This window comes from Prevotella sp. MA2016, from assembly GCF_000619825.1.
Taxonomy (GTDB): domain Bacteria; phylum Bacteroidota; class Bacteroidia; order Bacteroidales; family Bacteroidaceae; genus Prevotella.
In genome coordinates this window covers 115,344-346,029 of the sequence record NZ_JHUW01000006.1, presented here as the reverse complement: position 1 = coordinate 346,029, position 230,686 = coordinate 115,344, and the positions used below count along the sequence as shown (strand labels likewise).

Here is a 230,686-nt window from a genome sequence, read left to right as displayed (position 1 = left end):
TTAAACTTGAACTCGCCATCCAGATAATAGTAGCCGAGATACTTTCCATCGCCACTAGGACCATAGAGTGCGTGGGCTGTTCCCCAACCACTCTCGTTACCAATCTCATAGAAATACTCACCGAAATTCAGAGCATCATATTTCCATGTCTGGTCGAGCATATTGAACTGCACACGATAGAACTTAGCGCCATCCACATGTTCGATAAAGAGATTGCCACCAACATTGTCTGTAGCAAACTTACCCTCAGTATCGGATGCGGTGAGACACTTAGACCAGTCGCCACCGATACCAGACTTTGGTGTAACCTTGAACTCGATGTTCGCACCAGTAGCAGGAATGAGCACGGTGAATACAGGGTTCTCATATACATCACCACCGCCATTGGTCAGCTCGAGTGAGGTATTAGTGTTATCCCAATTATTTACTGAACCTGTGATATAGTAAGCCTCCTCAATCACTGGAGCGTTTGGTGTGGCTGTCAGAGTGGTGTTGGCAGTCTTCACAAACGAAGCACCATTCACATTAATGGCAGCAGCTACCAGAAGATTGGTAGTACGTGCTACAGGACGACGCCCCCAGAGGCTGTAAACAGCAGCCTCTAGTTCTTTCGTATCAGCAAAACCATCCAGGTCAACAGCAACTTCCTCTGTTGGTTCACCAGCCTCGTTGAGCAAATATACCTCATAAGCGCTGACGGTAGCCTCCTCAGGACCAGCAACAGATGCAGTAAACATCTGAACCTTGTCGGCTGAAACAGTTGCAAAGTCTATAGCACTTGCAGGAGAGGCATTCAAGCTTACGCTATAAGCCTCCTCAGGAGCGTTGCTAAATGGCTTGGCCCAGTCTTTATAATCATCGGTACAACTTGCCATCAGCAAGGCCATACCCATTAATGATAATATCTTTTTCATAATTCTACGTCGTTATTAAATTACTCGATAACTACATGATGTTTGCCCTCGTAAGAGAGATAGAGCTTGTAGGTGTGAGTACCGCCATCGCTATTCAGGTTTGCACCATCCTGCGTCAGTTCGGTCTCAGTACCACCCCAGTTGATACCCCAGTCGTGGTTTGCACGGAACTTATACTCGCCAGAAACCTCGCCTGTTGTTACCTCCCAGTAGCCGTCGGCATTCCATGTCATCTCTACATCGCCAGCCCAATCATTGAAGCCACCGATGATACTGATATTGGTGATAGGTGTAACACTATAGGTCATCTCGTTCAGATCGACTGTAATCAGATAGAATCCAGCATCAACGCCTGGCATATTAGGACCACCGCTAATATCAGCAATCTTGCCTTCGCCGTCGTTCTCCCAGTCACCATTCCAGTCACCCTCGTTTGGTTTGAACTTGAACTCACCATCGAGCCAGTAGAAGCCCTTATAGATACCATCCTGGTTAGGACTGCGCAAAGCATGAGCAGTGCCCCAGCCACTCTCGTTACCAATCTCATAGATGAACTCTGGGAATGAAGGAGCGATATCAGCTGTAGGAACAACTATGATATTAACTGTATTAGAATAGATCTTAGAAGCACCCTTGGTTATGGCCGAAGCGCGAACCGTGAGAGTGACGTCATCTGGGATATCAGCTTCCTTCTCCCAGTTACCCATAGCATTAACGGCTTTAGCCAGTTTAGCGGCATCGATAGAGCCATTGCCACCAGTAAAGCTTGCAGGCAGAATCACATAATTAGGAATGGTGCTACCACTCTCATCAGCCTCAGCCTCCTCAGTAGAAACGGTGAAACTACCATCGATAGATGCCTCCAGCTGAAACTCAGCCTCGACAGGGAATCCATAGTCGGGCGAAGACCATGTGAAAGGCAACTCTGTAGATGTAGCCAGGTTGACAGGCATGCTGGCATAAGCCGGTGTATTCAGCACAAATGTAGTAGGCTGACCCAGCGTTGGGTTGGAGTCGTTGTCATCGCTACAAGCGGTGAACAGGCCCACGCTGCAAAGCAGCAGCAGTGTTGACTTCAATATTGTTTTCATAATTATCAATTTTCTAATCGTTTCTTTAGTACGCTTGCCTAAGCAAGAATTATTCATTCTCAATTAATCAATAGCCAGGATTCTGAGTCAAATTTGGATTAGCTGTCAGATCCGTTGTTGGGATAGCAAAGATGTTTTTCGAAGCATCGAAGTTACGGCCATTAAAGGCACCGCCCTTCCATTGCCATACATAATCGCTACTACCACCGAACTTGCCGAAGCGAACGAGGTCCATACGGCGACGCCCCTCGAAGTAGAACTCACGGCACCACTCATCGCAAATCTCATTAAGTGAGTAGTTGGCCTTGGTCTCAGCATTGGCACGAGTGCGCAGTGCGTTGATAGCAGCTGCAGCCTCTGCATTTGTAGCACCACCATTCAGGCGAGCCTGTGCCTCAGCATAAGTCAGATAAGCCTCAGCAACGCGCATCAGGAAGAAATCGCCATCAGGGAACTGTCCACTCTTGGTAGATGCGCCTGTAGAAGTGAAATTGGTGAACTTAGCTACGGCATAACCACTCTTGAATGTGCTGACATCCTCATTATCCAATGTACGTCCATTGGTGTCGAAGATTGCACGATCATCGCCAGCAGCAGCTGCTACGTCAGCAGGACTAGCCTCTGGTGCGTCGTGGTTGGGGAAGAACTTCTCGATGAGCTGAGGACGAGCACGGTTACCGCCCCAAGCCTCTGTTGTTCCATTGCTATCAGACATATCAGCATCGTGAGTAGAAGCCAACAGGAACAGAGTTGTACCCCAAGAAGTGGTGCGAACACCATCCTGCAGAATGGGGAATACAGCCTCGTAAGCGGCATCTGTCTCACCATTGTCGCCCATAAACAACATCTGATAAGCACTCCACTCGTTAACACCCTTGGTGTTGAGCTTATAGCTTGAGTCCATCACCTTTTTTGCATAGTCGGCAGCCTTCTGCCACTGAGCAGTACCGGTATAAACCTCAGCGTTCAGGTACAAACGGGCCAATAGCAACCAAGCAGCAGCCTTGTCTACACGACCATATCCACTCTCCGATGATTTCTTGGCCTGGGCAGCATTCAAGCTACCTTCGATATCCAGAAGCTCACTCTCAACAAAGTTGAACACCTCCTGACGTGAGTACTGAACAGGTTTCTCTGAAGAGATGGCAGTTACGAAAGGTACATTGCCCCAACCATCCATCAGGTTAAAGTAGTTCAGTGCACGCACAAAACGTACTTCGGCGGTCATCGCTGCATTATAATCGCTGAACTTCTGCAGATACTGATTGCAAAATGAGATACCTGTGTACAAGCGATAGTAGTAGCCACGCAGCATAGGATGACTGGCATCATAAGTATTATAGCAGAAGTTGGCAATACCCTCATCACCCCATCCGCAGATAGCCTCATCGGTTGTCAGCTCCTGAGCATTCCACATCTGGCGCACATAACCTGATGTACCACCATCGATACCGTCAACGTCGCAATCGCCATTAGCACCGCCGTTTCCAGCTACAGCAATATTGGCATAGCACTTATTGAAAAGTGCCTCCGGCTGGATGTCTGTATTCAGGTTTGGATCGATAGGTGTAACGTCCAAGTCCTTTGTACAGGAGCTAAAGCCTACTGCAACGAGTAAGGCAGCCGCCGGAATGATATTTTTGATATATGTTTTCATTGTTACCTTATTTAATATGTTAGAAGTTCAGATTCAAACCAAGGATGAATGAGATAGGACGGGGGTAGAGATTATTATCGATACCGCCGAACACTTCTGGGTCGATGCCCTTATACTTCGTGATGGTGAATACATTCGAAGCAGTAGCATAAATACGACCGCTCACGCCCTTGTAGCTACCCATTGGGAACAGATCCTGGAAGCTGTAACCCAGTGTGATGTTATCGCACTTGAGGAATGAGCCGTTCTGTACCCAATGATCAGAAAGTTTAGCCTCCAGATCATAGGTCTGCCAGTTGTAATCGAGCGCTGCAACAGGACGGTTGCCAAAGAAGTTGTTACCGCTTGAGTAGAGCTCACCAGCACTCAGGTTCACATTACCCGACATCAGGTTATTGAATACATAGTTGCCAATGCTTGCACGGAGTGTAAAGCCGAAGTCGAAGTTCTTATACTCCAGACGAGAGCTCAGACCCATGGTAACAGGAGCCATTGGACTCTTATAATAGTACTTGTCAGACTCTGTAATCTGTCCGTCGCCATTGCGATCTACCACCTGACCCTCGATAGGCTTACCTGCCTTGTCATAAACCTGCTGGTAAACATAGAACGAGCTCATAGGGTGACCTACAGCGTGGGCCTGGGCAGTAACACCTGTACCACCGCCGATACCACCTGTTGGTACGAAATAACTCTTATCATCGCCACCAATCAGTTCGGTAATCTCATTGTGGTTGTAAGTCAGGTTATAGTCAACGGTCCAGTACCAATCCTTAGTCTGGATAGGTTTAGCACCGATAGTAACCTCGATACCTTTGTTCTCCATCGAACCGATGTTGGTCATCACAGTGTTCTTGAAGTTAGAACCTGCAGCCACGTTAGCGCTGTTCAGCAGGTCGGTGGTCTTACGATAGTAAGCATCCACGCTCAGAGTGAAGCGCTGGTTCAGGAATCCAAAGTCGAGACCTACGTTATAGGTATCAGTAGTCTCCCACTTCAATGTTGGGTCGTAAGCATCTGGACGAGCCAGTGTACCATCACCGCTGATATCGTAGTAGCTACCAACACCAGTATTCATGGCATAGATGGCGAAATAGTTATAGTCGCCGATACCATCCTGCTGTCCGGTCTTACCATAGCTGAGACGGAGCTTCAGGTCAGAGAGCCACTTAATATTCTTGAAGAATGTCTCCTCACTCATCTTATAAGCAAAAGCAGCTGATGGGAAGAGTGCCCAGTGATCCTGGAATCGTGAAGAACCATCATCACGCAGTGTAGCAGTGATATAGTAGCGATCCATCAGGATATAGTTCATACGTCCGAAGAAAGAAACCAGATAGTTTTCTGTCTTATAACGATAGGTTGACTCATCGTGCTTCTCACCAGGATGCTCGCTGTTGGTGCTTGGATAAAGTCCCCAATAGTTGTTACGCTGTGAGCGCCAGAAGTGCTGCCACTCGTAACCACCCATGATATCGAAGTGATGAATATTAGCAAAATCCTTATAGTACTGTGCATAGGCAGAGAGTGTGAGGTTACGCTTGGTAATCTTATCCCAACCATGTGAGCCGTAGTAGATAGCTGCTGGTGAAGCGCTATCAACATCAGTCCACTGCTTACCCTCTGAAATATCGGCGCCTAAAGTAAGGTGAAGGCGCAAATCCTCAAAACCATGAATTTTATAATCGGCCTCAGCATTACCAATAAACGAACGGCTGATGGCACGGTCGTCCTTCAGTTCCAGCAGCGCCACAGGGTTACTGGTGGCATTGCGGTTAGTGGTAACATCCCATGTTGGGTCGTTCAGCGAGCCACCAGGCATTGTCCACTCCCAGTAACCACCGAAGTTCTTATTGCCACCATGAACAGGCTTAGTGGGGTCGAAAGAAACAGCGGCACCAATGGCACCACCATCAGCATACTGCGACTTAGCCCACATGCCTTTAGCATTCAAGTTCAGCGTCAGGTGATCATCAAGCAGTGATGGGTTCAAGTTCAGTGCAGCGGTATAACGCTTGAAGTCAGAAGTCTTCAAGATACCCTGCTGATCGGTGTAGCCCAATGATACTCGATAAGGCAGATTCTTCACAGCACCAGCCACTGTCACATTGTGGTCGTGGCTCCAAGCGGTACGATAAATCTCCTTCTGCCAGTCGGTATTGGCAGTGCCAAGTTCAGCCAGGATCTTATCCTCACTCATGTGACCAGCATAAACCTTTTTCACCAGGTCGCGATACTGATTGCCATCCAGCACGTCAACAGTCTTCTTTTTTGCGCTCAGGGTTACACTACCTGAGTAAGAAACCTGAGGTGCGCTACCCTTGCGGCCCTTCTTAGTGGTGATGATGATAACACCATTAGAACCACGGCTACCATAAATGGCTGTTGCAGAAGCATCCTTCAGCACGTTGAAGCTCTCAATATCCTGTGGATTAACCATTGAGAGAGGGTTAGCAAGACCTTTCACGCCATTGTTGTCCATAGGAACACCATCGATAACAATAAGTGGGCTGTTTGATGCATTCAGAGAAGAACCTCCACGAATACGAATGGTAGAACCACCACCAGGGGTACCACCATCACTGGTTACATTGACACCAGCAATCTTACCTTGCATCATCTCCTGTGCATTAACAACCAGACCCTTATTTTTGGTATCTGGCTTCAAAGCTGTAACCGAACCTGTCAGGTCGCTCTTTTTCACTGCACCATAACCGATTACCACTACTTCATTCAGTACAGCAGCATCGTCCTGGAGCGTGATTACCAAAGTAGGAGCAGCCTTTACCGTCTGGCTCTGATAGCCAATATAGCTAACGGTAATGTTTGCACCCTGATTAGCCTTCAGAACGAAGTTACCGTCGAAATCAGTAACAGTGGCGACTTGAGTGCCGTCCACGCGTACTGTTGCGCCAATAATGGGTTCGCCTGTAGCATCTTTCACATGGCCTTTTACATCAATCTGAGCAAAGGCACTTACCGATAGGAACAGGGCCAAAATAAGGCCAAGCATCCTAAACGGAATTTGAATGTTTACCTGCTTCATCATTACATTAAATTAGAGTTAATTTGTTATTGTTATATCGTTTTAAGCTACTACTGAGCTTGAATTTACAGTTTCATCGGTGCAAAGATAAAGCAGTTTTCGATACGTTATTCGTTTTTATGTTTAAAAATGTTATTTTTGAAATGCAAACGTTTGCACATCAATTAACATTTGAGTAATTCACCAAAAAGTTGTATCTTTGCAGGCATGATGAGATACTACTTACTATTATTATTAGCAACTGTCACTACGATATGTTGTGGAGCTGACTTTAAGATTGAAGTCAGTCAAAAGCGTCAGACTATCCAGCATTTTGGTGCCTCTGATGCCTGGTCGATGCAGTTTATCGGTCAGTGGGAGAACCAAGCCGAGCAGGAAAAGATAGCAGATTGGCTCTTTTCACTCGAAAACGATGTGCAAGGTAAGCCCAAGGGAATCGGTCTGTCCATCTGGCGTTTCAACTTAGGTGCGGGCAGTGCCGAACAGGGCGAAGACTCACAGATACAGCCAGGCACCCGTACAGAGTGCTTCCTTACCAAGGATGGCACTTACGATTGGACAAAACAGGCAGGACAGCGCAAATTCCTGAAGATGGCCAAACAGCGAGGCGTACCTTATTTCCTGGCTTTTCTTAATTCAGCGCCCGTCTATTTCACCCAAAATGGTTTGGCCACCAACACTGGCCGTGGCGGCACGATCAACCTGAAGGACGACTGTTACGACGATTTTGCACGCTTTATGGCCACTGCTGTTAAGGGCATAGAGGCACACGATGGTATCCACTTCGATTATCTGTGCCCGGTTAACGAGCCTGATGGGCACTGGAACTGGCTGGGCCCCAAACAGGAAGGATCGCCTGCAACCAACCGCGAGATAGCCCGCCTCGTTCGCGAAACCAGTAAGGCATTCAAGAAGCAAAACCTGAGCACTCAGATTATTATGGATGAGTCGAGCGACCTGCGCTGTTTACTGGCTACCCACCAGACCAATTGGGAGCGTGGTTATCAGATACGTACATTCTTCTCAAAAGACAGTACCCAAACCTATTTGGGCAATCTGCCTAATGTACCACGCCAGATAGTGGGGCACAGTTATTGGACCAACACCCCTGTACCCTATATGCGAGAGATACGCGAACAACTGCGCGACACCATTGCCAAATACGGACTGAAGTTCTGGCAGACAGAACTTTGCATTATGGGCAACGACGAAGAGATAGGTGGTGGCGGTGGCTACGATTTTTCAATGAAGACGGCTCTTTACGTGGCTCGTGTGATACATCACGACCTGGTGTTTGCCGATGCCGAGAGCTGGTCTTGGTGGCGCTCTGTTGGCGAGGATTATAAAGACGGACTGATTCGTGTTTATACCGCCGACCACATGAAGAGCGGCTATGCTGTAGATTCGCGACTGATGTGGGCGCTTGGCAACTATAGCCGATTTGTTCGTCCAGGCGCTACCCGCTACGAGGTTAGCTCATCTACCAATTTCGATCCTTACGGCGTGATGTGCTCTGCTTATCGTAACAGCAATGGCCAGTGGGTAGCTGTTGTTATCAACTATAGCAACCAGACACAGGACTTCAGTCTGCGCCTGTCAAACCAGCAGTCTGTCGAGTGGCAGATGTATCGCACCTCGGATGTATCCGGCGAAACACTGAAACCCGTGGGCAAAACAACAGGGAAGCAATCATTGCCTCCCCGTAGTATCACCACTTTTGTGGCTGAATAATTTATTTATGTTTATTCTACAAATGCTTCCATGATGGCTGTAGGCGCGGCGTTACTGTTAAAGGCGCCGAGCTTATAGCCTCCTGGCAGGCATTGCGGTTCCCAATAGAACACGCCACGACAACGGCCATTAGTTGCGTTGCGTGCCTCACGAATAACACGAGTCAGTTGGCGGCGACCTTCCTCCATTTTTTCAGGATGCTGCTCATCTACCTCAAAACCTGTTTCTACTATCATCACGTCACAACCATATTTATCACTGCAATGACGGATATTTGACATACAGTCGGAAATAATACCATCGGGATTAAGCTCGGGATGATCCTGCATAGCCCAGTATGGATAGAGAGACATGCCTATCATATCAAACTTACCACCGTACTTCTTCACGATATCCAGATTATAATCGTAAAGACTCTGCAGATGGCCACGGTCCAGATGAACGATAACGATGGCATGTGGGAATACCTTCTTCACAGCATCGTAGCCAGCACGAATAAAGCCAGCATACTGTTTGGGATTCTGTTCAATCTGCCCCATGGGCCAGAGCAGACCATTTGCCGTTTCATTACCCACTTGCACCCATCGCGGTTCAATGCCATTTGCCTTGAGTAGCGACAGCACATCGATGGTATGTGTACGCACGTCTTTTTTCATCTGCTTGTAGCTGTGATTTTTCCATGCCTCAGGAATGGGCTGTTTGGCTGGGTCGGCCCACGAATCACTATAATGGAAGTCAACCATCAGGTCCAAACCGAGCGCTTTTGCACGTTTGGCCATAGCCAGTAATTCGTACTTATCATTCATACCGCCACGTGGGTTTACCCACACTCGCATGCGGATAGCCTTCATCTGGTAGTCGTTCTTCAGTAGCTCCAGACATTCGCGTTCTTTACCATCACGGTCGTGAAATTTCACGCCATGTTTTTCCTGACCAGTGAGAAATCCCACATCGGCACCTTTCACAAAATCATTCTGGGCATAAGCACCTTGCGAAAAAAGTGCCATTACCATCGATACAAGTAGTAGTTTCATCATTTTAGTTCATTTATCCTTTGCAAAAATACAACTTTCTATATAAAAAAACAAGGCTTTTCTACAAAAATAATTGTAATTTGTCGTTATTTTAAAAATATGTTGTAATTTTGCAGCCAGGAAAAAGAAGTATAACTTATGTGTGTTATCGTTAGAACTATTCTTATAGCTTTGCTGTTACTCTGCCAGACTGCAGTTTTGGCAACAAACCATATTAGTAATTCCAACGAGAAAGCCGACTCGGCACAGCTGGTTATTACTGGCGATGCTGCTTATAAATGGGTGGGCGAACATCTCGACTCACTGGCAACCGTTTATCTGATGAAGAGTGGTAACATTCTTGATCCCGACAATATACGCGAGGAATTGAAATGCATCGGATACAATGGACTGAACGTTACCGATTATATCATGGCCAGCCGACAGATAGACAGTCTGGTACTCGCCAGACTGATTGACCGTGCCGAAGCAGAAGGTAACAAGACCATCTTTTTTATGATGGGTTCAACAGCATCTGGAAAATCGACAGCTTTAAGAAATAATCCCCAACTGAAAGCTCTGGCTAATAGTGCCGGTTTAGTTTACGATGGCGCCTTCATCAGTATTCCATCGTTCGAATCGCGCCTCAAGATGGTGCAGGAGCGAGGCTTTAAAGCCAGCATCGTGTTTGTGCATAACGACCCTGAAACGGGGTTTACAAACATGATAAACCGCCTTATCAGGTCGAACCGCGCCATGAGTCACTATTATTACGTGTATTGTTACCCGCTATTCAAGGGGCGCATAGCCTATCTACAGAAAGAGCATCCCGAAATAACGCTCTATTGCTTAGACAACAGTCACAACAAAGGTGGCATACGCGTTAGCATCGAAGAAGCCTTGACATGGGATTACACCATAACTGAAGAGCAAAAACATCATCTGAACAACATTCTACAAGAGTTTATTGACTCTGGGAAGCTAACCCCTGCACAGATTAAGGCGCTGAAAGAATAATGGACGTGAAAACAAAAAGACATATGGCTTCGTGGTTGCTATTGGCAGTATTTGTGCCAATGGTACTGATCTCGTCGCTTCACGTTCATAGTAACACTACATTATTTGGAGATGAATGCAACGAGTGCATCCAGCACCATTGTCATGGTCATATCGCTCAACAGACGATGTCGGTCCATGAGTGTGTGCTATGCCAATTCTTAACATTGCCAATGCTTGTGGCAGCGTTTGTCGCCATTGTGTTATTTGATAAAACATGTAAAACCCAGATTGCCCATCATCAAAGTATTGTTTACATTGGTGTTTGTGGCATCACAACCCTTCGTGCACCTCCTGCTGTTTAAATTATATAAATAGGTACAATCTCATTTTTAATTTAAGCAGACATAATTAAGTATGATATCAATGTTACTGGCTGCCACGCTATGTGCTGTGGAGCCTGCAGACACGACCATCAAGCTTAGTAACGTCACCGTCACCGGACAGCAACGCCGCAACTATCAAATGCGGTCGTCGCAATCAGCCGTACTGGTAAGTCGCGAGTTTCTCCAACAGAACTTTGCCGGTAGTCTGATGCAGACACTAGAAGGCATTCCTGGTGTGAAGGCGATGGCCATTGGCTCTGGCCAGTCAAAGCCCGTCATTCGCGGGTTAGGATTCAACCGACTGGCAGTAGCTGTGGATGGAATCAAGCATGAAGGTCAGCAATGGGGCGACGATCATGGATTGGAGATAGACCAGTTTGCCATCGACCGTGCCGAGGTCATCAAGGGCCCGGCCGCACTACTCTATGGCAGCGATGCCATTGGAGGTGTGCTCAGTCTCTATACCAATCACATTCCAACAAAATCGTTTAGCGGTAGTGTTCAACTCTTCGGACGTACCAACAACGAGCAGTTGGGATTATCCGCTCGTATCGAAGGGCGCACTGGCAGATTCTTCTATCGTGCTAATGCCACATTCATCGACTATGCCGATTATAAGGTGCCCACTGATAGCATCCAATACTACTCTTATTGGATACATCTCAAAAACCAGCGGCTGCGTAACACCGCAGGAAAAGAGCATGACGGAAGTCTGACTCTGGGGTATGCCGGTTATAATTTTCACACCGACCTACACGTTTCCGACAGTTACTCAAAGAGCGGATTTTTTGCCAATGCCCATGGACTGGAAGTGCGCCTTTCGGATATAGATTATGATCGTTATCGTCGTGATATCGATCTGCCACACCAGTGGGTAAACCACCTAAAGGTGACCAGTCACTCTACATGGCGCACAGATGCTACTGATGTAGAACTGAGTCTGGCTTATCAGAATAATGTACGTGAGGAGGCTTCAGAACCAGTAAGTCATGGCTATATGCCCAAGCCAAGCGACTCACTTGAGCGACGTTTCAACAAGAATACCTACACGGCTGTCTTTATGCTGCGCCACGAACTCAATGCACACACGCTGCAGGGAGGCCTTAATTGCGAGTTACAACACAACACTCGCAATGGTTGGGGATTCATTATTCCTGATTTCGACGCAAACAGTGTTGGTGCTTATATCATGGATCGTATCACCCTTGATGAAGGGTTGATACTGAATGCAGGCTTGCGTTATGATCATGCCATGACACATATCCGAAGCTATTTCGACTGGTATCAGACTCCTGTTGACAATACACCTACATACAAACAGCGTTCGGCAGATCTGCATCGCCATTTCAATAGTTTCACTTGGTCGGCAGGTGTCAACTATTCCGCTGGGCAATGGCTGTTGAAGGCTAATATCGGCAAGAGTTTCCGGGTGCCTATTCCTAAGGAGTTGGGAGCTGATGGTATCAACTATCATATCTTCCGCTATGAAAAAGGAAATACCGGGCTAGACCCAGAAAAGTCATATCAGATAGACGCCACAGTCAATTGGAGTAATGATTATCTGGAAATACAAGCAGAGCCTTATCTGAACTATTTTCCTAATTACATCTATCTAAGCCCAACGGCTCAGTATGTAGAGGGACTACAGTTGTATCACTACACCCAAGCTCGCGTATTGCGCTATGGTGTAGAGGCCGAGCTGACTTGGCATATAGACAGTCACTGGGAACTGAATACTCAAGGCGAGTATCTGTATGCCCGCCAGAAGTCGGGCGATAAAAAAGGCTATACCCTTCCTTTCTCAACACCATGGTCGGTAGATATCAGAGGAAGCTACAACTTCGAGTATCATGGCAAGGGCTTTATTGGTCTGGATGCCCATATCGTAGGTCGCCAAAATGAGATTGTACCCCCCGAAAAGCCTACAGATGGCTATTGGACACTAAACCTCTCGGCAGGCAAATACTTCCCGCTGAAAGGAGCAACCCTTCATGTAGCGCTGCATGCAGACAATCTGCTTAACCATCGCTACTACGATCACACCAGCTATTATCGCCTGATAGACGTGCCAGAACCTGGACGCAATCTGTCAATAAAAGTAGGTGTGGAGTTTTAAATAATTTACAAATCACATTTCAAAATTGATCATAACAATGAAAACAAATAAATTTTATACAAACTTTGTAATCGCTCTTTTATGTGTATTCTCTCTTGGTTTCGTGGCTTGCGACGACGATGACGACCCAAAGGTAGAAGCTCCTGTCATTGAGATAGAAGAAGCCAATATCGAGGGGGATGAACTATGTGTTGAGGCCGACATTGTGGCCATGGGACGTACTGCCTCTATCACCATTAATATCTGCGATGCCACAGGCAATACCATCAAGGTGCCATACACTGTCACATCCAGCAAGTATATTGGTGTGCTCAATGTGGATGGATTCCATGTGCATGTACCCATCGAAGGCAAGGGTGTAGTAGTAGGCGACCAGTTGAAGCTTACCGTTTCTGATGCTCTAGGACAGACGACAACTGCCACAAAAAACATCACTGAAGAGGAAGACGAGGATGAGGAGCATGATCACGATTAAACAGATGAATATGAAAAAAAGTTTTTCCTCAATTATTATACTGCTGTGCGCACTTAGTGCGTGCAGCAGTTCAGATGCCGATGATGCAAGGGATATGAACCAGCCCATCATATCAGAGGAAGGGATTATTGCCAATCCCGTAGAGTGCCAGCAGTATCATCCTGGCGATGTCATTCCAGTCCAGTATGTGTTTACCGACGATGTGGAGTTAGGACAATATAATATAGAGATACACAACAACTTCGATCACCACACGCACTCTGGTTCAGCTGTCGATTGTGAACTTGACATGAAGAAAGAGGCAGGCGACAAGGCATGGATATTCAATCAAGACTTCACCATTCCTGCCGGGCAACGCACATATACTACACATATTGACATTCCTATACCTTCCGATGCTGAAACAGGCGACTATCATTTTATGATACGCCTTACCGACCGTGCCGGATGGCAACAGCTCAAAGCCATAGCTATCAAGATAAAGTAACACTTATCTAATCGCTCAAAGAGGTTAAGCTCACATTTCTATAAAAAAATCTCCACTACTCTTGGAAAAGACCTTTATACATAGGTAATTCAAGAGAGTGGAGTTTGTTTTACAAGATACTGCAGCTATAGCAGCAAGCCTCGTTATCAGAAGCGCGATATTTCTTCCCAGCAGAAGACAGCACCGTTACGGCGGGCAGGATCGGCACCAGTATAGTCCATAGAATAAGGACTGCCCGTGGTGGGGCTCTTACCAACATAGCGATGGGTACGCATAGACATAAGCATAAACTCATGGTTGAGATAGTCCTGCCAGAGGAAGACCTCGGCTTTCGATTCATCAGCAGTCAGGCGCACATCTCCCGAGATGCCATAGCCAGAACACCATACGTAGCGACCATCTTCGCACTGCAAAATAACCTTTCCCTGTCCTTTGTCGATGATACGGAAACACGTCTGCGGGCTCTGGTCGGTCTTTTCGGTATCATAAAGCAAACCATGCTTCTGGGCGATGGCAGGCTTGCCTGTAGCCAGATTGATGATGCGGAAAACTCTGTCATATGGGATATTCTGACTACGATTGGCCTGTGGCTCTTCGACCGTAAAGTTGTCGAACTCGGCATAACCACCCTGTCGGCCCTTATGATTAAAAGCAAAGAGGGCATGCCGTGAGCCTTGGAACGAGATGAGCTGATAGCTGAGAGGCATCTCACGGCCAAGCTGCTGATAAGTATTGCCATCGAACGAATATTCGTAATGTGCCTGATTGTTATCGTAATCGCCAACCATGCGCAGATAGAGCTTTTCGCCAGCGAAAACCACATCTATCGTATCGTTGATGGCTTGTTCGAAGCATCGGAGTGTAAGGGTGCTGCCATCTTTTACGATACCAATCCACGAGCAAGGCACGTTGATATTACCAAGACCTGCCACATCACCATCCTTCATGCCCTTGACAAAGAGCTCGACGGTGGCAATGGATGAAGGTCCGATAACGCGCTGTGTGAGCGAGTTGCGAGCCCACATCAGTTGTTCGGCAGGCATCGACTGCAGGCGCAGGCGGCCCTTTTTCAGACTCCACTTAGTACCATCGGGGTTGTGGTTCCACTGCCATACTCGCCCCAGCTTAGTGGCATTAAAATTCTCGCTACGCAGATATGGGGCATGTGCTTGTGTGTTGACACCTATATTAGGTTTGAACCAGGTGCGAGGAGCGCGACCCAGATTACCTTCAAGACCAATCATAGGCCAGCCATCTTTCCAGGTGATGGGCGAGAGGCAAACGGTGCGGCCGATACTATGAAAGTCCATCATCAACAGCGCCCACCACTGACCGCTCTGATCCTGCACTATTCCCCCCTGATGAATATTTGTACAAGCAGTAGCATCTTTATCTACCTGAGGAATGCCAAACTTGGTACCATCCTCGCCAATACGGTATTTTACACCATGAGGCACCTGTGTAAGAGGGGCTGCATGGTAGCCAAACGTTTCATCGGCAGTGATGGTAACGGTTTCATAAGGTCCCCAGATGCTTTTCGAACGACTGCAAAGGGTACGACCATTAGGCAGATAATCGGTAGATATGATATAATACATACCATTAATCTTATACACATGATGCCCCTCACCTATGGCATTACCTTCGGGTATAATCACACGGTCGGTGCCCTCAACAGGACCACTCATATCGGGTTTCAGTTCGGTACAATGCACCTCGCCGTACTTATGAATGGCATAAATCTTGCCATCATCGTCGAAGAGTACGGAGAGATCATAGATATTGCCTTGCATGTTATGATGCTTCCACGGGCCACGGATATCCTTTGAGGTATAGCACTGCAGTCCCTTGCCATTGATGTTGGTAAACACATAGAACTGACCGTTGGCATAGCGGATGGCTGGTGCCCATACCCCCTGACCGTAGATCTCCTGATGATTTTTCAGAGAGAAAGCATCGTCATCGAAGTCGAAACGATCAAAACAATATGATATATTTTCCCAATTCACCAAATCTTTAGAATGCAGGATTACCAGACCAGGCACCGTATGCATGGTGGTACCAGCCAAATAATAATCATCGCCTACACGCAGGATATCTGGGTCGGAGAATTCATCATAGAACAGTGGATTGGTAAATGTGCCATTACCATTATCAGCCGTCCACGACTGAGCAGAAATTGGAATGGTAGAATAATTAAAAGCGAGAAGCACATTTATCACTAACACCCAAACTCTTTTTCTAACTATATTTATTACATTCACATTGTAGCTCATGACTTCTCGCTTTACTCTTTCTTTTTACTGTTCATTACTTCAATTCTGGCCATCCGTCACTTGTCCAACAGATGGGACGCTGAATCAGGATGGAAGCACCCTGATGGGCTATGCTATAGCCGTGACAAATAAATACATCTTGCCCATTCATATGATAGGCAGCACAATGACCTGCAGCCTCAAACTGCTTCTTGTCGCCCTCAAGGAAGATATTGCCACCACCGTAACGCATATCTACACCATTACGATCCAAATAGGGACCATCAACCGTCTTACTGCGACCTACGGCTACGCGATAATTACTCTTACTGCCTTGGCAGCAGTAATCCCAAGATACAAAAAGGTAGTACCAACCATCATGCTTAAGGATGAAAGGTGCCTCGATAGCATTTGGACCAGCGTAGTCGGAAGTAGGGTTCTTGGGTGGATTGGGATTGATGGGCAGCGTATTCTTTGCAGCCTTGCTTTCCAGATTAAAACGACGTGCTATGGTTTGCGGTTTGCAACCTTTTGCAATATGCATCGTAGTGTCAAGACGCGCCAACTGTATGCCATCCCAGAAAGAGCCCCATACCATCCAAGGCTGATCGTTGTCGTCGATAACAAAGTTGGGATCGATAGCATTCCAATTATCACGCCCTTCACGCGAAGTAACGATGCAACCTTCATCATCCCACAGACCAAAGGCAAGCTTACGAGCAGAAAGCAAACCGATGGCCGACCCGTTCTTGCCGAATGTTGAACAGCTGTATGCCATCCACCACTTACCACGATACTGAATAATATCAGGAGCCCATACATGATGAGTAAAGCCAGGCACAGAGTCGTGTGTCCACTGAGGGATGACCGACATGACTGGTTCGGCATGAACCGTCCAGTTCTTTCTATCGACCGACGTCATATGCTGTATTCCCATGCCTGTAGCAAAGATATGATAAGTACTATCCTCGTATGCCATCACAGGGTCGTGCACCATGGGGGTGTCTGTTACAAAAGGAATATGTTGTCTAGGATGCTGCTGTCCGTAAACCATTAGAGAGGCATTCTGGAGCAACAGCATCATGAAGATGACAGTTTTTCTCATGATCTTATCTTTCTATGTATTTTTTTCCGTTTTGGATATAGATTCCTTTGCGTTTTGGAGTATAAATTCGATGACCATTCAAATCATAGAGCCGAGAATTGGAAGATGAATACTGCACGTTTTCACCAAATCTCACATCCTCAATACCTGTTGTAGCCTCAGTCTGATAGCCCCATACGGTGACGCCCGTTGTAGCAGCAACTGCTGTAAAGGCAGGAACTTTGGTGTCAGAGGGCTCCAACGTCTGCTCAATCAGCACACCATGATAGTAGGTGCCCGACACTTTGAGCGTGATATAAGAAGTTCCCTCCTCTATTTTCCATGTTCCTGTAGCGGAGCCCGAAATAGTGCCATCAGCATTGAATTCTACCTCAACAGGTTCTGCAGCCTGTTTCTTTGTATGATCCAACTTATAATTATGAATCAGCAATTTGTATTTACCTGCAATCTTATCATTAGCGATTTGCTGTGTGGTTGCTATATCGGCACTCTTCACCTGTTCGCCGGTATATTCGAATGGAGCTACAACCAACCAACCGTTCTTACTCTGGAACACCTGATGCACACGCACCTGATGAGTCTCACCCCAATTCTGAAAACGGGTATGATAAACCAGATAGGTACGACCGTCTTCGGCAGCAATAATCGAGTTATGTCCCTGAGAGCGCTCACCATAGTTATCTTTAGTCTGATTACCCCATGAGGTATAAGCGCCAAAGATATTCACGCCACGATTGTTATCGTTCTCTTTTGGACCGAAGTTCAACAGATAGGATGGGAATATAGCTGCGTTATCACGCGAATCAACATAAGGTCCATCTGGTTTTTCCGAACGGAACACGCGCATCTGGTAACCACCATTATTGTAATCTTTAGGATTACCACCAGCAGCCAGACCGCCATAGGTTACGAATAGATAGTAGTAGCCACCGATATACTCGATATAGCTAGCCTCACCAGAAACATAGAAGCCACCGGCAATCTTCTTACCAAAATAGGGATCAACGGTAACACCGTTGCCAGCTCCCGTCAGGGGATACTCTACGTCATAATCGCGCAACCCAGTCTGTTCGTCAAGTTCAAGCATCCAGATGCCACCACTCCACGAACCATACGACATCCATAGTTTTCCGTCCTCATCATAGAACACACAGGGGTCAATACAATTGGGATAGCGATCACCCCATTTATTCCCCACAGCATATCGACCGGGCAGAGAAGCCTGGGTGCCGATGACCAACTCCAGATCTGTGTCCTTATAGGCTGTACCGGTATGAAAACCGCTCATCACCACAGGAGCTTGATAACGATAAGGGCCTTGTATTTTATCGGCCGTCAGCAATATGATGCTCGAATACCAATTGTCACCATTGACACTCAGGTACATGCACCATTTCTTCATGGTATTATTCCATATCACATCAGGAGCCCACATGTTGCCATCAACAGTGTAGCCATTATTACCACGCTTCGACCAATTAAAAGCATTGAAGTTGAAGTCGTACTCAACTCCACCCTTTTTCATCTTAGTGACCTGTGGTGTGGTGAAAGCTACGCTATTAGCAGCATCGCCACTTGAAGCCGTAGCCCAAGGGGCAGTAAAACTAGTCCAACTCATCAGGTCGGTAGTCTTTGCAGCTGCACGATGTGATCCAAAAATGTAATACGTCTGGGACGCTGGCTCCCACACGATGCTTGGGTCGTGCACGCTGACACGTTTCAGCGTGTACGCCATAGCACCCATGGGAACCAGTGCAGACAGTAGTATATACAAATACTTCTTCATCAATCTAAATTATTCAAATACTAAGTGACATCCGTCAATAGTCATGCGCATTCTTACATTGTCGCCATCGGTAGGACTGATACCGAGGTAGTCCTGCTTATAGGTCACACCGTCGTTACCCACCATCACAATCTTGACATCCACAGAACCGCCATTGTTCTTAACAGATACTGTTACCAGTGCGTCGTCCATAGCTGAGAGCCAGCTAGCCCAATCGGTCTGACCACCACTTGGTGTGCATGCGCCATAGCTGTCGCCCCAACCATAGTTGTCGGCACGTACCACAGCATACTCTGAGTTATCCTCACGAGTCAGCACTACACAGAAGTTGTTCCAGTTGCTTGGACCATTGGTATAGTTGCGGAAGCGCTGTGAAACGGTCTTACCTACAGGCACATTGATATCGGCAGAATGAGCACCCCAGAAGGCTGATGAGTTATCCTCTTCACCAATCACAGTGTCAAACTCGATATGGCTGCCATCAACGGTGAAGTTGAAGTAGCAGTTGTTTGGATCAACGGTGTTGATGCCAGTGTAGCTCTGAGTATAGGTCTTACCATCATTGCCCACCATCACAGCCTTTATATCGGCAGTACCATCACCATTATTAGTAATGTAGGTGGTTACCTTGGCGCCATCCATTGCAGCAAGCCATGCAGCCCAGTCGGTCTGACCGCCACTTGGTGTGCAAGCAGCATAGCCATCGCCCCAACCATAGTTGTCGGCACGTACCACAGCATACTCCTTACTACCATCAGCGCTGCAGAGAACAATCACGAAGTTATTCCAGTTGCTTGCGCCAGAGGTATAGTTGGTGAAGGTAGAAACGAATGTCTCGCCTGGGTTCACCTTGATGTTATCAGAATGAGCACCCCAGAATGGTGTAGAGTTATCGGTAGCACCAATAGAAGTGTACATCTTATCTACAACCTCAAATTCTGCAGTAGCAATAACAGGTGAGGCAGCCTCGCCCTTATAGGTCTTAGCATAAGCAGCCACAAGCATCTTCTTACCCAGTGAGTTCATATCAGGAACAGCCTGGAAGGTGAGATCCTTGGCAGACACAGTAGCCGAAACCTCCTGCTCGAACTGAACAGTAGCAGTTACATTAGCAAAAGCTTCCTCGAGAGTTGTACCCTGAAGCACCTTTTTAGGCACACTATTCAGTTTCATTGACAGAGGCTGCTTATCCTCTCTAGAGGTAAATCCACCGATAGGCTCAACAGTAGAGCCGAGGAAACTGATGTAAGAACCCTCAGGCACCAGGAAGGCACGGATAGTAGTATTTGATGCATCTGCATTGAGGTTAGTCAGTGGAGAGGTCTGCTTATACTGTTTTGTTACCACACCATTGGTCATGGTGACAACCAGCCCACCAGCAGTGCGGTCAACAGTCAAGGTAACCTTACCACCCAGTTTGTCAACGCCTGTATCGGTATCGGTAGCAAACTCAAGGTCGCTCGATGCCAGACTGCGATCGATATAATCACCCCACTCAGAGTTTCCACTGGGCTGATAGTCGTAACGGATAGCTCCGTACTCCTTATAATTACCAGCACCACGATCCTCGTCATTGGTAAGAATCATTGCAAAGTTCTTATAGGTATTGGTGGCGTTAGGATTGATGCCGAGATTGAACTGAGCAATCCACTTCTCGCCTTCCTTGATCTGATAGTACTTAGAGAACTGAGCCCACCAGCCTGTAGAGTAATCGGTAGCACCAACGGTGTACACATCCTCTTCCATTCCTTCAATGACATCCTCGCCCTGATTCTTAGCCTTTTCCTGAGCGATAGAGTCAGCCTTCGACGAAAGCCAGTCAGGTGCATTGATGCTGAACAAATCACCACCTTCGCATCCAGTCAGCGTAAGCACGCTCAAGGCAGCCGAACAGATAACTGTTGCTAATTTATTGTATTTCATAATCTTACAATTCTAAAATTTAAATTACTATTTTAATATCAGCCCATTAGAGTTTTACAACGGGATGAACAGGTCCATAGAGCTTATCAGCATTGCTCTCGCTCTTGTTGGCAGAGTTACCATTCAGGTTGGGGTTATCGTTCAGTGTTCCCTGATAGATGGGGAAGAACTCGTGTCCCTGAATCCAGCTATCGTATGAGCTCTTCAGCTCAGGATCAGCACCTACCTCAGAATAGCTTACCTGCTCCTTCACTCTGGTCTTATCGTTGGTACGACGGAAGGTGCCATGCTCCTTAATCTGTTGCAGGCGGTCGTTGCTATAGAAGAAGCCCCAGCGAACAAGGTCGAAACCACGACCGAACTCACAACCGAACTCCTTTGGACGCTCAACGTTGGCAATCTGCTCAAACAGTTTATCGGCATTGCCTGCGAAATCAGCAAGTTTCAGACCTGCCAGACCAGCGCGGTTACGAACCTGGTTAATCCAGTCGATAGCCTGCTGGGTAGGTCCGTTCACCTCGTTCTCGCACTCAGCAGCACGCAGCAGTACATCAGAATAGCGCATCATACGCAGGTTGATACCACAGTGCAAACCTGTTACCACCTTATCATACATACCTGTACGCAGGTTGGTATTCTTGGCTATAGGCAGTCCGCCATTGTTGTTATTGGTTACAACAGGTGCATCGGCAGTCATAGGCACAGTATAGCAAACGTTTCCATACTCAAATCCGTCCCATTCAGGCTCGTAGGTACCGATGGTCCAGTAGAGGCGTGGATCGAGTGAACCACTGGTGGTCTTCTCGGCCTTAAAGAGCTGATAAAGCCATGGAGAGGCAGAGAGGTCGGCCCATCCACCCATATCGCCAGGTCCGAAGTTACTCTCAACAGCATGTCCCTGAGTAGCGTTAGGACTGGTGTTTACAGGAGTCCATTCGTCGTCGGTACCCTGTGAACCATAATCCAGATACTGTACTTCAAACAGGCTCTCGTCATTGTTCTCATAAGCAGAACCCTCACGGAAGTTATCACCATAGTTTGCCATCAGCTTATAGGTGCCATACTTACCACCGATGATATCCTTCAGCACAGCGAGTGCCTCATTATACTTATGACGCATCATCAGTGCACGGGCATAATAGCCGGCAGCAGCACCATTAGTGGCACGTCCTTTAGCCCACTGACCACCAGCATCGCGACTGGGCAGCAAGGTCATAGCCTCAGCAAAGTCCTTCTCTACCTGATCCCAAGCCTCATCATAGGTGCTGTTAGTACCATAGAGACCGTCGAGAGTAGAATAGGTATTATAATCGGTAATCAGAATTGGGTTCTGATAGTAACCAGTCAGGTTGTAGTATGCCAGACCACGCAGGAACAGCATCTGACCTTTGATGCGCTTCATTGTCTCAGAAAGTACTGAGTTATCTTCACCACAACGTGAGATGGTATAGTTACATACATTGATAGTATAATACCAGTCGCGCCATGACCACTGACCAATTTCATCAGTGAAAGGTGCATTCAAATCGTCGAACGGCATATACCATACCTGAGATGAATTCCACACCTCATCACCACGACAAACGTCGAGTGTGTAGCCCACACGGGCATAGGTTCCCTCCATACGGATGTGGTTATATGCAGCAATCACATTCTCCTCTAATGATTCGACATCATTGCCGAAAGTAGCTGTAGTTTGCTGGTTAGGGTTAGACACATCCAACTTACTGTCGCATGAAGCAAGTGTGCCAAGACCTACCAGAACAGCCAATGAAATTTTATGTAGTTTCATAATCTTCTAATTTTCAATTATTCGATATTTCAATTTTCTTCTTAGAAAGTGAAGTTCAAACCAGCCATGAAGCTTCTGGCAGTTGGATATGAGCAGTAGTTGTAACCTGGGGTGAAGGTACCACCGGCATAGTCAACATTATAGCCCTTGTAACCTGTGAAGGTGAAGAGGTTCTGAGCAGAAACATAAACACGAACACCTGTCACGTAGTTAGCGAACCACTTGTTAGGCAGATTGCATCCAAGTTCAACATTGGCAATCTTCCAGTAAGCCGCATTCTGAATCTGACGGCAGCTGAACAGATCGTTCCAAGCCAAAGTAGCGCTGTTTGAAAGATATGTACGAGGAATGTTAGAAACATAGGTACCACCATCCCACTGATTAGCCTTCAGGATGTCAACGCTCTTGTTGCCATAGCCGTAGCTTGAGTTCAGGGTGTTGTAGAGGTAATCGGTTACATGATAGCCAAGTGCGCCGAAGGTAGAGATACTCAGATCAAAGATCTTATACTCCAAATGTGCACTCAGACCAAAGTTAACCTTTGGCAGACCACTACCCAGAACAGTCTGGTCGTCAGCATTAATCTGGCCATCACCGTTTACATCGCGGTAGTAGCAATCACCAACGTGAGCACCTGGCTGATACTCCTCCAGACCTTGAGCCTGTGCAAGGGCATTCAGCTGATCGAGCTGCTCCTGAGTACGAATGATACCCTGATAGTCCCAACCATAGAACTTACCAACCTCTTTACCTACCTCAGTGATATAAGCACCAGTGATATATTTCTCTGTACCAAATCCCAGTGAAGTAACCTTATTCTTCAATGTGCTCAGGTTGGCACTGATCTCATGCTTCAAAGCGTGATCACGGTTACGATAGGTCAAAGAGAACTCGAAACCGCTGTTCTCCATCGAAGCAGCATTCATAGTTACAGTAGTATTGGCTACACCAGCACTGGCAGGAACGGGCACATTATAGAGCAGATCCTGCGACTTGTTCTTATACCACTCAGCAGTAAACTCAATGCGATTATTGAAGAAAGCCAGATCAAGACCAACGTTCATGGTCTTTCTCTTCTCCCAAGTCAGGTTCTCGTTAACGAAGGTTGAAACAGCCGAACCAGTGATAGGCTGGTTGCCGAAGCTATAGGTCATGTTGTTACGAGCCATGGTTGCCTCGATAGCATAGTCGCCTACAGCAGCCTCATAACCCAACTCACCATAGCTGGCGCGGAGCTTGAACATGTTTACGATGTCGCGATCGATGGGGAAGAACTTCTCCTTATCGAAACGCCAACCCAGAGATACAGATGTGAAAGTATCCCAGCGGATATCCTTTGACAGACGAGAACTACCGTCACGACGTACGATACCAGAAACGAGGTACTTACCATCGAAGTCGTAGTTCAAACGAGCCAGGTAAGAAGCCAATGTATGCTTGTACTCATAACTGTCGGCACTCCAAGAAGAAGCATTCTGCAACTGCAGGAAGTAAGGCTGAGACAGGTTGACACCTGTTGCAGACTGAGTCTGTGTATTCTCTTCCTGATAAGTCTGACCAACAACGAGGTTAGCATGATGCAAACCGATTGTTCCGTCATAAGTCAAAGTGTTCTCAATCAGGGCGTCAGTATATTTGCGATGAGCCTTGGTGAGACGTTCATTTTCCTTTGCAAGATATACACGGTTACTCTGAATCCATGCAGGAATCCAGGTCTTATCATTGCAAGATGTGGTGCTATAAGAAAGGTTAATCTTATAGGTGAGCTGATGATTCTTGCTCTTGATACCCAACATAGAAAGGAGGTCAACATCAGCCGAAGCTGTACCTACAAAGCGGTCAACGATGGTATTACGAGTAAGCATCTTGTTTATCAGCAATGGGTTCATGGCTGAAATATCACCATGCACAGTGTCGTAGTAAACACCATAGCCATAAGCATCGTACTTATAACCACTGGCAGAACCTACTACATCATCAAGCACCCATGTTGATGGGTCGTAAGCCTTGATGGTTGGCTGCATATTCAGCACACCACCCAGTACGTTACCCAGGTTACCATATAATCCCTGTACATACTCATTGGCATTCGAAACGGCCAGATTATCCTGATCGGAGTGAGAATAAACAAAACTAGTACGGAACTTCACGAACTTGGTGTCCATGGTGTTGTTAACGCGAGCGGTATAACGCTCAAAGTTAGGACCAGCACCCTCGAGAGTTCCTTTCTGATTATAGTAATCAAGACTTATATTATAGGTATTATTAGCACCACCGCCACTCAGGTTTACACTGTGGTTTTGACGGATACCTGTCTTGAAAGCTTCGTCAAGCCAGTCTGTATTGGTATTATCACGGAAGTGATAGTAACCATCGGCCCCCAGACTATAACCACCGGGAACAGGAATACCGGCATTTTCAGCAGCAACACCCAAATAACGGCTATACTGCTCGGCATTTGTCAGGTCGTAAACACCTTTCTGGATCTTATCTACACCGAAATAGCCCTTATAGTCAACCTTCAGTGGCTGTTCCTTCTTACCGCCCTTGGTGGTGATAATTACCACACCATTTGCAGCACGGCTACCATAGATAGCACCAGCAGATGCATCCTTCAGTACCTGGATGGTCTCAATATCATTAGGTGAGAAATCACGGATACTTGTTCCAACGGGTACACCATCAACTACATAAAGAGGTGCGGTGCTACCGAAACTACCGATACCACGAATACGAACAGTAGGATCTGCTCCTGGCTGACCGTCGGAGGTAATCTGTACACCAGCCACCTTACCTTCAAGCATCGAAGAAATGTTAGAGTGAGAAACACGCTTCAATTCATCAGCGTTGACAATAGATACAGATCCGGTCAGATCGGCCTTTTTCTGAACACCATAACCTACAACTACTACCTGCTCAAGCAGCATAGCGTCGCTTTCCATCTGAATCTGTTCAATGATTGCGCGTCCGCGCACAGCAATTTCACGATCTTTGTAACCCACGTAGCTCACCATAAGTGTAGCATTGGATGGAACATCAATCACGAACTTACCATCGAAGTCGGTAATGACACCTGTCTGTGCCCCCTTTAACTTCACAGTAGCACCAATGAGTGGTTCTCCCTCTTGGTCTACAACCTGGCCGCTAACCTTAATGGTTTGCTGTGCCACTAATGCCATGGCAGGTACCGGATAAGTCGAAAGACCGCCCAGCATTCCTAACGTCAGCATCGCAGAGAATAATACTTGTTTTCTCATTGTTAATTGTTTTAAGTTTAAATTTGATATTAGTTAATATATAGAAACTGCGGCAAAGATACGTTAATATAAGAAAGCATTGGTGGACAAAACAATTAATAAGGTGGACAAAACGATTTTTGTCCTCCATCACGCTAAAATTCTACTTCTTGAGATATGTCAAGGTCTGCTCTTGAGATAAATCAAGACCAAGAACTTGGATTCATGCCATACAATTTAGTAAAACAACGGGTAAAGTACTTCGGGTCATTAAAACCTACCGCGTAGGCAATCTCGGTAATGTTGCGATTGCCAGTCTTAGATGACAGCATCTCCTTAGCCATATTTAGGCGGTAGTTGCGAATAAACTGTCCAACAGGCAACCCAGCCTCGGCATTAAGATGCTTGCTGGCCACACTACGACTCATACCCAAAGCATCACAAAACTCTTGTACTCCGAACTCGGAATCCATATAATGAGTTTCCATAATCTCCATCACGCGTTCCATAAATGGACGTGTGCTCTTCATCACAACTTCGCGATCGGCCTCAACACTCTTGGTCACACTCTGTTTGTAACGCTGCTGATTATCGAGAATGTACTGAATACGGGTTTGCAGTTGTCGAGGGTCATCAGATTCTTCCAAGACCTTACGGATAGGATTATACAACTGTTCGGCCTCACGACGTTTCACAACAATCATCCACCTATTATATAAATATATTATCAGTACCACAAACATGACGCTTAACAACAAGCGGAACCACCAACTACGCCAGAAATAAGGTTTCACTACTACCTCAATAGAGATTGTATTTCCATCGCCCGCTGTCTGCACCGATTTATAATTCACTTCGAAAGTATAGTTACCTGCAGGCAATGCACTATAACGTACGGAATGTTCTCCTGGCTTCAATACCACCCAGTCATTATCAAATCCCTTCATACGATAGCTATATACGCCCTGCATCTCGTAGCCATAATCAAGAGCTGAGAAATCGATAGAGAAAGAGCGATGCCCCTCTTTCAGCCAAATGGTCTTAGCCACAGAGATATCCTCATTAAGATAGTCGCTACCAGCAATGGCATCTTGATTGTCCACCATCAGATGAGTGAATGTAAGATGACCATGGTAATGGGTGTCTGTATTATCTGAGAGCATCTCTATCAGTCCGGCCTCACTACCCAGACAGATAGTGCCAGATACATCTTTTACTGCGGAGTTCCAATAGAAATGCGGACTAATAAGTCCATCGTATTGAGAATAATTGGTAAAAGCCTGCAACTTAGAGTCATAGACCGACAATCCGTTCTGGGTGGTGATCCATAAGCGTCCATTTCGATCTTCAACGATTCCTTTTACACCGTTATATACCAAACCATCGGCTTGGGTCAGTACATCAAAATGCTCCTTTCCACCTTTATCCACCACACGCTTATATAAGCCATAGCCATTACTACCCAACCAAAGCGTACCATCACTTGCTTCGCAGAATGAGGATATCTTATCGACAATCTTCGACGTAGGATCAGACAACAGATGACGAATATTACGCGTCTTAAATTGACCATTCTTCTCTGATTTCAGATCTACAACCACTACTCCTTGCATACATCCCATCCACAGATGCCCATCGCGAGTTACGATGGAACCGATACAACCACGTATCAATTGACACTCCTCGAATGGTTCAATCAACTGTTTGGTCTTAAAACTGTAGAAGAACAATCCATCATTACTGCCCACCCACATGCCATTATTAATAGCATCATAGGCCATAGCACCAATATAATTAGTCAGTTGGGTTTGTTCTGGAGGTAATTCAAGTCTTACTATCGACTGAGGATGCTTCATGTCAATCCAACAAAGACCTCCACCCCACGTTCCAATCCATAAACGTCCGTAACGATCGGCAACCAGCGTCGATACACTATTATGAGGCAGTGCAGAGTTGGCCGTAGTATAATGACTAAAGGAGCGCTCGCCCTTGACACGACGGTTCAGGCCTCCTTCAACCGTTCCAACCCATAGTGTACCATCAGATGCTGCATACATGGCATTCACAGGATGGGGTGAGAGTGAACCTGGATCCTGTGTGTGCACACTATTCTGCAACATCAGTTGCCGTGGTACCAATCGAATGACGCCACCAGCTTCTGTTCCCACATATATCAGTTTACCGTCAACCAGCAGGCTGTGTACAAAATCATTCTTTAATGGCGGATCGCTAGCTTGAGTCCAGGCGGTAAAAGTATCACTATAATCATCATAGATATTCACACCACGCAACGACCCCACCAGTAGTGTATTATCAGGCATCAAAGCCATACTTGAAAGGAACTCATGCGAAAGATTGCCTATAGGGGCTCGCTCTAATCGCTGCAGATAGGGTTCATAACGGTAGATGCCATGATTAGTTGTAAACAAGATAGTATTTCCTCGTTTTAAGACATCAGTAATATAGAGGCCATGCAAAGGTTGAAGTATGGGAGAGATTTCTTCTCTTACCAACCTGCCATCTTTTTCTGCCATACGGTAGATGCCATAATCGATACCTACCCATGGTTTGCCATTACCATCTATATCACGGATACAAATCTCAGGAGTATTACCCCTATAATGATAGGAGGAAATACGCTTTACACTACCATCTTCGGCAAATTTAATGAGATTTACATGGGTAGTCGTAATAAGCCAAATGCTTCCATAGGAATCACAATAACACTTCACTCCAGATTGCGACAACAAGGAAGCGATGTCGGCCTTATCAGACTTAGGTAAGACAGGAAGCATCGTATGGAGGTCTATGATATCCGTACCTTCATCAAAGGTTACCCATAAACGCTTGAAACGGTCTTCAGCAATCGACTTACACGACAGACTCTTCAGACCAAGTGCCGGCGCCATCATGCCATAGCCATCATAACGAACCAATCCACCACCATAAGTAGCTATCCACAAAAATCCGTTTGAATCTGTAAATAATGAACTGACATTATTATGCGGCAAGCCATTCTCAAGATTGATATACGACAGATTATATCGCTCAGTCAATATGTTGCCACTGGCCCAAACGGTCAGTGACAACATACAAACAATTATAATCGTCGCTATTCTTCTCACTTCTTTGTTTTAATTCCGAAAACAGCAAATGTAGCTGCAACCAGCAGAACACCAGAGACAACCATCATATAGGCCTGGTTACTTCCAACAACCGACAGGATTGAACCGCCCAGCAAAGCAGCCACAATCTGAGGCACACAAATGGTGCCATTGAAGAGACCAAGATATGCACCCATATGACCATAACCCTGAAGGGCATTTGTAACCAAGGTGAATGGACAAGCCAACTGAGCAGCCCATGCGCAACCTATGAGCAGGAAAGGTACTATCTGCAGATACTGTCCGGGACAGAAAGGTATGAGCGCAAAACCCAATCCGCCTAATAACATGCTGACTGCATAGGCCACTTTGATACTCTTGAAACGTGGAATGAGCGCAGCCCACACTACCGAACCCATGGCCTGAATGGCGTAAAGCACACCCGTCCAGTTGCCTGCCACCTGGTAAGCCTCGCTAGCAGAGTCGGCCGTATTCCACACTGTTATCGACACAGCATCAACCACATAAGTCCACATATAGAGGAAAGCAGCCCAGCTGAAGAACTGCACAAGACCGATGCGCCAGAAGGCAGCAGGGGCATGCTTGAGCAATACAAACCAGTTGCCAGAATCTTCTTTTTGATCGGCTACAGGATTGTATTCTGCATACTCCTCAGGCGACCACTCTTTCACTTTCATGGTTGTATAAACAACGCATAAGATCAAGATTGCAGCTCCGACATAGAACGACCAAATGACGGTATCGGGCACTACGCCTTCGGGAGCCACATTCTTCAGACCTATCCAAGCAAATATAAATGGGAACAGGAAGCCTACCACACTACCAGCATTACACAGGAACGACTGGATAGAGTATGCCTTACCCTTTTGCTTTTCGTTTACCATATCGCCAACCATCATCTTAAATGGCTGCATGGCCATGTTGATGCTGGTATCAAGTAGCATCAGCATCAGCAGACCGAATATCATCACCATTGAGATACTGAGTCCTAACGAACCTGCATTAGGCAACAAACACATAACGGCAACAGCAGTTAAGGCACCGATAAACAGATAAGGTATACGCCTACCGAATCGGGTCCAAGTCTTGTCGCTCAACGTACCTACGATAGGCTGAACCAGGATACCCATCAATGGTGGTAATATCCAAAAGAAACTAAGTGAGTGAGGATCAGCTCCTAAGGTACGGAAGATACGCGAGATATTAGCACTCTGCAAAGCATATGCTATCTGAACACCAAAGAATCCGAAACTCAGATTCCACAAGTTCCAAAAAGACAAATCCGGTTTTTGTTTCATATCTTATAGCAATTTTAGTTATTCTCTATTTATTTGGTAGTTCCACGTACAACCAACCGCGTTCTAACCACCCGCTTTTCCACCTTGTCGAGTGGTAGCAAGCCCTCCACCTTGTCCATCAAGATGGTGGCAGCCTCTTCGCCCACCCGATGACCACGCTGTTCTACGGTAGTAAGCATCGGGTCGCAAGCCACAGCACGCTGACCATTGGTAAAACCACATATCTGAACATCGTCGGGAACCTTAAGACCTGCATGCTTCACGGTGTATAAGATGCCTATGGCGGTATCATCGTTCACTGCGAAATAGCCATCAGGCGGATTATCCATCGCCATCAATTTAGGCGTCAGTTCCTCGGCCGAAAAACGGTTATCACATACTTGCACAATACTCTCATCAATACTCAAGCCATGTTTCAGCAGTGCATCCTTATAACCATTATAACGGTTCTTTGATATTTCCAACTGCATCGGACTACCATAAAAAGCAATCCTTTTACAACCTGTTTCAATCAGATAAGACACAGCATTCATGGCACCCATATAGTCATCTACTACCACTCTGCTGGCATTCACACCTGTACAGATACGGTCATAGAAAACAATGGGGACACCTGCATCTATCAGTTTCTGATAGTGATCATAGTTTTGGGTATCCTTAGCTTGCGACACAATGACGCCACATACTTTGTAGCGACGGAAGGTCTCACAAATCTGTGCTTCACGCTCATATTGTTCTCCACTCAGTGCCACCATGATACGATACCCACGGGCAGCTGCTTTCTCCTCAATACCCGTAAGGATGGATGAGAAATAATAATGTGTAAACTCAGGAACAATCACGCCAATGATGCGCTGCGGCATGACGCGACTATGCCTGAGCGCTTCGCCAATAGCATTCGGATAGAAATTATGTTCATGTGCAAACTGCTGGATGGCCCTGCGCCGCTCTTCACTGATACGAGGCGAATCCTTTAATGCACGCGAGACAGTTGCCACGGAAATTCCAAACTCCCGTGCGATATCCTTCATTGTCATTGGTGCCTTTTCTTCCATCGGTTTCCAATTATTCTGAGTGCAAAGGTAATAAATCTTTGCGAAAGAACGAAGAAAAAATAGCGAAAATGTAGAAAAACTAGTACAGTAGCAGCAAACCAGCAAAAGCTGCGTAGCAAATCATACGGATAGGATTTATCTTCAGATAGCCAGTACCAAAGGCTGTGGCTATCAGTAGGGCGCAGCTGATAAAGAACTGCCATGGGTTCTCATAAGGGGTTGAAAAATTCTCCTTATTGCAAAGCAACAGGGTGGCAGCTGCCAACAATCCTACAACGGCAGGACGCAAACCAACGAATATTGACTGTACCAGATGGGTCTTCATATACTTCATAAACATCTTACTGATAAGGATCATCAGAATCAATGAAGGAAGCACCAAGGCAAAGGTGGCTGTAGCCGAACCCAGAATAGACATAAGATGCCCAAAACCGGCATTATGAATGGCTGTATAGCCACAATAGGTGGCAGAGTTGATGCCTATGGGACCTGGTGTCATCTGCGAGATGGCAACAATATCGGTAAACTCGGATGTAGAAAGCCAATGATTCGACTCTACCGTCTCGTGCTGGATGAGCGACAACATACCATACCCTCCTCCAAAACCGAAAAGACCTATCTTAAAGAATGTCACAAATAAGCTAAGAAATATCATCGCTGTATCTCTGTATCTCTGTGTTCTAATTTACCATAAACATAGCCACCCACTGCTGCTATTATTATAATATAAATAGGTGAAACACCAAGAGCCCAAATAGCAAGGGCACAAGCAATGGGGATCCAAATAGTGAACTTATTGAGTTTGGCTCGCTGCCCAAGTCGGAATGTCGGCACGGCAATCAATGCCACGACAGCAGGACGGATGCCACGGAAGATAGCAGCCACAACAGGATTATCCTTAAACTGACTAAAAAACATGGCTATCATCAGAATGATAAGGAACGAAGGCAGAGCTGTTCCAAGGGTGGTACAAATAGCTCCACGCGTCTTGCGCAACTTATAACCAATGAATGTGGCTATATTGATGGCAAAGACACCAGGACAGCTCTGGGCAATGGCAATCAGGTCGAGCATCTCGTCTTTCGACACCCACTTTTTCCTGTTGACCACTTCTTCCTCTATCAAAGGTATCATGGCATATCCACCCCCGAGGGTGAATATGCCAATCTTAAAGAATGTCTTGAATGATTCTAAATAGATATTCAATTCTTCAGCTTTTCAATACTTTAATTCTTCAACTTTTCTTCTACCCACTTACGTGCATTCACGAAGGCCTCAATCCATGGGGTCACCTCGTCATTGCGACGGTCGGCAGGATACCAGGCGTTCTGCCAAGGGAATACGGCACGCTCCAGGTGAGGCATCATGCACAGATGACGACCATCCTCAGAGCAGATACCTGCTACATTATAGTCAGAACCATTAGGATTAGCGGGATAGCCAGCATAGTTGTACTTAGCAATCACGTTGTATGCGCTTTCTGCCTCGGGCAACTGGAACTTACCCTCTCCGTGAGCTACCCACAGACCAAGTTTGTTACCACTCAGGCTACCAAACATCACACTGTTGTTCTGAGGAATGCTCAGACTGATGAACTCGCTCTCAAACTTATGCGAGTCGTTATGCAGCATCTTAGCACCCTTAGCACCTGTAAGACCGAGCTCAACCATCAGCTGGCAACCATTACAGATACCCAATGACAGAGTATCCTCTCGGGCATAGAACTTATCAAGTGCCTCCTTAGCCTTGGGGTTGAAGAGGAAGGCACCAGCCCAACCCTTAGCAGATCCCAGTACGTCGGAGTTAGAGAAGCCACCGCAGAACACAATCATGTTGATATCCTCCAGGGTCTCGCGACCAGAAATCAGGTCGGTCATCATCACGTCCTTCACATCGAAACCAGCCAGATACAGGCAGTAAGCCATCTCACGCTCACCATTAGTACCCTTCTCACGGATGATAGCAGCCTTGACACCAGTCTTTTCACGACGATCTGCCGAGATTCCATACTGAGCAAGCTTACCTGTGAAGCCCTTATTAAACTGCATCTCGATAGGCTGATTCTTATAATTCTCGAAGCGTTCCTTGGCCTTACCATTGAAGCTCTGCTTGCGGTCGAGGAGATAAGAGGTCTTATACCAAGTGTCGCGCAGGGCGTTGATATCGAAAGTCAACTCCTCATCGCCAGCCTTCACCTCGATGGTGCAGCTATCTTCTACAGGATAACCAATCTTAGCAAAGCCTACACCCTGTTCCTCCATGAAGTCTTTGAACTCCTGCTTGTGCTCGTCGCTCACCTCGATGACTACACCTGGGTTCTCAGCGAAGAGAGCCTTTACTACATCACCATTCTTGCAGATGTCGTGCAGGTTGATATGCAGACCGCCCTTCTGGTTGGCGAAGCACATCTCGAGCAGAGTGGTGATAAGACCACCAGCAGAGATATCGTGACCAGCCATAATCCAGCCCTTCTCAATCATCTGCTGTACAGCCATGAAGGCATCAGCAAAGTACTCGGGATTCTTCACTGTTGGCACATCGTCGCCCACCTTACCTAAGCTCTGAGCAAAGGCAGAACCACCAAGACGCTGCTCGTCGAAGGAGAAGTCGATATGATAGAGTGATGCATTCTTATCGTTAACCAATACAGGACTTACCACCTTCTTGATATCGCTCACCTCACCACCAGCAGATACGATGACGGTTCCTGGAGAGATAATCTTTTCACCATTAGGATACTGCTGACTCAAAGACAGAGAGTCCTTACCTGTAGGCACGTTGATATGCAGGTCGCAGCAGAAATCAGAGAGTGCCTTCACACCAGCATAGAGACGGGCGTCCTCACCCTCCTGCGAGCGGCAAGGCCACATCCAGTTGGCAGAGAGGCTCAGCGAATCCATTCCGTCGGCCAGCGGCGCCCAAACGATGTTTGTCAGAGCCTCAGCAACAGACAGAACAGAACCTGCAGCAGGATTAGCCAGACCAGCCTGAGGCGCATGACCAAGAGCAGTTGCGATACCCTTCTTGCCACGATAGTCGAGGGCTACTACACCACAGTCACTCAATGGCAACTGTATCTCACCCTGACACTGCTGACGAGCAATCTTACCTGTTACAGAACGGTCTACCTTATTGGTCAACCAGTCCTTACAAGCCACAGCCTCCAACTGCAGTACACGGTCGAGGTATTCATTAATCTTATCCTGGCTGTAGGTTACGTCAGCATAGTGACGTTCTACAGTATTATCTTTCATAATGGTCTTTGGTGAGTGACCAAACATCTGAGCCACATCCAAATCGAAAGGCTTCACACCGTCGCCCTGCTTGAACGAGAAGTGGGCATCGCCAGTGGTTTCACCTACTACATACAGTGGAGCACGCTCGCGCTCAGCAATTTTACGCACATGCTCGATATGCTTCTCGTCGATGAGCAAGCCCATACGCTCCTGACTCTCGTTAGCGATAATCTCCTTTGAGCTCAAAGTCTTGTCGCCAATAGGCAACTTGGTCATATCAATCTCACCTCCGCACTCCTCAACGAGCTCTGACAAGCAGTTCAGGTGTCCGGCAGAACCATGGTCATGGATAGAGACAACTGGGTTCACATCTTCCTCACAGAGGGCACGCACCAGATTGTAGGCACGCTTCTGCATCTCAGGGTTGGCACGCTGAACAGCGTTCAACTCGATGCCATTGCTATAGCGACCAGTATCTACTGATGATACAGAACCACCACCAAGACCGATACGGTAGTTATCACCACCAACAACTACTACCTTGTTACCCTTCTGAGGTTCCTTCTTCAAGCAGTCGCGCTTGGTGCCATAACCAACACCACCAGCTAGCATGATTACCTTATCGTAAGCATACTTCTCCTTACCCTCCTGATGCTCGAATGTCAGTACAGAACCACAAATCAGTGGCTGACCGAACTTGTTACCAAAGTCTGAAGCGCCATTCGAAGCCTTGGTCAGGATTTGCTGTGGGGTCTGGTACAACCACTGACGTACGGGCAGGATATCCTCCCAATCACGTGCAACTCCCTCATCATCATGCAGACGGGGATAAGCAGTCATATAAACAGCGGTACCTGCGATAGGCCATGAACCTACGCCACCACCCATACGGTCGCGGATCTCACCACCAGTACCTGTAGCAGCACCATTGAATGGTTCAACTGTTGTTGGGAAGTTATGAGTCTCTGCCTTCAGCGAGATAACACTCTCAATATCCTTCACCTGGAAATAGTCGCTGGTGCTCTGGTCGGCAGGAGCAAACTGCTCTACCACAGGTCCCTGTGCAAAAGCAACATTATCCTTGTAGGCAGAAAGAATCTTATTAGGATTCTCCTGTGTAGTCTTCTTAATCATTGCGAAGAGACTTGACTCCATCTCCTTGCCATCGATGATAAAGGTACCACCGAAAATCTTATGACGGCAATGCTCTGAGTTGATCTGAGCGAAACCGAAAATCTCAGAGTCGGTCAGGGGACGTCCGTTCTTCTTCTCCAGTCCGTGCAGATATTCAATCTCCTCAGGGCTGAGAGCCAGACCTTCCTGCTCATTATATTCTTCCAGATTGTCCACATACTTAATTGGCTCAGGCTTGATGTTGATAGTGAAGATATCCTGGTTCAAGCCATCATACATACGCTGCAACATCTCATCGTGCTCAGCATCCTTAGAGTCAACGGCAAAATATTCCTCTATACGAGAAATGCCGCTGAGGCCCATATTCTGTGTAATCTCAACGGCATTTGTCGACCATGGTGTCACCATCTCGCGGCGCGGACCAACATAATAGCCCTGCAGCTGCTGTGCGTCTAATAGCGTAGCGCCACCATAGAGCCAGTTTAATTCCTTGATTTCCTGTTCACTCAGCGCGTGATCAACCTCAGTGGCGATCACCGTCTTCTGTGGGGTCTGAAAGAAGCTTATCATACCTTACTTATTTTATATATATTAAAATTTGCGTGCAAAGGTACTACTTTTTCCTTAAACACGCAAATTATAACACTAAAACATTTCCAACTTGTTTACTTCTTTTTCTTTGTCTTATCCTTAACCGATGTCTTGGCTACTGGCTGAGCAGATTTATCTGCATAGGGAATCTGATTCATCAGCACCCAAGCCGACTCATATACATAGTTCTTCAGATTGGCAGGGAAATCAGCTGAGCTATTCAGGAACTTCCTAACCTCAGTCTTAGCTTCAGCACTCTTATGGGGAGCTATCAGCGTTTGAGTCCAGCGGCTGGGGAAGGCCAAGCTGGTGGTCTTCTGAATCTTAGGCAGCGCCTTCAATCCTTCTACAATATACACATTACTCTGTGGCTCAAACACATCAGAGTTCAGCAAGCGCAAGGTGCTCAGCACCCACTCCTCATTCTGACGGTTCTCTGACTTCAGCAAGCTCTTGAACACCTCTACACGGGCATCAGCATTAGGATTTGTAGCGCGACTCACGAAGTCGAACTCCTGGCGCAATTCATCTGTAGTCAGACGAGCACGCTCCTTGTCGAGAATCTGCTGGCGACGATCTGGACGAGTAATAGCCAAACGATAGGCAATCTCCATATAATCGTGCTCATCAAGTACCGACTCATTATGGCGATCCAAGATAGTCTGCAACTTATCCAACACCTCAGGCGAGATGGCACTGGTACCCAACTTACGCAATACCAACTGGCGACAATCCTTTGTCTTGTTCTCACCAAGCAGGTCCATAATAACCAGTTCTAGTGTATAGCGCTGACGCATGGTCAGGTCGGAAGCTATCTTATGCATTTGGTTAATGGCTGTCTCCATAATGAGTGGATTCTTCTCACGGCCCAGGAAGCGGAACAACTCACCGAAATGCGATGGTGCCAATTTGCCCTGCAGATAGTTATCGTGAATCAGATTGAGCAAGGTATAGCGATTCAGATCGTTGCGCGTTGTAATAAGTCGCATAGGCAGAATCTTCACATACTTATCATCAAGTGTAAAACGTCCATAGCCACGTCCATCCTGGTTAGGTATAATATATCCAGGAGCGCTACCACCTTTTACTTTGAAGGTCATCGTGGGCTGTTGCATATCCACTTTAATAGTCTGAGCCTGTCCCAAGGTGCTTATCACCTTCACCTCAAACTTCTGGCGCCAGCACAGACCGCGACCATAAGGGTCACTCTGCGAAACAACCACATTACCATCTCTGTAAGAGGTTGTAATAACAGGCATTCCCTTCTGCTTTACCCACACCTCGCAGAACTGACGAACTCCAGCGCCAGGCACTTGTTTATCGAGTGTCTCCACAATCTCATTCCAACTGATATGTCCCAGGAAGCGATCCTTCAAGCACTGCTGCAGTCCATTCTGCATAGCCTGTGCACCCATTTCATCCTCAAGCATACGCATCATGGCAGGCGCCTTGCAATAGTTGATATGGTCGTACATCCAAACAGGGTTATGTGGATCATCCAAATCCTGAGCAATAGGGTGCGAACCCTCTGTGCGATCTAGCGCCATCGCATTGTGCAGATAAGTGTTCATGAAATTAATTTCAAACTCATCCTTCTTATACTGACTACGGGTAATCTTAGATGCCATGAAGTTTGCCAAAACCTCCTTGGCCCAAGGCTCGTCGATAGCCACAATATTACCAAACCAAATATGAGCTGTTTCGTGGGCAATCAACTCTGTACGCTTCAGCAAATCTTCCTTCGATGGTTTCTTGCCAAGGAATACAGACTTCTCGTTAAGTGCCACAGCACCACGACGCTCCAAACCACCCAACTGGAAACTTGGCAAGATATAGACTACGCCCTCCTTCTGATAAGGATTTGCGATGCCAGTATAGCCTTCCATCCACTTCATGGCCTTCGACACCTCAGCGAACACCTGATCAATCTGAGCCACCTTAAGAGGATCGGTCTCTGTATAATAAATATGCAAGGTACGACCATCAATAGTTGATGACTTCTCATTGAATTTACCAACAGCGAACACATAGTTCGACAGTGTTGTCTTCTCTGCCATCTCCAAGGCAATTGTTTTCCATCCTGCTGGTGCATTGATAGTTGTCTGGAACTGAGCACGCAGTCCATCCACATCAAAACAAGGGAAGAGTGCACGCGCCTCATCAGCCTGCACCTGTGTGTAAACCACGCTACCACTACGCACCAGGGCTTTATCCTGACTGGTGAAATCAATCACCACCTTGTTGGTACCAGGTTTAAACATCTTACCAGGAATGATAATCTGCCCGTTCTGCACCTTTGCAGCAGCCTTCTTAGGCTTTCCCTTATTGGCCTTATACACCATCACGTCGCCAGGGATGCCCTGGAAATCGAGCACCACATCCTGTTTAGTCCTGGTGTCAAAAGTGATGGTAGCCTTACCTGTCACCTTTGTCTGTGGATTCTCTGAGATATTAAACGTCAGCTGATAGAGCACAGCGCTGATATTGCCCTTACGACTATCCGTCTGGGCGTTTGCGCTAAGCACGAAAATGCCTAACGCCATCAAAAATAAGTACTTAAGTAATTTCATTTTTAGCTTTCTATTTATTTTGACTGCAAAAATAATGAATTATCTGCAGAAACTCGTCACATTGGCCATATTTTTTTGTCGGATGGACAAAAAAGGTGCAATCGCTTCCCTGTGACAGGATGAACGAATGCTATCGACTCTGCCTGCAGATAGAGTCTGTCGGCCTTATGTCCATATAGTTCATCACCAACAATCGGGCTATTCAGACCTTCTTGATGCGCACAATGCATTCTGAGTTGATGTGTACGCCCCGTATGGGGATAGAGTGCCAACAAATATCTTGTACGCCCATCCTTCGTGTCGGAAGCCTGAACACGATACTCCGTGATGGCCCGTTTGCCATGTTGATGGTCCACTATCTGATAAGGACGGTTCAGCGGATCACTACTTAATGGCAGGTCGATAATACCATGCTCGGCATGCATCTCACCTTCAACAACAGCCAGATACTTTTTCTTAATGGTTCGACAGATAAACTGTTCTTGCAGATGGTGATAGGCATCGGGGGTTTTGGCCACCAGCATGATACCCGATGTAAGCAAGTCGAGACGATGCGGCAGCATAGCATGCGGCCAGCGCTCTTTGGCCCAGGTTGACACGGAATAATCATCAGCCTTGCCCGGCACACTCAGCATTCCTGATGGTTTATAGACAGCCGCAATAGCCTCATCTTCATATATAATCTCTATGCCCTGATGCAAAAAGCCTGTCTGCTCTGGATCGTCATCAACCTTCAGCCCTTGCAGCATCCATGTTAAAACAGGCTTGCACTTGCCTCTGCAGGCTGGATAGAACTCACCATGATGCCTAATCGCACTCTGTGGCGAAGGCCCCCACCAGAATTCTGCCATGCAAACAGGCTTCAAGTGATTTTGATAAGCATACTGCAGGAGTTTTGGGGCACAACAATCACCTGTGCCACCAGGAGGTAAGGGGAATCGTTTCTGTATTTTAGGACTTTGGTGATAGTCGTGCCATATCTCTACCAGATCCTTCTCTTCACCATTGGCATTCAGCATCCTATAGTGTTGAAACAACCATAACTGCAGTTGTTGCGACATCTCGCGGTTCTGGTGTTGGGTGTCAGGTGTTGGATGGTGGTTAATGGCCGATATCTCACGCTCTTTCTGTTTGAAATATCCATCAGGCTGTTGGGCATCAAACACGGGTGGCACAAAATACTCCCAATCATTGCGCCCTTCAAGCAGTCCTGAATAGGCTGCCAGGAAGCCAAGTCCGTCAGATGTCTCTACCACAAGCACACCAAACATCTTCCCTTCTGCAGGTTGAATCCTTTCGATTTCTTTCTTCACTTCCTCGCAGGCCAACAGGCACAACGGATGAGGTTCGTAGCAGAAAGGCCAGGTAAACCGCTCTGGTTTCACTATATCGGTATGCAGCGAATGAATCCTCATAGTAAGTCGAGGCATTTTTCTACTGGGATACCACGATTCTTGTCATCGGTATCTTTATAGCGATCGATCATGCGGAACACCGTATCCATCGCTGTACGGGTACTGATTTTCAGGCTCTCACCATTCAGCAGATGACCAATCAGCACTGCCGAGAAGATATCGCCTGTGCCATGAAACAAACCAGGAATCTCATGATACTCCATGTGGAAATAGCTATCATCGAAGTGGTTGTAGCCCACAACAGCATTACGCCCATCCACCTTACAACTGGTTATCAGCGCCGACTTCGTGCCAATCTTTCGCAATTCATCAAGCAGGTCGCCAGCCTCTTCCCAGGTGATGCCCTCCATCTTTATGGGCGTGTTGGTCAGATAGCAAGCCTCAGTATAGTTTGGAAAAGTAAGATGTGCCACCGACACCATCTCACGCATCAGTTCAACCTGATGTTCAGTCATACCATTATACAAACGACCGCCATCGCCAAGGATAGGATCCACAAAAACCGACGTACCCTGTTCGCCTTGCTCCCTACAATAACTGGCCACCAACTTCGCCTGTTCGTCGCTGAACATCAAACCAGTACAAATAGCATCAAATCCAAATCCGAGATCTTTCCACACAGGCAGTGTACCACGAATATAATCGGTAGTATCCTGGATGTTGAATTTACCATAATCAAGTGTATTTGACACAAGGGCTGTAGGCAAGCTATACGTAGGAATGCCTAAGTATGAGAGGATAGGCAACATGGCACCCATGCCAACCTTTCCATAACCCACCACGTCGTTAATAAGCAATATCTGTTTCATTTCGGCTACAAAGGTACGAAGAAAATAATAATAAAGAATTAAGATTTAAGAAAAAATGCGTATTTTTGCAACCGAATTATGGAAAAACGACTGGATTCGCCTATATTGGCACTACAGAAACAGCGTCAGCTGCTCCAGATGGAGTACGACGCAGAGAAAGAGGAGTTCCGTCAGCAGACAGAACAGATGGGTCTGCAACGGAAGATAAAACGTGGCGACGTATGGTTTCCACTTACCTTGGGAAAAAGTTATTATAACTCGCTGAACCAGCGCGTCTTAGAAGTATCACGAGATACCGACGAAGATATAGAGCACAACTTCGAATATAGCAAACCCATTGTCTTCTTCAGCATTGATGGCGAGGGCAAGATACGCTATTTCAAGATGAGCGCCAGCGTAGGTTACGTGGATGGCAACAGGATGGTTGTCATCGTGCCCGACAATGGGCAGATTATTGATGTGCAGAGCGCTCAGAATGTAGGCGTGCAACTCTTCTTCGACGAGACCAGCTACAAGATGATGTTTGATGCGCTCGACAGAGTGATCAGCGCCAAGGGTCGACTGGGCTATCTGCGCGACCTGTTTTATAACAGGCAGGCAGCAGAGACCTATCACTTTTCGCCACTCCATTTCTCCTATCTGAACGCTGCACAGGAAGAGGCTGTCAACAAGGTGCTGCGCGCCAAGGACGTGGCCATCGTTCACGGACCTCCAGGCACAGGCAAGACCACCACACTGGTAGAAGCCATCTATGAGACGCTAATGCGCGAGAGCCAAGTATTGGTTTGTGCACAGAGTAATATGGCTGTAGACTGGATATCGGAAAAGCTGGTGGATCGTGGTGTGAACGTACTGAGAATAGGCAATCCCTCACGCGTCAACGATAAGATGCTATCGTTTACCTACGAGCGCCGCTTCGAGGCACATCCCGACTACGAGATGCTATGGGCCCTGCGCAAGGCCATACGCGAGGTGAGAGCCAACCGCAAAAAAGGCGATACCAAATTTCACCAAAAGGTGGAGCGACTCAAGGAACGCGCCACCGAACTGGAAGTGCGCATCAAAAATGATTTGTTTAGCGAGGCACGTGTCATCGCCTGTACACTGGTGGGCTCTGCCAACAAATTGCTGGATGGCCAGAAGTTCACCACCCTATTCATCGACGAGGCAGCTCAGGCCCTCGAAGCAGCCTGCTGGATTCCTATGCGCCGCGTGTCGAGAGTGATTCTGGCTGGAGACCATTGCCAGTTGCCGCCAACCGTGAAATGCTACGAAGCCATGAAGGCCGGACTGGGCAAGACACTCATGGAGCGCATTGTAGAAAACAAGCCCGAGGTGGTAACCCTCCTGAAGATGCAATACCGCATGAACGAAGAGATTATGCGCTTCTCGAGCGACTGGTTTTACAACAATCAGGTAGAGAGTGCCCCTGATGTAAAGTTCCGCAGCATTCTCGACCTCGATGTACCCATCTCGTGGATAGACACCTCACAGTTCGACTTCCCCGAAGATAGCGGTATCACATTCAAAGAAGAGTTTGTGGGCGAGAACTTTGGTCGCATCAACAAGGCCGAAGCCCAACTCACCATGCTGGCCCTGGAACAGTATTTCGAGAAGATAGGAAAGGAACGTATCCTCCAGGAGCGCATCGACGTGGGCGTCATCTCACCCTATCGCGCCCAGGTGCAGTATCTGCGCCAGCAAATCAAGAAACGTGAATTCTTCAAGCCCTATCGCGGACTGATAAGCGTCAATACCGTTGATGGATTCCAAGGACAGGAACGCGACATCATCATGATTTCGCTGGTACGCGCCAACGACTCGGGAGAGATTGGCTTCTTGCGCGATTTGCGCCGCATGAATGTAGCCATCACCCGTGCCAGAATGAAATTGATCATCCTTGGCGATGCCTCTACACTAACGCGTCATCCCTTCTACAAGAAACTCTACGATTATATTGAAGCATTATAAAAAATCTTAATAAATGTTTGCGCGTTTCGTTTTTTTATAGTACTTTTGCACCTATGATAAAAATAAAACGAGTTGAGACAAAGCGTGAACTCAAGCAGTTCGTACAGTTCTATTACGACCTGTACAGAGCCTGCGAAAGTGCCGTTCCCTATCTCTATTCCGATGAGATAGCCACGCTTCGCCGCGACAAGAATCCTTCGTTCGAATGTTGCGAGGCCGAATACTTCCTTGCCTATAAAGATGGCGAGGTAGTAGGACGTGTAGCAGCCATCATCAACCATCGCGCCAATGAGCGCTGGGGATGTCATCAGGTTCGCTTCGGATGGTTCGATTTTATCGACGACCCAGAGGTGAGTGCAGCGCTCCTTAAAGCTGTCGAAGACTGGGGAAAAGCCAAGAGCATGACAGAGATCGCAGGTCCATTGGGCTTTATCGATACCGATCGTGAGGGCATGCTCATCGATGGTTTCGACCAGTTGGCCACGATGTATATCAACTACAACTACCCATACTACCCACAGCATATGGAGCAGATAGGCGGGTTCATAAAGGACAACGACTATATAGAGTGCAAGATAAAAGTGCCCGAGGAAGTACCTACCAAATTTGCCAAGATAACAGATATGGTGCGCCAGCGCTATGGTCTGCGGGTGCATAAGTTCAGCCGCAAGGAGTTGGTGAGCGATGGCTGGGGCCGCGAAGTGTTCCATCTGCTCAACGCCACCTATAAGGATCTGTATGGATTCTCAGAACTCTCTCAGAAACAGATAGATAAACTTGTAAATGATTATATCAAGATAGCCGACCTGAATCTTGTCACCGGTATTATGGATGGCGACAAGATGGTAGGTTTCGGCGTCACCTTCCCCTCGTTCTCACGCACACTTCAGCGCACACGCGATGGTCGTTTTCTCCCCTTTGGTTGGTGGGAGTTGCTCAAGACATTGAAATGGCACAACACAGACACTGTTGATCTGTTATTAATAGGTGTGCTGCCAGAGTATCGCAGCAAAGGAGCCAACGCGCTTATTTTCGATGATTTGATTCGTCAGTTCCAGCGTTACGGCTTCCAGTGGGCAGAGACAGGTCCACAGATGGAGACCAACGAGGGTGTACTCTCACAGTGGCAGTATCTTGATGCCACTATTCATCGCCGTCATCGTTGCTATCGTAAAAAATTGTGATTATGGAAATAACTCTTGAGTTTGTTTTGCGTATCTTCGTAGCAGCACTACTTGGAGGTGCCATCGGTTTAGAACGTGAGTATCGCGCCAAGGAGGCCGGTCTGCGCACCCACTTCCTGGTAGCATTAGGATCGGCACTGTTCATGGTGGTATCAGCCTACGGTTTCGAAGGCGCCATGCTCACTCCTGAGCACCGTTGGGATGTATCGCGAGTAGCGAGTCAAGTAGTTTCCGGCATCGGTTTCATTGGTGCTGGCACCATCATCTTCCGTAAGAGCGAAAATGTGGTCAGCGGCCTCACCACTGCAGCCGGTCTGTGGGTAACAGCCGCCATCGGTCTGGCCTGTGGAGGCGGCATGTATATCCTTGCCATCGCCTCAACCATTCTCGTCCTTGTAGGCCTAGAAGCTTTCAACTTCATCCTCCGCCGCATCGACAAGCACAAAAATAAAAAACTGTAATCCGTTCACCCCACGTTCTGGCGCATTTACATTCTGGGACAAGCCGAGCGGCAAATACGACAGAACGGGAGAAATGGAATGTTCCCACATTGGGAATGAATTGTTCCCTCATTGGGAATAAAATGTTTCCTAAATAGGGAACATTTTCAGTTGTTAGTAAGAATGTGATTTTTTCTATCCCTCCCTCATCTCTCAATGGTCTCTCATGTGGTTGCATGAGGGATGAGGGAGGGATGAGGGAGAGATTAGGGAGGGATTCTGAGCATCTCTCATAGTCTAAAACCCCTTTAAGCACTAGTGTTTTGAGAGATTTCTTGAGAGATGGGGAGATTTACTTAAAAATCTTCTGAGCGAACATGGTGAGGTAGATACGCCAGTTGCGCCAGATGTGACCACCGTCGGTCTCTACATACTCATAGTTATAACCCTTGGTGTCCCAGTAGTTGCGCAGATCGACTGTGCTCTGATAGAGGAAGTCGGTCTTACCCATACCCATCCAGTAGAGTTTTGGCTTGCTGCCAAAGAGTTTGGCACTCTGCTGTGCAAAGTTAGGATCATTCTTAATCTGCTCTGCGAAAGAACCATTGAAACCACCATTACCCAAGTGCAAGCCGGCAGAGAACAGTCCGTAATAGTCGAACTTGTTAGGATAGAGCAGACTTACGTGGAAGGTATGACCACCGCCCATCGACAGACCACACACGGCACGACCGGCACGGGTCTTGATGGTGCGATAGTTGGCATCCACATAGTTCACGATATCCATAAAGCTCTCTGGGATTGAGGCTACTGCAGGGGCTGTAGGACCAGTACCGCTATCACGGAACCCTGGTGAATACATGCCGAACGACCACTCGCCAGGAGCTGCCTGACAGTTGGGATTACCGTTTGGCATCACCACAATCATAGGCTTGGCCTTGCCTGTGGCAATCAGGTTATCAAGAATCTGTGCTGCACGACCCAGCTCGCTCCAGGCATTCTCATCGCCGCCTGCGCCATGAAGCAGATAGAGCACTGGATACTTACCACCCTTGTCGTAGCCGGCTGGGGTATAGACAGTCATGCGGCGCTGCATCTTAAGCGTAGGACTGTTATACCACACCTTACTCAGGTTGCCATGAGGCACCTCGTTCACCTTATACAAATCTCCCTTATCTCCTTTTTGGTCGCTAACAATAAAGATGTTGGTGAACGACACGATATCACGATTCACGTAGATATTCGCAGGGTCTTTCACACCACTCATACCATCGATATTGAAGGTATAGCTATACATCTCTGGAGCCAACTTATCAGTAGTGTAACTCCATACGCCATTCTTTCCTTCCTTCAGTTCGGCCACACCAGGGGCATCATAGCTGCCGAATCCTGGCACATCCACTTTCTGTGTTGGCAGGAAATCGCCTGTTACCTCAACCTTTACTGCCTTGGGGGCAAAGAGATTGAAAGTGACGGTTCCGTCCTGATTAACGACGGGTGATTGAACATTGGCACTCTGGAAGAGTTTCTCCTGTGCCTGAACGCCAACACAGCATGCTGCTGCCAGCGCAAAAGTCATGATAGTTTTCTTCATACAATTGTTATATTACCTTTTTAACAAGTTAAGTTTCACGTTTGGTTTCATCACGTTGTTTACCTTCTTAGTCCAAGCCTTGACTTTAGCAGTCGCCTTAGCCTCTACATCACTGGCAGATGAACAGATCAGGAAGCTGTAAGTACCTGCATCTGTTTTCCAGGCAGAAGCTTTCTCATTAAAGGATGCCAGGTCTTCGGTCTTCACTGTCATCACTACCGTCTCTGTCTCACCTGGCTGCAACAGGCGTGTCTTGGCATAGTTGCGGAGTTCTTTTTCAGGCTTATTGAGCTTCTTACTGTTAGGAGCAGCCACAAAGAGTTCCACAACATTGCGACCTGCCACCTTACCTGTATTCTTCACGTCAACCTTCACGGTATATACGCCATTGGCCTCGCTCACACTCATGTTCTCATAAGCAAAGGTAGTGTAGCTCAGGCCGAATCCAAAGGGATAAGCCACAGGTTTGCCAAAGCTGTCGAAGTAGCGATAACCCACATAGATATCCTCTTCATAGTTGGTATAGTCGATATTGGCCTGGGGTTCACGCTTCTTGGCATCATCCTTGTTGCGCCCCCACATAAACATCGAACCCATCGTCTTATCATCCACACTAGCAGGGAAGTTCTTATCAGCATAGGCATCACCATACTTCACCTGAAAGGTCATAGGCAGTTTACCGCTGGGGTTCACCTTACCACAAAGCACATCTGCAACAGAGAAACCACTCTCCTGACCACCCTGCCAGGTGCAAACCAGTGCATCAATCTGATTCTGCCATGAAGCCACATCGATAGGACTGCAGATATCAAGCAACACAACAACCTGCTTTCCTTTGGCATGATAAGCCTCGCTGACAGCCTTAATCAGCTGTTTCTCACCTTCTTTCAGATAAAAGTCGCTCTCGCTACGATCGGCAGCCTCGCCACTCTTTCTACCCAGTGAGATGATGGCCACATCGCTACCCTCGATAGCTGCATTGAGTTCATCAGCAGTAAACTGCTTCTCATCAGCGCGTGCTGGTGGCATCAGCGAAAAGGCTGGACGGCCATTAGGGAAGAGGCGCTTCTCCTCATCAGCCAGATGCTTGGTATAGAGACTGATGAGAGGTTTATAAACCTCATAACCGGCCGAACGCATACCCTCGACAAGCGACACTGTGTAGCGACCAAGACTTGTGCCACCAAAACCAGAACCACCAGAAATCCAATCATAGCTGGTGCAGCCGAAGAGTGCCACACGCTTACCAGCAAGAGGCAGAACGCCACTATTCTTCAGCAGCACAATACCATCGGCTCCAACCTGGCGCACCACCTGGGCATGAGCCTTCAGGTTGGGCTCACTATTGGCCTGATAGCCTTTAAAGTTATGTGTTTTCACCACATATTCTAATATACGCCTCACATTAGCGTCGAGCACCTCCATAGGCAGCTTACCACTCTTGGCGGCATCGAAGATAGCCTGATACTGACGGTCCTGACCCGGCTGCAGCATATCGTTGCCAGCCATCATGGCTGCCACAGCATCATCACCAGCATTCCAGTCGCTCACAAACATACCTTTCCAGCCCCACTCATCGCGAACGATGGTGGTGAGCAGTTCACGATTCTGCACAGCATACGGGCCGTTCAATTTATTATAAGAGGTCATGATAGTCCAGGGATCGCTCTCCTTCACCATAATCTCAAAAGCTTTCAGATAAATCTCGCGCAGTGCACGCTGAGATACCTGCGATATATTATTATTTCGGTTGGTCTCCTGATTGTTGGCCACAAAATGCTTAGGGCACGCAGCTGTTCCTTCGCTCTGCACGCCACGCACATAGCCAGCAGCGATGGTGCCCGAAAGATAAGGATCCTCTGAATAATACTCATGGTTACGACCACACAGTGGGTTGCGAATCAGGTTCATGGCAGGCGAGAGAATCCAGTCGAGTCCAAACTCACGCACCTCATTACCGATGCCCTGTCCCACCTTGAAGGCAGCCTCACGATCCCACGTGGATGCCAGTGTCATAGAAGCCACAAAGTCGGTGGGATAATACTCACGATGATCCCATGGGCGCTTAGCGCTCATGCGCAACCCCTGCTGAGAGTCAGCGCAATAGGTTTCAGGAACACCCAAGCGACTGATGGAGAACGTGCTACCAGCAGTACCAGGAAACTTAGCCTCATCGTTGAAGTGCATACCTCGGCCCAGTACCATATGGCACTTTTCTTCGAGTGTCATCGCCTTCACCACCTCATCGATAGTTTCAGCCTTTAACTGCTGAGCAGTAGCATTAAGACTGTGACCACCCATGGCGGCCACAGCCATCACAACCAAACCAATGTTACGAACTGAAATTTTCATTATTATTATTTTTTAGTTATTATGATTCTGGTTTCTGCGTGCAAAGATACACACACTTTCTTAAAGCTTCGTTCCAGTTTATTCGTTTTATTGTCGCCGTTGTTCAAAAAGAACTAACCGTTTTCCAATTCGTTCAAAACTTATCCAATCTGTTCATTTCTTACCGTCCTTGCCATGCACACTCTTCACCTTCATACCCAGCTTACTAGGCATGATAGCATTGAGCGTTACACCCACAAGGGCAGAGAGAGCCAAACCAGAGAAATGGATAGGACCAACACTCACATTATCGTCGGCACCATACTTCACACCAATGGCAATCACCAAAATCAAGGCAGCCACAAACACGTTGCGCGAAGAATTGAAATCAACACTATCCTCAATGAGATTGCGCACACCCACAGCCGAGATCATACCATAGAGAATCAAGCTCACACCACCAATAGTGGCTGTAGGCATCAAACCTATCAAGCAAGCGAACTTCGGACAGAACGATAGCAGGATGGCAAAGACGGCCGCCAGACGGATGACAGCAGGATCGAACACCTTAGTAAGATTCAATACACCTGTATTTTCGCCATAAGTGGTATTGGCGGGAGCACCAAAGAGCGACGCAATTGCTGTTGCCAATCCATCGCCCATCAGCGTGCGGTGCAAACCAGGCTCCTTCAGAAAGTCCTTACCCACTGTGGATGAGATGGCACACATATCGCCGATATGCTCCATGATGGTAGCAATGGAAATAGGCATGATGGCAATGATGGTGGAAACGAGGAAGGTAACATCCAGATCATCCATTACAGCCAATGCCGTCTGCTCTCTACTGAAAGGCATTCCAATCCAGGCAGCATCATCTAGCGAAGAGAAATCCACCTGACCTGTCACAGCTGCAAAGGTGTAACTTATGAGCACACCCAGCAAAATAGGGATAATCTTGATGATACCCTTGCCATATACGCTCGAAATAATCACCGTAGCCAAAGCTAGGATGGCCAGTATCCAGTTGGTGGTGCAGTTCTGTATAGCGCTACCCGACAGCACCAGACCAATGGCAATAATCATAGGACCTGTAACTAGAGGCGGAAAGAAATGCAGAACTCTGTTAACACCAAAAGTCTTGATAAGAGCTGCCATCACGAAATAGCACAAGCCGGCAAAAAGTACACCAATACAAGCATAGTCGAGCGCCAACGTCTCAGTCATACCTTGCTCTACACCCAGTGTTTTAACGGTCATATAGCCGCCCAGGAATGCAAACGAAGAACCAAGGAATGCTGGCACCTGCAACTTATTAACAAAATGAAACACCAAGGTGCCTATGCCTGCAAATAACAGGGTTGACGATACAGAAAGTCCTGTAAGGACTGGCACCAAAATGGTAGCGCCAAACATGGCAAATAAATGTTGAGCACCTAAAATTACATACTTGGGCATGCCCAATTTTCTAGCATCAGTGATGCCTTCTTTTGCAGTAATATCCATCTTATTATTTGAAAAAATTTTTGCAAAGATATAAAAAAGGCACTAAATCACCCCACAAAAAAACATAATAATTGCAAAAGTTTTTGGCAATTACGGATAAAGTCCGTAAATTTGTAGCCGAAAGTAATCTATTATGCACAAAATTAACTAATATTTAGAGTGATGAAAAAATACTTAATGAAAGGATTTGCAGCTCTGACCACGGGGCTTGCCATGATATCCTGCACACAGGAAATTAACTACGAAGTGCAAGAGCAGCAGGCATCAATAGACAATGCCCAGCAAACTCTTGGTTTCTATATCCCTGCCAATCAAGACTGGGTAATGACATCTACTGCCAATGCCACATTCAGCGTCAAGGGTATTGATGATACCAGCGACACCGTTTATGTATTCTCTAACAATCCAATAGCAGATGGTTATGGTGAGGTTCTTGCTAGTGCACCGCTGACAGGTGCCTCTACAAGTATCAGCAACTTCCGCATTCCTCAGCATCTGAAGATGGTGTATGTAGGTTTGAAGGAGAGCGATGGCAACATGGTATACAAATATGTGGATGTGGAAGACGGGCAGATTACTGCCAGCTACGACTTTAGTGCCACACCAGCCGAAGCACGCACCCGTGCGAACGCCGTAATAAATGGTGACCCATTCACCTTTGAAAACACCAGTACTTATTACAAATCAACATTGGCCGACGTGCCGAGTAACGCCAGAGACATCAACGCCACTTCAGACTGGGACTGTCTTCAGTCCGGCAAGTTGTTTGCAATAAGAGATATACGTTCCGACTTGAACCTCTGGTCGGGATCTGTTGACATCTATATTTATGGAAACGTCACTCTGCCATCCTCAGCTTACATAGCCTCGGCAAACATTTATGTTCTGTCGGGTTCTACATTAACCATGAACAAACAGGCCAATAATGTTTGTAGGGTTTTTGTAGCACCAAATGCTACGCTGAACTATAATCTCTCAGCATTAGAGACCAATGGCGGTTCTGGCCATTCTGCCATCTATAACAGAGGTACCGTTCATCTGCCCGCCAATTTCCAGGCAAACAACGATGCCATCGTCTATAACGAAGGTAGCGTTACTGGAGGATATATCACCAGTGCACCTGGTTCAAACAATCCTTCATTCTTCTACAACTTCGGTACGCTTGAGCTCTCTGGCGACCTCCAGTTGAACTCTTGCGCCAACTTCTATAATGAAGGAACTGTCACTGTAGGTGGCATCACACAGTGCACACAGGGTAACGCACAAGTATGGTGGATCAACAAAGGTCACTACACCACCCGACGCTTTGGCATTATGGCAGGGAACGGCACATTCTATAATTATTGTCAGCTCTTTATACAGGAAGATGCTTCGCTGCACGATGGTCAGTTAAACCTGATGCCTAACGGTTATATGGAGGCTGCAACAGCCGAGTTTGGCAACTTCCAGATCAACATGCATGGCAATACCGGTATGAACATCAAAGGTAATAACCATTGGATAGCCCAGAGCGATAGCTACTATCAAGGTTTTAAGGCCTATGCCGATAACAACTATGTTCGTCTAGGCGGCACAACCTATGTTGACCAGCATCATAACACCCTGGTGGCAGAAGGCAAACTCTATATCGGTTTCAACAATCTGTATGCGCCCAATAGCGACAATCCATACGACGGACCTTATATCGATTTGCGCGAGAACGTAAAGAAAGTGCAGTTCAGCAAGCTCAATCCCACTTACAGTGCTACCGATTGTGGCGCTAATTGGGGTGGAAGCACACCTCCCATCTCTGAGACACCTACCGAGAATCAGACCTGGACTTATGCCTTTGAAGATAATAAGACCCGCTGCGACTTCGACCTGAACGACGTTGTGATTCAGGTGAAGCAAAACAGCAGCAATGCCAATAAACTTGATGTGACCCTAGTGGCAGCCGGTTGTGAATACGACAACTATGTTTACCTGGGCGACCAGCGCATCACCTGGGCAATTGGTGCTGAAGTGCACGCAGCCTTTGGCACTGTCAGCAGAATTATGGTGAACACAGGTCGAGGCATGGACGCTACGCCTGTAACTACCACTATCGACAAACCAGCGAACTTCGACTTTCAGAATGCAGACTTCAAGATTCGTCCATTCAAATTCGGCGCCAATCCTGATGATTTGACTCAGTCGGTAGTCAGTGATTATATCGGTATCGTGAAAGAAGGCAACCCCAGCGGATTGCCTCAGGCACCTCTGGGAATAGCTATTCCAGCTAAGTGGAAGTGGCCCAAAGAGCGCACCAACGTTACTAATGCATACGAAGGATTTGCCGCATGGGGCACCTCAACAGATCTGAGTCTGAAGGCCAATGCGGGTGGATGGTATCAGTATCCTTCATCAGGACTGATATACGGAAACTAATTTTTTCAAACTCTATTAATATTAGAAAATGTGAAAAGGAGGGGTGTTTACGTGATGTAAATGCCCCTCCGTTTATGTGCAATAACCTTGCAGGTTAGAATGTTAATGCCGTATTTGGATAGAGATACCAATCAAGATAATTGTTATGATCCTCGGCCCACTCGCCAAAAGAATGGCCAATGGTAGTGTAAGCGCCAAACATCGCGACCACGCCGGTATCTGTTTTCTTTCGATACCCTATCTCAGTACCCTCGAGCGGATATTTAAAGTTGGCATCGGGCACCATCAGCGCCCAAGGCAAATCTTTGAACGAGGGAACAAAATACTTGTGCAATACCTGTGCCGACTTAAACTGCTCGGTGTGAGTCTCCCACGTGCCCGCATTATAATCGGTAAGGATAAAGGGATCTAGTGTCTCGTGTGTAAAGTTGTCTAGGGTCACATCATCCTTAAAAGTAATCACGTAGTTAATGGTGCGTGTAGAGCGCAATTGGGCATTATCGCCACTCTCAGTAGTTACATTATACTTCTTGCGCTGGAAGAGTCCGTAGTCGGCACTTGGATTAAAGGCCATCGCCCAATGCGCATCACAAAACAGATTGAGCACCGCCTCATGATTGTTTCCCTCAATCAGCAGGTCGGTTTCTTTATGGAAATATAGAATCTGCTTGTTGATACCATCATTAAACGACATGCCCGTAGTGGTGCTAACGGTATCAATATCCTGGAATCTGTATCCCACCAAACGAATACAGCCAGCAATCTGCTTCACCGCACCCACTGCAGCAATAGTTACACCAACAGTTATCTGATTCTTAGCTGTGCGCTGCTGAGATATGCGTAGCACCACATCATTATAATCATAATCTCCTGGCTCAGGATAATTTTCCTCGAAGAGATAAGTATATGTTTGAGGCTTGATCGACGACACTGCTCGGCCTGTGGCAACCTCGGAAAAATCAACCATAGCCTGCGACGATGGGACGGAAGCCACTGTAAGGTTCTCAGCGCCATCCACCAGTGCCACATAAAGCATTGACACCTGATAAGGCACATTCAGCGAGAGCGAACCCACTTGCCCGGCCGACACATAGATGCTGTTCATTAACTCGGCATTACGATCGACAAGCGGATTGGCCGAATAAACCTGCAGCTGCTTATAGTTGCCTGCCGCGGGCACCTGATAACGCAGCACCTTAGTCTGCGACAACATCCACATGTGCTGCTGATCCACACTATCCACCGAAGAGTAATAATGGATGAGGTCTCCATGCCGTTTTTCGTCGTACACATTTTTATCACAAGAGGCTGCAACTATCAGCGTGAGCGCTCCTGCTATCATCTTAACAATCAGACTTTTGCGCATAACACATTACTTTTTGCGGCCAAAATTACAAAATAATCTGATAAATAACGCATTTTTTTTAAACATTTACAGAATTTAACTGCGTTAATGATAGGAAAGAATAAAAAAAATCGTAACTTTGCAGCCGAAAATCTGTATGATACACGTAACAATATATTAAAGTCGTTAATAATGAAAAAGTATTTGATAGCAGGAGCGCTGGCTTTTATCTGCAATGCATTCTTGAGCAGTTGCAGTGAGGATATGGGGGGCGATTTCACCTCTATAGAAGAAGCTAAAAAAGTGCAGTTTGCCCAGAATTTCGAAAAGTTTTATGGCAAGATAGCCCCCACACAAGATTGGGGATTTGACGATGCTCAGGCAGCTATGGCCAGATCGAGAGCCCAGACCCGTGGCATAGGGGACAACTCAAGTGGTACATGCATCAAGCCTGATATGCCCAACTACCCAAGTGCAACGGCACCTGCCGCCATCACGACCGCAGAACGCGACTACGTGAGAAACTGGTTTGAGACTCACCCTGGATTCACCAGCGGTTTGGATATCAGCAACTTCTATGTGCAGCATGTATGGGGACTGGCCAGCAAGTCGTATAAGGTGTGGTATAACCACTACGATCAGAACTACATGACCAATCATCTTGGCGCCGCTTCCAATTATTATCGCGATGATTATTTTGACAATGGCACTATCGACTACCTGAGTGTGGGCGATGGTACCAACTATACCCATCTGAATGACTTTAACTCGAACAGCGCTGGCACAAAATGGGGAACCATATATATGGAGAACAGCTCAGCTCTGAGCTTTAAGTACCATTGCACCTGGAGCAACCAGGAGTTCACCTACTTTAAGTGTGCTGAAATTGACGTACCAGGCGTGGGCAAAGGCTACTATGTGGGCATGTGCATGTATGGCGAAAAGAGCGACAATGGTGATCGCAAGATTAACAAGGATCAGAAAGACCTGCAATATGCCGACGACTGGATTATCAAGGTGATTCCTGCTAACGGTAGCACCATCGTGAACAAAAAGACCACCAAGGTGTATAAGAAAAAACGCGTATTAGTGCACAAATGGGTATTCTGTGAAGATCTTGGCAGCGCAGCAACCAAGAGGGATTACGACTATAACGATCTGGTGTTTGACGCTAAGATTATCGAAGAATATAAGGTGCTGAGAGATGCCAATGGCAATGAGACAGCTTATACCAACGACGCAAGCCATTCCTATTATGCCGAAGTAACTCCTCTGGCCGCTGGCGGCGAGCTTACCATCAAATTCGACAAGATAGGCAGTACCATACATGGTATGTTTGCTAGCGGTGTTGCCGACAATATTCTCATCAACACCTGTCATGAAAATCTGCCTATTGCAACACCTCATCGGGAGCGACTGATCGGCAAAACCGAAAAGTACACTTTCTCTTCGGAGGCCAGCGCAAGGATCAACAACATCGAGATTCTTGTCAGAACCCAAACGGTTGCTTATGCTCTTGTGGCTTATAGGGGCGAAGCACCCCATAAAATTTGCGTACCGGTAGGCACACGCTGGGCTTACGAGCGCACCGACATTAAGGATGCCTACACAGGATTCGACACATATGTAGCTGGTGGCGCACAGCCATGGGCCACAACAGGTGTAGATGAAAACCTCTACCCACTAGCTGGTACTGCCTACGATATGCGTACCGATAAGACCGGCACTACTTCTTACGAAGAAATCAGTAGTTCTTCTACAACAGAATATAGCTACACCCTTGTTGATGCAGCTCACGAGAAGACGGTATGGACTGGCAATCGCGACTTTATCGGTTGGGATGGTCAATATGCACTATTGATTGATGCCAGCAAGTTTACTGCCAGCAACAATGCCATCGGCAACGGAACTATCATCCGTTTCTATGTAGTGGCCAATGGCAACTATGCCCTGAAGGCTGCTTATGGCAACACCTGGGATGCTGCCAACTATAGCGACAACAGATGGTCGGACGGTGTGTATTACGGTTCGTCAAGAGTACAGTGTGTTGAATTGAAATTGAACACCACCAACGCTGCCAACTTTAGAACTAATGGCATGCGCCTTTGGGGTACAAACATGAAACTCCTTGCCGTGACCTACGACAATAGTCAGAAGGTGGCAGATGCTACTCCAAGCCAGTCTGTCACAATCTGGAGCGGTCAGCAAGCCCTTGGATGGAATCTGGATGTCACCATAGGCAAGGACAACTTCAGTCAAGCTTCAAGCACCAGTAAGATTAAATTTACAGGTTATGCTACTGACGGATGGACACAGATACATATCCATAAGAAGCTCAACCAATGGCAGACAGAAGAATTGGCTTCTGTATGGGCTTCTAATTCTAACGACTGGCCTGGTACATGCGAGTTCACCATTGGCGACTATCTGAATATCATCAAGAGTAATGATATCTGCATTATCGGTGGCAATCTAACGCTGACCAAGGTAGAGCTCATCCCGTAAAAGATAATTAAATCGAAACGAACAAAATAAGACTTTAATACATTGTTTCTTGGAGGGGCGTCTGCGTGAGCAGGCGCCTTTCTGCTTTTTATTAAGAAAAATGCTTGTTATTATCAGAAAAATAGTGTATCTTTGCACGCTGTTATGGTACTCAATTGGATTTGGATAGGATTCTTTATCATCGCATTTGTGATTGCTGTGATAAAGCTTGTGTTCTGGGGCGACTTTGATGTGTTCCCAGCCATGATGGACTCAACGTTTTCTTCATCGAAAACTGCTTTCGAGATATCGTTAGGCCTCACAGGCGTATTGTCGCTCTGGCTTGGCATCATGAAGATAGGCGAGAAGGGCGGCGTAGTAAACGTGCTGGCCAAGTTGCTGAGCCCCATTTTTACCAAACTGTTTCCTGACATCCCCAAGGGGCATCCTGTGACAGGTTCGATTTTCATGAACATCGCTGCCAATATGCTAGGGCTTGACAATGCTGCCACCCCACTCGGACTGAAAGCGATGGAGCAGTTGCAGGACCTGAACCAGAAGAAGGATACCGCCAGCAATCCGATGATCATGTTTCTGGTGCTGAACACCAGTGGACTGACGCTCATACCGATTTCCATCCTGGTGTATCGTGCCCAGATGGGTGCTGAACAACCCACAGATATTTTTATTCCTATCCTGCTGGCCACATTCTTCTCTACGCTGGCAGGCATCATCATCACCAGCTTTTTCCAAAAAATCAATCTGCTCAACCGCACCATGCTGCTCACTCTTGGCGGCGCAGCCCTGGTAGTAGCCACAGTTATCTGGGGCTTCGGGCAGATGGACTCGATACTGATGAACAAAGTGAGCACCAGCGCGGCAAACATCATGCTGATGCTGATTATCATCGCCTTTATACTGGCAGGCATCCGCAAAAAGATAAATGTCTATGATGCCTTCATCGAAGGTGCCAAAGAGGGTTTTACCACTGCCGTGCGCATCATCCCCTATCTGATAGCTATCCTGGTGGGCATTGGCGTGTTCCGCGCCTCGGGTGCAATGGATATGCTGATTGATGGTGTGAAATATGGCGTAGAGGCCTGTGGCGGTAATACCGATTTCGTAGGTGCGCTGCCTACCGCCCTGATGAAACCGCTCTCGGGCAGTGGTGCTCGCGGCATGATGGTCGACGCCATGACAACCTATGGTGCCGACTCGTTTGTGGGCCGTTTGAGCTGTATCTTCCAAGGCTCAACTGACACCACTTTCTATATCCTCGCAGTTTATTTTGGTAGCGTGGGCATTGTGAAAACCCGCCACGCTGTGGCTTGCGGTCTGCTTGCCGACTTGGCTGGCATCATCGCTGCCATCGCAATAGCATACTTATTCTTTGCATAGAGTTGAAGAATTGAAAAGTTGAAGTTATGGCAAATCTGAAATCATTAGCAAAAGATACGGCTATATATGGCCTTTCGAGCATTGTGGGTAGATTCCTGAACTACCTGATGGTGCCGCTTTACACTTACACCCTGAAGAGTTGTGCCGATTATGGCATCTACAATGATATCTATGCCCAGACAGCACTGCTGATGGTGCTGCTGACGTTTGGCATGGAGACCACCTTCTTCCGCTTTATGAACAAGGAAGAGGGCGACAAGATGCGTGTGTATAGCACGGCACTGATGATGGTTGGCGGCGTGTGCCTGACGTTTGCTGCATTGGTACTGCTGTTTATCACCCCTCTCGCCAACGCGCTCGACTATCCCAACCACAAGTGGTACGTAGGAATGATGTTTGTAACCGTGGCGCAAGATGCCTTCCAGGCCATCCCATTTGCCTACCTGCGCTACAAGCACCGCCCCATCAAGTTTGCGTCGCTCAAGCTGCTGTTTATCTTCATGAGCGTTACGCTCAACCTGGTAGCTTACTGGCTGATGCCAAAGATCGACCCTTCTTGGCAGATACACATCGGCTACGCCTTTGCCATCAACCTGACATGTACTACCATCATATCGTTCTGCCTCGTCAGCGAGTTGGTAGGCTTTAAATGGCAGTTCGACACCCAGAAATGCAAGCAGATGCTTAGCTACTCGTGGCCACTGCTGGTACTGGGTATTGCAGGCATACTGAACCAGGTGGCCGGACAGATTCTGCTGCCACGTATCCTCGACTCTGCCGAAGGTCGCCATCAGTTAGGCATCTATGGCGCCTGCATTAAGATAGCAATGATCATGGCCCTGATTACCCAGGCTTTCCGTTTTGCCTACGAACCCATCGTATTCGGTTCGGCCAAGGACAAGAACAGCAAGGAGCTCTACGCCAAGTCGATGAAGTTCTTCGTGATATTCACATTACTGGCATTCCTGTGCGTGATGGGCTATATCGACATTTTCAAATATCTGGTAGGCGATAAGTTCCGCGAGGGCTTGGGCATCGTGCCGATTGTCATGATGGCCGAGATATTTATGGGCGTTTACTTCAACCTGTCGTTCTGGTATAAGCTCATCGACAAGACCATTTATGGTGCCTGGTTCTCGCTGGCTGGCTGCGCCGTACTGTTTGCCGTCAACGTTATCTTTATCCCACAGATAGGTTATTGGGCCTGCGCTTGGGGCGGACTGGCCGGCTACGGCACAGCAATGGTACTGAGCTATATCGTTGGTCAGAAACAGAACCCCATCCCCTATCCCATCAAAGATATAGCCCTCTATATGGTGTTAGCAGGAACTCTGTTCTGCCTGATGCAGGCTAGCAAGGGATGGCACACGATAGTATCGCTGAGCTTCAACACACTGCTCATCGTGCTGTTTGTGGCATTTATCATCCGCAGAGACATGCCACTTTCGAGTCTGCCTGTGATTGGAAAGAAATTCAGAAGAAACTAGATAAATGTATTTTATGAAAAAACTGTTTTTTACTTTACTTGCTGCATGCGCTCTTACCTCGGCAAAGGCCGACGAAGGCATGTGGACACTTTACAACCTGCCCAATGCTGTGTATGAGACCATGAAGCAGGAGAATTTTGAGTTGCCTTACAGTGCGCTGTACTATGGCGAAGATGCCGTTAAGAACTGCGTCGTTAACTTTGGCGGTTTCTGCTCGGGCGTAGTCGTATCACCCGACGGACTGGTGTTTACCAACCACCACTGCGGTTTCGAGGCCATCCGCTCGCACTCTACCGTTGAGCACGACTATATGCTGAACGGCTTTGTGGCCAACTCATTCGAGGAGGAGCTGCCCAACGAGCGCCTGTTTGTTAGTTTTATGATTGAGCAGAAGGACGTAACGGCCTATCTCGACTCACTGGGTCTTAACAGCCTGGCACAAAGCAAGCGCGCCGAGTTTGTAGATTCTGTTGAGAACGCTATGAGCAAGGCCATCCGCCAGCAGGATTCTACCCTGCGTGTAGAGCTGAAGCCTTTCTACGAGGGCAACCGTTATTTCCTTACCACCTATCGCGACTTCAACGATGTGCGCCTGGTGTTCGCCCTGCCCAAGTCGATGGGTAAGTTTGGCGGCGAAACCGACAACTGGATGTGGCCTCGACAGACTTGCGACTTCTCGGTATTCCGCATCTATGTAGATCCCAAGACTGGCGGTCCTGCCAAGTACTCTAAGGACAACGTACCTTACCATCCCAAGAAGTGGGCACCTGTATCACTGCAGGGCTATGTGCCAGGTTCATTCTCTATGACCATCGGCTATCCTGGTTCTACCAACCGCTATCTGTCGAGCTATGGTATCCGCGAGCGCCGCGATGCCGAAAACGAGCCACGCTATAAGACCCGCGAGATCAAGCAGGACATCATGATCCGTCACATGCGTGCCGACGAGGCTGTGCGTATCAAGTACGACTCAAAATACGCCCAGAGCTCTAACTACTGGAAGAACTCTATCGGTATGAACAAGTGTATCGACTCTATTGGTCTGATTAAGCAGAAGGCTGAGTTCGAGCAGAAGATTCGCCAGTGGCAGGATTCAACAGGATTCCTGAAGGGTAAGCTGGACTTTGAACTGCTGGAGCGCCTGTATGCCAAGCAGTTCAAGGCTATCAAGGCACTGACCTACTTCAACGAGACCTTCGGCGGACGCAGTGCCGACGAGCTTACACGTCGTGCTTATCGCGCCCAGAATGGTGCAATCGTAAAAGGCGATGAGAATAAGCCCAAGAGCCAGTACATCGAGTTTGCTGATAACAGCAACGAGTGGGACGAGGCTACCGATAAGGAGATTCAGGCAGCAGCCATGAAGTTCTATCGCAGTCAGGTCGAAGCGGAGTACCTGCCCGACTTCTATCAGGTGGTGGACCGCGACTTTGGCGGCGACTATCAGAAGTATATCAACTATCTGTTCAAAAAGTCGCAGCTGATGAAGAACGGCAAGAAGATTTATATTAATAAGAATAGTTTCCGTAAGGATCCTGGTGTAGCCTTTGGCGAGAGCCTTAACAACACGCTGCATACTATCGTCGGCGAGGCTACCGAGGTTTACGATTCTATTGCAGTACAGGAGCGCTACCTCTGTGCAGCCAAGTTGCGCATGGAGGAGGATATGCCCAACTACTCTGACGCCAACTTCACCATGCGCCTTTCTTACGGTCAGGTAGGCGAGTACCTGCTGGCTGGCAAGCCATCAGGCTACTACACCACTGCCGAGAGTATTGTAGAGAAGATGAAGCAGGGCGAACAGGGTGTTATCGACTACGAAGCCGAGCCTATCATGAAAGAGCTGCTCTCTAAGAGCGACTTTGGCAAATATACCGATAAAACCACAGGCAAGATGCACCTGTGCTTCCTGTCGAACAACGACATCACTGGCGGAAACTCCGGTTCGCCCATGTTCAACGGCAAGGGCGAGCTCATCGGTCTGGCCTTTGATGGCAACTGGGACAGCCTTTCAAGCGACATCTTCTTCGATAAGCAGCTGGCCCGCTGCATCGGCGTTGATATCCGCTACGTGCTCTACATGATGGAGACTTGGGGCAAGGCCGACCGCCTCATCAAAGAGATCGACGCTAAATAAAGCCAATTCAAATAAAACAAAAAAGCCTCGCTACAATGTTAGCGAGGTTTTTTGTAACAATAATGCTGAAACATACTCTGCACCATGTCATCAAAAGATTGGGTATGCATCATCAGTACGCCTAGCGGAGTAATGCAGTACGCCTACCAAAGTAATGCAGTACGCCCTAGGGCGCACTCCTGTACGGCTTAGATGTACTGACAGCTCGTTGTAGTTTAACGATTTTAGTTGACTACTTATATATTACCCTCCCGTTTTTTGCTTAAAACCCGCTGTTTATGAGAGTTTCAGCACGGGAGACTACCTGTTTTCACCCTCCCGTTTAGGCTCCCGTATAGCCTCCCGTTCCTATCCCAAAATAACACAGTTAGACAATATTTCTGCACGCTGAATACGGGAGGGTACACGGGAGAGCAGACGGGAGGGTAAACAGTCTTACCCTCCCGTATCACAACCCGCATAAATACGGGGATTTTGCATAAAGACGGGAGGGTGAAGGATTATTTCTTCTTTTTGCGGGGTTTACGCATGGCCCAGCCTTCTTCACTGAAGTCGGGCTCCTTGCCTTTCAGCTCGCGTGGGGCCTTGCCCATCAGCTCGCGCCAGTTGTCTTTCTTCTGACGCTTGGGCTTGCCGCCGCCTTTGCCTTCGGTAGGTTTACCGCCCTCATCGGCATCGTTACAGCGCACCGTCTTGCCTTTGTGGCGGATGCCTGTGAGCTGAATCATCACCTTCTTGGCATCTTTCTCGGGCACCTCGAAATAAGAGATGCTGTCGAGCAGGTCGATATGGCCCACTTCCTGACGTCCGCCCACAAAGCGATTCAGTGTCTGCATCAGCTCGCCCGGATAGAAACCATCACGCTTACCCAGATTGATAAACAGGCGGCGATAGCCCTTCTGGGCCTTGTTCTGCAGTTTCTGCTTGTCGGTTTGGGGCTTCTTGCCCTTCTTCTCCGGCACCACAGCCTCTATCTCAGGTGCCTCGGCATAGTAGGCCAGGAACTTACCAAACTCGCGTGACACAATCTTCTTGATGAGCTCCTCCTTGTCGATATACTCGAAATAGCGGTTGATGTCCTGCATGAAAGGAGCAATCTCTTCATCATCTACATCAGTCTTCACAATCTGGTCCATCACCTTGTAGAGCTGCTTCTTACAGATCTCCTCGGCTGATGGAATCTCTGCCTTGACAAACTCCTTGCAGATAATCTTTTCAATATTGCGGATTTTGAACTTCTCACGACTGTGAACGATAGATATAGAAGTACCCTTTTTGCCGGCACGACCTGTACGGCCTGAGCGGTGGGTGTAGCTCTCGATATCATCGGGCAGTCCGAAGTTGATGACGTGGGTGAGATCATCCACATCCAGTCCGCGGGCAGCCACGTCGGTTGCCACCAGCAACTGTGTGAGGTGGTTGCGGAACTTCTGCATCGTGAGGTCGCGCTGCTGCTGACTGAGGTCGCCATGCAGCGACTCGGCATTATAGCCATCCTTAATCAGCTTGTCGGCCACCTCCTGTGTTTCAATCTTGGTGCGACAGAAGATGATAGCGAATATGCGTGGATAAAAGTCCACGATGCGCTTCAGTGCCAGATACTTATCCTTGGCGTTAACCATGTAATAGATGTGGTTTACGCTCTCGGCACCCTCGTTGCGGCTGCCTACCACAATCTCCTTGTAATCATGCAGATACTTCTTGGCCACACGCTCTACCTCCTTACTCATGGTGGCTGAGAACATCAGTGTGTGATGCTTGTCGGAGAGTGACTCAAAAATCTCGTTGATACTGTCTGAGAAGCCCATGTTAAGCATCTCATCGGCCTCGTCGAGCACGATGTTCGTTACCTGCTCAAGATGGGCAAAACCGCGATGCATCAGATCTACCAGTCGGCCCGGGGTGGCCACGATGATCTCCACACCTTTCTTCAAGGCTCTCATCTGTGGCTCGATGGCAGCACCGCCATACACGGCTTCGACGTGCACACCATCCAAGTATTTAGCAAAGTCGCGCAGGTCGTCGGCTATCTGCAAGCAGAGCTCACGCGTTGGCGAGAGCACCAATGCCTGTGTATAGCGTTTCGACGTGTCGATACGCTCCAGCAAGGGGATGCCAAAAGCGGCAGTCTTGCCAGTGCCGGTCTGAGCCAGTGCTATCACATCATTTTCATTGCCCAGCAGATATGGTATCACTGCCTCCTGCACGGGCATGGGGTTTACAAAACCTAACTCTTCGATAGCCTTACGTATCGACTCGCATACTCCTAATTCTTCAAATGTCTTCATTCAATAATTTATCTTACTACTTCTGTAAATTCCGGCTTGCCACCTTTCTCTACAGTCACGTAGATAGTCGATGTAGCCTCTTTGCCGTTCATACCGCGACTTGTTACGCTAAACTTATAGTCAGTGCCATCAGCGGTATCACGCTTACCCACTGTTTGTGGGGTACCTAAGGGAAACTGGTAGTTTGAGCAGGCTGCATCGAACAGCGCCTTTTCAGCATCATTTACAGGCTTCTGTTCAGAATACTCACCCAATTTCTCTACACTACCTTTCTTATATCCATTTTCTATCAAAAATCTATTCAACTCCTTACTGGCCTTCTGCACTCGGGCTGCACGCACGCCATAGCCCTGCTTAATCTTAGCCTTGGGCAGCGCCTTCTTCAGGTCGGCAGTCGAAGTGTTCAGGCCGCCACTACCAAAGGTGCAGAAAGGCACGATGGTCTTGCCTGCAAAATCCTGCTCTTTCAGCAGTGTGGCTATAGGCAGAGCATAGGTGCCGCCCCAGATGGGATAACCCAGGAAAATCACGTCGTAATCCTGAATCTTCTTTTTCAAGGGTTTGATGGCGGGCAGAGTGCCGTTCTGTCGCTCCTGATTGCTACGTTGGACAGTGGCTCCGAAATCGCCCGTATAAGGCTCTACGGCTTCTACTGCCTCTACATCGGCTGCCAGCTGCTTCTGCAGCTCCTCAGCTACGGCTTTGGTTGACCCGCTCTCCGAATAGAAGAGCACCAGTTTCTTCTGTGCAAACATTGTTGCAACGCATGTCATCATTGACATCAAGATAAATAGTTTTTTCATAAGTTGTTATGTCTAAGAAAATTTAATCCCTTTTCTGCTGCAAAGATACTATTTTTTTTTGTAATTTTGCAAACAATATGAAGATATGTGTTTTTTGTTCTGCGAATGAGCAGATTGACCCTGAATTCTTTACGCTGACGGAAGAATTGGGCAAGTGGGCTGGTGAAAACGGTCACAACATCGTGTATGGCGGTGTGAACCAAGGTTTGATGGAGTGCATAGCCAAGACGGCCAGAGGTACTGGCAGCATGACCATCGGTGTGGTACCCATGATGGTAGAGAAGAGTGGACGCAGAAGTGATTATGTGGATGTGGAGATTCCTTGCGACAACCTGAGCGACCGCAAGCAGTTGATGATGGACCAGAGCGACGTTTTTATCGCCCTGCCTGGCGGCATCGGCACGCTCGATGAGATATTCACTGTGGCAGCATCGGCTACCATCGGCTATCATCAAAAGCTTGTAATCCTGTATAACATGAAGGGATTCTGGAATGGGCTGATAAGCCTACTCAACGACCTGCAGGCCAAAGGGATGATTCGTGGCGACTGGCATCACTACATCAAAACGGCTGACTCCTTGGAAGAAATCAGCCGCTTGATTTAATTTCTTATGATAACAAGCTGTCGGCCAGTTGCTCAAGTAAGGCCTCGTCGGCAGCCTTCATACGAGAGCGGATAGTAACCATCGGCTCAACAATCTCACAGTCCTTCAATCCCTCTATCATCGAGCGCATCACCTTGCCTGCCGTTGGTGCCCAACTGCCATTCTCGATGATGCCGAAGCGGCGCTTCTGATAGTTCTTGATCTGCAGGTGATACAGGAAATCGTGCATCACAGGGAACACACCTGCATCATAGCTCGACGCAGCTACGACGACGGTAGGATAACGGAAAGCATCCTCGATGACCTCGGCCATATCGTCGCGACTCAGATCGCTCACCACGACCTTTGGTGCACCCTTCTTGCGTAGTATCTCACCCAGACGCTCGGCAACAGCAGCTGTTCCACCATGAATGCTGGCATAAGCTATCAGGATACCTTCGCTCTCGGGCTCATATTTACTCCATGTGTCGTATAGCTTGATGGCAGCAGCCAACTGCTCACCTTCAAGCACAGGGCCGTGCAGCGGACAGATGGCCTGAACGTCGAGTGAGGCCAACTTCTTCATCACCAGCTGTACCTGCGAACCATATTTACCGCAGATATTAAAATAGTAACGACGCGCCTCGCAGGCCCAATCGTCAGTATCATTAACCAATGCTCCAAACTTACCGAATCCATCGGCAGAGAAAACAACCTTATCCAAGCTGTCGTAACTCATGATGACCTCAGGCCAGTGTATCATCGGAGCCCCTATGAAATGGAGTTCATGAGAACCCAACAAGAGCGTATCACCCTCCTTGACAGTCAGCACTCGACCTTCGAAATTAAAGCCATCGAAGAAATTAGGCAGCATCTTAGCTGCTTGTGCACTACATACAAGCTGCAAAGCGGGATAGGACTCTAGCATCCAACCGATGAGCGCCGAGTGATCAGGCTCCATATGGTGAACCACCAGGTAATCAGGCTGTCGCCCATTAAGTGCCGCCACCAAGTTAGCTTTCCACTCTTCTCCCTTGCGTCGATCGGCAGTATCCATGACTGCAATCTTCTCGTCGTCAATGAGATAAGAATTATAACTCATGCCCTCGGGCACCACATACTGACTCTCAAACAGATCAATGTCAAGATCGTCAACACCGATGTACTTAATGCTTTCGCTCATCATATCTTAAATTTTTAATTATTCTCGTCCAAGTTCTTCAGTGCCACTTCCAGCTCATGCTGCTTCTTAGTAGCAAAGTCTTGATCCACACTGTTGCTGATGCTGCTACACACATTGGCAGCAAACTGCAGACCCTCGCCGATGACGGCATCCCACACATCAACATACACGCCAGCATCCAGCATCTCACGCGTGACACCATATTTCAATAGCCCATACACAAAGCCTGCATTGAAATTATCGCCAGCACCAATAGTGCTTACGGTTTGAGTGTCGGCCACTGGATATTGCTTAGCCAAACCACCCTGAGCCCTAAACTCAATAGGCTCACCACCCTGAGTATAGATAAAGTTCTTGCAATAGAAGTCAATCTGCGACCGATACACACTCTCAGCCCCTCGCTTGTTATACATCACCTCAAAATCATCAGCACTACCACGAATGATGTCGGCCAACTCAAAATTCTCCAAAATATTGGCCGTCACCTTCACCAAGTCGTTGCGATGTGAGGCACGATAGTTCACGTCATAGTAGAGAATAGCTCCCTGCTCGTGAGCATACTGGAGGAATGCCAGCATCTGAGGACGTATCACAGGATTGATGGCATAAAACGAACCAAACATCACCACATCGTTAGCCTTAATATCAGGCGTATTAAATTCTAAGCGATCGTGCGGATGGTCTTTATAAAAGATATACTCTGCATCATTGTTCTCATTCAGGAAGGCCAATGATACTGGCGATTTTGCTTCAGGATACACACTGATGTTAGAGGCATCTACATGATTCTCCTCCAAGAAACTGATAATGTTACGACCTACACGATCGTTGCCCGTCTCACTGATAAAGGTAGTATTAAGTCCGGCGCGCCCCAGCGAGATGAGCCCGTTGAACATAGATCCTCCAGGCACAGCTCCAATGGGCTGATTGTCTCTGAAGATGATATCTAATATGGTTTCTCCTATTCCTATTACTTTTCTCATGTGTTTTGGATTTATCGCTGCAAATATACGAAAAAGAATTGTAACAACGGCACAATGGCACAAAAAAAATCGGCACTGCTTGCGCAATGCCGATCCAAATATATTGCTTACTATTAGTCAGCAACGAGTGTGAAGCGCTGGAAGGCACAGATCTTAAGATCCTTGTCCTGCTTAGCGAGCCACTGAGCAACAGTAGCCTTGTCGCCATCACCGAACTGGAACTCCTGGTCAACCAGGCAGTTCTCCTTCTTGAACTTCTCAACGCGGCCCTTAGCGATACCCTCAATCATAGGCATCTTCAGGTTAGCCTCGCCCTCAACCTTAGCCTCAGCGATGATCTTACGAGCCTCATCAGCCTGCTCCTGTGTGAGCCAGCCCTTAGACATGTTGCTCTCGATGTGATCCTCAGAATCAACGAGGTTGGGGTTCAAACCAGCCTTCTTGAGCTTCATATCAACGAACTTCTGAACCTGCTCGAGCTTAGACTTCTCAACAGCGGTCTTGTACTCCTCGTCGAGAATCTTTGGATCGATGCTCTGAGCGTCGAGAGCTACTGGCTTCATAGCAGCAACCTGCATAGCTACCAGGTGACCCTGCTCAGCAGCTGGCTTGTTGGTCTGTACCATAGTGCACAGGGTGTTCTTACCCATGTGGTTGTAAACCTCAATGTTCTCACCCTCCAGAGTCAGGTAACCATCGAGCTCCATCTTCTCACCAGTGATACCAGAGCGCTGTGTTACAGCGTCCTGAACCTTCTGACCGTCGGCCAGAGTGAGTTCCTTAACAGCCTCAATGTCCTTAGCCTTTGCAGCGATGGCAGCGTCGAGGATGCTCTGAGTAAGAGCAATGAAATCGGCACCGTTAGCTACGAAGTCGGTCTCGCACTTCAAAGCGATCATAGCAGCGAAGCCATCAACGCTCTTAACGAGTACACAACCATTAGAAGTCTCACGGTCGCTACGCTTTGCAGCAATAGCGAGGCCACGCTCACGAAGAAGCTCCTTGGCCTTGTCGAAGTCGCCCTCAGCCTCGGTCAGAGCTTTCTTTACGTCAGCCAGACCAGCGCCAGTCATTGCGCGAAGCTTCTTGATATCATCAATTGAAATAGCCATATTTTAATTCTTCAATTTTTAAATTCTTCAATTCTTATATTACTCAGCAGCAGCCTCTGCCTTTGGCTCAGCGTCCTTGCGAGCCTTGCGTGGAGCACGCTTTGGCTTTGCCTCTTCGCCCTCAGCCTGAGCATCAGCAGCCTTCTCGTCGGCCTTCTCTACCTTACGCTCCTCGATACCCTCGGCGATAGCGGTGCAGCAGGCATTCAGGATAGCCTCTACAGAATCCTTAGCATCGTCGTTAGCAGGGATAACGAAGTCAATATTGTTAGGATCAGAGTTAGTATCAACAATACCGAATACGGGGATACCCAGACGGTTAGCCTCACGAACGGCAATGTTCTCCTTCATTACATCAACAACGAAGAGTGCGCTTGGCAGACGGGTCAGATCAGCGATTGAACCAAGGTTCTTCTCCAGCTTAGCACGCTGACGAGTGATCTGCAGCAGCTCGCGCTTAGAGAGGTTTGAATAGGTTCCATCCTGCATCAGACGGTCGATGTTCGCCATTTTCTTAACGGCCTTACGGATTGTGGGGAAGTTGGTAAGCATACCACCTGGCCAACGCTCAATAACGTATGGCATGTTGATGCTTGTAGCCTTCTCTGCAATCACTTCCTTTGTCTGTTTTTTAGTAGCGACGAACAGGATTTTCTTGCCACTCTTGGCAATCTGCTTCAGGGCCTCAGCGGCCTCGTCAACCTTTGCTACTGTCTTATGCAGGTCGATGATGTGAATACCGTTACGCTCTGTGTAGATGTAAGGAGCCATAGCGGGGTTCCACTTACGCTTCAGGTGACCGAAATGACAGCCAGCCTGCAGCAACTGATCAAAATTTGTTCTTGACATTTTCTTAATGCTTTTAAATTGTTTACTTTCTTTTTAATTCTTTTGTCCAGAATCAGCCCGATGGTAGTCCAAAGGAATCCAGCGGGTTTAGATACTAAACTATCGCTTGGTTGTTCAGCGGGATTAACGCTTACTGAACTGGAAGCGACGACGTGCCTTTGGACGACCTGGCTTCTTACGCTCAACCTCACGGCTATCACGTGTCATGAAACCAGCTACCTTCAGCTTCTTCTTATCCTCTTCGTTGATCTTCACCAAAGCACGAGCAATTGCGAGACGCAGAGCCTGGCTCTGACCAGTGAAACCACCTCCGTCGAGGTTTGCCTTGATATCATACTTCTCAGCTACTTCGAGCAGGTTCAGTGGCTGCTTAACCACGTACTGCAGAATGGCTGATGGGAAATATACCTCTAAATCCTTCTTGTTGATCGTAATCTTACCAGTACCCTCTGTTACGTACACACGGGCTACAGAGCTCTTACGACGACCTATTGCGTTAATTACTTCCATCTTTCCTTATTATTTATACTGGTTAATATCAATAGTCTTTGGCTGCTGAGCGGCATGTGGATGCTCGGTACCCTCATAGATGAAGAGGTTGTTCAGCAGGCTGCGGCCCAGAGGACCCTTTGGCAGCATACCCTTAACGGCATGACGCAGCATCTTGTCAACACCACCGTTCTTCTTGCGAAGCTCAGCAGGAGTATTGAAGCGCTGACCACCAGGATAACCTGTGTAGCGGGTATAAACCTTATCGGTCTCTTTCTTACCAGTGAAAACTACCTTATCGGCGTTGATAAGGATTACATTGTCACCACAGTCAACGTGTGGAGTGAAAGTTGGCTTGTACTTTCCGCGGATCAGCTTAGCTACCTTTGAAGCGAGACGACCAACAACCTGGTCTGTGGCATCGATTACCACCCACTCCTTCTTTGCTGTTTCCTTGTTTACAGAAAGTGTCTTGTAACTCAAAGTGTTCATTTTTAAATTTACTACTAAAAAACAGTTTAACTTATTATATATAATATGTACGCGCATAAACCCACTCCCAGGGTCTAACTCCCGGTTGTCAGTCTAACGTCGCACCCGCTGGGATAATTCCCTAACGGAGATCATTGAAACGCTGATTCACGAACCGCCATGCCCGGCCAAAGACACCGCTATTCACACAACATTTCACGGGGATTCTAAGTTTCTCCCCTAAATCGGTGTGCAAAGGTACTAACTATTTTTATTATATAATGTACGCGCAAAAGAAAAAAGCGTCAAATTTAGACAAATTTAACGCTTTTCTGTATTTTTAAGATTTCTTTCTTAGAAATCCATGTTATCTAACGAGTCGCTGAAATCCTTTGGCTGCTCCTCTTTTGGAGCCTCAGTCTGCTGCTGCTCAGGACGTGGGCGGCGCTCACCATGACGCTCACCGTTGCGACGATCGCCACGGTCGGGACGACGGTCACGACGCTCGCCATTACGCTCTGGGCGCTCACGACGCTCACCACGGGCAGGACGCTCAACATAATCGGCAGGCTTCTCAATCAGTACACGATGAGAGAGTTTGTACTTACCTGTCTTAGGATCAATCTCCAGGAGCTTAACCTGAATGTGGTCACCCTCCTTGATACCTGCCTCTTCAACAGTCTCAAGACGCTTCCAGTCAATCTCTGAGATGTGGAGCAGACCATCCTTACCAGGCATAATCTCAACGAAACATCCGTAAGGCATGATAGAACGAACCACACCGTCGTAAACCTCGCCTACCTCAGGAATAGCTACGATAGCCTTAATCTTACCGATTGCAGCATCGATGCTCTCCTTGTTTGGAGCAGATACCTGAACCTTACCTACACCGTCAACCTCGTCGATAGTGATAGTTGCACCAGTATCCTCCTGCATCTGCTGGATAATCTTACCACCAGGGCCAATCACAGCACCGATGAACTCCTTAGGAATCTCCATCTGAACGATACGAGGAACCTGTGGCTTCATCTCAGCACGTGGCTCGGCGATAGTATCGGTGAGGCACTTCAGGATGTGCTCACGACCAGCCTTTGCCTGCATCAGAGCCTTCTCAAGAATCTCGAAGCTCAGACCGTCGCACTTGATATCCATCTGAGTAGCGGTCAGACCATCCTTTGTACCAGTGGTCTTGAAGTCCATATCACCCAAGTGGTCCTCGTCACCGAGGATATCGCTCAATACAGCATACTTATCTTCACCGGGATTCTTAATCAGTCCCATAGCAATACCCGAAACAGGCTTCTTCATAGGAACACCAGCGTCCATCAGGGCAAGTGTACCAGCACATACGGTAGCCATTGAAGAGGAACCGTTAGACTCGAGAATCTGACTTACCAAACGAACGGTGTAAGGGAAGTCCTCAGGAATCTGGCCCTTCAGTCCACGCCATGCCAGGTGACCATGACCAATCTCACGACGACCAACGCCGCGCTGCGCCTTGGCCTCACCAGTACAGAATGGAGGGAAGTTATAGTGAAGCAGGAAGCGCTGATAGCTCTTGTCGAGCACATCGTCAACCATCTTCTCATCGAGCTTAGTACCCAGAGTACAGGTAGAAAGCGACTGTGTTTCACCACGAGTAAAGATTGAGCTTCCGTGAGGCATTGGCAGAGGTGAAACCTCGCACCAGATAGGACGGATCTCATCAGTCTTACGACCATCGAGACGGATACCCTCATCGAGGATGCAACGGCGCATAGCGTCGCGCTCAACGTCGTGATAGTAACGATCCATCATGGCATACTTCTCCCCGAGCTCATCCTCAGTCAGGTCGGCATGCTCAGCAGCATACTTCTCCTTGAAATCAGCAAGAATCTTCTCGAAGGCATCAGCACGATCCTGCTTTGGCAGAGCCTGTTTGGTAACGTCGTAAGCGGGCTGATACAACTCCTTGTTCATACGCTCACGCAGTTCCTCATCGTTCACCTCGTGGTCGTACTCACGCTTAACATCCTTACCGAGTTCCTTTGAGAGTTCGGTCTGAAGCTCACACATTGGCTTGATAGCAGCCATAGCAGCTTTCAGGGCGCCGATCATATCCTGTTCTGACACCTCCTTCATTTCTCCCTCTACCATCATAATGTTCTCAGCCGAGGCACCAACCATGATGTCCATATCGGCATCCTTCATCTGCTCGAAGGTAGGATCGATAACATACTCACCGTTGATACGGGCTACACGAACCTCACTGATAGGGCACTCGAATGGGATATCCGAGCAAGCCAAAGCAGCTGAAGCAGCAAAACCTGCCAGAGCGTCAGGCTGATCAACACCATCGGCTGAAAGCAGCATTACATTCACAAATACCTCAGCGTGATAGTTCGAAGGGAAGAGTGGACGAAGAACACGGTCCACCAGTCGTGATGTCAGGATTTCGTTGTCGCTGGCTTTGCCTTCGCGCTTGGTAAATCCACCGGGGAAACGTCCGGCAGCACTGTACTGTTCACGATAATCTACCTGCAAAGGCATAAAATCTGTTCCGGGAACTGCATCTTTTGCGGCACAAACAGTGGCGAGCAATACGGTGTTGTTCATACGCAGAACAACAGAGCCGTCAGTCTGTTTTGCCACTTTCCCGGTTTCAATGGTGATGGTACGTCCATCAGCCAATTGAAGGGTTTTTGTAATTACGTTCATCTTGTTTAAAAACATCTAATATATAAAAAACAGCCGCAAAGATACACATAATTATATTAATAAACGAGAAAACTCATTATTTTTTTTAATTTTTCACTATTCAATAATCATTATTCATTAAAAAAACGTATCTTTGCACCCGCAAAACGAAATTCTAATTATAAATATGAAACATATCAGCAAAGCAGCAGCCGTAGCTCTGGCTGCATTATCCGTTGCCTCATGCAACAAGAATCAGTTCACTGTAGAAGGACAGATTGCCGGCGCTAAGGACTCTGTGCTCTACTTTGAGAATGTGAGCCTGGAGGGTATCAACATACTCGACTCTGTAAAACTTAGCGACAATGGTGAATTTTCGTTCAGTCAGGAAGCTAAGACTGCCCCCGACTTCTATCGCTTGCGCATCGCTGACCAGATTATCAACGTGAGCATCGACTCTACCGAAACCGTCCAGGTTAAAGGTCAATATCCCGGTATGGCATCCAACTACACTGTCAGTGGTTCTGAAAACTGCGAAAAGATTCGCGAGCTGGCACTCAAGCAGATCGACTTGCAAGCTAAAGCCATCGCCTTACAAAACAACACAGAGTTAGGAATTATAAAGGCAAACGACAGCATACAAACGCTGATTAATCTATATAAAGAAGAGGTTAAGCGCGACTATATCTACAAGGAGCCTTACAAAGCATACGCTTATTTCGCACTGTTCCAGGCTATTGGCAACTACCTCATCTTCAATCCTCGCAACAACAAGGACGACATCAAGGCCTTTGCAGCTGTTGCCACCAGTTGGGATACCTACTACCCTCATGCTGAGCGCGGACAGAACCTGCACAACATCGCCATCGAGGGTATGAAAAACCAGCGCATCGTAGCTGCTCAGAATACCGACATCCAGATTGAAGCAAGTAAAGTGCAAGAGGCAGGCGTGCTCGACATTGCCCTGCTCGACAACAAAGGCAACGAGCGTCACCTCACCGACCTGAAGGGTCAGGTGGTACTGCTCGACTTCCACGTCTTCGCACTCAAGGATTCTCCTGCACGCATCATTCAACTGCGCGAATTGTATAATAAATATCACGCTCAGGGACTGGAGATCTATCAGGTTAGCCTCGACAGCGACGAGCACTTCTGGAAGCAACAGACAGCCGCCCTGCCTTGGATTAGCGTTCGCGACGAAGACGGTGCTGGTTCACAGCGTCTAGCGCTTTATAATATCCAGGCTGTGCCCGACTTCTTTGTTATCGACCGCGGTAATAACCTGGTTAAGCGAGCTGCTCAGATAGCAGATCTCGAAGCTGAAATCAAGAAACTTTTGTAAAGATAAAAAACCCTTCCAGATTTGGAAGGGTTTTTCTTTTAGTACTTTCGTTTTGGATTCTTGGGGAACCAACCTTTTTCTACACGTTTCTTCTGAGAGAAGAGCTCGCCAATGCCCCACAAGGCCGAAGCGCCGAACACACCTACAACCGAAGAAAGAATGGCATTCTCAATAAACAGAGCCCCTATCATACAACCCAATCCTATAACTAGATACAACACCCAAGGGCGCGTACCCCAATAATATTCTGTCTTAATCACAATAGGATGCCAAATACCTATAGTGAGAAACGTACTGATAGCTATAATTATACCTGTGAAATACATAAACTTACTGTCAATCAATTAAAAACTCTGCAGCCAACCTTTCAACTCAAAAATCATCTGATAATGATAGGCGAAGGTCTCGCGATAGCCCCAGCCATGGCCGCCAGTGGGATAAATATGAATCGAGGCCGGCACGTCGTGCTTATACAGCTGCTGATAATAATTAAAGCCATTAGCTGCAGGCACGGCCTTATCATCGTCGCTCAAAGCCAGGAAGGCACGAGGGGTAGTACGATTCACCTGAAGGTCATTACTAAACTCCATTTCCAATTTCTTATACTCTTTCAGTGCTTTTTTGTCTTCTGGAGCCTTACCCAGAAAATTATCATGCGACCCCTTATGTGTAAATCCAAGATCCATCGTAATGACGGGATAGAAAAGGATCTGGAAGTTAGGAGCGGCATCACCAGTAGCGTGAGTAGCGATAGTGGAAGCCAGATGACCACCTGCCGAGAAGCCCATAATACCCACATCATCAGGATTGATATGCCATTCTGCCGCACGACTGCGCACCATTCTGATAGCAGCCTGAGCATCAGAGATAGGCACCAAACGGTCGCCATGAGGCATACGATACTTGAGCACTATCAGTGCGATGCCCTGCGAATTAAAGAAAGTAGCCCACTGATGCCCCTCATGATCCATAGCCAGATGACTATAACCACCACCAGGACAACACACCACAGCACGACCAGTAGCCTTCTTAGCATCTGGCAGATAGGCCGTCAGTTCAGCCCTGTCAGCCGTGTCAGCACTCGCCACTTCCGGTCCGTTTGGCCAGAGTGGTATTGTTATTCCTTTCTGAGCAAAAGCAGAAATTGAAAGAACCAACGACATCATCGTTAATATTGTTTTTATACACTTCATCGAACTATTTTTTAAAATTTGGCGCAAAGGTAATAAAAAAATCCTATGGATTAGGTAGTTTTTACGGATTTTTATTATCTTTGCAGGCAGTAACTCGAAACTTTACAATAAATTATGAAGAAAATCCTAACTATTACGACTCTCGCGTTGTTGGCATTCTGTGCACAGGCAAAAGTGAAGCTGCCCAACCTGATTGGTGACAACATGATACTTCAACAGCAAACCGACGCACGCCTTTGGGGATGGGCAAAAGCCGGACAGATGGTAAAAGTAACCACTTCGTGGAGCAACGAGACAGTCACTGCCAAAGCCAACAAAAACGGCGAATGGCAGGTAAAGGTTAAGACACCCAAAGCCAGCTACACGCCACTATCCATCACGTTCGACGATGGCGACAAACTCACCATCAGCAACGTACTGGCAGGCGAGGTTTGGGTTTGCGCCGGACAGTCGAATATGGAGATGCCCGTAAAAGGTTTCTGGATGTGTCCAGTCAAGGATTATAACCAGGTGGTGATTGATGCCAAAAACCACCAGGGAGTACGAAGTGTAAAGATACCTAGCGTGATGTCAGCCCGCCCCCTGAACGATGCTCAATGTAAGTGGCGCATATGCTCTCCCAACACTGTTGGCGACTTCTCAGCAACAGGCTATTTCTTTGCCCGCACCATACATCAAGCACTCGACATCCCCATCGGGCTCATCGAGGCCAACAAAGGCGGTTCGCGCGTTGAGAGCTGGCTTACCAAAGAGAATCTTGAGAAATACACCAACGACCCAACCGACTCTGTCGAGATATGCAAAAAGTGGGCGCAGTACGATTATCATCGCTCACTATTATGGGGCAATGGTACATTCAATCCAATCCTGAACTTCACCATCAAGGGCATCCTGTATTACCAGGGTTGTTCGAACGTTGGCGATCCTGGCGACCAATATTCTCAACGTTTAAAGCTGTTAGTAGATCAGTGGCGCAGTCAGTTCGGACTTGGCGAAATACCCTTCTATTTCGTTCAGATAGCACCATATCGCTATGATGACGACAACAATGCCATCAGCGGTGCACTGCTGCGCGAACAGCAGTTCAAGGCCCAGCAAATCATCCCCAACAGTTCCCTGGTATGCATCAACGACCTGGTATATTCCTACGAATACACCCAGATTCATCCCGCTCAAAAACAACAAGTGGGCGAGCGATTGGCTTATACAGCCCTGAATCGCGACTACGGTTTTGAAGGCATCCTCTACAAGAGTTCTAATTACAAGGACATGAATATCAAGGGCGACGCCATCTATATCCATCTTGACAACAATTATCATACCGATGCTCCTTTCGAGGACATCCAGGGATTTGAGATAGCCGGCGAGGACAAGATTTTCCACCCAGCCCAAGCCCAACACTTCTGGCAACCTGGCGGCGGTTACTGGGACGAAGCTATTAAGGTATCATCTCCACAAGTAAAAAAACCTGTAGCCGTGCGCTATTGTTTTAAAAATTTCCAGATAGGCAACGTTAAGAACGGTGCTAATCTGCCATTATTCCCATTCAGAACTGACAACTGGTAAAGCTTATGACAGAACACCCATTAGAAGTATTTCATTTCTGCCCCAAATGCGGCAGTCCTGATTTTGAGATACACAACGCACTGAGTCGCCATTGCGCCAATTGCGGATTCACATTCTATCAAAACCCACGGGCATCAACAGCAGCCTTTATCCTGAACGAAAAAGGAGAACTCTTAGTTGCACGCCGAGGAAAGGAGCCAGCAAAGGGTACGCTTGACCTGCCTGGTGGATTTGTGGACAACGACGAAAATGCTGAACAGGGCATGGTAAGGGAAATCAAGGAAGAAACAGGACTCGACATCAATCCCAATGCCATTGAATATCTGTTCTCTATTCCCAACGTGTATCACTACTCGGGCATGGATATACGCACGCTTGACTTCTTCTTCCTATGCCACACAACAAACGACGCCGTTGTGAAGGCCAACGATGATGCTGCCGAACTGCAGTGGCTTCCGCTACGCGAAGTATATGTAGAGCGCTTCGGACTACGCTCCATCCGTCAGGCAGTGCACCGCTTCTTGGAAAAGAATTGTTAATAAATTAAAAAAACCTCTATATAAATAAGGTGAAAGAAAGTTTTTTGCTTACTTTTGCAGCCCAAAAGAAATATAACGCGACAGAATATGCAAAAGAACTTAGTGATAGTGGAGTCGCCCGCAAAGGCAAAGACTATTGAGAAATTCCTGGGAAAGGACTACAAGGTCATGTCGAGCTACGGACACATCCGTGATTTGAAGAAAAGAGAAATAAGCATCGACGAGAAGACATTGGAGCCAGAATATGAGATACCCGAAGAAAAGGTCAGCCTGGTTGACGACCTGAAAGCAAAGGCCAGCAAAGCTGAAACCGTTTGGTTGGCATCCGATGAGGACCGCGAGGGAGAAGCCATCTCATGGCACCTTTGCGAAGTATTAGGTTTGGACGAACAGAAGACTAACCGTATCGTATTCCACGAGATTACTGAGCCAGCCATTCTTGATGCCATTGAGCACCCACGACATATCAATATGGACCTGGTTAATGCACAGCAAGCCCGCCGTGTGCTCGACCGTCTGGTTGGTTTTAAACTTTCGCCAGTACTTTGGCGCAAAGTAAAGCCAGCACTCTCTGCAGGTCGTGTACAGAGTGTTGCTGTCAGACTTATTGTAGAACGTGAGCGCGAAATTCAGAACTTTAAGAGTGAGCCCTATTATAGTGTCAGCGGCGTGTTTGCCGTTGCCAACCCCGATGGTTCTGCATCTGAGGTAAAGGCACAGCTTAACAAGCGTTTCAGCACAGAAGATGAGGTTATGGAATTCTTAGAGAAGTGCAAGACGGCCACTTTCACAGCCGATACCATCACTAAGAAACCCACCAAGCGCACACCTGCGCCTCCATTCACAACTTCTACTTTACAACAAGAAGCAGCCCGCAAGCTTGGCTTTACAGTAAGTCAGACCATGATGGTAGCCCAGCACTTGTATGAAAGCGGACGTATCACCTATATGCGTACTGACTCTGTAAACCTGTCACAGCTTTGTTTGAATGCCAGCAAAAGCGAAATCACCAACTTATACGGCGAGAACTATAGCAAACTCCGCAAATATCACACCAATTCAAAGGGAGCTCAGGAGGCTCACGAGGCTATCCGTCCGTCATACATGAACATGACCGAGATTGAAGGCAGTGCCCAAGAGCGCAAGCTGTACGATCTCATATGGAAACGAACCATAGCAAGCCAGATGGCCGATGCAGAAATCGAGAAAACCACTATCACCATCAAGAGCGAAGCTATCGACGAAGTATTCACAGCTCAAGGCGAAGTTGTAAAGTTCGACGGATTCCTGAAGATATATCGCGAATCGGTAGACGACGATGAGACAGGGGAAGACTACAGTCATTCACTGCCAGTCATCAAGAAAGGACAGGAGCTTACACGTCGCGAGATTCTCACCACCGAGCGCTTTAGTGCCGGACCTCAGCGTTATACCGAGGCAAGCCTGGTACATAAGATGGAGGAACTTGGAATTGGTCGTCCATCAACCTATGCACCAACCATCTCAACTATCCAACAGCGCGAATATGTGATGAAAGGTGATAAGAAAGGCGAAGAGCGTTTCTACTCTATCTATCAACTGAAGGGTAAGCAGATCACACAGAAGACCCGTAAAGAGATGATTGGTTCAGAACGAGGCAAACTTATACCTACCGATATAGGAACCGTGGTTAACGACTTCCTAATGGAGAACTTCAGTGAAATTATGGACTATAACTTCACTGCCAAGGTTGAGCAGGACTTTGATAAAATTGCCGAAGGCGATGAAAAGTGGAAGGACATGATGAAACAGTTCTACAAGGACTTTGAGCCAACGGTAGAAGAAACCATGAACAGTCGCCAGAAGTTCAAGGCTGGTGAGCGCGAATTGGGCCAAGATCCCAAGACAGGTCGCCCCGTATTTGTTAAGATTGGTCGATTCGGACCTGTAGTACAGATAGGTTCGTCAGAAGATAAGGACAAGCCCCAGTTCGCCCAGCTGCCTAAGGAACTGAGCATGGAGACCATCACGATGGAAGAAGCCATGGAGCTGTTTAAGTTGCCACGCGACCTAGGCGAGTTCGAAGGAAGTCCTGTCAGTGTTGGCGCAGGCCGCTTCGGTCCATATGTCAAGCACGAAAAGATGTTTGCATCGCTGCCCAAAGATGCCGATCCCATGGCAATCACACTTAATGAGGCCATCGCACTCATTCAGGAGAAACGCCGTCAGGAAGCCGCCAAACACATGAAGTTCTTCCTTGAAGATCCGAAGTTGGAAATCATGAACGGTATCTATGGCCCTTACCTGACCTATGATGGTAATAACTACCGTCTGCCCAAGAACCTGCATGAGACAGCAAAAGAACTCACCTATGATGAGTGCATGAAGATTATTGAGCAAGCGAAGAGCGAGGACGGCAACAAGAAAACAGCCAAGAAAGGTTCCCAAAAAGGCGCCGCTCGCAAGACAACAGCAAAGCGTACCACAAAAAAAGTTGAAGAGTAGGCATGAAGCGCATTATCCTGATAGGCTACATGGGAGCCGGGAAAACCACTATCGGTAAGGCTCTTTCAAAGGAGCTCGGTGCTACTTTCTACGACCTCGACTGGTATATAGAAAGTCGTATGCGCAAAACAGTGGCACAGATATTTGCCGAACGTGGCGAAGAGGGATTTCGAAAGATGGAGCACAACATGCTGCACGAAGTGGCAGAGTTTGAGAATGTCATCATCAGCTGTGGCGGCGGCACGCCATGCTTCTTTGACAATATGGACTATCTTAATCAGCAGGGACTGACAGTTTATCTGAAGGCCGATCCTGAGGTCCTGTACAACCATCTGCTAATGGGAAAAGTTGAGCGCCCGCTTATCAAAGGCAAAAGTCCAGAAGAGCTGATAGCTTTCATACGCCAGCAACTTGAAAAGCGAGATCCATTCTACAACAAAGCCAAATATACGCTCGATGTGAGTCTGATGGACAACTACGAGAAAATCAAGATTAGTGTAGATAAAATTAAAGAATTATTAGATTTATAATATATTTATATCCGTTTAGAAAATGAAGAAATGGACGATTGAGGACTCGAAGGAGCTTTACAACATCAATGGTTGGGGCACTTCTTATTTTGGTATCAACGACAAGGGCGATGTTTACGTTACTCCATGCAAGAACAATACACAGATTGACTTGCGTGAAGTGATGGACGAACTGGCCTTACGCGATGTTACGCCCCCAGTACTGCTGCGTTTTCCAGATATTCTTGATAACCGTATCGAGAAAACGTGGAGTTGCTTTAAGAAGGCCTCAGAAGAATATGACTACAAAGGTGAAAACTATGTAGTCTATCCTATCAAAGTGAACCAGATGCAGCCTGTTGTAGAGGAGATCATCTCACATGGACGCAAGTTCAATCTCGGTCTGGAAGCTGGTTCCAAGCCCGAACTGCATGCCGTTATTGCTATGCAGTGCCAGAGCGACTCAATCATCATATGTAATGGTTACAAAGACCAGAGCTATATTGAACTGGCCCTGCTGGCACAGAAAATGGGCAAGCAGATATTCATCGTGGTAGAGAAGATGAACGAGCTTGAGATCATTGCTCGCGAAGCTAAGAAAATGAATATCCGCCCCAACATCGGTATCCGTATCAAACTGGCTTCAAGCGGTTCTGGCAAATGGGAAGAGAGCGGAGGCGATGCCAGTAAGTTTGGACTGACAAGCGCTGAGCTTCTGGAAGCTCTTGACTTCCTGGAAAAGAAGGATCTGCGCGACTGCCTGCGCCTGATACACTTCCACATTGGTAGTCAGATTACTAAGATCCGTCGCATTCAAACAGCACTGCGTGAGGCCTCTCAGTTCTATATTCAGCTCCACAAAATGGGATACAATGTTGACTTTGTGGACTGTGGTGGCGGATTGGGTGTTGACTACGACGGCACCCGCTCACCATCAAGCGAGAGCTCGGTCAACTACTCTATTCAAGAGTATGTCAACGACTGTATATATACCTTCGTAGAGGCTGCCAACAAGAACGATCTTCCCCACCCCAACATCATCACCGAGAGTGGTCGTTCATTAGCAGCTCACCACTCAATACTGGTCATCGACGTGTTGGAGACAGCCTCATTGCCCGAGATGCCCGAAGAGTTCGAGCCCGACGAGAACAGTCACCAGCTGGTAAAAGACCTCTATGAGATCTGGGATAATCTGAGTCCACGCAACGTACTGGAAGACTGGCATGATGCAGAGCAAATCCGCGAAGAGGTACTCGATCTTTTCTCGCATGGTATCGTTGACTTGAAGACACGTGCCGAAGTAGAGGCCATGTATTGGAGTGTATGCCACGAGATACATGCACTAGCCAAGAGTTTGAAGCACATTCCTGAGGAATTGATGAAGATTGACAAGCTACTGGCCGATAAGTATTTCTGCAACTTCTCGCTATTCCAAAGCCTCAGCGACTCATGGGCTATCGACCAGGTGTTCCCCATCATGCCTATTCAGCGTTTGGACGAGCGCCCAACACGCAATGCCACAATACAGGATATCACCTGCGATAGCGATGGTAAGATAACTAATTTCACTACCAATCGCCACAATACCCACTCACTGCCTGTACATACACTCAAGAAGAACGAGCCTTACTATCTAGGCGTGTTCCTTGTAGGTGCATACCAGGAGATCCTAGGCGACATGCACAACTTGTTTGGCGACACCAATGCCGTTCATATCTCTGAGAAAGACGGCAGCTACCATATCGACCAGATCATCGATGGTGAGACCGTAGAAGAGGTACTTGAATATGTTCAATACAACCCCAAGAAACTGGTTCGCCAACTGGAAGTATGGGTAGCCAAGAGCGTAAAGCAAGGAAAGATCAGTCTCGATGAAGGAAAGGAATTCCTGTCGAACTACCGATCCGGACTATATGGCTATACCTATCTAGAATAAATAAAAAACGTAAACAGGAACGACTATGAAGAAACTTAATCTTTGGCTATTGTCAGCCACCTTATTCTGCAGCATGCTGTTCACAGCGTGTACCAATTATGATGCACCTATAGTTACCCCTACTCCAGAACATCAGCGTACTGAGGCCGCTCAAGCACTGATAGATATATGTAACAACAATGCCGAGATTAAGTCACTTCTTGAGCATGCGATAGCCCAAGCGGCCGAGATAAATCCTGACCGCCGCTACAACCCGGCACAGACGCTCAGCGAGTTCTATGATTTCATTGACTGGAATGTACGTCAGTTGCCTTGGGATGTGATGATTCATCAAGCTCCCAGCGACTATGGCCGTTCACTCTACGGACGAACCGACCAAGGAATAGGCTATTTCTGGTTCATCGTCGATCAACCGCTCGACGAACTGCGAGACCGGGGATACTTCTACCCAACAGTAGAGTTCATAGAGCCTTTTGCCTCATGGCTATCAACCTACAGCAACTGCTGGGCCGAGTTCCTAGACACCGAAGCCAGTTGGAACGACACCTATTATAATATGGTGAAAAACGACCCCGAATGGGGTTTAACAGAAGGATGGTATGGCGAAGGAAACCTGTGGCGCACCTACAACGAGTTCTTTTCTCGCAAGTTGGCTTCGCCCGACATGCGCCCCATTGCAGATGCAGATGTGATAGCACCTGCTGACTCATGGCCCAAGCAGACATGGAAGATTGACGACAACAATCAGCTGCTTTACCCACAGGACTTGCAGATAAAGACAGCTAAGATATCAGATATAGCCCAGCTTATTGGCAACGACTCGCAATATAAAGACTCCTTTGCCGGGGGCACACTCACCCATACCTTCCTTGATGTAAACTGCTATCACCGCTACCACGCACCTGTGGATGGTGTGCTTAAAGAGTTACGCAAGATACCTGGTGTATCGGCAGGCGGCGGCTATACACTCTGGGATAACGACGAGAAACTTTACTATTATGTAAACGATCTCGGCTTCCAAATGGTTGAGACACGTGCCTGCGCCATCATCGAAACAGAGAAATATGGCTTGGTGGCCATGCTACCGGTAGGTATGTCACAAATATGTAGCGTCAACTGGATTCCATCCCTCCATGTGGGGCAGCAACTCAAACGTGGCGACGAGATGGGCTTCTTCCAGTTTGGTGGTTCAGATATCGTCATGATATTCCAAAAGGGCATCGATGTGAGTATCATGCATGATGGCGATTTGATACTGATGGGCCAAGCCTATGCAAACCTAAAACGCAACGAATAAAACTATAATACAACTGCTCATGAAACAAGCAATAGCCAATATCTTCAAACTCCTGAACCAAACGGTGACGATGCGCACAACAGCCATTGTGCTCGCAGTAGTTACTGTCATCATGCTCACTGCAGGCATCTGGCAAATGACCTATGTACGTGGCATGGTAGTAGAAGAGGTGAATCGTCAGGCCGGACGTTCAATGGAAAGTGCCATCAAAGTCATCAACAATCGATTATCTAACGTCGAGACAGCCCTGAATACCGCTGCCTCCTATGCCGACATGTTTGCGCCGCATGAGACACTATGCAACACACTAATGCAGCACCTTATTGAGGCAAACAGCGACATTGCTGCTGTGACGTTGCTCTACGAAGAAAACTACTTCGAGAACCACGGACGCTATTTTGCGCCAACCATTTATCGCACCCCCGAAAACACCTTCGAAGAAGACGAGATTGGCGGTCCGGAAAATGATTTCTGCTATCTGGAGACAGATAGTAACTGGATTTACACAAACAAACTTGATACAGGCTACTGGTGCCTACCGTATATTGACTCCATGTCAACCAAGCGTGCCATGGTCACTTACTCCATGCCGCTCCACGATAAGACTGGCCACACCTATGCTGTGCTATGCGCTGACGTGTCGCTCGACTGGGTTCAGAACCTATGCGAGCAAGCCAAACCTTACTCTTATTCAAGTGTCTTTGTAGTAGGCCGCGACTCACAGTATGTGTGTCACCCCGACCAAGACTGGATACAATCAATAAACGTAATAGAACAAGCGCACCAACAGCACGATTCCACATATCTCGACATGACCAGAAATATGCTGACGTGGCAACGAGGCACAGATACTGTCGATATGTCGGGCTTGCTACAGAATGATACTACTCAGTATGATTTCTCCAGTTCCATCGTTTATTACGCCCCTGTCCCCCGAGTGCAATGGTCGGTGTGCTTCACCCTGCCAGAGTATAAGATTCTGGAACAGCCTAACCAATTGCGAGCCTACATGCTCCTTCTTCTAGCCGTTTTGCTGGCAGCTATCACTGGTGCCCTGTTCTATATCATGCGCTGGCAACTTAAACCGCTTGCTCTCTTGTCAGACAAAGCATACGAGATATCTCAAGGTAACTTTGATGTAGCCCTACCCGAGTTTACCTCACACGACGAGATAAGCCGACTACGCGACGCATTCGATGATATGCAGCAATCACTGTCTAAATACATAGAAGAGCTGAAAACCACCACCGCTTCGAAGGCTTCTATCGAGAGTGAATTGCGCGTAGCCAGCGATATCCAGATGTCTATGCTACCCAAGATCTTCCCGCCTTATCCAGATCGTAACGATATCGACATCTATGGCGAGCTGACACCTGCCAAATCGGTTGGTGGCGACTTGTTCGACTTCTATATCCGCGACGAGAAACTGTTCTTCTGTATCGGCGACGTAAGTGGCAAGGGTGTTCCTGCCTCGTTGGTAATGGCAGTAACACGTGCTCAGTTCCGCACCGTTTCGGCCCACGAGGCTGCACCAGACCGCATTATCACCACCATCAACGATGCTATGGCAGAAGGCAACGACTCCAACATGTTTGTAACACTACTAGTAGGTGTGCTCGACCTTCCTACAGGTCGCTTACGCTATAGCAATGCTGGACACGATTCACCACTGCTCGTAAGATTTGAAGAGATTATTCAGGTTGGCGAATTGCCTTGCGATTCAAACATCCCTGTTGGTGTTATGCCTGGATGGAAATTCAGTGCGCAAGAAACGGTGATTAAACCACACACCACTATTTTCCTCTATACCGACGGACTGACCGAAGCAGAAGATTCTCATCACAAACAATTTGGCATGGACCGCATTATGAAACAGATACGTAGCATTCAGGGTAAGGGTGGTTGTGCCCCCCACGCCATCATCGACCAAATGAAACAGGCAGTTCACTCTTTTGTTGGCGATGCTGAACAGAGCGACGACCTCACCTTGCTGGCAGTACAATACAGCAAGCAACAGCTTGACATACGCTACCAGAACCATATCACCCTACCCAACGATGTGCAGACCATACCACAGCTTAACGGCTTCGTTGACGAGGTGTGCGAGGCTGCCGGCTACGATATGAGTACCACGATGAAACTGAACCTGGCCATCGAGGAGGCTGTAGTCAACGTCATGAACTATGCCTACCCCACTGGTGTAACAGGTAATGTAGATATTGATGCCCAGATGAACGACGAGCGCTTAAAGTTCGTCATCAGCGATAGCGGCACACCTTTTGACCCAACAGCCAAAGCCGAGGTTGATACCACCTTAACGGCTGAGGAACGAGGGATTGGCGGACTGGGAATACACCTTATCCGTCAGATTATGGATACCATTAACTATGAGCGCGTGGACGGCAAGAACGTACTCACGCTCCGTAAAAAACTCACTAAATAATTATTAATTATGAAAACAACATTTAAAGAAGAAGAGAAGAACTACGTAATGTACTTCGAAGGCCGTCTTGACACAGCAGCATCGGCCGAGGTAGAAAAGAGTATGGCCCCACTCTATGAGTGTGATGGTCACGACATTATCCTTGACTGTTCTGCACTTGAGTATATCTCATCTAGTGGACTGCGCCTGTTCCTTGCCCTCTTAAAGGCAGCTAAGCCAAAGGGTAGTCATGTTTTCCTGCGCGGCTTGAACGAGGACCTGCGCCAAGTTTTTGCCATGACAGGCTTCATTAACCTCTTTGAGTTTAAATAATGCGACTGTCGCCCCATTGCGAAGCATTGCTGCAGGACTTCAGAGACCTGCAGCCACAATTGCTACAGCTCGACAAACAGGTTTTCGAGTTGCTGCAGAATACGCTGTCACATCAGGGTATCGAACTTAACAGCATAGAGCACCGCGTAAAAACCGAGGCTTCATTTGCTGGTAAGTTAGAGCGCAAAGGTGAGAAATACCACACACTAAACGACATCACCGATTTGGTTGGCTTGCGCATCGTAACCTTCTATACCGATGATGTTGATAAGGTAGCAGCCATCGTGAGTCAGTTGTTCAATGTCGACTGGGGTAACTCTGTCGATAAGCGAAAACTGCACGAGCTTACCAGTTTTGGATATAACTCACTGCACTACATTTGCACGCTGAAAGAGGGAAGTATCCCGTTCGAGATACAGATACGCACCGCACTGCAACACACGTGGTCAGCCATCGAGCACGACATTGGTTACAAAGGAGCAGTCAAACTACCCCCACAGTTCCGTCGTCAGTTCAGTCGCCTGGCTGGTATGCTCGAGCTTGCTGATGACGAGTTCAGTCGCCTGCGTACCACCATGACCGAGTATAGGCGTCAAGTACAAGCTCTGGTCAAGTCGGGTAATCTGGGCGAGGTATCACTTTCTACCGACTCTTTCAGAAGCTATCTTGAGTTGCGACCATTCGATAGACTCAACCAGCGCATAGCTGCCGTTAATCAGGCAGAACTGTTCCCAGCCTCACTCATGCCATTCCTGCCGGTGCTTGAGCATTTCGGAATGGAGTCGCTAGGACAGGTGCAGGCGATGGTTGACGAACTGAGCGATACAGCTTATCAGCTGGCACTGTCACAACTGGCTGTAACCGATCTTGACATCCTGTCTGAAACAGTCGGTCTGCAGAACCTCTGTGTGGTGTACGCCCTGAAGAACGGTGGCAGTCGCGAGGATGTGAAACTGATTTACGACACCCTTTACGGTGCCAATGAAAGTAACACGCTGCTGGCCGATGCCATGACAAAGCAATATTCAGCTATTGGCCAGTAGTAGTTTTGATACAAATGATATATAAATGAAACAGAAACTAACAATCGTAAAAGTAGGTGGCGCTGTGGTAGAAGATGAGACGCAGTTAACCCAACTACTCAAGGACTTCAGTGCCATCGAAGGCAAGAAAGTGCTCATCCATGGTGGTGGGCGCCGTGCAACACAGGTGGCAGCCAGTTTGGGCATAGAATCAAAGATGGTGGGCGGTCGCCGCATCACCGATGCCGATATGCTCAGCGTGGTTACCATGGTTTATGGTGGACTGGTCAACAAGAGTCTGGTGGCCCGCCTTCAGGCCAATGGCGTAAATGCCTTAGGCCTGACAGGCGCCGATATCAATGTCATCAGGAGCCACAAACGCCCCATCAAAGATGGCATAGATTTTGGCTTTGTAGGCGACGTGGATAAAGCCGACGGGCAGATGCTTAGCCATCTTATCGAGAGTGGTATCACCCCTGTGATGGCACCCCTGACCCACGATGGAGAAGGCCACATCCTTAACACCAATGCCGACACCATCGCCAGCGAAACAGCCAAAGCCTTGGCCCCATTCTACGATGTAACACTCATCTATAGTTTTGAGAAAAAAGGTGTGCTGAGAAATCCCGATGATGACAATTCGGTCATTCCCACCATCACCCGTGCCGACTTTGAGCACTATAAGGCCGATGGCACCATCAGTGGCGGCATGCTGCCAAAGATAGAAAATGCGCTGAATGCCATCGATGCTGGTGTGAGCAGGGTCATCATTACCCTGGCCACAGCCATCGACGGACAGAGTGGTACACAGATATTTTGAGGTACACAGAAAAAAAAGAGAAAAATATTGTTTTACTTGTAACTTTTGCCCCAGGCTAATCGTCATATAATAAGAGAGGATGAAAAAGATAAGTTTTAAAAACGACATCTTACCGCTGAAGAACGAGCTCTACAGGCTTGCCCTCCGCATCACCCTCAACCCTGCAGAGGCAGAGGATGTAGTACAAGACACAATGATCAAGGTGTGGAATCGCCGAGAAACATGGGATGAAATCGAATCGATAGAAGCCTTTTGTCTCACTATCTGCCGCAATCTGGCACTCGACAGAATGCGAAAGTTAGAAAACCAGAATCAGAGTCTGGAAGAAGGTCACCACGAAAAGCCCGACCAAAGCTACGCCTCCAACCCTGAGGAACAGGCCATGCAGCGCGATCGTATCGAGCTGATACGCCAGTTGATTAGTGAGTTGCCAGAGAAACAACGCAGTGCCATGCAGTTGCGCGAGTTCGAAGGTAAGAGTTATAAAGAAATAGCGTCGATTATGGCTATCAGCGAAGAGCAGGTAAAGGTAAACATCTTCCGAGCTCGCCAGGCCATCCGACAAAAATATATTGAAACCGAGAAATATGGATTATAAGTACATCGAACAGTTACTGGAGCGCTACTGGCAGTGTGAGACCACACTGCAGGAGGAGTCCATTTTGCGCACCTTCTTTAGTCAGGAGGATGTTCCAGCCAGTCTCAAGCAGTACAAGGCACTGTTTGAGCTACAGCAGGAGAAGCCCGAGCTGGGCGATGACTTTGATGCCCGTATGCTCGCAATGATAGGCGAGGAAGAGCAGCCTAAGGCCAAGGTGGTAAGCATCACCCAGCGCCTCATGCCACTGTTCCGTGCTGCAGCTGTGGTGGCCATCATTCTTACTTTGGGTAACGCCGCACAGGCCCCTTGGGACCGCGGATGGGACGATCCAAAGGAGGCGTATGCCAAGTTCCACCAGCAGCACCAGGCCGACTCCGTTAACAGCCTTGGCACCATGCAGGCCGAGAACATGACCGATACTCTGAAGATGAGTGCCACGGAGCAGTCCGCGCTGTTTGAATAAGATTTTTTTCTATGCTTTCTTTATAAATAAAACAAGTAAAACAATTAAGATGGAGAAGCTGTGAAGCTTCGTACATTTCTCTCAAATTTTCAGGAAATACTAACGCTGAAGTAAAGGCTGCCTCCGAACGCATCGGGAGCAGCCTTCTTCAATATCTATTGGTTTTAAATCTATTTCTTCATGCGTAAATTCAGCTGATAGAGTGCGGGTAGCAGCATCAGCAACGAGAACCCCACAGCCAGCAGCACACGCTCCTCACCTACCAACTGAGCCAGCGTAGTATCGGCAGTGCCGTAGGCAGCCTTCGAGAGGTTGAATACAGCATAAGCTATCGAATTGTTCACCCAATGCAGCACCACCCCGGGTACGATACTATCGGTTCGGTAGTACATCCACCCTAACAACAATCCAACAAGAAAAGCATGAGGCATCTGTGCCGGATTAAAGTGCGACAAGGCAAATAAGCCTGCCGATATGGCGATGGCCAACCAGTGGTTGCTGCTCCACTTGAGCAGACTGCGCAGTATGGCACCGCGAAACACCATCTCTTCAACCAGCGGCGCCAGCAGCCCCACTACCACATAGCCCAGCCTACTACCCATCATCTCTTCCACACCCTCGCCCATCAGGTTAGGCAGGTCAGGCATGTGTTCCTGCAACCATACAGATGGCACAATCAGCCCGATGGCTGCCATCACACACCAGAATAGCACAGCCCATGGACGAGTGCGAACCCAGTGACGACTCACCACAGTCCACTTAGTAGCCAGGAACAATACCATAGCCAGCACATTAAAGGTTGATAGTGTGATGATCATTGCTGTGGTACTCATCACGCCATCGTGCTTCAGCACCATGGTCCACATCAATTGTGCCACTGTAGATACAAACACCTGCAGAGCAGCAAATATCACAGTATATGCCAATGCCTTTCTCATTTTCTTTTATTATTTCTGGATTTTAAACAAATTTCTTACATACGCTCTGTCAGCCTCTAACTGCGCTATCAGCTGTTCTGGCGAGGCAAAGCGCTGTTCACTGCGCACACGATCCACAAAGCCAATTGTAAGCGTACGACCATACAGATCGCCGCTAAAGTCTAGGATGTTCACTTCAAGCGTTTGGCGCTGTCCATTAAACGTGGGGCGACAGCCAATATTCATCATGGCCGGCATACGCTGCCCGCCCTCTATGCAGACCCATACGGCATAAACACCAGCCAACGGCAGAAGCTTGTCGCTATTCTCCGGCTCTATATTTGCAGTGGGATAGCCTAACCCTGTACCTATATGTTCTCCACTCACCACACGGCCCCTCAACTGATAGGCACGCGTCAGTAGGCGTCTGGCATCCCCTACACGCCCTTCATCAGCCATCAAACGCCTGATGAGCGATGAACTCACCGCATCACTAAAGCCCTCGATATCTTTCTCTGTAGCTTGTCGCACAACCATGCCCAACTCACGCCCGAAGCCTACATAATCGTCAAAGCTCTCACTACGACCACGACCAAAACGGTTGTCATAGCCAATGCGCAGCACTTTCACACCTAAACGCTGTTGCAGCACTTGGACCATAAACTCACGAGCTGTCAGACTAGCCATCTCTTGCGTAAAGGGCAGCACCACTAGATAGTCAACCCCCAGGCCCTCTATCAACTGGCACTTTTCGTCGAGCGAAGTAAGCAACTGTGGTTGGAAATCGGGCACAAACAACAGCTGCGGCAACCTGTCGAAGGTTATCACCATCGACTTGTAGCCCCGCTGCTGTGCATCGGCCATCATCTGCTTAATCACAAACTGATGACCAGCATGCACCCCGTCAAACACGCCAATCGTAGCAGCGCACTCGGGCATATCTATTGCCTGCGTCAAATCATTTATTATTTCCATTTTGGTCTGCAAAGATACTCAAAAATCCGCAAATCGCCCCTTCCGATAAGTCATTTTTAGTTATTTTCTCTTAATAATTTGGATAATTAAAGAATTTACCGTACCTTTGCACACGCTTTTCAGAAGCAAAAGCATTGGACTTGTAGCTCAGTTGGTTAGAGCAACAGACTCATAATCTGGAGGTCCTTGGTTCAAGCCCAAGCTGGTCCACACTAATAATCAAGCACTTACGAGTTTCTCGCAAGTGCTTTTTCTTTTTAGGTGACCTTCAGGTGACCTTTTAGCCCCAAAAGTGAGACATAGATACATTCTGAAATCAACAGTTATCTCAAGAGTATTCTTGAAAAGGAAAAGGTTACCAAAAAATGCATATAAATATAGTCGTTTACATCTTTTCAATATTAAATAATGTGTAAAATGCGCCCTATAAACCCTATTTTTCAGAAAAACTTCGTATATTTGTCCCATTATTAAGAATAAATGAAATCCTCAATATGTGTTATGCTTATTAGCTTACGAAAGAAAAAGGATGAGATAGAAGTAATTCTTGATGATTTTGCCAAAAAACAATGGCAAAAGACGAGGGCATATCTGATTAGTCGATATTCTTTGTCAGAGGATGAATGTGCTGACGTATTCCAAGATTCTTTAGTCATTTTGTGGAAAAATTATAAAGAAAACAAAGTGAACCTCGACAGTACAGGCATGTCAAGTTCAACTTACTTCATGACAATCTGTCGTAATAAGACCATGGAGCTATTAAGATCCAAGAGTAGATATGTGACGACTCCATATGAGATAAATCCAAATAGGGATCACCATGATTACCAAGAAGATCAGGTTGAAAGGATTCTTTCTTTGGAAGATGCCCATGAGAATATTCAAAAGGAGAAAGAAGCTCTAGTAAGGGATATTGTTAAAAACTTACCTTCACCTTGTAACGAACTTTTATGGGGCTACTATGGCGATGGTCACTCAATGAAGATGCTTGCAGAAATGTTTAACTATGCGAGCGAGAATGCTGTTAAGGTTACGAAACACCGCTGCTGTGAGAAATTCCGTATAAGGTATAGCGAAATGAGCAAATCATTATTCTAAAACAGAGTCGTTATGAATGGAAAAGAGAATATAATCCAAGAAAAAGATTTGGTAAATGACGAGCGAATAAGTCGTTTTATGCAAGGGCTTATGGAGGCTGATGAAGAAGATGCTTTCCAGATAGAACTGAAGAATAATGAGGAACTGCGTAATCAGGCCATAGCCCAAGCAAGACTTGTAAAGGGGATGAAGCAAGTTGACGAAGAACTGAAAGAAATGTTCCAACGAACTGATGAGCAAACGATACGAAATATAGCCAACCGGGTAACTGCCAGAAAGAATCGCTCAACTAGATGGCTTGCTATTGCTGCATCAGTGGTGTTTATTGTATTTGTCGGTTTCAAATCCTACGACTATTACGATACAACAAACTTGGGAAAAGAATATGCTAATGCATTTCCAACTTCATCTATTGTAAGAGGAGAATTAAACACCGATGTAGAATCAGAGCTGAAGGCTCTCTTCGATAATGTAGCACAAAACAGAGATTTGGATAATACCACTTCTCGGCTCAAAACGTTATGGGAGCTGTCAAAACAGGAGTCCTACAATGATTATACAGATTATTCTCCGTATATTGGGTGGAATCTTGCTATAGGCTATTTGGAGAACTATGAGAAAGCCAAGGCCAAAGAAATCCTGAAGGAAATGAAACAAGTATATCCTGAAGGAACGGCTCTTGGTGATAAGATAAGAGAGGTCTTAAATAGATAATGAGAGGCAATAATGGCTCATAATTAACATTTTCTATGATATACAAGAACCTATACATAATTGGTAATGGTTTTGACCTGCATCATGACATTCGTTGTGGTTTTGAGGATTTCATGAAATGGGTGAAGAAAAACGATGCAGGTCTTTTCTTTAAATTAACTCAGGTTTATAATAGTGCCTGGGAATATAATTGGTGGAGAGATTTTGAGAATAGCCTAGCCCAATTAAACATTAGCTATTATGCCAACAAAAAAGGGAACTTATATGACCCTGAATATATTAAAGAAGGTTCGATAGAAGAAAAAACAGAGTTTACCTCTCGGAAAGTTATGGAAGAATTTGACAGTATTAAAGATTCTTTGAGACATGACTTTCAGAAATGGTTGTCAGAGGCGTATGAGAAGAGACCCCAAGAAAAAAAGATACTATTTCCAAGCGAAGGTAGCATATTCCTCACTTTTAACTATACCAAGACTCTTGAGGACATCTACGAGATAGATGCCAAGCGTGTTTATCATATCCATGGCGTAATTGATGACAAGGATTCAATGGTAGTTGGTCACGGATTAGGAGAAGAAGAGTTGAATGATATGCTTAAATGTCACGAACCACGAATAGGTGAAGTCTGGAATAAGAAGCTAAATATGCTGACTAGGATTCAGTTAGTTACACCAAAACATAAAGATCTGGCAACTTTGAGCTCGTTAGAATCTATAGTGTCTTTGAAGAAAGATGTAGAGGGGTGTATAGAAAAGAATCAACAATTCTTTAATGATATCCTTGATGTCGAAAGGATATATGTGTATGGATTCTCGTTTTCATCCATAGATATGCCTTATTTAGAGAAAATTATTAGGCGAACAAAGCCAGAAACACATTGGGTGATTTCATGGTATTCGCAAGATGATAGAAGGCGATTAATGGATTTCGTCATAAGATATGATATACAAAACATTACAATGATTAATGGGATTAAATATCTTGATATACACGTATGAAAATAAACAAGATACTCATATTGGTCATTATTCTTCTGAATAATTGTTGTATTGTTCGGGCTCAGTCTTTTGAAAAAGATTGGCAGTGGTTAAAATTTACAGAAGCGTCTGTTGGCATTGCTAGTACTGTATATGAAAACACTTTGCTCAATCTTGTTGCTAATAACCTGAAAGATTCTTTAATGGTTTCATATTATGACAGTATCGCTACTCGGCTAAACACAATCATTCCACAAATAGAAAACAAATATGGAGTAACATCTATGCAATACAGGAACCTAATTGATGCTTGCAGTGTCGTTTTAACTGAGAGTGCACATAATCATGTTAGAATAAAGAAACGTAAGCATCTCATTAGTTTCCTTAAATCTCTGGAAATGCACTATCATCAAGCTGAAACAAACGAATATATATTTACTGTTGGACTTTCTGATGTATACAGTTATTTAGGCGATTTTAATAAAGCAATATATTGGGGACAAAAGCGTTTTGATTTTGCCAAGAAATCAAATAACTCAAATGAATTAGCCGGAGCATATTGTGTCCTGGCAGAATTGTATATAACGCATCATAAAAACAATGACTTTTTAGCTTTTTTTGACAAACTAATTAGTGATACAGAAATTTCACATCAAGACAAGAGGACTATAATTAACTATTTCTTAAATACCAATTACGAGATTCTTTCCGATAGGAACAAGTCTGATATCGCAAAATGTATAATAGAATTTGAGGATAATAGATTCTTGGACATACAGACACTATGTCATGAAGCGTCAAAACATCAAGACTACTTTATTTTTGACATCATTGAAAACTCTAAAAGATTTTCCAACTTCAGCATTGAGGATATATTTGATTATTACAAATGGAATTCCACAGGTTTCTCCATCTATAATAATCCTCAACGTTGTGTTGATTACTTGATTAAAGCAATATCCTTTGCCCAAAGCAATAATCGAGATGACTTGAATTGGCATTTTCATGGAAGTAAATCGACCCTCAAAACCCATAATTGGTTGTGGGTTGCCTACTACTATGAACACGAATTATTTGATAAAACAAACGCTTTGTTATTCTATGATAAAAACATTGAAGCAACAAAAAATTATTATGGAGAGAAATCTGCTGTCTATTACAAAGAATTGATAGAGCAAGCTAATCGCTATGATTTATGGCGTAATGACATAGAAAGAGTCGCATATTATGATAGTCTTGCTGTACAGGTTTCTCAAAATGCATTCGGAATAGACTCTGAGGAATATGTTAATTCATTATCGGGATATTTATTTAGCTTGCGTAGGCAAAATAAATATCACAAGGCACTTTCTTTATGTAATGACTATTTCTCGGCTACAGATTCTACAAATGTTTTTTCACACAAGATATACAATCAAGCAGCAATGTGTTATAAATCGTTGGGCATGAATGAACCTGCAGTAATTTCCTTTATAAAGGCTATTGATAAGGCAGATGATAGGAATACGAAATCATTATATGCCGTTAATTTATCATCTCTTTTGGTTGATGAAAATAATGAAAAAGTCGCATTGGATTTTCTTGATAAATATGAACCAAAAACAGACAACCCAATCGATCATTATACGTTTTTAAACACAAAAGCTAATATTCTTGCTAATATAGACCGTAATAAAGCATATAAGACTTTCTGCGAGGCTGAACAATATGAGACTTCAAAAAATGTTCAACTTTTGGTTAATCGACAAATAACCCATTATATGAATAAGGCAAAAGTCGCTCCAGATTTACATCTTAGGTTTTCCGCACTTCAACAAGCCTTAAAAATATTTGATAATAATAACACTTCAGACAGCATAATGTATGCTCACATTATAGCGGATATAGCCGATTACTATAATTCGGTGATGGATGTTGAACAGGCAGCTCTATTATATAAACATGCTTCTGATGTATATATTCGAAATAGCAAAGACATTAGTATAGATTTTCTAGATTTCTGCGATAGAACTGTAATGTTTGGGTTATCTCATGGATATGACCCTCAATTAGTTTATGCTGCCGAGCAATCCTTGGCTATGAGAAAACAAATGCAGGGAGAAATGAATAACACATATATTTATCGAAGATTTCAATTATTAGATACATATAGCAGATTTGGATATGATGTCAAGGCAGATAGTTTAGCAGAAGTAATAAAATCAACAAAATTGCCCCAAGAGTGCGAACATGAAAGAGATTATTATCTGGGACTGTACGAGCAGTATTCTAGAAAAGATTTAAAGAAAGCTGCTGCTTATTATGAAAGTTATTTGTCTTCCTCAGATTTTTCTATTGCAGGGACACGCATATATGGAGACCTTATGGATATATATAAGGAATTAGGTGAATATGACAAATTTGATATTACGGAAGATAAATATATATCTATATGGTACCAAGATGTTGAATCAAAATGGTATCATATAACAGACCAGGAAAGGGTGAATTTTTTGCAACTTCTCAAAGGTTGGCAGATAAGTTTGGCCCAATATGCCTGTACACCAAAATCTATAGAGAATGCAGTGAATGCTTCTCTTTTCTGCAAAGGTCGCTTAACACAAACAACAAAAGCAATTAATGACGAACTATCGCGTTTAGGGAAAAACATTCTTGTTTCAGAGACATCTCAGTCTCATGGAATAAACACCGAAGAAGGAAGTGAACCTGCAATTAGTGTCTCTGATCATATTATAAGTAGCCCGGATTCTATTAGCCGTAGTATCGTATATAATGATTTATCAACAAAAAGATTAAAAAATATTGTCAATAGTAACATAACATACGTAAAGAAGAAACTTTTAAAAGGTGATGTCGCTATAGACTTTATCAATGTTGACACTACAACTATTTACGCTTATATTATCAAAAAGGATAAACCTATAGAACTCAAACGAATTACTTTTGCAGATGGGGTTAAAACATTATCTCATGAATCTTTAGAAAAAGTTTCGTCAAATATTAAGGGGGCAAAAAGAGTTTTCTTTTCTCCTTCTGAAACGATGTCTATTACTCCAATAGAGTCTTTTTTTAGAAGTAGTTTTCCAAATATAGAGGTTCATCGCGTTCTAAACTTAAGCAACATTCGCAAAGAAAATAGAATTAACATTAAGAATGTCGTAGCAATAGGAAATCCACGATTCAATGATAAATCAACAACAGAAACTTCACAAAGCAGAGGTACTGTCTGGCAACCTTTACCAGGAACAAAGATTGAAATAGACTCTATTTCTGATATGTTCAAACGAAACAATATTAAAATACAAGCATATACGGAAAACAATGCCACTGAGTCTGTAATCAAGGATTTCAGTAGGAAAAATATTGATATTATACACATTGCAACACACGGATTCTTTAATTCTGATAACTATGAATCAGGTCTTTTGTTTACTGGTGCAAACAGAGGACTTAATGGTGACACATTGGACAATATGGATGATGGAATCCTGACATGTGATGAAATAGAGAACCTACATTTCCCAAATCTAAAACTCGTTGTGTTATCGGCTTGCGATACAGGTTTAGGTAAAACCAATATAGATGGCGTTTGGGGGCTTCAACGAGCATTTCGGATTGCAGGTGCAAAAAATATGATTGTAAGTCTAAAGAAAGTGGACGATGAGCTAACGCAATCATTCATGATTAATTTCTACAAGAATCTTACAATCGGAAAGTCCATCTATGACTCGTTTGGGGAAGCTATGGATAATGCTGATGAAGATACTCGTAATTCATTTATCTTAATAGAATGAAACAGTTATGAAGAGAATACTATTTATCGTGACAATATCAATATTTACACAACTGGTTATGGCTCAAAACAAACGAGCCTTACTAGTTGGTATTTCCGACTATCAATGTGTCAATAAATATGGCGGATGGAATAATATTCATGGCAAAAACGACATTGACATGTTGTGTCCTACCCTTAAAAAATGGGGTGCATCTGTATCATGCTTGTATGACAAAGGAGCTACTAAGACAGGGATTGATAAAGCCTTGAAAGTGTTGATATCTCAATGTAAAACTGGCGACATTGTTTATCTACACTTTTCCACTCATGGACAACCATTCGAGGACGAAAGTGGTGATGAGGATGACGGTTGGGACGAATCTATTGTGCCTGTGGACGCACCGATTGAATATACCAAGGGAAAATACGAGGGAGAGAACCACTTGATAGACGACGAGCTGCATGAGTACTGCACAAGAATTAGAAAGGTAATCGGTACAAAAGGAATGCTATATGTCGTAATAGATGCATGCCATGCAGGAAAGGCTTCCATGGGAATTGAAGATGATGTAATTCGAGGCACGAAAGCTGGTTTTACACGTAGTGGCAAATATTATCGTCCTCAAAAGTTAGAGAAAGGCAATTACTATAACATACCTTCCTCACCATCACTTGGAAAAGTAGTTTTTATAGAGGCTTGTAGATCTCATCAGGTCAACAAAGAAATAGTAGAAGGTGGTAAGCACTTTGGTGCTTTATCCTATTATATAAACCGAGTTCTATCTAATCATGAGCTGTCTAAAGACAGCAAATGGATAGGGACGGTGAAAGAAATGATGGAAAAAGATCCTCGATTAATAAATCAAAACTTGGTTATGGAATATAGCAAATAAAAAAAGAGAAAAAGTTTAATTTGATGCTCTTTTTTCTATCGTTTGTTAACCTTTTACTGCTATTTGTCATAGAGATATAGAAACAAATAGCAATTATCGTAAAAAACAATAGAAGTTATGAAGAGTATTTATCTTACCCCATTTGTGTTCAGAGCAACACGTTATGAAGAGTACAAAGATGGTATTTGTATTGGCCATCAGAATGTAGATATTCAAATCATCTCTAAAGTGATTAATAATTGTGCCATGTTCCACTTGGAAGGGAATATGCCCATGAATATGAAACGGAATTTTGGGCTACCAGTGTTTGGTGTTGAACGTGGTGACATTCTTGAAGATCGTATTATGTATGGTCGCCTTCCTGATAACTTTAGTTGGCAAGACCCTACAGATCCGCTTGTCTGTGAAATCTTTGCTAACAAAACATGTATTCGATTTGCCATGCTCAGTCCATTGAGGATTATTGAGCTTACTGGCTATTTCGAGTTGATAGGTGAATAACTCACTCTCAATTACAATAACTTTCCATAAGTATGTAAATCATACGGCGCTAGAAAGATGGTCTGTTGAGAAACACGCCATCTTTTTTTTCGAAAATGAATACGATGAGTTGTTAACCTTTCCATTATTTCTGTCATAAAGGGTAGAAACAAGCATTAATAACAATTTAAATATTCATAGTTATGGAAACAAAGACTCGTTACACAATGGTAAACAAGAGAGGTGAGGAAATCTATCATTCTAACAGCTTCTTAGGTTTTATTGGATCAACAATCTTGGCACAAGTATTAGGAGTGATTATGTTCCTTCTTTTTGTAGCCATCATCAGTGGCATTGCTTCAATATTTAATTAGCGAAAATGGATAATTCTATAGTATCATTCACTGATAATTCACCTAGGAAATGCGAAAATCGTGCATACTAGCATTAGTTCATCTTGGACTTCTTGGAATTCTCATATATTACGAGATGTGGACATGGTTGATAATAGTAATACTTATTGGAGGTGTTATTTACTTCCTATTGCTTTTTGCCATCCTCTTAGAATTAGGATTCCGTTCGAAATACCCGTTTGATTTTCTCGTACATACCAGGTGGATTAACCGATATTTTGAGAATAAAGGATTTGAATTGGTTAAACATAACACTTACAATACGGATTTCCCTGAATCAATATACAGAAGAAATGATGTCAATGTAATAGTAAGACTAAACGCCCCAATCACGGAGCACAAACCACTAACGATTACAGTGATAGCATCTGGCAAACAGAAGAAAGTATGGACTTTCCCTGCCAATAAGGATGAAAAGGTGTTTGAGAGTTTTGAGTTGTTTTTACAATCAAATTAAAAAATTCATCTATACTGTTAACCTTTTGCTTTTATATGTCATTAAGGGTAGAAACAAACATTAATAACAATTTAAATTTTGATTTATGGAGACTATATTTTTCTTAGTTATTGCAGTATCATTAGCATACGCAGTTGGTTGCTGGGGTAGAACTCGCAAAATTGGTTTTGGACTGGCTTTTGTCCTTTCACTGGTTAATTTGCTTGTAGGCATTATAGCCGTAGCATGTTCAAAGAAGCTAGAAGATAACAAATAAATAGAAGAAAAGAATTATGAGAACAGCAGGTTGGGTATTTATCGTAATTGGCGCACTGGCTTTCTTAGGTGCTGCATCAAAAGGTAATAGCGTATTTGGTCCACTTTTTTGGATAGGAATCGGTGGAGTATTACTTTATTTAAAGAGAGAACGTGAAGAAAACAAAGAAAATAGTTCCGGTTCAGTTCCTTCGGTAAAGAAGGAATCTATAAAACCAATAGAAAAAGAAATGAGCATGGTTACAGAACCATTAGAGAAAACAACATCCGTTACTTTTGAGCAAAAAGAAGCGGCTCTCTGTTTAATAGCATTCTTCGCTGGTTATAATGACGACCTGACAACTGATGGAGCAGCTTACATGGTTTCATATCAATCAGCCATCTGGTTCGGAATTGGCAATTATAAAGAAACTCTTACAGCTGCCTTACCTAAATATCAAGACGCAGACAAGCTAATAGACACCGTTTTGACCATCAAAGATACAAAATCAAGAGAGTTCATCCTCCTCACTTGCTATGATCTCACCAAGATGTCTGGCAAAGCGGAAGCTTATGAATTCTTATATAACATTGCAAATGATATGGGTTATAATAAGGAAAAGTTTCAAAAATTGATTGACCAATACTCGGATAGGCCATCAATAAACTAACAATTACAATAGAACACTTGTAGCCATAATATAAAGGTAATATTCATAGTTGTAAGATGGGATGGACTGTTGTGAAACACTCCATCCGCTTTTTTGTTAAATTTTGCAAACATCGAACGACATACTGTAACTTTTGGACTTGTTCTGTCATAAAGGGTAGAAACAAAAAAAATAATATGGAAAGTTTAAACATTCAAATCGACAAGAACAACGTTGAACAGCAGAAGGCGTTCGACTTGGTAGCAAATACTAACACTTGCCTTTTTATCACAGGTAAGGCCGGTACTGGTAAGACAACGTTCATCAAGCGCATACAGGCTGAGATCAGCAAGAATTTTTTAGTTCTTGCCCCCACTGGGATAGCTGCTATAGCTGTTGGTGGCCAGACGATGCACTCATTCTTTGGATTTCCTTTCCAGACGATGGGACCACATACAAAATTAGAAGTTCTTCCTGAGAAAAAGATGCTTCTAAGGGAAATAGACACAATCATTGTAGACGAAGCATCTATGGTCAGAAGCGATATGGTTGACGGCATGGACAGATACCTCAGAATGGCATTTGAAACCAATATGGCTTTTGGTGGAAAGCAGGTAGTGTTTGTAGGCGATCTGTTCCAACTTCCTCCAGTAGTGAAGCAGGGATCAGCGGATGCAGAAATGCTTCGCGACCTGTATGGGCCAGGACTCCCTTTTTTCTACAAGGCTTTCGTTCTGAAGAGAATGAACTTGCCAAAGATCGAGTTCCAAAAGGTTTATCGCCAAAGCGATGAGGATTTTCTAACGATTCTCAACAAAATGCGGAATGGTGAGGTAAAATCAGAAGATCTCGCTTTGCTTAATAAGCACGTAGGAACAGAGGAGAATAATGAAGATTTCTCTGTAACCCTTACCTCATTTAACTATATGGCAGAGAAGATAAATGAGCAGAAACTTAATGAGATTGAGGAAGAAGAGTTCCTGTATCGAGCAGAAATAAAGGATGAATTCAAGAATAATGATGCTCCTGTTCCAGAAATACTCAGATTAAAGGTTGGTGCACAAGTCATTTTCTGTCGTAACAATCCAAATTCTGGTTACATGAATGGAACGATTGCAAAGGTCTCAGCCTTGGAAGAGAATAAGATTCTTGTCAGACTTGAAAACGGTGGTGAGATTGAGGTGCATAAGGTAAGTTGGGAGAATGTCGAGAGCCAGTACAATCGCGACACTCGCAAGATGGAATCTACCATTATAGGCTCTTTCACTCAATATCCTATCAAGTTGGCTTGGGCTATCACTATTCACAAGTCACAGGGTATGACGTTCGACCGCATGCATTTTGATCTGTCAAGAGGTACATTCCAAGCAGGACAGGCTTATGTGGCCATCAGCCGTATGCGCTCATTAGAGGGTTTAACATTGAGTCATCCAATCATGCCACATCATATCATGCAGAATCCTGAAGTTCGTGCATTTGCCAATTCCTTCAATGATGCAGTCATGATTGACGATGAAATAGAGATCGGCAAAATGGTATATAAACATCTGGCCAAGAAAGAATATGATTTGGCTGCAAAGGTTTGTTTAGACTTGGTTGTTGCAAAATCAAAACGAAATGACCTGAGAAATGCAGCATTAATTGCCAAGAAAATGTTCGACATAATGCTTGACGACAAGAATTTGATGGGACGTACAAAGAAGGTGAAACTCCTTAAAGATTGCAGTATGACATGTAATTTTCTTAATGCAGTTTTCTGTCTGTATGGTAATCGTTATGAAGAGGCTATAGGTTATGCAGATATGGTACTGAGTAGAAAAAATTGTTTGGAGGCGATGTTTGTCAAGGAACGTGCATTGTATGAATTATGTAGATACGACGAGGCTTTTGATATGAACTATCAGATTATCAACACCTCTAAGGAGGCTGAGGAGAAGAAAGCCATTGATAAGAAATTGCTCCTTTTTGAGGCAAGGGTTAATGCTCAGATAGGAAATCCCAATATTTCAATTTGCAAACAACTGATTAATATCTGTCCAGAGTGTATTGATGCTTATTGTCTTCTGAGAAAGGATGCAATAAGGAATGGAAAATCCATCGAAGTGTCTGAGGATGAAGAAAATGCAAGCCTCATGCTATCATTCAATGACTCTAATGTTTCTGACGATGATTTCAGAAAGACACTTATGAAGGCAGATCTTTCTGGCAAGGAATGCTTAAAACTTAGGAGAAGGATTAATAAAATTACTATTTAAATTGTTTGGATCATGAGAAAAAAGATTTTTGTTGTTCTGTTGTTAGTAGTGGTTTTGATCACTAGTGTTGGATGTAATCATGAATCTAATCCAAAAGCTTATCAATTGGATTATTACATGGATACAATTCAAGGTCATGTAATTATTTCTGCAGTCTGTGTGAAAAGTGATGGGAATGGAATAAGCGTAAGTTCTGTCAACGTTGGTACTACGAGGCAATCTAAAGAAAAGGGATATTATGGAGAAGAAACAGAGTTTTAAAATATTCGTAGTAATTGTAATCTTTGCAACAGTGATAGTATCATTATACAATGTTCAAGGGGGGCCTAGTCATAGTAAAACTCGAGCAGAACTATCAGAAAAGGAAAACATTCCATCTTTATTTGGAATATCTATGCAAGGAGTAGATCAAGATGAGATTATTAAGAATATGGTAGAAAAAACTGAAGAATTTGATTATTTCGGCAATGAAAGAGAAGGGATAAAGCGAGTGTTGTTTTGTGGTGTTCCTTGTGGTCTAAATATTCAATTTGAGCAGAAAAATGGGACAACTGTTATTACACACGTCGTGCTTTTTACTTCGCTTCAGGACAAAGCAACTTTTGACAATCTCAAAAGCTCTATTTCTAAGAAATACGGTAATCCTGATTTAGAAGAATATGAGGAAGGAACTGAGGTAATCGACGGTAGATATTACGGAAAGTGCAGATGGAATAATGGAGAAATAATGCTACGTAATACACATCGTGATGAAGGTGGGTTTCTCGTTTTTTTATATCCAGTCACCAATATGGGACATTCGTCCCGAAAAACTGTAACCACTAAATCTGACAGCTGTATCAAGACTAAATTTACATGGGAAGATAGCCATGGTAATCTATTTCCTGTCTATATGACTAGCAAAGGCTCATGCTTTGTTATAAGAACTTCAAAAAACGGTGAGAACTATAGAGCTTATCTTGGGAAAGAAGTGTCTGAGCAAATTTGTAGGGAATTGGAACAAAAAATGACTCAAGCTAATGACAGCTTCTTATTTAATGAAGTAACGTTAGATGATAATCGCACATATTACAATGATGTGGATTTTGACAACAATGTAGAAAAGATTGAGAGAAAAGATAATGGTGAGATCTTGGTATATAAAGCAGACAACAAAGGGAAGTGTGTTATAGACGTGTCATCCGATATACCTTATTGTTGGATAAGAATTAATCTTTGTTGTCCAGCTCATAAAGCATATACGACCATCAATTACAAGATGCAGACTATTTATGTAGAAGCTCATTATGGTTGTAATGATTGCCAGATTAATCAATACAAAAAAATAGGAGATACTTGGAGAGAGGTTTTGCCAGTAAAACCTCTCTCATTAATAAATCAAGATCTATTTCCAAAGGAACCCTTTTACTGGGATGAATATAAATGGTGCTGGCGGATACGATAAATTATTAGGGATATTATTATTTGTGGAGAACACATTTCGTTCATAACCTAATGTGTTATTAATAACAACAGATCCACTCACGTTTTTCCTATACCCCCAAAACATGACTTTATTAATAATCAGAGCCCGACCTGCAGATGCAAGCCGGGACTTCTTTGGGATTGTATGTAGAATGGCTATGCCATGAAGTGCTTGATATGACGAGCTGATGTAACCTTGGCATCATAGATGACAGTTACTTCGCGAGTACGAGGATTCCACTTGGTGTCCATAACGCCCTTCATGTGCTCAACCTTAGCAACTACTTTCCTGTGTGAATCGTGACGGCTCACCATAAAGGTACAGGTCTTCACGTCAGGACGATAGGCATGCTTCTTATAAGCATCGAAGTGAGAGGTTCTATTATTCATCTTGTCAAAGTGCGAAACCTTCTTGTCGTTAGTAACTACCACAACGGTTGTATTCTTGCCGTGATTTGTATGTTTCTTATTACCGGCCATTGCTGGCATTGCGGTTGTGATAGCCATCATCATCATGGCTGCGATCACCTTATTCATTGTCTTCATAATCTTGTCTCCTATTCTTTAAATGGTTCGACATTTGTTTCTTGTTTACGGTGCAAAGTTAGTGTAATTTGGTGAGGTTTGAAAGAGAAATATCCTATTCAGCAAAGACGGATTCCCTAAAATGTTGTGGGGATTTTCCCTATGAAACCCATATCACTTGTTGATTAGTACCTTACCACTTTTGCCATCAGTAGCCTCGGTATTCAGTACGGATTCCGTGAAATCTTCCTTTCCGACTCAACTTTAATATACCACTATTTACAGGAAGATTACTAATCTGGCTATCTATGATAGCCTCGTTTGTGACTGCCAAGAACCATTGTCTTTGCTGCCTGATGGCATCTGCGGGCAAAGGCCAAATCGTCCTCATCATCCTTCTTCCTTGGCAATTCATTGCCACATCCTCCTCCACCGCAGGATTGAGAGATAGTTGTAGCAGCATCAACACAGCCAAAGAATAGACAGGCTGTAGTAGCAGCAACCTCTGCGGCTCTCTCCGCCACCCCTTCAGCCAGATTCAAGCCCATCTTCACCAGATAGTTTATGGCAGACTCGGCTCCTATCTGATAGACTTCGGCCTTGGTTCCAACAGCAATGTCGCGTATCGCATCAACAGCTTTCAACATCCATCCTGCATTGGTCAGCCGCTCCTTGGGCTTGTCGCCGAGTGCCTTCCTCACTATTTCTTTCTCCCTATCATTCATGACGTATTTGTCGAGTCGGGGATTGATGATGACTTGAACAGCATTCCAGAGCCCTGGCCAGATAGTTTCCTGTACGTTGGATATGTTGTCGTAGTTGGCGGCTTTCTCTTTAGCTTTCTCGTAGGAATCTATGGTAATGCCCCGTTTGGCCATCTCATCGTATTGGTGTATCTTCTTGATGGCTATGGCATTCTGGCGCATTTCCTGCTTGACGATAGCGCGACTTCTGCGTGTCAACTCGTCTTTGTGAACGGAAGCAAAACAGCGGAGGATAGTCTGCATGTCGGTCATCACGGACTTGATGTCTGCGTCACGCTTCTTTTTGACTTCTTTAGGATCATCGAAGAAACCTATCTTCCGGGCTTTGATTTTGTCTATCTCCTCAAAAGCAGCGGTGATGACATCCATGATGGTGACATTAAGTTTGCCATTAGCTTTCAAGTTATCGATAATGGCTCCTTTGGTCTCTGGGTTATAAGCGAACACCATTTTGTCGAAACTCACCATGTCGGCCACTTCCTTGGGGTCGCCGACAGCATTAACCAGCTCTTCGACTCTTTGTTCCAAAACAGTTTTCTCCTTTTGAACCTTGTCCTTCTCTGCTCTGGCATCACTCAGATCTATGCGGGCAGTTTCCACCTGTGTGACTATCTTGGCCACCTGCTTACGTCCTTCTCGAATGTCGTCTTCGACCAGGGATTGTATACGTCCAGCCTGCTGGAGCTTATCTTGAATTATGGCATACTCCTTAGTGGCAGATTCTGCTTTTTGTTCTGCTTCGTCAGCCTTTCTTAATGCCTCCAACCTCTCCTGCTCCAGCTTTCTCTTACTCTTCTTGCGATGTTCTTTGCGCTCTTCTGGTGTCATCAGCGATGTATCTTCACCTCGTGCCAATCCCCATTTACTGTTGACTTCCTCGTAGAGCATGGTATGCCAATGTTTATATGATGTGTACGCCTGATACTTGGTCTTGCCAAAATAATGGGCATAGCTGACCATAGGAACCTTCTTCTTCACAGCAGGCTTATAAAAGCGTTTCTCTTCCTCGGTCAAACGCTCGTACTGACGGGTTATGATATGCTTGGGGCGCTCCTTGCCGTCTGGCTCAATATCAGGATCGAGGTCATAGCCACCAGTCCTGCCTTGAGGCTTCCGCTCAGCTACAGGAACCACCAAGGCATGGAAATGTGGGGTAGTCTCGTCCAAATGACATTCAAGTCCGAGTACGTTCTCTTCACCAAATTTACGACAGAGGAACTTATAATACTCCAGTGCCAAGGTTTCGATTTGCTTGTAACCCGGATGATTTGGATCGTCTGCCAACGTGACGGAACTATTGTCCTCGCGCCAGTCAAAATCCATCGGTTTGCCGAAAGCAATCTCCGTCATGCGGTCATGGTCACCGTTGAGCACAAAATCAACACAAGTGTTTGGCTGGTTAGGTGCATCGGGCGACCACGGCTTGAACTTTAATTCTTTCAGCCGTTCGTCGTATCTCTCTTTCAATGACTTTTTCTGCGTACCGAGAGGGATGATAGTGGGACGGGCATAGATAGGCTTACCTTTTTTCTTGCCAATCTTCTTTCCTCTTTTAACCTCAAAATTGAGATGACTTCTTGACCAGTCATACCGATTCCCCGGTTCTCTGTTCTTGGCATCGTATGTCTCCTTAGTCCATCCACGTCGCTCATTTTCCCGGCCTTGCGCTGTGACAAAGGACGGAGAAGCGGAGATATTGAGCGACTGGTATTGTTTCTCACATATTTGCATTGCCTTATTCTTTTCGTTAATTATATGGGGGTCTTGGGGGCGCAGTCCCTGAGCGGTGGTCCAGGAGAGGGTCACTCCTGGTCGGGTTCCAAGGGCAGACAGCCTTTGGCATATTGGGGTAAAATGGCAGAATTGTCATTATTACCCCTAATATGTTGTGGACTATTATTGTAGTCCACCCTGCGGCACGCCCGTCTTGTTCCATTCCTTGTCGCGCAGATAGATGAACAGGTAAGAGCGAGATGCGAGGTCACCTTGCAATCGCTGTGCATGAGCGAATGCAGCAGTTCGTTCGTCTGCCGTCAATTGCTTCCAAGAATCGAATGCCTGCGCCTCGTTGTTACCCGTCTTGGCATAAACTTGCTTCAGGCGTTCAAAAGACGAGGTGGGGTCATTGGCGTTGAAATCGCTATCACTCCTGTCCTTCCTTTCGTTCGCTGATGAAGGAGATGGGTCGTCGATTGTCTTCTTTGAGACATTGGCAGGCCGAGCGGTTGACTTGGCTGTCCTGCACTTTGCACTCTCGCTGCACTTACGGCTCTTCACCTCAGCTGCCATTCGCAGGGAATCAAGATCCTGAGCAATCAAATCGAAGTATGTCTCCAGACGGAGGTCATCCATCGCTGGGCGTGTGCCATCGGTAGCGTATGCTACGACAGCCTTTACCAACTTACCTACTTCACTGTTGTTCATTCGTGAACATGCCACAATGAGCACGTTCGATAAAAACGGAATACGTTCAGTTGTCTTCATAACTTTAATAAATTAAGGGTTACACATATTTTTCATCACACATTATATTTCATCTTCTCGTTGTCAGAACACACCCAATACAATTTCTTTCTCTACCTCAGCAATCATCTCATCGGTAACGCCATGAGATAACTTATAGAGATTATTCTGTCGTGGATCTTCACCTTTCTCTATCCATCCTCGAACAGTTAGTTTGAGAGCATCAAGACCGCAGGGCTGTTTGTCATCAGTCTGAGGTTTCTGCATGGTGTAGCCATACTTAGCCACTTGACTTCCCCACCATTCTTTGAACTTCTTGCTGTACTGTATGATGATGTCCTCTGGATCGAACTCTCGGAACGTGTCCTTGAATTCAGGATAGTTTGCGAAGTAACAGAGCAGTTTGACAGGCGTACATTCAGCACCATTGCGACCGAGGAATATTGCAGCAACATTCGTACAGACATCCTTCCCGAGTTCTTTGCCACTCCTTTCCACCATCAAGTAATATCCCAAGAAATGCTTCAAGAAAAGAGCCATATCTGCATCCTTGGTATTATAGATCAGATTAAGACGGTTTAATGTTGGAACGGCAGTATTCACAGCCTTATCAACATGCTCCAGTGCATATCTCCAAGAATCTGGACCGAAGGCCTTATAGACCTTATCCAGACTCGGAAACCTCTGCAAGAACAACTGCTCATTCGCCGTTAGCAGAGCTAAGGGTACGCTGTTCGAGCTCTTCGACGAAGTTTCTTGCTTCGGCCCGGTTATCAGTGCGTCCACATTCCTTGTTACGTTTATCTGTTCCATTGTCCTTCTTAATTAAATTCTGAGTATCTTGTGTCCATTTACGAGCTGTAGCCTGCCAATCAGTCATAGGACTATTACCTACCATCCAATTCTTGGATTCATAATAGTCAAGGAAACGCTGAGGGAGTCCTATCTTCAATTCGTATCCTTCGGGTATCACGCATGTAGCCATATAAGACTCGACATCAGCAACCGTCGGGACGACCTTCTCTCTCTCGGTTTGTATGACGTCTTTATCTTTAGTATTATATAGCGTCTGGCCATCCGTCCGCTTTACCGTCAAGTTATCCGTCCATTCCAAAAGGGTATATTGGGGCGGCATATGGCGTGAGCGACCATCAGTGAACTTGATGAGACCAACATCAGCTAACTGCTTCCTGGCTGTAGTCAATGCCGTTTTGCACACATGCAACTTGTCGCAGATTACAACCGTAGAACAAGGGAACGGCATCTTCCAATTCCGCCTGTTACACTCGTTGAGGAGGTAAGCATAGAGTGCTATTGCTGTTGAGGAGAACATGTATTCCTCGTGAACACTCCAAAACCGATTTAGATAACCTATATATGTCATTTCTTACTCGGTTTATATTCTGCCAGCTTACCAGACTTTATCAGGTCATTGACCTCCTGCTTAGAGTAGAGATTCTTACGTCCAACCTTTTGGCTGCGAAGAAGCCCAGACTTCTCTATTCGCCATAGAGTTGGATAAGAGATGTGTAACTCACCGCAGACTTCGCTGCGATCATAGTAGCCCTCTTCAACAGGGCTATCCTCAAAGTTGCCGATGTTCTTCTCTGCGAGGCACCGGCTGACAGTCCGATAGATGATGTCTTCGAACTGCTGTTCATTAAGTACAACGATGTTCTCCATAATCCTAATATTTTTATTTATTTCTTGAAATTTTTTGCAAATTTCGGTGTTTTTTTTGATATTGAAACGAAGGAGTATGTGGATTTGGATATTTGTGTAAACGGACTGAATATCAATATAATACAAAAAATCCACACCCTTTTGAGGTGTGGAAAAAGTGTGGTGTGGAGTGTGGATTTTTACTTTTTGAAGGTTAGGGACGGGAATGCTTTCCTGAAATTATCACTTGGTGGTCGTTGTGTTATATATTTCTCTGTAACATTGATGTTCTCACAGACTGCTTTTAGCCATCCCTCATCATAATAAGCTTTTAGTTGAGCAATGGTATATCGGATATTAACTTTCTTACCGTTTAGATAAAGAGGAGAGAAATATGCGTGAGTGACATATTGGATAAATAGATTCTCATCGGCATTGGTAACGACTTTGCTTTCTCGAAGGAAACTATATAAACACTGTAAATCTGGGCCATCATCCCTTATCGATTGATAGCTGGGCATTGTCGAGAAATCAATTTTTGGTGCTGGATTTGGAGCTGCTTTTTCTTCTGGAGTATTGTTCTCAACGTCTATTGGAGCCTTAGCCTTGTCTTTCGGGCTGTCTTTCGTAGAAAGGGTTGTTTCTCTTTCAGCAATATAGAACAGAATTCCCTCATACCGACCGAGGCTTATAGTGTATTTACGGAATTTGTCCTTGTTCCAAATACCACTATTCAAGTCCTCTACTGGCTTAAACTTACTTGCTAGGATCAAGTAATCGTGGTGTTCAAGAGGGTGTTTCAAGTCATTCCTTCGACAGCCATTGTACATGCTAGTAAAGCCATTGACATACCAACGGCTTATTTGGGACTTGTACAGATTGGCTTCATTTTTTGTCACCTCCCTGAATTTGAGCTCTGCGTTTTGCAGTAGTTCCAGTATATCTGCCCTGACCATAGCTTGTACATGCGGCTTCTTATACTCAGAGACAAAGAGAGAATAACCCTCTACTTTCATTGAGCTGAAATCCTTATAGTCGCCCTTGACAATAGGTTTCACCCACTCATGGAGAAAATCATATGCTTCCATATCACTTACATCCTCTTCTGTTAAATGGTTACATACCCCTGCTTACTTACTGCCTTTTCGCTATTACTTACTGCCAAATCTGTGTTACTCCCTGCTTCCGAGGCAGTAAGTGGACGGCTTATACGTACTGTAAACTGGCGTCCTTCCTTGCTATGATTACGGGCGCCCACTTTTACCTCTATAAAACCCATCATAACTACTTCTCTTTCAATTCGTTTTCAATATCCTCGATAGAGGGGAGAGAACTCTTGAAATTCTCTGGGAATACCTTAGACAGTTCATATTCTGATATACCCAAAGGCTGGTTATAACCTTCAAGGGCATAACGTGCCATCACTTCATTCTTACTCTTGCAAATAAGCAACCCAATGGTATCATTGTCGCCTTCGCGTTTTAGAATGTGGTTAGCAAAGGAAACATATCCACTAAGTTGTCCGAGGAAAGATGGTTCAAATTTTTGGGTCTTGATCTCCGCAATGACGTAACTATGGATATGAGTGTTATAAAACAGCATATCGCAGAAGAACTCTTCGCCACCCACAACCATTCGATATTCTCTTCCCATAAAGGCAAAGCCGTTTCCCAATTCGAGCAATAGCTTTTGTACATTGGTCATCAACGCATCTTTCAACTCTGTCTCATCGTATTTCCCACGAAGCTGAGTATAATCGAATAAATACGGGTCACGTGTGAGTTCTTGAGCAAGGTCACTTAATGGGGCAGGCAGTGCCGACTGAAAATTGGTAACAGCTTTTCCTTCACGTTCATACAGCATTGTATCGATGACATTGTCAAGAACGGCACGGCTCCATCCATTTTCAACGGTCTTATGTACATAGAATATAGCTTTTTCTGGAGCTTTCAGGAATTTATCTATAAGCAACTTATGATGCCCCCATGGGGTAGAGAAAATATCGTGACACGCTTTTGCCATGATGCCATCTTCAACATTCTGAACTATAGCATGTTTAGAATTACCCTCAACTTGGGGGTAATTTTCAGAATCAACCGTTTGAGCGAATTTGCCCCCAAGTTGGGGGTGAAAGTCAAAAGCATTGGAATACAGCAAATAGAATCTTTTGATATAGCCAAGATTGGTAGGCGAGAATCCTTTCACATCAGGGAACTCATCCTTCAGATCGAGACTTAGGTTCTTGAAGAATCCTGACCCATATTTGTTCTCCATGTCACGCTCCACTATATCCTTGCCCAATGACCAGTAAAACTTCAACATTTCACTGTTCACCTTCACTGCCGCCTTAACCTGACTTTGACGGAAACGCAGGCTGAGAGACTTTACCCACTCTGCATACTCACTGTTTATATGTATCAACTTGCTCATGTCTATACTAATTTACTGCAAAATTACTGCTTTTCTATTAAAATGAGTCAACAAGCCCGACATTTTTACATTGGCCTTGTCACTTAATTGACTTGGATAAGGCATCCAAAATCTTTCTCCGCTCTGTCTCGCTTAGGCCTTGAAGCTGTTCCAATAGCATTGCACTACTGCTCTTTCCTCCGTTTTCATTGAGAAGGTAGGCATTGTATTCCAGCATCTTCTCCAATGGGTATGTTCCTATATAGTTTGAGGTGATGTCCCCACTACTGCTGTGTCCCATACTGTCACTTATATATTTATAAGGTACGCGACCAGAGTTATTCAGGTTCGTGGCAAAGCTGTGTCGCGCCCATGTAGGTGTAGGCAGTTGTTCCAGACCAAGAAGTTTGGCAACAATCTCCATGTGCTTTCGGATGTATTTGTTGTAACGCTGGATGACCCATATCTCTTTATCGGGAGTAATGCCTTGGCTCATAATGGGGAATACACGTTGTCCCTGTTTGGGTTCGTTGGCATACTTGTCGAGTATCTTCTTGATTTCAGGCGTAACGGGGAAGATAACCTCACTGGCATCCTCATTGCGCTCTCTCGTCTTGTGACGAAGGAATCGTAACTGTTTTCCATGAGTGGCAAAGTACCATCCGTCATATTCCAGGCGCAAAGTATCAGCCAGGTTCTGCCCATCTCCGAGGTACATAAAGAGGAAAAGACCAAGGTCACGAAAAAGAGCATGTTTCGCCTTTGGAGGATATAGTTCTTTGCCGTTCTCATCCTTTGCCTCGTTTTTCTCCCAGAAGTCATAGAGTTGACTCATCGTAGTCACATCGAGGAATTCATGCTTGCGACTCGTTTTCTTGTTATACCCAGAGTCCTTGAACATATCCTTGGTGCTGCCATTGATCAGATTCCTGCTGATGGCAATGTTGACGATGGTGCGGAACGTGCGCAGCACGATACCAATATAGGTCACGCTCAGTTCGTCTTTCTTCATCGTTTCTGTCCACTTCTGTATGAACGAACTGTCTATGTCGCTAAATTCAACGTGCTCACCATTGTCTTTGATGAACCTGTTTCTCACGTCTTTACCTACTCTTGCGGTACCGGCCTTACCACTATCCACTTTCTCCTGAAGGTATTCATCCCATATCTGATAAATACTCGTCGTGTCATCCTTCTTCCCTTGATAGCGGTCTTGAAGCCGTTTGATAGAGAAATTACCTTCGCTGATAAGCTGATTAGTCAAGTCTTTTATTTTCTCCATCAACGCTTTCAGTTCATTCCGTTCTGCCAGTTGGATTCTTCGTCCTGTTTTCTCATATTCGCAGAGTTGAATCCACTCTTCCATCGAGTATTTCTCGCCAAGTCTGAGAAAAGCCTTCTTGCCCTCATAGGCAATCCTGACAGCAACAGGCAGCGGCTGACTATAATCGCCAGCCTTGCGTATATCAAGGATCAATGAACCAAAAACACTTCCATTCGAGGATGTGAATTTCGCCAAACATTTCTCGCCTCGGCTACCCTTAGATGGGCTGTTTGAAGCTGAATTTTGGCTTTGTTTTGCCTTATTTTTCTCTGATTCCATACCATTACACCTTAAAAATCCCTTATTTTATCGGGCTCGCAGACTATAGTCGGTTGTCAATTCGGGTGACCTTCAGGTGACCTTTTCGCCCGAAAACTGCTGCAAATTTACGAAATTCTTGGAAACAGGCAAAAAGATTAACGCATTTATTTTCAGCGCTTTAACATTATTTGTAATTTCATGAAATAAGTCAAGAACCGACTCATAATCTGGAGGTCCCTGGTTCAAGCCCAGGCTGGTCCACGATAGTCTCAAGAGCAATCTTGAGGCTTTTTTTATGCTATAGCCTCTGTTTATTAGGGTTTCCGAAGATTGATAGAAAGAGAATCTCACAAAATTCGACTTCCTGTAGGTTCTAAGAAAACTGATAATTAAGCGCATTTTTTAACCAAAGTCACCTCTTGTTAACCTATTGTTGACCTGAGGTTGACCTCAAAACTTAATTATTATGCTTACAATTAGAGTAGAAGTAGAAAAAGGGAAAGTGCGTAATGACGGAACGTACAATGTGAGAATCAGGTTTACCAAAGACCGTGTTGTAAAGCGAATCTCCTCAGACCTATTCGCCACAAAAGAAGACCTTACTGCTGATTACAAACTGAAAGAGGAATCTATAATTAAACATGAAGCAGACCGTCTTATTCTACATTACAGATTGTTATTTACTACTATGCACCTTGATTCTGGTAATTATGGTGTGAACGAAATCGTAAATCGCTTACTTAATAAGGACGAGGCAGAAAAGCCAATCGATTTTATAGCATTCAGCAGAAATTGGATTGCTGAAACCACCATAAAAGGTAAGGACAACTATAATACAGCACTAAAATCGTTTATCCGATTCCTCGGTAAGGAAGAATTAAACATCAAAAATATATCTATTGAACTGCTTGAACAATATCGAGACTATTTACTAAAAGAGCGTAATAAACGGGTAAAAGCATTGGAAGCAGAAGGGAAACGAGTACCTTCCAACCGATGCTTATCGCTATATCTTATGAGTATCAAGCATCTATACGGTGAAGCACAGAAGTACTACAACAAGCCCGATAAAGGACTTATACGCATTCCTCATTCCCCATTTGAATTTTTCAGGATTCCTAAACAAGAAGCAACTCGAAAGCGAGCTATCCAGCCTCAACATATTAAAGACATCTGGAATTTTCCATATCAGAATATCTACAAAGGAGCAAAGCACACTTGCCGTCCAGACCTCGCTAAGGATTGCTTTATTCTTTCGTTCTGCTTAATGGGCATTAATTCCGCTGACCTTTATAATGCTACAGAGTTGAGAGGCAATCGGCTTGTTTATAATCGTACCAAGACCAAAGACCGCAGGCTTGACAAGGCTAAGATGGAGGTTGTTGTACCCGACATGGTTCTTCCGATTATAGAGAAGTACCAAGATACAAGTGGTGGGCGTCTTTTCAGATTCTACAAGGAATATAGAGACCACAAGGCTTTTAATAAGGCTATCAACAAGGGGCTAAAAGAGATAGGCAAGCAACTAAACATTGAAGATCTAGAGTTTTATGCAGCCCGCCACTCATGGGCTACTATCGCTCTCAATAAGTGCGGAATCGATAAGTACACAGTTCATGCAGCCCTCAACCATGTGGATGAGTCCATGCGAGTTACTGACATCTACATTGAACGAGACTTCGTGAACGAAAATAAGGCTAATGCTAAGGTGGTTAAGTACGTTTTTGGCTAATAATTGCAAATATCTCCTGCTTACTCTTGTGTAGGTGGGAGATTTTTTATACTTTAGCCGCAAAAAACTGTGATAAGATGATAGAACTGCTACCAATACACTTATATGAACGGGATTACTATGAGGGTGAGCCTTTACTAGATTATGTGAAGGAGGTTGCTGACGAATTCTGGTCAGAGATATACCCAGCTCGATTTGCAGAACGACTTCTCAATCATAACATCTCAAATTACAAATTAGATGAATACTTAGATGCAGCAACAGAAAAACGGCACTTTAAACATACATCTTTCTCGAAATTATACAATAATGAGATTAATAACTCTAGCAGCCCAGAGAGAGGAACTGCTAATTCTGGCGAAATAGCTTCAACACTTAAAGCATACGGCCTAGACATTTCAAAATTCTGGTATCTATGTCTAATGATTAAAGACTGTGTAGAGGGGCAAACAAAAAAGGGGTGTTTAGTTGTGAATGCTACTCATAGGAGCATAATCAAAGAACTTATATCACAATTAGACCAGTTAAAGCCAGATGATTACCCAATTCCCTCACTTAAACCAAAGGATATAGAGATGGAGTTATGTTTGAAAATCAAGATAAAAGGCAGAAAGAATGCTCATAATGTAACAATAACCAGAAACAGCTATACCCTTTTGGTAATACAAGAGGCATTACAATCTTTCTTAAAGATTAACTCAAAAAGAACTTTCAAACTGGATAGTCCTGCCACCAATCTAAAACAATTTGAGTTTCTAAAAGAGGATCTAAGTCAACCTGTTAAAATTGCCCTGTTCTATCACTATCTGATATGGTTCTTGAATAGGCAAAAGGTAAACAAGGACTATATCAACAACAGCATATACTCTGTTTCAACAAGTAAAAACCTTCTTGTTACGAGAATGGCATATTATACTGGGCTAACTGATAACAGGAATTTCCTTCAAAAAGACGCTTATTACCTACGTACATATATCAGTGGTTATGAAGATAATAAGGTTAATACCCTCAATGCTTATTATGATATGACGGATGAATTCCAATTTCTCTTGGAAATGATAAAAAAAACATAGATACCATTCCCATTTGAAATTACGCTCTTTAAAGAGCTGTTTTAGAATTTCCTGATTTTCAGTCACTTGGAGATATTTTTAAATAATATCCCCTATGATGGTTTTGGATACTAACTATATAACATTTAAGTAAAATGTCGTACTTTTGCCGAGCAATCAGCAATCGAAGTGAGTGATCATAGCTGAGAAAACTGAGAGCACTAATCGCTGGCCAGCATTAATTTTGATTATTAATCGTTTAAAGTAACACATTATGACTGAAATTTATAACAATAGTGTTGTAGAATTATCGGAGGTGAATAATACTCCAAGTGTTGAATACTTTAATGGTGTGCAACAGGACGCACCAACTAAAGCCCAGCTTCCTATTACAGTGAAGGCTATGATAAATGGAGAGCTCACAGAGATCATCCCTGCCTTCACCGATTATAATATGGAGCAGCCTAAACAGAAGGCAACAGGCGAGCATGGAGACCCCTCTAAAAGGCTGGCTGTCAAATTTCATTTTGCCAGCCCCAAACCGTTCTGGGACGAGCAAGATGAGAATAAGCGAATCCATTTATTCGATAGAAATCATAACTATATTGAGCCGAACACGGACAATGTTTATGTGGTCTGCGACACTGCTGATACATATTGGCGTGTGTTAGTGGATGATGTCCTTGAAGACGTAGAAATCCATGATTTTGAATCTGTAGAAGACTACGCTCAGGCAACAAGTAACACAATGCTCTATAGCCGTTGTCTGAACAAGGTTGAGGAAATGGGCTATGCAGCCCTTGCAACAGGAGACGAGGCTGCGAAAGCCGTCTTTGAGTTTGCTAAGAAGAACGAGGTGCCAGTGAGCACAGCCAAGTTGTACCTTGATATTGAATACAAGCCTGTTACTGTTAAGGTAATGATGCTTGGAAAGAAGCCCCCCGTAACTCTTATGCTTGGTCGTAGCCAGGAAGAGGCACAAGAGCTTTTCGACCACAACAAACTTACGTTTAATAAAGGTGGTGCAAAAAGCCGCTATGCAATTAGCGCGGAAAATTCCCTGATAAAGAAAGGCAAATACACATTTGAAGAAATAATCACATGCTTAACCATGATTCCTTCTTCAGAAATAACTTTGACCCAACTTGCCAAATGTGGGGAGAAAAAGGAGTGCATACAAGAGACGCTTAGCGGATGGCTTATCGAGTACAGACGGGAGAATATGAAGGTAGTGGCATAGCTCACCCAAAGCCCATGTGACAGGTGGGCTTAAATTTTCATTAATTCATGGGCGGTGGATTTTTACATCGTCAGGCTTCATAGTCCGATTTTTGCAGGAATCCACCACCATATTTATAATAATAAAAAGTAAGAATTATGAACATTATTAAAGTAATTCTCCTCAAAGGGGAATGGTTACTTGACGCTTTGAAGCGAATGGGACACTACATGATTCCCTCCAACGTTATTCTAAATAAGACGCTCACAGGATTGGGGGCTACTCATAGCGAGATACATAGCAAACGTAACTCCATCATTATTGAGCCCAATGTACCCGTTATCTTGGGTAAACTGAATGAAAACGACAATCTGGAAGCCGTGTACCAGAAGTGTGAGCCTTATAACATCAAGAAGTACCTCCAGATGGATATACCTTTCAAAAAGATAATGACCACTCCTGAGAGCTTCAAGAAGATACGTAAGGCGGCAGAGGAACTTGGAGTTAATATCTACGATGAATACTTCTGCCTGTTTGACGAGTGCGAGAAACTGACACAGGATTCAGATTACAGACCAGCGATTTCACAACCCATCTACGATTTCTTCATGTTCAAGAACAAGGCATTTGTCTCTGCGACACCACTTGAAATGTCCCATCCAATGTTTAAACAACAGGGCTTTCAGAAAATAATAATCGCTCCTGAATATGACTATAAAAAGGACATGGAGCTGATAGTTACCAACAGTTACTACAAGAGACTGAGCATTGTCCTTGACAACCTCAGAGACAGCAAGCACATCTGCATATTTTACAACGTGACGAATGGCATTTTGGATATTATTGAGAGGCTCAATATTACTCAGTACAAGATTTTCTGTTCCGAGGAAAGCGTGAAGAAATTGAAGAGCAGGGGAATTACGGAAGCATACAGTCAAATTGACTACCCGTTAGCCAAGTACAACTTCTTTACTTGCAGATTCTACTCGGCTTTAGATATACGCATCAGTAAGTACAAGCCCGACATCATTATGCTTACAGACCTCCATACAGCACTATGGACGATGATAGACCCTTTTACAGAGGCGATACAAATACAAGGCCGCTTCCGCAAGCGTGGTGACGATGATGTTACGTACAACTCCCTGACACATATTACTAATGTCAATCCTGAGATCCCTGTACTCAGCAGGGAGGAAGTGAACAGAATGGTTGAACAGTCTGCGGCAAATTACAATATGCTAAAAGAGTGCCGAGACACACAAGCAAACAACTTGAAGCGTAGGGCTATCAGCGATGATATGAAGAACATGAGATACCAAGACCTGATAGACGAGCGCGAGGAAGTCAATTGCTTTGCCGTTGACAATCTTCACAATGAGCAGAGAGTACGCTCCTACTACACATCTGGTGAAGCCATATATCAGGCATATCTATCTACAGGATTTTTCAACGTTACATATACTAATGTTACAGAGTGTGTAGGTGAAGATGATGTAGATAATGTGTTGGGCGAGAAAACAGAAATCGGGCAACGTAAGAAACTGGTTGAACTGTTGGTGCGAATAGATGATTGGTACAATGCAGGAAAGATAACCCACGATGAAAAAACGTTGGCAAGGGAACAACTTAGTACCACACCACAAGGCGAGTTTACAATCTCTGCCTATGATAAGATAGGCAAGGATGCTATAGCGTCTGCTGAGTTCAAACGCCCGTTAATTGCAAGAAAAGTGAATGAGTACGACAAGGCGATGGCTAACAAACAGAGATTCCATCCAGAAGTCCTTGAGGCTATCTGCGCCGAGTTCCCGATGGGTGAATACATACCAAAGGAGGAAATAAAGCAGAGGCTAAAATTGATTCTTCAGGAGAATGGGATACAGTACAAGGTAACACAAGATACCATCAAGGATTACTATGATGTGACTGTCTCCAACTCCAGAGAAAAGCCATCGTTCAGTCTTAACAGCTTTAAGTTCGAGTAGGTGGATTTTTGGAACGTGGGCATATAGAGCGAGATTTTTCAGATTTTACACCTACTGTTGAATATTTGCATTATGCCCTAACTCCTGAGCCTGTTCACTCCTTGTGAGTGTTCGGGCTTACTTTCGTGTGCGATAATGGTACACCACCCAACACCCCCTATTACATTTATCCTGCTATTTACCAGATTTCGCTTTTTTAGGTCATTTATAGTACCAACTCCATACAAATACCTTTTCTACATATACTAATGTTATGCATCCATTTTATGTGCAATAGCCAGCATAGGCGGAATTAAAAATCTCATTTCTTAAAAATGGAGAGTGTCTTAACTGTAGGTGCACAACCCCGAAAGTCCCCCGCTCATATTTGAATAAAAAAGAATGCTTTTATAAAAATAGCAAACTTATAAACGATTATAAAATCGTAGTAATTATTTATTAACTTCTAAATTCAATTCATTATGAACGGATTAGTTTTAATGCCTACGGTGGCTGAAAACCGTACAAGTTTCTTTGCTGATGCAGAGGTCGTTGAGCCAATCGCTGAAACGGTTGAAGTTCCAAATCACTTTATTGAAGCCAATACGGTAGAAGTGACAGTAGAACACCTTGCTAACGATTGTGTTACACCTGTGTTTGCTAAGGACAACGAACTGACGATTAACCACGTTAGTTTTATTCACACTGTTGAGGATGCAGCGAAAGATTTCTTTCGTGGTGAAGTAGTGAATAATGCACAAGTGAGAGCGTCCCATATTATCAAAGGTCGTGTTCCGTCTGCCATTCACAAGCCTGCAAACCAACTCTTAGAAACAGACAAAACCATTTACTATGAGCGTTGCGCATTCTCTATTGATGTGCCTACGATTTACCAAGACATTAACGGTAATCGTCTCTACTTATCTATTGTGGGAGTAAGAGCCTACAATCAGCAGAATCTCTACAGCAAGAAAGTCCCTGAGTTGTTCCGTGTTGCAATAGGCTTTAAGAACTTGGTTTGTTGCAATATGTGTGTGTTCACTGATGGCTACAAAGGAGAACTGAGAGCAAGCAGCACAAGAGAACTCTACCGTCAAGTGCTTGAACTGTTCCAGAACTTCAACCCTGCCAAGCAGATTCATTTGATGCAGCAACTCTGCAACAGTTCGCTGACGGAACATCAATTTTGCCAGATTATTGGCAGAATGAGGCTTTATCAGTCTTTACCTACAAGACTACAGAGGGAGATACCACAACTTTTGATAACTGATACCCAGATTAACAATGTTGCTAAGTCTTACATCACTGATGAGAACTTTAGCAGTTATGGTACAGACATCAATATGTGGAAATTTTACAATCTGCTGACAGGTGCAAACAAGTCTTCTTATATAGATATGTTCTTAGACCGTTCTGTTAATGCTACAGAGATTGCATTAGGAATCAATGCAGCACTACACGGAGAAGAGCGTTACAAATGGTTCATTGATTAACTAACTTGGGGAATATCTCAGAAATAAGGTGTTCCCCTAAATTTTTACGATTATGCAAACAATGAGTTTTAAATGGTGTTCCAAAGGTTGCTTTATTGAAGCAATAGAGGTTTTCTTAAATCCGTACTTCTACCTTATTAATAATAAAAGCCCCAATTATAGTGGTTGGGAAACTCACAAGATTCAGTATGGGCTTAAAATCATATATGTGACGTTAAGAGCCAAAGAAGTGGATTATGACAAACAACTGATAGAAACAGTTAAGCAACCTTGGTACGCTTACAATTCTGTAAAATATGAGGTTAAGCCAAATTCATACGGAATAGAAGAAATTTGGTTTATTAAAGACAAAGGTTGGTTCGTAGTAGGTGAAGAACTTACACTTTGGAGAGTTTATAGCTAAAACTATGTTCAAATAAAGAGTGTGTTCAAATTAATCTATAATGGTTGGTTTGAATGCACTCTTAATGTGTTTACTTAATACTTTGATTAAAATGAATGCAGTTATTTACGCACGTGTTTCTTCTATCGGTGATAGGCAGAACACTGACCGTCAGATTTCTGACCTCTTAGATTATGTAAAATATCAGAATCTGGAGATTTCCAAGATTTTTGAGGAACATATATCTGGAGCAAAGAAGAACGTAGAGAGACCTATTTTAATGCAAGCAATAGACTATTGCAAGCAGAATGGTGTTTCTATCCTCTTAGTAAGTGAACTTAGCAGATTGGGGAGAAATGCGTTTGAAGTCTTGGCTACAGTTAAAGACCTCATTGATAATGGCATTAACCTCTATATGCAGAAAGAACAGTTAACGCTACTTGATGCAGATGGTAAGCCTACAATGTTTGCACCTATAATGATAGCAACACTTTCTACCTGTGCACAGTTGGAGCGTGAAAACATTAAGTTCCGATTAAATAGCGGCCGTAAACTCTACATTGATAGAGGTGGTAAACTTGGTCGTAAGGTAGGAAGCGTTAAGACTATTGAACAGAAGAAAGAGGAACACCACGACATTATTAGCTATCTGAAACGTGGCTATTCCATCCGAAATGTTGCCAAGCTAACAGGAAAAGGAATAAGTACAGTACAACGAATAAAAGCGGATTTCAATCTCTAAAGTAATAATTTGGTAGGGCATCAGAAATGGTGTTCTACCTTATCTTTTTAAGTAGATTTCCCGTTTTGTAAGGCTTAAACATTAAAAAATTTACAAAATTTAAGCATAATTCTTGGCTATATGAAATAATATGCTTACTTTTACAACGAGTTTCAAGTACACCTGTTTGCAGATGTGCGTTTTAACGGCTCAACTTAGTAAGACTATTAACCGCTGTCATCTTGGGATTAGTTGGCATGAATATTAATAATTAAATAAAACAGAGTTATGAAAACAATTAGATTATTTGGATTAATTATGCTCACAGCCTTGGTGTTTTCTAGCTGTAGTAAGAGTGATGATGACAGGCAACCCAAAAATAGAAAATGGGTCTTTACGTTGGATGGAAAGTCAGCTCATGCAGGTGATACAATTCATGTTTTGCATACTGATTTTGCTAAAACTATTAAGTGGCAAGATGAAAATGACCCAATTAACCCCGACAATCCTGATTCCAATCAGTATGACACATACATGGAGATTTATTCTGGTGGTGCAACATACATTCAAGATTCATGGTTTTTATTAAGTTTCTTTTCTTACCCAAGTTTAAGTAGATTTATCCTTCATGATTATAGTTCCGAACCAAGTAGAGACTATGATATATATGTTGATGTTCAACCCATTGATTTAGTTGGTAAGATTGATATAAAAGGAACAATTCCGGGATATTATGACAACGTATATCACAATAATAAATATATAGAAGGTCCCTTTCTTATATTCTATATTGATGAAGAATTAAGGAAGATCTTTATTACAAATGAACCAGCAGGTACGTCAATTAGTGGTACAAGTATGGTGCACGATGTAGCAAAAAGTTTTTTTAGAATCAAAGCTTTTGGTAGCAATAGAGAGACATGTTATCCAAGCTACAGTGATTGGGGATGGTTTACGGAAATGAAAACTGTTGGCAATCATGGCGAATCAAATGGAGAGTGTTTTTATGGAAAGATAACCACCAGCAATGTAAACTATTGGTTTGTTAAATTTGATTATGGTGATTACTCCTATGAGGTACGCAAATATAAGAACTCAAACACCTGCCTATGGAATGGCGAATGGGATAAATAGAATATAACATATAGTTACGCTTATGAAAACATTTAAATTAATTGGAGTTGCACTTCTAACAGTGCTTATGTGTGTTGGTTTCTCTTCTTGTAGTAAGAGCGATGATGACAATGGTGGTTCTTCCTCTAATCCCCTTGTAGGCACATGGGAGTTATCGGATGAAGATGGATATTACTCCACAGTGGAGCTTAAAGCTGATGGCAGCTATTGCCAAATTGAATATCATAGAACAACAGATAATATACAGAGGATTGATAAAGGAACATATAAAATTCTTTCTGTAAATGGTAATACATATGAGGTTTCAATATATATTAAAGAAAGGCAGAAAAGTAGTGGAGAAATCGTAACTGTCAATAAAGAACAAACAGGGTTCCTCACTCTCTCTAACAATAACAATACAATGACTTCAGAAAACGGAAATATTTGGAAAAGGAAAAAGTAACTTTTTGAGATTAGGTAATATTGAAGCATCAACATACTTAATCATCAAATAGTTATAAAGGACAATTATAATGAGGGTAGTACATCGTTGCTACCCTTTATTTATGCTCATAGTTCAATTTCGATTAGTTATTCACATGTCGTTATTAATTGCTTGGGTTATACAGAAAAATAGCATATACTTGTTTAGAGATTGATTCAAAGTGACTTCGCGGGTGCGCACCGCTTTTTTACTTGAATCGATCAATTTTCAGATAAGTTACGTTGAATCAATTAAATTTTGAAATTATGACTAACACTACTATCAAGGGTAAAGCACCCTACTTAAGCTCTCTAATTGGCTTTAAAAACGAAAATTCAAGAGGTTATGCCAACCTAAAATTTACAAACGGAAAAGTAACGCAGCTATCACATTGACGTGGTGGTTGCGTTTTTTTTATAAACAACAAATCACGGACTTGTAGCTCAGTTGGTTAGAGGCATGGAAGCCATAGGCTTTCGTGCCCTTGGCAACAGACTTTTTAAGATTGTCTCTTATTCCCAATTATTACACATTATTATATATAGAGCATTTGCAAATACCACATAATGAAGAAAATGAGATAATTTTTATCGATTGACTTATTTTTCTCTCAAATTATTCTTATTTATCGGGAAAATGCATTAACTTTGCCAGCAAAATAACGGACTGGTTGAGCTATAGTTGATACCAGACCATCAGAGAGTTTTATAACATGCTGAAAATCAGTGCTCTGAGAGCCTATAAGGCAGAGACTCATAATCTGGAGGTCCCTGGTTCAAGCCCAGGCTGGTCCACATAGAAAAAGAAAGCACTTACGATATGTTCGCAAGTGCTTTCTTCTTTTTTTATTTCTTCTGCTCTTGTTCGGCGAGTTTTGCCAAGTAGTACTCGCGAACGTCCTGCCACTTGTAGTAGGGCCATGTGTCGGTTTTAAGCGGCATGTGGGCCTCACGCTCGTTAAACAGTACCTTTACTAAGATGTCACCAGTCTTGCCTTTTTTGGGGCGATAGAAGATAAACTGCACGTTAGTGCCAGTAGGGATGAGGTAGTAGGTGCGGAACGAGTTTTCGAGCTCGTCGAGGTTATCAACCTGCACTGCCGATCCATCGAGATCCAACATACACAGCAATGGCAGTACCACGGTATCATGGCCAAAACGCAGCGATACCTGTGTTTGGGTTACCGTATCGGCTGTTTCGATGATATTCTTCAGCAGGTTTTTCTGGTTCCAAGGCATGCGGCCACCTGTTTGTGGTGCATTGCTATAAAGCAGATACCAGTAGAGGTTGTTGCTACGCCACAAGTCACGCAGTTCCTCTGGAGTAAAGAGATCCAGCAGCCATGTATCGCCGTCATGACTTTGCATGTTCAGCGCCACATCAGCGATCTTGCTCATCAGCGAACCGGTTGTTACATTCAGATATACCCAGTGCTGGTCGTTAAACAGCTGCTGCATCAGGCGTTCAGGATGCTTCAAACTGTCGCTCATGGCCTGTTGCTTCTGCATGGCACGCATCACATTCATCTGCGGCATACCCATGCCACGTTCCTGACGTGAGGGCGAGTAGTTCATGTAGTGCATATCCGCCTTGCTGGCATCGTTAAAGATACGCGCCGATGGATTAGCCGCCTGCAGTTCCTCACACTCGGCCATCATAGAGATAATGGCGCGAATAGAAGTGGTAGACACCGAATGGATAGGCAGATTAGGCGTTTTAAATATCTCAGGGAAGTTCTGTACCATGCGCTTAGCGATGCCATGGTGCTGACGCTGACCGGTAGCTGTCAGGTCGCCCAGTCGGTCTTTAGTCGTCTTCTGCATCGAGTCGAGCTTTGCCAGCACCTTATCGCCCAGTGGTGTCAGCTTACCAGCATACTTAGCCTTACGCAAGGTTTGTACAGGCATGGCATAATCATTTTCTTCGAGCAGGTAGCGGGCACCATGACGACCATAGTGTGACAGATAGTAAGGCTCGTAGCCCTTTGGAGCAGGAGTGAGAGCTGTGCGTAGCAGATGATCATAGTCGGTCATATTACCTGCAGCCAAGAATTTGTCGGCAGCAATCTCTTCAAGTGCTGTCTTACCAGAAAAACGTGCGATTTGTGCCTGAGCAGTCATCGCGCTTGCCATCATCAGGCAAACAAAAATTCTTTTCATATTTGTAGTAATATAGGTTGATAATAAATCAGCTGCAAATATACATTTTTTTGAGATTACTTGCAAGTTTTTCAGCAAAAAGATACACATTTCATTTCACAAATCCTTCTACATCCTCTTCAACTATTGCTGGGCGGAAATCATCGTCTGCCAACAATAATTGAACGTTTTTAAACGTGATATCACGGACATGCCGCAGATAAAATCCCCATGCCGGCAACTCACCGAACATGGTGAACTCAGGATACTTCCCTATTTGCTCGGGCACATCATTCTTGCGCCAAAGCGGTATATAAGCCATACCTTTCGTAGCACGACCAGGACAGGTGATATTGATATTCTGTAGTGTGATATGCTCGATACAGTTGCCTGGGATGCCACAGATACTGCTGGGGAATGGGTTATGGAAGAAATCCACCTCTGGTCCACGCAGATCATAAGCCTCATCCGGACGTCCAAAAGGCACCTGACATGTCAAATCACGAATGACTACATTCCTGAGCGAGCCTTTACGGTCGCCAGCCCGTTGTCCCAATCGCATAAAAATTGGATTACCAGTATTATGAGCCTCTACACGTTCCACCAGCACGCTATCTATCTGGGCTCCATCAACACTCTCGATGGCAATAGCCGAACGGAAGGTGTCGCTCACCTTGATATCATGCGCATATACCTTGCGGAAGCCACCCCACGAGGCCGTACCAAACTTAACGGCTGATGCGCTGCTTCGGATATCACATCGGGCTATCTCAATATCATAACACTCGCTGTCAGCATGATAGGATTTCAGGCATACCCCATCATCGGCCGAGTTGATATGGCAGTCAGCCACTAACACATGCTGACAGTCAGTCAAGTCGATGCCATCGTTGTTCCAATAGGCCCGATTCTCAATATCCAAATGCTGCAGTTGTACCTGTTGGCAGAGATGAAGCGATAATCCCCAGTTAGCACTACTACGCAGTTTAACACCCTCTACCGTCACATTCTTACATCCGTAAAGGAAGAAGAGCTTGGGGCGAGCCGTCTCGCTAGGGCGCTGGCGTCGCTGATTGTAGTTGGGGTCTATGCGTTCGCCTGTGTGGTGCAAGCTATCGATATTGAGCGCTAGTTGTAAGCCTTGACCATCAATAGTACCACTGCCCGTGATACTTATATGGTCAGCCCCATCAGCCATGATGAGCGCCATAGCAGCATTATCATTCCTGTTATCGCTACTATGAGCGATACAGATGGACTGATAGTCATAGGGATTGGTACTCCCCAACAAGGTTGCCCCTTCCTCAAGATGCAGTTCCACCCCCGAGCGCAACATCAGTCCGCCAGTAAGATAGGATCCTTTGGTGAATACCAGCCGTCCACCACCTTTCTTAGCTATGGCATCGATAGCTTGTTGCAGCTGCTGTGTGCAGACTGTTTTTCCATCAGCAGGAATACTCATTCCCGCTGTTGTCAACTGCTTTTGCCCCCATGCCGGCATTGCTGTTCCTATCGAGAGCAAAACCATCACTATGATAAAGCAAGTACGTATCATGCCTGCAAAGATACAATATTTAATTTACAATATTGGTAAATTAGTACTTTTTATTATCTGCAACAAACAAATACCGGGCAGTTACCATTGCGGTAGCTGCCCAGTATTATTAATGGGGTTATTATCTACAAGAGATTAGTAACCAGGATTCTGCTTCCAGTTGGTGTTCACATTAAGAGTACCCTGTGGAATTGGGAAAATACGGCACTCCTTGTCGAAGCGAGCTGTTGGGAAGCCCTTGCGGTGGAATCCGTATTCATCCTCGAAGTGACCAAAACGAATCATGTCGTTACGACGCCAGTTCTCATCGAACAGCTCACGACCACGCTCTGCATAGATATCCTCCAGTGTAGGATCGCCAGCTACTGTAGGCGCATTAACATAAGAGCGAATCTCATTCATCAAGCTCTGAGCAGTCTGACCATTGGTAGCTGAAGCACCACGCTTGATAGCCTCTGCCTTAGTAAGCAGGATATCAGCATAGCGGAAGATAGGCAGGTCGTTACTCTGGTTACGGCCATTGATAAAGTCCTCACGAATTACAAAGTACTTCACTGACTTGTAACCCTGACTCCAACCCTTTACATCCTTACCAGTGTTTAGGATAGCGCAGTCAGCAGGATACAATGATGGATTCTTGATACCATCCTCGTACTCAATGTAATGAGCACCACCCTCAGCATCAGTGTACTTCAAACGGATGGTCTTGTCAAGTACAATCTCATCACCTTTATAGGTATAAGGAGTAGATGTCTTGGCATATGTTGTACCATCATACATATAAATTTTGCCTGCGAGAATATTCTCCTGACGATCGTCTGTATCCAGTGCCATCAGTACATCAGCAAACTCTGGTGAGATAGAGAAGTTACCACCTGTTGAGTTACCGATATCACTACCGAAGTAACCAGGACCACCATTACCATCGTTACGTCCCTGGCGCCAGATACGTGGACGGCAATACTGGAATCCCTGAGCAGTGATAGCATCGAAGGTCATAGCATAGATAAAGTCCTTGATCTGGTAGCCATTGTTAGGCCAGAACTTCGAACGATAGCCTGATGCGCCCTCAGAGAGGCTGAACTGCTTGCTGTTGATAATATCATCACAAAGTGCAACCACATCATTCAGATGCTCATTACTATAGCTGGCAGCATCATAAGCTGTCACGCTGCTGGCAGTATATACAGGCCAGTTGATATACAGTTTAGCCAAGAGAGCCTCAGCAGCATAGCGAGTTGGTTTACCATAAGTGCTGACATCAACATTTGTAGGCAGGATATCGATGATAGCCTTCAACTCGCTTTCAATCCAGCGGGCCACATCTGCACGTGGTGAGCGGTCTATCTGCTCGCCATCAGCAGCCAAGTGGTCGAGAATAGGGGTGTCGCCATAGCTATCCATCAAAATCCAAGAATAGAAAGCACGCATATAACGAGCCTGAGCCGTAGCATCATTTTCCTCGCCACCCATGTTCAGGATAACGCGATTAGCCTTCGTGATACCAGCAGCTACTTCATCATACCATCCTGTTGATGCGCTACTTGGATCGAAATTGTGCAGAGAGCACTGGGCATAGATACCACCATCGGCATAGTCACCATCAAAACTGATACCAACCCACTCATCAGAACTGAGTGCCTGAGCCTCCATATAGCGACGTCCCAACGTGCCACGCAGATGGAAATAGACATCAGCCATCTGAGCCTCAACGGCAGCCTCGCTGTTGGGATATTCTGTAAACTGAGCCTCAGGCTTAACGTCCAAGTCAGTACAGCTAGCAGTCAAAGCCATCAGGCCTGCTGCGAAAAAAAGTTTTATATTAGTTTTCATATCTTATACTTGTTTTAGAAGTTAATCTTAGCACCAATGATGAAAGAACGAGTGTGAGGATAAGTGCTCTCACGATAGTCGATACCAGGTGTCAAACCACCAAGGCTAACCTCAGGATCGATGCCATCATAACCTGTAATGGTAAATACATTGTTGCAGGTAGCATAGAGCTGAACACTCTTCAGCCAATCACCCAACTTATCGAAAGTGTAACCCAATGTCAGGGTTGACAAACGCAGATAGCTACCATTCTCCAGATAGTTATCGCCTGGGATATGAGCATTGGCATCAGCCTGCCATTTCTTGTTGTTAACAACCTCTGCCAGAACATTCTTACCACCAGCTAAGTGTCCCTGATAGCTATAATGAGCCTTAGTGGCATTCAGAATCTTGTTGCCCAATACACCCTGGAAGAAGGCTGTCAGGCTCCAGTTCTTATAGTTCAGTGTATTGTTCCAACCATATACAATCTTTGGCTGGGCTGAACCACACTTAAACTTATCCTCGTAACCAGGATTAGATGTTACCCAGTTGCCATTGGCGTCCTGATAAGTATCGGCCTGAACATTGCCCTCTCCATCCTTGTGCTTATCCAGATTGCCTACCAAGAATACGCTGTTACCATTTGTATCATAGCCAGCATGCTTATAGGTCCAGAAAGTACCAAGAGGCTCACCTTCCATAATACGCTGTGTATCAGCATTAGCAGAAACACCACCGATGTTAGGATTACCCTGATCTACATAATCTACACTATAAGTAGAGTTTGACAGCTTATCAACTGTATTCTTATTGTGCGACAGGTTCAGAGTGGTGCTCCATGTAAAGTCCTTGGTCTTAACAGGTGTAGCGTTCAGAGTGAACTCAATACCGCGGTTGGTAATATCACCTACGTTAGCACGAATCCAACTCAATGGATATACACTTGTAGAAACGGCATAGCTCCAAATCAGATCACTAGTCTTCTTGTTGTAGTACTCAACACTACCATTGATGCGTCCACCCAGGAATGCGAAGTCAACACCAACGTTCAGCATGGCTGTACGCTCCCACTTCAGGTCGGGATTTGGGTTGTTCTGAGCCTCGATACCATACATGGTGTATTTGGTTCCGTCAGGAAGAACATAATCGAAAGAGTTGGTGTTCAAACCATATGTTGCGATAGCATCATAAGCGCCAAAGCCCATGGCATTACCACTGACACCATAACCTACACGAAGCTTCAACTGATCGAATACGTTCTGATTCTTCATGAAGCTCTCCTCTGTGATATTCCAAGCAGCAGATACTGATGGGAAAGTTCCCCAGTGATGATCCTTACCAAATACAGAAGAACCATCACGACGTACGGTAGCCTGCAACATATAGCGGCTGTTGAACGAGTAGTTCACACGACCATAGAATGAGATGTTGCGGATCTTTGTACGTGAAGAGCCCTGTACATCGGTAATACCATTGATATTGTTGGCATAGCGCAGATTCCAGAAACCAGTTACGTCATTGTAGAAGTTGTTGACTGTTACACCGAAGCCATCGTTACCAACGCGCTCCTCCCAAGAGTAACCAGCCATCAAACCCAGCTTGTGTACCTTTGCAATGGTAACATCGTAGTTGCCATAGGTTTCAAAAGTCTGGTTATGACGCATATAGGTGTCACGATGTGCACGTCCGTTATAACCCTTATCCATCTGTGTCTCGTGTGTCTGATACCAGCTATAGGTATTCTGACCGCTATCATATGAATAGTTAGCATGCCATACCAAGCCGTCGATCACCTTCAAAGAGGCTTTAGCAATATACTGCAGGCGCTTCCACTCATTGCGGTTGCTGTCCTCATATATCATTGACATCGGGTTGTAGTTGGCAGAACCAATATAGCTCTCATACCAAGAACCGTCGGCATTGCGAACAGGGTTGGTAGGAGAATAGTAGTTCATTGCATCGAGCACACTCTTACCTGCGTCCATTCCGCTAACACCAGAGAGGGGCACACCATTGTGACGCCCCTGCATGGCATTCAGACCAACAGACAGCTCCAAGCGATCCTTCAGAATCTTGGTGGTCAGCAAAGTACGTGCGTTAACACGATTCATCTCTGTACCACGAACAACACCCTGACGACTCATGTAGTTGATAGAGCCCATATACTTAGTCTTGGCGTTACCACCAGAGATGCTTACATTGTGATTGTGGCTGAAACCAGTACGCAGCACTTCCTTCTGCCAGTCGGTGTCGCCACCGCCATCCTGCTCAGGACCAATCAGACCAGAAGAGCGCAACTGAGAAGCAGATGCCATATCGAGGGTCTTAGAAACCTTATCAAAGGCTACATAAGCATTATAGCTTACGTTGGTCTTGCCCTCCTGTCCACTCTTGGTGGTGATGATAATCACACCATTAGCAGCCTTAGAACCATAGATAGCTGTAGCAGAAGCATCACGGAGCACGTCGATGCTCTCGATGTCATCAGGTGCTACCATTGAGATGTCAACACCAGGGATACCGTCGATCACATAGTAAGGCGACATTGCCTCACCAGTACGCAGTGATGAAGCACCACGCAAGGTGATAGAAGCGCCACCATTAGGATCACCATTGGTAGTAACAGTCAGACCTGCAACCTTACCCTGCAGCATCTGTCCTGGATCTGTGAATACACCCTTGTTCAAATCTTCTGACTTCACGGTGGTGATAGACGAGGTAACGTCCTTGCGGCGCATGGTACCATAACCTACTACTACAACTTCGTTCAGTACCTTGTTATCCTCTTCGAGAGTTACCTTCATGCCGTTGGCGGCAGCCAGAGTCTTAGAGGTGTAGCCTACGTAAGAGAATGTAAGCTTGGCACCCTGCTTCACTGTGAGTGTAAAGTCACCATTGAAGTCGGTCACTACACCATTGTTGGTACCTGTCTCCAGAACGCTTACGCCAATCAGTGGCTCACCAGTAGCGTCCAGTACAGTTCCCGACACCTTGTTCTGTGCCAGCATCACTGTACTGCACAACAGAAAGAACACGAAGAACATGGTCTTCTGCATTCCTTGCTTGAGATTTAGGATCTTTTGCATAATCATTAATTAAAGTTAGTACAAATAAAATATAAGTTTTCTTGTTTATTTCTTATTCTATCACCACGGTGGCGTTCTCTGTTATCAAAGGCACCTTCATGGATTGCATGGCTTTCAGGTCGGCCTTGATAAAGCCTTCGCCTTTACATGGACGTTTGTCCATGGACAGTTGAGAGTTGAAAGTTGAGAGTTGAGAGTTCTCGCCTTGCGAGCGACCATAGGTTGAGCGGAGAGTTACGCGTACATTATTAAAATAGATGTCGCGCACTTTGCCGGGAACGTCACCACCTACAAAGCAGCCGTTCTGGCTGGTGGCGGTGATGTTATTGAAGTAGATGCGGCTCACCTCGCCACAACGGCCCTCTATCTGCCCCTTGGGGAATCGCCAGTTGGCATCCTTATGATTGCCGTTGGCACGTGGATAGCTGGTCACATAGATAGGCTCGGCCTTGCCCCACCACACATCGCTCCACAAGCGGCAATCCAATTGGATATTCGAAAATACCACATCAGTCACGGTGCCCTCGTCGCGATTCTGGATGCCCAGACCACGGTTAGAGCCGGTGATGATGCAGTTGTCGAACACCACGTTATAGATAGAGTCCATATTCTCGCTACCAATCTTGATAGCACACGAGCGGCTCGACATCACACAGTTGGTAACCGTAATATCGTGGCACGAGCCATACTGCTTAAACTCTCGACGGTTCTTCAAACAAATGCAGTCGTCGCCACTGGTGATATGGCAGTTGGCGATACGCACATGCTTAGAGTGGTCGATATCAATGCCATCGCCATTGCGGATTTTCAAGTTGTTCAGCAAATTGATGCCATCAATCACAGCCTCATCGCAACCGATGAGATGCACAGTCCAGTAGGCCCCCTCCTTGATGGTGACATCACGGATGGTGAGATGCTTCACATCAGTCAGCGTGAGCACATGCGGGCGCGGGTCGAAGGTCTGATCCTTCAGCGGCTTCAACTCGTAGCTATCACTCAGCTCGGCACCCATAAAGGCGATGCCATTGCCATGGATGGTACCCTTACCACAGATGCTGATGTTCTCGGCATGCTCGGCCCAAAGCCACAGCATACCCTCGCCGCGGTTTGCGCCAAAAGCACTCTGCTTATAAATACTCTCGTCAGGATTAGCCTTCAGCGTGGCTGTAGCCTCCAGATAAAGTTCTACATTGCTCTTAAGCTGGATAGGACCAGCCAGGAAAGTATGATTACGTGGCAACAGCACACGCCCACCACCTTCAGCCGAACACTTATCAATGGCACGCTGAATGGCCTGGGCATCGTTTGCAATGCCATTACCTATAGCTCCTGCTGCCGTCACATCGTAAACTGTCTGTGCCGCTGCTGACATCACTGTCATCCAAAGCAGAATTACCTGCAAAAATGTTTTTTTCGTCATTTATTTCTTAGTAGTAACGAATAATTCCGAATGCAAAGATAGCATATTTTCCGAATAAAACAAAAAAATTATAAAAAAATCGTTATCTTTGCACCCAAATAAAGACAAACTCCAATTTAAAGTCGACAATATGACAGACATTTGCTGCATCGGACATATCACCCGCGATAGAATTATTATGCAAAACCCACCTGTTACGACACACTGTGCAGGCGGTTCGGCTTACTATATGGCATGGGCCGTCCAGGCTTTGCCCCACGATATTGATTTCCACATGATCACATCGGTGAGCCGCGAGGTGATGCCCGAGGTTGAAAAATTACGCCAGGCTAGCATGAGAGTGACGGCCTATGAGAGCGATTCAAACGTGTTTTTTGAGAACAAGTATGGTATCAACATGGACAACCGCACGCAGCGTGTGTTGGCCAAGTCGGCTCCGTTTACACTTAACGAGCTGAAAGATGAGCAGGCACGCGTATTCCATCTCGGTACGCTGCTGGCCGACGACTTTGCACCTGAGATTGTAGAGTATCTGGACACCAAAGGCGATGTAAGCATCGATGTGCAGGGCTACCTGCGCAAGGTGGTAGGCGAAGAGGTGCATGCTTGCGAATGGACAGACAAGCTGCGCCTGCTGAAGCATACTGCCATCCTGAAGGTAAACGAATGGGAATGCCAGACGCTCACCAACATGACCAATCCCTACGAGGCTGCCCAGCAGATCAACGACTGGGGTGTGCGCGAGGTGATCATCACCCTAGGTGGTGGCGGCTCAGTCATCTACGCCGAGGGACAGTTCTACGAGACGCCTGCCTACCCACCTGCCAAGCTGGTTGATGCCACAGGCTGCGGCGACACCTATAGTGCTGGCTATCTGTATGCCCGCGCCAAAGGTATGAGCTATGTAGAGAGCGGACAGTTTGCAGCTGCTATGTGTACTCTGAAATTAGAGCACACAGGACCATTCGCCCATACCATAGATGATGTTTACCAAATCATCCGCAATAATCAATAACAACTATAACAAATGATGTACCTATTTAACAACCATTCACGAGGCCTGCTACTAACCGCGCTGCTATCATTGGCAGCTGGCAGTAGCTACGCCCAAGACAGGCTGTATGCCGATGAGTTTCCCTTAGGGGATGTGACCCTGCTGGACGGACCACTGAAGCATGCCCGCGACCTGAACATCCAGACACTGCTGAAGTACGACAACGACCGTCTGTTGGCACCTTACCTGAAAGAGGCCGGACTAACCCCCAAAGGCAAGTCGTACCCCAACTGGGACGGACTTGACGGACACGTGGGCGGACACTATCTGACTGCGATGGCCATCAATGCGGCCACAGGCAGCAAAGAGTGCCGCGAGCGTATGGAGTACTGGATTAGCGAGCTGCAGGCCTGTGCCGATGCCAACGCCAAGAACCACCCCGAATGGGGCCGTGGCTATGTGGGCGGTGTGCCTGGCAGCGATCGTATCTGGAGCAACTTCAAGAAAGGCAACTTCGGCCCCTATTATGGCGCATGGGTTCCTTTCTATAATCTACATAAGATGTATGCTGGTCTGCGCGATGCGTGGGTTTACTGCGGCAACGAGCAGGCCAAACAGCTCTTTCTGGGCTTCTGCGACTGGGCCATCGACCTGACAGCCCATCTCACCGATGCTCAGATGGAGCGCGCGCTGGATACCGAGCATGGTGGCATGAACGAGGTGCTGGCCGATGCCTACGCCATCACTGGCGAGCAGAAATATCTGGATGTGGCCCGCCGATTCTCGCATCGCCGCCTGCTGAACCCGCTGATGCAGCGCCGCGACGTGCTCGACAACATGCATGCCAACACCCAGGTGCCCAAGGTGATAGGCTTTGAGCGTATAGCCGAGCTGAGTGGCGACGAGGCTTACCACACCGCTGGTGCCTACTTCTGGGATATCGTAACAGGCGAGCGCACACTAGCTTTTGGTGGCAACAGCCGTCGCGAGCACTTCCCCAGTCGCGAGGCCTGTCAGGACTTTGTGCAGGATATCGACGGACCAGAAAGTTGCAACACCAACAACATGCTGAAGCTGACCGAGGATCTGCATCGCCGCAACCCCGAAGCCCGCTATGCCGACTTCTTCGAGCTGGCCACATTTAATCATATCCTCTCTACCCAGCATCCTGAGCACGGCGGCTATGTGTATTTCACTTCAGCACGTCCACGCCACTACCGCAACTACTCGGCCCCCAACGAGGCCATGTGGTGCTGCGTAGGCACAGGCATGGAGAATCATGGCAAGTACGGACAGTTTGTCTATACCCATCATGACAACGCCCTCTACGTGAATCTTTTTGTAGCCTCTGAGCTCAACTGGCAGGCTAAGGGCATCAAACTGCGCCAGGAAACCAACTTCCCCTATAGCGAGAACAGCCGTATCACCATCACGCAATCACCCAACACCAAACAGCCAGCACCCATCATGGTGCGCTACCCAGGCTGGGTAAAGCCAGGCCTGTTCAGCGTTAAGGTGAATGGCAAGCCCGTGAGCATCGTCACAGGTCCGTCGAGCTATGTCGCCATCGATCGCCAGTGGAAGAAGGGCGACGTGATAGATATCCAGTTCCCCATGTACAACAGTGTGAAGTATCTGCCCAATATGCCACAGTACATCGCCCTGATGCACGGCCCCATCATGCTGGCCATGAAGACAGGCACAGAGGATTTGGCACACCTGATAGCCGACGACAGCCGATTCGGACAGTTGGCCACAGGCAAAAAACTGCCTATCGACCAGGCCCCTATCCTGGTTAACAAAGATGTGGAGAGCATCGCCAACCTGCTGCAACCCATAGCAGGGAAGCCCCTTCATTTCAGCTTCCGCCAGGACGGTTCATTGTCAACTATCAACTGTCAGCTGTCAACAATGGAGCTGATGCCTTTCTTCGAGCTGCACGATGCCCGTTACATGATGTACTGGCTGGCACTGAGCCAGGATAGCTACAAGGACTATCTGGCCAACCTGGCCAAGCAGGAGCAGGAGCGCCAGGCACTCGAGGCCCGCACCACCGATAAAGTGCAGCCAGGCGAGCAACAGCCTGAGAGCGACCACTTTATGGAAACCGACAATTCGACTGTAGGCAATACCAATGATGTATTCTTCCGCGATGCTCGCGATGGCCACTACTTCAGCTACCTGATGCAGACAGGCGGCCAGACCGACCTGAGCCTGCGCCTGAAATACTGGGGTGTAGGCGATTGGAAGAACCCCGAGTTCGACATCTATGTGGACGATGCGCTCATGACGTCAGTCAACCTCACCGGCAAATATCGCACCTCGCAGTTCAAGTTCGAGGAGTATCCCATCCCCGCCCAGCTGCTCAAGGGCAAGAAGCAGGTGCGCATTAAGTTCGTGGCCAAACCTCGCAAGCAGGTTGGCGAGATTTACGAAGTGAGACTAATTAGTAACAATCAACAATAACAACTATGTACTACAAACGTTCTATTCTCTGCGCTGCGCTTGCAGCAGCCACCATGGGTCTTAACGCCCAGAAACCAGTGAAAGCCCCTGCTGGCGGCAAGGCCATCAGCGACGAGCTCATTGGCATCTTCTTCGAAGACATCAACAATTCTGCCGATGGCGGTCTCTATGCCGAGCTCATCCAGAACGGTGCCTTCGAGTTCTCGCCCGTTGAGCGCGACGGATGGGGCCCTGGCACCGCCTGGCGCATCACCCGTCCTGGTCACTCTACCGGCTATATCCAGCCACGCATGGACAACCCCGTTCATGCCAACAACGCAACCTATATGCGCCTGCACTGCGAGCGTGCCAACCAGTATTACGATTACACAGGTTGGACTGGCTTCGGCATTCAGAACGACGGTTTCGACGGCATCTCAGTTAAGGCAGGCGAGAAGTACGACTTCTCAGCCTTTATGCGCAATGTAAAAGGCGATGCCAAGCAGGTACGCGTGGTACTGATTGAGCCTGTAAAGGGCTGGCCACCAAAGGATCCCAAACTGCTGGCCGAAACAACCTTCGACGTAAGCAACGGCGACTGGAAGAAGTTCGAGGCTGTGCTTACACCTAATGCCGACTGCAAGCAGGCTGCCCTACAGATTCTGGTACTTACCAAGGGTGATATGGATATCGATGTGGTATCACTTATGCCCGAAGATACATATAAGGGCCACGGCCTGCGTAAGGATCTGGCTCAGGCCCTGGCCGATCTGAAGCCTAAGTTCATGCGCTTCCCTGGCGGATGTGTGGTTCACGGTGGTGGCGACGGATTCTGGAACACTTATCGCTGGAAGACCACTATCGGTCCTAAGGAAACACGCCGCCAGCTCAAAAACACCTGGGGCTATCACCAGAGTGTAGGTCTGGGATATTTCGAGTACTTCCAGTTCTGCGAGGATCTGGGTATGGAGCCCCTACCCATCCTGCCTGCCGGCGTCAGCTGTCAAGGCGCCAACGGTGGTTGGGGCATGAAAGGCCAAGCTCAAGATGTAGTTCCCATGAGCGAGATGGACGAGTGGGTTGACGAGTGCATCGACCTGATTGAGTGGGCCAACGGCGATCCCGCCACCAACAAATGGGCCAAGATGCGTGCCGAGGCAGGTCATCCCAAGCCCTTCAACCTCAAATACTTAGGTATTGGTAACGAGGAGCGCATCTCGCCCGAGTTCTGCGAGCGCTTCAAGTATATCTACGAGCGTGTTACCAAGGCGCATCCCGAGATTGTGATTGTGGGCACAGCCGGTCCCGGCTCGCATGCCGATAACGGCGACTATCAGAACGGTTGGAAGCTGGCCGAGGAACTCAATATGCCTATCCTCGACGAGCACTACTACGAGCCCAACACCTACTTCCTGAACAAGCGCCAGTACGACAGCTATCCCCGCGACCGCAAGACCAAGGTCTATCTGGGCGAGTATGCCGCTAAGGACAAGAAACTCATCGACGCCCTGGCCGAAGGTCTGTATCTGTTGCACGTAGAGCGCAATGGTGATGTAGTAGCCATGACATCTTACGCTCCCCTGTTTGCCCGCAAGAACGGCACCCAGTGGAATCCCGACCTCATCTACTACGACAACGAGCGCCCATTCCTCACCTGCAGCTACTATGTTCAGCAGCTGTTCGGCCAGTCGAGCGGCAACTACTACTATGGCGACTGCGTGAAGTTTGAGGGCGATGCTGCCGATGCCATCCAGCCTATGGAGGGTGTGCACTATGGTCAGAGCGTGATTCTCAACACCAAAACCCGCCAGCTGTTCGTGAAACTGATTAACGCCAGTGCCGATGCCAAGAAGGCCAACATCAACCTGAGCCGCTTTGGCATCAAGAAGCTGGCCACCAAGACCACCCTCGCAGGTCAGCCCAACGACGAGAACAACTTCGATGCCCAGCCCATCGCTCCTAAGAAAGAGCAGATCAAGGCTCAGAAGAAGTTCACCCTCGACCTGGCCCCCTACTCAATGGTGATGCTGCAGTACCAGCTGTAACATCAGCTAAACATACAAAAAAAGGTGCAACTCAACACGAGCTGCACCTTTTTTGTTTTTATCTGTTCAGGCGTTTTTGTCCAAAAGTGGGGTAAAAAGTATAGATTTGGACAAAAACGCTTGTTTCATCCAAATCTTTTTTTTATTTTTGCATCCGATTTAAATATAAACCAAACAGATTAACTAATATGAATAATAAGAGTAAAAATTGTCCTTATTGCGGTTCTGTACACGTGCGTCAGAACCCAAAGAAAATGATTAGCGATAAAAAAAAGTTTATCCTCTTTAATGGGATATATTTCCCTTTATTGATTTTCTTATTCTGTAAAGATGGAAGGACAGAAGAACTTTCCTCTGTCATTCCTGCAGGAATAATAGGAGAATCGGTGGGTATATTGATACTTTACTTACTAAAAAAGAAAACATTTTTTTGTGATGATTGTAAGTCGGAATTCAAATAGATGTACAAACAAAGGCTTGCTCAAGGAATTTTGAGCAAGCCTTCTTTTATGCTACTCTGTGTAGAACTTCAATATACGCTGACGTATCATCAACTCGTATTTGGCTTGCACGGCATCCTGGCGGGCCTCCAGATGTTTCTGACGGGCCTGCAACAAATCAAACACACTACTGCGCCCTGCATCGTAGCGCTCCTGCTCATAACTTAAACTTACAGCTGCTGCATCAACAGCCTTCTGTGCCGAAGCTTGTTTTTGACGTGCCACATGGGCATTAGTCTGAGCCGTCTGTATCTCTTTACTCAGATTCAGGCGTGCCTCTTCTAGCGCCAAACTCTGATTCATCACATCCATCTTAGCGGAACGGATATTGTTGCGCGTTTGGAAACGATTAAAGATGGGCACTTTCAGGTGTAAACCTATCACTTCGTTCATATTCTTATCCAAGAACTGCTTATTCCAACTGCCCCAACGCATGTCGCGATGAAAGAAATTCACGTAGAAGGTACGCAAACCGCCTTGCAGATAGAGTGTTGGATAATAATCCGAACGAGCCACGTTCACCTGGGCCTTGCTCGCTTCTATCTGTGCCTTAGCAGCCATGATAGATGGCCAACTCTCAGCCACCTTTTCATAGTTTACAACTGGTGTTTCACCTTCCTCATTGATATCAGCAATATCAAAGCCTTCAGCTGTGGGCAGGTTGAGTAGCTGTGCCAAGGTGGTCAATTCCAGGGTGTACTGACCATTGGCATTGGTCAGACTATACTCATCGTTGGCAGCCTGGGCCTCCATATCTTTCAGTTCGCTCATAGGGCGTTTGCCCTCATCAACGAGCACCCGCGCACGGTTTACCATCTCGCAACTTAGCTCCACTTGCGCACGAGCCTCATCAGCCATACTCCGATAATACAAACATTGCAAATACTGAACAGCTATCTGGATACCTATATCCTTGCGGGCTTTCTCTAAGTTGGCCACGGCAGCATCAAGACTAAACCGATTGGCCGTTACTTTATTCTTAACCTTCATGCCATCAAAGATATTCATCGTAGCCGTTACACTGCCTGTTGTGTATGACAGATCATTGTTAGAACCCGCAACACTACCATCCATCGAACCGGTTGTAGAGTTGTAGTTTCCAAAACTGAACTGTTCGCCCAACTGTGCATCAACCTCTGGCAGCCACTCGTTACGACTTGTATTGAGCGCTAATTCGCGTTGCTGTATCTGCAGAGCTCGCCTACGGATATCAATATTATGCGATGTGGCATACTCAATGCACTGGTCGAGCGTCCACTGCTGGGCACTCACCGAGGCTGCACATGCCAGCATAGCCGTCAGCAACATCGCTTTCATATAGTTTGCTTTCATTGCCATTACTGTTTGGTTATTATTCATCTGCAAGGTGTAACTATTTCTGGATGCCACGCAAGCGGTCATCCTTGCTCACACCCGACTTCACAACCACATATATGCCATCTGAGATGCCCAGCTCTACAGGAATACGCTCCCACTGCTGGTTCTCAACATCGGTTTCGGATGAAGTCAAACGAAACACAAATGGTTTGTTGTCTTCAAACTCCACGCAGGTCTCGTCGATAGACAAAGCCTGTTTGTCTTCACTCAGTATAATACTAGCATTGACACTATAACCCGAGCGTATCTCAACTCCCTGCGGGATAGTGGCTGTAGCTTTAAGCTCAAATACCTTGGCACCATTCTGTAATGTTCCCTCTGGAGCTATATAGTCGAGCACGGCAGGAATCTTCACTTCCTGCATAGAGCCTGGCGTAAGTGTCACCTCCATGCCGGTATGCAGCTTAGCCACCTCGGTTTCATCTATATTTCCACGGAAAATAACATCTTTCATATCAGCCACCGTAGCAATGGTAGTGCCCTGCGAGAATGCCGACGAGCCACTGACAGAGGTGCCAACCTTTACAGGCACATTGAGCACGATACCATTCATGGTGGAACGCACCTCTGTGGTGTTCACACTGCCTGCACGGACACTTGAGCCCTTTGTGATGACCTCGACCTGGGCGCGAGCAGCCGAAAGCTTATCCTTGGCAGCAGCCAACTTATTTTGGAATTGCTCGTTCTCCTCCTTACTCACCACCCCTTTCTCGAACAATCGCTGTGTGCGATCGGCCTCACGCTGTATCTCATCAAGCGAGATGCGTGCAGCCTCAACATCACTCTGAGCCATCGTGAGCTGACTCATATCGGGGATTACGCGGATGACAGCCACCAGGTCGCCAGCCTTTATCTGCTGACCAGGCTGAACATGCAACGACGATACAACACCCGTAATCTGCGGTTTCAGTTCCACTTGCGTACGAGCCTCCAAGGCACCCGTAGCAATGGTTCGCTGCTGGATGTCGCGCTGTTCGGGCGTTACAAGTTCATAAACTACCGGAGCCGGTTGTGACTGTTTCCAGAGGAAATAGAAGGTGTAGATGACAAACAGTCCTACGAGGACCCATCCACCAGTTTTTAGAATTCTTTTCATCATATCCGTATTGTTTTTATTTATTCTTTTCTACTCTTCGCGTAATGCCTCAATAGCCTTAATGGCCATGGCACGCTTGGCTGGTACGAAACCTGCAAACAGGCCTCCGATAATCAGGATTATCAGAGCTGCTATAGCTGGTATAAAAGGTACATGAGGATTGGTAAAGAATCCACCATCGCTCATAGACGCAGCCGTCATGCGGTTGACGGCATACAGTCCCCACACGCCTGCTATAATACCAACAATGCCAGCAGCCAGCGTCAGTACCAGGCTCTCACACATAATCTGCTTGATGATAGTCCATGGCTCAGCCCCTAAGGCACGACGTACGCCTATCTCCTGCGTGCGCTCCTTCACGGTAATCATCATAATGTTTGAGATGCCGATAAGACCTGCCAACAGCGTTCCCAAGCCCACCAGCCATACCAAGGCATTAAGACCGCCAATCATGATGTCAAATTGATTGAGCTGACTTTTCAGGTCGTTTGACATCAATGCGACATCATCATCAGGATGAATCTGATGGCGCTGACGAATAATATCATCAATAGGTTTGTAGTAGCTGCCAGAATCATATTTGTCATCAAGCACAAGAAACAGTCTGTCCGCTTTTCCTACAACGTTGAACACATGCTGTGCTGTGGAAATGGGGAGAAATACAGACTTGGACTCATGCGGACCAAGGTTCACCATATCGTTAGTTTTCTTAGTAACACCAATTACATCGTAAGAGGTGCCTGCTATATTGATGCTTTGCCCTATAGGGGAGTCGTCATTTGGGAAAAGTGTCTTGGCAACTTCAATTCCGATGACGCACACTTTTCGCCGCTCGTCGCAATCAAATTCGTTGATATATCTACCGGTAACGATTCGCTGTGGCGACATAACAGACAAGAATGGTGACACTCCTGCAACTGTCAGTTCATCTGTTGCACTTCTCGAAGAAACAATCAGTGTACTATTTGCTGCTGGTAAATATTTTACATAGATAGCCTGCTTGATGGATCCAGGGTATTTAGCCTGTATGGCTTCTACATCCTTAAAATCAATACTCCACGAGCGGCCACGTTCAAAGCCGTTATAGGCCATTGTGGTCACATCAGTGGAGTAGGCGGCAGAGTTTGCAGGCATCTGCTTCAGCTGTCCAACGATGCCCTCTTGGAAGCCCATACCTGCCCCAATGAGAAACATCAGCATCAACAGTCCCCAGAATATACCAAAAGCAGTCATCAGCGAACGCCACTTCTGTTGCCGTATCGTTTGCAGTACCTCCTGCCAGAAATCTTTATCTATCATAATATATCTATCTTTTGAATATTCTCATTTACGACATCAGCGCCTCTACCAGTTTGATACGAACCGCACGTCTGGCCGGCACATAGCCTGCCACTAATCCCGCCAGCACCATGATGAAGTTACAACCTATTATGGGCCAGAAGTCAACTGTTGGATTCTGGAACATGGGAATGGCTGTCCCCAAAGCCGTATCCAGCAACTGAGTGAGTCCGACACCAAGCATCAACCCAATGTAACCAAAGATCAGAGTGATGATAACCGACTCTAATAGCACCATCGTAATAATATGCTCATTACTGGCTCCCATTGCCTTACGAACACCCAACTCGCGTGTGCGTTCCTTAATGGTAATGAGCATAATATTGCTAACGCCTACGATACCTGCAATAAGAGTGGCGATGCCAATAATCCAAACGAAAATGCCAATTCCTGCTATCATTTTTTTTGTGCTGAGAATCTGTTCGTAAGAGTTGCTCACCACTACGCCCTTATGGTCCTTGGGGCTACATCCCAAACGCGCAGCCAGCAAATCGTGCAGTTCACGTTCCAGATGCTCGTTATGCTCAACAGACTCCAGATTCTCTACCACCAGATTGATACCATCGATGGTGCCATCAGGTCGATAAGCAGTCAACATGGTTGATAATGGGATATATGCAGCCAAAGACATGTCGGAATTAAGACTACTATTACATACCCCCACAACCACAAAAGCGAAATCGCCAATGGTGATAAGCTGTCCAACAGGACTCTTATCCTGAAACAACTGGCGCGCCAAGCGATCATTAATAATACACGACTTGGAAAGTTCATCCATATCGCGTTGGTTAAAATCCCTACCAGCCTTCAGTTTACGATAATCTACACTCAGGTAGTGCGCATTACAGCCTGTGACGGGCAGCTTAACATGATTCTTACCGACACTCACTTCCAGAGATTGGGTTGCCATTGGATACACCTGCAGAATATGCTGTATATGGCTCTGCTCGATGGCTTCAGCATCAGCCATGTTCAGTTTCAGCTGTCGCCCTTTCTCCATACCCTGCCATGCCATGATCGTCTTTCCTGCATTAATCCTGACTATTTGGTTGATATCCAGATGGAAGGTTTTATAGAGGCCGCGCTGAAAACCACCAGATGAGCCCAACAGTACCACCAGGATAAACATACCCCAGGCGATAGAGAAACCCGTCAACGCGATACGCAGTCGGTTGCTCCTCATGGCAGTCAGCACTTCATCAAATAATTCTCCCATATCTTATGTTCTGCTATATTCATCTTTAAAAATCACACCATCTCTGAAGAAGATACGACGATCCGTCTGGTCGGCAATCTCCTGTTCATGGGTCACGATAATAACCGTCTGACCCTGTTCGCGATTCACCGCCCTCAGCATGTCCATCACCTCTTGCGTGGTTTTACTGTCCAGTGCACCCGTAGGTTCATCTGCTAGGATAATCTTGGGGTGCGATATCAGGGCACGGGCAATTGCCACACGCTGACGCTGACCACCCGACAGCTGCATAGGCAGATGATGCCAGTGTTCAGCCAGTCCCACCTTATCCAGATATTCCATGGCCAACCGATTACGCTCCTCGCGCCCAACACCTCTATAATAAAGAGGAAGGGCCACATTCTCCATGGCGTTCTTGAAGTTAATGAGGTTAAACGACTGGAAGATAAAACCAATCAGTTGGTTTCGCAGTCGGGCCTGGTCACGCTCACTTTGCCCACCTATTACATGACCTGCCAAGGAATACTCGCCCTCATCATAGTCATCAAGGATACCCATAATGTTAAGCATCGTGCTCTTTCCTGAGCCCGATGGGCCCATGATACTGACCAGTTCTCCCTCAGAGATATGGAGATCCACCCCCTTCAACACGTGAAGGGGTTGGACTCCCGGATACGTCTTATGTATGCCTTTTAAGTCTATCATAATTCATCTATTTACATTACTGATGATTCTTGAGATAGTTGTCAATCCACTCTACGTACTTCTGTACATAGGGTTTCTCGAGCATCGACATGTGATGGGCATCTATGTTGTATATTTCCATGCCGGGATAATACTGACGCCAAAATGCCGCATTGTCCATACTTCGTTCAGAAATAACTTCATTCCATGCTTCCTTGAACTGAGGTACTGTCTCATAAATCTCAGTCAAGATGGGCGAATCGGGCTCAACTTGAAAAGCTCTGAACAATACCACATCGCCATCATACAATGGTGGAACACCTTGACGTCCCAACTTGTCATACATGTGCATTGCCTTGGCATAAGATCTTATAGCATTGCCATATTTGTCGATGAGCTCCTGTGGCAGCATTTTCATCAGCGCCTCCTCGTCAAAGTGTAACGGGTCAACACGCCAGAATACATCAAGCATCAGCATTGGAACTTGCTCACCAGTATCCTCAGCCCATCTGATTGCCAAACGGTAGGCTATCTCGCCGCCAAAGCAGTGACCTGTAAAAGCACTTACCCTCACACCGTCAGGAAGTGTAAAGCCCAACAAGGCATAATACATCTCGACAACCTCATTAATGTCATCGTCCTGGAAAATGTAATCGTAATGTTCAGCAATTGGCTCGTATACCAAGACAGAATAGTGCTGCGACAGCAACTCTACATACGATTCCATGTCCTTGTATGGTGTAGCACCACAAACCAGCACAACCACAGGCTTATCTTCCTGGTAAGGCTTTGCCCATGACAGCATGGCAATATTATGCTGCAGCGTAGCCCTGATGCTCTTTCGTTTCATCAGGTCATCAAGTTTGATGTTGATATTCCTCTTGGTAGCCATCATCACCAGTTTTATAGCCAAAAGAGATGTCAATCCAAGCTTTGTCAAGTCATCTGTGACACCAAATTGATCTGTCTTCAACAAATCCTTAGCTATATCAAACATGATCTGCTCCTTTTCCGTTTCAGGAGCAACATTTTCTGTTTGCAGCGTAACGGACGGAATGGGTAGTGCCCTGCGATTCACCTTTCCATTTGGAGTCAGTGGCAACTTCTCCATCTGAGTGTAGGCGGTTGGTACCATATAGTCAGTCAGTTTATTTGCCAAGAACTCCTTCAGACTATCCGTGTCAATCTGTACGTCTGATGTAAAGTAGCAGCAGATGTGTTGTGCACCGCATACCTCCTTGACGTCAACAGATGTTGTCTTAATCTGAGGATATTTCAAAACACATGCCTCTATCTCGCCCATTTCGATGCGCAGACCACGCAGCTTCACCTGTCCGTCAATACGGCCAATGAAGTCGATATTGCCGTCAGGACTCCATCTCACCAAATCGCCTGTTCGATAAGCCTTCTGACCCATGAACGTGATGAACTTCTCGGCAGTCTGGTCAGGTCGGTTCAAATATCCACGACCCACACCGGCACCAGCAACAATCAATTCACCAACAGCACCTTGGGGAACAATGTTTAAGTTGGGGTCAACCACATACAATTGGTAGCCTGCCAACGGACGCCCAATGTAGGATGAATTGTAGTCCTGCTCTATATTATAGAATGTCGAGTAGAGCGTACACTCTGTTGGGCCGTAGCCATTATAGAAACGGAAAGGCGGTTTCTTCAGCGGCTGCAATTTCTCACCACCTACTGACAGCAGGCGCAGCGAGTGGTTCTCGATAGTGGTGGCAAACATATATCCCACCTGGGTAGTCATAAACGCCAGATTCAAGTGTTCACACTCCATATACTCGTTCATGCCCATCAAGTCCATACGCATGTCGCTAGGGATGATATAGACACTTCCGCCTACCGACGTTACAGGATAGATATCCATCATGTGCGCATCAAATCCGAAGTTAGCATAAGCCACAGCGCGGTCTTCGGCCGTCACATCGAATGCTTTCACATACCAGTGACAGAAATTGACAATGTTACGGTGCTCCAGTACCACCCCCTTCGGGGTTCCCGTAGAGCCTGATGTGTAGAGGATGACGAACATATTCTCGGGCTGTGCCTTCAATTTAGCGTTCAGCTTTCCGTTGACCTCGTCAAGATGCTCAAAGATGTCGCTGGTAATCACCTGTCCATTGTAGTCAGGCATTGCCTCGGCCACTCTATTGCCTTCTGACAGAATCAGCTTCACGCCAGCATCTTTGCACATGAACGAGAGACGTTCTGCAGGGAAGTGGAAGTCGAGCGGCATATAGGCAGCTCCAGCCTTCATGATAGCCATAGGATAGAGAAGCATCAACTCGCTGCGATCTATCATCACACCTACTGCCATTTCGGGCTGTACTTGGTATTGCTTCTGCAGCAGTACGGCCAGACGGTCGGTGATGCTGTCAACCTCGCGATAAGTGAGACGCTTGTTCTGGAATACGATACACGTATTGTCGGGCGTCTTAATGGCCTGCTGTGTAAACAGATCTACTAAGGTCTGTGTGGTGTCGTAGGTCAGTGTCTCGCCCAGTCCGAGCTTAGCCAGAGCGACACGGTCCTGATCGGTCAATGGTGGCAGAGTGCTAACATCTGTATCAGGCTTTTCTGCCATATTCAGCAGCATCTGTCGCATCACGTTCATTACCTGCTCTATTTCACCCTTACGGTACTTTACAGGGTCGAACTCCAAGTTAACAGTCAGCTCCTTATCTCCATCGGCATAGGCCGTCAACGTCAAGTCGTTGATAGACTCCTCCTTAGAGTAGACCATCTTAGTATGGAATGGCGTAGAAGCATTGTTCAAATCAACCTCTGAATCGTAGTTCTCGAAGGCTACAATAGACTGGAACAGGTCTGCCCCCAAGTCTGACTGCTGCTGAATGACTGACAGCGGACAGAAATCCCACTCATTACTCTCGGCAGCCTGCTGCTGTAGTGCCTGCAATGCCTGGATTACGGTGATTCCCTTAGGTGTTCTGACACGTACCGGAACAGAGTTGATGAAGAGTCCTACAACGTCCTCTACTCCCTCTGAAGCATTGTTACGTCCGGAAACTACCTTTACGAACACCACGTCGTCCTGGCGGTTGTAAATCTGAAGAACCAATCCCCATGCCAGTTCCACGAGTGTATTCATGGTAGCCTGTACATTGGTGGTCAAGGCCTTCAGGGCCGTCATCTCGGCTCCGCTGATAGTTATGCGGCAGACATTGTCTGTGGTGCGTTCCTGTTCGGGAACGATGCCGGTAGAAGGTATTACAGCCTTCGTTGTATAACCGTCCAAGAGGTTTCTCCAATAGCTGAGTCCCTTGTCGGTGTCTTTTCTTAACAGTTCTCTGATGAACTTCTCGTAGCGTCCTGTCGGGTACTGCCCAATAGGTTTCATATTGCCCTGAACAGCATCTGTCAGGTTGGCAATCAGGTCGCTCATGTAGAGTCCGATACACCATCCATCAACAATAATATGGTGTACTGCAAGCAGAATCTCACACGTGGTCTCTGAAGTCTTAACACAGATAATACGGAATAGAGGTTGGTCTTCCATAGAGAAGCCTCTCTGCTGCTCTGCCTTGTACAAGGCAACCATAGCGCTCTCCTTGTTAGGTTCATCAGAGATGTCTCTCATCTCCAGACCCAGCGGTCTGTCTACAATAGCCTGTCTATACAGTTCTACATCGCGGTAGATGAGACTGGTTCTCAGTACTTCGTGCTTAGCTCCCAGCTGATCGAGGGTATAACGCATCTGTTCCTCCGTAGGCAGGATGTCGAGTGCGAATCTTGATACCAGACGATAAGCCAGCGAGTTGGGCTCCAGCATGAACTTCAATGCCATACCCTCCTGCATTGGGCTGAGCGGATAGATACGCTGCAGTGGAGTACCCATGTCGATGAAGTGGCGGTATACGCCCTGGAACTCCTCATCAGTCCATTCATATTCGCCAAGGTCGGTAGCAGTAACCTCAACATCAGTCATTTCTGAAGTATGGGCAGTAATTTCACGCAGCGACTCCATCATGCCGTTAAGCAGCTGAGCGGCCTGTTTCTGAGTGAACAGTGCTGTGTTGTATGTCAGAGTGGCCTCCAACTTTCCGTCGATTACCGAGCTGTTGATAGAGATATCGGGACCGAAGACATTCTGCGGTGCGAAGTCGTCGCCTGCCGATATTTCCGTCATGGCCGTAAAGAGGGCTCCGTCACTACTATCCTGTGCACTCATCTCGCCTAGGTAGTTGAATCCAATCAAAGCACACTGTCCGGTTGAGTATGTAGTCTCGTCAGACAGATAACGTAAGATATTGTAGCCAACACCCTTATTCGGAATACGGTGCATGGTCTCCTTGGTCTGACGCAGGCAACTTCTCAGGTCTCCGTCAAGATGCTCAAGCACAACGGGGTAAACAGATGTGAACCAACCCACAGTACGATCGGTGAGCAACTGGGCATTGCCAATATACTCTCGACCATGGCCCTCGAACTGTACCGATACGGCATCATTGCCTGTGAGCTTGTAGTAGCTTCTGCCCAAAGCAGTCATCAGCAAGTCGTTGATATCGGCATGATAAGGATTGCCTGCTGTGGTAGTGATACTATGTGTGGTCTGAGCATCGAGCGAGCCATTGACTTGCTGCATGCTGCGGCTACTGTCCTTTGCCTGACTGGAAGGAAGACTCTGCAGTTTTTCCTGAACGCTATCCCAGTATGGTTTCTCCAGACTGAGCTCATGACTATCGGCATATGCATGCAGTGTCTCGGCATACTCTCTGAACGAGTGTGTCTTAGTAGGAAGTACAATAGCTGCTCCTTCGGATGCCTGTGCATAGGCTGTATTCAAATCCTCCAACAATACACGCCATGACACACCATCAACAACAAGGTGGTGGCAAACCATCAGTATGGCGTCATAGTCGGGCGTATTGAACAAAACGACCTTGAACAACGGTCCGCTCGTCAGACTGATAGAAGCCTGACGGTTTCGGCATTCTCGTTCGATGTTCTTCACATAGTCGGTATCCTGTGTGTAGTCAAGCTGCTCCCAGCCATAGAGGTTGGGCTCATCGGTGTTTCTGACATACAACTGCCCATTACGGACAATCGCACGCAGCATATCATGATGCTCTACAAGTGCTTCAACCGTCTTCTGTAATGCCTCTGCCTGCACACGCTGTGTGGCCTTGATGAACATGGTCTGATTGAAATGCTGTGGCTTAGGCAGCCCCAGGTCGAAGAAGAAACTTGTAATAGCTGTCTGTGGAACTTCACCCGACCATGCCTCCTGATTGACCTCAACCATTCCCTGTGAACCAGCAGCAGCAATCTCTCTGACAGTCTTCAGTTTCATGATATCGGCCACCTGAAGGGTGATACCCTCTGCACGCAGACGGCTCACCAGGCGAATACTCTTGATAGAGTCGCCACCCCAGGCAAAGAAGCTGTCGAGGGCTCCCACATTCTGCTTCAGGCCAAGCACTTCCTGCATAGCCTGGGCAACAATACGTTCTGCCCCCGTCTGTGGCTCCACATATTCAGCGGCGCTACGGATGACAGGCTGTGGCAGTGCACGACGATTCACCTTACCATTAGGTGTCATAGGCATCTCGTCGAGTTGCATGTAGGTGTCGGGCACCATGTATTCTGTAAGCGACTCTGACAGGCGTTCACGGATGGCGTCGACATCCATAGTCTGTTCTGCAGTAAAGTAGAGAACCAAGTGTTTAGAGCCATTGGCCTCACGAACCTCGGCAGCTACAGCCTTGATGCCTTCGATAAGCGATGCCTGATTCTCGATCTCACCCAGCTCGATACGGAAGCCGCGCAGCTTAACCTGATTGTCAATACGACCCAGGAACTCCAGCTCACCCTGTTCGTTCCAACGAGCAAGGTCGCCAGTGTGGTACACCTTCATTCCGAAAGGAGCAACGGAGAACTTCTCCTTGGTCAGGTCTTCACGCTGCCAATAGCCATTTGCCATCTGGGCACCGCACAGGCACAACTCACCGGCACAACCTAATGGCAAGAGATTGCCGAAGGTGTCGCAGATGAACGACCAGCTGTTTGGTACCGGGCGACCAATAGGAATATTCTCATCCTTGTCTTGATCGACTACGTGGAATGACGAACATACAGAGAACTCTGTAGGACCATATCCGTTGATGACCTTGATAGGTGTCTTGGGGAATGGAAGCATCTTCTCACCACCCATCATGATGAATTTGACAGGCAGATCAGAGAACTGTCCAAGCAATGTCATACCCAAAGCAGTACTCAGTGTCAGACCGGTAATACGCTGCTCTTTGAGGTAGTTGTAGATACCATCCATATCTTTGCGGAGTTCCTCAGCAAGAATGTGTACACATCCACCGGCTGCCAATGGACACAGCAGGTCGTCGAGCGATGCGTCGAACGAGAAGCTAGGATGCTCTGCATGACGGCTCTCGGGTGTAATGCCTATCTTGGCAATACGCCATGCGAGGTATGCACGGAGAGCACGGTGTGGCAACATGACACCCTTGGGCTTACCAGTAGAACCAGAGGTGTAAATCATATATGCCAGTCTGTCGGGATGAGTGAGGTTGATAGTCTTTTCTGACGGTTCAATACGCTCATCCATGAAGATGACCTGATTTGCCTTGAAATCACCTTCCTGCTGCTTGGCCTCATACAGTTCGCGAGTAGTTATCAATACTTTAGCACGACTGTCTTCCAGCATATAAAGCAGGCGGTCTATAGGATACTCATTATCCATCGGGATATAGGCAGCACCGGCCTTCATGATACTCAGAAGCGCTACGACGAACTCTTTCTGTCGAGGAAGCATGATGCCAACAAAAGTATCGGGATGAACACCATTTTCAATCAGTTTTGCTGCCAAGGTGTTCGACTGTTTGTCGAGTTCGTCATAGGTGATCTTGCTGAATTTGTCGACCACGGCAATAGCCTCTGGATGGCTTGCAGCGAACGAACAAACCATATCGACAAATGTCTGGCTCTGATCATAGTCGAGCGGTTCGCCCTGCGACATACTGATGATACCTGCCTGATCCTTTTTGTCGGTCAGCGAGATGGCCTTGATCTGGTTGTCTCCGCTCAGAGCCTCTTGTATAAAGGTCTGGAGAGCTTTCACCAGAATCTGCATATCGGCTTGTGAATAGAGATGCGTGTCATACTCCAGTTCAATATGATATGTTCCTTCGCCACTCTCAGTAACCATGAAGGCGATAGGCATCTTAGCCGTGTCAAGATCCAGCGGCATGCTCTCTTCATGCTGCTTCACTACAGGTGTATTTAAGCCACCCTGGAACACAAACATTATTTCTGAACGGAACTTATAGCGTTCGGCAATCCTGGTGAACGGATAGATGTCGTTACCAATAGACGTCATGACTTGCTTGTTCATGCTTGCCAGTGCATCGGCAAATGTCTGGTTGCCATCGAGTCGTGAAACTACAGGTAATGTCTTAACAAACATACCCATAATAGTATGCATACGAGTGTCACTACGACCGTTGCTGATAGTAGTGATGGCGATACGCTCCTCACGAGTGAATCGGTGGAGCACCTGCATCAACGAAGTAAGGAAGAAGCTGTTGGCCGTAGCCGAATTCTTTCTGCAATAGTCGTCGATGACTCGCTTGTCAACATCAGCCTCTACATAGGCATTGTTGACACCCTCTGCACCGTCGAGCTCGCTGGAGTGTGGATATGAAATCATCTCCACATCCTCTAGCAAGCCGTCGAAGTACTTCTCTATCTCATTGAAGGTTGCCGACTCCATCAGTTCCTTCTCATCGAGTGCACGCTCAAAAGCGGAGTACTCCTCACGTTGCAAGGTCTCTCCATGTAAGGCCTTCTCCAGCTCGGCATGCAGCACAAAGTCGGATGCACCGTCGAATACAAGGTGATGGATATCCTGGAAATACCAGACGCTGGTAGGTGTCTTGTACACCTCCATGCGGTAGAGCCTATCATTGAAGAGGTTGAATGGACGAACACGACTGCGGAAGAATTTCGCTGTCGGTTCTTCGTTAAGCTCTGTCAATTCAACTACAACAGGCTCATCGTCTAACCTCAGCTGCACAATGTCGTCGCCCTTCATGGCAAGTCGTGTCTTAAGATAAGGATGAGCCTCAACTATCTTGATGAGTGCTTCGTGCAACTGCTCAGCATCGACACCGTCCATCTTAGTAACAGAAGGAAGGTTGTACTGTGTGGTATCGCGGTTGAGCTCCCAGTCAATATATACACCACGCTGGTTCTCAGTGATAGGATAGTAGTCCTGCTTGTCATAGGTTTTGATTTCTTCCTTCAGACCAGCACCAGTCAGTGCAGCCATCTCGCGGATAGTTGGATGCAACAGTATTTCCTTGACAGGAATGTAGAACTGTGTCTTCTGCTTGATGACTGCCGACATGCGCATAGCCGTCAGTGATGTCATACCGGCAGTGATGAGATTGGTGGTAACACCGATGTGTTCGCCTCCCAACAGTTCCTCGGCAATGGCGAGCATCTCGGCTTCAGCGTCAGTCTCTGCCTCAACAATCTCTCCGGCCTCGATGGCAGGAGCCGGCAACTTTTTGCGGTCGATTTTTCCGTTTGGTGTCATCGGCATCGCATCAAGTCGCATGTAGACAGAAGGAATCATATATTCAGCAAGTGTCTTACCGAGGAATGCACTTAAATCCTGCTCGTCGATCTCGTGTGTTGACGTGTAGTAGAGACATAATGTCTTTCCTCCATAGACTACTGCTATAGTCTGAAGGATGCCCTCGTAGTTGCTGGCACGGTTCTCAATGCCTCCCAACTCGATACGGAATCCGTTCAGTTTCACCTGATTGTCGTTACGTCCGACATACTCCAGATTGCCTTCCTCGTTATAGCGGGCCAGATCGCCGGTGTGATACATCTTGCCTTCGGCGAACGGACAATCCACGAACTTCTCTGCTGTCATTTCTTCCAGTTTCCAGTAGCCATAGGTCATCTGGCGTCCTGCAAGACACAATTCGCCAGTAAATCCTTGTGGCAACAGTCGTCCGTATGGGTCAACGATGAGTGACATCGTATTAGGTACAGGTTTGCCAATTGGAATGTCCTCGATACTCTTGGTCTGATCTACGACGTAATATGACGAGATGTCGGTAAACTCTGTAGGTCCATATACGTTGATGACATCATAACCGGTCTTCGGGAACGGTTTCAGCTTTTCGCCACCAACGAAGAGATATTCGATAGGCAGCTGGTATTGCTGCATCATTGCCATGGCTAACTGCGTGGTGAACTCCAGTCCCTTGATATGGTGTTTGCACAGATAGTTGTACATGCTCTCCATATCCTTTCTCATCTCGGAAGAGAAGATATGCAACTCGCCACCTGCTGTCAGGATTGGATATAAGTCGTTGACAGAGGCATCGAAACTGAAGCTTACGAAGATGGCAGTCTTGTCTCCGGGTTTCAGATTAACAAGGTCTTTCACCCAGGTAATAAGGTTCATCAGTCCGCGATGTGCCACCTTTACGCCCTTAGGACGTCCGGTAGAGCCAGAAGTGTAAATCATATAGGCTCTGCTGTCAGGAGTGGCCAGACTCTTGAATGGACCTGCAGGTTTCACGTCTTTCACCACCTCTTCAGTCAGCAACACTTTGGCTTCGCTGTTCTCAATCATGTAGCTGATGCGGTCTTCGGGATAATCCACATCGATAGGCACGTAGGCAGCTCCAGCCTTCTGGGCGGCCAGTACGGCAACCAGGAACTCTTTAACGCGATCCATCTTGATAGCTACAAAATCGTCGGGCTTCACTCCCTGACTTACTAACCAGTGAGCCAGACTATCTGACTTCTCATCGAGTTCACGATAAGTAAGCTGGCTTGTAGAATCGACAACAGCCACCTGGTCGGGACGGGCTTTTGCCTGCTGCTGGAACAAGTCAACCCAAGTTGCCGTAGTGTCATAATCAAGTGTCTTTCCTGTAGATATGCTGAGTACCTTTTCCTTGTCCTGACTGTTTAACAGCGGGATATCCTTCAGCGAAGGTGCAGATGGTGCCAGTTCGGCCATGTTTGTCATTACGGCTGCCAACTGCTCCATATCCTTCTTGGAATACAAAGCAGTATCATACTGTAGTTCAAGCACATAACCGCCCTTCTCTGGCATTACCTGAATATCGAGTGGCAGTTTGGTCTGGTTAAGCAGCAGGCGCATCTTCTCCTCCTGCTCATCATCCTCGCTGACATCTCTGGGTTGGTAAACATACATGATTTCCGGGCGCAGTCCGTAAAGCTCTACCATCTTGGTGAATGGATAGAAGTCTCTTGACTGTGTCTCAAGCAATTGATCTTGTATCTGTTTAACCACACCGACAACGTTCTTCTGGCTGTCGGCACTCGAACTTACGACAGGAATGGTCTTGACGAACATACCCATGATGTTCATCATTCTTACGTCGGAACGTCCGTTGTTAATGGTCGTGATGATGATGTCGTCCTCACGTGTCACTGTATGCAAAACATGCATTGTTATGGCCAGGAAGTAACTGTTAAGAGTCAATCCGTTCTGCTGACAGAAGGATTCGATGTCGTCACCTGTGAAATGTACAGACAGTACGCCTGGGTCATCACCATCCTTTTTAATGGAATGAGGATAAACAACAGTGCTGGCATCGCCCATCAAGTCTCGGAAGTAATGTTCGGCCTCGGCATACTTCTCCGACTTCATCTGTTTGAACTCATCCAGGGCGAAATCAAAGGCTGTATATGTCTCGATTTCAATGTTTTCACCCTCATAAGCTTTCTGGATGTCGTTAAGGAATATCAATGAAGAAGCACCATCATAGATACTATGGTGGATATCCATGAACAGATACACCTTATTATTATATGTATAGATCTCCAGTCTGTAAAGCTGGTCATTATAAAGATCGAACGGACGAACACGGTTCTGGAAGAAGTCTCTGTCGGGCTCCTCTGTCAATGACTCCATAAGTATATTGACAGGCTCCTCGTCACGACGAATCTGCATCACGTCGCCGTCATGCTGTACGAAGTGAGTCTTAAGATAGGAGTGCGCATTGACAACCTTCTCCAGGGCATCACGCAACTTCGCGGCATCTGCATCCTTCATTACCACCACGTCAGGAACATTATACTGTGTGGTGTCGCGGTTCATTTCCCAATCGAAGAATACGCCGCGCTGGTTCTCGGTAATGGGATAATAGTAGTGTTTGCCTTCCGACCAGAACTGGCTGTCATCTGAAGAAGTAGTCAGTCCCTCCTCTTCACGCTTGGCATCGATAAGGGCTGCCATCTGGTGAATGGTAGGATTCTGCATCACTTCCTTCACTGTAACCTGTACGCCGAATGTGTTGAAAGCACCCACGGTGAATCGCATGGCAGTAAGTGAGGTAAGTCCCATCGAAATCAGGTTGCTGGTAATGCCGAACTTATCATGCTTGAGCATCTCGGCAGCAAGGTTGAAGAGTTCTTTCTCTGTCTTAGTGACAGGTGCTACCAGCTCTTCTGCCTGAGCACTCGGCTTGGGCAGTGCCTTGGTGTTAACCTTACCATTGGGGGTAAGCGGCATCTGGTCAAGCTGCATGTAGGCTGTTGGCACCATATAGTCAGTAAGCTGCTCGGCAAGGTAGTCACGCAGTGCATCACTGTCTATCTGACGGTCAGCGGTATAGTAAGCACAGAGATGCTGCACACCACCAATCTCCTTAACCTGAACACACTGCATCTGCACACCTTCGTACTTGCTGATGAGGGTTTCTATCTCACCCAGTTCAATACGGAAGCCACGTAACTTCACCTGATTGTCGATACGTCCCATGTACTCTATCTGGCCCTCGATATTGTATTTCACAAGGTCTCCAGTATGGTACATCTTTCCGTCCATAAACGGACAGTCAACAAACTTCTCTGCAGTAAGGTCTTCACGCTTCCAGTAGCCACAGGCAATCTGCGGACCAGCCATGCACAACTCACCGGGAACACCCTGCGGAACGAGCTGTCCCATCGGGTCGGTGACAAATGCAGAGAGGTTATAGAGCGGTCGGCCAATAGGAATATTCTTATAGTCACGTCCGTGCTCAGTCTCATAGAACGTAGCATCGACGGTAAACTCCGTAGGACCATAGGTATTGATAAGACGGCATTTACAGTCGGGGTTGTCGGCCATCTTCTCACCACCAACAACAAGGTAGTCGACGGGCAGGTCGGGGAACTGCTGCAACAGCATCAGACCCAATTGGGTGGTATAGCAACCACCGGTTATCTTGTTTTTGATGATAAAGTCATAGAGCATGACCAGATCCTTACGTGCCTCCTTAGGTACGGTATAAAGTGTACCACCGACGGTGAGCACGGGATAGAGATCCTCAATAGAGGCATCGAACGAGAATGACGAGTGGCAACAGATGCGACTCTGGGCAGTGTGACCCCATTCCTTGGCTATGAATTGCACAAAGTTGGCCTTAGCCTTATGAGGTATCATCACACCCTTGGGCCTACCAGTAGAACCACTGGTGTAAATCATATATGCAAGGCCATCAGGAGTGGCAAAGTTTACATCCTCTGTCTTCGCAGGAGCTGAGGCCAAGAAATCATCGATGAAGAATGTGTTCTTGCTATTGAATTCGTCTTCAGCATTCTTCTCATTGAAGATGGCATGACTGGTAATGAGTACCTGACTCTCACTATCCTCCAGCATATAGAGCAGGCGGTCGTTGGGATAGTCGTAATCCAATGGCACGTATGCCCCACCCGCCTTTTCAATACCAATAGCAGCCACGAGGAATGCCTTCTCGTAGCCTAACATGATGCTGACAAAAGGAGATTTGGCTCCTGCAGCACCCACTCCCAACTCGCGTAGTTTGAGTGCTAACGCACTAGAAAGATTGTCGAGCTGACCATAAGTGAATGTTCCCTGTTCATCAACCACCGCAGGTGCATCTGGTATCTCTTTGGCACACTGCATAAACAGACTTACAAATGTGCCATCAGGATCACATGGCATGGTTTTACCTTTCGACATCTGCAACAGAGTATCGTAGGTTTCTGGGCGCACGATACGACAGTTTGCCAATTCGTTTCCTGCTGCCGTGCAACTGTCCTCAGCCATTGCTTTGAAAGCATTGCCCAGCGTCAGCATATCATTGCGGTTATAGAGTGTGGCATCATATTCTATACGACCTATATAGCCAATACCATCATCGGCACGCAGCATCGTGATGGACAATGGCGTCTTGGCCATGTCCCAGTCAAGACCATAGATTTCTTCACTCCGATGCTCACCCAAACTCACTTCAGTTTGCAAATCAACAAAATAGTTATACAATATCTCTGCTTTCAGGCCATGGCGCTCCACCAATTTTGTAAATGGATAGAAATCATTGCGAATAGTATCTTGCATCTGTTGGGTCAGTTCACGGACCACCTCGACCATCTGTCCCTTAAACTTATTGCATACTGTAGGTAATGTCTTTACAAGTACACCAAAGAAGTTATCGAGTAATAATTCGCTACGACCATTGCTGATAAAGTAGATAAGGGTATTCTCCTCTCGTGTGATACGGTGCAACACCTGATGGAATACCGCCAGGAAATAGCTGCTCGTAGGTAATGCTTGGCGCTGACAGAATGCTTCTATGTCGGCTGCAGCAATATACACGTCAACCACACCCTGCCTACGTTCACCATCACTCTGTGTTGAGTGAGGATAAACCGTGGCATCAATACCGCCCACCAAACGGTCAAAATAATCCTCTGCCTCCTGTTTGCGCTCCGACAGCATCAGTGCTTCCTCGTCCAATGCACGATCATAGGCAGTATAAGTCTCAACCGCAAGCTTTTCGCCTCGGTAGGCCTTCTCCAACTCATGTGCAATGACGTAGTTACTGCTACCATCACTTATAATATGGTGCAAATCGAGCAGCATGAATACATGATCGGCATAAGTATATATATTGAAACGGAACAAAGGTTCGTTCATAAGATCGAACGGACGTACACGACTTTGGAACCACTCGCGGTTAGGCATGTGATTAAGTTGTTCAATTCCAACATTTACAGGTGCTTCATCGTTACGTACCTGAACAACATCGTCACCCAGTAATGCCAAACGTGTCTTAATATAAGGATGGGCATTGGCCACATCAACCAGGGCTGTCTTTAAGCGCTCCACGTCAACTCCTCTGAAGTGCAACAGAATAGGTATATTGTACTGCAGAGCATCCGGGTTCATCATCCAGTCCACATACATGCCTCGCTGACTCTCGCTCATAGGGTAGAACTCACGTTTCTCATACGCTTTTAGCTGAATGGTATTCTGAGAGTTCTCAGCAAGAGTAGCCAACTCGCGCACCGTCGGATGCTGCATAATATCCTTCATCAGCAACTGGATGTCTAGTTTTTTCTTGATAGTAGCAGCCAGGCGCATGGCAGCCAGCGACGATAATCCTAAGGCAATCAGGTCGTTGGTAACGCCAAATCCTTCCAATTGCAGCAATTCTGCAACCAAGCTAAAGATGATCTTCTCCATCTCTGTTTCTGGCGCAATCACCTCATCCAGTTTTAGTGATGGTGTAGGCAGTGCCTTACGATTTGTTTTACCATTTGGCGTCAGCGGTATTGCATCAATCTGAATATACACCGAAGGTACCATATATTCTGTCAGACTTGACGCGATGAATGCCTTGAGCGCATCTTCGTCAATAGGGTTATCGCTCACATAATACAGACATAAATGCTGAGCTGTTCCTATCTCTTTCACGTCGGCCACAGCCTGGCGGATACCTTCAAACTTAACAGCAAGACCTTCTACCTCACCCAACTCGATGCGGAAGCCACGCAACTTCACCTGACCATCATTACGGCCCAGTATCTCCACATCTCCGTCTGGTTCCCAACGTGCAAGGTCGCCCGAACGATAAACTCTGAGACCTTGGTATTCTACAAAGCGTTCGGCTGTCATCTCGGGCAGGTTGTTATAGCCACGAGCCACACCAGGTCCACCAATCAGCAGTTCGCCAGTAAAGCCCACAGGCAATTGGTTTCCATAACTATCTATAATAAATTCCTCATAGTTCAGCAATGGGTGTCCAACAGTTACCTTACGTGCATGCGTCAGGTCGGCTATATTCGACGAAACGGTAATCTCCGTAGGTCCATAGGTATTAAATATATGAACACCCATAGACTGTAGAGATGTCAGCAGTTGCATGGGGAATTTCTCACCACCTGCCCATACAGCCTTACAATGCGATAGTGCCTCACAGAAAGCAGGCAGCTCCATATAACTCAATATTCGCGAACAGGTGCCATTGATAGCTTCGGCAGAAGTGCGTCTCATCAAGTCGGCTAACAATTGTGCATCCATTACCTCCTGCTCATCGGCCAGCACCGAGGTGATACCATTGAACAACGAACCAGCAAACTCCTTGAGCGACATATCGAACGATAGTGTTGTGATAGACACAAAGGTCTTCACGCCTAATTCCATCAGTCCGTGGATATGTACATTGGCTGGGTGATCGTATAGATAGTTCGTGATACCCACATGGCGCAGCATTACACCCTTTGGACGACCAGTAGAACCTGATGTATAAATAAGATAAGCCAAATCATCAGGATTAACCTCCACTTGTGGGTTCTGTTCATCACCTGGTTGTGGCTGACTCTCTGAACCATAAATATCATCAATGAGGATAACTTTCTCAGAAGGATAATCGGCTGCATGCCCCTTGGTTGTTATGATATAGGGAGCTTCAGAGTCGCTAACAATCAGATTGATACGATCGGCAGGATAGGCAGGGTCGCATGGAATATAGGCGGCACCTGTCTTGCTGACGCCAAACATACTCACGATAACAGCACTAGTGCGAGGTAGCAATAACACCACGCGATCTGCACGCTTCACACCCTTGCGTATCAGGGCATGAGCCACCTTGTTAGCCTCGGTGTTCAGCTCTGCAAAGGTAAGGGTACGATCTTTTGCAATGAGTGCCTGACGATCTGGATACAATACAGCATTCTTCTCAATAGGCTCATAAAACAGATGATATGGTACTTCAGCCTTGGCTGTAAAGCGGAAGTTCTCTACACGAAGGCGCTCCTCATCGTCGAGCATACTCAGGTTCTTCAGTATGGCCTCGGGCCGAGCCATCATGTTTTCGACGGTGGACTTGATAGCTTTTGCCATGCGCTGCAGGTCTTCACTACTATTAAGGGCATCACTTGAACTCAGTCGGATGTCGTACTTCCCGTTGCGCAAATAAATGATACACGTCAGGTCGGATGTTGATTTGCCTCGGTCTATCTGATGGGCAAAAGCTTTCTCTCCATCCAATTCGATATATTCTTGGATTTTGAACCCTTGGAATCCAAACTCTACGCCACCACTCATTTTCAAATCGCGACAGAAATGACTGAAAGGATAGCTTCCGTATCGAATGGTAGCCATTAAGTCACGACGAAAACTCTTGATAAAGTCGATGACCTTTTGTTGACGATCAATGACGGTAAGCACAGGCGATGACTTGACAAACATACCATAGGCATCAATCAAACGCTTATCCATGCGACCATGATTGATGGTACGATATGTCACTTCGTCATCCCTGCTGGCCTCTGCCAAAACATAACTAAAAGCTGCCATGTACAGTAAATTCGCAGCCGTACCATTCTCCTGGCACCATACATCTACCTTTTCGCTGTCCATATAGGCATCAAAGTGGATAGAGTTGCCCAATGGATTAGCAGCACTACGCGAAATCGAAGTAAATTCACGACCAGCAAACAAATCCTGATAATAAGCCTTAGCTCGCTCGTAGGCATCAGAATTCATCGTAGCCTGTTCATCTTCGGCATATTCATATAATCCGTAGGCAATCTCCTTCAGTTGCTCTCCACCATAGGCGGCAGGCATATCCTTTAATGTCAGATTGGGTGCCAGCGTCATACCATCAGCTATAACATGATGAACTTCAAACAACACTACGTGATGTTCCGGTGTCTCTATAAACTCAATACGAAATAGTGGTTCGCCGCTTAACAGGTCATAAGGGCGTACGAAACCATCAGACATATAAGTTTGCAATTCGTCTTCGCTCATCGCATTTCTTGCAATGCTTACAAGCATGTCATCGGCAGCATACTGTCTGGGAAGCCCATCCTCATCAAGTATAAAACGAGTCCGTAACACACGGCGACTGGCCACAAGACGATTAAATGCTTTCTCTAACTTGTCAAAAGATATTTTTTTTGAAAATGCCACATAAAGAGGCAAATTGTAACGGGTGATAGAAGGATCAGCCATCCATTCCATAAAAACACCCAGCTGCGATTGTAATAGGGGATAGGTTTTCATACTACTATTATTTTTTCATTCTATTTTCCAAGACATAAATGTCATATTCTGACCATACATATACTGATAATCTAAATCTGGGCAGAGGCCATTCAGGATTTTCAGGCCATTTTTCCGTTTGTTCTCATCAAAATGAACGGGATCGAAAGCCCTACCGTCATCTTTGACAGAAACTATCATTTTCCCGTCGTGCGAATGGATGTGCACATCGATGTAGTGAGACAGGCTGTTTCGGCCAGCATGGTAAATGATATTGAGCAATATCTCTTCTGTACAGAGGGTAATATCATTAGCCATTTTCTTTTCTATTTTACACTGGTCCAAATAGTTATGAATCACCTGCAGCGATTCTGCTACACGCTCTTTCGTGGCGCCGATGGATATGTTAAGCGCCTCTTTCTCTTCGGCAGTGGCTATAGGAACCAATGAGAGATGCGTGACGTTCTTCTTTTTCATTCGCACTACCTCAGTAATCAGAAGGGCCATAATGATGGCCATAATACCGGTAAAGGGGAAAGAATACCAGATGGCGTCATTGCCCGCAATCTCCGGCCATATCAACAAACTTGGTATAAGGATTAAAGGAAAAGAGGATACTACAACTACCGTAAGTATCAAGTAGCCCTGCATCTGATAAATATTAGCCAGCGTGAGTGCCAACAGAATAAAGGGGAGCATGGGGGCGAAGATGCGCAATACACGGTTGGTGTAAAGGGTCAGTTCCGGCGTATTGGAGCCAAACAACGTTCCGATAAGTTCGGGGAAAAGCTCGATAATGCAAACTATCACTATCAAACTACAGAAAACCATGACAAGAGCTCTCTTGACAAGTATTCTAAGACCAATATAGTCTTGCTGTCCTCTGAGAAAACCGCCTATGGCTAGTGTTGTTGAGCCGATACCGCTGGAGAACATCATTCCGATGGTTAACAAGTTGATACATATTGATAAGGTAAACATACCATCGGCCCCTTGTTTGTCCTGAATAATGTTGTTCATCAGCAGGAACATCACCGTCAATACCAGGTTGCCGATGATGAGTGGCGTACCCTCAAGGGTGTTCTCACCCAGACTCTTAAAGTCCGACTTTGAGAAGGGATTGATACGGAAGGAGCACTGCTTGCCATAGAGATAGCGAGAAAGGAAACAAATATTAAAGAGTGCTGATAGGATTGTGGCATAAGCTGATCCTGCAATACCAAGATGGAATACGCCTACTAACAGCAAATCAAATGTAACATTCACAAAAGCCGCCATCACAATAGAGCGCGTCACCAGCTCAGGATGCCCATCAATAGAAACCGACTGATCGACAAGGGTTGATGTCATCGTGACAACAGCACAAGTCATCATCACCATCATGTAACTATCAAAATAAGGACGGAGACGCTCTTCATGACAGATCATGTCTGATATCTGTCCTTGGAATAGCCAGCCCAGAACAGCTATTAGCCCGCCAACAAACATAATGGAAAGCAAGGCAGTTGAAAGAAGATGCTCTACCCGACTTTTATCACGTTCACCCAATGCCCGTGCAGCAACAATCGTTGCACTAACGCCAAACAGGGTGCTGAACGAAGTTATCAGCAACGAAACGGGCATAAAAAGATTGACAGCCGACAGGGCATCTGGGGCTACCAGATGACTCACAATGATGCCATCCACAGTCGTATTAACCTGAGTTACGGCCATAGTGAGGATACTAGCCAAAAGGAAATTCTTCATTGCCTTGGCTATTAGATATGGATTGCGGTTAAATAGAGTTACATTCGTTCCTTCTGTAGTCATAATTATTGGTATATGTTGCAAATATAGATATAATTTATCTATCAAATAACAGAGACTTTGAATGTTTTCATTTTTTTAACACATAGTATTAGAATATTTTAAAAAATAAATTGTCTCTTGGACTTTTCAACTAATATCTTTATATTTGCAGCATAAATAAAACTATAAGTACTACATCGAAATGCAATTTAAAACACTTAGTATCATCAAACAGCTGGAATCCGTCATGCGTGAGCATTGGGATCACGAGGCATTAACAGACTGGGGAAATAACGCGACATACAAATATGGCGACATCGCTGTACGAGTATGCTATATGCACATGCTCTTCAAATCGCTGGGCATCAAACCTGGCGACAAAGTGGCCATCTGCGACAAGAACAGCAGCAACTGGGCCATTGCCATGCTGGCCGTTCTCACATATCGCGCCGTGGCCGTGCCTCTGCTGCCCGACTACAGCAAGATGCAGCTGAAGATGCTCTGCGAGCACTGTGATGCCAAGTTTATGATAGCTCACCACCGACTGGCCAACCTGTGGCCAGATGGCGACTGCCCTATGTATATGCTCGATGTGGAAGACTTGCTGGCTATGACACCATCGGCCCTTACCGACCAAGTGGAGGAAAAGGCATTCGCCATGTTTGCAGAGCACTACCCCAAAGGCTATAAAAAAGAACATCTGCACTACGAAGCCGAACAGCCCGACGACCTGATGATACTGAGCTACACCAGTGGCTCTACAGGCAACCCTAAAGGCGTGATGCTGCCATGGCGCTCGTTACAATCTAACATGGAGTTCGCATTCGGTGCACTTCCAAACGATGGAAGTATGAACATGTTCCTGATTCTACCTATGGCACACATGTTCGGATTTGCCTTCGACTTTTTATATGGCATCCTGACAGGCTCACATCTACATATCCTCACCAAGGTTCCTGCCCCGAAGATCCTGCTCAAAGCCTTCGAAGAAGTAAAACCCGACATTTTCCTTTGTGTGCCTTTGGTCATGGAGAAAATCATCAACAACCGTGTGCTGCCTTTACTGAGGACACGAAAGATGGAGATACTGATGAAGGTGCCCGGTGTGCGACAGCTGATATGCAGAAAGATTCGCAAACAATTATATCAGGCATTAGGCGGGAGAGCCTACGAGGTTATCATGGGCGGAGCAGCTCTGAGCAAGGAGGTAGAGAAAGTGCTGCACATGATTAAGTTCCCCTACACCATTGGCTATGGCATGACAGAATGCGGGCCTATCATCACCTTCTCCGACTGGAAAGAGCATCGTCCGGGCTCATGCGGAAAGGCTGCTGTAAACATGGAGGTAAAGATTCTGAGCGACGACCCGCAGAATGAGCCTGGCGAGATAGTGGCCAAAGGTGCCAACAAGATGTTGGGATATTATAAGAACCCAGAAGCCACTGAAGAAACTATCGACACAGAAGGCTGGCTACACACGGGCGACCTAGGTGTGATGGATAAAGACGGCTTTATCTATATCCGCGGGCGCAAGAAGAATATGCTGCTAGGCTCCAATGGCCAGAATGTATATCCTGAGGAAGCTGAGGATCAGGTGGTATCCTACTCTGTCTTCGACGAGTGCGTGGTGGTGAAGCGCGAAGACAAACTGGTGGGTCTGGTATATGCCTCAGACAACACACTCCAAACTTTGGGTTTACGACGCGAGGAACTTGACCTTGACAGCATCTGCAAGGAGGTAAACCAACACCTGCCCAACTACTGCCAGTTAGCCAAGCTTGAGCAGAGAGACCAAGAGTTTGAAAAAACGCCTAAGAAATCTATCCGGCGCTTCTTATATAAATAAGGTGAAACAATCTTATTAGAGGTATATTATATTCCCAATGGTGGGAACGCAATGTTCCCAAGCAGGGAACAACGCGTTCCCTTGGTAGGGAGTAAATATGCCCTGACTGTTTTTTTGCAGCAGTTTCAAAAAAATGTCTCCATCTCTCAACAAATCTTCTGAAACCCGCATAAACACAGGGGTTTCGAGAGATGAGGGCTTTTTTAGAAATTCTAATATTTGAAGCTGCTGCCGCCTACGAACTCACGCATGATGCTGGTGGGGGGAATCTCCTTATCGCTGATGGGGATAAAATAGTAGAGAAACTTCAGCAGGCGATGAGCCTCGGCATATTCAGGACAGTTCTTGGGCACAGACGAGAGGATGAGCTCGGCATGGGTACGCAAAACGGCAAACTCGATATTGAGCGCCGAGTTGAACATCACATCGGCTGTTTCCTGGAAGGGGGCTATCCATAAATCCTCAGCCTCGCACACGCTCTTCCATTGGTTGATGGTTTCACGGGCAGAGAAAGCACCTTTATTATAATCGCGGATGATGCGGCGCAACAGGCGGTTGTCTTGCGTTGGAATCCAGTTGTGGTCGTCGAGCGAGATACTGGTAAGGGCAGAGATATAGATCTTATACTTGGCCGAATCGGGAATCTGCTTGGTGAGCAGAGGGTTCAGGGCATGGATGCCCTCAATGATGAGCACACTATCATTGTTGAGTTTAAACTTCTTGCCATTCCACTCGCGCTTACCAGTCACGAAGTTATACTCGGGCACCTCTACCACCTCGCCCTTCATCAGGCGCTCCAGATGGTCGCCCAGCAACTTGTAATCTACTGTCTCGATATTATCAAAGTCGTACTGGCCGTTAGGCAGTTTGGGGGTATCGACACGGTTCACGAAGTAATCGTCGGTAGAGAAAGAGTAAGGACGCAAGCCACAGGCCAGCAGCTGCACAGAGAGGCGCTTACAGAACGTGGACTTACCTGAGCTTGACGGGCCTGTGATGAGCACCAGACGGATGGGGTGCTCAGGGTCGTGGAAACGGCGATCTATCTCCTCGGCTATCTTGACTATCTTCTTTTCCTGCAGGGCCTCGCTCACCTGTATCAGCTCTGAGGCATGACCACGCAGGATGGCCTTGTTCACATCGCCTGCATTAGAGAGGCGCATGATCACATCCCAGCGCACCTTCTCGGCAAACACCTCGAACGTGCGGGGCATATCCACCTTGGGTGCCAGCTGTGTAGGGTTGCTCTTATCGGGCACACGCAACAACAGTCCGTCGTGATAGCGCTCCAGTCCCCACACCTTGAGATAGCCAGCCGAGGGCACCAGTGGGCCATAATAATAATCCACGGTATCACCCAGGGTGTAATAATCGGTATATATCTGTCCGCTGGTCTCAATCAACTTCACCTTGTCGGCAAAGCCACGCTCACTAAACACACGCACAGCCTCGTCGGTAGTGGCCTCGGTACGGCGGAAAGGCAGATCGAGATCAACAATCTCCTTCATACGCTGACAAATCTTGGTTATATCCTCATCGGCAAGCGGTTCGCCATTTTTCTTTTTGAAGTTGCAGTAGTAACCTTTGGAGATGGGGTGCTCTATGAAGAGCTTACTGCCTGGAAACACGTCGCTGGTGGCCTTGTAGAGCACAAAACACAGCGAACGTACATACACACGGAAGCCCGAACCATGAGTGGCATCGAGAAACTCTACATCGCGATTCTGATACAAACGGAACTTCAGTCCCTGCGAGGCATTATTCACCTTGGCAGAAACTACGGGATATTTTAAGTTGAGATCGGCGGCAAATGCCTGATAGACATCTACCAGCGAAGTTCCTTCGGGAAAACTCTTAGTGACATTGTTGTTCTTGCAGCGTATGTGTAACATGATATGATTATTTTTTCAGACTTACCTTATCTATTGCTATTTTTTCATTGCCAATACCCTCGATAGCCAATCTGGCCTTTTCACATGAGGCACAGGCTGCCAACTGGGCACTGTAGTGCTGCCACTGGTTGCCTTGAGCCAGGATGGTGGCTTCGGCCAATGACTTGCCGCTCTCATCCACCAATCGGATGATAAGCTGCTTGCTGCCTGTGGTACGCTCCTCCTCGCGAAGAGCGGGAATAAGACGCAGGCTGACAGAGAAATCGTAGTTTGCACCCTCAGTTATACTGATGCCATCAAAACCCTCATTATAGATAGTGTCGGAAGCTATGACGGCATAGTTGGGATTATCCTGACTGATAGGATCAACATGCACCACTACTACTGGCTTGGCAGCATCCCAAGCTGTGGTGGCCTGAGTGCCACGCTCCACACGAGCGTTAAGCTCGAAATCACCATTACGCACCAATTCCTCTTGCTGAGCCTGGACGGACTGAGCGCACAGCGCTAGCATGGATATCACACAATAATATTTCAAATTCTTCATATCGGATATAATAAAAAAACTATTTCACACGCAGACAAAGCAGGGTAAAGTCGTCGTTTGGCTCTGCACCGTCGCGATGGCGCTCCACCTCGTTCTTCAAGGCTTTTACCACCTGACGGGGCGTCAGCTCGCTGGAACGTTTGATCATAGCCAACAAGCTGTCGTCGCCAAACTGCTCTTGCTGAAGATTCTCTGCCTCGTTCAGACCATCGCTATAAACAAACAACAGTTTATTGCGGATGTCATCAATGGATTCGCCAGTATAGGTCAGTCCCTCCCATAATCCGATAGGCGCATTGGGCTCCATCTCCAGGAAATGACTCTCACTGCCATTGCCCAGCACGGGGGGATTATGGCCGGCATTACAGAAATCTAGTCGGCCTGTGGGCAGATGAACCATGCCAATAAACATGGTGATAAACATGCCGTCTTCGTTATGTTCGGTCAACTCTGCATTCAGTTCGGTTGCTATCTTGGCTGGCGTGTAGTGGCGCTTCACCATGGCTCGGAACAAACGGATCACCTGCGCCATGAAGAGGGCGGCAGGCACTCCCTTGCCCGATACATCGCCCACACAGAAGCACAGGTTGTCGCCAATGATGAGATAATCATACAGGTCGCCACCCACCTCTTTGGCTGCTGTCATCGAGGCATAGAGTTCAAAGGCGTCATGCTGTGGAAACTCGCTGGGCACCATCGACATCTGGATATGGCGCGCGATGCGCAGTTCGCTCTCGATGCGCTCCTTGGCGGATGTGGTCTCCTCCAACTGACTATAGGCTTCCTTCAACTCCTCATGCGCTTTCGACAACTTGATGGTTGACTTCTGCTTGTAGAGCATATAAGCCACAAAGAAACCTGTGATAAGGAAGAGTGTGATGATAGCGGCAATCTGGCGCTCACGCAGTATCGAAGCCTCTTGCGCGGCTATCTGTGTCTCCTTCTGCTGCGTGTCGTAGATGGTGGCCAGCTCGGCTGCATCGTCAACTCTGGAACGGTCGATGGCTGCGCTGAGCGAGTCGCAGATATAGGTGCTGATGGCATAAACAGAGTCTTTGCGCCCTGCCATCAGGTTGGCCTCGTATTTCTTCAGGAAGTAGGTCTGGATGTTGTCAAACGAGAACTCCATGTGGTAGAGGTTCACCAGTTCGTCGAGACGTTGGAAACAATCGGCGGCCTCTTGCCATCGGCGGGCTTTGATGAAATATTCGCCGGCATCGAACACGCCTTCTGGACTCTTACTGAACTTCGTGTTCTTAAACTCGTTGTAGGCAGTAAGCGACTCCTGCTGGCGCCCCAGGTTGGCCAGCGCTGTGGCACGATAGATATTGACACGGGCGCGCTGCTTGTCGAGATAGGTCTCGTCATCGCCAAAGGCACCTTCGTATTGGTTCACCAGCTCGCTATAACGCTCACACCAATACAACCCCTCGTCATACAGATGGGTGGCATTGCTTGAGTAAGCCATGTTAACAACGCCGGCAATGGCGCCCTTGTACGACTCCTCGGTAGGCGAAGCATTGATATGATCGATATGTTTGGAGAAAGCACGCCTGAAGGATTTCTTAGTGGCATCCTCCATACGGGGGAAGCGCGCCTGACCACAGCCGATGAAAACTAACAGATTAATATAGTCGGTAGTAGTGTCGCAACCCAGCTCTTCCAGCTTTTCGGCTGCAGCAATAGCTTCTTTCAGCGAGCCATCGTAGTCGCCTTTCAGATTGAGCAGATTAGCCAGGCGACTGGCCGTCTTGGCGTAATATCCCACCTGGTGAGGGTCGCTGACATCCTTCAACTCGCCTTCTGCTTTCTTCCAATAAAACTCAGCAGCACGCTTCTTGCCTTCACGATCGCTGGCATAGCCACGCCAGTAGTAGGCCTCAATGCTCGATAGTTCGCCTGTCTTCTCCAAACTATCGGCTAGAGAGAATAACAACGGATAGTCCTTCTGCTTGTAAGCATCAAGGACTAATCCGTCGGCTGTATCTTTTGCTAATCCTGTTTCTTCCCGTTCTCCGCATGCTAACAAGAGTACGACAACCAGTGAGAAACAAGCTAGTAGTTTCCACGTACTTTGGCCCATTCTACTGCCCGATTATTAATTCTTGTGGGCAAAGATACGGAAAAAGATTGGAATTTGCAAGTTATTACTTCAAAATATTACGTAAACACAATGCTTTTATCCGCGAGCCTCAATCTCCTTATTGATCTCGTCGAGGCGCTCATCTGTAAGTGGATACTTATAAATAAGGCATCCCACAACAATCAAAAGGGCGGCTGGGATAATACATGTGAACCACAGAATGGCATTCTGAGCGGTAGTTGAATACTCGGCCAGATGGGTGTAATAAGCATTTACTGGTGCGCTGATAAACGAAGCCAGGAATACCGTTACAAAGATGCTGAGCACCAACTGCAAGCACTTGTTGGCCTTAAACTCGGCAAACATCTCGCCATAGCTAACGGGCTTCTCGGGTGTGGTGGCGATGCGCTCCTTACAACCTGTGAAGCAATAAAGCAGCAGCACAAAACCTACGATGGCAAACACACAAGTGACTGTGAACCAAGCGAAAGGATCAGTAGGCAGTGCCGACTCCTCGCTGGCCAGGTCGAAACCAATCATACCCATCACCAGTGGTGTAATCCAACCAGCAATAGAGAAACCAGCCTTGAAGGCTACACCTGCCAGCGCATTCACGGTTGCTGCAGGACGGTTGCCTGTACGATACTCTGCCTCTGTGATAACCTCGGGTACAAGTGCCCACATCAGCGAGCCAACCAACAAACCTACACCTGTCATCACCTTGGCAGTCTGCACAATGGTGTTAGCACTATTCACATCGAAGAACTTACCGATGGTGAACAGGATAACAAAACCAATGAAGCCGATAGAAAGCAACAGATAGTAAAGGCCTTTCTTGCCAAACAACTTCTTGAGGAATGGCAGAGAAGGCAGGATGACGAAGGCAGGAATGGTACCAATGGCCATGAAGATGGCCTGATTCCAGTCGATCATGGTATGAGCAACCATAGCAAGACCGATGGGGAAACCAGCCTGAACAACAATCTGACCGATGTTGGCGCATACCATACGGGTAGAGGTGAGCTTCAATACCTCATCATTATCGCGGGTCATGCTGGCCATGATAGAGCCATAAGGGATATTCACTACCGAATAGATCATACTGAGCACAGTATAGCTGACGGTGGCATAGATAAGCTTCAAGCTAGGCGACCAGGTAGAGGCCTGGGGCAACATCAGCAGGCAGGCTGCCACAGTAAGGGGGATACCGCCATAAAGCAGATAAGAACGATACTTACCTAACTTAGGATTGCGATTATCGATATAACGTCCTACTACAGGACTCCAGAAACAGTCGATAAGACGAACAGAGAGAATCAATCCACTTACGAAAGCAGGATTAATCTTCAATACAGTTGTCAGATAGAGCATGAGATAACATGCTACGGTCTGGAAAATCAGGTTCTGCGCCAGGTCGCCCGATCCGTAACCGATGCGCTGGAGCCATGATAGCTTGTAGAAGCCTTTGGTTTCGTTAGTTGTACTCATAAAAATTTATTAGTTATTAATTATTATTGATTCGTAATTCAAATGAACTCATAGGCAGACCTGAGAGCGAACGTACATTGGCCTGCAGGGGATTGTCTTTCCAAGCATAGCGGATGGAAAGAGGTGAGAGGTGAGAACTGAGAGGTGAGAGAATAGATATTCTATTTCCGTCGGCAGTGGCTGTCGCATTAACATATTTGCCATCTGCGCCAGCCACCTCGAAGGTGAATAGCTTGCCCGACTGCACGGGCTGATCGAGGGTGAGCACAATCTTACCCTCGTGAACCTCGGCTGAAACCACCTCAGGCGACAATTTTACTTTCTTATTATATAGGAGTCGCTCAATGCAGAGGGCTATACGCTCGGCCACCTCCCTTTTACGCAAAGGATGGATATCTACGGTCTCGCCCAGATCGTTGATAACAGCCAGTTCGGCTCTGGCGTCAGCAGCTGCTACTATGCGCTGAGCTTCGCGCAACTCAGCCCAACCACTGTTGCCAGGTGCCACCTCTGGGAGGATGGGGCGTGGGAATGCCGTCTGCTGACGTCCGTCGTAGTTGGCCAGCTGTACAATCACAAACGGCAACTCGGGCTCCTGCCAGCAGGCACGCCAACTACCCATCAGTTTTCTCAGATAATCAGAATAAGGATCGGGATTGCCCGTATTCGACTCCCCTTGATACCACACAATGCCACTGATGGCGTAAGGCGCCAACGGATATAAAACGGCATTATAAAGCGTGGTTGGCAAATTCTGCAACGAAACATCGCCACCAGGGCACTGGGGCATCCTAACGCCTTCATGCATCTTCCACTGACTGCTCAAAGGCAACACATCCTTTGGCATAGGGTTCTGCGAGAAACGATCATCGCCAAAGCAGAGCATGTAGGGCTTTTCGGGGATAAAATGTACAAGTCCGTATTTATTGATAAAGCGCACAGCTATCACATTATCGCCTTCACGCAGCACACCCTCAGGTATGTCGTAGCGTCGTGGGGGATACTGGTAGCCCGTCTGACCGATTAATTTTCCATTTAGGTAGGTTTCATCGCGATCAAACAGGGTTCCCAACAGCAATCGGGCTGGTTTGCCGGCATGTGCTTTGTCTATCTGGATATGCTGGCGCAACCAAACGGTGCCTGTACCACGCCAGGTCCAGTTGTTCTGGTTAATCTGCTCCCAAGCTGCATCATCAACATCGCTGGCAGCATAATCGGCATCGCTCTCTTTGAGCAGTTGTTCCCACTGGCGGTTTACTGCGCCATTGGCCTGCATCTGTGCCCTCACATAATCATCACTCTGATATAATCGCAACTTCTTGATGAGCATCGGATAGTCGGCTTTCAGCGAGTCTTCACTAATCCATGCTTCAATGGGTGTGCCACCCCAGCTGTTCACAATGACACCCTGAGCCACCTTGTTTTTCTCGTACATACGCTTGCCCAGGAAATAGCCTGCTGCCGAAAAGAGCCAAGCATTTTGCTTGTTGACAGGTTTCCAGTTGATACTGGTAGCCCGGATATCATCCTTCACACCATGGGTGCTTATTTCGTTCTGAACACGAAACATTCGGATCTGAGAATTTTCAAAATTGTCGATTTCATCGGTATATTGTGGGTAAACTCGCTCGATAGTAACATCAATATTCGACTGTCCTGACAGCAACCAGACATCCCCTATCATAATATCATCAATGACAAGGTCGTTTACACACATTTTGTAGGGGCCTCCAGCCTTCATTTTCGGCAGATTTACCTGCCATTTTCCGTTGGAATCGGCAACAATCTGATACTCTTTCTTGTTAAAACGTATGGTTACGGTCTCTCCAGCTGCGGCTTTGCCCCATACAGGTATAGCTTTGCCGCGCTGCAAAACCATGCCCGACTGAAAAAGCTTAGGCATTGAGATTTTAGCATTGGCAACTGATAAACAGAAAAGTGTTGCGCACAAAAACAGTAATTTCTTCATAAATGTTGATTTGATGTTGCAAAAGTAAGAAAAATCTACGATGAAACCTCTAAAATACAATATTTTATTGGCCAATGACACATTTTGAAAAGCATCTGTAACAAATTAAAATATAAACTAAGCAAAAAATCACTACCTTTGCAGCAGTTTTAGTCACAACAGTTATGAATAAATTATCGTCACAACAAGTAACATTAGGGGAAAAGGTGGGGTATTCTTTAGGAGATGCCGCCGCAAATCTGGTGTTCCAGATGATGATGATATTCCAGTTGAAATTCTACACCGATGTGTTCGGCCTTAACGGAGCACTGGCAGGATCAGTACTGATGATTGCCAGCATTTCAGCTATTGTGGTTGACCCTGCCGTGGGATTACTGACCGACCACACCAATACCCGATGGGGAAAATTCCGCCCTTGGATATTATGGACCGTCATCCCCTTCTGCCTGTTTTACATATTGGCATTCTATAATCCCGGCATCCATGAAAAAAGCTCGGTAGCCATCTATGCAACCATCAGTTATGTGTTGCTGATGACAGCCTACTCTTTTAATAATATACCTTATTCTTCTTTAGGAGGCGTGATGACAAGCGACATTCGCGAACGAACCAGCATCACCACCATCCGATTCGTGGTGGTAACAATTGCCCAGTTCGTGGTGCAGGGCCTCACGCTGCCGATGGTTGAACATTTCGCTGAAGGAAGTTCATTGCAGCATGGATGGTCGTGCACGATAGCTATCTTTGCTTGCATCGCCTTTGTGTTCTTCATCATCACATTTGCCGTTACCAAAGAGCGCATCCAGCCACCTCCACGCCAACAAGTGAGCATGAGGGAGGACATCAAGAATACATTCTCAAGCGTGTCATGGAATGCGATGGCACTGCTCACATTCGCCCTCTTTGTAACATTAGCCATGTGGGGATCGGCCATGAACTTCTATTTCCAATATAATGTAGATCAGAAATCGCTCTACGATTTCCTGTCACATTTTATCAACCTGAATTTTAATGAGACCTATGCCGTAGGCTTTTCGGCATTCAATATGATGGGTGCCATCGTGCAGTTTGCTGGCGTCATCTGCCTGTCGCAATATCTGGCCAACAGATTCGGCAAGAAGAACACCTTCAAAGTATGCCTCACGATGACAGCCTTCCTGACGGCATTGTTCTATATACCAGAACCTACCGATGTAGGATTGCTCTTCCTCATCAACTTCCTGCGCTCACTGGCTTATGCCCCCACCATCCCACTGCTGTGGGCTATGATTGGTGATGTGGCCGACCATATCGAATACGAAAGTCATCGCCGAGCCACGGGATTCTGTTTTTCAGGCATCGTACTGGCCTTAAAGTTAGGTTTGGGCTTCGGTGGCGCTATCGCTGGTATCATCATCTCGATGTTTGGCTATGTATCAGGAGGCGAGACCACCATACAGAACGAGAGTGCCACCATGGGCATACGACTGGTTTCGAGCGTTGTGCCGGCCATGCTCTTCATGGTTGGTGTTTTAGCACTCCACTATTATCCTATCACGAAAGAGTATAATGAGAATATGCAGGCAGAACTAGCGGCACGCCGCAGAATTGCCAATCAAAATAATGTTTAATCAAAAAAAATTAAGAAATATGAAACCACGCTATCTTTATCCGAAAGATTATTATGCAGACCCTTCTGCTAATGTGTTTAATGGTAAGCTTTATGTATATCCCTCACACGACTGGGAGGCTGGCGCTGCATTCGATGATGATGGCGGGCACTTCCAGATGAAGGATTATCACGTCATCTCATTGGAGGATGTGGAGAATGGTGAAGTAACCGACTATGGCAAGATTCTGGATGTTGCCGACGTGAAGTGGGCAGAGAAACAGATGTGGGACAACGACTGTGTGGAGAAGGATGGTAAGTACTACCTGATTTTCTCTGCTAAGGACTACAATGGTGTTTTCCATCTTGGTGTGGCTGTGGCCGACAAGCCCGAAGGTCCATTCGTACCCCAAGATCAGCCCATCCGTGGTTCGTTCTCTATCGACCCCAGTGTATTTAAAGACGAAGATGGCCAGATTTACTGCTACTTCGGTGGTCTTTGGGGCGGACAGCTCCAGTGGTATCAGGCTCCTCAGCAGCTGCTGAAGGAAGGCGGTGTTGACCTGGGGCCTGCTGCCGATAAGAAAACACAGCTGTTTGCACCTGCCGACGTACCTGCCCTGTCGAGCTTCGTTGTAAAGATGAGCGACGACGTGCTGCAGTTTGCCGAGGCACCACGCAGCGTGCTGGTAGTAGATAAGGACGGACAGCCACTGAAGGCTGGCGACCCACATCGCTTCTTCGAGGCTTCGTGGATGCACAAATATAACGGCAAGTACTATTTCAGCTACTCAACTGGCGACAGCCACATGCTGTGCTATGGCATCGGCGACAATCCTTATGGACCTTTCACCTATCAGGGTGTTATCCTGGATCCAGTAGTAGGTTGGACCACCCATCACTCTATCGTAGAGTACAAGGGCGAGTGGTTCCTGTTCTATCATGATTGCGTACCTTCAAATGATATCACCCATCTACGTTCGCTCAAAGTGCAGCGCTTGTTCTACAACGAGGATGGAACCATTCAAAAGGTAGTGAATGAATAATTACCAACTAATATCCAATTATTACATTACTCATCGTGACGAGTTGCTGACCTACGTCAGCACTCGTCTTGGTGGAAGAGCAGACGCAGAAGACGTGGTACAGAACACGTTTCTGCATCTGCTCACTTCCACCAAACTTATTTCCGACCAAACCCTGCCAGCCTTGGTCTATACCACAGCACGCAACTTGATTTTTGATTTCTATCGCCGTCGCACGCATATCAACGACTACGAGCATTACATCCGTCAGGTATGCAGCGAGGAACTGTTGGCCGACTCCATCTATTCCATTCGCGACATTACTGAACAAATGGAACGCGGCATGGCCCGACTGCCCGAAGAGTGCAGAGAGGTGTATCGCCTTCATATCTATGGTGGTATGAAGGCAAGCGAGATTTCAGACTATTTAGGCGAGAACTACAAACGTGTGGAATATCGTTTAGGCATCGCTCGCCGCACAGTCCGCCAGTATTTCAAGGCTATTTAAAAATAAGTGTTGACAACCTTTCGGGGGCAAACAGTTCGTTTGCCACATTTTGTATATCCGCTGCTGTCACCTTATCGATGCTATCAAACAGTTTTTCTACGTTCTTCTCCCAGCCATAGTGCAGGAAGCTCTTACCAAAGTCGAGTGCAAACTGCTCGCGATTGTCACAGGCAATGGCTATCTGACCCTTCAACTGCTGCTTGGCTTTGCGCAAGGCATTGTCGCTCAAGGGCTTCTGCATCATCTTATCAAGTTCGCGGCGCACCAGTCTGATGCATTTCCTGACATCATGAGGATCACAACCGAAATAAATGCTCCACATACCCGTATCGCTATAGCACACCATTGTGCTCTCAACGGTATATACCAGTGCATGACGCTCACGCAACGATAAGTTTAAGCGTGCGTTCATACTGGGACCACCCAAGATATTATTGAGCAGGTATAAAGCTATGCGCAGAGGATGATGGATGTCGTAAGCCTTAGTGCCCATCATGACATGCGCCTGATGCGATCCTATATTCTTAACTATTTCCATATCTTCTCTATTTGTTTTACCAACTGCTTAAAGTCCAGATTGCCGTATGCAAAGAAGATGGCATTATCCGGACGGTAGTTGCGCTCCACGAACTTCTGGGCATCGGCTGTCTTGTAGGTGCGCAACTGGTCGGCATCGCCTAGGATATTATGCCCTAAGGGATGACCTTCAAACAGCATATTCTCGAATTCATCGTATATCAGCTCAGCAGGCGAGTCGTTATAGCTCTCTATCTCGTCGCAGATCACCTCTACCTCCTTATCTATCTCCTGTTGTGGGTAGGTGCTGTGAAACACCATATCGGTAAGCAGCGAGATGGCCTTGGCGATGTGCTCTTTCTGTATAGCAGCATAGAAGGTGGTGTCTTCCTTATTGGTAAAGGCATTCAGATCGCCCCCAAGCTGCTCCAGACCATTGATAATCTGCAAGGCATTACGACGCTCAGTACCTTTGAATGTCATGTGCTCGCAGAAATGGGCCATGCCCTCCTCGCCAGGCAACTCATGGCGCGTGCCTGCAGCTATCTGGTAGCCACAATAAACCACTTGCGAGACCGATGGCTTGTGGATAATGCGCAAACCATTGGCCAAGGTATAAGTATTGTAATCTGCCATCTTAGTCCTCGTATTCTGTTGGATCCTGGATACCCGCATCGGCCAGGGCTTCCTTGCGCTCTACACAGGTGCCACACTTGCCACAATGCTTGTCGCCACCACGATAGCACGACCATGTTTTGCTATAGTCGATACCCAACTCCTTGCCGCGTGCTGCTATCTCACCCTTGGTCATATTACAATAAGGTGAAAGCAATCTCACACCATTGAAAGTACCAGCCTGGGCTGTCTGATCGAAAGCAGCCACAAACTCAGGGCGACAGTCGGGATAAATGGTGTGATCGCCACCATGATTAGCCATCATCACATACTGCAGGTCGTTACTCTCTGCCATACCTGTAGCAATAGCCAGCATAATACCGTTGCGGAAGGGTACCACCGTAGATTTCATGTTCTCAGAGGCATAATGCCCCTCGGGGATTGCCTCATCTCCTGAAAGCAATGAACTACGAAAGTACTGACCCATAAACTCCAAGGGTATCACTAAGTGCTTGATACCCAACTGCTCGCAATGATACTTGGCAAAGGGAATCTCCTTTGCGTTATGATTACTGCCATAATCAAATGAAATGGCAAGGGCAATACGCTCCTGATAGTCGTAGAGCAGCGTGGTAGAATCCATACCGCCACTCAAAATGATGATACTGTCTTTCATCTTCTGATTGTATTTTGGCTGCAAAGTTAGTAAAAAAACGACGATTTGAGCGCTTTAGATGAAAAAAAATCGTATATTTGCAGCATGAAACTAAAAACAATTTTGATAACCGTATGCTTGCTGCTATGTTCGATGGTGAGCATGGCGGGCGTTTGGCAGTATGTTGATCCACGTATTGGTAGTGAGGGAGTTGGCAGAACATTCCCTGGGCCGTCGATGCCTTTCGGTATGTGCAAACCAGGCCCCGACTGCACCATTAAACCTAATGCCGGTTGGGCACCAATGCCCGAAGTGGTAACAGGTTTCTCGCAGACTCACGTAAGTGGTACTGGTGGCGGACAGAAATATGGCAATATCCTCATTCAACCAGGTGTCGTACCCCAGAAGCGTATCAGCGAGGCATTTACACTTGGATACTATGCTACAACCTTCGAGGGTGGCATCCGTACAGAGATCACCACCTCAGAGCGCTGTGCCTTTTATCGCATTCACTTTCCTTCAGAAGGCTCGTTACTCATTGATGCCACACATTACCTGGGCAAGAATCCTGTGCCCGACCAGCGCGAACAGCAACAGTTCATCGGGAGTGAGGTAGAAGTGGTCGGCAGTCATGAGGTGCGCGGCTACACAAGGGTTCGTGGTGGATGGAACAACGGCGATGCCTATACGGTGTATTTCTGCTTGGTGAGCGATAAACCCTTTCAGCAGAAAAATAACAACACGGTGGCGTTTGCCGACACCTTAATTAATATAAAGATAGGTATATCGTACGTCAGCGAACAGCAGGCCAAACGAAATATTCCAACCTGCGATTTCGATACTCAGTTGAGCACCCTGCGTAACAGTTGGGAGCAGCTGCTGAGTCGTATCCAGATAAAAGGCTCGGAGACAGACAAACGCATGTTTTACACAGCCCTTTATCACACCTTGATCATGCCCGTAGATAAGACTGGCGAGAACCCCAAGTGGACAGAAAAGCCTTACTACGACGATTATTATGCCATCTGGGACACCTATCGCTCCAGTTCACCACTCATCACCCTGATCGACCCTCAGCGCGAGGCAGCCATTGTCAACTCGCTGCTAAATATCTATAAACGAGAAGGTTACATGCCCGACGCACGTAGCGGCGACTGCAACGGACGAACACAAGGCGGCTCGAATGCTGAGGTGATGATAGCAGACGCCTTTGTCAAAGGTATTGAAGGCATCGACTATAACTATGCCCTCCAGGCGATGCTGAAGGATGCCGAAGTGGATCCAGGTGCCGACCACGAGAAACATGGGCGTGGCGGACTAAACGAATACCTGCAGTACGGCTACCTGCCTTATGGCATCGACCGTGCTGGCACACGCACCATCGAGTATGCCTACAATGATTACTGCATTGCGCTGGTGGCCAAAGGTCTAGGTCGTATGGATGTTTACGATCACTACCTGAAGCAGTCGCAGAACTGGAAGAACCTGTGGCGAGCCGACTACGAGTGGGATGATGTGAAAGGCTACATCATGCCTAAGGATGCACAAGGCCGATGGCTGGATTCTGTGCCCTGGGGCAAGTCGAAGGTTTTTCATCCGCTGATTCCTTATACCCCCATCACCAAAGTGGCACCTTGGTATCTGCCTTGGTGGAGCACATTCTTCTACGAGGCGCTTTCTGCCGAGTATTCGCTCAGTATTCCTCACGATGTACCAGGACTGATAGAGGCTTGTGGCGGTGCTGACACCTTCCGCAAACGACTGGATATGTTTTTTGAGCGCAAACGCTACAACGTAGGTAACGAGCCTTCGTTCCTCACGCCTTGTCTGTATCACTGGATTGGTCGCCCTGACCTCAGTTCAGATCGCATTAAAAAGATTATCACAGAGAACTATAACGACAAACCCGACGGACTGCCAGGCAATGATGACAGCGGCGCCATGTCGTCATGGTTGGCCTTCCACATGATGGGCCTCTACCCCAATGCGGGTCAGAGCTACTACCTGCTGCATGCACCACTCATCCCCGAATGGACGCTCCAGCTCCAGAACGGCAAGCGCCTGCATGGACTCATCAAGGGTAAGGGCACGCACTTTGAAAAGGTGACCCTGAATGGTCAGTTGCTTGACGACGCCCGATTGGAACATGCCGATCTGATGCAAGGTGGCGAGCTGGTGTTCTACGTGTCTGCCCCCAAAACGATTAAGAAGTATAAAAACACCTACACGCAGAAGCGACATCTCCCACACGTAGAAAAAAATATTCCCACACGGGGAAACAAAAAGGCTGCAATAGCCTTCATCCTGAACCAGCAGTACCGCACCTGGCCACTCGGCTACGATTGGCAAGGCGACACCCTGATGCTCACCTGCAAAGAGGCACTCTATAAGATACCACGCTCTGTGGTAGAAAACGGCAATGGTTTCTGTTGGGAACTGCCATCTGCCGATGGTGCCATCTATCAGGCGAAAGGTACTTTTGCCTTCATCTCGAAAAAGGCCTTACGCCAACTGCAGCAGGAAGGCTACTTCATCTACGACGGCATTACCTGGCGAAAGACTGCGGCTACAGCCGACACCATCAAGGTGCGTGCCGACATCGACCTGACAGAGATGACTATCTCGCTGAAGCACGAGCTGCCCCTTGTACTCGAAATGAAAAACAACCCCTTAGGAATTAACTGGCATATAGAATGAGAAGAATCAATACCATTTTATTACTCTGGCTGGTCGGTCTGTTGACCAGTCCTGTATTTGCACAATACGAAAGACTAGGCGGTGTGTATTACGCCTACCCCATCGAGTCGGGTGATGAAACCCCAGAGTTGAAAGCTGCTCCTGCAGGTTACGAACCATTCTATATATCGCATTATGGTCGCCATGGCTCGCGCTGGCTCACTAACGATGCCAGATACCTATGGGTGAACCAGCATTTCAACGATGATAAGAATCTGACCAAGCTTGGCAAAAACGTAAAGAAACGTTTGACCAAGATATGGAAGAACGCCCAAGGCAATGGCGGACAGTTGACAGCCCTTGGTGCCCGACAACATCGCGGTATCGCCCGTCGTATGTATCACAACTTCCCCCAACTGTTTACCAAAGATGCCCATCTTACTGCCCATAGCAGTACAGTGAACAGATGCAAGGTGAGTATGGAGAACTTTGTGGATGAACTCAAACACTTATCCGACATCCATCACATCACCCCCATCACCCGCGAGGAAGATATGGCGTGGATAGCCTATACTTCGCCTGAGGAAAAGGCACTTGAGAATCGTACCAATGTGCCCTTGATGATATCGCCAGACAGATTTGTCAAAGCCCTCTTCATAGACCCCTCAAAGGTGAAAGAGCCCACCAGACTGCTAACTGAGATGCACACTATCGCATCAGACATGCAGGATGTAGAGCTACCCGTGTCGCTCTACGACCTGTTTACAGCAGAGGAGATGCAGGCCGTTTACGAGAAGAACAATAAGAGCATGACCATTATCCATGGCGATGTGATAGAGAACGAAGGCATACCAGCCCGATGCGCCACTTCGCTCTGGCAACGCGTAGAAGCTGATGCCGATGCTGCCATCGCCCGTGGTGGTGTGGGGGCTGATCTCCGCTTTGGACATGATTCAAACCTCTATCGCCTGCTGACCCTGATGGGCATCAAACTCAGAGGCGAACATGCGAACTATATGGACGAGATTCTGCCTATGGCAGCTAATCTGCAGATGGTATTCTACAAGAATGCACAAGGCGACGTGCTTGTGCAACTGCTGCACAACGAGCAGTCCATAGGCTTTAAGAGTTGGAAGGAATTTAAGCAACAAGTCAACGAGCGCATTCATTACTTTGAACATCTGCGCCAACTCTGTGCCCTTAACACCATGGTGGGCACAGCACCTGCTAACACCAAGACAGCGGGACTCTTTGGCAAGGGATCTGAGGAGCATGGACAGACTCTGCCTGCAGTACTTGTGCCCAACGGACAGAATTTCTGGACACCTCAGACGCGCGATACTGAGCAGAAGTGCATTGCACCTTATTATTATACTGACAGTCTGTTTCAGGGTATCCGCAACAGTCATTGGATTGTAGGTGGTTGCACGCAGGACTACGGTTCGTTTACGCTCGCTGCCATTAGCGGCGGACTGCGCTTGCGCCCAGAAGAGCGCGCCACCTCCTTCTCGCATGCCGAGGAGGTATCGCACCCCCATTACTATGCCGTGAGACTGCCCAAGGAGCACCTGAGGATAGAGATGACAGGTAACAGTCATTCGGCCATCTTCCGCATCACCCCTGAGCAGGATGGCCCTGTACATATCGTGCTGAATCATAACAGCGATGAGAAAGTGGGCTATCTGCGTATTGACCAACAAAACAAAACCATCTATGGCTGCAACCCTGTGCACCGCATCTATCAAGGTTGGGGCGAGCAGGCTGGTTTTGAGGGGCACTATCTGCTGCAGGCCTACGATGAAATCAAGGATTCAGGCATCGATAGCCTTTGCGCCTGGTTCACCTTCGAGGGCAAGGCCCATCAGCCTATCATCCTGAAGGCAGCCTCATCGTTTACCAGTCAAGAAGGTGCCCAAAGAAACTTGACCAAAGAGGCGAAAGATTGCGACTTTGAGACAATGATGCAGCAAACAGCCCAGCAGTGGATAGCCCGCCTGCACACCATCGATGTAGAGGACACGAATACAGCACGCGTCAACCAATTCTATGGCGCACTCTATCGCTGTTCGTTCCTCCCGCGTGAGATGAGCGATGCCGATGGCAGCTATCCTTCTTTTTCCAGCGGCAAAATCCTATCACCTAGCACCAATCACCTCTCACCTCGAAAGTTCTATGGCGACTTCTCGATGTGGGATACCTATCGTGCCCTGCACCCACTCTACACCCTGATAGCCCCTAAGGAATCAGCAGATATGATGCAGTCGCTGATCACCATGTACGAGCAAGGCGGTTGGTTGCCCATATTCCCCTGTTGGAACTCGTACACTGCTGCCATGATTGGTGATCACTGCAGCGCTGTGCTAGCCGATGCCTATATCAAAGGAATCAGAGACTTTGACGTGGAAAAAGCTTACGAAGGCATGCGCAAGAACGCCTTTGAGACACCAGCCAGCTTAGATGAATACAAGAACGGTATGGGTCGTCGCGCCCTTACCAGCTACATGAAATATGGTTTTATTCCTTTAGAGGATGGTGTAAAGGAGGCTTTCCACCAGGATGAGCAGACCTCACGCACCCTCGAATACGCGTTCGACGATTTTGCTGTGGCTCAGTTGGCCAAAGCCTTAGGTAAGGATAAGGACTACCAGGCACTGATGCGCCGCTCGGAAAACTGGCGCAACGTAATCAACCCAAAGACAGGCTACTGCGACGGACGGCATCAGAATGGCAAGTTTGAGAACAATACAGACTTTATCCATCGCAAGTCGTTTATCACCGAAGGCGCCACCTGTCATTACACATGGTATGTGCCACAGAATGTGGAAGGTCTTATTGAGCTGCTTGGTGGTAAGGACAAGTTCGAGGCAAAGCTCGACTCAATGTTTACCGAAGGTAGATATTGGCATGGCAACGAGCCCTGTCATCAGATTCCCTGGCTTTACGACTATATCGGCAAGCGCGAGAAAACGATTGAGCGCGTGGCCCATATCCTCGACACAGAGTATAACGACACCCCAGGCGGTTTGTCGGGCAACGACGATGCTGGACAGATGTCGGCTTGGTATGTGTTTGCCTCGATAGGATTCTACCCCGTATGCCCGGCTACTGATCGCTATATGCTTGCTGCGCCACGCTTCCAGAAGATTACATTGAACATGGAAAAAGGCAGGAAGTTAACGATCACGCCAAACTCCCTGCCTTCAGATAGGAACTATATCACTCAGGACGAACTTAGATATTAGGTTCGTCCCAGATCTTTGTCTGTGTGCAAGCTGTACCTACAGTCTGGTTGCCAACCTTCAGGATGAAGTCTCCCTCCTCAAGGGTCCACTTACCATCGGCACCTACGAAAGCTAAGCTCTTGGCTGGCAGTTGGAAGGTAACAGTCTTGCGCTCACCAGGCTGCAACTCAATCTTAGTGAAGTCGCGCAGACGCTTGTTGTCAGGTACAACCGATGCAATCAGGTCGCTGCTGTAGAGCAGCACTGCCTCCTTACCGGCTTTGGCGCCAGTATTCTTTACATCCACGCTGACAGTGAGCACATCGGCAGCAGTAAACTGACTCTTGTCAACCTTCAGATTGCTATACTCATAGGTGGTGTAGCTCAGACCAAAGCCGAAAGGCCACTGCAGACTAACCTTGGCATCATAGTTGTAAGCACCGGCCATGGTACCCACCTCTTCCGATACCTTATAATCATAGGTATTCAGCGAGTTAATCTCACGAGGATAGGTGTAAGGCATCTTAGCCGAGAAGTTGGCATCGCCAGCCAACAGGTTAGCCAGTGCATCGCCACCATAGTTACCAGGAATCAGGATGTCAACCACAGCCTGAGCCAATGGTTCGATATCAGCCACCAAACGAGGACGTCCCTCGTTGAGCACCATGATGATGGGTTTACCAGTCTTAGCCAACTCCTTCACCAGATTACGCTGGTTGGCCGACAGCCAAAGGTCGCTCAAGTTACCAGGGGTTTCTGTATATGAGTTCTCGCCAATACATGCAATAATCACATCGGCCTGAGCAGCTGCTGCCACAGCCTTTTCAATCTGAGGCTCATGCTCATCATAGTAGGCCTTATCCTCATCATAGGTCACGCCCTGCTCCAGGATGATATTCTCTTTACCATACTTATTGCACAGTGCCTCGTAGATAGTATTATACTTCTCTGAGAGGTCTTCGGCCTTAGAACCCTGCCAGGTATAGCTCCAACCACCATGCAGACAGCGCATCTGGTTGGCGTTAGGACCAGTGAGCAGAATCTTCTTGCCCTTGGCCAAAGGCAGGATATTACCCTCGTTCTTGAGCAACACCTCACTCTCCTCAGCCGCCTTCAAAGAGGCCTGAGCAAACTCATCGCTACCAAACTTCTCATAGCCCTTTCCACCTGTATTAGGCTTCTCAAAGAGTCCCAGGCGATACTTGGCACGCAGGATACGGCGCACAGCATCGTCGATACGACTCATCTTCACCTTTCCTTCCTGTACCAGCTCCTTCAGCAGGATGCAGAACTCTACGCTATAGGGGTCCATCGACATGTCGATACCTGCATTGATAGCAATGCGGATGGCATCTTTCTTATCCTTAGCCACATGCTCACGCGAGAACAGGTTGTTGATATCAGCCCAGTCGGTTACCAGGAATCCATCCCACTGCAGGTCTTCCTTGAGCCACTTAGTGAGATACTCATAACTGGCATGGAGAGGCACACCATTTACTGAAGCTGAGTTCACCATCATAGTGAGTGTACCTGCCAAGGCTGCCTGTTTGAAAGGCTCGAAATACTTCTCACGAATCATCTGCGGATTCAGGTAGGCAGGTGTACGGTCTTTACCTGTCCAAGGCGCACCATAAGCAAAGTAGTGCTTGGTGCTGGTACCAACATGATACTGATCGATATGGTTAGGATCGTCGCCCTGATAACCCTTGATCTCTGCTACCACCATCTTCGAGTTGACGATGGCATCCTCGCCAAAGCTCTCATACATACGAGGCCAGCGTGGATCACGGCTCAGGTCAACCACTGGATTATAAACCCAAGGACAGTTGGCAGCACGACTCTCATAGGCAGTAATCTCAGCGCCTCTGAAAGCCAGGTCGGTATTAAACGAAGCACCAATATTAATAGGTTGTGGGAAGAGTGTTCCGCCCTGTGTATAGGTTACGCCATGATTATGGTCGAGACCATAGATATCGGGGATGCCGAGATATTTCATCGACTTCTTCTGGATGAGCGAGATCCACTTCTGCCACTGAGCCACACTTGAAGCACGGGTACCAGGGGCATTGAGGATAGAACCCACCTTCCACTTTGAAATCAGCGTATCGAGCATGGTCTCGTTGAGCTGCCAGCTACGTTTTGTCTCACCCTGATAGATGTCAATCGGATGCTGCCCCATCTTCTCGAGGATCTCAGCATCGCTCATCTTCAGCATTTTCTTAACGTCGGCAGCCGAGGCACCATACTGCTGCATCACGCTGCGCACTTTTTCACGATCGATTTTGGCATTCTCTACCTTCATGTTTCCCATGACATCCAGATTCAGTTCCAGCATCTGACCAATCTTTTCGTCGAGGGTCATCTTTGATAAGGTTTTCTCAATCTTTGCCTCCAGCGCCGCATCGCGGGGGATAGCAGGCTTCTGTGCATACATCCATACAGAGGCACAGAGCGTCATACAAGTTAAAATTGTTTTTTTCATAAATGTGTTGTGTAAATGAATTTTGCCTGCAAAGTTACAAAAAAATCCCAAAGCATGTTGATAATGCCTTGGGATTTAATGATTATTGAGATTTTATTATTCCGACAACATCGTCACTTCGATGCAACGTTTGGCAGCCAACAGGCGTTGAGCCATGCGCTGCACATCTGCTGCCGACACCTCGCCGACCATCTTACAATAGTCGCGATCGAAATCGGTATCATCATCAAGCTCGTGCCAGATGACATAATTCCAATAATCATTGGTAATAGCCATCTGGGCATACTGTTTTACCAGATATTCCTTCACTTTCTTCAGCGATGAAGCAGCAGGACCATGATCGGCAATATGCTGAAGCTGCTGATAGATGATAGGATTGAGTTCGTCGTAGCGACTGGGATCGGCATTATAGGCAATCTTCAGGATGGCATTGGGCTTATCGTCCTTCTCCAGACCGAAATCAACACTCACGCCATAGGTGCCACCTTTCTCCTCACGAACAGAATCGGTATAGGCAATAGAGAGGCAGCGCTTCAGGAAGTCGAGTTCCAGGTCGCTCTTAGCCGAGAACTCCACATCGGCAGTCAGATAGATGCTCACGTTAGCCAATGGAGTAGCCATTTTCTTGGCGAACTTAACCACCTTCTGTCCGTCGGCCACCTGAGGCACATTGGCATAGTTGGTCTGCTCGTGCTTGCCGGTAGCAGGCAGAGTGGCCAGATATTGGCACAACAACTGGCGCAACTCCTGGTCGTCGTAGTTACCAATGATAACAGTCTTGAAGTTGGCTGCATCGCTGAATCGCTCCTGATAGATTTCAAGGATACGATCATAGCTCACCTTATCAAGCGTTGACTGTACAACAGGTGCCAGACGCGGATTGTGATTGTAGAGTACGGCACGGATAGAGTCGTTGTAATCCACCTTTGGCGAGGCGTTACGGTTAGCCAGGAACGCACGCTGACGGTTCATCAGGCTGGCAAAGGCAGCCTCATCACGACGTGGCTGTGTGAAGTAGAGATGAGCCAACTGGAACATCGACAGCATATCTTTGACAGAAGCGCTACCGCTGATGCTCTGACCAGTAGAGCCAACAGAAGGACTCACTCTGACACTCTTACCTGTGAGCATCTTGCGCAAGGTCATCGCATCAAACTGACCTACACCACCCTCGCTGACAGCACTCGAAATCATAGCAAAGTTAGGTATATCCTCATCTCCATAAAGTGAGGTTCCACCCTCTGCGCGCATCGAGAGTGAGATGGCATCGGCCTCATAGTCGGTCTTCTTGGTATAGACTTTCATACCATTGCTCAGTGTCAGTTCTGTAAAGCCATGACGATAAGGCTTTTCGCTCACAATGCTACCTGCCTTTGGCAGTTCGCTCATCAACGACTCGGCCAACTTAGCCTCCTGGTAAGGAGCATAAGCCTGCTGCTGAGCTGCTAAGATCACCTGTTCTATCTGCTGTTCAGAAGGAATCTCAAAACCCTCCTTATCAGGCGCAAACATCACCACCACCTGATTCTTATCGGTGATGAGTTCCTTGACGGCTGCATTTACCTCAGCCAAAGTCACCTCACGATCCAATTTCTGAGTATTCTTCAACTGGAAATCCAACGAAACCAGAGGCTCACCAGTCAGGAAGTTGCTGACACAGTCGTTCACATAGTGAGAGTTGCGGAAATCGTCACGACGGTTATAGCGGCGCTCTGCTGCATTGAGGTATATCTTCTTGGCACGATCGAGCTCGGTCTGAGTAAAACCATGCTGACGAGCACGCTCTGCTACAGCTACAGCACTGATGATACCACCCAAGATATTGTCCTGCTTACAACTGATGCTGATAGAGAAAGCATCTTTAGTGCGACTGATAAAGAACTGAGATGCACGAGCTGTAGCACTCTGGAATGGAGGTACAGGCTGCTGACGCAATTCAGTCATACGGTCGTTGAGCATCGAACTGATAAGACCGTCGATATAGTCGCCACGCAGATAGCTCTCGCTGTTTTTCTCTGTATCGGGTGTTGCCTCACGCTTCTGATAGATATGACAGAGAGCAATAGGCTGTTCCTTATCCTTCTCGATATCAACAATCATCTTTTCATTATCGCCAACGGGATAGTAGATGCGTTCGGCAGCCTTCTTTGGCATGGGGATTGAAGAGAATATCTTTTTGATTTTCTTCTCCATCTTGTTCACATCGAAATCACCCACCACTACGATAGCCTGCAGGTCAGGACGATACCACTTGTGATAGTAGTCGCGCAGGTCGTTATAAGCAAAGTTGTCAACGATATCCATCGAGCCGATAGGCATGCAATCCTCGTACTTGGTACCCTTGTATATCTTAGGCATAGCCTGCTCCTGCAAGCGCTGCACAGCCATGCCGGCGCGACGAGTGCGCCATTCCTCATGGATGACACCACGCTCCTTGTCGATTTCCTTATCCTCGAGCAGCAGGTAGTGGCTCCAATCGTGGAGCACCAGCAGACAAGAGTCGATGATTCCCTCACGCTTCAGCGGGGCAGAGCCAATATGATATACTGTCTGGTCGATAGAGGTATAGGCATTGAGGTTAGCACCAAACTTCACACCGATGGTTTCGCACCAGGGAACGATGCCTAACTTTTTCCCCTTGCCGGGAAAGTTTTTTGTTCCGTTGAAAGCCATGTGTTCCAAGAAATGGGCCAGTCCACGCTGGCGAGGCTCCTCCAGAATACTACCCACACGCTGAGCGATGTAGAAGTCGGCCAATCCTGCCTCTTTGCCATTATGACGGATATAATAGGTCATACCATTTTTGAGCTTACCCTTACGAATGGTAGGATCCTGTGGAAGGCTTTGAGCCACTGCCGAAACCGACAGCAGCATCAAAGCAAAAAGAGAACTAATTTTCTTCATATCTTACTTTTTCATTGAAGGCGTCTGACGAGCCTCCATATCGTTTGTTGAATTGTTTGTATCTACATACTTACCAGTAGAGTCCTTTTTACGGATGACAGCAGTACCACGCTGTGTGGTGTCCTTCGAGTTGGCACGACCAGCTACCCATCCTGCATCCAGTGTCTCAGAAATCACGAACCAGCCAAAGTCATCCTCAGTACCAAGGTTCACAGCATCGAGCACCCACTCATTAGGAATCTGCACCTGCTTGCTCTCCATCAGCTTACCTGTAGAGGCGGTGTAGGTTGGTGTCTCGCTATGGTTGGCAAGGAATGTCTCCTTGTTCTCCTTCATACGAGCGATAGCATAGCTACGGTTCTGCTGTACTGAGGGCAGCCAGATGGTCTGTGTGTAGCAGTAGATATACTCCAAGTTAGGTGTGTCATAATCGGTATCCATACTGTTGCCGCCGTTGTCGAGATACACCTCGAAGTCGGCACCTGTCAGATTGTATGAGTTCTCGTTGACAGTACGATGGTCCATCGCATTGTTAGCTATCACAATGCTCTCGCCTGGCTTAACAGGATGATCGGTTCCCTTACCAGGAATCATGAATACAGCACCTGCGGGGATGGCATAAGGACGCACATCAGGACTCCAAGGCTGATTGCCAGAGCTGGCACTCTGATACTGTGATTCGATCAAGGCCAGACTATCGGCATAGAGCACTACATCGCTATTATTGGTAATCACAAAATAAGCATCGTAGTTGTAATTCTTGTTCTGAGGAGTCAGGGTTCCTGTGGTACAGATCTCAGAGAACACGAAACCACCCTCGGCCTTAAATGAGTTTACAACCAGTTTGGCAGATGTAGACAACTCGTTCAAGGCAATATCATTTGATGACACTTCGAAATCGGTAGTACCAGCCACACCATCCTTTACGAACGAGATATTACCTTTTGCCGCGAGATTATACTTACCTTCAGTCAGACTGGGAAGTGTTATCACGTAGTCATCGCCACTCTTTACAGGCGCTGGCAACTTAGTAACCTCACCACTCTGCACGTTAGTGGCTGTTCCTTCAAAACTATTCAGCGCTACATCACTCACGTTGATGGGCATTTCAATGGTTACAGTACCATTCTCCACAACAAAAGGATCATCATCACTGCTACAAGCCACGAATACAGTACTTGCAGCCAGGAGCATCATGCTCAAAAACACATTCTTTTTCATTTTCACTTGCAATATTAGTTGATATTAAAATATGATTCCCAATGACAGATGCAGATTGGCCTCGTGCTCGCCTACCGAACAGAATTGCCAAGCTGAACCAACCTCTCCAAACATGCCGACGGCCCATGTTTGTGGTTTATAGTCGGCACGGGCACCAGCCTGCATCTGGGTATAGCTGGCCTTCTGATACTTATAATTATGATTTACATAATCGCGAATACTGACCGACATATTAGCATAAGGCATCACAATCTTATGACTCAGGTTGGCTGCATAGCCACCCTTGGCATAGATATTCAGCGACCAGTCATCATTCAACGTTTTGAGCCATTGCGCTGTCAACTCGCCATAGACCCGGGCATATTCCACTTTCCGCTCTACATATTCGTATGACTCACGATGGCTCAGATAACCTGCTTTCAGCTGCAGGTGCCAGTCGCCACATCCATAGAGCGCTGTAGCACCCACATCCCAACGATGCTGATGATACATGGTAAGAGCCATCAGTATGGGATAGTCCTGTCCTGATGAGGTGCCCACCACATGCTCATCGCTAGCACGCTTGTCGTAGGCTGCATATAGCAGCAAGGCCTTTTCGTTCTTAGCCGACTGACGTCTCCAACCAAACGTCAGACTGGTCTGTTGGCGATAAAGGGTTGTCAGTGGTAGTGAGTTGTACTCATCAGAGAGACGCTTGTATTGGTGTATGGCATGACTGAAATGAGCCTGCCAACCACCATGCGACACAGGCTGCACGTCGAAGGCCAAGGCTGCCCCTTTACCTTCGTAAAAGATATCACGATTAGACCCAGAGAATCTCACGTAGCTAGTGCCAAGCCCAGTCATCTGCAACTCACCCATACCATTTGCTTCACCATAGAAATCCACATCGGCCGTCTGGCGATAGATGTTTCCTTCTAATGACAATCCCACGTGATATGCCCCCATCTTACGGGCAGCACCAGCTTTCAACGACAAATCGGACACGATGCCACGCATACGTGGGTCGTAGGTACGATACTCCTGTTCGGCACGGAACTTCAATTCGCCACCCAGCATCCATAGTCCTTTCTCAGCAGCATATCCACCAGAGAACAGATAACGCTCGCGCTTGCTATCACCCCCTATGCTATCGGCTATCACGTCAGGATATAGCAAATCCCAATCGGCCACATTATTATATACCTTATTATCATGCTGACCATTGGCATAGGCTGCCTTTCCCCATACCACAGATGAAGGTGTGAGACGAACATATGAACTAGCCGAGATCTCTGGCAACAAGAATCCTGTGCCCTCTTCTACGCGGAAAGCATCGCTTTGATGGCGATAGTCGGTCTGAATACTCAACTCCGTAAAGGGTTTCAGATAGGCATGCGTCATCAAGGCTGGGTTTTGTAAGGCTTCACTATACGTTTGTCGCCAAATGGAGTGGCGCTCCACATAAGCAGAATCCTGACTGGCAGCTTCGACAGCTGTCAGGAAACACAATAGCAAGAGAGAGCTATATCTGAATGTACGCATACTAATCTAAAAATATAATGTTTAACTTTGCCTGACTTCGGCCGCTACCTGTCAGCTCCACATAATCGCTCACAGCTCTGAACGAGCGTACACGGCGTGTTCCCTTAGAGTCGCTATAACTCATCACTCCCTCCACATGCACTTGGTAAGCACCACGCAATAGCTCTATCTGCACTTCGGCACCTGTGAAATCGGCTGTACTAACCACATGCTTGGTGTTCAGATTGGTGATCTGAGCCATCGCCTGAACACGGTCTATCGTCAGCGTATCGCCACCATCCAATTGGATAGTAGCCAGTGTCATATAGTCATCATTGTCCTGATGGCAGGCCACCAGCATCAGCGCTACTGCCAGGGTGAGAATTGTGAATATCTGCTTCATATCTTTACATTCATTTCAAGTCCGAAATAAGGTTTGGTATGCCGACGTATGAGTTTACCATAACTCTCATAGTCAGGCGAATAATCCCAGATTCTGTTGCAGAACATCGCTACATTCAAACGGTCGTTCAACAGTTTCTTGGTAATCTTCAGATTCAGATGCATCGCAAAGGGTACTGTGCTCTTGGTATAATTGGTAGATGAACGCACCAACCATTTCAGGTAAGCATCCGAGGCGCATTCCGCTGTCCACTCGTGGATATCGCCTTTAGCGTCCATATATGCATCAGGCTCACTACTCAATGCATCGTGCTGCGACGAGGTGTACCACTGGCATTGAGCTGAAACAGAAAAGCCTAACTTGAGTTTCGGAACATCGGTATCGAACATGAAATTGGTGTTCGCCATCTCGTTTACGATGCCCTCATCATCATGATATAAACCCACATATTGCAGGCGACTACTACCCACTACCACACTTGGACGTTCCATGATGAGTTGAGAATTACGGTAGGTGGTTCGGAACCACGCACCAGTGATGGTAAGACGGGTATAGAGGCGCGGTATGCGCTTCGAGGCAAACGTCAGTTCCACACCTTCCTTCTTGGTCTGACTACCATTCTCGTAGTGCGTATAGGCACACAATTCTGATAGCAACTCGTAACTCAGATCATCGGCATACTTATTATATTCATAAGCTTCATAATTGGTCTGACTGCGGAAGCCTGATGTCATATTCTCATTAAAATAGGTCACCGTCAGTCGGTTTCCGCCCACATTCAAATCGCCAGTCACCTCCCATTTCAGGTTGCGTGCTGCTTCCAGACTGGCATTGGTACCAGGGATGATATAGGTACGATAGTTTATACGACTCAGCGACGGATCTACGTTATAATATTTAAGTTGCAACAGGTCGATATAAGCCGGATCAGGAAACAGCTGATCAATAGTTGGCATCTTGGTATGCTGACCTACACCGCCAGAAAGGCGGACAAATGAAGGCTGACCAAACATTCGGAATCGTGGGAAAGTAAAGCCGATATTGGCGCGTGGGTCCAGATACCACTGACCATGCATCACATAGTCAGCAGGCAAGTTCAGCATTTGCTGCGCACGCACACCCGCCATCAGTTCTAACTGGCAACCACCCACTGGAAAGGTAGCCTTCTCCTCGGCATAAAACGAAAGGGTGTGGTTAGCAGGCTTTTCTGTCAGACTGCGCATACGTATCTGAGCAGTAGGATATACTGGACGTTCAGGGTCGAACACCTGACCACGACCGTAGTTCTTATCCAAATTCCAATCAGCGCCTAGCAGCAAGGTGTTGGCTACTTTCTTGCTGGGAATCTGCAAACGGGCGTTCAGCTTCAGAAACACATTCAATGGTTTGCCATCTACATCCTGACTGGCATCATAGACATAAGGCAATATCAGCGCATCATACTCACCTTCTTCTGTATTAAGCACAGCGCCTGTCATGCTCTGCAGACTGACTGTTCTGGTGCGCGCTATCTTATCGTGCTGATAGGATGCTGCCGCCATCAACTCGGCTCCTTTCAACCAGATGGGACGATGCATCTTCAGTTCAAGTTTATTTGAAACCGCCACACGGTTATAACTCTGCTTGTATTTGTCGATAGCGCCTTTGTTCAAATCAGGGTCTTGCTTTTCATCATCAAACGAGCCTGTATAATCAAGGTTTGTTGACAGTTTCAGGTCGTAATGGGCACGCTGCCAGGTGTGCCCCATGCGAGCCGATAAGGTCACACGACTATAGTTATTCAACAGGTTACGAGGGTCGGCTTTCGAATCAAGATAGTCTGCACTCAGATTCAGCGTGGTGTGCTTATCCCACTCGAAGGCCTTGGCCAGATAAAACAGCTTAGAGCCCATGTCTGACTTGAGACGTGCCTGCAGGTCGTGACCGCCACGACGGCGTTCTATCTTCACTAGTCCGCTGGTCAGGTCGCCATACTCTACCGAAGGTATGCCTCGCACTATCTCTACGCTCTCTATATCATCGGTTGATATCGTACGCATGTCAACACCTGCATTCGTATTGTCGCGACTGGTAGCTGCCGACTCCCAGGCGCCACTCACCTGCTGCATATTAGCATTGGTGGCGATGCGAGCCCCATCTACGAGGAAGCTGGTACCCAGCGAGGAGGTGGCGTAGTTAGCTCCTTGTGGACTGGCCTCACGCAGACGAATACTATTGGTAGCATTCAGCACAGGATCCTTACTGCTACCACCAGGCAACAGCTCCAGCAGGTCGGAAAAGCTAGATGGCTGCAGATGCTCCATGGCATGCTTCTCTATGCGTGATGAGCTAGTAATGCCACGACTCTCCTGAGCCGTCACTACCACCTCGCCAAGCTTGCTCACCTCGGCCTCCAACTGATAGTGCCCATTAGCCACAGCATTCACGGTGAGGGTTTTATAGCCAATGTAGGTTATCTTAATTCGTTGCGGATAATTATTTTTAGGTATCACAAAACGCCCCTCTGCATCAGTAACGGTGAGAGGACGGCGTTTTGTAACATCCGAAATAGTGGCTCCAATAATTGGTTCCTTTGTATCCTTATCAGAAACCAATCCGTATATAACATTCTGAGCTACAACTACTTGTGTAATCATCATCACGATGACTATATAAATAAACCTTTGCATCTGCATACTTATTCTAAACGTAACACAAAGGTACAGTAGAAATACGAATTACGCAATACCTAAAAATTGGGGTTTTACGCCACTTGCTTTTTTACTTGTTCTTTTTATAATATTCCAATCCGAGCTGAACATTCTTGATAACTGCCTCAGAACTGTAGGTAGCACCTGTCACGCCGTCAACCTTCAGCTTTTGGGCTTCGCTCACTTTCAGGTTGTTCCACTTGTCGAAAAGGGCTTTCTTCACGCGGGCATAGTACTTGGGCGTCTCCTGATTCTTCAGGGCTTCAATCTTCACCACCTTGTTCTTCTTGATGTAGATTTTAAGTGGGGTAGGGCCGTTATAACCTTCGACGTTTTTGCCCAGTGTGGTGGTGTTGACGATGTACATACCATCCTCTTTGGTGAGGGTGTCGTCTTTCACACCGGCACTCTGAATGCAGAGTGCCAGTGCTACGATGCTAAACAATTTAATCTTATTGTTCATATGATGCGAAATTTTTAAAAGTTAATATTCGGGATTTTGAGTGAGGTTGCGATTGCGACCTATCTGCTGCTCGGGGATGGGCAGCAGCGAGCGATACGACTTCCAGTTCACCTTTTTGTAGCTGGTGCTGCCATACACGGCGTCGGCACGGCCGGTGCGGTTCAGGTCCATCCAGCGATGACCGCCCTCGAAGAAGAACTCCTTGCGGCGCTGCTGCTCAATCTCCATCAGCAGGTCGGTCTGACTGGTGCTGCCTGCATAGTCGGCGAGTGCAGCGCGATGGCGAATTGTGTTGATGTCGGCCACGGCTTGCTGCATGTTGCCCAGATGCACACTGGCTTCGGCACGTATCAGATACTGCTCGGCCAGTCGCAGCAGCACATAGTACTCGTAGTTGGCCGAGCTGCTGGGCGTGGTCATGTTCTTATATTTATAAGGATAATAGTAGGTCTTACCGCCGCTGCCGGCTTTCTCGCCTATCCACTGGTTGCGCAGGTCGGCGGGTTCCGATCGCAGGTCGGCCACCAGTTCGTCGCAGAAGTAGTAGCTGGCATAAGTGGCACGGGCGTTAGGGATAAACAGATTGCCGATGCGGGTGTAGCCCACGTAGCTGCCTGTGCCTGTGAATCCCTCCTGATTGCTCTGCAGGATGGCCTCGCTACTGGTGGCCAGGAACACGCGGTCGGCTGTTTCCAACTGGTAGCTGCTGCCCTGTCCGCCATCGGCTGTAGGTATCAGTTTGTTGGCCTCGCTGATGGCCTTGTCCCACTGTTCGGTATAGAGATATACGCGGGCCAACAGGGCTGTGGCGGCATCGGTCGTGATGCGTGTTCGACCATTGCCTGAGCCTTTCAGCAACTGCTGTGCCTGCTGCAGGTCGGCTATAATCTGCTGATACACCTCGGCTTTGGGTGTGCGTGGTGCAGTAGCCGTCACGCTCACGTCGTAGGTAGTGAGCAGAGGCACATCGCCAAACAGATTAACCAGGTAAAAATAGGCGTTGGCACGAAAAAACAGTGCCTCGCCACGATACTTGTTCAACTCGTCGGCTGGTAGCACCGTCGAGCCCTCAACATGCCCCAGAAAGTCGTTGGCACCATAGATGCTGGAGTAAGGGGTGCTCCACAGATTAGAGATGTAGTCGGTGGATGAGTTGTAGTTGTTCTGATTCAAATCGGCAAACTGACCTGAGCGCGCCAGCAGCTCGTCGCTGAGCTGACTTACATAGAGCTCCAGACCCTGATAGTACATCAGGTTGTTCAGGAAGTTTTCGGTATAGAATCCTGTGGCTGCTGTGCGAATGCCTTCGGGGGTAGAGAAAGTCACATCGGCTGTCAGCGAGTCGGTGGGGGGATCAATCTCGAGTATGCTCTCGCACGATGTGAGTGCCAGGGCGGTGGCTAATGATAATGCTATATTTCTGAGTTTCATACCTATTTATATTTAGAATGTTACATTGAGTCCGAACACTACCGATTGTGTGGGTGGAACGGCGTTAGTAGATGTCTCAGGATCGTAGGCGTCGTAGTTGGTGATGGTCACCAGATTCTTGCCCTGAACGTAGATCTGCAGGGCGCTGATGCCCAGTCGGCCCACCAGTTTCTGGTCGAAGTCGTAAGCCAGTCGCACGTTCTGTAGTCGCAGATAGCTACCCGTACTGAATGCAGCATCGCTGTACGACATGTAACGGTAGTAAGCGTCGTAGATGTCGCTGGCACTGGTGGTGGTCAGTCCGGGATACTTGGCGTCGACACCCGGTGTGGTCCAGTAGTTGCTGGCCATCTCGCGGGTTACGTTTTCGCTCATACCCAGTGGGTAGTAGAATATCCACAGATAGCCGTACTCCATTGGTTTGTTGCGGTAGTACAGATTGAAGTCGAATGTCAGGTTTTTCCATTTGATGGTGTTCTGTAGTCCGGCATAGTATTTTGGGTCCTTGCTGCCCAGTGTCACATAGTCGTTGGTGCTGTTGATCTTGCCGTCGCCATTCTGGTCCTGCACCATCGGCACACCCGTCTGGTTATCCACACCCAGATACTTGTAGCCGCGGATGATGTTCACCGACTTGCCAATCTCGTAGGTGTTGTAGTAGCCCGAGTTTTCCAGATCGGCAAACTTGGTGAGCTTATTGTTGGGGATGGTGAGTGTGAACTGGGTGGTCCAGCGGAAGTCCTTGGTCTTGATGTTCTGCGTGTTCAACTCCAGCTCCACACCTTTGTTCACAATCTCTGCATCGAGGTTCGACATCATGTATGAGAATCCTGTCTGATTGGGCATATACAGTCGGGTGAGCAGATCCTTGCTGGTGTTGTGGTAGTAGTTGGCTGTGAGCAGAATGCGATCGTTGAAGAATCCCAGTTCCAGTCCGATGTCGAACTTATCGGTGGTTTCCCAGTGCAGATCGTCGTTGGCCAGATTGTTAGGCACGATGCCCACGCCGCCCTCGTAAGGATAGTTGCTGGTGGTGTATTTGGTCATGTACTGATAGTCGGTGATGCCGTCGTTACCAGTGCGACCTGTTGATACGCGCAGTTTGCCGTAGCTCAGCCACTTCAGGTTGTTCTTGATGAACTTCTCGTTGCTGAACAGCCAGCCTAGTCCTATCGAGTAGAAATTGCCATAGCGGTGGTTCTTACCGAATCGCGAAGAACCGTCGCGACGGAATGTGGCGTTGAGCAGATAGCGATCCTGCCAGTCGTAGGTGATACGTCCGAAGAACGATGCACTCTTGGTCTGTGTGGTCGGGTTCTGGTGATAGATAATCTGCGATGCAGCCGTAGCATCCTTCAGGAAGATGTCGCCAGGATAATTCTGTCCGCGCATATACATCGTGTGAGTGTCGCCGTTCTGATAGGTGGCGCCCAGCAGAAAGTCGGCCTTGCCACCCAGCAGCTGGCAGTTGTAGGTAATCTGTGGCTCGATAATCAGCGTGCTGGTGGTCATCGAGTAGTAGAGCGCCTGGTTGTAGGCCGTATTGCTCAGCGGATGATAGTAGTTGCGTGGATACAGATTCTGCTGATTGCTCGAGCTGTAGTTGTAACCCATCTGCACCTTGGCAGCCAACTGGTCCCAGATGCGATAGCTGCCGTTGAAACTGGCGTTGAGCGATGTGGCATCGTTGGTGCCCTCATAGTTCAGTATGCGCAGAGGGGCAGTGTGGTTGGTATTTTCCAGCAGCCAGTATGGATCGCCGTTCTCGTCGTATGGTGGCAAGTTGGGTTGCGACACCACAGCCGAATAGCCTGCACCCGAGGCGTCGGCATCCATGGTGAGTTTGGTGAGCGATATGCCTGCATCCAGATGCAGACGGTGGTCGTCGCTCTGGTGCTGCACGTTCGATCGGCCTGTCCAGCGGGTGTACTTATCGTCGCCAACGGTGACAGTGCCCGAATTATAGTAGCCACCGCTAATCATAAACGAGGTGTTCTTGTTGCCACCCGACACATTCAGCTGTATGTCGGTGCCCCATACGGTATTGCCAAACAGAATGTCCTGCCAGTCGTAGGTGGTATGCTGGTCCCAGAGTGTCAGGTCGGGGAACTTGGCTGGTGTCAGGTCGGCATCCGTCACGTAGCCCTTGGCCTTATCGGCCTCGAAAGCCTGGCGGCGCAGGGCTGTAAACTCCTCGGTGTTCAGAAAGTCGAGTCGTTTGCTCATAAACTGGGCGGTGGTGCTCATCTTCAGGTTCACCTTCACACGCCCTTCGCGACCTTTCTTGGTGGTAATCAGTACCACACCTTTCGAACCGCGCGTACCATAGATGGCTGTGGCGTCGGCATCCTTCAGCACCTCGATACTCTCAATGTCGTTAGGATTGATGAGCGACAGCTCGTCGGGCAGTCCCAACAGTCCGGTCGATGTGTAGGCGATGGGGTTCTCAGGGTTAGAGTTCAAGGGCACGCCATCCACGATATAGAGCGGTTCTTTGTTGCTCGACAGCGTGCTGGCACCACGGATAACCATACTGGTTGAACCACCTCCTGGCACACCTGATGCCTGCGCCACATACACGCCCGATGCTGTTCCCTGCAGGGCCATGATGGGGGCATCTTGTGTGGCCTCGCTCACCACGTCGCCTTTCACCTTTGATACGGCGCCAGTCAGCTTCTTGCGCGACTGCTGACCGTAGCCCACCACTACCACATCATTGAGCGAGTAGCCATCCTCGTGCAGTTGGATGATGCCCAGATTGCTCTTGGCATCCACTATCTTCAGTTCTTGTTTCTGGTAACCCAGATAGTTGATGGTTAGCACGATAGGCACCTTATTATGATTCAGTTGCAGGTTGAAACAGCCTTCGCTATCAGCCACGGTGCCCTCTTTCGAGTTGTTCACTCTGATGGTGGCACCAATCAGCGGGTTGCCATGCGCATCCACCACCTTTCCTTTCAGCAGTCGGGCGCTCATATTTTCAGAAAAAAGGAAAAGGAGTGTTAATAATACGAAATATATCTTTGTTTTCTGAGACCATTGCACAACAGTCTCAGACAAAATGCGTACTTTTGTCATGCTTATTGATTTTATCAAGGAATAAGTAGGGCACCGCCGCTGTTGCACATCTATTGCCGTAGGGATGCAACAGGGTGGTGCCTTCACACTTAATGGATAAAGTTACTTCTTGGCCTCGGCCTCTTTCTGGGCGTGATGACCGCAACCGCCCTGCTTGCCTTCGTGCTTGCCGCAGCCGCCTTCCTTACCTTCGTGCTTGCCACAGCCGCCTTCCTTGCCTTCGTGCTTGCCACAGCCCTTGCCTGCACTCTGCTTCATAATCTCAGCCTGGTACTTGGCATCGGTCAGTGTCTTCAGCAGCGCCTCGGCATTAGCCTTCTCTGCATCGTAGCTCACGCTTACGGTCTTGGCCTGTAAGTCCACACTCACTTCCTTTACAGCTTCATTAGCCTTCAGGGTCTTCTCTACACGCTTAGCGCAGTTCTGACAGCGAATGTTTGTTACCTTGAACTTCACGTTGTCTGCTAATACGTTCATTGCGAACAGAGCAGCAAACATCATCATTACAATCTTTCTCATGTCTCTTAAAAATAAATTAAATGTGACTAATAATAGTTGTTTTGTTAATAAACGCTTGCAAAGTTACGCAAAAATTGCCTAACTCAGTCAATTTTAACCTGTCCAAAAGGGCAAAATCACTACTTTTGGGTATTAACAGCAGGGCATAAAACAATGTACATAATAGCTAAAAAAAGCATTTTGTTTGCAACTTTCCACAACTTTTTGTATCTTTGCGGCGTCAAAATTACATAACTTAATCAATAAGACAATGAAGAAAGTGATTTTCGCCGTTGCACTAGCCCTGGGAAGTTTGGCAGGCTCGGCACAGAATTTTAAAGCAAACATGGACACGAGTGTGAAACCTGGTGATGACTTCTGGCAGTATGCCGTTGGTTCATGGCTAAAGGCTAACCCTCTCGACAAGCAGCATCCACAGAATGGTGCTTTTACTGATTTGAGCGAATTAAACAATGATCGCATCAACGCACTCATTCTGAAGGTTGCCGACCAGAAGAATCTGCCTCAGGGTAGCGACGGTCAGAAGATTGGTGCTATCTATCGCCTCTATATGGATAGTGTAGGTCGCAATAAGTTGGGATATCAGCCCATCCTGCCTTATCTGAAGCAGGTGCGTGGCTTGAAGACTCGCGAAGAATTGCTGAAGCTGATGTACGAGCTCGACAGCAAGGGATTCAATACTGCCCCATTCGGCATTAGCCTGAGCCTCAACCCCTTCAAGTCGTCAGAGCTTATGATGAGCGTGGGGCATGGTGGTGCTTCGCTGGCTCAGGAGTATTATGCCGAGCCTAACGAGACACAGAAGAAAACCGTAGAAGCCATTAAGAGTCTGAACAAGGATTACTTCAAGATGGTAGGCTACAACGATGCCGACGCCGAGCGCATGATGCAGGCCGAGTGGGCTATTGAACATAAGATAGGTGTAAAAACCCTGAACCAGGTTGCCAGCCGCAATCCTATGCTCACCATTCACATCATGTCTTGGGAGCAGCTATTGAAGGACTTTAAAGGCATCGACTGGGTAGCTTATCGCGACGCCATAGACTATCCAAAAGATATCGATACCGTTAACGTAAGTCAGCTGGAGCCTCTGCATATAGTAGAGGATATTCTGGCTAATACCAGCATCGACGATCTGAAGGCTTATATGGAATTGCATGTCATCAAAGCCTTCTCAGGCTATCTCTCTGACGACTTTAGCAAACGTGCCTTCGAGGCCGACAAGATTATCTCTGGTGTTCAGGAGCAGAAACCACGCTGGAAGCGTGCTGTATCTACAATCAGCAGCAACCTGGGTGAGACCGTTGGTAAGTTGTATGTTAAGGAGTATTTCCCCGAGAGCAGCAAGCAGCGTGTATTCCGTTTGGTAAAAGACCTGCAGCAGGCCTTTGAGGACCGCCTGAAGGAGAACACCTGGATGAGCGAAGAAACTAAAGCCAAGGCTATCGAGAAGTTGCACTCGATGATCATCAACATAGGCTATCCTGATAAGTGGGAAGACATGGAGAAGTTTGTGGATATCCGCGAAGATCAGAATCTGGTTGAGAACTATATCCGTATCAATCAGGAGGCCACTAAGGCTATCCTCCGCAAATACTGGCGCCAGCCTGTGGATAAGCACATGATGGCCTGCACACCACAGACCGTTAACGCTTTCTACAACCCCCTGTTCAACAGCATTAACTTCCCTGCAGCTATCCTGCAGCCACCATTCTTCGACCCAGAGTCTGACTATGCTGCCAACTATGGCGCCATCGGTGTGGTGATTGGTCATGAGATGAGTCACGGATTCGACGACCAGGGTTGCCAGTTTGATAAGGATGGAAACCTGAAGAACTGGTGGACAGCCGACGACAAGACAAAGTACAACGAGCGCACCAAGGTGCTGGCCGACTGGTTCTCAGAGCAGGAAGCCGTACCAGGTTTGAAGGTTAACGGCCAGAAGACACTTGGTGAGAATATTGGTGACAATGGCGGACTGAATATTGCCTATCGCGCTTTTGAGAACCGCATGAAGCAGGAGCCGCTGAAGAAGACCGAAGGCTTTACCCCTGCACAGCGCTTCTTCCTGGCTTACGCCCGTGTATGGGCCAGCAACTCTACACCAGAGTACACCGCCATGCTGGTTAACAGCGATGTTCACTCACCTAACCGTCTGCGTGTGATGGCAGCTCTGCCAATGATTGATAGCTGGTATGAGGCTTTCGGCATTAAGGAAAGCGACAAGATGTTCTTAGCCAAAGACAAGCGCGCCGTGATCTGGTAAGACGACGAAGAGATCAAGCCCTCCAGTACTCCCCGATAAAAGTACTGGAGGGCTTTTTTATTTCCATTCGTCACAAAACACTGCAGAATATCCCAAATATAAAAATAATCTGTTTTAGGTATTGCGACTTTCAGAAAAAACGCATAACTTTGCAGCTGTAATCAAAATGATGCAGAAAATGATTAGAAGGAGTAGATCTCTCATTTATATCTTAGCAACTAAGAGGACTTACACTAGTGTGAGTCCTCTTTTTTTTGTGAACAAATCAGAATATTGTTCGTTTTTAAACAACTTCAATTATGCAGATAAAAAAGGAATACACGCGTGAACTTATTATCACAACAGCCAAAGAACTCTTTCTCAAGAAAGGATTCAGCAAGACCTCGATGCGCGACATTGCCCAAGCGGTTCATATCGGCGTAAGCAACATCTATAATTACTTCGCGAGCAAGGATGAACTGTTTAGAACCATCCTGGCTCCTCTCATCTCAGAACTGGAGCGTATTATGCACGAGCATCACAACATGGACTACCAAGATCAGTTCCTTCAGTATGCTTGCGGCAAGAGCGATGAGATGATAAAAGAACACACACAAGCCTACTTCAGACTGATTAATGACTACCGCGACGAGTTGAAATTGCTTTTGTATCAGGCTCAAGGTTCCACGCTCGAGACCTTCATCGATGACTATACAGAGAAAAGTACACACCAGATACTGGTGTTTATGAATGATTTCAAGCAGAAACATCCAAGGTATAGCGTGATACATACAACGTTCACCTATCATGTACATGTGGTGTGGATGTTCAGTTTCATCTCTGAAATTATCAAGCATCAACTGTCAGCTCAGGAGATTAAAAAGGCCATAGATGACTACATTCAGTTTGAGTTTGTAGGCTGGAGAGCATTAATGAATCAACATCAATAGATAAAGAAGATGAAAATAGAGAAGATCAATGAACTGTTTGAGCGATTTGCCGAACAGTTGCTGAGGGTACGCTGGTGGGTACTCGCAGCCTTTGCGCTGATACTTGTTGTGTCGGTGCTGGGAATGAAACGCATGGTGAAAGAAACATCGTTCGATGATTATTTCATCGAAGATGATCCCATGCTGGTAATGACGGATGAGTTTAAGTCGCACTTCGGCAACGACTACTATGTGGGTGTGCTCACACAATGTGACAATCACTTTACAAAAGCGCATCTGACGACGCTGCGACAACTCTCTAACGAACTGCTTGACAGTCTGTCGTATGCCGACAAGGTTACATCGCTCACCGACATCGAGTTTATGGTAGGTAGCGATGATGGCATGACCATCGAGCAGATAGTGCCCGATGACATCCCTGCCGACGGTTCTGCGGCGATGGATAGCATCAAAGCACGCGCCTATAGCAAGCCCCATGTGGCCAGGAAACTGATATCGGCGAAAGGTGATCTGTCGTGGATCATGGTGAAGCTACGCACCTTCCCTAAGGACAGCGTGTGGAAACAGCAAGGCACGGTGTCGCCAGATATCATTACTGGCCAGGAAGTAGAGCATATCATTCAAAAACCAGCGTACGCATCGCTCCATCCCAAAGGCACGGGCATGCCTTACGTCACCAACTGCAAGACAGAGTATATAGGCAAGGAGATGAGCCGGCTCATGATGATTGCCACTATCATCTGCATGGTGGTGATGCTTTGCATGACGCGCTCCCTTCGAGGTGTGGTTGCCCCTATTCTGTCGGTTATTGGCGGACTGCTGATCACCTACGGCATAGCAGGATGGACGCAAATGTATGTCGATTCGACAGTACTCATGATTCCTACCATCCTATCGTTTGCTGTGGCTATCGCCTACAACATTCATGTGTTCTCTTACTTCCGCGGACGGATGCGCATTCACGGCGAACGTCACAAAGCCGTTGTAGAGACACTGAAAGAGATTGGTTGGTCGGTGTTTTTCTGCGGCTTCACCACTTTGGTGTCGCTACTATCGTTTCTTGTCATCCCTATCCGCCCGATGCACTGCGTGGGTGTTATCAGCTCGATGAGTGTGATGTTCGTACTGCTCACCTCGCTCATCATCTCGCCTATACTGCTTTCGTTTGGAAGAAACATACGCCCCAAAGAAGGCTTTTCTGAAGAGAGCGACACCCGTTGGACAGGAGCAATGGTAAGACTCAGCGAGATGGTTCTACGTAATCCTAAGAAGATTGGCTACTCGTTTCTCGTCATCTGCATCGTGCTCTGTATTGGTCTGTGGAAGATAGAGGCAGCCTTCGACATAGAGCGCACCATGGGTGAGAAAGTGCCCTACGTGAAAGAGGTGATGAATGTGGGCCGCTCGGAGTTAGGCTCACTCTACTCCTACGATCTGGTGGTAGAACTGCCTCACGACGATGAGGCCAAAGAGCCAGAAAATCTCAAGCGGCTTGACGAACTGCAACGGCGGGTGTCCCACTATAAACTGACCAAGCGCACCACCTCGATACTCGACATTCTGAAGGATTTGAACCAGACTCTGAATGGTGGCGATACCGCTTACTATCGCACCCCCGACAGTGAGGAAGAAGTGGCTCAGATGATTCTGCTCTACGAGAATGCTGGCGGCACGGAGTCGGAATACTGGATGGACTACGACTATCGCCGACTGCGACTGATGGTTGAGATTTCCGACTTCAACTCTGCCCAGGTGGAGCAGGATATGGCACAAATCCAGCGCGATGCCGAGGAGTTGTTTCCTGGTGCCAAGATCACCACGGTGGGAAATATCCCACAGTATGTGACGATGATGCAGTATCTCGTCAGGGGTCAGATGCTGTCGTTTGTCATCTCCATCCTGATTATCGGCATGATATTGATGATAGCCTTCCAAAGCATCCGTGTGGGCCTCATCGGCCTGATACCCAACATGATGCCAGCAGTATTCGTGGGCGGCTATATGGGCTGGATGGGCGTGCCGCTCGACATGATGACAGCCACACTACTCCCCATGATGCTGGGTCTGGCTGTGGACGACACGATTCACTTCATCAACCACTCCAAGCTGGAGTTTGATCGCACCATGCAGTATCGGCATGCCATCCGTCGCACGTTCCGCGTGGTGGGTGTAGCCATCGTCACCACGTCTATCATCACCTCGGCGGTATTTGCCAGTTTCTGCACATCGGGCTGCACCATGTGCCTCAACTTTGGCCTGATGGCCATCATCGGCATTATGTCGGCTTTGGCTGCCGATTTGCTGGTGACACCTATACTCGTGAATAAATGCAAAGTATTTGGAAAAGAAACAAAATAGAAAAACAAGAATGATTATGAAAAGGATTATCATGCTGTTGATGGCTGCCCTGATGCTGACGGGCAACCTGAGTGCCCAACAACTGTCGGGCCGTGATGTGATACTGAAAGTAAAGAACCGCCCAGATGGCGACACACGCTATGGCGAGATGGAGCTGACACTGCGCAAGAAGAATGGCAGCACACGCCAACGCAAGGTTACTTCGTGGGCCATGGATGAGGGCAAGGATGTGAAGAAGATGATGTTCTTCACCTATCCTGGCGATGTGAAAGGCACAGGCTTCCTGACGTGGGACTACGACCAGATTGGCAAGGAGGATGCCAAGTGGCTCTATCTACCGGCAATGAAGAAGACGCGCCGTATCAGTGGCTCATCGTCGAAGACAGACTATTTCATGGGAACCGACTTTACCTACGATGACATGGGCCAGCGCCACGTGGACGAAGACAAGCACAAACTGCTGCGCGAGGAAACGAAGAATGGCCACAAGTGCTGGGTGGTGGAATCGGTGCCTGTGGATAAGCACGAGCTCTACAGCCGCAAGATATCGTGGATACGCCAGGACTGCCTGATAGCCTGCAGTGTGGAGTACTACGACAAACTGAATAAGCTACATCGTGTGCTCACCATCAACGATATCAAACAGGTACAGGGCTTCTGGACTATCCTGAAGATGGAGATGAAAAATGTGCAGACGGAACATAGCACCACCATCGTGGTGAAGAACTCGCAATACAACGTGAAAGTGGACAAAGCACTCTTCACTGTGGCAAAACTCGAAAAAGGCCTATGAGATCTGTTGTTATCATCGCACTTTTGTGGTGCCTGCTACCTCATCCTGCCGCTGCGCAGGATGAGGATTCGCTCAGTGTGGGCGTAAAGGGATTTGTGGACACGTATCACGCTCTGCGCACCGATGCACCAAACGACTGGATGTCGTCGAGAAGTCGCGTGCGAGGCGAGGTAACCATAGAGCGAAACCATATCGGTGCCTTTATCTCGGCCAATCTGGTGCACAATGCCATTCTGAAAGATCGCTCTGGTTTTCAACTACGCGAGGCTTATGCCTACTATTCCAACAATCACTGGGATGTGCGAGTGGGCCGACAGATTATCACTTGGGGCGTGGCCGATGCCTTGCGCCTTACAGATATCATCTCACCCATGGATTATACAGAGTTTCTGGCACAGGATTACGATGACATCCGCATCCCCGAAGGAGGATTGCGACTGCGCTACTCGCACGAGAAGTGGAGCCTGGAGGCTATAGCCATCCCTGTGAGTGCTTACTTCGAACTGCCCACCGACGAGGCGAATCCCTGGTCGGTGGGTCCGATAGCCATTGATAGCGAGCCCAAGCATCGACTATACAATATGGAGTATGGGGGACGCTTGTCGTTCTTCCTCAGCGGTATCGACTTCTCGCTATCAGCTCTCCACACCTGGAACAAACAACCAGTGCTATACAACGGTCTGGGCGAATACCGCCGCATGACGATGCTCGGAGCCGATGTCTCGATACCAATAGGACAGTTCGTAGTGCGTGGCGAGGCAGCTGAATATCTTGACGAGGCACAATCTGGTACAGGCAGTGGGCAGGTGCCAAGAGCGTCCTCAACCAACATCCTCGCAGCCATCGACTGGTATCCTGGCAGCGACTGGACACTTTCGGCCCAGTATGCCCACAAATATGTGGCACTGGGCGAGCATCGCAACACTGGACTTGCCACCTTTCGTATCTCAAAGGAGCTCTTCCACAATACGCTGGCACTACAAAGCTTTGCCTATATCGATGTGACTAACGGCGGCATCTATAACCGGTTTTCGGCCGACTACGCCCTGAACGACCAGCTGCATGCCATCGTAGGCTACGATTTTTTCCATGCCGATAGCGGTATGTTCAACGTCTATCGCCACAACTCTGAACTATGGCTAAAAGTGAAATATAGCTTCTGATGCCTTCATTCATAACAACATCACGCAGAATATCCCAAATTATTGGCTGTTTACGCAACTATTTGCTACCCAGCCAGGTGAGCTTGCGCCAGAGACCTTCGAGCGGACCGCGCTGATGCTGGCTGAACCACAGGCGACAGAAGAGATACTGCACCAGTACCATGCCAAGGCCAACCAGCACGGCATAGGTGACACCCAGATAGCGATAGCAGGCCAGACCATAACCACAGAAGATGAAACAGCCGATGACCGACTGCAGCAGATAGTTGGTAAGGCTCATGCGGCCGAAGATGCACAGATGCCGGAGCAGCCGGCGCACATCGTAGCTGGCATTCCACGAGGCCACGATAGCAGATACTGTCAGGCTCAATATCAGAAGATTATAGATGGGGGTGAGCCACATGCTTATATCGCTAAAATCTACAAGACTGAACACGGCCACAGCAAAGGCAGAAAAGACAAATATCACCTCCCAGTTCTGCGTGTTATGCCCTTCATTGTAGAACAGTCGATGGCGCCCTAGCTGCATACCTAGAATAAAGAGGCAGAGCAGCTGGGTGAGTCGGCCGCTATACACATTGAATCTCAGGTTCAGTTCAAACCCGTATTGCAGATTTGTCACCACGTTATCCCAAAACGAGCCATGCTCGTGCATGCTCATCACCTTGTAATACATGTCCCAGAGTGCAGAGTGGTCGATGGTGGTGCCCGTAATCAGGCAGAACAGCTCTACCGGCTGAATAGCCAGCAGCACGATGATGGCCCATACCGCTCGCGAGGGCAGGTAGCTAATAGGTATGAGCAGCAAACCATAAACGGCATACAGCATCAGGATATCACCATCATAGAAAGCCACGTTGACAAGTCCGAACATAAAGAGCAGACACATGCGCCAAGCAAACCTTGCAGAGAAGTTGCGCCCCTTTTGCTGCTGATTGTCGTTCATGATATAGAAACTCAAACCAAAGAGCATGGCAAAGATTCCATACATCTTGCCACTGAGCAGCCATGCCAGCGTGCTGGCCACCGCTTGATCAGAGGGCAGCGGATAAACTATCGGCTCTTGAGTAAAGATATTGAAATGCTCTACCGAATGATACAGGATGATGCCAGCCACCGCAATTCCGCGCAGGGCATCAGCAACATCGATACGAGTATTAGGTTTATAATCGGTAAAATACATGCTAAATTTGTTTATGACACTGCAAAATTACAAAAAAGTTATTATATATACTAAACTTTCTTCATATTTAGCATATTTTTGTAATTATTGGTTTGGCTGTTTAGTAAAAATGTGGTATTTTTGCCCTCAGAATGAATAAAGGAACCGCATATTGTTTAGCATTAAGCATTGTAGTGTTGGTGCTCTTCTGCCTCAACCTGCTGTTGGGATCGGTCAGTATTCCAGCAGGCGATGTTGTCAGCATCCTTTTGGGCCATGAAGCCAGCAAAGCCTCGTGGCAGTTTATCATTCTCGAGTCGCGACTGCCTCAGGCCATCACGGCCGCCCTTTGCGGAGCAGCCTTGGCCGTAAGCGGTCTGATGCTGCAAACGGCATTCCGCAATCCACTAGCGGGGCCCAGCGTGTTTGGAGTGAACAGCGGTGCCGGCCTGGGTGTAGCATTGGTTATGCTCTTTTTAGGTGGCGGCTTGTCGGTAGGCTCCGTCAGCATCACAGGTTTTGCCGCCATCCTGCTGGCAGCCTTTGTGGGAGCCATGATGGTGATGGCCATCATCTTTTTCTTCTCCACCCTGGTTCGCAACAGCGTCATGTTATTAATCATAGGTATCATGATAGGCTACATCTCCAATTCGGCCATATCCCTGCTCAATTTCTTCGCCACCGACGAGGGTGTCAAGTCGTATATGGTGTGGGGCATGGGCTCGTTCAGTGGTGTGTCGATGGCCAATATGCCTGTGTTTGCCGCAGTCACCCTGGCAGGCCTCCTTGGAGCCTTGCTACTGATAAAACCCCTTAACGCCCTGATGCTGGGCGACCGCTATGCCGAGAACCTTGGTGTCAACATCATGCGTGTGCGCAACTGGCTGCTGATAGTGACAGGCCTGCTCACCGCCATCACCACCGCCTTCTGTGGCCCAGTAGCTTTCATCGGGCTGGCAGTACCCCATATTGCCCGTCTGTTGCTCACCACCGACAACCATCGCCAGCTGCTACCCGCCACCCTTCTCTGCGGTTCGGTAGTAGCGCTGGTTTGCAATCTGATATGCTACCTGCCAGGCGAGAGTGGTGTCATCCCCCTTAACGCCGTCACCCCGCTTATCGGTGCCCCCGTCATCATCTACGTCATCGCCCGCAAGCGGTAAAGCTACCCTCCCAGGGTACCGTTTTTCTTTGGAAGGCCTGTGTTTATGCGGGAAGTGGCACGGGAGGGTGGTTTAGTCTGCCCTCCCGTTTAGCCTCCCGTTTAGCCTCCCGTGTCGGAGACCAAACTACATTTTTGAATTGTTAAAATGAAAGAATTTGGTACCAAAAACTTGCAAACGGCTTTCAAATTTTGTATCTTTGCACCCGAAATATGAAAAACAGTGCTATGAGACATACCACTCGATTCATTAACCATTAGTTTTAACTTAAAAAAAATCTTTTTTAAAATGATGAAAAATCTAACGCTTAACGGTGAGGCACTTGACGCCTCACTTGAGGGAATCCTTGCGATTGTGCAGTTCCTGAACACCAACTATCAGTTCCGTTTTAATCAGCTGAACGGTAAGGTAGAGTTTGTAAACCTGAAGTCGGCTCCCACAGAGTGGCGCGACCTGACCGACCCTGCCATCAACAGTATTATACTGAAGGCCAGGATGGAACAGATTTCCAAAAACAGCCCCAAGGAGATGATTATGGAGTATGTAAACTCTGAGGATGTGGCGCGCTACGATCCCATCAACGAGTATCTGAACCAACTACCTAAGTGGGACGGACAGAACCACGTGGCCCGCTTGTTCGGACGTATCCCTGGCATCACCTCCGAACAGCTGGATTTTCTCTGTGTATGGATTCGCTCAATGGTGGCCCACTGGCGACAGATGGACTTGCTGCACGGCAATGAGTGCGTGCCCGTGCTGATAGGTAACCAGGGTTGCGGCAAGACCACATTCTTTACCCGACTGCTGCCTCCTATGTTCCGACAGTACTACATGGACCACCTGAACACGGCCAACCAGAACGACAAGAACATGGCGCTGACCAACAATCTGCTGGTGAACATCGACGAGCTGGATGGATTTACACCCAAGCAGATGACCAAGCTGAAGCAGCTGCTGTCGGTGAGCATGATGAACTATCGACCCATCTATGGCAAAACGCAGCAGGTGTTGCACCGCTATGCCTCGTTTGTGGCCACCACCAACAATCCACACCCCCTGACGGATGTGACAGGCAGTCGCCGATTCATCTGCATGACCATCCCCGACGGGCAGTTTATCAACAACGATGGCGAGATAGACCACGATCAGCTGTTTGCCCAGATCATCTACGAACTGGACGTACAGAAGGCTCCCTTCTGGTTTAACAATGCTCAGGTGGCGCGCATACAGGAGCTGAACCTGAACTACATGGCCAAGAAGGATATGCTGGAGATCGTGAGCAGCTGCTTCCGCAAGCCTAAGGAGGGAGAGAAGGTGAAACCCCTGGGCATCAAGGAAATCCTGAAACTCATCAGGCGCGAGTATCCCACTCTGAAGGATGATCACGGCACCATCACCTATCTGGGTCGTGCCCTGAGCATGCAGGGATTTGAGCGCACAGAGCACTCGCATGTGGCTCACTACAAGGTGATACCACTCAAGGCGGCATAGTTCCCACCGGGAGGCTATACGGGAGGCTAAACGGGAGGGTGTAAACAGCTACCCTCCCGCAGCCCAAACCCGCATAAACACAGGAGTTCTGACAAAAAAACGTGAGACTAAACAAAAACAAAAAAAAAGAAACTTATGAACAACATGATTGATTACCGCTACGTGCCCAGTTACTACATGCACTGTCTTCAGACTGCCTGCCCTATGGCCAGCAACTGTCTTCGCCAGTTGGCCACTCAGGCCATGCCTAAGGATACCGTCAGCATCAGGATCGTGAATCCGCTGCTGACAGAACAGACGGACAAGTGCCAGTTCTATCGCTCGGCCGAGCCCCAGACTTATGCCCGAGGGTTTGTGAACATGAAGGAGCACATGCTGCCCCGACAGTATAATGAGTTTATGTACCGACTCATAGGCAAGTTTGGCCGAACGGGCTATTTTGAGCGCCGCAGGGGAGAAAGACTCTGCTCGCCTGAAGAGATAAAGACGATAAAGACCGTGCTGCACGATCTGGAGCTGCCCCAGTTGAAGTTTGATGCCTTCGAGGAGCATGTCAACTGGTGCGACTGAGCAAGCATAGCAGTGCATCCCAGCCGTACTGGAGTGCGCCCCGGGGCGTACTCCAGTACTTTAGTTGGCGCACTGCATTGCTCCGGCAGGCGCACTGAGCCCGAAACGAAGACACAACATCGCCATCCAAGTATTTTATCGGTCAAAAGTTTCGTTGTTTCGAGGATAATTCGTATTTTTGCACATGATTATCAAATTCCAGTTAAGAAATGAAACGAGAACTATTACTCCTTGCCATCGGATTCGCGATGGCCGCACAAGCACAAGAGCCACAGGCACCAGTGTTCGAGACTTCGGCTAAGGACGAGATTGCAGCCAACAGATTTCTGGCCGGCAGCAATTATCTGGACTACGACCGACAACTGCCCGACAAGGCGCTGACCCCCACCCCAAAAGGCTACGAACCTTATTATATGAGCCACTATGGCCGCCACGGTTCGCGCTGGCTTATCAGCGACGGCAACTACTCCAAACCTATTGCCACGCTGAAGGCTGCCAAGGATCAAGGCAAGCTGACACCGCTTGGCGAGAAGACACTGGCCACCATCGAGGCCATCTATGCCACAGCCGACAAGCGACTGGGCGACCTGACCACCGTGGGCGAGCGCCAGCATCATGGCATCGGCAAGCGCATGGTTCAGAATTTTCCTGAGATATTCAAGGCCAAAAACCTGAAGATAGATGCGCGCAGCACCGTGGTGAACCGCTGCATCCTCTCAATGATAGCCGAATGCGAGGAACTGGCTGCCGCCAACCCCACCGCACAGATTCACAACGACGTGAGCGAGAGTCTGCAGTACTATCTCAACCAGCCTTGGGAAGGCGTGGTGAAAGAGATGGGCAAGACCGGCGACAAGGAAGTGAGCCACTACACTCTCAAATGGACGCACCCCGAGCGACTGATGAAGGAGCTCTTCAACGATCAGGCCTACGTGTATAGCAATGTGAATGCCAGCTCGCTGATGCGCCAGCTGTTTCACGTGGCTTGCAACATGCAGAGCCACGACACCGACCTGGAGCTCTTCTCGCTGTTCACCGATGATGAGGTTTACGACCTGTGGCGACTGAACAACGTGGGCTGGTATCTCGACTACGGCCCATCGCCTGTGTCGGGTGGAAAAATGCCTTTCAGTCAGACCAACTTGTTGAAGAATATCATTGCCACAGCCGACACCGTCACCCAGACTCAGGCCACCCTGCGTTTTGGCCATGAGGTGTGCGTGATGCCTCTGGCCTGTCTGCTGGAGTTAGACAACTGTGGCCTGGCCGTGAGCAATCTCGACGACCTCGACACCTACTGGCGCAACTATCGCATCTTCCCCATGGGCTGCAACATCCAGTTGATTTTCTATCGTCCCAAAAAGGGAAAAACAGGCGACATCCTGGTGAAAGCCCTACTGAACGAGCGCGAAGCCTATCTGCCCATCAAGACCACCCAGTGGCCCTACTACAACTGGCAAGAGCTGCGCCAATATTACCTCAATAAATTGAAATAACTGCATCGCTACGCCCAAAAGGCGCTCAAATGATGCAGCATATTTTAGAATCCCTATTTATAGGGATTGCACAGGTCGCAAAAATTGTGTACCTTTGCACCCAAAAAAAATATATGGCGCAATATAGCAATCCCTTCTTAGCGGTTATCAATCACGAATCGGTCTGTCGCCCTCCTGTCTGGATGATGCGACAGGCTGGTCGCGTATTGCCACGCTATCGCAATCTGACCAAGACACATCCTTTTCGCACAATCATGGCCGACGCCAAGCTGGCTGCCGAGGTGACGCTGATGCCTATCGATGATATGGGCATGGACGCTGCCATACTGTTTAGCGACATACTGGTGATACCTGAGGCACTGGGTGTGAAGGTGGAATGGACCAGCGAGGGGCCTGCTTTCCCACAGCCACTGTTGACAGCTGAGCATCCCGCAGCACAGTTGAGCTTCAATCCCGACCACCTGACGCATGTGGCCAACACACTCGACGAGATAGCAAACCAGAAGACGGGCGACACGCCTGTGATAGGATTCTGCGGCGGACCGCTCACCTGCCTTTGCTACATGCTGGCCGGGCGCGACAAGAGCATGCAGTTTACAGAGGTGGTGCGCTATCTCTATACTCATCGCGAGGAGGCGCTGCAACTGCTCGAAGCCATCACCAGCGCTTCTGAGCATTACGTACAGCTGCAGGCGGCTCACGGCATAGCTGCTTTTCAGATATTCGAGTCGTTTGGTGGCGTGATATCGGCAGAGCTCTATGCCGAGATGGTGCTGCCCTTTGTGCGCAGGATAACGGCTGCTGCCCGACAGCACGGACTGCCCGTCATCTTCTTCCCCAAAGGATTCGGCACAGGCATACAGATGCTGAGCCTGCAGGACTGCGACTATGTGAGCATAGACTGGCAGACGCCACTGGTCACAGCCCGACAGCTGGTTGACCCGGCACTGGGGCTGCAGGGCAATATGGAGCCACGACTGCTGTTTGCTCCACAGGCAGTGATAGCACAGCATCTGGAGCGCTACTGGCAGTTCTTCAAAGAGAACCCCAATTGGATTTTTAACCTGGGCCACGGCCTACATAAGGATACGCCACTCGAGAACGTGCGATTCGTCACCGAGTGGTTTAAACAGAAACAGAAATAAAAATTTAGTAACGAGATGTTTTTAGGATTACTCTTGACAACCATGATGGCCGTTGAAGGCCCGGAAGTGACACCCGCCGACACTACCACGGCGCGCTCTTTTGCACTCGACGAGGTAGTGGTGAGTGCATTCAAGACTAACAAGTATGATTTGATGCCTGCATCGCGCTCAGCGCTGTCGGCACGACAGATTAGCAATCAGCAGATAAACGGCATCAAAGAGCTGACTGCCGTTATCCCTAATTTCTATATGCCCGACTATGGTTCGAGAGCCAGCTGCCCTGTGTATGTGAGAGGTGTGGGCAACAAGTCGGACGGCACAGGCATCGGCTTCTACGTGGATGGCATGCCATTCTACGAACCCCTGTCGTTTGATACCGACCTGGGTGACATCGCATCGGTAGAGGTGCTGCGCGGCCCGCAAGGCACACTCTATGGTCGCAACGCCATTGGTGGCATCATCAACATCAGCACCCGCAACCCGCTGGAGTATCAGAACACCCGTGTGCGACTGGGCTACGGACGCTATAACGACCTGCGCACACAGATATCCAACTATACCAAACTCTCAGATAAGTTCGGCTTCACCTTCGGCGCGCTCTATCATCATAACGATGGCGCCTTCCGCAACAGTTATCTCGACGAGAAGGTGGATAAGATGAACGAGACGGAAGAACGTATCGGACTCTACTATAAGCCTGCCGAGGACTGGCTGGTGAGACTGACGAGCAACTTCACCTACAGCGACCAGGGCGGCTATCCCTATGCACCTGTGGACACAGAGACCAACACGCTGCAGGACATCAGCTACAACCGCTACAGCTCGTTCCGCCGACTGATAAGCACCAACGGACTGGGCATCACCTACACAGGTCCTGTGGTAAGTTTCAACAGTCAGACGTCATTCCAGTATATCAACTCAAAGCAGGGCATCGACCAGGACTTCACCACTGTAGATAAGTCGTTTGTAGAGAATGCCCGCCACCAGAACATGCTGTCGCAGGAGTTCACTCTCAAGTCGAGCAGTGAGAGCCGCTACCAGTGGGTGATTGGTGCCTTTGGCATGATGGAGCACGTGGACCGCACCGTTGACAACTTGTCGCCATCGGCAGGCTCACTGAGCCATACCGACTACTGCGTGCCTACCAGCTCGCTGGCCATCTATCACCAGAGCACCTATAACATCTGGCAAGGACTGACAGCTACTGCCGGCATCCGTCTTGACTACGAGCACGCCAAGACCAAGTATGACAATCTGAAATTGAAAGCTGCGCCATTTACGGATGGATATTATGACTTTACAGATTTCGCGCCATCAGCCACAGCTGAATCTTTCGAGAGCAGTAAGGACTTTACGCAGGTGACGCCTAAGTTCACCCTGCAGTATCTCACTACTGAGAACAACCTCTACTACGTATCGGTGACACGCGGCTACAAGCCAGGCGGCTTCAACAAGTCGTTCTCTACCAAGGATGAGCGCTCTTACGAGCCAGAATACAGCTGGAACTACGAGGTGGGAACCAGTCTGAACCTGCTGGACAACCTGCTGACCATCAGCGCCGACCTGTTCTACATCGACTGGCGCCACATGCAGATTACATCTACCATCGCTGGCGTGGGCAACATCACCACCAACGCAGGACATACCGACAGCAAGGGTGCTGAGCTGAGCCTCATCGTGCGTCCCATCAGCGGACTGCAGTTCACAGCCAACTATGGCTACACCTACGCCCGATTCCTCTCTTACGAGAAGAGCGAGACCGTGAGCTACACCAACAACCGCCTGCCCATGGTGCCCAACCACACGCTGAGCCTGGATGCCAACTATACGGTGAACCCCACCGGCTGGCTGGACCGCTTTATGGTGAACGTAGGGCTGCGCGGTCTGGGTCGTATCTACTGGGCCGAGGATAATGTGGTGAGCCAGAACTTCTACACCACTCTCAATGCCAAAATGGCCTTCACCAAGGGCATCGTGACCTGGGAGCTGTGGGGCAAGAACCTGACAGACACCAACTACATGGCCTACGGCTTCAAGTCATCTACAGGCAACTATGCACAGGCTGGCAAGCCGCTCATGTTTGGTACTACCATAGAACTCAATTTTTAATTCCATCATAAAACAATGGCAACAACCACGCAAGTAGATAATGTGCGAAAGCTGAATCTCGCTACGTTTTTCTGTCTGTATATCGCACAGTTCATACCTTCTACTTTCATCACTACAGCCATGCAGGTGAGCATGCGCCAGGCCAACTACGGTCTGGCCACCATCGGCCTGCTGCATCTGGTGCATATCCCCTGGCTCATCAAGTTTTTCTGGGCGCCAATGGTGGATCGGCAGTGCTCGCTGCTGGCCAGCTATCGCCGCTTCATCCTGCTCATGGAGTCAATCTACGCCCTGTCGATCATCAGCATAGGCTTCCTCGACATCGCATCCGACATCTACTTTATCTTCGTGCTGGTGTTTCTCTCGATGTTTGCATCGGCCACGCAGGATATCGCTACCGACGGACTGGCGGTGCGCGCTTTTGGCAAGGGCGACCACAGCGCCGTGAACAGCATGCAGTCGATGGGTCGCTACGCAGGTGCCTTCCTGGGCAGCGGCATCTTTATCGTGATGCTCGACCACTTTGGCTGGCACGTGGTGTTCCCCCTGCTGGGCCTGGTGGCCTGGCTGATGGTGGTGCCATTGCAGTTTAATAAGAAGATTCATATTGAGCCCCGCTCGCCCAAGCAGCGCGCCAAGCTGATGGACTTTCTGTGGTTCTTCAAGCGCAAGGAGATCATCCCCCACGTCATCTTCCTGCTGCTCTATTTCATGGGCATCATCGGCATCATAGCCAACGTGCGCCCCTATATGGTTGACTTAGGGTATAACATGAAGGAGATAGGCGTGTGGTTTGGCATGGTGGGCACAGCCACCTCGTTCTTTATGGCCTGGGTGGCTCATATCTTTATCCGCCGCATCGGCATGTATCGGGCCCGCCTGATAGTGGCCATCATGATAGTGACGGCTCCACTCTACTTCCTGGCGCTCACCTTCATCACGCCTACCCTGCCCCTGCTGGTGGGTGGACTGCTGCTGGTGAAGACGTGCCACGCCTTTGCCTCGATTGTGGTTTACACCACGGCTATGGACTGTGTGCGCGAGGGGCGCGAGGGTACCGACTTCACCATCCAGGTGGTGGTGGTTCATATGAGCTCCTCGCTCATCTCTATTATCTCTGGCGGTGTGGGCGAATGGCTCGACTATCGTGGGCTCTACCTCATCGAACTGGGCATTGCCATCGTCAGCCTCATCTACGTTATCAGCGTATTCAAACCTAACCAAATGATAGCAAAATGGTAAAACGTATCCTATTTACAGCACCAGACACTTACCACACAAGTCTGCACAAAGCTTTCGATGAGCGGCCTGCATGCAGTTTCCGCCCCATGTTTGTGCCCTTCATCAGCTCTACACTGCTGCCACCAGGGGCTACCTTTCTGCCCTTCTGCAACGAGCTGGAGACGTTCGACTACATCATCTGCTCCAGCATCATGGCTGTCAGGGCGCTGGCTTCGGCAGGGATTGACACCTCATTAATAGATGGCAAGGTGATAGCCATCGGTAATGACCAGAACACAGTCAAGCAGCTGTTAGGCATCACGCCAGCACTGCCCGATGCCAAGCCCAGCATGATGGGCATCCTGGATGCACTGAAAAGCAGTCAGAGCCTGCAGCAGAAGCGTATTGCCGTGCTGTGGCCCAAGTTCTGCGGACTGCCTGTACCTTTCACCATCACCAACTTCCAGGAGGCCCTGGATGCTACTGGGGCCAGCATCTCTTATGTATATTGCTATCGCACCTCGGCCATGAGCGAGGAATACTACGCTGAGACGGCCGACGCGCTGCGCAGCGGCAACATAGATGCTGTGGCCATCACCAGCGGCGGAGAGGCCTACGTGCTGTCGAGAATACTGCAGTTTGCCCAGACTCAAGGCAAACCCATCAACATACCCATCTACTCCTTTGGCCCCTACACCACACGATGCGCCCAGGAAGCGCACTTAAAGGTTGAAGGAACATCCCCCAACCACTATAGCTTTACTGACTTTATAGATTATTTGAGTTTAGAGGTCATCGCGCTGCGCACGCCTTTATAACTCTTCAGATAGGCCTTAGCCGTACCAAACTTCAGATACATATCCAGACGTACAGGGATGTGGTTCTGGTCGTCGGTGATGTAGAAGCGTATCAGCTCATGGCTCTTGCCATCTTCGCGCTCGTAGAACGACATCACCAGGCAGCGAAACTTCTCCTTAGTGCCATTCATCTTGAAGTTCTCTCTACCACGAAACTCCAACCACGAATTTGTAAGGTGGCGAGCATCGCTGATAGGCATCGGAATCACCTGACCCTTCTTCAGTTTTGAACTGTCGAAATTGCGGGCACGCAGGAAGATTGACATCATGTCGAAGATACAACTGCGATAAGTGCTTGTTTTCCAATGCTGCTCTCCATCAGCATCAATACGATGCTTCTTCAGCTGACAGTTGCCATTGGGATAGCTGTACCATATCTCATCTACATAATAGCGACTACCCTCTTCGGCTCCTTTGCGGAAATAGACTGGTGAAAGGTCGGGGTTGCAATAAGAAAGCAATGTGTCGCGCATGGTGAAATACTTATCGAGTTTGGAGTTACCACGTGTAATCAAGTATGACTTCCAGGCATCCTTGCCCTCAAACTTGGTCATCTTGGTGTCCATCTGAGCCGATCCCACCTTAACCCAGATAAACTGCCAGTTAAAGTAGAGATTATACTCCAAACTCTCACCACTCTTGAAAGCGGTATTAGTGATACCACATTGTGCATGGGCCGAAAGGCTCATACCAAAGGCGATACAAAGCGAAAGAATTAGCTTCTTCATTTCTTGCTATCAACATTTATGCCCTTATCCTTCAGGTATTCTACACCTAACTTACGGGCGCGTTCTATATTCCGGTTCTTAAGTTTCTTAGCAGCCTCGGGTTTCTGCTTGGTAATCTTCTCAGGCTTCTGTTTATAAATAGGTGTGGCCAGCACATTCCAGTTCTCGCTGATGTCCCATTTGGCCTTGCACTCTATCTCGCGGGGATAGAAATAAACAGCCTCGGCCTGGCGGTCTTCGGCATAATTGCCAGTGTCCCAGATGCCATTGCCATTACTATCGATGAAAGCGCTGATGTAATATTTCTCAGGGCGGATATAACTAAATGCGGCCTGATGCTTCTGCACTCGCGCCTGCTTCACCATCTTGCCCGACGCATTGAGCAGCTGAACCACCATCGCTGAGTCTTCCACACCCGAGATGTTCAGCTTCAGGGTGCCATACTCATCCTCGGCCTTCACCTTGATGCCTTGCTTATAGGATTTAGACACCTTGCCATAGATATCCTCAAAAGCAGCCGAATCTACCTCAAGACTATACTCTACACCCGGGCGCCAGTCGGCCAGTATCTGATAGTTGCGGATATGATTGGGCACTGGCTGCATACGGCATTCTGACTCATACCATACAGAGTCGATCATAGAGTAGAGATGAACGGCAGCCGTATCACAACGCAACAATGGTGTAGGCATCTCTACAGTTACGATTTTGTCGGGGTCCATAGAGGCAGGTGCATCAAACTTGGGGGCCAGGGGTTTCTCGTGCCAAATGGAGTCGTAAGCCATGCCACGCTTCTTTTTCTTCTCCTGATCCTTTGTCCACTGCTCTATCTCCTTGGCCTTATCCTTCAGTCTCTTTTCGTACGACACCTTGGCCAGCGACTCGATGGTATCCGTCTGATTCACCAGCACACCCGCAGAATCAGTCATCTGATAACTGATTTCCATGCGGAGGGTATCCTGATTAACCAGCATAGTGTCGCGCAACCAGTAATGAATAGTATCCTGCTTCTCGTTGGCCTCTACCAAGAAGGCATCGCTGCTATCAAAGTTCAAGCCCTTGATGACAGGCAGCTCAGGATGACCATAACTGAAGTACATCGAGAACTTATTGGCCTCTACTCGCTCTGTCTTGATCAGGAAGCGATCGGTAAGCACATGTGTGAAAGCCAGCAGTGTGATGTCGTCGGGCAGGAAGTGGGTGTAAGGCACCTTCAGCAGCGCATCGATATGCAGCGAGTCGCGCCAGACGGTATCTGTACGCACATCGGGCTTGGAGCCAGGTTCGAACGTTTGATGATTAAAAGCCATCATCTCGCTCTTCTGAGTGAAACGGAAATCTCCATCCGCATCCTGCAGGGCATAAGCACGATAAGTGCCGGGGGCTACGCCTTTGATGACAAAGTGGCCACGACTGTCGGTACGCGACACGCGCAGCATGGGCTTGGTCTGGAAAGCTGAGTCGGAGATATCATTATACAGTCCTACCATGATGCCTTTGATGGGCTCAAGATTGCTGGCATCGAGCACATATCCTGCCACCTCGAAGGTGTCGATCTGCTCGCCAGTAGAGAAACTATAGGTATAGCTTCCCATAGGGTTATCTTCATTATTATCGCTGATGGCATCGCTGAAGTCGATGGTGTAAGTGGTGTTGGGCATCAGCGAATCCTGCAGTTCAACCACAATCTTCTTGCCCGATGCCTTGATATCAGGCACCTCGAGTTGAGGTGGCGACACAATCACTTTATTAGTGGCATCAGTCAGCTTGATGTACTCATCAAACAGGATGGTGATTTTCTGGCCTGTCACATTGGTTGCTTTGTCGGCAGGCGTGCTGCCTATCACCCTTGGCGGATCATCATCATACCATCCGCCATCAGGCTGCCCCATGCGGGCGCAACTTGCAACGATGGTTGCAATGAGAAAATGGAAAAATGTAATAATTAAAAGACTCTTCTTATTCTTCATCCTGTTTACATTTTATAATTATTGCATTTTTGCATTAAGCGAAAGCAATTGTTCAATATGCTCGCGAGAGTTACTGAGGCGAGGCACCTTGTGCTGGCCACCCAGTTTACCTTTCAGCTTGAGCCAGTCGTTAAAGAGGTTGGGGCGAGCCTCAATGATTTCGAGATGCTGCAACGTGATGTCCTTATAGCGCTTGGCCTCGTAGTCGCTATTGATTTCCTGCAGATGCTTGTCGAGCAGGTCGCTGAACTGCTGAAGATCGGCAGGACGCTTGGCAAACTCGATGAGCCACTGGTGGCGGCACTTGGCATTCTGATCCATAAACACAGGGGCTGCTGTGTATTCCAACACCTCGGCACCCGTCTGCTCGCAGGCATAGGCCAGACCTTTCTCGGCATTATCCACAATCAGCTCCTCGCCAAAGGCATTGATGAAATGCTTGGTGCGACCAGAGATGATAAACTTATAAGGATTGGTGGATGTGAACTGGATGGTGTCGCCAATCTCATAGCGCCACAAGCCGCAACTGGTAGAGATAACCATCGCATAGTTCTTGCCTGTTTCTACGCCCCAGAGGGGAACAGGATCGCCACCATCCATGGGGATAAACTCATAGAACACATCGTAGTCAAGCATCAGCAGCATCGACTTGTCTGCAGGATCGTTCTGAAGTCCGAAGAAACCCTCGCTGGCATTATAAGTCTCCATATAGTGCATGTTTGGCGAGGTGATGAGCTGTTCATACTGCTTGCGATAAGGCGTGAAAGCCACACCGCCGTGGAAGAACATCTCAATATTGGGCCAAACCTCCTCCAGATGGGTCTTGCCCGTAATCTCCATCATACGTGTGAGCACAGAGAGCATCCATGAGGGCACACCCGAGATATTGGTCACGTTCTTGTTCATCGCCTCTCGCGCAATACGATCACGCTTGATTTCGAAGTCGGAAAGCAAGGCCGTCTTCTTCTTAGGCACACGAACCAGATTGGCCAATGGATTGATATTCTCAATAAGGATGGCGCTCAAGTCGCCAACCAACGAATCCTTCAGATTATAGTTTGGTGCATGACTACCACCAAGAATCAGCGCACGCCCATCAAAGATACGCGACTTGGGATTGTTGTGCAGATACATGGCCACTGCATCAAAACCACCACAATAATGGATATGATTCAAGCCATCCTGACTCACAGGGATAAATTTCGACTTATCGTTGGTGGTGCCCGACGACTTGGCATACCATTTCACACGGCCTGGCCACAACACATCCGACTCACCATGACGCATACGGTCGATAGCGCCTTTCAACTCTTCATAAGTATTTACAGGATTATGCTTCACGAAATCAGCGTAACCCTTGATAGATGCAAAGGCATGATTTCGTCCGTATTCTGTATCCTTGGCTTTCGATACCAAGCGGCTCAGCACAGTCTCTTGAAGTGCCTGGCCCTGGTTCAAGTGTTTTTCAAGATCCCGCTGTCGGGCCTCAAACACTTTTCTTACTATATTTGTTATACTCATAATAAATTGCGCAATCTGCCTGCAAAATTACGCAATTCCATTGTAAAGGGGGAATATTTTTCGATTTTTTATCATTTAAGATGTAATCTTAATCCAAACTGCAGAGATGGGGCCAAAGGATGCTCTTTGTAATAATGCTCCAAAGAGGTGCCATCGTCGAAATAATAACCCAATGATGGCTCGAGATAAAGTCCGAACTGGCGGGTGAAATGATACTCGGCACCTGCGGCAGCGTTGAGTGAGAACTGCCAGGGGCGCTCGTCTATCTCACTCCTCGACATCTTACTGTCAACACATTTCTCAATCAAGGCTCCTCCAGAAAGATAAACCCCGAAGCCTCCCTGCGACCACAACTGCCATGAAACACCTAATGGAATGCCCAGATATTTGAGCTTCTGGGTATAGCTATTATCATAAGCAAAAGGCATCTTAAACTCTGATTCAAGATAGGTATAGCTGATTCCACCATGCAGCGCCAAGCGATTGTTAAGCTGATACTGCACCGTCAGGCCGAATCGTATGGGCAGCTTGTGCTTTATTTCCGCCTGTTCAGGCAGATTAACTGATGCATAGCTCCCATTGTGGTTTAAGAATTCACCGCCATATAAAGCCTGATATGTAAAGATGGAGTACGCATCACTTTTCAAGAGCTGACTTCCCATCTGATTGTCAATATTATTACTAGCCATCAATAGGCCGTTTGAGCCGTTCAGCGCGATAGTCCATTTGTCAGAATGGTTTGATTTTGAACGTATTTCCTTCGAATCTACAACTTCTGGCAGATAGGTTTGTTTCTTCTCATGCTGCACCTGAACATTGGGGGCATCGGGCGCTGGCTCACTCACGCTGGCCACATCTTGAGGGGTGGTTTCTGTGGGCTCCTGCAAGAGGTCGGCAGGGGCTTCCTGCGGATTTGCCTCTGGGGCAGCTTGCTGGCTAACGACCGCAAGTGCTGGCTGCTGGGCCGCTGGGGTGTGACGATGCCGAGGAGCCGCCTGTGCCAGAAGTGTGGGGGCTTCCTGAGGCATCGATGGCTGAGCATCCGAGGCAACTGGCGTTGGCGCTTTCTCGTGGTTAGCCACCAATTGGGGCTCGCTGCTAGCCACTAACTGAGGCTCGCTGGTATCAAACTGATAGAGGGCAAAGAATCCAACAATCGCAAGGACGGCCGCTGCAGCAGCCCAATACCATCTGCGGCTGGCCACCGACTTTGGCGCAACTACAGGTGCCGTCTGGAAGCCCATCTCTCGACTGATGCCCTCCCAGAGTCCAGCTGGCGGCTCCATCTGGTGGTCCTCCAGCTTCTGCTTCATCTGTTTTGTCCAATCCTCTTTCATTCCTTATCGATTATTAATTCTTTTATTCTGCGTGCCAGCCATTGCTTGGCGTAATGGAGCTGAGAGGCCGATGTGCTCTCCTTGATACCTAGTAGTTCGGCTATCTGCCGATGCGAGTAGTCTTCAAATACATACAGATTCAGTACCGTTCTGTATCCATCAGGCAGTTCGCTTATCAGCTGGTGCAGCTGGTCGGCCGAAATCTGCTCTGTTGCAGGGGTGTCGTCTGCTATATCTGCTTGCTTCTGTTTTATCTCGTCCTGCTCTACAAACAGCAGTTTCTTCTTGGTCCTTAGGAACATCAGCGCCTCGTTTGCTACCACCCTCATCAGCCAACCTTTAAACGCTTCATCGCTACGATACTCCATCGTTGGGATAGCCGTGAAAATCTTCACAAAACTGTTCTGCAGCACGTCCTTTGCATCGTCGGCATTGGGAATATATCGGTAGCAGACCGATGAAAGCTCACCAATATACATTTGGTAGAGCTCACTCATCGCCCGCTGGTCTTTATTCCGTATGCGTTCAACGATTTGTTTGACCATTTTTACCTGCGTTCTATTATTAGAATTCAAAAGTACGTAAATCTTGTATGAGAACGACAAGTTTTTTAATTCTTTAACATTTTTCCATGCAAGAATTCCCATAATTCTGCATTATTATAGCGAAATGAACCTAAAAATATGGTATGTTTATGAAAAAAATTCTATTCTTATTATCAGCCATCATGCTGAGTGGAGCAATCGTTTCGAGCCTCCTTTCATGCAGCTCGTCAGAAGAGATTGGTGAGAATGAGCAGCTCGAGCCCAAGCAAGTTGTAAACATGCTTTCTGGCTCTCAGCCCATTGAGCTAACACCTGAGCAAAAAGTGTTTGCTAACGACAACAACGGCTTTACGCTGAACTTCCTGAAAGCAGTAAACAAGGCTGAACAAAACGGCCAGAGCTTTATCTATTCGCCATTGAGCATTACCTATGTATTAGGTATGGTGAACGATGCTGCCACAGGGCAGACAGAGCAGGAACTGGAACAGGTTTTGGGCTTCCATCAGGGGGGCATCAAGGCTGTAAATGAATATTGTAAGAAACTGATTGACGGGCTGCCCCAGACTGACGAGAAGGTGACGCTAAACATTGCCAATGCCCTGTTTGTAAATAAGAACAAGGCCAAGCTGCAGACTCAGTATCAGAAAGATATGGAGCAATATTATGATGCCACAGCAGAGAACCTGGACTTCAAGTTGCCATCAACGCTCAAGACCATCAACGACTGGGCCAACGATCATACCAATGGCATGATTCCAACCATTCTCGATAAGATAGATGAGAATATGGCAACCTATCTGCTGAACGCCATCTATTTTAAAGCCGACTGGGCTTCTAAGTTTGATGAAGCAAATACCAAAGAAGAGAGCTTTACTACGACAAAAAGTACAGTAAAACTGCCATTGATGCACCAGAATGTGCTTATCCAATATTATAAGAACAAAGACTATAGCGCCATCGAGATACCTTATGGCAAGGGGGTATGGAAGATGACGGTAATGCTACCTGAGGAAGGAAAGACCACCGATGATATAATCAACCGTATTAGCAAATCAGGGTGCTTAGAGGGGCATATTTACAGCGCCAATATAGACGACGCATATAGGGCATACGAAGTTGACCTGAAACTGCCACGCTTTGAAACCAGTTCGGATACAGATAAACTGACTTTGAATGGTGGTCTTATTGCCCTACTGCAACAGATGGGCATTCGCCAGGTATTTGATTATAACATCTCTCAGGTGCCCAATATGTGCGAAAAAGAGAATATGTATATTTCGATGATGCGCCAGAAGGCAAAGATTAAGGTCAACGAGGAAGGTTCTGAGGCGGCTGCCGTAACCATTGGTGGGGCAAACTGTACGGCTTTCACCCCTAATCCTCAACCTGTAGAATATCCTAAGGCCATATTCCATGCTAATCGCCCCTTTGTATATGCCATCAGCGAGGCTTCTTCGGGTGTTATCGTGTTTGTAGGAAAATTTTCTGGGGAGTAGAACTTTACTCCCCAGAAAATGCTGCAGCTTCAGCTTCGGCTATGATTTCCTCACGCGATTTCTCTTTATGAGAGATGTCCGAGAGGTCGAATTCCTTATCTGCAAAATCTATTGTCGGCGTTTCAGAGGGTTCTGTGGTTGGTTGTTCTACCACCTGTTCTACCACCTGTTCTGCCACTGTCGGCTGTTCGATGATGAAGCTCTGCTGCTCCTTCTCCGGATCGGGCACAGCCATTGCCGGCTCTTCTTCCATCTGGGTGCGAGCCGTCTTGGCGGCAAACACCGCATCCACGAACTGAGGTTCGCGCTTCAGGCGCTGCAGAGTGTCTTTCGAGGCCTTCTGCTGCGCCTCTTTCTTTGAATAGCCTGAGCCGCTCTCGCCACTCACGCCCTCAATCACTACCATATAGGTAAATACAGGACTGCCGTGCTCGTCTTTTTTCTGCTTGGTAAGCTTGTACTCCAAACGCACACGATTCTTCTGGCTCCACTCGAGCAACTTCGACTTGAAGTTCACCTCCTTGAAGGCCACCTTATCTATATCTATATGCTTGCCCAGCACTTGCTTCTCGAAAAAGTGCAGACAAGCCTCGTAGCCCCGATCCAAGTAGATTGCTCCCACCAACGCCTCGAAAGCATTACCCTCAACATAACTGTTGTGCGAGGTTGAATGACCTGCTGATATCAGCAGATTGCTCAATCGCATCTCTGTGGCCAACTTTCCAAGCGTTTCGCGGCTTACGAGTTTCGATCGTGTGTTAGTCAGGAATCCTTCGCGCTTACCCTCATAATGACGATAAACGATGTAACCCACAGCAGCGTCGAGTATGGCATCACCCAAGAACTCCAGTCGCTCGTTATTGAGCGGCTTGCCCTTGTCGTTGCGCTTGCGGATGCTCTTGTGCATCAGCGCCATCTTGTAATACTCGATGTTACGGGGATAGAATCCCAGTATCTCGTAAAGAGAAGAAAAAAGCTCCTTCTCCTTGCGGAAAGGGAGCTTTATTCTATCAATAATGTTACTAAGCTTCATACTTCTTGAATACTACACATGCATTGTGACCACCAAAGCCGAAGGTGTTGCTGAGACCAGCACGAACCACACGCTTCTGAGCCTTGTTGAATGTGAAGTTCAGGTTGTAGTCAATCTCTGGATCCTCATCGCCCTCCTCGTGGTTGATGGTTGGAGGAATGATATCGTTCTTAATAGCCAGAACGGTAGCCATTGCCTCTACAGCACCAGCAGCACCCAGCAGGTGACCAGTCATTGACTTAGTAGAAGAGATGTTGAGCTTGTAGGCAGCATCGCCGAATACCTCCTTGATGGCCTTAGCCTCAGAGATATCACCAACGTGGGTAGAAGTACCGTGAACGTTGATATAGTCGATGTCCTCAGGCTTCAATCCTGCGTCCTCAAGAGCATTCTGCATCACAAGCTTAGCGCCCAGACCCTCTGGGTGAGAAGCGGTGATGTGGTGAGCGTCGGCACTCATACCGGCACCAACCATCTCAGCGTAGATCTTAGCACCACGAGCCTTAGCGTGCTCCAGTTCCTCAAGAATCAAGCAACCAGAACCCTCGGCCATGATGAATCCATCGCGGCTGGCGCTGAAAGGACGGCTGGCCTTCTCTGGCTCGTCGTTACGAGTAGAGAGAGCGTGCATGGCGTTGAAACCACCTACACCAGTAGCGCAGATAGCAGCCTCAGCACCACCAGCAACAATAGCGTTAGCCTTACCCAAGCGAATCAGGTTGAAGGCGTCGGCCAGAGCATTTGATGAAGATGCACAAGCTGAAGCGGTGATATAGTTGGGGCCATGGAAGCCATACATAATAGAAATCTGACCAGCTGCGATATCAGCAATCATCTTAGGGATG

The 230,686-nt window shown here is 47.1% G+C and carries 152 protein-coding genes, 1 tRNA gene and 2 pseudogenes (2 of these 155 only partly in view); 71 read left to right on the top strand and 84 right to left on the bottom strand.

What is annotated here, in order from left to right:
• The 4 genes from T360_RS0101355 to T360_RS0101340 all read right to left on the bottom strand — a co-directional run.
• A protein-coding gene (locus tag T360_RS0101355) for a DUF5115 domain-containing protein (RefSeq protein WP_081772646.1) crosses the window boundary here: on the bottom strand, positions 1 to 914 show its 5' portion. It extends 460 nt beyond the left edge of the window; 914 of the gene's 1,374 nt are visible here — the first part of the coding sequence; the start codon lies at positions 912 to 914; its stop codon lies off the left edge, out of view.
• Positions 915 to 934: 20 nt separating this feature from the next.
• Positions 935 to 2,005 carry a SusE domain-containing protein gene (locus T360_RS15590; RefSeq protein WP_051523267.1) on the bottom strand — a complete coding sequence of 357 codons (1,071 nt, stop codon included), beginning with the start codon at positions 2,003 to 2,005 and terminating at the stop codon, positions 935 to 937.
• Between the two features lie 67 nt (positions 2,006 to 2,072).
• Positions 2,073 to 3,662, bottom strand: coding sequence for a RagB/SusD family nutrient uptake outer membrane protein (locus tag T360_RS0101345; RefSeq protein ID WP_028911194.1), 1,590 nt, complete (start codon positions 3,660 to 3,662; stop codon positions 2,073 to 2,075).
• Positions 3,663 to 3,681: 19 nt separating this feature from the next.
• A complete protein-coding gene (locus T360_RS0101340) occupies positions 3,682 to 6,708 on the bottom strand; it encodes a TonB-dependent receptor (RefSeq protein WP_028911193.1) in 3,027 nt (1,008 codons plus the stop codon).
• A 210-nt stretch (positions 6,709 to 6,918) separates the two neighbouring features.
• On the opposite strand from T360_RS0101340, the gene T360_RS0101335 reads away from it, so the two are divergent.
• Complete coding sequence (locus tag T360_RS0101335) at positions 6,919 to 8,439, top strand: glycoside hydrolase family 30 protein (protein ID WP_028911192.1); 1,521 nt, start codon at positions 6,919 to 6,921, stop codon at positions 8,437 to 8,439.
• Positions 8,440 to 8,450: 11 nt separating this feature from the next.
• Here T360_RS0101335 and T360_RS0101330 read toward each other — a convergent pair whose 3' ends face one another.
• Positions 8,451 to 9,476 (bottom strand): glycosyl hydrolase 53 family protein, encoded by a 1,026-nt coding sequence (locus tag T360_RS0101330; RefSeq protein ID WP_231488016.1) that lies wholly within the window; start codon positions 9,474 to 9,476, stop codon positions 8,451 to 8,453.
• 195 nt (positions 9,477 to 9,671) lie between these two features.
• Here T360_RS0101330 and T360_RS0101325 point away from each other — a divergent pair, with 195 nt between their 5' ends.
• From T360_RS0101325 to T360_RS0101310, 5 genes are all read left to right on the top strand, one after another.
• Positions 9,672 to 10,469 carry a hypothetical protein gene (locus tag T360_RS0101325; protein WP_036928437.1) on the top strand — a complete coding sequence of 266 codons (798 nt, stop codon included), beginning with the start codon at positions 9,672 to 9,674 and terminating at the stop codon, positions 10,467 to 10,469.
• Positions 10,469 to 10,813: a hypothetical protein gene (locus T360_RS14315; protein WP_036928435.1), complete on the top strand. Its 345-nt coding sequence runs from the start codon at positions 10,469 to 10,471 to the stop codon at positions 10,811 to 10,813. The genes T360_RS0101325 and T360_RS14315 overlap by 1 nt, the downstream gene beginning before the upstream one ends.
• A gap of 61 nt (positions 10,814 to 10,874) precedes the next feature.
• Complete coding sequence (locus T360_RS14310) at positions 10,875 to 12,950, top strand: TonB-dependent receptor (protein ID WP_051523266.1); 2,076 nt, start codon at positions 10,875 to 10,877, stop codon at positions 12,948 to 12,950.
• A gap of 37 nt (positions 12,951 to 12,987) precedes the next feature.
• On the top strand, positions 12,988 to 13,425 hold the full coding sequence (locus T360_RS0101315) for a hypothetical protein (RefSeq protein ID WP_028911189.1): 438 nt from the start codon (positions 12,988 to 12,990) through the stop codon (positions 13,423 to 13,425).
• Between the two features lie 10 nt (positions 13,426 to 13,435).
• A complete protein-coding gene (locus T360_RS0101310; protein ID WP_028911188.1) occupies positions 13,436 to 13,912 on the top strand; it encodes a DUF4625 domain-containing protein in 477 nt (158 codons plus the stop codon).
• A 146-nt stretch (positions 13,913 to 14,058) separates the two neighbouring features.
• Here T360_RS0101310 and T360_RS0101305 read toward each other — a convergent pair whose 3' ends face one another.
• The 15 genes and pseudogenes from T360_RS0101305 to T360_RS0101235 all read right to left on the bottom strand — a co-directional run bounded on the left by T360_RS0101305 (position 14,059) and on the right by T360_RS0101235 (position 41,242).
• Positions 14,059 to 16,188 carry a glycoside hydrolase 43 family protein gene (locus T360_RS0101305; protein ID WP_051523265.1) on the bottom strand — a complete coding sequence of 710 codons (2,130 nt, stop codon included), beginning with the start codon at positions 16,186 to 16,188 and terminating at the stop codon, positions 14,059 to 14,061.
• A gap of 34 nt (positions 16,189 to 16,222) precedes the next feature.
• Entirely contained in the window at positions 16,223 to 17,272 is a 1,050-nt protein-coding gene (locus tag T360_RS0101300; protein WP_028911186.1) for a family 43 glycosylhydrolase, read from the bottom strand.
• 4 nt (positions 17,273 to 17,276) lie between these two features.
• Positions 17,277 to 19,058 carry a glycoside hydrolase family 43 protein gene (locus T360_RS14305; RefSeq protein WP_051523264.1) on the bottom strand — a complete coding sequence of 594 codons (1,782 nt, stop codon included), beginning with the start codon at positions 19,056 to 19,058 and terminating at the stop codon, positions 17,277 to 17,279.
• A gap of 462 nt (positions 19,059 to 19,520) precedes the next feature.
• Positions 19,521 to 20,981, bottom strand: a pseudogene (locus T360_RS0101290) (hypothetical protein); the annotation flags it as partial.
• A gap of 46 nt (positions 20,982 to 21,027) precedes the next feature.
• Complete coding sequence (locus tag T360_RS0101285) at positions 21,028 to 22,773, bottom strand: RagB/SusD family nutrient uptake outer membrane protein (RefSeq protein WP_028911184.1); 1,746 nt, start codon at positions 22,771 to 22,773, stop codon at positions 21,028 to 21,030.
• Positions 22,774 to 22,814: 41 nt separating this feature from the next.
• Complete coding sequence (locus T360_RS0101280) at positions 22,815 to 26,030, bottom strand: TonB-dependent receptor (protein ID WP_028911183.1); 3,216 nt, start codon at positions 26,028 to 26,030, stop codon at positions 22,815 to 22,817.
• A gap of 182 nt (positions 26,031 to 26,212) precedes the next feature.
• Positions 26,213 to 29,134 (bottom strand): two-component regulator propeller domain-containing protein, encoded by a 2,922-nt coding sequence (locus T360_RS0101275; RefSeq protein WP_028911182.1) that lies wholly within the window; start codon positions 29,132 to 29,134, stop codon positions 26,213 to 26,215.
• Entirely contained in the window at positions 29,131 to 30,432 is a 1,302-nt protein-coding gene (locus tag T360_RS0101270) for an MFS transporter (protein WP_028911181.1), read from the bottom strand. The genes T360_RS0101275 and T360_RS0101270 overlap by 4 nt, the downstream gene beginning before the upstream one ends.
• A 29-nt stretch (positions 30,433 to 30,461) precedes the next feature.
• Positions 30,462 to 31,487, bottom strand: a complete 1,026-nt coding sequence (locus tag T360_RS0101265) for a LacI family DNA-binding transcriptional regulator (RefSeq protein WP_028911180.1) — start codon at positions 31,485 to 31,487, stop codon at positions 30,462 to 30,464.
• Between the two features lie 79 nt (positions 31,488 to 31,566).
• Positions 31,567 to 32,142, bottom strand: a complete 576-nt coding sequence (locus T360_RS0101260; RefSeq protein WP_028911179.1) for a chromate transporter — start codon at positions 32,140 to 32,142, stop codon at positions 31,567 to 31,569.
• On the bottom strand, positions 32,139 to 32,693 hold the full coding sequence (locus T360_RS0101255) for a chromate transporter (protein ID WP_028911178.1): 555 nt from the start codon (positions 32,691 to 32,693) through the stop codon (positions 32,139 to 32,141). Before T360_RS0101255 ends, T360_RS0101260 begins: the two co-directional genes overlap by 4 nt.
• A 20-nt stretch (positions 32,694 to 32,713) precedes the next feature.
• Entirely contained in the window at positions 32,714 to 36,427 is a 3,714-nt protein-coding gene (gene purL / locus T360_RS0101250) for a phosphoribosylformylglycinamidine synthase (protein ID WP_028911177.1), read from the bottom strand.
• 95 nt (positions 36,428 to 36,522) lie between these two features.
• The gene (locus tag T360_RS0101245; RefSeq protein WP_028911176.1) at positions 36,523 to 39,018 is read right to left on the bottom strand and encodes a M1 family aminopeptidase; all 2,496 of its coding nucleotides are present in this window, start codon (positions 39,016 to 39,018) and stop codon (positions 36,523 to 36,525) included.
• A 56-nt stretch (positions 39,019 to 39,074) separates the two neighbouring features.
• On the bottom strand, positions 39,075 to 40,448 hold the full coding sequence (locus T360_RS0101240; protein ID WP_231488015.1) for an RluA family pseudouridine synthase: 1,374 nt from the start codon (positions 40,446 to 40,448) through the stop codon (positions 39,075 to 39,077).
• Positions 40,430 to 41,242 carry a bifunctional hydroxymethylpyrimidine kinase/phosphomethylpyrimidine kinase gene (locus T360_RS0101235; RefSeq protein WP_028911174.1) on the bottom strand — a complete coding sequence of 271 codons (813 nt, stop codon included), beginning with the start codon at positions 41,240 to 41,242 and terminating at the stop codon, positions 40,430 to 40,432. The genes T360_RS0101240 and T360_RS0101235 overlap by 19 nt, the downstream gene beginning before the upstream one ends.
• A gap of 78 nt (positions 41,243 to 41,320) precedes the next feature.
• Here T360_RS0101235 and T360_RS0101230 point away from each other — a divergent pair, with 78 nt between their 5' ends.
• From T360_RS0101230 to T360_RS0101220, 3 genes are read left to right on the top strand one after another with little or no spacing between them, the layout of a single operon-like run.
• Positions 41,321 to 43,213, top strand: a complete 1,893-nt coding sequence (locus T360_RS0101230; RefSeq protein WP_028911173.1) for an AAA domain-containing protein — start codon at positions 41,321 to 41,323, stop codon at positions 43,211 to 43,213.
• Positions 43,214 to 43,266: 53 nt separating this feature from the next.
• Complete coding sequence (locus tag T360_RS0101225) at positions 43,267 to 44,397, top strand: hypothetical protein (protein ID WP_028911172.1); 1,131 nt, start codon at positions 43,267 to 43,269, stop codon at positions 44,395 to 44,397.
• Between the two features lie 2 nt (positions 44,398 to 44,399).
• Positions 44,400 to 44,858 carry an MgtC/SapB family protein gene (locus tag T360_RS0101220; RefSeq protein ID WP_036928432.1) on the top strand — a complete coding sequence of 153 codons (459 nt, stop codon included), beginning with the start codon at positions 44,400 to 44,402 and terminating at the stop codon, positions 44,856 to 44,858.
• Between the two features lie 331 nt (positions 44,859 to 45,189).
• Here the strand turns inward: T360_RS0101220 and T360_RS0101215 are convergent, their stop codons facing one another.
• The 3 genes from T360_RS0101215 to T360_RS14300 all read right to left on the bottom strand — a co-directional run bounded on the left by T360_RS0101215 (position 45,190) and on the right by T360_RS14300 (position 50,265).
• Positions 45,190 to 46,431, bottom strand: coding sequence for an esterase (locus T360_RS0101215; protein WP_036928429.1), 1,242 nt, complete (start codon positions 46,429 to 46,431; stop codon positions 45,190 to 45,192).
• A gap of 12 nt (positions 46,432 to 46,443) precedes the next feature.
• A complete protein-coding gene (locus T360_RS0101210; RefSeq protein WP_028911169.1) occupies positions 46,444 to 48,783 on the bottom strand; it encodes a glycoside hydrolase family 3 protein in 2,340 nt (779 codons plus the stop codon).
• Between the two features lie 153 nt (positions 48,784 to 48,936).
• Positions 48,937 to 50,265 carry a uracil-xanthine permease family protein gene (locus T360_RS14300; RefSeq protein ID WP_231488014.1) on the bottom strand — a complete coding sequence of 443 codons (1,329 nt, stop codon included), beginning with the start codon at positions 50,263 to 50,265 and terminating at the stop codon, positions 48,937 to 48,939.
• A 162-nt stretch (positions 50,266 to 50,427) separates the two neighbouring features.
• Between T360_RS14300 and T360_RS0101200 the strand changes: the two genes are divergently transcribed.
• A complete protein-coding gene (locus T360_RS0101200; protein ID WP_081772643.1) occupies positions 50,428 to 52,671 on the top strand; it encodes a DUF4842 domain-containing protein in 2,244 nt (747 codons plus the stop codon).
• Positions 52,672 to 52,765: 94 nt separating this feature from the next.
• Here the strand turns inward: T360_RS0101200 and T360_RS0101195 are convergent, their stop codons facing one another.
• Positions 52,766 to 54,037 carry an LruC domain-containing protein gene (locus T360_RS0101195; RefSeq protein ID WP_028911167.1) on the bottom strand — a complete coding sequence of 424 codons (1,272 nt, stop codon included), beginning with the start codon at positions 54,035 to 54,037 and terminating at the stop codon, positions 52,766 to 52,768.
• A gap of 171 nt (positions 54,038 to 54,208) precedes the next feature.
• On the opposite strand from T360_RS0101195, the gene T360_RS0101190 reads away from it, so the two are divergent.
• The 4 genes from T360_RS0101190 (at position 54,209) to T360_RS0101175 (ending at position 61,522) form a co-directional block, all read left to right on the top strand.
• A complete protein-coding gene (locus tag T360_RS0101190) occupies positions 54,209 to 56,521 on the top strand; it encodes a hypothetical protein (protein ID WP_155949347.1) in 2,313 nt (770 codons plus the stop codon).
• A gap of 144 nt (positions 56,522 to 56,665) precedes the next feature.
• Positions 56,666 to 57,898, top strand: a complete 1,233-nt coding sequence (locus T360_RS0101185; RefSeq protein WP_028911165.1) for a nucleoside recognition domain-containing protein — start codon at positions 56,666 to 56,668, stop codon at positions 57,896 to 57,898.
• Between the two features lie 26 nt (positions 57,899 to 57,924).
• The gene (locus T360_RS0101180) at positions 57,925 to 59,385 is read left to right on the top strand and encodes a lipopolysaccharide biosynthesis protein (RefSeq protein WP_028911164.1); all 1,461 of its coding nucleotides are present in this window, start codon (positions 57,925 to 57,927) and stop codon (positions 59,383 to 59,385) included.
• 13 nt (positions 59,386 to 59,398) lie between these two features.
• On the top strand, positions 59,399 to 61,522 hold the full coding sequence (locus T360_RS0101175; protein ID WP_028911163.1) for a S46 family peptidase: 2,124 nt from the start codon (positions 59,399 to 59,401) through the stop codon (positions 61,520 to 61,522).
• A 500-nt stretch (positions 61,523 to 62,022) separates the two neighbouring features.
• Here T360_RS0101175 and T360_RS0101170 read toward each other — a convergent pair whose 3' ends face one another.
• Both T360_RS0101170 and T360_RS0101165 read right to left on the bottom strand, forming a co-directional pair.
• Positions 62,023 to 63,810: a DEAD/DEAH box helicase gene (locus tag T360_RS0101170; RefSeq protein WP_028911162.1), complete on the bottom strand. Its 1,788-nt coding sequence runs from the start codon at positions 63,808 to 63,810 to the stop codon at positions 62,023 to 62,025.
• A gap of 8 nt (positions 63,811 to 63,818) precedes the next feature.
• Positions 63,819 to 64,613 (bottom strand): flavodoxin, encoded by a 795-nt coding sequence (locus tag T360_RS0101165; protein ID WP_231488011.1) that lies wholly within the window; start codon positions 64,611 to 64,613, stop codon positions 63,819 to 63,821.
• 77 nt (positions 64,614 to 64,690) lie between these two features.
• On the opposite strand from T360_RS0101165, the gene T360_RS0101160 reads away from it, so the two are divergent.
• Complete coding sequence (locus T360_RS0101160) at positions 64,691 to 65,218, top strand: TIGR00730 family Rossman fold protein (RefSeq protein WP_028911160.1); 528 nt, start codon at positions 64,691 to 64,693, stop codon at positions 65,216 to 65,218.
• Positions 65,219 to 65,222: 4 nt separating this feature from the next.
• On the opposite strand, the gene T360_RS0101155 is transcribed toward T360_RS0101160, so the two are convergent.
• The 7 genes from T360_RS0101155 to pnp all read right to left on the bottom strand — a co-directional run bounded on the left by T360_RS0101155 (position 65,223) and on the right by pnp (position 72,981).
• Positions 65,223 to 66,383 (bottom strand): FprA family A-type flavoprotein, encoded by a 1,161-nt coding sequence (locus T360_RS0101155; protein WP_028911159.1) that lies wholly within the window; start codon positions 66,381 to 66,383, stop codon positions 65,223 to 65,225.
• A gap of 11 nt (positions 66,384 to 66,394) precedes the next feature.
• On the bottom strand, positions 66,395 to 67,363 hold the full coding sequence (locus T360_RS0101150; RefSeq protein ID WP_028911158.1) for a PfkB family carbohydrate kinase: 969 nt from the start codon (positions 67,361 to 67,363) through the stop codon (positions 66,395 to 66,397).
• A gap of 113 nt (positions 67,364 to 67,476) precedes the next feature.
• Positions 67,477 to 68,475, bottom strand: coding sequence for a translation elongation factor Ts (gene tsf / locus T360_RS0101145; RefSeq protein WP_028911157.1), 999 nt, complete (start codon positions 68,473 to 68,475; stop codon positions 67,477 to 67,479).
• Positions 68,476 to 68,514: 39 nt separating this feature from the next.
• A complete protein-coding gene (gene rpsB, locus T360_RS0101140; protein WP_028911156.1) occupies positions 68,515 to 69,324 on the bottom strand; it encodes a 30S ribosomal protein S2 in 810 nt (269 codons plus the stop codon).
• 123 nt (positions 69,325 to 69,447) lie between these two features.
• Complete coding sequence (gene rpsI / locus T360_RS0101135; RefSeq protein ID WP_028911155.1) at positions 69,448 to 69,834, bottom strand: 30S ribosomal protein S9; 387 nt, start codon at positions 69,832 to 69,834, stop codon at positions 69,448 to 69,450.
• Between the two features lie 9 nt (positions 69,835 to 69,843).
• Positions 69,844 to 70,305, bottom strand: coding sequence for a 50S ribosomal protein L13 (rplM, locus tag T360_RS0101130; RefSeq protein WP_013063360.1), 462 nt, complete (start codon positions 70,303 to 70,305; stop codon positions 69,844 to 69,846).
• A gap of 333 nt (positions 70,306 to 70,638) precedes the next feature.
• Complete coding sequence (gene pnp / locus T360_RS0101125) at positions 70,639 to 72,981, bottom strand: polyribonucleotide nucleotidyltransferase (RefSeq protein WP_028911154.1); 2,343 nt, start codon at positions 72,979 to 72,981, stop codon at positions 70,639 to 70,641.
• A gap of 166 nt (positions 72,982 to 73,147) precedes the next feature.
• Between pnp and T360_RS0101120 the strand changes: the two genes are divergently transcribed.
• Positions 73,148 to 74,302, top strand: a complete 1,155-nt coding sequence (locus tag T360_RS0101120; RefSeq protein ID WP_028911153.1) for a TlpA disulfide reductase family protein — start codon at positions 73,148 to 73,150, stop codon at positions 74,300 to 74,302.
• Positions 74,303 to 74,340: 38 nt separating this feature from the next.
• On the opposite strand, the gene T360_RS0101115 is transcribed toward T360_RS0101120, so the two are convergent.
• On the bottom strand, positions 74,341 to 74,628 hold the full coding sequence (locus tag T360_RS0101115; RefSeq protein WP_028911152.1) for a DUF4491 family protein: 288 nt from the start codon (positions 74,626 to 74,628) through the stop codon (positions 74,341 to 74,343).
• 18 nt (positions 74,629 to 74,646) lie between these two features.
• Entirely contained in the window at positions 74,647 to 75,495 is an 849-nt protein-coding gene (locus tag T360_RS0101110) for an alpha/beta hydrolase (RefSeq protein WP_028911151.1), read from the bottom strand.
• Between the two features lie 114 nt (positions 75,496 to 75,609).
• Between T360_RS0101110 and T360_RS0101105 the strand changes: the two genes are divergently transcribed.
• The 12 genes from T360_RS0101105 to T360_RS14295 all read left to right on the top strand — a co-directional run bounded on the left by T360_RS0101105 (position 75,610) and on the right by T360_RS14295 (position 89,487).
• A complete protein-coding gene (locus T360_RS0101105) occupies positions 75,610 to 77,061 on the top strand; it encodes a sialate O-acetylesterase (protein ID WP_036928424.1) in 1,452 nt (483 codons plus the stop codon).
• A gap of 5 nt (positions 77,062 to 77,066) precedes the next feature.
• Complete coding sequence (locus T360_RS0101100; RefSeq protein WP_028911149.1) at positions 77,067 to 77,600, top strand: NUDIX domain-containing protein; 534 nt, start codon at positions 77,067 to 77,069, stop codon at positions 77,598 to 77,600.
• Positions 77,601 to 77,687: 87 nt separating this feature from the next.
• On the top strand, positions 77,688 to 80,084 hold the full coding sequence (gene topA / locus T360_RS0101095; protein ID WP_028911148.1) for a type I DNA topoisomerase: 2,397 nt from the start codon (positions 77,688 to 77,690) through the stop codon (positions 80,082 to 80,084).
• 2 nt (positions 80,085 to 80,086) lie between these two features.
• Complete coding sequence (locus T360_RS0101090) at positions 80,087 to 80,614, top strand: shikimate kinase (RefSeq protein WP_028911147.1); 528 nt, start codon at positions 80,087 to 80,089, stop codon at positions 80,612 to 80,614.
• Between the two features lie 22 nt (positions 80,615 to 80,636).
• Positions 80,637 to 82,529 (top strand): biosynthetic arginine decarboxylase, encoded by a 1,893-nt coding sequence (gene speA / locus T360_RS0101085; RefSeq protein ID WP_028911146.1) that lies wholly within the window; start codon positions 80,637 to 80,639, stop codon positions 82,527 to 82,529.
• Positions 82,530 to 82,554: 25 nt separating this feature from the next.
• A complete protein-coding gene (locus tag T360_RS0101080; protein WP_081772642.1) occupies positions 82,555 to 83,826 on the top strand; it encodes a phosphatidylserine decarboxylase in 1,272 nt (423 codons plus the stop codon).
• Between the two features lie 19 nt (positions 83,827 to 83,845).
• Positions 83,846 to 86,269 carry a SpoIIE family protein phosphatase gene (locus T360_RS0101075; RefSeq protein WP_028911144.1) on the top strand — a complete coding sequence of 808 codons (2,424 nt, stop codon included), beginning with the start codon at positions 83,846 to 83,848 and terminating at the stop codon, positions 86,267 to 86,269.
• 9 nt (positions 86,270 to 86,278) lie between these two features.
• Positions 86,279 to 86,581 carry an STAS domain-containing protein gene (locus T360_RS0101070; RefSeq protein ID WP_028911143.1) on the top strand — a complete coding sequence of 101 codons (303 nt, stop codon included), beginning with the start codon at positions 86,279 to 86,281 and terminating at the stop codon, positions 86,579 to 86,581.
• Complete coding sequence (locus T360_RS0101065; RefSeq protein WP_028911142.1) at positions 86,581 to 87,624, top strand: GTP pyrophosphokinase family protein; 1,044 nt, start codon at positions 86,581 to 86,583, stop codon at positions 87,622 to 87,624. Before T360_RS0101070 ends, T360_RS0101065 begins: the two co-directional genes overlap by 1 nt.
• Before the next feature lie 25 nt (positions 87,625 to 87,649).
• Entirely contained in the window at positions 87,650 to 88,423 is a 774-nt protein-coding gene (argB, locus tag T360_RS0101060; protein WP_028911141.1) for an acetylglutamate kinase, read from the top strand.
• Between the two features lie 79 nt (positions 88,424 to 88,502).
• Complete coding sequence (locus T360_RS0101055; RefSeq protein ID WP_028911140.1) at positions 88,503 to 89,021, top strand: RNA polymerase sigma factor; 519 nt, start codon at positions 88,503 to 88,505, stop codon at positions 89,019 to 89,021.
• Positions 89,011 to 89,487 carry a hypothetical protein gene (locus T360_RS14295; protein WP_036928417.1) on the top strand — a complete coding sequence of 159 codons (477 nt, stop codon included), beginning with the start codon at positions 89,011 to 89,013 and terminating at the stop codon, positions 89,485 to 89,487. Before T360_RS0101055 ends, T360_RS14295 begins: the two co-directional genes overlap by 11 nt.
• A gap of 170 nt (positions 89,488 to 89,657) precedes the next feature.
• Here the strand turns inward: T360_RS14295 and T360_RS0101045 are convergent, their stop codons facing one another.
• Both T360_RS0101045 and ribF read right to left on the bottom strand, forming a co-directional pair.
• Positions 89,658 to 90,425, bottom strand: a complete 768-nt coding sequence (locus T360_RS0101045) for a CPBP family intramembrane glutamic endopeptidase (RefSeq protein ID WP_028911139.1) — start codon at positions 90,423 to 90,425, stop codon at positions 89,658 to 89,660.
• Positions 90,426 to 90,434: 9 nt separating this feature from the next.
• Positions 90,435 to 91,379 carry a riboflavin biosynthesis protein RibF gene (ribF, locus tag T360_RS0101040; protein WP_028911138.1) on the bottom strand — a complete coding sequence of 315 codons (945 nt, stop codon included), beginning with the start codon at positions 91,377 to 91,379 and terminating at the stop codon, positions 90,435 to 90,437.
• A 136-nt stretch (positions 91,380 to 91,515) separates the two neighbouring features.
• Here ribF and T360_RS0101035 point away from each other — a divergent pair.
• From T360_RS0101035 to T360_RS0100975, 11 genes are all read left to right on the top strand, one after another.
• Positions 91,516 to 91,589, top strand: a tRNA-Ile gene (locus T360_RS0101035).
• A 291-nt stretch (positions 91,590 to 91,880) separates the two neighbouring features.
• Entirely contained in the window at positions 91,881 to 92,477 is a 597-nt protein-coding gene (locus T360_RS0101030) for an RNA polymerase sigma factor (RefSeq protein ID WP_036928414.1), read from the top strand.
• Between the two features lie 12 nt (positions 92,478 to 92,489).
• Positions 92,490 to 93,191, top strand: coding sequence for a hypothetical protein (locus T360_RS0101025; protein ID WP_028911136.1), 702 nt, complete (start codon positions 92,490 to 92,492; stop codon positions 93,189 to 93,191).
• A gap of 35 nt (positions 93,192 to 93,226) precedes the next feature.
• Positions 93,227 to 94,189, top strand: a complete 963-nt coding sequence (locus T360_RS0101020; protein ID WP_028911135.1) for a bacteriophage abortive infection AbiH family protein — start codon at positions 93,227 to 93,229, stop codon at positions 94,187 to 94,189.
• The gene (locus T360_RS15585) at positions 94,186 to 97,962 is read left to right on the top strand and encodes a CHAT domain-containing protein (protein WP_051523261.1); all 3,777 of its coding nucleotides are present in this window, start codon (positions 94,186 to 94,188) and stop codon (positions 97,960 to 97,962) included. Before T360_RS0101020 ends, T360_RS15585 begins: the two co-directional genes overlap by 4 nt.
• Before the next feature lie 7 nt (positions 97,963 to 97,969).
• Positions 97,970 to 98,836 (top strand): caspase family protein, encoded by an 867-nt coding sequence (locus T360_RS14285; RefSeq protein ID WP_051523260.1) that lies wholly within the window; start codon positions 97,970 to 97,972, stop codon positions 98,834 to 98,836.
• A gap of 117 nt (positions 98,837 to 98,953) precedes the next feature.
• Positions 98,954 to 99,337 (top strand): hypothetical protein, encoded by a 384-nt coding sequence (locus T360_RS0101005; protein WP_028911134.1) that lies wholly within the window; start codon positions 98,954 to 98,956, stop codon positions 99,335 to 99,337.
• A gap of 1,121 nt (positions 99,338 to 100,458) precedes the next feature.
• Positions 100,459 to 101,091, top strand: coding sequence for a hypothetical protein (locus tag T360_RS0100995; protein ID WP_028911132.1), 633 nt, complete (start codon positions 100,459 to 100,461; stop codon positions 101,089 to 101,091).
• Between the two features lie 176 nt (positions 101,092 to 101,267).
• A complete protein-coding gene (locus T360_RS16655; protein ID WP_028911131.1) occupies positions 101,268 to 103,325 on the top strand; it encodes an ATP-dependent RecD-like DNA helicase in 2,058 nt (685 codons plus the stop codon).
• Between the two features lie 12 nt (positions 103,326 to 103,337).
• A complete protein-coding gene (locus T360_RS16115) occupies positions 103,338 to 103,586 on the top strand; it encodes a hypothetical protein (protein ID WP_028911130.1) in 249 nt (82 codons plus the stop codon).
• A complete protein-coding gene (locus tag T360_RS0100975; protein WP_155949346.1) occupies positions 103,564 to 104,769 on the top strand; it encodes a hypothetical protein in 1,206 nt (401 codons plus the stop codon). The genes T360_RS16115 and T360_RS0100975 overlap by 23 nt, the downstream gene beginning before the upstream one ends.
• Positions 104,770 to 104,945: 176 nt before the next feature.
• Here T360_RS0100975 and T360_RS0100970 read toward each other — a convergent pair whose 3' ends face one another.
• The 10 genes from T360_RS0100970 to T360_RS0100930 form a co-directional block, all read right to left on the bottom strand.
• Positions 104,946 to 105,335 (bottom strand): hypothetical protein, encoded by a 390-nt coding sequence (locus T360_RS0100970; protein ID WP_028911128.1) that lies wholly within the window; start codon positions 105,333 to 105,335, stop codon positions 104,946 to 104,948.
• A gap of 281 nt (positions 105,336 to 105,616) precedes the next feature.
• Entirely contained in the window at positions 105,617 to 107,809 is a 2,193-nt protein-coding gene (locus T360_RS14280) for a plasmid recombination protein (protein WP_155949345.1), read from the bottom strand.
• A gap of 165 nt (positions 107,810 to 107,974) precedes the next feature.
• Complete coding sequence (locus tag T360_RS0100960) at positions 107,975 to 108,562, bottom strand: DUF6291 domain-containing protein (RefSeq protein WP_155949344.1); 588 nt, start codon at positions 108,560 to 108,562, stop codon at positions 107,975 to 107,977.
• Positions 108,563 to 108,625: 63 nt separating this feature from the next.
• Positions 108,626 to 109,231, bottom strand: a complete 606-nt coding sequence (locus tag T360_RS0100955; RefSeq protein WP_155949343.1) for a hypothetical protein — start codon at positions 109,229 to 109,231, stop codon at positions 108,626 to 108,628.
• Between the two features lie 10 nt (positions 109,232 to 109,241).
• Positions 109,242 to 109,526 carry a hypothetical protein gene (locus tag T360_RS16110; protein WP_155949342.1) on the bottom strand — a complete coding sequence of 95 codons (285 nt, stop codon included), beginning with the start codon at positions 109,524 to 109,526 and terminating at the stop codon, positions 109,242 to 109,244.
• A 395-nt stretch (positions 109,527 to 109,921) separates the two neighbouring features.
• Complete coding sequence (locus T360_RS0100945; protein ID WP_036928548.1) at positions 109,922 to 110,224, bottom strand: helix-turn-helix domain-containing protein; 303 nt, start codon at positions 110,222 to 110,224, stop codon at positions 109,922 to 109,924.
• Positions 110,225 to 110,403: 179 nt separating this feature from the next.
• Positions 110,404 to 111,291 carry a hypothetical protein gene (locus T360_RS0100940; RefSeq protein WP_028911123.1) on the bottom strand — a complete coding sequence of 296 codons (888 nt, stop codon included), beginning with the start codon at positions 111,289 to 111,291 and terminating at the stop codon, positions 110,404 to 110,406.
• 20 nt (positions 111,292 to 111,311) lie between these two features.
• Positions 111,312 to 111,485 carry a hypothetical protein gene (locus T360_RS16105; RefSeq protein WP_155949341.1) on the bottom strand — a complete coding sequence of 58 codons (174 nt, stop codon included), beginning with the start codon at positions 111,483 to 111,485 and terminating at the stop codon, positions 111,312 to 111,314.
• Positions 111,486 to 111,487: 2 nt separating this feature from the next.
• Positions 111,488 to 112,633 (bottom strand): YhcG family protein, encoded by a 1,146-nt coding sequence (locus T360_RS0100935; protein ID WP_028911122.1) that lies wholly within the window; start codon positions 112,631 to 112,633, stop codon positions 111,488 to 111,490.
• A gap of 79 nt (positions 112,634 to 112,712) precedes the next feature.
• Entirely contained in the window at positions 112,713 to 114,215 is a 1,503-nt protein-coding gene (locus T360_RS0100930; RefSeq protein ID WP_028911121.1) for a phage integrase SAM-like domain-containing protein, read from the bottom strand.
• Positions 114,216 to 114,663: 448 nt separating this feature from the next.
• Between T360_RS0100930 and T360_RS0100920 the strand changes: the two genes are divergently transcribed.
• From T360_RS0100920 to T360_RS0100880, 9 genes are all read left to right on the top strand, one after another.
• A complete protein-coding gene (locus T360_RS0100920) occupies positions 114,664 to 115,929 on the top strand; it encodes a phage integrase SAM-like domain-containing protein (RefSeq protein ID WP_028911119.1) in 1,266 nt (421 codons plus the stop codon).
• Positions 115,930 to 116,006: 77 nt separating this feature from the next.
• The gene (locus tag T360_RS0100915) at positions 116,007 to 117,002 is read left to right on the top strand and encodes a hypothetical protein (RefSeq protein ID WP_155949340.1); all 996 of its coding nucleotides are present in this window, start codon (positions 116,007 to 116,009) and stop codon (positions 117,000 to 117,002) included.
• A gap of 253 nt (positions 117,003 to 117,255) precedes the next feature.
• Positions 117,256 to 118,221 carry a hypothetical protein gene (locus T360_RS0100910; protein ID WP_028911117.1) on the top strand — a complete coding sequence of 322 codons (966 nt, stop codon included), beginning with the start codon at positions 117,256 to 117,258 and terminating at the stop codon, positions 118,219 to 118,221.
• A 137-nt stretch (positions 118,222 to 118,358) separates the two neighbouring features.
• Entirely contained in the window at positions 118,359 to 120,188 is a 1,830-nt protein-coding gene (locus T360_RS0100905; RefSeq protein WP_028911116.1) for a hypothetical protein, read from the top strand.
• A gap of 461 nt (positions 120,189 to 120,649) precedes the next feature.
• A complete protein-coding gene (locus T360_RS0100900; RefSeq protein WP_028911115.1) occupies positions 120,650 to 121,660 on the top strand; it encodes a DUF3871 family protein in 1,011 nt (336 codons plus the stop codon).
• A gap of 52 nt (positions 121,661 to 121,712) precedes the next feature.
• The gene (locus T360_RS0100895) at positions 121,713 to 122,063 is read left to right on the top strand and encodes a hypothetical protein (protein WP_155949339.1); all 351 of its coding nucleotides are present in this window, start codon (positions 121,713 to 121,715) and stop codon (positions 122,061 to 122,063) included.
• Between the two features lie 91 nt (positions 122,064 to 122,154).
• Positions 122,155 to 122,784, top strand: a complete 630-nt coding sequence (locus T360_RS0100890) for a recombinase family protein (RefSeq protein ID WP_028911113.1) — start codon at positions 122,155 to 122,157, stop codon at positions 122,782 to 122,784.
• 267 nt (positions 122,785 to 123,051) lie between these two features.
• Positions 123,052 to 123,897 carry a hypothetical protein gene (locus T360_RS0100885; protein ID WP_028911112.1) on the top strand — a complete coding sequence of 282 codons (846 nt, stop codon included), beginning with the start codon at positions 123,052 to 123,054 and terminating at the stop codon, positions 123,895 to 123,897.
• A 22-nt stretch (positions 123,898 to 123,919) separates the two neighbouring features.
• Positions 123,920 to 124,342, top strand: coding sequence for a hypothetical protein (locus T360_RS0100880; RefSeq protein WP_028911111.1), 423 nt, complete (start codon positions 123,920 to 123,922; stop codon positions 124,340 to 124,342).
• 866 nt (positions 124,343 to 125,208) lie between these two features.
• On the opposite strand, the gene T360_RS0100875 is transcribed toward T360_RS0100880, so the two are convergent.
• From T360_RS0100875 to T360_RS0100855, 5 genes are all read right to left on the bottom strand, one after another.
• A complete protein-coding gene (locus tag T360_RS0100875; protein ID WP_028911110.1) occupies positions 125,209 to 126,522 on the bottom strand; it encodes a histidine-type phosphatase in 1,314 nt (437 codons plus the stop codon).
• Between the two features lie 91 nt (positions 126,523 to 126,613).
• Positions 126,614 to 128,056, bottom strand: coding sequence for a glycoside hydrolase family 28 protein (locus T360_RS0100870; protein WP_231488010.1), 1,443 nt, complete (start codon positions 128,054 to 128,056; stop codon positions 126,614 to 126,616).
• A 135-nt stretch (positions 128,057 to 128,191) separates the two neighbouring features.
• The gene (locus tag T360_RS0100865; protein WP_028911108.1) at positions 128,192 to 129,889 is read right to left on the bottom strand and encodes a RagB/SusD family nutrient uptake outer membrane protein; all 1,698 of its coding nucleotides are present in this window, start codon (positions 129,887 to 129,889) and stop codon (positions 128,192 to 128,194) included.
• A gap of 14 nt (positions 129,890 to 129,903) precedes the next feature.
• Positions 129,904 to 132,957 carry a TonB-dependent receptor gene (locus tag T360_RS0100860; protein ID WP_028911107.1) on the bottom strand — a complete coding sequence of 1,018 codons (3,054 nt, stop codon included), beginning with the start codon at positions 132,955 to 132,957 and terminating at the stop codon, positions 129,904 to 129,906.
• Between the two features lie 52 nt (positions 132,958 to 133,009).
• Positions 133,010 to 134,377, bottom strand: a complete 1,368-nt coding sequence (locus T360_RS0100855; RefSeq protein WP_028911106.1) for a glycoside hydrolase family 28 protein — start codon at positions 134,375 to 134,377, stop codon at positions 133,010 to 133,012.
• Positions 134,378 to 134,507: 130 nt separating this feature from the next.
• Between T360_RS0100855 and T360_RS0100850 the strand changes: the two genes are divergently transcribed.
• Genes T360_RS0100850 through T360_RS14275 form a run of 3 tightly spaced genes read left to right on the top strand, consistent with a single transcriptional unit; the run spans position 134,508 to position 139,861 of the window.
• On the top strand, positions 134,508 to 135,392 hold the full coding sequence (locus T360_RS0100850; protein ID WP_028911105.1) for a PfkB family carbohydrate kinase: 885 nt from the start codon (positions 134,508 to 134,510) through the stop codon (positions 135,390 to 135,392).
• A 12-nt stretch (positions 135,393 to 135,404) separates the two neighbouring features.
• The gene (locus T360_RS0100845) at positions 135,405 to 137,837 is read left to right on the top strand and encodes a beta-L-arabinofuranosidase domain-containing protein (protein ID WP_369793473.1); all 2,433 of its coding nucleotides are present in this window, start codon (positions 135,405 to 135,407) and stop codon (positions 137,835 to 137,837) included.
• A 5-nt stretch (positions 137,838 to 137,842) separates the two neighbouring features.
• Entirely contained in the window at positions 137,843 to 139,861 is a 2,019-nt protein-coding gene (locus tag T360_RS14275) for an alpha-L-arabinofuranosidase C-terminal domain-containing protein (RefSeq protein ID WP_081772641.1), read from the top strand.
• Positions 139,862 to 140,373: 512 nt separating this feature from the next.
• Here the strand turns inward: T360_RS14275 and T360_RS0100830 are convergent.
• The 7 genes from T360_RS0100830 to T360_RS0100800 are packed head-to-tail and all read right to left on the bottom strand — an operon-like array spanning position 140,374 to position 165,123.
• The gene (locus T360_RS0100830) at positions 140,374 to 141,699 is read right to left on the bottom strand and encodes a TolC family protein (protein ID WP_197019245.1); all 1,326 of its coding nucleotides are present in this window, start codon (positions 141,697 to 141,699) and stop codon (positions 140,374 to 140,376) included.
• A 34-nt stretch (positions 141,700 to 141,733) separates the two neighbouring features.
• Positions 141,734 to 142,837, bottom strand: coding sequence for an efflux RND transporter periplasmic adaptor subunit (locus T360_RS0100825; protein WP_051523255.1), 1,104 nt, complete (start codon positions 142,835 to 142,837; stop codon positions 141,734 to 141,736).
• 27 nt (positions 142,838 to 142,864) lie between these two features.
• Positions 142,865 to 144,133: an ABC transporter permease gene (locus tag T360_RS0100820; RefSeq protein WP_028911100.1), complete on the bottom strand. Its 1,269-nt coding sequence runs from the start codon at positions 144,131 to 144,133 to the stop codon at positions 142,865 to 142,867.
• Between the two features lie 28 nt (positions 144,134 to 144,161).
• Positions 144,162 to 145,388: an ABC transporter permease gene (locus T360_RS0100815; protein ID WP_028911099.1), complete on the bottom strand. Its 1,227-nt coding sequence runs from the start codon at positions 145,386 to 145,388 to the stop codon at positions 144,162 to 144,164.
• A gap of 3 nt (positions 145,389 to 145,391) precedes the next feature.
• On the bottom strand, positions 145,392 to 146,072 hold the full coding sequence (locus tag T360_RS0100810; RefSeq protein ID WP_028911098.1) for an ABC transporter ATP-binding protein: 681 nt from the start codon (positions 146,070 to 146,072) through the stop codon (positions 145,392 to 145,394).
• Between the two features lie 16 nt (positions 146,073 to 146,088).
• Positions 146,089 to 163,398 carry a non-ribosomal peptide synthetase gene (locus T360_RS0100805; RefSeq protein WP_028911097.1) on the bottom strand — a complete coding sequence of 5,770 codons (17,310 nt, stop codon included), beginning with the start codon at positions 163,396 to 163,398 and terminating at the stop codon, positions 146,089 to 146,091.
• Positions 163,399 to 163,413: 15 nt separating this feature from the next.
• The gene (locus T360_RS0100800; protein WP_197019244.1) at positions 163,414 to 165,123 is read right to left on the bottom strand and encodes an MATE family efflux transporter; all 1,710 of its coding nucleotides are present in this window, start codon (positions 165,121 to 165,123) and stop codon (positions 163,414 to 163,416) included.
• Between the two features lie 244 nt (positions 165,124 to 165,367).
• Here T360_RS0100800 and T360_RS0100795 point away from each other — a divergent pair, with 244 nt between their 5' ends.
• Positions 165,368 to 167,011: an AMP-binding protein gene (locus T360_RS0100795; RefSeq protein ID WP_028911095.1), complete on the top strand. Its 1,644-nt coding sequence runs from the start codon at positions 165,368 to 165,370 to the stop codon at positions 167,009 to 167,011.
• Positions 167,012 to 167,223: 212 nt separating this feature from the next.
• Here T360_RS0100795 and T360_RS0100790 read toward each other — a convergent pair whose 3' ends face one another.
• The 5 genes from T360_RS0100790 to T360_RS0100770 all read right to left on the bottom strand — a co-directional run bounded on the left by T360_RS0100790 (position 167,224) and on the right by T360_RS0100770 (position 174,924).
• The gene (locus T360_RS0100790; protein ID WP_028911094.1) at positions 167,224 to 168,903 is read right to left on the bottom strand and encodes a nucleoside kinase; all 1,680 of its coding nucleotides are present in this window, start codon (positions 168,901 to 168,903) and stop codon (positions 167,224 to 167,226) included.
• Positions 168,904 to 168,910: 7 nt separating this feature from the next.
• Positions 168,911 to 169,450: a hypothetical protein gene (locus tag T360_RS0100785; RefSeq protein WP_155949338.1), complete on the bottom strand. Its 540-nt coding sequence runs from the start codon at positions 169,448 to 169,450 to the stop codon at positions 168,911 to 168,913.
• 19 nt (positions 169,451 to 169,469) lie between these two features.
• Positions 169,470 to 171,533 carry a PP2C family protein-serine/threonine phosphatase gene (locus T360_RS15580; protein WP_081772639.1) on the bottom strand — a complete coding sequence of 688 codons (2,064 nt, stop codon included), beginning with the start codon at positions 171,531 to 171,533 and terminating at the stop codon, positions 169,470 to 169,472.
• A gap of 96 nt (positions 171,534 to 171,629) precedes the next feature.
• Positions 171,630 to 173,021: an MFS transporter gene (locus T360_RS0100775; protein ID WP_028911091.1), complete on the bottom strand. Its 1,392-nt coding sequence runs from the start codon at positions 173,019 to 173,021 to the stop codon at positions 171,630 to 171,632.
• A 16-nt stretch (positions 173,022 to 173,037) separates the two neighbouring features.
• A complete protein-coding gene (locus tag T360_RS0100770; RefSeq protein ID WP_051523253.1) occupies positions 173,038 to 174,924 on the bottom strand; it encodes a sialate O-acetylesterase in 1,887 nt (628 codons plus the stop codon).
• Between the two features lie 230 nt (positions 174,925 to 175,154).
• On the opposite strand from T360_RS0100770, the gene T360_RS0100765 reads away from it, so the two are divergent.
• The 3 genes from T360_RS0100765 to T360_RS0100755 are packed head-to-tail and all read left to right on the top strand — an operon-like array spanning position 175,155 to position 178,111.
• Positions 175,155 to 176,600 (top strand): MFS transporter, encoded by a 1,446-nt coding sequence (locus T360_RS0100765; RefSeq protein ID WP_028911089.1) that lies wholly within the window; start codon positions 175,155 to 175,157, stop codon positions 176,598 to 176,600.
• Between the two features lie 19 nt (positions 176,601 to 176,619).
• Positions 176,620 to 177,624, top strand: coding sequence for a glycoside hydrolase family 43 protein (locus T360_RS0100760; protein ID WP_028911088.1), 1,005 nt, complete (start codon positions 176,620 to 176,622; stop codon positions 177,622 to 177,624).
• Positions 177,617 to 178,111, top strand: a complete 495-nt coding sequence (locus T360_RS0100755) for an RNA polymerase sigma factor (RefSeq protein WP_028911087.1) — start codon at positions 177,617 to 177,619, stop codon at positions 178,109 to 178,111. The genes T360_RS0100760 and T360_RS0100755 overlap by 8 nt, the downstream gene beginning before the upstream one ends.
• Here T360_RS0100755 and T360_RS14270 read toward each other — a convergent pair.
• Positions 178,104 to 179,263: pseudogene (locus T360_RS14270) on the bottom strand (M16 family metallopeptidase). The gene T360_RS0100755 and the pseudogene T360_RS14270 sit on opposite strands and share 8 nt — an antisense overlap.
• Position 179,264: 1 nt before the next feature.
• Positions 179,265 to 179,918 carry a 7-cyano-7-deazaguanine synthase QueC gene (queC, locus tag T360_RS0100745; protein ID WP_028911086.1) on the bottom strand — a complete coding sequence of 218 codons (654 nt, stop codon included), beginning with the start codon at positions 179,916 to 179,918 and terminating at the stop codon, positions 179,265 to 179,267.
• 84 nt (positions 179,919 to 180,002) lie between these two features.
• On the opposite strand from queC, the gene T360_RS0100740 reads away from it, so the two are divergent.
• Positions 180,003 to 182,594: a GH92 family glycosyl hydrolase gene (locus tag T360_RS0100740; protein ID WP_028911085.1), complete on the top strand. Its 2,592-nt coding sequence runs from the start codon at positions 180,003 to 180,005 to the stop codon at positions 182,592 to 182,594.
• A complete protein-coding gene (locus T360_RS0100735; RefSeq protein WP_028911084.1) occupies positions 182,591 to 185,815 on the top strand; it encodes a GH92 family glycosyl hydrolase in 3,225 nt (1,074 codons plus the stop codon). The genes T360_RS0100740 and T360_RS0100735 overlap by 4 nt, the downstream gene beginning before the upstream one ends.
• On the opposite strand, the gene T360_RS0100730 is transcribed toward T360_RS0100735, so the two are convergent.
• From T360_RS0100730 to T360_RS0100685, 10 genes are all read right to left on the bottom strand, one after another.
• Positions 185,805 to 188,276 (bottom strand): glycoside hydrolase family 3 N-terminal domain-containing protein, encoded by a 2,472-nt coding sequence (locus T360_RS0100730; RefSeq protein ID WP_028911083.1) that lies wholly within the window; start codon positions 188,274 to 188,276, stop codon positions 185,805 to 185,807. The genes T360_RS0100735 and T360_RS0100730 overlap by 11 nt on opposite strands.
• 96 nt (positions 188,277 to 188,372) lie before the next feature.
• Entirely contained in the window at positions 188,373 to 191,180 is a 2,808-nt protein-coding gene (locus T360_RS0100725; RefSeq protein WP_028911082.1) for a pitrilysin family protein, read from the bottom strand.
• Positions 191,181 to 191,183: 3 nt separating this feature from the next.
• A complete protein-coding gene (locus tag T360_RS0100720; RefSeq protein ID WP_028911081.1) occupies positions 191,184 to 192,401 on the bottom strand; it encodes a DUF4876 domain-containing protein in 1,218 nt (405 codons plus the stop codon).
• 24 nt (positions 192,402 to 192,425) lie between these two features.
• Positions 192,426 to 193,925, bottom strand: a complete 1,500-nt coding sequence (locus T360_RS14265; RefSeq protein ID WP_155949337.1) for a DUF6850 family outer membrane beta-barrel protein — start codon at positions 193,923 to 193,925, stop codon at positions 192,426 to 192,428.
• 1 nt (position 193,926) lies between these two features.
• The gene (locus T360_RS0100710; RefSeq protein ID WP_028911080.1) at positions 193,927 to 194,307 is read right to left on the bottom strand and encodes a hypothetical protein; all 381 of its coding nucleotides are present in this window, start codon (positions 194,305 to 194,307) and stop codon (positions 193,927 to 193,929) included.
• A complete protein-coding gene (locus T360_RS0100705) occupies positions 194,304 to 196,976 on the bottom strand; it encodes a TonB-dependent receptor (RefSeq protein WP_231488009.1) in 2,673 nt (890 codons plus the stop codon). Before T360_RS0100705 ends, T360_RS0100710 begins: the two co-directional genes overlap by 4 nt.
• Positions 196,977 to 197,067: 91 nt before the next feature.
• Entirely contained in the window at positions 197,068 to 197,460 is a 393-nt protein-coding gene (locus T360_RS0100700; RefSeq protein WP_036928401.1) for an FMN-binding protein, read from the bottom strand.
• A 21-nt stretch (positions 197,461 to 197,481) separates the two neighbouring features.
• A complete protein-coding gene (locus T360_RS14260) occupies positions 197,482 to 198,891 on the bottom strand; it encodes a RagB/SusD family nutrient uptake outer membrane protein (RefSeq protein ID WP_051523251.1) in 1,410 nt (469 codons plus the stop codon).
• 12 nt (positions 198,892 to 198,903) lie between these two features.
• Positions 198,904 to 201,867 (bottom strand): SusC/RagA family TonB-linked outer membrane protein, encoded by a 2,964-nt coding sequence (locus T360_RS14255; protein WP_051523250.1) that lies wholly within the window; start codon positions 201,865 to 201,867, stop codon positions 198,904 to 198,906.
• Between the two features lie 204 nt (positions 201,868 to 202,071).
• Positions 202,072 to 202,488, bottom strand: a complete 417-nt coding sequence (locus T360_RS0100685; RefSeq protein WP_028911077.1) for a heavy-metal-associated domain-containing protein — start codon at positions 202,486 to 202,488, stop codon at positions 202,072 to 202,074.
• Between the two features lie 250 nt (positions 202,489 to 202,738).
• On the opposite strand from T360_RS0100685, the gene T360_RS0100680 reads away from it, so the two are divergent.
• The 5 genes from T360_RS0100680 to T360_RS0100660 all read left to right on the top strand — a co-directional run bounded on the left by T360_RS0100680 (position 202,739) and on the right by T360_RS0100660 (position 209,997).
• The gene (locus tag T360_RS0100680; RefSeq protein ID WP_028911076.1) at positions 202,739 to 204,754 is read left to right on the top strand and encodes a M13 family metallopeptidase; all 2,016 of its coding nucleotides are present in this window, start codon (positions 202,739 to 202,741) and stop codon (positions 204,752 to 204,754) included.
• Between the two features lie 299 nt (positions 204,755 to 205,053).
• A complete protein-coding gene (locus T360_RS0100675) occupies positions 205,054 to 205,683 on the top strand; it encodes a TetR/AcrR family transcriptional regulator (RefSeq protein ID WP_028911075.1) in 630 nt (209 codons plus the stop codon).
• 9 nt (positions 205,684 to 205,692) lie between these two features.
• Complete coding sequence (locus tag T360_RS0100670) at positions 205,693 to 208,041, top strand: RND family transporter (protein ID WP_028911074.1); 2,349 nt, start codon at positions 205,693 to 205,695, stop codon at positions 208,039 to 208,041.
• A 13-nt stretch (positions 208,042 to 208,054) separates the two neighbouring features.
• Positions 208,055 to 208,834 carry an outer membrane lipoprotein-sorting protein gene (locus tag T360_RS0100665; protein ID WP_369793478.1) on the top strand — a complete coding sequence of 260 codons (780 nt, stop codon included), beginning with the start codon at positions 208,055 to 208,057 and terminating at the stop codon, positions 208,832 to 208,834.
• Complete coding sequence (locus T360_RS0100660) at positions 208,831 to 209,997, top strand: DUF1302 family protein (RefSeq protein ID WP_028911072.1); 1,167 nt, start codon at positions 208,831 to 208,833, stop codon at positions 209,995 to 209,997. Before T360_RS0100665 ends, T360_RS0100660 begins: the two co-directional genes overlap by 4 nt.
• Positions 209,998 to 210,055: 58 nt before the next feature.
• On the opposite strand, the gene T360_RS0100655 is transcribed toward T360_RS0100660, so the two are convergent.
• A complete protein-coding gene (locus tag T360_RS0100655; protein ID WP_028911071.1) occupies positions 210,056 to 211,180 on the bottom strand; it encodes a DUF418 domain-containing protein in 1,125 nt (374 codons plus the stop codon).
• A gap of 131 nt (positions 211,181 to 211,311) precedes the next feature.
• Between T360_RS0100655 and T360_RS0100650 the strand changes: the two genes are divergently transcribed.
• The 8 genes from T360_RS0100650 to T360_RS0100615 all read left to right on the top strand — a co-directional run bounded on the left by T360_RS0100650 (position 211,312) and on the right by T360_RS0100615 (position 221,172).
• Positions 211,312 to 212,322 carry an iron ABC transporter permease gene (locus T360_RS0100650; protein WP_028911070.1) on the top strand — a complete coding sequence of 337 codons (1,011 nt, stop codon included), beginning with the start codon at positions 211,312 to 211,314 and terminating at the stop codon, positions 212,320 to 212,322.
• Between the two features lie 288 nt (positions 212,323 to 212,610).
• Positions 212,611 to 213,813, top strand: a complete 1,203-nt coding sequence (locus tag T360_RS0100645; RefSeq protein WP_028911069.1) for a VapE domain-containing protein — start codon at positions 212,611 to 212,613, stop codon at positions 213,811 to 213,813.
• Between the two features lie 135 nt (positions 213,814 to 213,948).
• Complete coding sequence (locus T360_RS0100640) at positions 213,949 to 214,383, top strand: DUF6078 family protein (RefSeq protein WP_028911068.1); 435 nt, start codon at positions 213,949 to 213,951, stop codon at positions 214,381 to 214,383.
• A 209-nt stretch (positions 214,384 to 214,592) separates the two neighbouring features.
• Positions 214,593 to 215,879 carry a histidine-type phosphatase gene (locus T360_RS0100635; RefSeq protein WP_028911067.1) on the top strand — a complete coding sequence of 429 codons (1,287 nt, stop codon included), beginning with the start codon at positions 214,593 to 214,595 and terminating at the stop codon, positions 215,877 to 215,879.
• A gap of 113 nt (positions 215,880 to 215,992) precedes the next feature.
• The gene (gene hemE / locus T360_RS0100630; protein ID WP_051523248.1) at positions 215,993 to 217,024 is read left to right on the top strand and encodes a uroporphyrinogen decarboxylase; all 1,032 of its coding nucleotides are present in this window, start codon (positions 215,993 to 215,995) and stop codon (positions 217,022 to 217,024) included.
• Positions 217,025 to 217,039: 15 nt separating this feature from the next.
• Positions 217,040 to 219,133: a TonB-dependent receptor gene (locus T360_RS0100625; protein ID WP_028911065.1), complete on the top strand. Its 2,094-nt coding sequence runs from the start codon at positions 217,040 to 217,042 to the stop codon at positions 219,131 to 219,133.
• Between the two features lie 15 nt (positions 219,134 to 219,148).
• A complete protein-coding gene (locus T360_RS0100620) occupies positions 219,149 to 220,375 on the top strand; it encodes an MFS transporter (RefSeq protein WP_028911064.1) in 1,227 nt (408 codons plus the stop codon).
• Positions 220,369 to 221,172, top strand: a complete 804-nt coding sequence (locus T360_RS0100615; RefSeq protein WP_028911063.1) for a uroporphyrinogen-III synthase — start codon at positions 220,369 to 220,371, stop codon at positions 221,170 to 221,172. Before T360_RS0100620 ends, T360_RS0100615 begins: the two co-directional genes overlap by 7 nt.
• Here T360_RS0100615 and T360_RS0100610 read toward each other — a convergent pair.
• From T360_RS0100610 to T360_RS0100590, 5 genes are all read right to left on the bottom strand, one after another.
• A complete protein-coding gene (locus T360_RS0100610; RefSeq protein WP_028911062.1) occupies positions 221,130 to 221,939 on the bottom strand; it encodes a DUF3108 domain-containing protein in 810 nt (269 codons plus the stop codon). The two genes, T360_RS0100615 and T360_RS0100610, sit on opposite strands and share 43 nt — an antisense overlap.
• Positions 221,936 to 223,909 carry an Ig-like domain-containing domain gene (locus tag T360_RS0100605; RefSeq protein WP_051523247.1) on the bottom strand — a complete coding sequence of 658 codons (1,974 nt, stop codon included), beginning with the start codon at positions 223,907 to 223,909 and terminating at the stop codon, positions 221,936 to 221,938. Before T360_RS0100605 ends, T360_RS0100610 begins: the two co-directional genes overlap by 4 nt.
• 18 nt (positions 223,910 to 223,927) lie before the next feature.
• Entirely contained in the window at positions 223,928 to 225,430 is a 1,503-nt protein-coding gene (locus tag T360_RS0100600; RefSeq protein ID WP_028911060.1) for a GH3 auxin-responsive promoter family protein, read from the bottom strand.
• Between the two features lie 71 nt (positions 225,431 to 225,501).
• Positions 225,502 to 226,767, bottom strand: coding sequence for an outer membrane beta-barrel protein (locus T360_RS0100595; protein ID WP_028911059.1), 1,266 nt, complete (start codon positions 226,765 to 226,767; stop codon positions 225,502 to 225,504).
• Positions 226,764 to 227,312 (bottom strand): RNA polymerase sigma factor, encoded by a 549-nt coding sequence (locus tag T360_RS0100590; protein WP_028911058.1) that lies wholly within the window; start codon positions 227,310 to 227,312, stop codon positions 226,764 to 226,766. Before T360_RS0100590 ends, T360_RS0100595 begins: the two co-directional genes overlap by 4 nt.
• A gap of 149 nt (positions 227,313 to 227,461) precedes the next feature.
• On the opposite strand from T360_RS0100590, the gene T360_RS0100585 reads away from it, so the two are divergent.
• Positions 227,462 to 228,808: a serpin family protein gene (locus T360_RS0100585; RefSeq protein WP_028911057.1), complete on the top strand. Its 1,347-nt coding sequence runs from the start codon at positions 227,462 to 227,464 to the stop codon at positions 228,806 to 228,808.
• 4 nt (positions 228,809 to 228,812) lie between these two features.
• Here T360_RS0100585 and rnc read toward each other — a convergent pair whose 3' ends face one another.
• Together rnc and fabF are read right to left on the bottom strand one after the other, a co-directional pair.
• Positions 228,813 to 229,841, bottom strand: coding sequence for a ribonuclease III (gene rnc, locus T360_RS0100580; RefSeq protein WP_028911056.1), 1,029 nt, complete (start codon positions 229,839 to 229,841; stop codon positions 228,813 to 228,815).
• A protein-coding gene (fabF, locus tag T360_RS0100575) for a beta-ketoacyl-ACP synthase II (protein ID WP_028911055.1) crosses the window boundary here: on the bottom strand, positions 229,831 to 230,686 show its 3' portion. The gene runs 407 nt beyond the window's last position; the window shows 856 of its 1,263 coding nt (coding positions 408-1,263); its start codon lies off the right edge, out of view; the stop codon is at positions 229,831 to 229,833. The genes rnc and fabF overlap by 11 nt, the downstream gene beginning before the upstream one ends.

Bases quoted from the DNA above. Each gene is read 5' to 3' on its own strand.
- T360_RS0101300 (WP_028911186.1), bottom strand. From the start codon at position 17,272: ATGAGAAAAACTGTCATCTTCATGATGCTGTTGCTCCAGAATGCCTCT.
- T360_RS0100820 (WP_028911100.1), bottom strand. From the start codon at position 144,133: ATGATAGATAAAGATTTCTGGCAGGAGGTACTGCAAACGATACGGCAA.
- T360_RS0101240 (WP_231488015.1), bottom strand. From the start codon at position 40,448: ATGCCTCGACTTACTATGAGGATTCATTCGCTGCATACCGATATAGTG.
- T360_RS0101005 (WP_028911134.1), top strand. From the start codon at position 98,954: ATGAAGAGTATTTATCTTACCCCATTTGTGTTCAGAGCAACACGTTAT.
- T360_RS0100830 (WP_197019245.1), bottom strand. From the start codon at position 141,699: ATGGCAATGAAAGCAAACTATATGAAAGCGATGTTGCTGACGGCTATG.
- T360_RS0100970 (WP_028911128.1), bottom strand. From the start codon at position 105,335: ATGAAGACAATGAATAAGGTGATCGCAGCCATGATGATGATGGCTATC.
- T360_RS0101215 (WP_036928429.1), bottom strand. From the start codon at position 46,431: ATGAAGAAAACTATCATGACTTTTGCGCTGGCAGCAGCATGCTGTGTT.
- T360_RS14280 (WP_155949345.1), bottom strand. From the start codon at position 107,809: ATGCAAATATGTGAGAAACAATACCAGTCGCTCAATATCTCCGCTTCT.
- T360_RS14255 (WP_051523250.1), bottom strand. From the start codon at position 201,867: ATGAGCGCCCGACTGCTGAAAGGAAAGGTGGTGGATGCGCATGGCAAC.
- T360_RS0100590 (WP_028911058.1), bottom strand. From the start codon at position 227,312: ATGGTCAAACAAATCGTTGAACGCATACGGAATAAAGACCAGCGGGCG.
- purL (WP_028911177.1), bottom strand. From the start codon at position 36,427: ATGATAAGCTTCTTTCAGACCCCACAGAAGACGGTGATCGCCACTGAG.
- T360_RS0100660 (WP_028911072.1), top strand. From the start codon at position 208,831: ATGAGATCTGTTGTTATCATCGCACTTTTGTGGTGCCTGCTACCTCAT.
- rplM (WP_013063360.1), bottom strand. From the start codon at position 70,305: ATGAACACTTTGAGTTACAAGACACTTTCTGTAAACAAGGAAACAGCA.
- rnc (WP_028911056.1), bottom strand. From the start codon at position 229,841: ATGAAGCTTAGTAACATTATTGATAGAATAAAGCTCCCTTTCCGCAAG.
- T360_RS0101030 (WP_036928414.1), top strand. From the start codon at position 91,881: ATGCTTATTAGCTTACGAAAGAAAAAGGATGAGATAGAAGTAATTCTT.
- T360_RS16115 (WP_028911130.1), top strand. From the start codon at position 103,338: ATGAGAAAAAAGATTTTTGTTGTTCTGTTGTTAGTAGTGGTTTTGATC.
- T360_RS0100620 (WP_028911064.1), top strand. From the start codon at position 219,149: ATGGCAACAACCACGCAAGTAGATAATGTGCGAAAGCTGAATCTCGCT.
- T360_RS0101265 (WP_028911180.1), bottom strand. From the start codon at position 31,487: ATGGAAGAAAAGGCACCAATGACAATGAAGGATATCGCACGGGAGTTT.
- T360_RS0100875 (WP_028911110.1), bottom strand. From the start codon at position 126,522: ATGAAAAGAATTTTTGTTTGCCTGATGATGGCAAGCGCGATGACTGCT.
- T360_RS0100595 (WP_028911059.1), bottom strand. From the start codon at position 226,767: ATGAAAGAGGATTGGACAAAACAGATGAAGCAGAAGCTGGAGGACCAC.
- T360_RS0101195 (WP_028911167.1), bottom strand. From the start codon at position 54,037: ATGCGCAAAAGTCTGATTGTTAAGATGATAGCAGGAGCGCTCACGCTG.
- T360_RS0101330 (WP_231488016.1), bottom strand. From the start codon at position 9,476: ATGATGAAACTACTACTTGTATCGATGGTAATGGCACTTTTTTCGCAA.
- T360_RS0100770 (WP_051523253.1), bottom strand. From the start codon at position 174,924: ATGCCTAAGCTTTTTCAGTCGGGCATGGTTTTGCAGCGCGGCAAAGCT.
- T360_RS0100655 (WP_028911071.1), bottom strand. From the start codon at position 211,180: ATGTATTTTACCGATTATAAACCTAATACTCGTATCGATGTTGCTGAT.
- T360_RS0101065 (WP_028911142.1), top strand. From the start codon at position 86,581: ATGCGACTGTCGCCCCATTGCGAAGCATTGCTGCAGGACTTCAGAGAC.
- hemE (WP_051523248.1), top strand. From the start codon at position 215,993: ATGGCGCAATATAGCAATCCCTTCTTAGCGGTTATCAATCACGAATCG.
- T360_RS0101270 (WP_028911181.1), bottom strand. From the start codon at position 30,432: ATGAAACAAAAACCGGATTTGTCTTTTTGGAACTTGTGGAATCTGAGT.
- T360_RS0100850 (WP_028911105.1), top strand. From the start codon at position 134,508: ATGACAGACATTTGCTGCATCGGACATATCACCCGCGATAGAATTATT.
- T360_RS0101090 (WP_028911147.1), top strand. From the start codon at position 80,087: ATGAAGCGCATTATCCTGATAGGCTACATGGGAGCCGGGAAAACCACT.
- T360_RS0101115 (WP_028911152.1), bottom strand. From the start codon at position 74,628: ATGTATTTCACAGGTATAATTATAGCTATCAGTACGTTTCTCACTATA.
- T360_RS0100920 (WP_028911119.1), top strand. From the start codon at position 114,664: ATGCTTACAATTAGAGTAGAAGTAGAAAAAGGGAAAGTGCGTAATGAC.
- T360_RS0100600 (WP_028911060.1), bottom strand. From the start codon at position 225,430: ATGAGTATAACAAATATAGTAAGAAAAGTGTTTGAGGCCCGACAGCGG.
- T360_RS0101170 (WP_028911162.1), bottom strand. From the start codon at position 63,810: ATGAAGACATTTGAAGAATTAGGAGTATGCGAGTCGATACGTAAGGCT.
- T360_RS0100795 (WP_028911095.1), top strand. From the start codon at position 165,368: ATGCAATTTAAAACACTTAGTATCATCAAACAGCTGGAATCCGTCATG.
- ribF (WP_028911138.1), bottom strand. From the start codon at position 91,379: ATGGAAATAATAAATGATTTGACGCAGGCAATAGATATGCCCGAGTGC.
- T360_RS0101345 (WP_028911194.1), bottom strand. From the start codon at position 3,662: ATGAAAACATATATCAAAAATATCATTCCGGCGGCTGCCTTACTCGTT.
- T360_RS0100860 (WP_028911107.1), bottom strand. From the start codon at position 132,957: ATGCAAAAGATCCTAAATCTCAAGCAAGGAATGCAGAAGACCATGTTC.
- T360_RS14260 (WP_051523251.1), bottom strand. From the start codon at position 198,891: ATGAAACTCAGAAATATAGCATTATCATTAGCCACCGCCCTGGCACTC.
- T360_RS0100895 (WP_155949339.1), top strand. From the start codon at position 121,713: ATGCAAACAATGAGTTTTAAATGGTGTTCCAAAGGTTGCTTTATTGAA.
- T360_RS0101080 (WP_081772642.1), top strand. From the start codon at position 82,555: ATGAAGAAACTTAATCTTTGGCTATTGTCAGCCACCTTATTCTGCAGC.
- T360_RS0100870 (WP_231488010.1), bottom strand. From the start codon at position 128,056: ATGATACGTACTTGCTTTATCATAGTGATGGTTTTGCTCTCGATAGGA.
- T360_RS0100625 (WP_028911065.1), top strand. From the start codon at position 217,040: ATGTTTTTAGGATTACTCTTGACAACCATGATGGCCGTTGAAGGCCCG.
- T360_RS0101070 (WP_028911143.1), top strand. From the start codon at position 86,279: ATGAAAACAACATTTAAAGAAGAAGAGAAGAACTACGTAATGTACTTC.
- T360_RS0101160 (WP_028911160.1), top strand. From the start codon at position 64,691: ATGAAGATATGTGTTTTTTGTTCTGCGAATGAGCAGATTGACCCTGAA.
- tsf (WP_028911157.1), bottom strand. From the start codon at position 68,475: ATGGCTATTTCAATTGATGATATCAAGAAGCTTCGCGCAATGACTGGC.
- T360_RS14300 (WP_231488014.1), bottom strand. From the start codon at position 50,265: ATGGATATTACTGCAAAAGAAGGCATCACTGATGCTAGAAAATTGGGC.
- T360_RS0101220 (WP_036928432.1), top strand. From the start codon at position 44,400: ATGGAAATAACTCTTGAGTTTGTTTTGCGTATCTTCGTAGCAGCACTA.
- T360_RS0101020 (WP_028911135.1), top strand. From the start codon at position 93,227: ATGATATACAAGAACCTATACATAATTGGTAATGGTTTTGACCTGCAT.
- T360_RS0101075 (WP_028911144.1), top strand. From the start codon at position 83,846: ATGAAACAAGCAATAGCCAATATCTTCAAACTCCTGAACCAAACGGTG.
- T360_RS0101260 (WP_028911179.1), bottom strand. From the start codon at position 32,142: ATGATATTTCTTAGCTTATTTGTGACATTCTTTAAGATAGGTCTTTTC.
- T360_RS14315 (WP_036928435.1), top strand. From the start codon at position 10,469: ATGGACGTGAAAACAAAAAGACATATGGCTTCGTGGTTGCTATTGGCA.
- T360_RS16110 (WP_155949342.1), bottom strand. From the start codon at position 109,526: ATGGCTACATGCGTGATACCCGAAGGATACGAATTGAAGATAGGACTC.
- T360_RS0100805 (WP_028911097.1), bottom strand. From the start codon at position 163,398: ATGAAAACCTATCCCCTATTACAATCGCAGCTGGGTGTTTTTATGGAA.
- T360_RS0101235 (WP_028911174.1), bottom strand. From the start codon at position 41,242: ATGAAACAGATATTGCTTATTAACGACGTGGTGGGTTATGGAAAGGTT.
- argB (WP_028911141.1), top strand. From the start codon at position 87,650: ATGAAACAGAAACTAACAATCGTAAAAGTAGGTGGCGCTGTGGTAGAA.
- T360_RS0100675 (WP_028911075.1), top strand. From the start codon at position 205,054: ATGCAGATAAAAAAGGAATACACGCGTGAACTTATTATCACAACAGCC.
- T360_RS0100680 (WP_028911076.1), top strand. From the start codon at position 202,739: ATGAAGAAAGTGATTTTCGCCGTTGCACTAGCCCTGGGAAGTTTGGCA.
- T360_RS0100890 (WP_028911113.1), top strand. From the start codon at position 122,155: ATGAATGCAGTTATTTACGCACGTGTTTCTTCTATCGGTGATAGGCAG.
- T360_RS0100740 (WP_028911085.1), top strand. From the start codon at position 180,003: ATGAAACTAAAAACAATTTTGATAACCGTATGCTTGCTGCTATGTTCG.
- T360_RS14275 (WP_081772641.1), top strand. From the start codon at position 137,843: ATGTACTACAAACGTTCTATTCTCTGCGCTGCGCTTGCAGCAGCCACC.
- T360_RS0100735 (WP_028911084.1), top strand. From the start codon at position 182,591: ATGAGAAGAATCAATACCATTTTATTACTCTGGCTGGTCGGTCTGTTG.
- T360_RS0100585 (WP_028911057.1), top strand. From the start codon at position 227,462: ATGAAAAAAATTCTATTCTTATTATCAGCCATCATGCTGAGTGGAGCA.
- T360_RS0101225 (WP_028911172.1), top strand. From the start codon at position 43,267: ATGATAAAAATAAAACGAGTTGAGACAAAGCGTGAACTCAAGCAGTTC.
- T360_RS0100995 (WP_028911132.1), top strand. From the start codon at position 100,459: ATGAGAACAGCAGGTTGGGTATTTATCGTAATTGGCGCACTGGCTTTC.
- T360_RS0100645 (WP_028911069.1), top strand. From the start codon at position 212,611: ATGATGAAAAATCTAACGCTTAACGGTGAGGCACTTGACGCCTCACTT.
- T360_RS15580 (WP_081772639.1), bottom strand. From the start codon at position 171,533: ATGGGCCAAAGTACGTGGAAACTACTAGCTTGTTTCTCACTGGTTGTC.
- T360_RS14295 (WP_036928417.1), top strand. From the start codon at position 89,011: ATGGATTATAAGTACATCGAACAGTTACTGGAGCGCTACTGGCAGTGT.
- T360_RS0100710 (WP_028911080.1), bottom strand. From the start codon at position 194,307: ATGAAGCAGATATTCACAATTCTCACCCTGGCAGTAGCGCTGATGCTG.
- T360_RS0100940 (WP_028911123.1), bottom strand. From the start codon at position 111,291: ATGGAAGCATATGATTTTCTCCATGAGTGGGTGAAACCTATTGTCAAG.
- T360_RS0100635 (WP_028911067.1), top strand. From the start codon at position 214,593: ATGAAACGAGAACTATTACTCCTTGCCATCGGATTCGCGATGGCCGCA.
- T360_RS0101025 (WP_028911136.1), top strand. From the start codon at position 92,490: ATGAATGGAAAAGAGAATATAATCCAAGAAAAAGATTTGGTAAATGAC.
- T360_RS0101210 (WP_028911169.1), bottom strand. From the start codon at position 48,783: ATGAAAATTTCAGTTCGTAACATTGGTTTGGTTGTGATGGCTGTGGCC.
- T360_RS0100855 (WP_028911106.1), bottom strand. From the start codon at position 134,377: ATGACGAAAAAAACATTTTTGCAGGTAATTCTGCTTTGGATGACAGTG.
- T360_RS0100865 (WP_028911108.1), bottom strand. From the start codon at position 129,889: ATGAAAACTAATATAAAACTTTTTTTCGCAGCAGGCCTGATGGCTTTG.
- T360_RS0101150 (WP_028911158.1), bottom strand. From the start codon at position 67,363: ATGAGAAAAGTAATAGGAATAGGAGAAACCATATTAGATATCATCTTC.
- rpsB (WP_028911156.1), bottom strand. From the start codon at position 69,324: ATGTCAAGAACAAATTTTGATCAGTTGCTGCAGGCTGGCTGTCATTTC.
- T360_RS14285 (WP_051523260.1), top strand. From the start codon at position 97,970: ATGAAGAGAATACTATTTATCGTGACAATATCAATATTTACACAACTG.
- T360_RS0100730 (WP_028911083.1), bottom strand. From the start codon at position 188,276: ATGAAAAAAACAATTTTAACTTGTATGACGCTCTGTGCCTCTGTATGG.
- T360_RS0100705 (WP_231488009.1), bottom strand. From the start codon at position 196,976: ATGCAAAGGTTTATTTATATAGTCATCGTGATGATGATTACACAAGTA.
- T360_RS15585 (WP_051523261.1), top strand. From the start codon at position 94,186: ATGAAAATAAACAAGATACTCATATTGGTCATTATTCTTCTGAATAAT.
- T360_RS0100945 (WP_036928548.1), bottom strand. From the start codon at position 110,224: ATGGAGAACATCGTTGTACTTAATGAACAGCAGTTCGAAGACATCATC.
- T360_RS0100825 (WP_051523255.1), bottom strand. From the start codon at position 142,837: ATGATGAAAAGAATTCTAAAAACTGGTGGATGGGTCCTCGTAGGACTG.
- T360_RS0101155 (WP_028911159.1), bottom strand. From the start codon at position 66,383: ATGATGAGCGAAAGCATTAAGTACATCGGTGTTGACGATCTTGACATT.
- T360_RS0100785 (WP_155949338.1), bottom strand. From the start codon at position 169,450: ATGAAGAATTTGAAATATTATTGTGTGATATCCATGCTAGCGCTGTGC.
- T360_RS0100975 (WP_155949346.1), top strand. From the start codon at position 103,564: ATGGAGAAGAAACAGAGTTTTAAAATATTCGTAGTAATTGTAATCTTT.
- T360_RS0101120 (WP_028911153.1), top strand. From the start codon at position 73,148: ATGAAACATATCAGCAAAGCAGCAGCCGTAGCTCTGGCTGCATTATCC.
- T360_RS0100760 (WP_028911088.1), top strand. From the start codon at position 176,620: ATGAAACCACGCTATCTTTATCCGAAAGATTATTATGCAGACCCTTCT.
- T360_RS0101310 (WP_028911188.1), top strand. From the start codon at position 13,436: ATGAAAAAAAGTTTTTCCTCAATTATTATACTGCTGTGCGCACTTAGT.
- T360_RS0100800 (WP_197019244.1), bottom strand. From the start codon at position 165,123: ATGAAGAATTTCCTTTTGGCTAGTATCCTCACTATGGCCGTAACTCAG.
- T360_RS0101340 (WP_028911193.1), bottom strand. From the start codon at position 6,708: ATGAAGCAGGTAAACATTCAAATTCCGTTTAGGATGCTTGGCCTTATT.
- T360_RS0100790 (WP_028911094.1), bottom strand. From the start codon at position 168,903: ATGTTACACATACGCTGCAAGAACAACAATGTCACTAAGAGTTTTCCC.
- T360_RS0100640 (WP_028911068.1), top strand. From the start codon at position 213,949: ATGAACAACATGATTGATTACCGCTACGTGCCCAGTTACTACATGCAC.
- T360_RS0100905 (WP_028911116.1), top strand. From the start codon at position 118,359: ATGAACATTATTAAAGTAATTCTCCTCAAAGGGGAATGGTTACTTGAC.
- T360_RS0101285 (WP_028911184.1), bottom strand. From the start codon at position 22,773: ATGAAACTACATAAAATTTCATTGGCTGTTCTGGTAGGTCTTGGCACA.
- T360_RS0100910 (WP_028911117.1), top strand. From the start codon at position 117,256: ATGACTGAAATTTATAACAATAGTGTTGTAGAATTATCGGAGGTGAAT.
- T360_RS0100845 (WP_369793473.1), top strand. From the start codon at position 135,405: ATGATGTACCTATTTAACAACCATTCACGAGGCCTGCTACTAACCGCG.
- T360_RS0101110 (WP_028911151.1), bottom strand. From the start codon at position 75,495: ATGAAGTGTATAAAAACAATATTAACGATGATGTCGTTGGTTCTTTCA.
- T360_RS14265 (WP_155949337.1), bottom strand. From the start codon at position 193,925: ATGCGTACATTCAGATATAGCTCTCTCTTGCTATTGTGTTTCCTGACA.
- T360_RS16655 (WP_028911131.1), top strand. From the start codon at position 101,268: ATGGAAAGTTTAAACATTCAAATCGACAAGAACAACGTTGAACAGCAG.
- T360_RS0101315 (WP_028911189.1), top strand. From the start codon at position 12,988: ATGAAAACAAATAAATTTTATACAAACTTTGTAATCGCTCTTTTATGT.
- rpsI (WP_028911155.1), bottom strand. From the start codon at position 69,834: ATGGAAGTAATTAACGCAATAGGTCGTCGTAAGAGCTCTGTAGCCCGT.
- T360_RS0100700 (WP_036928401.1), bottom strand. From the start codon at position 197,460: ATGAACAATAAGATTAAATTGTTTAGCATCGTAGCACTGGCACTCTGC.
- T360_RS0101175 (WP_028911163.1), top strand. From the start codon at position 59,399: ATGAAAAAACTGTTTTTTACTTTACTTGCTGCATGCGCTCTTACCTCG.
- T360_RS0100610 (WP_028911062.1), bottom strand. From the start codon at position 221,939: ATGAAGAAGCTAATTCTTTCGCTTTGTATCGCCTTTGGTATGAGCCTT.
- T360_RS0101105 (WP_036928424.1), top strand. From the start codon at position 75,610: ATGAAGAAAATCCTAACTATTACGACTCTCGCGTTGTTGGCATTCTGT.
- queC (WP_028911086.1), bottom strand. From the start codon at position 179,918: ATGAAAGACAGTATCATCATTTTGAGTGGCGGTATGGATTCTACCACG.
- T360_RS0100960 (WP_155949344.1), bottom strand. From the start codon at position 108,562: ATGAAGACAACTGAACGTATTCCGTTTTTATCGAACGTGCTCATTGTG.
- T360_RS0100815 (WP_028911099.1), bottom strand. From the start codon at position 145,388: ATGGGAGAATTATTTGATGAAGTGCTGACTGCCATGAGGAGCAACCGA.
- T360_RS15590 (WP_051523267.1), bottom strand. From the start codon at position 2,005: ATGAAAACAATATTGAAGTCAACACTGCTGCTGCTTTGCAGCGTGGGC.
- T360_RS0100605 (WP_051523247.1), bottom strand. From the start codon at position 223,909: ATGAAGAATAAGAAGAGTCTTTTAATTATTACATTTTTCCATTTTCTC.
- T360_RS0101045 (WP_028911139.1), bottom strand. From the start codon at position 90,425: ATGAGAAAGGCATTGGCATATACTGTGATATTTGCTGCTCTGCAGGTG.
- T360_RS0101190 (WP_155949347.1), top strand. From the start codon at position 54,209: ATGAAAAAGTATTTGATAGCAGGAGCGCTGGCTTTTATCTGCAATGCA.
- T360_RS0101335 (WP_028911192.1), top strand. From the start codon at position 6,919: ATGAGATACTACTTACTATTATTATTAGCAACTGTCACTACGATATGT.
- T360_RS0101180 (WP_028911164.1), top strand. From the start codon at position 57,925: ATGGCAAATCTGAAATCATTAGCAAAAGATACGGCTATATATGGCCTT.
- topA (WP_028911148.1), top strand. From the start codon at position 77,688: ATGCAAAAGAACTTAGTGATAGTGGAGTCGCCCGCAAAGGCAAAGACT.
- T360_RS0101200 (WP_081772643.1), top strand. From the start codon at position 50,428: ATGAAAAAATACTTAATGAAAGGATTTGCAGCTCTGACCACGGGGCTT.
- T360_RS0101230 (WP_028911173.1), top strand. From the start codon at position 41,321: ATGGAAAAACGACTGGATTCGCCTATATTGGCACTACAGAAACAGCGT.
- T360_RS0101185 (WP_028911165.1), top strand. From the start codon at position 56,666: ATGGTACTCAATTGGATTTGGATAGGATTCTTTATCATCGCATTTGTG.
- T360_RS0100935 (WP_028911122.1), bottom strand. From the start codon at position 112,633: ATGAGCAAGTTGATACATATAAACAGTGAGTATGCAGAGTGGGTAAAG.
- T360_RS0100725 (WP_028911082.1), bottom strand. From the start codon at position 191,180: ATGAAGAAAATTAGTTCTCTTTTTGCTTTGATGCTGCTGTCGGTTTCG.
- T360_RS14305 (WP_051523264.1), bottom strand. From the start codon at position 19,058: ATGAAGAAGTATTTGTATATACTACTGTCTGCACTGGTTCCCATGGGT.
- T360_RS0100885 (WP_028911112.1), top strand. From the start codon at position 123,052: ATGAAAACAATTAGATTATTTGGATTAATTATGCTCACAGCCTTGGTG.
- speA (WP_028911146.1), top strand. From the start codon at position 80,637: ATGAAGAAATGGACGATTGAGGACTCGAAGGAGCTTTACAACATCAAT.
- T360_RS16105 (WP_155949341.1), bottom strand. From the start codon at position 111,485: ATGATGGGTTTTATAGAGGTAAAAGTGGGCGCCCGTAATCATAGCAAG.
- T360_RS0100755 (WP_028911087.1), top strand. From the start codon at position 177,617: ATGAATAATTACCAACTAATATCCAATTATTACATTACTCATCGTGAC.
- T360_RS14310 (WP_051523266.1), top strand. From the start codon at position 10,875: ATGTTACTGGCTGCCACGCTATGTGCTGTGGAGCCTGCAGACACGACC.
- T360_RS0101165 (WP_231488011.1), bottom strand. From the start codon at position 64,613: ATGAAAAAACTATTTATCTTGATGTCAATGATGACATGCGTTGCAACA.
- T360_RS0101305 (WP_051523265.1), bottom strand. From the start codon at position 16,188: ATGAGCTACAATGTGAATGTAATAAATATAGTTAGAAAAAGAGTTTGG.
- pnp (WP_028911154.1), bottom strand. From the start codon at position 72,981: ATGAACGTAATTACAAAAACCCTTCAATTGGCTGATGGACGTACCATC.
- T360_RS0100915 (WP_155949340.1), top strand. From the start codon at position 116,007: ATGATAGAACTGCTACCAATACACTTATATGAACGGGATTACTATGAG.
- T360_RS0100765 (WP_028911089.1), top strand. From the start codon at position 175,155: ATGAATAAATTATCGTCACAACAAGTAACATTAGGGGAAAAGGTGGGG.
- T360_RS0100670 (WP_028911074.1), top strand. From the start codon at position 205,693: ATGAAAATAGAGAAGATCAATGAACTGTTTGAGCGATTTGCCGAACAG.
- T360_RS0100720 (WP_028911081.1), bottom strand. From the start codon at position 192,401: ATGAAAAAGAATGTGTTTTTGAGCATGATGCTCCTGGCTGCAAGTACT.
- T360_RS0100810 (WP_028911098.1), bottom strand. From the start codon at position 146,072: ATGATAGACTTAAAAGGCATACATAAGACGTATCCGGGAGTCCAACCC.
- T360_RS0101100 (WP_028911149.1), top strand. From the start codon at position 77,067: ATGACAGAACACCCATTAGAAGTATTTCATTTCTGCCCCAAATGCGGC.
- T360_RS0100900 (WP_028911115.1), top strand. From the start codon at position 120,650: ATGAACGGATTAGTTTTAATGCCTACGGTGGCTGAAAACCGTACAAGT.
- T360_RS0101245 (WP_028911176.1), bottom strand. From the start codon at position 39,018: ATGAAATTACTTAAGTACTTATTTTTGATGGCGTTAGGCATTTTCGTG.
- T360_RS0100775 (WP_028911091.1), bottom strand. From the start codon at position 173,021: ATGAGTACAACTAACGAAACCAAAGGCTTCTACAAGCTATCATGGCTC.
- T360_RS0100615 (WP_028911063.1), top strand. From the start codon at position 220,369: ATGGTAAAACGTATCCTATTTACAGCACCAGACACTTACCACACAAGT.
- T360_RS0100880 (WP_028911111.1), top strand. From the start codon at position 123,920: ATGAAAACATTTAAATTAATTGGAGTTGCACTTCTAACAGTGCTTATG.
- T360_RS0100930 (WP_028911121.1), bottom strand. From the start codon at position 114,215: ATGGAATCAGAGAAAAATAAGGCAAAACAAAGCCAAAATTCAGCTTCA.
- T360_RS0100685 (WP_028911077.1), bottom strand. From the start codon at position 202,488: ATGAGAAAGATTGTAATGATGATGTTTGCTGCTCTGTTCGCAATGAAC.
- T360_RS0101055 (WP_028911140.1), top strand. From the start codon at position 88,503: ATGAAAAAGATAAGTTTTAAAAACGACATCTTACCGCTGAAGAACGAG.
- T360_RS0100650 (WP_028911070.1), top strand. From the start codon at position 211,312: ATGAATAAAGGAACCGCATATTGTTTAGCATTAAGCATTGTAGTGTTG.
- T360_RS0101280 (WP_028911183.1), bottom strand. From the start codon at position 26,030: ATGAGAAAACAAGTATTATTCTCTGCGATGCTGACGTTAGGAATGCTG.